Annotated in this window: 194 protein-coding genes and 2 pseudogenes (1 of these 196 cut by a window edge); 72 read left to right on the top strand and 124 right to left on the bottom strand. The window is 68.9% G+C overall.

Annotated features, from left to right (window positions below; all coding sequences use genetic code 11):
• Positions 1–710, top strand: partial view of an energy-dependent translational throttle protein EttA gene (ettA, locus tag PGB34_RS00980; protein WP_271426197.1) — the 3' portion only. It extends 952 nt beyond the left edge of the window; the window shows 710 of its 1,662 coding nt (coding positions 953–1,662); the start codon falls outside the window, past its left edge; the stop codon is at positions 708–710.
• Positions 711–835: 125 nt separating this feature from the next.
• Positions 836–1,342 (top strand): GNAT family N-acetyltransferase, encoded by a 507-nt coding sequence (locus PGB34_RS00975; RefSeq protein ID WP_271426196.1) that lies wholly within the window; start codon positions 836–838, stop codon positions 1,340–1,342.
• Between the two features lie 4 nt (positions 1,343–1,346).
• Here the strand turns inward: PGB34_RS00975 and PGB34_RS00970 are convergent, their stop codons facing one another.
• Entirely contained in the window at positions 1,347–2,255 is a 909-nt protein-coding gene (locus PGB34_RS00970) for a LysR substrate-binding domain-containing protein (protein WP_271426195.1), read from the bottom strand.
• 191 nt (positions 2,256–2,446) lie between these two features.
• Between PGB34_RS00970 and mdlC the strand changes: the two genes are divergently transcribed.
• Both mdlC and PGB34_RS00960 read left to right on the top strand, forming a co-directional pair.
• A complete protein-coding gene (gene mdlC / locus PGB34_RS00965) occupies positions 2,447–4,078 on the top strand; it encodes a benzoylformate decarboxylase (RefSeq protein WP_271426879.1) in 1,632 nt (543 codons plus the stop codon).
• A gap of 94 nt (positions 4,079–4,172) precedes the next feature.
• Positions 4,173–5,186, top strand: coding sequence for a Bug family tripartite tricarboxylate transporter substrate binding protein (locus tag PGB34_RS00960; protein ID WP_408647804.1), 1,014 nt, complete (start codon positions 4,173–4,175; stop codon positions 5,184–5,186).
• On the opposite strand, the pseudogene pabB reads toward PGB34_RS00960, so the two are convergent.
• From pabB to PGB34_RS00935, 5 genes and pseudogenes are all read right to left on the bottom strand, one after another.
• Positions 5,155–6,980 (bottom strand): annotated as a pseudogene (gene pabB, locus PGB34_RS23090) (aminodeoxychorismate synthase component I). The gene PGB34_RS00960 and the pseudogene pabB sit on opposite strands and share 32 nt — an antisense overlap.
• A 5-nt stretch (positions 6,981–6,985) precedes the next feature.
• A complete protein-coding gene (locus PGB34_RS00950) occupies positions 6,986–8,368 on the bottom strand; it encodes a TAXI family TRAP transporter solute-binding subunit (RefSeq protein ID WP_271426194.1) in 1,383 nt (460 codons plus the stop codon).
• Between the two features lie 136 nt (positions 8,369–8,504).
• Positions 8,505–9,536 (bottom strand): P1 family peptidase, encoded by a 1,032-nt coding sequence (locus tag PGB34_RS00945; protein WP_271426193.1) that lies wholly within the window; start codon positions 9,534–9,536, stop codon positions 8,505–8,507.
• Between the two features lie 40 nt (positions 9,537–9,576).
• On the bottom strand, positions 9,577–10,569 hold the full coding sequence (locus tag PGB34_RS00940) for a Bug family tripartite tricarboxylate transporter substrate binding protein (protein WP_271426192.1): 993 nt from the start codon (positions 10,567–10,569) through the stop codon (positions 9,577–9,579).
• Between the two features lie 85 nt (positions 10,570–10,654).
• Positions 10,655–11,977: a sulfatase family protein gene (locus tag PGB34_RS00935; RefSeq protein WP_271426191.1), complete on the bottom strand. Its 1,323-nt coding sequence runs from the start codon at positions 11,975–11,977 to the stop codon at positions 10,655–10,657.
• Positions 11,978–12,048: 71 nt separating this feature from the next.
• On the opposite strand from PGB34_RS00935, the gene PGB34_RS00930 reads away from it, so the two are divergent.
• Positions 12,049–12,969: a LysR family transcriptional regulator gene (locus PGB34_RS00930; protein ID WP_271426190.1), complete on the top strand. Its 921-nt coding sequence runs from the start codon at positions 12,049–12,051 to the stop codon at positions 12,967–12,969.
• A 3-nt stretch (positions 12,970–12,972) separates the two neighbouring features.
• Here the strand turns inward: PGB34_RS00930 and PGB34_RS00925 are convergent, their stop codons facing one another.
• The 10 genes from PGB34_RS00925 to PGB34_RS00880 form a co-directional block, all read right to left on the bottom strand.
• Entirely contained in the window at positions 12,973–13,848 is an 876-nt protein-coding gene (locus PGB34_RS00925; RefSeq protein WP_271426189.1) for a universal stress protein, read from the bottom strand.
• Positions 13,845–15,869, bottom strand: coding sequence for an esterase/lipase family protein (locus PGB34_RS00920; protein ID WP_271426188.1), 2,025 nt, complete (start codon positions 15,867–15,869; stop codon positions 13,845–13,847). Before PGB34_RS00920 ends, PGB34_RS00925 begins: the two co-directional genes overlap by 4 nt.
• 68 nt (positions 15,870–15,937) lie before the next feature.
• Complete coding sequence (locus tag PGB34_RS00915; RefSeq protein ID WP_271426187.1) at positions 15,938–16,957, bottom strand: Lnb N-terminal periplasmic domain-containing protein; 1,020 nt, start codon at positions 16,955–16,957, stop codon at positions 15,938–15,940.
• A gap of 230 nt (positions 16,958–17,187) precedes the next feature.
• A complete protein-coding gene (locus PGB34_RS00910; RefSeq protein ID WP_271426186.1) occupies positions 17,188–18,177 on the bottom strand; it encodes a branched-chain amino acid ABC transporter permease in 990 nt (329 codons plus the stop codon).
• A gap of 25 nt (positions 18,178–18,202) precedes the next feature.
• Positions 18,203–19,078, bottom strand: coding sequence for a branched-chain amino acid ABC transporter permease (locus PGB34_RS00905; protein WP_271426185.1), 876 nt, complete (start codon positions 19,076–19,078; stop codon positions 18,203–18,205).
• Between the two features lie 34 nt (positions 19,079–19,112).
• Positions 19,113–20,303 carry an ABC transporter substrate-binding protein gene (locus tag PGB34_RS00900; RefSeq protein ID WP_271426184.1) on the bottom strand — a complete coding sequence of 397 codons (1,191 nt, stop codon included), beginning with the start codon at positions 20,301–20,303 and terminating at the stop codon, positions 19,113–19,115.
• Positions 20,304–20,378: 75 nt separating this feature from the next.
• Positions 20,379–21,089, bottom strand: a complete 711-nt coding sequence (locus tag PGB34_RS00895; protein WP_271426183.1) for an ABC transporter ATP-binding protein — start codon at positions 21,087–21,089, stop codon at positions 20,379–20,381.
• Positions 21,090–21,860: an ABC transporter ATP-binding protein gene (locus PGB34_RS00890; RefSeq protein WP_271426182.1), complete on the bottom strand. Its 771-nt coding sequence runs from the start codon at positions 21,858–21,860 to the stop codon at positions 21,090–21,092.
• The gene (locus PGB34_RS00885; protein WP_271426181.1) at positions 21,857–23,086 is read right to left on the bottom strand and encodes an ABC transporter substrate-binding protein; all 1,230 of its coding nucleotides are present in this window, start codon (positions 23,084–23,086) and stop codon (positions 21,857–21,859) included. Before PGB34_RS00885 ends, PGB34_RS00890 begins: the two co-directional genes overlap by 4 nt.
• Positions 23,087–23,385: 299 nt before the next feature.
• The gene (locus PGB34_RS00880; RefSeq protein WP_271426180.1) at positions 23,386–24,312 is read right to left on the bottom strand and encodes a LysR family transcriptional regulator; all 927 of its coding nucleotides are present in this window, start codon (positions 24,310–24,312) and stop codon (positions 23,386–23,388) included.
• A gap of 1,038 nt (positions 24,313–25,350) precedes the next feature.
• On the opposite strand from PGB34_RS00880, the gene PGB34_RS00875 reads away from it, so the two are divergent.
• A complete protein-coding gene (locus PGB34_RS00875; protein ID WP_271426179.1) occupies positions 25,351–25,809 on the top strand; it encodes a hypothetical protein in 459 nt (152 codons plus the stop codon).
• Positions 25,810–25,839: 30 nt separating this feature from the next.
• On the opposite strand, the gene PGB34_RS00870 is transcribed toward PGB34_RS00875, so the two are convergent.
• The 8 genes from PGB34_RS00870 to PGB34_RS00835 all read right to left on the bottom strand — a co-directional run bounded on the left by PGB34_RS00870 (position 25,840) and on the right by PGB34_RS00835 (position 34,981).
• Entirely contained in the window at positions 25,840–26,229 is a 390-nt protein-coding gene (locus PGB34_RS00870; RefSeq protein WP_271426178.1) for a hypothetical protein, read from the bottom strand.
• A 55-nt stretch (positions 26,230–26,284) separates the two neighbouring features.
• Complete coding sequence (locus PGB34_RS00865) at positions 26,285–29,407, bottom strand: efflux RND transporter permease subunit (RefSeq protein WP_271426177.1); 3,123 nt, start codon at positions 29,405–29,407, stop codon at positions 26,285–26,287.
• Between the two features lie 7 nt (positions 29,408–29,414).
• Positions 29,415–30,479, bottom strand: coding sequence for an efflux RND transporter periplasmic adaptor subunit (locus PGB34_RS00860; protein ID WP_271426176.1), 1,065 nt, complete (start codon positions 30,477–30,479; stop codon positions 29,415–29,417).
• Positions 30,480–30,556: 77 nt separating this feature from the next.
• The gene (locus PGB34_RS00855) at positions 30,557–31,099 is read right to left on the bottom strand and encodes a hypothetical protein (RefSeq protein WP_271426175.1); all 543 of its coding nucleotides are present in this window, start codon (positions 31,097–31,099) and stop codon (positions 30,557–30,559) included.
• 56 nt (positions 31,100–31,155) lie between these two features.
• The gene (locus tag PGB34_RS00850) at positions 31,156–32,445 is read right to left on the bottom strand and encodes a TolC family protein (RefSeq protein WP_271426174.1); all 1,290 of its coding nucleotides are present in this window, start codon (positions 32,443–32,445) and stop codon (positions 31,156–31,158) included.
• Positions 32,446–32,549: 104 nt separating this feature from the next.
• Positions 32,550–33,953, bottom strand: a complete 1,404-nt coding sequence (locus tag PGB34_RS00845; protein WP_271426173.1) for a heavy metal sensor histidine kinase — start codon at positions 33,951–33,953, stop codon at positions 32,550–32,552.
• Positions 33,950–34,636 (bottom strand): heavy metal response regulator transcription factor, encoded by a 687-nt coding sequence (locus PGB34_RS00840; protein ID WP_271426172.1) that lies wholly within the window; start codon positions 34,634–34,636, stop codon positions 33,950–33,952. The genes PGB34_RS00845 and PGB34_RS00840 overlap by 4 nt, the downstream gene beginning before the upstream one ends.
• A gap of 27 nt (positions 34,637–34,663) precedes the next feature.
• Positions 34,664–34,981 carry a DUF4148 domain-containing protein gene (locus tag PGB34_RS00835; RefSeq protein ID WP_271426171.1) on the bottom strand — a complete coding sequence of 106 codons (318 nt, stop codon included), beginning with the start codon at positions 34,979–34,981 and terminating at the stop codon, positions 34,664–34,666.
• 239 nt (positions 34,982–35,220) lie between these two features.
• Here PGB34_RS00835 and PGB34_RS00830 point away from each other — a divergent pair, with 239 nt between their 5' ends.
• Entirely contained in the window at positions 35,221–36,381 is a 1,161-nt protein-coding gene (locus tag PGB34_RS00830; protein WP_271426170.1) for a lipid A deacylase LpxR family protein, read from the top strand.
• Between the two features lie 11 nt (positions 36,382–36,392).
• On the opposite strand, the gene PGB34_RS00825 is transcribed toward PGB34_RS00830, so the two are convergent.
• Positions 36,393–36,854, bottom strand: a complete 462-nt coding sequence (locus PGB34_RS00825; protein ID WP_271426169.1) for a DUF411 domain-containing protein — start codon at positions 36,852–36,854, stop codon at positions 36,393–36,395.
• A gap of 59 nt (positions 36,855–36,913) precedes the next feature.
• The gene (locus tag PGB34_RS00820; protein WP_271426168.1) at positions 36,914–37,978 is read right to left on the bottom strand and encodes an alpha/beta fold hydrolase; all 1,065 of its coding nucleotides are present in this window, start codon (positions 37,976–37,978) and stop codon (positions 36,914–36,916) included.
• 227 nt (positions 37,979–38,205) lie between these two features.
• On the opposite strand from PGB34_RS00820, the gene PGB34_RS00815 reads away from it, so the two are divergent.
• Positions 38,206–39,129: a ParB N-terminal domain-containing protein gene (locus tag PGB34_RS00815; RefSeq protein WP_271426167.1), complete on the top strand. Its 924-nt coding sequence runs from the start codon at positions 38,206–38,208 to the stop codon at positions 39,127–39,129.
• Between the two features lie 22 nt (positions 39,130–39,151).
• On the opposite strand, the gene PGB34_RS00810 is transcribed toward PGB34_RS00815, so the two are convergent.
• The 3 genes from PGB34_RS00810 to PGB34_RS00800 all read right to left on the bottom strand — a co-directional run bounded on the left by PGB34_RS00810 (position 39,152) and on the right by PGB34_RS00800 (position 42,695).
• The gene (locus tag PGB34_RS00810; RefSeq protein WP_271426166.1) at positions 39,152–40,384 is read right to left on the bottom strand and encodes an SAM-dependent methyltransferase; all 1,233 of its coding nucleotides are present in this window, start codon (positions 40,382–40,384) and stop codon (positions 39,152–39,154) included.
• An 86-nt stretch (positions 40,385–40,470) separates the two neighbouring features.
• Positions 40,471–41,292, bottom strand: coding sequence for a DUF1365 domain-containing protein (locus PGB34_RS00805; RefSeq protein WP_271426165.1), 822 nt, complete (start codon positions 41,290–41,292; stop codon positions 40,471–40,473).
• Entirely contained in the window at positions 41,289–42,695 is a 1,407-nt protein-coding gene (locus PGB34_RS00800) for an NAD(P)/FAD-dependent oxidoreductase (RefSeq protein WP_271426164.1), read from the bottom strand. Before PGB34_RS00800 ends, PGB34_RS00805 begins: the two co-directional genes overlap by 4 nt.
• Positions 42,696–42,932: 237 nt before the next feature.
• Here PGB34_RS00800 and PGB34_RS00795 point away from each other — a divergent pair, with 237 nt between their 5' ends.
• Positions 42,933–43,532, top strand: coding sequence for a sigma-70 family RNA polymerase sigma factor (locus PGB34_RS00795; RefSeq protein WP_271426163.1), 600 nt, complete (start codon positions 42,933–42,935; stop codon positions 43,530–43,532).
• A complete protein-coding gene (locus PGB34_RS00790; protein WP_271426162.1) occupies positions 43,529–44,200 on the top strand; it encodes a ChrR family anti-sigma-E factor in 672 nt (223 codons plus the stop codon). The genes PGB34_RS00795 and PGB34_RS00790 overlap by 4 nt, the downstream gene beginning before the upstream one ends.
• A gap of 201 nt (positions 44,201–44,401) precedes the next feature.
• On the opposite strand, the gene PGB34_RS00785 is transcribed toward PGB34_RS00790, so the two are convergent.
• Positions 44,402–45,403 carry a DUF4365 domain-containing protein gene (locus tag PGB34_RS00785; protein WP_271426161.1) on the bottom strand — a complete coding sequence of 334 codons (1,002 nt, stop codon included), beginning with the start codon at positions 45,401–45,403 and terminating at the stop codon, positions 44,402–44,404.
• Between the two features lie 527 nt (positions 45,404–45,930).
• On the opposite strand from PGB34_RS00785, the gene PGB34_RS00780 reads away from it, so the two are divergent.
• From PGB34_RS00780 to PGB34_RS00765, 4 genes are all read left to right on the top strand, one after another.
• Entirely contained in the window at positions 45,931–46,716 is a 786-nt protein-coding gene (locus PGB34_RS00780; protein WP_271426160.1) for a hypothetical protein, read from the top strand.
• Between the two features lie 49 nt (positions 46,717–46,765).
• Positions 46,766–47,809 (top strand): hypothetical protein, encoded by a 1,044-nt coding sequence (locus PGB34_RS00775; protein ID WP_271426159.1) that lies wholly within the window; start codon positions 46,766–46,768, stop codon positions 47,807–47,809.
• Positions 47,810–48,213: 404 nt separating this feature from the next.
• Entirely contained in the window at positions 48,214–50,181 is a 1,968-nt protein-coding gene (locus PGB34_RS00770) for an AAA family ATPase (protein WP_271426158.1), read from the top strand.
• 536 nt (positions 50,182–50,717) lie between these two features.
• Positions 50,718–50,978, top strand: coding sequence for a hypothetical protein (locus PGB34_RS00765; protein WP_271426157.1), 261 nt, complete (start codon positions 50,718–50,720; stop codon positions 50,976–50,978).
• Positions 50,979–51,066: 88 nt separating this feature from the next.
• Here the strand turns inward: PGB34_RS00765 and PGB34_RS00760 are convergent, their stop codons facing one another.
• The 4 genes from PGB34_RS00760 to PGB34_RS00745 form a co-directional block, all read right to left on the bottom strand.
• Entirely contained in the window at positions 51,067–51,492 is a 426-nt protein-coding gene (locus PGB34_RS00760) for a DUF2177 family protein (RefSeq protein WP_271426156.1), read from the bottom strand.
• A 61-nt stretch (positions 51,493–51,553) separates the two neighbouring features.
• Entirely contained in the window at positions 51,554–52,381 is an 828-nt protein-coding gene (locus PGB34_RS00755) for a DUF1295 domain-containing protein (RefSeq protein ID WP_271426155.1), read from the bottom strand.
• A 21-nt stretch (positions 52,382–52,402) separates the two neighbouring features.
• Positions 52,403–53,470, bottom strand: a complete 1,068-nt coding sequence (locus PGB34_RS00750) for an SAM-dependent methyltransferase (RefSeq protein ID WP_271426154.1) — start codon at positions 53,468–53,470, stop codon at positions 52,403–52,405.
• Between the two features lie 61 nt (positions 53,471–53,531).
• Positions 53,532–55,589: a heavy metal translocating P-type ATPase gene (locus PGB34_RS00745; protein ID WP_271426153.1), complete on the bottom strand. Its 2,058-nt coding sequence runs from the start codon at positions 55,587–55,589 to the stop codon at positions 53,532–53,534.
• Between the two features lie 61 nt (positions 55,590–55,650).
• Here PGB34_RS00745 and PGB34_RS00740 point away from each other — a divergent pair, with 61 nt between their 5' ends.
• Both PGB34_RS00740 and PGB34_RS00735 read left to right on the top strand, forming a co-directional pair.
• Positions 55,651–56,124 (top strand): Cd(II)/Pb(II)-responsive transcriptional regulator, encoded by a 474-nt coding sequence (locus tag PGB34_RS00740; RefSeq protein WP_271426152.1) that lies wholly within the window; start codon positions 55,651–55,653, stop codon positions 56,122–56,124.
• Between the two features lie 120 nt (positions 56,125–56,244).
• Positions 56,245–57,879 (top strand): fatty acid--CoA ligase, encoded by a 1,635-nt coding sequence (locus PGB34_RS00735; RefSeq protein ID WP_271426151.1) that lies wholly within the window; start codon positions 56,245–56,247, stop codon positions 57,877–57,879.
• 51 nt (positions 57,880–57,930) lie between these two features.
• On the opposite strand, the gene PGB34_RS00730 is transcribed toward PGB34_RS00735, so the two are convergent.
• From PGB34_RS00730 to PGB34_RS00700, 7 genes are all read right to left on the bottom strand, one after another.
• On the bottom strand, positions 57,931–58,509 hold the full coding sequence (locus PGB34_RS00730; protein WP_271426150.1) for a hypothetical protein: 579 nt from the start codon (positions 58,507–58,509) through the stop codon (positions 57,931–57,933).
• Positions 58,510–58,653: 144 nt separating this feature from the next.
• Complete coding sequence (locus tag PGB34_RS00725) at positions 58,654–59,931, bottom strand: TRAP transporter large permease (RefSeq protein WP_271426149.1); 1,278 nt, start codon at positions 59,929–59,931, stop codon at positions 58,654–58,656.
• Positions 59,928–60,422 (bottom strand): TRAP transporter small permease, encoded by a 495-nt coding sequence (locus PGB34_RS00720; protein WP_271426148.1) that lies wholly within the window; start codon positions 60,420–60,422, stop codon positions 59,928–59,930. Before PGB34_RS00720 ends, PGB34_RS00725 begins: the two co-directional genes overlap by 4 nt.
• A gap of 119 nt (positions 60,423–60,541) precedes the next feature.
• Positions 60,542–61,513: a TRAP transporter substrate-binding protein gene (locus PGB34_RS00715; protein ID WP_271426147.1), complete on the bottom strand. Its 972-nt coding sequence runs from the start codon at positions 61,511–61,513 to the stop codon at positions 60,542–60,544.
• A gap of 73 nt (positions 61,514–61,586) precedes the next feature.
• A complete protein-coding gene (gene denD / locus PGB34_RS00710; protein ID WP_271426146.1) occupies positions 61,587–62,603 on the bottom strand; it encodes a D-erythronate dehydrogenase in 1,017 nt (338 codons plus the stop codon).
• A gap of 54 nt (positions 62,604–62,657) precedes the next feature.
• A complete protein-coding gene (locus tag PGB34_RS00705) occupies positions 62,658–64,349 on the bottom strand; it encodes an ankyrin repeat domain-containing protein (RefSeq protein ID WP_408647824.1) in 1,692 nt (563 codons plus the stop codon).
• Positions 64,350–64,510: 161 nt separating this feature from the next.
• Entirely contained in the window at positions 64,511–66,211 is a 1,701-nt protein-coding gene (locus PGB34_RS00700) for an electron transfer flavoprotein-ubiquinone oxidoreductase (protein WP_271426145.1), read from the bottom strand.
• Positions 66,212–66,391: 180 nt separating this feature from the next.
• Here PGB34_RS00700 and PGB34_RS00695 point away from each other — a divergent pair, with 180 nt between their 5' ends.
• Positions 66,392–66,814 (top strand): acyl-CoA thioesterase, encoded by a 423-nt coding sequence (locus PGB34_RS00695; RefSeq protein ID WP_271426144.1) that lies wholly within the window; start codon positions 66,392–66,394, stop codon positions 66,812–66,814.
• A 23-nt stretch (positions 66,815–66,837) separates the two neighbouring features.
• On the opposite strand, the gene PGB34_RS00690 is transcribed toward PGB34_RS00695, so the two are convergent.
• On the bottom strand, positions 66,838–68,172 hold the full coding sequence (locus PGB34_RS00690) for a sensor histidine kinase (protein ID WP_271426143.1): 1,335 nt from the start codon (positions 68,170–68,172) through the stop codon (positions 66,838–66,840).
• Positions 68,172–68,849: a response regulator gene (locus PGB34_RS00685; protein WP_271426142.1), complete on the bottom strand. Its 678-nt coding sequence runs from the start codon at positions 68,847–68,849 to the stop codon at positions 68,172–68,174. The genes PGB34_RS00690 and PGB34_RS00685 overlap by 1 nt, the downstream gene beginning before the upstream one ends.
• Before the next feature lie 123 nt (positions 68,850–68,972).
• Here PGB34_RS00685 and PGB34_RS00680 point away from each other — a divergent pair, with 123 nt between their 5' ends.
• Positions 68,973–69,695, top strand: coding sequence for a phosphatase PAP2 family protein (locus PGB34_RS00680; protein WP_271426141.1), 723 nt, complete (start codon positions 68,973–68,975; stop codon positions 69,693–69,695).
• A 57-nt stretch (positions 69,696–69,752) separates the two neighbouring features.
• The gene (locus PGB34_RS00675; RefSeq protein WP_271426140.1) at positions 69,753–71,513 is read left to right on the top strand and encodes a phosphoethanolamine transferase; all 1,761 of its coding nucleotides are present in this window, start codon (positions 69,753–69,755) and stop codon (positions 71,511–71,513) included.
• A gap of 3 nt (positions 71,514–71,516) precedes the next feature.
• Here PGB34_RS00675 and PGB34_RS00670 read toward each other — a convergent pair whose 3' ends face one another.
• On the bottom strand, positions 71,517–72,110 hold the full coding sequence (locus tag PGB34_RS00670; protein WP_271426139.1) for a peroxidase-related enzyme: 594 nt from the start codon (positions 72,108–72,110) through the stop codon (positions 71,517–71,519).
• 176 nt (positions 72,111–72,286) lie between these two features.
• Here PGB34_RS00670 and PGB34_RS00665 point away from each other — a divergent pair, with 176 nt between their 5' ends.
• The 5 genes from PGB34_RS00665 to PGB34_RS00645 all read left to right on the top strand — a co-directional run bounded on the left by PGB34_RS00665 (position 72,287) and on the right by PGB34_RS00645 (position 76,192).
• Positions 72,287–72,634: a hypothetical protein gene (locus PGB34_RS00665; RefSeq protein ID WP_271426138.1), complete on the top strand. Its 348-nt coding sequence runs from the start codon at positions 72,287–72,289 to the stop codon at positions 72,632–72,634.
• 133 nt (positions 72,635–72,767) lie between these two features.
• Positions 72,768–73,829 (top strand): glycosyltransferase, encoded by a 1,062-nt coding sequence (locus PGB34_RS00660; protein ID WP_271426137.1) that lies wholly within the window; start codon positions 72,768–72,770, stop codon positions 73,827–73,829.
• A gap of 65 nt (positions 73,830–73,894) precedes the next feature.
• Positions 73,895–74,296 (top strand): FKBP-type peptidyl-prolyl cis-trans isomerase, encoded by a 402-nt coding sequence (locus PGB34_RS00655; protein ID WP_271426876.1) that lies wholly within the window; start codon positions 73,895–73,897, stop codon positions 74,294–74,296.
• Between the two features lie 88 nt (positions 74,297–74,384).
• The gene (locus PGB34_RS00650; protein WP_271426136.1) at positions 74,385–75,116 is read left to right on the top strand and encodes a phospholipase D-like domain-containing protein; all 732 of its coding nucleotides are present in this window, start codon (positions 74,385–74,387) and stop codon (positions 75,114–75,116) included.
• Positions 75,117–75,232: 116 nt separating this feature from the next.
• On the top strand, positions 75,233–76,192 hold the full coding sequence (locus tag PGB34_RS00645; RefSeq protein WP_271426135.1) for a M14 family metallopeptidase: 960 nt from the start codon (positions 75,233–75,235) through the stop codon (positions 76,190–76,192).
• A gap of 52 nt (positions 76,193–76,244) precedes the next feature.
• Here PGB34_RS00645 and PGB34_RS00640 read toward each other — a convergent pair whose 3' ends face one another.
• Entirely contained in the window at positions 76,245–77,603 is a 1,359-nt protein-coding gene (locus PGB34_RS00640; RefSeq protein WP_271426134.1) for an aspartate aminotransferase family protein, read from the bottom strand.
• Positions 77,604–77,811: 208 nt separating this feature from the next.
• Between PGB34_RS00640 and PGB34_RS00635 the strand changes: the two genes are divergently transcribed.
• Complete coding sequence (locus PGB34_RS00635; protein WP_271426875.1) at positions 77,812–78,702, top strand: LysR family transcriptional regulator; 891 nt, start codon at positions 77,812–77,814, stop codon at positions 78,700–78,702.
• Between the two features lie 12 nt (positions 78,703–78,714).
• Here the strand turns inward: PGB34_RS00635 and PGB34_RS00630 are convergent, their stop codons facing one another.
• Together PGB34_RS00630 and PGB34_RS00625 are read right to left on the bottom strand one after the other, a co-directional pair.
• Positions 78,715–78,936: a hypothetical protein gene (locus tag PGB34_RS00630; protein ID WP_271426133.1), complete on the bottom strand. Its 222-nt coding sequence runs from the start codon at positions 78,934–78,936 to the stop codon at positions 78,715–78,717.
• Between the two features lie 108 nt (positions 78,937–79,044).
• Positions 79,045–80,031 (bottom strand): LysR family transcriptional regulator, encoded by a 987-nt coding sequence (locus PGB34_RS00625; RefSeq protein ID WP_271426132.1) that lies wholly within the window; start codon positions 80,029–80,031, stop codon positions 79,045–79,047.
• 97 nt (positions 80,032–80,128) lie between these two features.
• Here PGB34_RS00625 and PGB34_RS00620 point away from each other — a divergent pair, with 97 nt between their 5' ends.
• A complete protein-coding gene (locus tag PGB34_RS00620) occupies positions 80,129–81,376 on the top strand; it encodes an MFS transporter (protein WP_408647803.1) in 1,248 nt (415 codons plus the stop codon).
• A gap of 81 nt (positions 81,377–81,457) precedes the next feature.
• Here PGB34_RS00620 and PGB34_RS00615 read toward each other — a convergent pair whose 3' ends face one another.
• From PGB34_RS00615 to PGB34_RS00575, 9 genes are all read right to left on the bottom strand, one after another.
• Positions 81,458–81,964, bottom strand: coding sequence for an SRPBCC family protein (locus tag PGB34_RS00615; protein WP_271426131.1), 507 nt, complete (start codon positions 81,962–81,964; stop codon positions 81,458–81,460).
• Positions 81,965–82,055: 91 nt separating this feature from the next.
• Complete coding sequence (locus tag PGB34_RS00610) at positions 82,056–82,421, bottom strand: DUF1428 domain-containing protein (protein ID WP_271426130.1); 366 nt, start codon at positions 82,419–82,421, stop codon at positions 82,056–82,058.
• A complete protein-coding gene (locus PGB34_RS00605) occupies positions 82,418–83,098 on the bottom strand; it encodes a TetR/AcrR family transcriptional regulator (RefSeq protein WP_271426129.1) in 681 nt (226 codons plus the stop codon). Before PGB34_RS00605 ends, PGB34_RS00610 begins: the two co-directional genes overlap by 4 nt.
• A gap of 119 nt (positions 83,099–83,217) precedes the next feature.
• Positions 83,218–84,789, bottom strand: a complete 1,572-nt coding sequence (locus PGB34_RS00600; RefSeq protein ID WP_271426128.1) for a sensor domain-containing diguanylate cyclase — start codon at positions 84,787–84,789, stop codon at positions 83,218–83,220.
• 25 nt (positions 84,790–84,814) lie between these two features.
• On the bottom strand, positions 84,815–85,735 hold the full coding sequence (locus tag PGB34_RS00595; protein ID WP_408647802.1) for a peptidoglycan DD-metalloendopeptidase family protein: 921 nt from the start codon (positions 85,733–85,735) through the stop codon (positions 84,815–84,817).
• An 83-nt stretch (positions 85,736–85,818) separates the two neighbouring features.
• On the bottom strand, positions 85,819–86,421 hold the full coding sequence (locus tag PGB34_RS00590) for a pseudouridine synthase (protein ID WP_408647801.1): 603 nt from the start codon (positions 86,419–86,421) through the stop codon (positions 85,819–85,821).
• Complete coding sequence (locus PGB34_RS00585) at positions 86,421–87,164, bottom strand: META and DUF4377 domain-containing protein (RefSeq protein WP_271426126.1); 744 nt, start codon at positions 87,162–87,164, stop codon at positions 86,421–86,423. The genes PGB34_RS00590 and PGB34_RS00585 overlap by 1 nt, the downstream gene beginning before the upstream one ends.
• A 112-nt stretch (positions 87,165–87,276) precedes the next feature.
• Positions 87,277–88,245, bottom strand: a complete 969-nt coding sequence (locus PGB34_RS00580) for a GSU2403 family nucleotidyltransferase fold protein (RefSeq protein WP_271426125.1) — start codon at positions 88,243–88,245, stop codon at positions 87,277–87,279.
• A 117-nt stretch (positions 88,246–88,362) separates the two neighbouring features.
• Positions 88,363–90,246, bottom strand: coding sequence for a glutamine--tRNA ligase/YqeY domain fusion protein (locus tag PGB34_RS00575; RefSeq protein ID WP_271426124.1), 1,884 nt, complete (start codon positions 90,244–90,246; stop codon positions 88,363–88,365).
• A gap of 218 nt (positions 90,247–90,464) precedes the next feature.
• Between PGB34_RS00575 and PGB34_RS00570 the strand changes: the two genes are divergently transcribed.
• A complete protein-coding gene (locus PGB34_RS00570) occupies positions 90,465–90,803 on the top strand; it encodes a hypothetical protein (RefSeq protein ID WP_271426123.1) in 339 nt (112 codons plus the stop codon).
• A gap of 85 nt (positions 90,804–90,888) precedes the next feature.
• On the opposite strand, the gene PGB34_RS00565 is transcribed toward PGB34_RS00570, so the two are convergent.
• The 6 genes from PGB34_RS00565 to PGB34_RS00540 are packed head-to-tail and all read right to left on the bottom strand — an operon-like array spanning position 90,889 to position 95,621.
• Positions 90,889–91,710 (bottom strand): LytR/AlgR family response regulator transcription factor, encoded by an 822-nt coding sequence (locus PGB34_RS00565; protein WP_271426122.1) that lies wholly within the window; start codon positions 91,708–91,710, stop codon positions 90,889–90,891.
• Between the two features lie 19 nt (positions 91,711–91,729).
• Positions 91,730–92,797, bottom strand: a complete 1,068-nt coding sequence (locus PGB34_RS00560) for a sensor histidine kinase (protein ID WP_271426121.1) — start codon at positions 92,795–92,797, stop codon at positions 91,730–91,732.
• A complete protein-coding gene (locus PGB34_RS00555) occupies positions 92,794–93,882 on the bottom strand; it encodes an alpha/beta hydrolase family protein (protein WP_271426120.1) in 1,089 nt (362 codons plus the stop codon). Before PGB34_RS00555 ends, PGB34_RS00560 begins: the two co-directional genes overlap by 4 nt.
• A gap of 11 nt (positions 93,883–93,893) precedes the next feature.
• Positions 93,894–94,565, bottom strand: a complete 672-nt coding sequence (locus PGB34_RS00550) for a glutathione S-transferase (RefSeq protein ID WP_271426119.1) — start codon at positions 94,563–94,565, stop codon at positions 93,894–93,896.
• 22 nt (positions 94,566–94,587) lie between these two features.
• The gene (locus PGB34_RS00545) at positions 94,588–94,902 is read right to left on the bottom strand and encodes a 2TM domain-containing protein (RefSeq protein WP_271426118.1); all 315 of its coding nucleotides are present in this window, start codon (positions 94,900–94,902) and stop codon (positions 94,588–94,590) included.
• Positions 94,903–94,940: 38 nt separating this feature from the next.
• Positions 94,941–95,621, bottom strand: a complete 681-nt coding sequence (locus PGB34_RS00540) for a DUF6622 family protein (RefSeq protein ID WP_333909009.1) — start codon at positions 95,619–95,621, stop codon at positions 94,941–94,943.
• 241 nt (positions 95,622–95,862) lie between these two features.
• Here PGB34_RS00540 and PGB34_RS00535 point away from each other — a divergent pair, with 241 nt between their 5' ends.
• From PGB34_RS00535 to PGB34_RS00520, 4 genes are read left to right on the top strand one after another with little or no spacing between them, the layout of a single operon-like run.
• Positions 95,863–97,080: an efflux RND transporter periplasmic adaptor subunit gene (locus PGB34_RS00535; protein WP_271426116.1), complete on the top strand. Its 1,218-nt coding sequence runs from the start codon at positions 95,863–95,865 to the stop codon at positions 97,078–97,080.
• 16 nt (positions 97,081–97,096) lie between these two features.
• Positions 97,097–100,213, top strand: a complete 3,117-nt coding sequence (locus tag PGB34_RS00530) for an efflux RND transporter permease subunit (protein WP_271426115.1) — start codon at positions 97,097–97,099, stop codon at positions 100,211–100,213.
• The gene (locus PGB34_RS00525; protein WP_271426114.1) at positions 100,210–103,458 is read left to right on the top strand and encodes an efflux RND transporter permease subunit; all 3,249 of its coding nucleotides are present in this window, start codon (positions 100,210–100,212) and stop codon (positions 103,456–103,458) included. The genes PGB34_RS00530 and PGB34_RS00525 overlap by 4 nt, the downstream gene beginning before the upstream one ends.
• Before the next feature lie 5 nt (positions 103,459–103,463).
• Positions 103,464–104,939 (top strand): efflux transporter outer membrane subunit, encoded by a 1,476-nt coding sequence (locus PGB34_RS00520; protein WP_271426113.1) that lies wholly within the window; start codon positions 103,464–103,466, stop codon positions 104,937–104,939.
• Positions 104,940–104,951: 12 nt separating this feature from the next.
• Here PGB34_RS00520 and PGB34_RS00515 read toward each other — a convergent pair whose 3' ends face one another.
• From PGB34_RS00515 to PGB34_RS00495, 5 genes are all read right to left on the bottom strand, one after another.
• Positions 104,952–105,860: an alpha/beta hydrolase family protein gene (locus PGB34_RS00515; protein ID WP_271426112.1), complete on the bottom strand. Its 909-nt coding sequence runs from the start codon at positions 105,858–105,860 to the stop codon at positions 104,952–104,954.
• Between the two features lie 7 nt (positions 105,861–105,867).
• The gene (locus PGB34_RS00510; protein WP_271426111.1) at positions 105,868–110,709 is read right to left on the bottom strand and encodes a CapA family protein; all 4,842 of its coding nucleotides are present in this window, start codon (positions 110,707–110,709) and stop codon (positions 105,868–105,870) included.
• Positions 110,710–110,826: 117 nt separating this feature from the next.
• Complete coding sequence (locus PGB34_RS00505; protein WP_271426110.1) at positions 110,827–111,561, bottom strand: amino acid ABC transporter ATP-binding protein; 735 nt, start codon at positions 111,559–111,561, stop codon at positions 110,827–110,829.
• Positions 111,558–112,829 (bottom strand): M20/M25/M40 family metallo-hydrolase, encoded by a 1,272-nt coding sequence (locus PGB34_RS00500; protein ID WP_271426109.1) that lies wholly within the window; start codon positions 112,827–112,829, stop codon positions 111,558–111,560. The genes PGB34_RS00505 and PGB34_RS00500 overlap by 4 nt, the downstream gene beginning before the upstream one ends.
• A gap of 3 nt (positions 112,830–112,832) precedes the next feature.
• A complete protein-coding gene (locus tag PGB34_RS00495; protein WP_271426108.1) occupies positions 112,833–115,778 on the bottom strand; it encodes an FAD-dependent oxidoreductase in 2,946 nt (981 codons plus the stop codon).
• 116 nt (positions 115,779–115,894) lie between these two features.
• Between PGB34_RS00495 and PGB34_RS00490 the strand changes: the two genes are divergently transcribed.
• From PGB34_RS00490 to PGB34_RS00470, 5 genes are all read left to right on the top strand, one after another.
• Positions 115,895–116,788, top strand: a complete 894-nt coding sequence (locus PGB34_RS00490; RefSeq protein WP_271426107.1) for a dihydrodipicolinate synthase family protein — start codon at positions 115,895–115,897, stop codon at positions 116,786–116,788.
• Between the two features lie 77 nt (positions 116,789–116,865).
• Positions 116,866–117,693, top strand: a complete 828-nt coding sequence (locus PGB34_RS00485; protein WP_271426106.1) for an ABC transporter substrate-binding protein — start codon at positions 116,866–116,868, stop codon at positions 117,691–117,693.
• Positions 117,694–117,776: 83 nt separating this feature from the next.
• Entirely contained in the window at positions 117,777–118,502 is a 726-nt protein-coding gene (locus PGB34_RS00480; protein WP_271426105.1) for an amino acid ABC transporter permease, read from the top strand.
• A gap of 9 nt (positions 118,503–118,511) precedes the next feature.
• The gene (hydA, locus tag PGB34_RS00475; protein WP_271426104.1) at positions 118,512–119,966 is read left to right on the top strand and encodes a dihydropyrimidinase; all 1,455 of its coding nucleotides are present in this window, start codon (positions 118,512–118,514) and stop codon (positions 119,964–119,966) included.
• 54 nt (positions 119,967–120,020) lie between these two features.
• Entirely contained in the window at positions 120,021–120,707 is a 687-nt protein-coding gene (locus PGB34_RS00470; protein WP_271426103.1) for a GntR family transcriptional regulator, read from the top strand.
• A 42-nt stretch (positions 120,708–120,749) separates the two neighbouring features.
• Here PGB34_RS00470 and PGB34_RS00465 read toward each other — a convergent pair whose 3' ends face one another.
• The 12 genes from PGB34_RS00465 to PGB34_RS00410 all read right to left on the bottom strand — a co-directional run bounded on the left by PGB34_RS00465 (position 120,750) and on the right by PGB34_RS00410 (position 136,255).
• On the bottom strand, positions 120,750–121,580 hold the full coding sequence (locus PGB34_RS00465) for a proteasome-type protease (RefSeq protein WP_271426102.1): 831 nt from the start codon (positions 121,578–121,580) through the stop codon (positions 120,750–120,752).
• Positions 121,581–121,707: 127 nt separating this feature from the next.
• On the bottom strand, positions 121,708–124,425 hold the full coding sequence (gene mutS, locus PGB34_RS00460) for a DNA mismatch repair protein MutS (RefSeq protein WP_271426101.1): 2,718 nt from the start codon (positions 124,423–124,425) through the stop codon (positions 121,708–121,710).
• Between the two features lie 621 nt (positions 124,426–125,046).
• The gene (locus tag PGB34_RS00455) at positions 125,047–125,931 is read right to left on the bottom strand and encodes a DNA adenine methylase (protein WP_271426100.1); all 885 of its coding nucleotides are present in this window, start codon (positions 125,929–125,931) and stop codon (positions 125,047–125,049) included.
• A gap of 39 nt (positions 125,932–125,970) precedes the next feature.
• Positions 125,971–127,413 carry a hypothetical protein gene (locus PGB34_RS00450; protein WP_271426099.1) on the bottom strand — a complete coding sequence of 481 codons (1,443 nt, stop codon included), beginning with the start codon at positions 127,411–127,413 and terminating at the stop codon, positions 125,971–125,973.
• Positions 127,414–127,867: 454 nt separating this feature from the next.
• Positions 127,868–128,089, bottom strand: coding sequence for a hypothetical protein (locus PGB34_RS00445; RefSeq protein WP_271426098.1), 222 nt, complete (start codon positions 128,087–128,089; stop codon positions 127,868–127,870).
• Between the two features lie 146 nt (positions 128,090–128,235).
• Positions 128,236–128,907: a histidine phosphatase family protein gene (locus PGB34_RS00440; RefSeq protein WP_271426097.1), complete on the bottom strand. Its 672-nt coding sequence runs from the start codon at positions 128,905–128,907 to the stop codon at positions 128,236–128,238.
• A 24-nt stretch (positions 128,908–128,931) separates the two neighbouring features.
• Positions 128,932–130,122 (bottom strand): HPP family protein, encoded by a 1,191-nt coding sequence (locus PGB34_RS00435; protein WP_271426096.1) that lies wholly within the window; start codon positions 130,120–130,122, stop codon positions 128,932–128,934.
• Between the two features lie 132 nt (positions 130,123–130,254).
• Complete coding sequence (locus PGB34_RS00430; protein ID WP_271426095.1) at positions 130,255–130,902, bottom strand: CDP-alcohol phosphatidyltransferase family protein; 648 nt, start codon at positions 130,900–130,902, stop codon at positions 130,255–130,257.
• A gap of 75 nt (positions 130,903–130,977) precedes the next feature.
• Positions 130,978–131,667, bottom strand: coding sequence for a glutamine amidotransferase (locus tag PGB34_RS00425; RefSeq protein WP_271426094.1), 690 nt, complete (start codon positions 131,665–131,667; stop codon positions 130,978–130,980).
• Positions 131,668–132,022: 355 nt separating this feature from the next.
• Positions 132,023–133,486, bottom strand: coding sequence for a GTPase/DUF3482 domain-containing protein (locus PGB34_RS00420; protein ID WP_271426093.1), 1,464 nt, complete (start codon positions 133,484–133,486; stop codon positions 132,023–132,025).
• Entirely contained in the window at positions 133,483–134,952 is a 1,470-nt protein-coding gene (locus PGB34_RS00415; protein WP_271426092.1) for a DUF2868 domain-containing protein, read from the bottom strand. The genes PGB34_RS00420 and PGB34_RS00415 overlap by 4 nt, the downstream gene beginning before the upstream one ends.
• Positions 134,953–135,022: 70 nt before the next feature.
• The gene (locus PGB34_RS00410; RefSeq protein ID WP_271426091.1) at positions 135,023–136,255 is read right to left on the bottom strand and encodes a multidrug effflux MFS transporter; all 1,233 of its coding nucleotides are present in this window, start codon (positions 136,253–136,255) and stop codon (positions 135,023–135,025) included.
• A 106-nt stretch (positions 136,256–136,361) separates the two neighbouring features.
• Between PGB34_RS00410 and PGB34_RS00405 the strand changes: the two genes are divergently transcribed.
• Positions 136,362–137,540, top strand: coding sequence for a hypothetical protein (locus PGB34_RS00405; RefSeq protein WP_271426090.1), 1,179 nt, complete (start codon positions 136,362–136,364; stop codon positions 137,538–137,540).
• Between the two features lie 90 nt (positions 137,541–137,630).
• Here the strand turns inward: PGB34_RS00405 and rpoD are convergent, their stop codons facing one another.
• A complete protein-coding gene (gene rpoD / locus PGB34_RS00400) occupies positions 137,631–140,003 on the bottom strand; it encodes an RNA polymerase sigma factor RpoD (RefSeq protein WP_271426089.1) in 2,373 nt (790 codons plus the stop codon).
• Positions 140,004–140,348: 345 nt separating this feature from the next.
• Positions 140,349–142,325 carry a DNA primase gene (gene dnaG, locus PGB34_RS00395; RefSeq protein WP_271426088.1) on the bottom strand — a complete coding sequence of 659 codons (1,977 nt, stop codon included), beginning with the start codon at positions 142,323–142,325 and terminating at the stop codon, positions 140,349–140,351.
• 257 nt (positions 142,326–142,582) lie between these two features.
• On the opposite strand from dnaG, the gene PGB34_RS00390 reads away from it, so the two are divergent.
• The gene (locus PGB34_RS00390) at positions 142,583–143,440 is read left to right on the top strand and encodes a YihY/virulence factor BrkB family protein (RefSeq protein WP_408647823.1); all 858 of its coding nucleotides are present in this window, start codon (positions 142,583–142,585) and stop codon (positions 143,438–143,440) included.
• Between the two features lie 15 nt (positions 143,441–143,455).
• Here PGB34_RS00390 and PGB34_RS00385 read toward each other — a convergent pair whose 3' ends face one another.
• Both PGB34_RS00385 and PGB34_RS00380 read right to left on the bottom strand, forming a co-directional pair.
• On the bottom strand, positions 143,456–144,214 hold the full coding sequence (locus PGB34_RS00385; RefSeq protein WP_271426086.1) for a 3-hydroxyacyl-CoA dehydrogenase: 759 nt from the start codon (positions 144,212–144,214) through the stop codon (positions 143,456–143,458).
• Positions 144,215–144,393: 179 nt separating this feature from the next.
• The gene (locus PGB34_RS00380) at positions 144,394–144,945 is read right to left on the bottom strand and encodes a phasin family protein (protein WP_271426085.1); all 552 of its coding nucleotides are present in this window, start codon (positions 144,943–144,945) and stop codon (positions 144,394–144,396) included.
• A gap of 247 nt (positions 144,946–145,192) precedes the next feature.
• Here PGB34_RS00380 and PGB34_RS00375 point away from each other — a divergent pair, with 247 nt between their 5' ends.
• Positions 145,193–145,630 carry an acyl-CoA thioesterase gene (locus tag PGB34_RS00375; protein ID WP_271426084.1) on the top strand — a complete coding sequence of 146 codons (438 nt, stop codon included), beginning with the start codon at positions 145,193–145,195 and terminating at the stop codon, positions 145,628–145,630.
• Positions 145,631–145,703: 73 nt separating this feature from the next.
• Here PGB34_RS00375 and PGB34_RS00370 read toward each other — a convergent pair whose 3' ends face one another.
• Together PGB34_RS00370 and PGB34_RS00365 are read right to left on the bottom strand one after the other, a co-directional pair.
• A complete protein-coding gene (locus tag PGB34_RS00370) occupies positions 145,704–146,102 on the bottom strand; it encodes a hypothetical protein (RefSeq protein ID WP_271426083.1) in 399 nt (132 codons plus the stop codon).
• Positions 146,103–146,155: 53 nt separating this feature from the next.
• A complete protein-coding gene (locus PGB34_RS00365) occupies positions 146,156–146,389 on the bottom strand; it encodes a CsbD family protein (protein WP_271426082.1) in 234 nt (77 codons plus the stop codon).
• Positions 146,390–146,572: 183 nt separating this feature from the next.
• Here PGB34_RS00365 and pncB point away from each other — a divergent pair, with 183 nt between their 5' ends.
• The 6 genes from pncB (at position 146,573) to PGB34_RS00335 (ending at position 154,414) form a co-directional block, all read left to right on the top strand.
• Complete coding sequence (pncB, locus tag PGB34_RS00360) at positions 146,573–147,796, top strand: nicotinate phosphoribosyltransferase (RefSeq protein ID WP_271426081.1); 1,224 nt, start codon at positions 146,573–146,575, stop codon at positions 147,794–147,796.
• Complete coding sequence (locus PGB34_RS00355; protein WP_408647800.1) at positions 147,793–149,238, top strand: sodium:proton antiporter; 1,446 nt, start codon at positions 147,793–147,795, stop codon at positions 149,236–149,238. Before pncB ends, PGB34_RS00355 begins: the two co-directional genes overlap by 4 nt.
• A gap of 16 nt (positions 149,239–149,254) precedes the next feature.
• Complete coding sequence (locus tag PGB34_RS00350) at positions 149,255–150,241, top strand: 2-hydroxyacid dehydrogenase (RefSeq protein ID WP_271426080.1); 987 nt, start codon at positions 149,255–149,257, stop codon at positions 150,239–150,241.
• Positions 150,238–151,617: a DNA recombination protein RmuC gene (locus PGB34_RS00345; RefSeq protein ID WP_271426079.1), complete on the top strand. Its 1,380-nt coding sequence runs from the start codon at positions 150,238–150,240 to the stop codon at positions 151,615–151,617. Before PGB34_RS00350 ends, PGB34_RS00345 begins: the two co-directional genes overlap by 4 nt.
• 113 nt (positions 151,618–151,730) lie before the next feature.
• The gene (locus PGB34_RS00340; RefSeq protein WP_271426078.1) at positions 151,731–153,233 is read left to right on the top strand and encodes a Fic family protein; all 1,503 of its coding nucleotides are present in this window, start codon (positions 151,731–151,733) and stop codon (positions 153,231–153,233) included.
• Positions 153,230–154,414, top strand: coding sequence for an MFS transporter (locus tag PGB34_RS00335; RefSeq protein ID WP_271426077.1), 1,185 nt, complete (start codon positions 153,230–153,232; stop codon positions 154,412–154,414). Before PGB34_RS00340 ends, PGB34_RS00335 begins: the two co-directional genes overlap by 4 nt.
• Positions 154,415–154,425: 11 nt before the next feature.
• On the opposite strand, the gene PGB34_RS00330 is transcribed toward PGB34_RS00335, so the two are convergent.
• Positions 154,426–155,340, bottom strand: a complete 915-nt coding sequence (locus tag PGB34_RS00330; RefSeq protein WP_271426076.1) for a LysR family transcriptional regulator — start codon at positions 155,338–155,340, stop codon at positions 154,426–154,428.
• Between the two features lie 105 nt (positions 155,341–155,445).
• On the opposite strand from PGB34_RS00330, the gene PGB34_RS00325 reads away from it, so the two are divergent.
• Genes PGB34_RS00325 through PGB34_RS00315 form a run of 3 tightly spaced genes read left to right on the top strand, consistent with a single transcriptional unit; the run spans position 155,446 to position 158,625 of the window.
• Positions 155,446–156,390: a hydroxymethylglutaryl-CoA lyase gene (locus PGB34_RS00325; protein ID WP_271426075.1), complete on the top strand. Its 945-nt coding sequence runs from the start codon at positions 155,446–155,448 to the stop codon at positions 156,388–156,390.
• Between the two features lie 34 nt (positions 156,391–156,424).
• On the top strand, positions 156,425–157,591 hold the full coding sequence (locus PGB34_RS00320; protein ID WP_271426074.1) for a CaiB/BaiF CoA transferase family protein: 1,167 nt from the start codon (positions 156,425–156,427) through the stop codon (positions 157,589–157,591).
• Between the two features lie 38 nt (positions 157,592–157,629).
• Positions 157,630–158,625 (top strand): tripartite tricarboxylate transporter substrate binding protein, encoded by a 996-nt coding sequence (locus tag PGB34_RS00315; protein WP_271426073.1) that lies wholly within the window; start codon positions 157,630–157,632, stop codon positions 158,623–158,625.
• A gap of 37 nt (positions 158,626–158,662) precedes the next feature.
• Here PGB34_RS00315 and PGB34_RS00310 read toward each other — a convergent pair whose 3' ends face one another.
• From PGB34_RS00310 to cyoA, 7 genes are all read right to left on the bottom strand, one after another.
• Positions 158,663–159,220: a response regulator transcription factor gene (locus tag PGB34_RS00310; protein ID WP_271426072.1), complete on the bottom strand. Its 558-nt coding sequence runs from the start codon at positions 159,218–159,220 to the stop codon at positions 158,663–158,665.
• Positions 159,210–160,556, bottom strand: coding sequence for an ATP-binding protein (locus PGB34_RS00305; protein WP_271426071.1), 1,347 nt, complete (start codon positions 160,554–160,556; stop codon positions 159,210–159,212). Before PGB34_RS00305 ends, PGB34_RS00310 begins: the two co-directional genes overlap by 11 nt.
• 38 nt (positions 160,557–160,594) lie before the next feature.
• A complete protein-coding gene (locus PGB34_RS00300) occupies positions 160,595–161,392 on the bottom strand; it encodes an SURF1 family protein (RefSeq protein ID WP_271426070.1) in 798 nt (265 codons plus the stop codon).
• Positions 161,393–161,397: 5 nt separating this feature from the next.
• Complete coding sequence (cyoD, locus tag PGB34_RS00295) at positions 161,398–161,787, bottom strand: cytochrome o ubiquinol oxidase subunit IV (RefSeq protein WP_271426069.1); 390 nt, start codon at positions 161,785–161,787, stop codon at positions 161,398–161,400.
• Positions 161,787–162,455 (bottom strand): cytochrome o ubiquinol oxidase subunit III, encoded by a 669-nt coding sequence (cyoC, locus tag PGB34_RS00290; protein WP_271426068.1) that lies wholly within the window; start codon positions 162,453–162,455, stop codon positions 161,787–161,789. The genes cyoD and cyoC overlap by 1 nt, the downstream gene beginning before the upstream one ends.
• Positions 162,448–164,385 (bottom strand): cytochrome o ubiquinol oxidase subunit I, encoded by a 1,938-nt coding sequence (gene cyoB, locus PGB34_RS00285; RefSeq protein ID WP_408647822.1) that lies wholly within the window; start codon positions 164,383–164,385, stop codon positions 162,448–162,450. Before cyoB ends, cyoC begins: the two co-directional genes overlap by 8 nt.
• Positions 164,386–164,462: 77 nt before the next feature.
• A complete protein-coding gene (gene cyoA / locus PGB34_RS00280) occupies positions 164,463–165,458 on the bottom strand; it encodes a ubiquinol oxidase subunit II (protein ID WP_271426066.1) in 996 nt (331 codons plus the stop codon).
• Between the two features lie 204 nt (positions 165,459–165,662).
• On the opposite strand from cyoA, the gene PGB34_RS00275 reads away from it, so the two are divergent.
• Complete coding sequence (locus tag PGB34_RS00275) at positions 165,663–166,997, top strand: MFS transporter (RefSeq protein ID WP_271426065.1); 1,335 nt, start codon at positions 165,663–165,665, stop codon at positions 166,995–166,997.
• 6 nt (positions 166,998–167,003) lie between these two features.
• Here the strand turns inward: PGB34_RS00275 and PGB34_RS00270 are convergent, their stop codons facing one another.
• Entirely contained in the window at positions 167,004–168,095 is a 1,092-nt protein-coding gene (locus PGB34_RS00270) for a DUF72 domain-containing protein (RefSeq protein WP_271426064.1), read from the bottom strand.
• Between the two features lie 123 nt (positions 168,096–168,218).
• Between PGB34_RS00270 and tadA the strand changes: the two genes are divergently transcribed.
• Positions 168,219–169,322 carry a tRNA adenosine(34) deaminase TadA gene (gene tadA / locus PGB34_RS00265; RefSeq protein ID WP_333908999.1) on the top strand — a complete coding sequence of 368 codons (1,104 nt, stop codon included), beginning with the start codon at positions 168,219–168,221 and terminating at the stop codon, positions 169,320–169,322.
• 23 nt (positions 169,323–169,345) lie between these two features.
• The gene (locus PGB34_RS00260) at positions 169,346–170,326 is read left to right on the top strand and encodes an LD-carboxypeptidase (RefSeq protein WP_271426063.1); all 981 of its coding nucleotides are present in this window, start codon (positions 169,346–169,348) and stop codon (positions 170,324–170,326) included.
• A gap of 36 nt (positions 170,327–170,362) precedes the next feature.
• On the opposite strand, the gene PGB34_RS00255 is transcribed toward PGB34_RS00260, so the two are convergent.
• Entirely contained in the window at positions 170,363–170,644 is a 282-nt protein-coding gene (locus tag PGB34_RS00255) for a hypothetical protein (RefSeq protein WP_271426062.1), read from the bottom strand.
• Between the two features lie 338 nt (positions 170,645–170,982).
• Between PGB34_RS00255 and PGB34_RS00250 the strand changes: the two genes are divergently transcribed.
• The gene (locus tag PGB34_RS00250; RefSeq protein ID WP_271426061.1) at positions 170,983–171,945 is read left to right on the top strand and encodes an adenylate/guanylate cyclase domain-containing protein; all 963 of its coding nucleotides are present in this window, start codon (positions 170,983–170,985) and stop codon (positions 171,943–171,945) included.
• Between the two features lie 104 nt (positions 171,946–172,049).
• On the top strand, positions 172,050–173,444 hold the full coding sequence (gene fumC / locus PGB34_RS00245; protein ID WP_271426060.1) for a class II fumarate hydratase: 1,395 nt from the start codon (positions 172,050–172,052) through the stop codon (positions 173,442–173,444).
• Between the two features lie 45 nt (positions 173,445–173,489).
• Here the strand turns inward: fumC and PGB34_RS00240 are convergent, their stop codons facing one another.
• The 7 genes from PGB34_RS00240 to gcl all read right to left on the bottom strand — a co-directional run bounded on the left by PGB34_RS00240 (position 173,490) and on the right by gcl (position 181,200).
• Positions 173,490–173,915 (bottom strand): PaaI family thioesterase, encoded by a 426-nt coding sequence (locus PGB34_RS00240; protein WP_271426059.1) that lies wholly within the window; start codon positions 173,913–173,915, stop codon positions 173,490–173,492.
• Between the two features lie 81 nt (positions 173,916–173,996).
• Complete coding sequence (locus PGB34_RS00235; protein WP_271426058.1) at positions 173,997–174,578, bottom strand: hypothetical protein; 582 nt, start codon at positions 174,576–174,578, stop codon at positions 173,997–173,999.
• A 23-nt stretch (positions 174,579–174,601) separates the two neighbouring features.
• Positions 174,602–175,150, bottom strand: a complete 549-nt coding sequence (locus PGB34_RS00230; RefSeq protein WP_271426057.1) for a VOC family protein — start codon at positions 175,148–175,150, stop codon at positions 174,602–174,604.
• 114 nt (positions 175,151–175,264) lie between these two features.
• A complete protein-coding gene (locus tag PGB34_RS00225; RefSeq protein WP_271426056.1) occupies positions 175,265–177,565 on the bottom strand; it encodes an NADP-dependent malic enzyme in 2,301 nt (766 codons plus the stop codon).
• Between the two features lie 80 nt (positions 177,566–177,645).
• Positions 177,646–178,566: a 2-hydroxy-3-oxopropionate reductase gene (locus PGB34_RS00220; protein WP_271426055.1), complete on the bottom strand. Its 921-nt coding sequence runs from the start codon at positions 178,564–178,566 to the stop codon at positions 177,646–177,648.
• A gap of 43 nt (positions 178,567–178,609) precedes the next feature.
• Complete coding sequence (hyi, locus tag PGB34_RS00215; RefSeq protein ID WP_271426054.1) at positions 178,610–179,392, bottom strand: hydroxypyruvate isomerase; 783 nt, start codon at positions 179,390–179,392, stop codon at positions 178,610–178,612.
• Positions 179,393–179,403: 11 nt separating this feature from the next.
• Complete coding sequence (gene gcl / locus PGB34_RS00210) at positions 179,404–181,200, bottom strand: glyoxylate carboligase (RefSeq protein ID WP_271426053.1); 1,797 nt, start codon at positions 181,198–181,200, stop codon at positions 179,404–179,406.
• Between the two features lie 159 nt (positions 181,201–181,359).
• Between gcl and PGB34_RS00205 the strand changes: the two genes are divergently transcribed.
• On the top strand, positions 181,360–182,262 hold the full coding sequence (locus tag PGB34_RS00205) for a LysR family transcriptional regulator (RefSeq protein WP_271426052.1): 903 nt from the start codon (positions 181,360–181,362) through the stop codon (positions 182,260–182,262).
• 22 nt (positions 182,263–182,284) lie between these two features.
• Here PGB34_RS00205 and PGB34_RS00200 read toward each other — a convergent pair whose 3' ends face one another.
• The 4 genes from PGB34_RS00200 to PGB34_RS00185 all read right to left on the bottom strand — a co-directional run bounded on the left by PGB34_RS00200 (position 182,285) and on the right by PGB34_RS00185 (position 187,279).
• Positions 182,285–183,379, bottom strand: coding sequence for an AI-2E family transporter (locus PGB34_RS00200; protein ID WP_271426051.1), 1,095 nt, complete (start codon positions 183,377–183,379; stop codon positions 182,285–182,287).
• A 98-nt stretch (positions 183,380–183,477) separates the two neighbouring features.
• Complete coding sequence (locus tag PGB34_RS00195) at positions 183,478–184,212, bottom strand: GntR family transcriptional regulator (RefSeq protein ID WP_271426050.1); 735 nt, start codon at positions 184,210–184,212, stop codon at positions 183,478–183,480.
• A 62-nt stretch (positions 184,213–184,274) separates the two neighbouring features.
• Entirely contained in the window at positions 184,275–185,600 is a 1,326-nt protein-coding gene (locus tag PGB34_RS00190; RefSeq protein ID WP_271426049.1) for a C4-dicarboxylate transporter DctA, read from the bottom strand.
• Positions 185,601–185,782: 182 nt separating this feature from the next.
• Positions 185,783–187,279, bottom strand: coding sequence for a nucleobase:cation symporter-2 family protein (locus PGB34_RS00185; protein WP_271426048.1), 1,497 nt, complete (start codon positions 187,277–187,279; stop codon positions 185,783–185,785).
• 111 nt (positions 187,280–187,390) lie between these two features.
• Between PGB34_RS00185 and PGB34_RS00180 the strand changes: the two genes are divergently transcribed.
• Together PGB34_RS00180 and PGB34_RS00175 are read left to right on the top strand one after the other, a co-directional pair.
• Positions 187,391–188,293 carry a LysR family transcriptional regulator gene (locus tag PGB34_RS00180; protein ID WP_271426047.1) on the top strand — a complete coding sequence of 301 codons (903 nt, stop codon included), beginning with the start codon at positions 187,391–187,393 and terminating at the stop codon, positions 188,291–188,293.
• Between the two features lie 147 nt (positions 188,294–188,440).
• Positions 188,441–190,696: an acyl-CoA dehydrogenase gene (locus tag PGB34_RS00175; RefSeq protein WP_271426046.1), complete on the top strand. Its 2,256-nt coding sequence runs from the start codon at positions 188,441–188,443 to the stop codon at positions 190,694–190,696.
• Here the strand turns inward: PGB34_RS00175 and PGB34_RS00170 are convergent.
• The gene (locus PGB34_RS00170; protein WP_271426045.1) at positions 190,602–191,450 is read right to left on the bottom strand and encodes a helix-turn-helix domain-containing protein; all 849 of its coding nucleotides are present in this window, start codon (positions 191,448–191,450) and stop codon (positions 190,602–190,604) included. The genes PGB34_RS00175 and PGB34_RS00170 overlap by 95 nt on opposite strands.
• A gap of 135 nt (positions 191,451–191,585) precedes the next feature.
• Between PGB34_RS00170 and PGB34_RS00165 the strand changes: the two genes are divergently transcribed.
• The 3 genes from PGB34_RS00165 to PGB34_RS00155 all read left to right on the top strand — a co-directional run bounded on the left by PGB34_RS00165 (position 191,586) and on the right by PGB34_RS00155 (position 196,264).
• Complete coding sequence (locus tag PGB34_RS00165; RefSeq protein ID WP_271426044.1) at positions 191,586–192,008, top strand: hypothetical protein; 423 nt, start codon at positions 191,586–191,588, stop codon at positions 192,006–192,008.
• 167 nt (positions 192,009–192,175) lie between these two features.
• Positions 192,176–194,977 (top strand): aconitate hydratase AcnA, encoded by a 2,802-nt coding sequence (gene acnA / locus PGB34_RS00160; protein WP_271426043.1) that lies wholly within the window; start codon positions 192,176–192,178, stop codon positions 194,975–194,977.
• Positions 194,978–195,070: 93 nt separating this feature from the next.
• Complete coding sequence (locus tag PGB34_RS00155) at positions 195,071–196,264, top strand: FAD-dependent monooxygenase (RefSeq protein ID WP_271426042.1); 1,194 nt, start codon at positions 195,071–195,073, stop codon at positions 196,262–196,264.
• A gap of 143 nt (positions 196,265–196,407) precedes the next feature.
• Here PGB34_RS00155 and PGB34_RS00150 read toward each other — a convergent pair whose 3' ends face one another.
• Together PGB34_RS00150 and PGB34_RS00145 are read right to left on the bottom strand one after the other, a co-directional pair.
• Entirely contained in the window at positions 196,408–197,172 is a 765-nt protein-coding gene (locus PGB34_RS00150; protein ID WP_271426041.1) for a hypothetical protein, read from the bottom strand.
• Positions 197,173–197,378: 206 nt separating this feature from the next.
• A complete protein-coding gene (locus tag PGB34_RS00145) occupies positions 197,379–198,092 on the bottom strand; it encodes an autoinducer binding domain-containing protein (RefSeq protein ID WP_271426040.1) in 714 nt (237 codons plus the stop codon).
• Positions 198,093–198,262: 170 nt separating this feature from the next.
• Here PGB34_RS00145 and PGB34_RS00140 point away from each other — a divergent pair, with 170 nt between their 5' ends.
• The 3 genes from PGB34_RS00140 to PGB34_RS00130 all read left to right on the top strand — a co-directional run bounded on the left by PGB34_RS00140 (position 198,263) and on the right by PGB34_RS00130 (position 200,628).
• On the top strand, positions 198,263–198,652 hold the full coding sequence (locus PGB34_RS00140; RefSeq protein WP_271426039.1) for a DUF4902 domain-containing protein: 390 nt from the start codon (positions 198,263–198,265) through the stop codon (positions 198,650–198,652).
• A gap of 169 nt (positions 198,653–198,821) precedes the next feature.
• Positions 198,822–199,430, top strand: a complete 609-nt coding sequence (locus PGB34_RS00135; protein WP_271426038.1) for an acyl-homoserine-lactone synthase — start codon at positions 198,822–198,824, stop codon at positions 199,428–199,430.
• Between the two features lie 340 nt (positions 199,431–199,770).
• Positions 199,771–200,628, top strand: coding sequence for an alpha/beta hydrolase (locus PGB34_RS00130; RefSeq protein WP_408647821.1), 858 nt, complete (start codon positions 199,771–199,773; stop codon positions 200,626–200,628).
• Between the two features lie 15 nt (positions 200,629–200,643).
• Here the strand turns inward: PGB34_RS00130 and kynA are convergent, their stop codons facing one another.
• The gene (kynA, locus tag PGB34_RS00125) at positions 200,644–201,516 is read right to left on the bottom strand and encodes a tryptophan 2,3-dioxygenase (RefSeq protein ID WP_271426036.1); all 873 of its coding nucleotides are present in this window, start codon (positions 201,514–201,516) and stop codon (positions 200,644–200,646) included.
• A gap of 89 nt (positions 201,517–201,605) precedes the next feature.
• Positions 201,606–202,802 carry an amino acid aminotransferase gene (locus PGB34_RS00120; protein ID WP_271426035.1) on the bottom strand — a complete coding sequence of 399 codons (1,197 nt, stop codon included), beginning with the start codon at positions 202,800–202,802 and terminating at the stop codon, positions 201,606–201,608.
• 173 nt (positions 202,803–202,975) lie between these two features.
• Here PGB34_RS00120 and PGB34_RS00115 point away from each other — a divergent pair, with 173 nt between their 5' ends.
• A complete protein-coding gene (locus PGB34_RS00115; RefSeq protein WP_271426034.1) occupies positions 202,976–203,359 on the top strand; it encodes a RidA family protein in 384 nt (127 codons plus the stop codon).
• A 28-nt stretch (positions 203,360–203,387) separates the two neighbouring features.
• On the opposite strand, the gene kynB is transcribed toward PGB34_RS00115, so the two are convergent.
• The 3 genes from kynB to PGB34_RS00100 form a co-directional block, all read right to left on the bottom strand.
• The gene (kynB, locus tag PGB34_RS00110; RefSeq protein WP_271426033.1) at positions 203,388–204,044 is read right to left on the bottom strand and encodes an arylformamidase; all 657 of its coding nucleotides are present in this window, start codon (positions 204,042–204,044) and stop codon (positions 203,388–203,390) included.
• Positions 204,045–204,178: 134 nt separating this feature from the next.
• Positions 204,179–207,178, bottom strand: coding sequence for a DEAD/DEAH box helicase family protein (locus PGB34_RS00105; RefSeq protein ID WP_271426032.1), 3,000 nt, complete (start codon positions 207,176–207,178; stop codon positions 204,179–204,181).
• Positions 207,175–209,223 carry a site-specific DNA-methyltransferase gene (locus PGB34_RS00100; RefSeq protein ID WP_271426031.1) on the bottom strand — a complete coding sequence of 683 codons (2,049 nt, stop codon included), beginning with the start codon at positions 209,221–209,223 and terminating at the stop codon, positions 207,175–207,177. Before PGB34_RS00100 ends, PGB34_RS00105 begins: the two co-directional genes overlap by 4 nt.
• Positions 209,224–209,318: 95 nt before the next feature.
• Here PGB34_RS00100 and PGB34_RS00095 point away from each other — a divergent pair, with 95 nt between their 5' ends.
• Positions 209,319–209,759: a transcriptional regulator gene (locus tag PGB34_RS00095; RefSeq protein WP_271426030.1), complete on the top strand. Its 441-nt coding sequence runs from the start codon at positions 209,319–209,321 to the stop codon at positions 209,757–209,759.
• Between the two features lie 15 nt (positions 209,760–209,774).
• Here the strand turns inward: PGB34_RS00095 and PGB34_RS00090 are convergent, their stop codons facing one another.
• From PGB34_RS00090 to PGB34_RS00080, 3 genes are all read right to left on the bottom strand, one after another.
• Entirely contained in the window at positions 209,775–210,086 is a 312-nt protein-coding gene (locus tag PGB34_RS00090) for a YkgJ family cysteine cluster protein (RefSeq protein WP_271426029.1), read from the bottom strand.
• 52 nt (positions 210,087–210,138) lie between these two features.
• Entirely contained in the window at positions 210,139–211,071 is a 933-nt protein-coding gene (gene argF / locus PGB34_RS00085; RefSeq protein ID WP_271426028.1) for an ornithine carbamoyltransferase, read from the bottom strand.
• 137 nt (positions 211,072–211,208) lie between these two features.
• On the bottom strand, positions 211,209–212,405 hold the full coding sequence (locus tag PGB34_RS00080; RefSeq protein ID WP_271426027.1) for an aspartate aminotransferase family protein: 1,197 nt from the start codon (positions 212,403–212,405) through the stop codon (positions 211,209–211,211).
• A gap of 194 nt (positions 212,406–212,599) precedes the next feature.
• Between PGB34_RS00080 and PGB34_RS00075 the strand changes: the two genes are divergently transcribed.
• Entirely contained in the window at positions 212,600–212,926 is a 327-nt protein-coding gene (locus PGB34_RS00075; RefSeq protein ID WP_271426026.1) for a DUF3579 domain-containing protein, read from the top strand.
• A gap of 184 nt (positions 212,927–213,110) precedes the next feature.
• Here the strand turns inward: PGB34_RS00075 and rpsT are convergent, their stop codons facing one another.
• On the bottom strand, positions 213,111–213,425 hold the full coding sequence (gene rpsT / locus PGB34_RS00070) for a 30S ribosomal protein S20 (RefSeq protein ID WP_271426025.1): 315 nt from the start codon (positions 213,423–213,425) through the stop codon (positions 213,111–213,113).
• 110 nt (positions 213,426–213,535) lie between these two features.
• On the opposite strand from rpsT, the gene murJ reads away from it, so the two are divergent.
• The 4 genes from murJ to yccS all read left to right on the top strand — a co-directional run bounded on the left by murJ (position 213,536) and on the right by yccS (position 218,808).
• The gene (gene murJ, locus PGB34_RS00065) at positions 213,536–215,101 is read left to right on the top strand and encodes a murein biosynthesis integral membrane protein MurJ (RefSeq protein ID WP_271426024.1); all 1,566 of its coding nucleotides are present in this window, start codon (positions 213,536–213,538) and stop codon (positions 215,099–215,101) included.
• A 57-nt stretch (positions 215,102–215,158) separates the two neighbouring features.
• Positions 215,159–216,010, top strand: a complete 852-nt coding sequence (locus PGB34_RS00060; RefSeq protein WP_271426023.1) for a SirB1 family protein — start codon at positions 215,159–215,161, stop codon at positions 216,008–216,010.
• Between the two features lie 12 nt (positions 216,011–216,022).
• Complete coding sequence (locus tag PGB34_RS00055) at positions 216,023–216,457, top strand: bleomycin resistance protein (RefSeq protein ID WP_271426022.1); 435 nt, start codon at positions 216,023–216,025, stop codon at positions 216,455–216,457.
• Positions 216,458–216,540: 83 nt separating this feature from the next.
• Positions 216,541–218,808 (top strand): YccS family putative transporter, encoded by a 2,268-nt coding sequence (yccS, locus tag PGB34_RS00050; protein WP_271426021.1) that lies wholly within the window; start codon positions 216,541–216,543, stop codon positions 218,806–218,808.
• 27 nt (positions 218,809–218,835) lie between these two features.
• On the opposite strand, the gene PGB34_RS00045 is transcribed toward yccS, so the two are convergent.
• Genes PGB34_RS00045 through purM form a run of 5 tightly spaced genes read right to left on the bottom strand, consistent with a single transcriptional unit; the run spans position 218,836 to position 223,907 of the window.
• The gene (locus tag PGB34_RS00045) at positions 218,836–219,456 is read right to left on the bottom strand and encodes a DJ-1/PfpI family protein (RefSeq protein ID WP_271426020.1); all 621 of its coding nucleotides are present in this window, start codon (positions 219,454–219,456) and stop codon (positions 218,836–218,838) included.
• 48 nt (positions 219,457–219,504) lie between these two features.
• The gene (locus tag PGB34_RS00040) at positions 219,505–220,551 is read right to left on the bottom strand and encodes a DNA methyltransferase (protein WP_271426019.1); all 1,047 of its coding nucleotides are present in this window, start codon (positions 220,549–220,551) and stop codon (positions 219,505–219,507) included.
• Positions 220,544–221,683, bottom strand: coding sequence for a hypothetical protein (locus PGB34_RS00035; protein ID WP_271426018.1), 1,140 nt, complete (start codon positions 221,681–221,683; stop codon positions 220,544–220,546). The genes PGB34_RS00040 and PGB34_RS00035 overlap by 8 nt, the downstream gene beginning before the upstream one ends.
• A gap of 11 nt (positions 221,684–221,694) precedes the next feature.
• Complete coding sequence (locus tag PGB34_RS00030) at positions 221,695–222,825, bottom strand: AI-2E family transporter (RefSeq protein ID WP_408647799.1); 1,131 nt, start codon at positions 222,823–222,825, stop codon at positions 221,695–221,697.
• Between the two features lie 41 nt (positions 222,826–222,866).
• Positions 222,867–223,907, bottom strand: a complete 1,041-nt coding sequence (gene purM, locus PGB34_RS00025; protein WP_271426017.1) for a phosphoribosylformylglycinamidine cyclo-ligase — start codon at positions 223,905–223,907, stop codon at positions 222,867–222,869.
• 341 nt (positions 223,908–224,248) lie between these two features.
• Between purM and hda the strand changes: the two genes are divergently transcribed.
• The 3 genes from hda to folK are packed head-to-tail and all read left to right on the top strand — an operon-like array spanning position 224,249 to position 227,139.
• Positions 224,249–224,938 carry a DnaA regulatory inactivator Hda gene (gene hda, locus PGB34_RS00020; protein WP_271426016.1) on the top strand — a complete coding sequence of 230 codons (690 nt, stop codon included), beginning with the start codon at positions 224,249–224,251 and terminating at the stop codon, positions 224,936–224,938.
• Positions 224,939–224,974: 36 nt separating this feature from the next.
• On the top strand, positions 224,975–226,609 hold the full coding sequence (pcnB, locus tag PGB34_RS00015) for a polynucleotide adenylyltransferase PcnB (RefSeq protein ID WP_271426015.1): 1,635 nt from the start codon (positions 224,975–224,977) through the stop codon (positions 226,607–226,609).
• Between the two features lie 44 nt (positions 226,610–226,653).
• Positions 226,654–227,139: a 2-amino-4-hydroxy-6-hydroxymethyldihydropteridine diphosphokinase gene (gene folK / locus PGB34_RS00010; RefSeq protein WP_408647820.1), complete on the top strand. Its 486-nt coding sequence runs from the start codon at positions 226,654–226,656 to the stop codon at positions 227,137–227,139.
• A 16-nt stretch (positions 227,140–227,155) separates the two neighbouring features.
• Here the strand turns inward: folK and PGB34_RS00005 are convergent.
• Positions 227,156–227,254 (bottom strand): annotated as a pseudogene (locus PGB34_RS00005) (IS110 family transposase); the annotation flags it as partial.

Genomic DNA, 227,254 nt, shown 5'->3' with positions numbered 1-227,254 from the left:
TGGGCAGCCAGGTCATCGAATTCAAGGGCGTCTCCAAGAGCTTCGGCGACCGCGTGTTGATCGACAACCTGTCGATGAACATCCCGGCCGGTGCCATCGTCGGCATCATCGGCCCCAACGGCGCCGGCAAGTCCACGCTGTTCAAGCTGATCGCGGGCCGCGAGCAGCCCGACAGTGGTGAAGTCATCATCGGCCAGACCGTGAAGATGGCCTACGTGGACCAGTCGCGCGACGCGCTGGCCGACGACAAGACCGTGTGGGAAGACATCTCGGGCGGCCTGGACATCATCAACGTCGGCAAGTTCCAGATGGCCAGCCGCGCCTATGCGGGCCGCTTCAACTTCAACGGCCAGGACCAGCAGAAGAAGGTCGGCAGCCTCTCGGGCGGTGAGCGCGGGCGCCTGCACCTGGCCAAGACGCTGATCCAGGGCGGCAACGTGCTGCTGCTGGACGAACCCTCGAACGACCTGGACGTGGAAACCCTGCGCGCGCTCGAAGACGCGCTGCTGGAGTACGCCGGCACGGTGCTGGTCATCTCCCATGACCGCTGGTTCCTGGACCGCATCGCCACCCACATCCTGGCGGCCGAAGGCGACTCGCAGTGGGTCTTCTTCGACGGCAACTACCAGGAGTACGAGGCCGACAAGAAGAAGCGCCTGGGCGAGGAGGGCGCCAAGCCCAAGCGCGTGCGCTTCAAGGCGCTGAAGTAAGCGCCGCTGCCGGTCATCCTCACGACGGTGACCGGCCGCCCCTGCCGAAGAGCCCGCCGGTCCCGCCGTCGGGCTCTTGTTTTTTGGGCCCGTCGGAGCCCTGAATCCGGATCGAGGAGACGCCCATGCGCCGATTGGCCCAACCCGAAGACCAGGCGAAGGTCCACGCCATCCACAGCCACCCGCAGGTCTCGCCCTTCCTGACCTACGAGCCGATGTCGCTGCACGACTTCGGGCCGGTCTATGCGGAGATGCTGTCCAGCGGCGCTTTCTACGTCTGGACGGTGCGGGGCCAGGTGGCGGGCTTCTACCGCATCACGCGCTACCCGGGCCGCGCCAGCCATGTGGCGCTGCTGCGCACGCTGGCCGTGGACCCCGATGCGCAGGGCCAGGGCATCGCGCGTGCCATGGTTGAAGACGCGCTGCTGCATCTGCGGGCCGACGGCGTGCGGCGCGTGGAGCTCTATGCCGAAGCCGACAACCCGCGCGCACTGCGCTTCTACGAGCGCCTGGGCTTCGTGCGCGAGGGGCTGCTGCGCGGCTTCTACCGCCGTGCGGGCGAGGCGCAGGACGTGGATGAAGTCGTGATGGGCCTGCTGCTGCCGCAGCAGCAGCAACAGCAGGCGCGCTGAACCCTCAGCCCTCGGCGCGGAACAGCCCCAGGATCAGTTCGCGCGCCCAGCGCAGCATGGGGTCGTTCTCGTAGCGCGGGCTCCAGTGCAGCGACACGGTGAAGCGCTGCGCCGGCAGGGCCGCATCCATCAGCGCGTAGCCGCCGTTGTGCGCAAAGTCGCTGGCGATGTCCAGCGGCATCAGCACCGCCAAGTCGGTTTCGCGCACGATGGCCGACACGGCCAGGAAGTGCGCCGCCGTCAGGCGCACGCGTGACTCCAGCCGCAGCATGCGCAGGATGCGCAGCGTCTGCGCATGCGAGCGCACGGCCACGTACTCGAGCTTTGCCAGCTCGTCCACGCCCAGTGCGCGGGTGCGCCGACGCCGGGCCATCAGCGGGTGGCCTTCGCGCAGCAGCACGCCGTAGCGGTCGTCGAGCACGCGCGCCTGCTGCGTGCCCTGCACCGAGGGCAGAAAGCCCAGCGCGAAATCGAGCGCGCCGCTGTCCAGCGCCAGCGCGATCTGCTCGTGCGGCCAGGGCATGGTCTCGGCCCGCACGCCCGGCGCCTGCGCATGCAGCGCCGCCATCAACTGCGGCAGGAAGCGGGCCTCGCCGATGTCGCTCAGGTGCAGGCGCAAGGTGGCCTGCGCACTGGCGGCCTCGAAGGGCTGGTCGGCATGCAGCACGGCCTGCAGCGTGGCCAGCGCGGTCTGCACGCCATGGGCCATGCGCTGGGCGCGCGGCGTGGGCGCCACGCCGCCGCCCGCGCGCACGAACAGCGGGTCTTTCAGCAGCAGGCGCAGCCGCGTCAGCGCCTGGCTGGTGGCCGGCTGCGCCATGCCCAGCAGGGCCGCGGCGCGGCTCACGCTGCCGGCGCGGTAGATCGCATCGAACACGCGCAGCAGGTTCAGGTCGAGGTCGTTGACGTGCATGGCAAGGGGTACAAGATGTGCGCCAGTATGCCTGTTGGGCATGAAAGATAGTGCCGGGAACGGCTTGTCCGGCAGGCCTTGCACGCCGAGACTGCGGGCAGCGCGTCACTCATGCGGCCAGGGTTCATTCATGCCCACAGCCACTGGGCCGACGCATGCCTTCTTTTTCGCCGCCCCTTCGCTCCATGCTGATGTCTTCGTCTTCTTCCGCGCCGGCCGCCCCCACTGTCGATGCTGCGGCTCCCAGCACCGTGCGCACCGCCGTGCTCGCGCTGCTGCGCCAGATGGGCATGACCACCATCTTCGGCAACCCGGGCTCCACCGAGCTGCCGATGTTCCGCGACTTCCCCGAGGACTTCCGCTACGTGCTGGGCCTGCAGGAGGCCGTGGTGGTGGGCATGGCCGACGGCTATGCCCAGGCCACGCGCCGCCCGGCCATCGTCAACCTGCACTCGGCTGCGGGCGTGGGCAACGCGATGGGCAACATCTTCACGGCCTTCCTCAACCGCACGCCGCTGGTCATCACGGCCGGTCAGCAGGCGCGTTCGATCCTGCCCTTCGACCCCTTCCTGTTCTCGGCCCAGGCCACCGAGCTGGCCAAGCCCTACGTCAAGTGGAGCATCGAGCCCGCGCGCGCGCAGGACGTGCCGCAGGCCCTGGCCCGTGCCTGCTACGTGGCCATGCAGCCGCCCTGCGGGCCGGTGCTGGTGTCCATTCCGGCCGACGACTGGGAGCAGCCGGCTGCGCCAGTGCCTGTGCGGCAGGTGGGCACCGGCCTGCGGCCCGATCCGGCGCTGCTGGCGCAGATCGGCGATGCGCTCGATGCCAGCGCGCGTCCGGCCATCGTGGTGGGGGCGGGCGTGGACCGCGACGGCGCCTGGGACGAGGTGCGCGCGCTGGCCGAGCGGCACCAGGCGCGCGTGTGGGTGGCGCCGATGTCGGCGCGCGGCGGCTTCGCCGAGGACCATCCGCTGTTTGCCGGCTTCCTGCCCGCGATCCGCGAGCGCATCGTCGAACGCCTGGCCGGCCATGACCTGGTGCTGGTGCTGGGCGCGCCGGCCTTCTCCTACCACGTCGAAGGCGAGGGCCCGCACCTGCCCGAGGGCGCGCGGCTGTGCCAGCTGATCGACGATGCGCACACGGCGGCCTGGACGCCCGTGGGCCTGGCGGCCCAGTGCAGCATCGGCCTGGGCGTGCGCGACCTCCTGGCCCGACCCGCGCCCGCAACGCCGCGCACGCCGCCCGCGCCGCGAACGCCGCTGCCGCGCGCCGAGCCGCCCGCGCCGGGCGAGCGCATGTCGGTGGCCTTTGCGCTGCAGACGCTCAACGAGGTGCGCGATGCGGGCTGCATCGTGGTCGAGGAAGCGCCGGGCTCGCGGCCCGTGATGCAGGAGCGCCTGCACTTCACGCGCAGCCACACCTTCTTCACCATGGCCAGCGGCGGCCTGGGCTGGGGCATGCCGGCCACCGTGGGCGTGGCGCTGGGCAGCCCGGGGCAGCGCGTGATCGGGCTGATCGGCGACGGCTCCAGCATGTACTCGATCCAGGCGCTGTGGAGTGCGGCGCAGCTCAAGCTGCCCATCACCTTTGTGATCCTCAACAACCGGCGTTATGCCGCATTGCAGGACTTCGCGCCCGTGTTCGGCTACGCCCCGGGCGAGACGCCGCAGGGCACGGCGCTGCCCGACCTCGACTTCGTGGCCCTCGCGCGCGGCCAGGGCCTGGACGCCCTGCGCGTGAGCGATGCCGGCGAGCTGGCCGGCGTGCTGCGCCAGTCGCTGCAGGGCGATGCGCCGGTGCTGGTCGAGATCGAAGTGGATTGATCGCGCGCTGCTCCCAGCGGGCGGCAGCGACATGGAACAAGAGATACCGGCGCCCCGCGGGCGCCTTCACGGCAGAGAACGGAGACAGACACACATGCCCAAGCCTTCCTCAACCCTTCGCCCCACGCTGCCGCGCCGCCGCGCCGGCCTGCTGCTGGGCGCAGCCATGGCCCTGGCGCTGCCGGGCATGAAAGCCTGGGCCCAGCCCGATGCCTGGCCCGGCAAGCCCATCAAGCTGGTCGTGAACTTCCCGGCCGGCGGCGCGGCCGACCAGATCGCGCGGGCCATCAACACACCGCTGCAGGAGGCGCTGGGCCAGCCCGTGGTGATCGAGAACCGTGGCGGCGCCGGCGGCAACATCGGCGGAGACGTGGTGGCCAAGTCCGCGCCCGACGGCTACACCTTGCTGCTCAGCTCGGGCGGCATGGTCTCGGTCAACCCCTTCATCTACGCCAAGATGCCTTTCGATCCGGCCAAGGACCTGGTGCCCGTGGCCGCTGCGGCACGCGTGCTGGTCTTTCTGGTCGTGCGGCCCGACTTCCCGGCGCAGGACGCCAAGAGCTTCCTGGCCTACGTGAAGGCCAATCCGGGCAAGCTGAGCTTCGGTTCGCCGGGCAACGGCAGCTCGCCGCACCTGGCCACCGAGATGCTGAAGTCGCAGGCCGGCCTGGTGGCCACGCACGCGCCTTATCGCGGCGCGGCCCCGGCGCTGACGGACCTGCTGGGCGGGCAGCTGGACTTCCTGTTCGACCCGGGCGTGGCCGTGCCGCACATCCAGGCCGGCAAGCTCAAGCTGCTGGCCGTGGGCAGCCCCACGCGCTCGCCGCTGTTCCCCAAGGTTCCCACGCTGGCCGAAGCGGGGCTGCCGGGCTTCGATGCCGACACGGTGTTCGGCCTGTACGCGCCGGCTGGCACGCCGCCCGAGATCGTGGCGCGCCTGAACCGTGAAGTGAACAAGATCCTGGCGCAGCCCGGCCCGCGCGAGCGCATCCTGGCGCTGGGCGGCGAGGCTTCTCCCATGACGCCCGAGCAGTTCCACCAGCGCGCGATGAGCGACGCCCAGCGCTTCGGCAAGATCATCCGCGAGGCGAACATCCGCGGGGATTGAATTTCTGGCAGTCGGCCGCGACCAGGTCCGCGGCCAGCCAGCCGCGCAGGCTGTTGACGAAGGCCAGGGCCTTCACGCGCGGCAGCTCATCCACGCGCACCACAGCCTCCTGCAACTGGCCGCTTTGCACACGCAGCGCGCGGCCCACACCGCCCAGCAGGCCGCAGCGCAGCGGCGGCGTGACCCACGCGCCGCCGTCCATCTGCAGCGCAATGTTGCCGCGCGTGCATTCCGTCAGCTCGCCTTGCTCGTTCCACAGCAGGGTGTCGAACACGCCTTCGGCGCGTGGCGCGAAGGCCTCGTAGTGCGCGCGATGCGTGGTCTTGAAGCGCGTGAAATCGCTGTGCGCCTGCGCGAATGCACGGTCGGCCAGCTGCAGGCGCACGCGCGCAGGCGGCGCCTCCATCGCAAAGGCTTCGGCCCGCGGCATGCCCTGGGGATCGAGCAGCAGGCGCACGCGCCACAGGCCCTGGGGGTGTTGTGCGGCCAGCGACTGCAGCGCGGCCTGCACGCGCGCGCGCTGCCAGGGGCGGCCGAAATGCGCGGCTGCGGCGGCCAGCCGGGCCAGGTGGGCGTCGGCATGGCGCAGGCTGCCGCCTTCCAGCGCCAGGGTTTCCAGCAGATCGAAGGCTGTGTCGTGGTTCATGAGCGAAGGCGCGATGCGAGGGTGTCAAGAAAGGCCAGCTTGTGCTGCCACTCGTCCCATTCGGCGTCGGCCTGGGCGTCGGCCGTGATGCCGCTGCCCACGCCGCATTGGGCCATGCCGCCGCGCAGCACCACGGTGCGGATCGGGACGTTGAAGCGGGCGTTGCCGCCCGGCTGGACCACGCCCACGGCGCCGCAATACACGCCGCGCGGCGTGGACTCCAGGGCATGGATCAGCCGCATGGCGGCGACCTTGGGCGCGCCCGTGATCGAGCCGCAGGGAAAGAGCGCCGCGAACAGCTCGGCCAGCGTGGTGCCCGCGCGCGTGCGCGCCTGCACGTCCGAAGTCATCTGCCACACGGTGGGCAGCGCCTCGGTGCGCAGCAGCTGCGGCACGCGCACCGAAAAAGGCTGGGCCACGCGCGAGAGGTCGTTGCGGATCAGGTCCACGATCATCACGTTCTCGGCCTGCTCCTTGGGCGTGGTGCGCAGGCGGTGCGCATGGGCTGCGTCTTCCTCGGGCGTGGCGCCGCGCGGTGCGGTGCCCTTCATGGGCCGGGCCAGCAACTGCCCGCCCTGCCAGTCGAAGAACAGCTCGGGCGAGACCGACAGCACCTGCTCGTGGCCGGCGTCGATGAAGGCCGCATAGCCATCGGGCTGGCCCTGGCGCAGCGCGCCGAAGAGCTGCCGCGCATCGCCGCGCCAGGGCGCCTGCAGCCGCGTCGTGTAGTTGATCTGGTAGAGCCCGCCCTCGGCGATGGTGTGGTGGATCCGGGCCATCGATGCATCGAAAGCCGCGCGCGTCAGGCCGGCCTGCCAGCCCAGCGCGGGTCGCTCTTGCTGAGGCATGTCGATTTGCTGCGGCCAGGGCAGCGCGGCTTCATGCACGCCGAACCAGGCCAGCGGGCCGTCGGCCGGGTGCAGCGCAAAGGCCGCATCGAAAGCCGCGGCGGCCTCGTAGCGCAGGTAGCCCACGCACCAGTGGCCCTGGCGGGCCAGGGCTTCCACCGTCTGCAGCAGCGGCCGCAGTTCCTGCGGCCGGTGCGCGGCCAGCACGCGTGCGGGCGCGCCGAAGGCCGCGCGCAACCGGCCCGCGCGTGGGTCGGGGCTGTGCGGGTCGGCGAAGTCGATCAGGGCCTGCCAGGGCATCTCGCTCATCGGGGCGGCGCCTGCGTGCTGTGTTCCCGGGGCTGGCGGGCCTGCACGCGCTGGCGCACGGCCGCGATGTTGTGGCGCAGCGCGTAAAGCTCATCGGCATACGAAAGCGGCACCGCGATGCGGTCCACCACGCGGTCGAGCTGGTCCAGCTCCTCGAGCAGCGCCTGGCGGCCCTCCGGTTCATGGGCTTCGCCGGCATCGGCCCGCGCCTCCACCTCGCGCAGCCGCGCATACCAGCGGAACACGCGCCGGCGCACGCGGAAGGTGTAGAGCGGCGGCACGATGCGCGAAAGCGGCAGCAGCAGCACGATCAAACCGCCCAGCACCAGCCACATGCGCTCGATGAGGTTGCTGGCCCAGAAGGGCAGGTAGCGTTGCCAGAAGGGCGGCGTGCCGTTGATGGCGCGGTCGCCCTCGGCGCTGACGGGCAGTTCGCTGGTGCGCGTGTTGGGGAACTCGCGCGCGCCGTTGAACCAGTGCGCGCCGCCGTGGATGCCCTGCGCCGCCTGCGCGAAGAGCTGGCGCAGCGCGGGGTGCGTGTCTTCGCGCGTGAGCAGCGAGACCGTGGCCGCCAGCATCGACACATCCTGCGACGGCTGGTCGGCCGCCAGGTCCACGATGCCGCGCGGCAGATCGACGGCCGAGAAGAAGGGGAAGATGCGCGTGTAGGCCTCGGCCTGGCGCAGATCGAGCAGGCCGATGCCCGGACTGCGCAGCAGGCGCTGCACCAGTGGCGACTGCGGGGCCGACGCGAGCACCAGCGCATCGATGCGCCCGACCAGCAGGGCCTCGGTGGCGGCGCCGGGCTCCTGGTGCGACAGCCGCATCTGCGCCATGGCGATGCGGTTGGCGCTGAACATGCGCTCCATGATGTCGGGCACGCCGCTGCCGTGCTGGCCCACGTCCACGTGCAGCGGCTTCAGGTCGGCCAGCGAATCGAAGGGGCCCTGCCGCGCTTCGAGTCGTTTGGCGGCCTCCAGCCGGTAGAAGATCCACAGCGGCTCGTAGTACAGCGCGCCCAGCGACGTCAGGCCGGCCTGCTCGTCGGCCACCGGGTCGGCGCTGCCGCCGCGCACGAAGGCCACGTCCACCTCGCCGCTGCGCAGCAGCTGGAGGTTGTCGACCGAGCCCGTGGTGGGCCGCAGCCGCACCGTGATGCCGCTGGCCTGCAGCGCCTGCGCGTAGCGCTGGCCGAATTCGGCATCGGCGCTGCCGGCCGGGCCGGTGGCCAGGGTGACGGTCTGCGGAGGCTGCGGCTTGAGGTAGACATAGGCCGCGATCAGCACGCCGGCCACCAGAAAGAGCAGTGGCCCGGCCGAGGCGATCAGGTCCCTGAAGCCCAGCCACAGCAGCTTGAGGTAACGCGGGACGGCTTTCATCCGATGCACTCCCTCCCCCTCTGGGGGAGGGTCGGGGTGGGGGCTTGTGCGGGCGCTTCGCCGCTCATGGGGCGGGCCACCATCCCTGCCTTCCCCCAGAGGGGGAAGGAGAAAGACAAGGGGCGCGGGTGGCGGTTCACGGGGCCGGAGACCAGTCGGCGCGCCCAGGGAATTTGAGGCCCGCCGCGCCTTCGATGCTGCGCGCGGCGCGCACCGCGCGCACGGTGGCGCGGGCCACCACTTCGGCGGCCATGGTGCTCAGCACGGTCATGCCCGGGGCCGCGTCGCCCAGCGGCACGCGGCCGGTGGCCAGGGCGAACAGCGTGTCGCCGTCGCTCATGGTGTGCACGGGGTTGATGGCGCGGGCCAGCCCGTCGTGCGCCACGGTGGCCAGGCGGTTGGCCTGCACCTTGGTCAGCACGGCGTCGGTGGCCACCACGCCGATGGTGGTGTTGGTGCCGGCCAGCAGCGGGCGCGGCAGGCCACCGGCCAGCAGCGCGCGGCGCGTGTCGCGCAGCCGCCGGCCGTCTTCGGTGCGCGCGCCGGCAATCACTTCGCCGCTGTCGGGGTCGATCACGTCGCCCAGCGCGTTGCAGGCGATCAGCGCGCCCACCGTCACGCCGCCCACGGTGACCGAGGCGGTGCCGATGCCGCCCTTCATCGCATGCTGGGCGCCAAAGAGCTTGCCCAGCAGCGCGCCCGCGCCCGCGCCCACGTTGCCTTCGGCTGGCGGGGCGGTGGAAGCGGCGTCGCAGGCGGCACGACCCGCGGCGGCATTGGGTCGGATGCGCCCGCCGCTGGCCGGCAGGTCGAAGAGCACGGCGCCGGGCACGATGGGCAGCCTGCCGTAGCGCACGTCCAGGCCGACGTCGCGTTCTTCCAGCCAGGCCATCACGCCTTCGGCCGCGGCCAGGCCCCAGGCGCTGCCGCCTGCCAGCAGCACGGCATGCACCTGCTGCACGAAGTTGCCCGGCGCCAGCAGGTCGGTTTCGCGCGTGCCGGGCGCAGCCCCGCGCACGTCCACGCCCGCCACGGCGCCATCGGGCGTCAGCACCACGGTGCAGCCCGTGGGCGCGTCGGGGTGCGTGAAATGGCCGACCTTCAGGCCGGCAACGTCGGTGATGGCACCGGCGAACTCAGAAGCTTCGAAAGAGGTGGGGCTGGACATCGGGCGGGATCATACGAGCCGCCGGGGCCACTGAGCGCCTTCAATCCGCCTGGAAGCCCGTGGCCTTCACCACGCCAGCCCAACGCTTCGAATCCTGCTCCATGACGGTCTTGAAGGCCGCGCCGCAGCGGTCGCCCGAGGGCGTCAGGCCCGAGGCCACCATGCGGGTGCGGAACTCGGGCGAGGCCAGGGCCTTGCGGTGCGCGGCGATCAGCCGCTCGGCCACGGCCGGCGGCAGTCCCTTGGGGCCGATCAGGCCGAACCACACGGTGGTCTGCAGCTGGGGCAGGCCCAGTTCGGCCACGGTGGGCACGTTGGGCAGTTCCACCGTGCGCTCGGGCGCGGTGGTGGCATAGGCGCTGAGCTTGCCGGCCTTGATGTGCGGTGCGGCGGTGGCGATCTGCACGAAGCCCATCGGCGCCACGCCGGCCAGCATGTCGGTCACCTGCGGCGGGCTGCTGCGGTAGGGCACATGGGTCATGGGCACCTTGAGCGCTTCCGAGAACTGGTGGCCCAGGAAGTGCGCGGGCGAGCCCGGCGAGAACGAGGAGTAGGTGGGCGGCGGGTTCTGCGCCGCGATCCATTGCTTGAGCTGGCCGAAGTCGCCCTTGCCCACGCTGGGGTGGCTGGCCAGCACCAGGCCGGCGCCCACGCCTTCGCACAGCGGCGTGAAGTCGTTCAGCGTGTAGCGGGCCTTGCTGTTGGCATGCGGCGTGATCGTCAGCATGCCGGTGGTGCCCACCAGCAGCGAGTAGCCGTCGGGCTCGGCGCGCGTGAGCGCCTGCGCAGCCACCATGCCGCCCACGGCCTGCGAGTTCTCCACCACGATGGCCTGGCCCAGTTCCTTGCCCATCAGGTCGGCGATGGCACGGGCATAGGCGTCCGGCGGGCCGCCGGGCGCAGAGGGCGCGACCAGCTTGATGGACTTGCTGGGCCAATCCTGGGCCTGGGCCTGCTGGCCCAGGAGGGCGCAGGCGGCCAGCGCCCCGAAGGCGATGGCGAGGCGACGGGGAAGGCGGGGGCTGGCGTGCATGGGGGTGTGTCTCCGGTGTCCGAAAAAAGAAATGAAAAAGTGGCGCTGTCGTGCGAATCTGCTGGCGGATTGGCGAGCAGGCCGTTCAGCGCTGGGGCATGTCGCGCACCGAATAGCCCAGGCTCACGGCCGCGTCTTCGGGAATGGCGGGCACGGTGTCGTTCCAGGCCAGCCATTCATCGCGCATGGCGGCAAAACGCTCGGGTTCATGCGCGGCCAGGTTGGCGCGCTCGCGTTCGTCGCGGCTGAGGTCGAAGAGGTATTCGTTCGCATCCACGCGCAGGTACTTCCAGGGCCCCTTGCGCAGCGCGCGCTGCTGGCGGTGGTTCATGCGCCAGTACAGCGGGCGCTCGAAGGTCTGCGCAGGCTCGCGCAGCACGGCCGCCAGCGAGACGCCGTCCAGCGCATGCCCGGCAGGCGCCTGGCCGCCGCCCAGTTCCAGCAACGTGGCCGACCAATCCATGGTCATGCAGTGCTGCGCGCTCACGCTGCCGGCAGGAATGGCGGCAGGCCAGTGCGCGATCCAGGGCACGCGGATGCCGCCTTCGGTCAGGTCCATCTTGCCGCCCACCAGCGGCCAGTTGTCCGAGAAGCGCTCGCCGCCGTTGTCGCTGGTGAAGACGATCAGCGTGTTGTCCAGCAGCCCTTCGTCGCGCAGCGTGGCCACCAACTGGCCGATGCCCTCGTCCATGTGATGGATCATGCGGCGGTAGGTGTGGATGTCGCCGCCGCTCAGATGGAACAGGTTGGCCGCCACGCTGGGCGCGACCTCGGCGTCGTCGCGCGTTTCCCAGGGCCAGTGTGGCGCGGTGTAGTGCAGGCTCAGGAAGAAGGGTTTGCCCTCGCGTGCATCGGCCGCGCGCGCCTGCACGTGCTGCACTGCGCGGCGCGAGAGCAGGTCGGTCAGGTAGCCCGTTTCATGGTGCGGCTCCTCGCCCAGGAACAGATCGTGGTCGCCCTTGCCCGAGCAGTGGGTGAAGTAGTCCACCCCGCCGGCCATGATGCCGTAGAACTCGTCGTAACCCGAGCGCAGCGGGCCGAAGGCCGGCGGATAGCCCAGATGCCATTTGCCGATCAGCGCCGTGGCGTAGCCCGCGTCGCGCAGCAGCGAGGGCAGCGTGGGCAGCTCGGGCGGCAGGCCCAGCCGCGGATCGCCCTTGCTCTTGCTGTTGATGGGCTCTTCCATGCCGCCGCGCAGGCGGTACTGGTAGCGCATGGTCATCAGCGCGAAGCGCGTGGGCGAGCACACGGGCGAATTGGCATAGCCCTGGGTGAAGCGCAGGCCGCCTGCGGCCAGGGCGTCGATGTGGGGCGAGACGGGGCCGAAGTCGGCGGGCCGTCCGCCATAGCAGCCCAGGTCGGCAAAGCCCAGGTCGTCGGCCACGATGAAGATCAGGTTGGGTCGCATGGTGGCCACAGCTTAGGCGGCCATTGGCCATCCGTAAAATTGAAAATCGCGCACCAAAAATAAAAATATCTATGGATCCGAGACACCTGGTCCAGCTCGCCACCATTCTGGAAAAGGGCTCCATCACCCAGGCCAGCCGCCATCTGCACCTGACGCAGCCCACGCTGACGCACAACATGCAGACGCTGGAAATGCAGGCCGGCGGCCAGCTCTTCGAGCGCAGCCGCTATGGCGTGCGCAGCACCCCGCTGGGCGAGATGCTGGCGCGCGAGGGCCGGGCCATTGCACGCCAGCTGCGCGATGCGGCCGAGGTGACGGCGCGGCACCGTGGCGGCATACGCAACCAGGTGCGCATCGGCGTGGGGCCGGTGGTGGGGGCGGCCGTGATGGGGCCGCTGGCCCATACGCTGCTGGCGCAGTTGCCCGATCTGGCGCTGACCATCCACAGCGACCGGCCGCACCTGCTGATGGAGCAGTTGATCGACGGCCGGCACGACTACGTGATCGCGCCTTCGTGGCTGGAGCGCCCGCCGCCGGGCATTGCGCGCGAGCTGCTGGTGGCCGACGAGCTGGGCGTGTTCTGCGGCCAGGCGCACCCGCTGGCGCAGGGGCCGCTGGCAGCCGGCGCCGTGGACGGCCAGGCCTGGATCAGCCTGGGCACGGCCTCGCCCTTCGACCAGGACGTGCGCGACATGCTGCGCCAGGCCGGCGTGGCGCGCATGCGTGCCGAGGTCACGGTGCTGGGCGAAGCCTTCACGCTGCTGGAACTGTTGGCACGCGGGCGCCACCTGTCGGTGCTGCCGCGCTTTCCGCTGCGCCGGCTGATGCCGCGATTCGGCGTGGTGGAGCTGCCCTGGCCCGGCCCCGCCACGGCCCGCCCGATGTACCTGTGGAGCAGCGTGAGGGCGCAGGAGGATGCGGCGATGGCCCGCGTGGGCGCCCTGCTGCGCGAGCAGATGGCGGCCATGGCTGCCGGCGGCGCGGCCCTGTAGCGCTCAGCCAGCCGCGTGCGGCACCACCACCACGTCGGCTTCGACGATGTCCAGCGCCTGCCGGGCCACGCTGCCCAGCAGCAGTTGGGCCAGCGCGCCGCGCGGGGCGCGGCCGAGCACGATCAGCTCGTCGGGGTGCTGCTGGCTGTGTTCATACAGGCGCGCGGCCGGATCGCCCGTTTCCAGCGCCATGCGCGGGCGCGTGCGCTGCGCCTCGGGCAGCGGCAGCGCGGCCAGCCAGGCCTGCATCTGCTGCAGGGCGGCTTCGTGCGCGTTGCGCAGCGCCATGCCCTGGCCCAGCGCGTGGCGCAGGTGCGGCGGGGTGTCGAAGGCATGGAACAGCGTCACCTGGGCCTCGGGAAAGGCCGCCAGTGCCCAGCACAGCGCATGGCCTGCGCTGTCCGACAGGTCGGTGGCCACGCGCACGCGCGGGTAGGGCGCGCGCACGCGGTTGCGCACCACCAGCAGCGGCACGCTCGCGCGGCGCGCCAGTGTGTCGACGCTGGAGCCCAGCAAGATGCGGCTCAGCGCCTCGTTGCGGGCCACGCCGGTCACGATCAGCCCGGCCCGTTCGGCTTCGGCCACCGCCAGCACCGCGTCGGCCACGGGGCCCGATTCGACGCGCACGGCAAAGGGCAGCTCCTGCACGGCCAGGTCGGCGCGCAGGCGCTGCTCGGCCACGCCCAGTGGCGCGCGCGCCGGCCCGCCCACGCGGCGCAGGTCCTGCGGCGCCGTGGCCGGGTCGATCACGCTCAGCGCCACGGCGCTGGCGCGCCATTGCTGGCCCAGTTGCACGGTGCGGTCCAGCGCGCGGTCGCAGCGGCTGCTCAGGTCGGTGGCGAACAGGATGCGGCTGGGGGCTTGGGGCTGGCGGCTCATGGGCGGGATTCTCGGGCCGTGCCGGCAGACCCCGGGCGGCCGGCCTGCGGCAAGGGCAGCTGCAGGATGCGCCGCAGCTCCAGGATGGCCGCGGGATGCTCCTGCACGCTGTGGCCCGAGGTGATCACGCGCTCGGACTGCGCGCTGTCCAGGTGCGCGCTGGCATAGGGCACGATGCCATCGCTGCTCTGGGCCAGCGCGATGCCGGGGTCGATGCGGCCGATGATGGAATGGTGCGGCAACCCGGGCGCCATGGGCAGCGCCGCCGCCGCGCGCACGAAGGGGTCGCGGTCGCTCAGGTTGTCGATGCTGTTGGGGATGCGCTGCAGGGTGCTGCCCTCGGCCGATGCGCTGCCGCCGCGCTGCGGCGCCTGCGGGCCTGCCGCGTCGGCGCCGGGCCGCATCTGCGCCAGCAGGCGCGCCAGGTCGCCCGCTTCCTGAAGCATGGCCAGCGGCAAGGTCACCAGGTTGGCCACGCGGCGTGCGATGCGCTCTTCGGCAAAGGGCGTGCCGCGGTGCGGCGCGGCGATGAAGACGGCGCGCTGCACGCCGGGCAGCGGCTCGAAGCTCAGGAAGGCGCCCATGCCTTCGCGCGCCTGCGCGCCGCGTGCCTGCGGCGGCAGCAGCTGCCACAGCTGCTCGTCGGCCTGAGAGACCAGCAGCCGCGCCAGCACGCCACCCATGCTGTGGCCCACGAGCGTGATGTTGCGTGCCGCGACCGAGTGGCCGTCCGGGTCGTGGGCGCGGAGCGTGTGCTGCAGCGCCTGGCGGATGCTGTGCAGGTTCAGCGCCAGTGGCGCATTGGTGGGGTAGTAGACCTGCCAGACCTGGTAGTTCTGGCGCAGCTGCTCGTCGCCCATCACTTCGTTGGCCACGTTGACCCAGGCTTCGGGGCTGCTGGCCAGGCCGTGCAGCATCACGATGATGCGGCGCTCGGGGTTCCAGGGCTGCATGATCTGCACGCGCGGCGCCACGATGCCGTCGGACAGGCCGAACAGCGTGCGCAGCGACTGCCTGGCAAAGCCCGAGCGCGCGAGCCACAGCCCGTAGCCGGCCGTGAAGTTGGCTGCCAGCGGCACCTGCTCGCCGCCCAGCGTGGCGTGGCTGCTGCGATAGGGGTCGTACAGCAGCACGCGCACCTGGCTCGTGGCCATCACCTCGGCCAGCGTCCGGCCTTCGAAGCGCAGCAGCGCGGTGACGGAAGGGAACTGGGTTTCTCCCGCGCCGGGGTGTGCGGGCGGTGGCGTGCCGTTCCCCTCGGGGGTGGGCGGTGGCGCGGGCGGTTCCAGCACGGCCACGAACTCGGCGCCGAAGCCATCGCGCCGGTAGGTGTTGCGCAGCCCCGTGAAGCGCAGCGACGCGGCGGGCACCAGTTCCTGCGGCAGGCCGGCACCCGGCAGCGCGGGCATCTCCACCGTTTCGCCGCGGATCTGCCAGCGGCCGATGCGCGTGAGCGCCTGCGGGTCCTGCGGGGCCGGCGCAGCCTGCGCCTGCACGTCGCCGCGGTAGAGCAGGAACAGGCGCGAGACGGCCTGCTGCGCGGCGTAGTTGTAGTAGTCGCGCACCTGCGTCTGCCGGTCTTCGAAGGCCCGCTCGCCGGGCCGGCGTGCGGTGTGGAAGAGGTAGGCATAGGCGTGGCGCGCGGTCTCGATCCAGGCGTCCAGCACGGGGTCGCCGGCCGGCGCGCTGGAGGACACAGGCAGCGGCAGCTTCGGCGTGCCAACCGCGCGGGCCGTGGCCAGCGCGTGTTCCAGCCACAGCTCCGACAGCGCCGACAGCCGCTGCTCCTCGGTGATGCCCGCGGCCGTCTGCAGCGTCTGGCGGCAGGGCGCGGGGCGCTCGCGGCAGTCCTCGATGCCGATCACGCGCAGCACCTCCTGCGCGGTCTGGCTGAGCCGGCCCGTGGTCAGCATGTCGCCGCGCCGCTCGGCCAGGTAGTCGGCCGGCGAGATGGTGGACACGCTCACGGCCGCGCAGCCTGAAAGAAGACAGGCCAGCAGCAGCAGGAGCAGCGCAGGCATCGCGCGCATCTCCGGAAAGTGCCGGATGCAGGAGGCCGCAGACCGGCCCGGCATGGCGTTCGTCGATCTCATGGCATGCCCGGCATGCCGGCGCGGATCGCGCGCGAGAAAGACTGCGGATCGCCAGCGGCCGCCTTCGCGCGTTCGGTGATGCGGCCGGCGCTGCGCAGCGCCTGCAGATCCTGCCCCGGCGCCAGCGCGCCCACCTCGTGCACGTACTCGGGCAGGTAGCCCGAGGCCAGCAGGCGCCAGTCCAGCGGCAGGCCGCCCACGATGCGCTGCGCCATCTGGTAGACGATGGTGGTGCAGTTGGCCGTGAGCGTGTCGTAGAAGCGCGGCTGGCGCTGCAGCGATTCGGCTTCGGCCACATAGGCCAGGAACAGCGAGCGTATGGCCGCGGGCGCCATCTGCACGCGGTACAGGTACACGTCTTCGCCGCGCACGTTGGTGCGCACGCGCAGCAGGTCGCGTTCGTCGCCGGCCACCAGGCTCAGTTCGAACTGCTTGAAAAAGCCCGCCACGGCCGAGAAGTGCTCATGCCGCTCCTTGCGGATCTCGATCGAGAAGACCACCTGCTCGGTGCCACCGCGCCCGTCGTCGAAACCGAAGGACACCAGCGTGTGGGCGATGGCTGGCCCCATCCAGTACGACAGCCCCATGTCCACCGAGCGCAGCCGGTCCAGGTCGTAGCGGCGGGCTTCCCAGCGCGCGGTGTAGTCAGTTTCGCTGCGCCAGTCGAAGTTGCGCACGTTCTGCAGCAGCACCTGGCTGCCCTGCACGCGCGGCTGCAGGTGCCGTGCCACGTCGTCGGCCCAGTCGCGCTCGTTCGAGGGCGCAAGCCGCACCCACCAGCCCAGCAGCAGCGCAAAGGCCAGCCCGTAGCTCAGCACGGCGCGCGCGGTCTGGCCGCGCCAGATCAGCAGCAAGGCGGCCAGGGCGAACAGCCCCCAGGCCGCGACCGCGGCCAGGCGCCACGGCATGGAAATCGGAAGCTGGTAATGAAGCGCCAATGCAGCCCAGAGGGCCGTAAGCAGCAGGAGAAGGCTGTGCGCGCCGCAGGCCAGCCAGCCGGGGCGTCGTTCAGCCATGGCGGGGATGCTTGGCGGCTGGCTGGACCGCCGGGGAAGCTGTGAGGGGGCAGGGCATGGGGCGCGACTTTAGCAACGGACCGTGGCATTGCCTTCGGTCAGGGGCTCAGCCCGGATGCCCGATGCCCGGAACGCGATTCGAAGCCGCGTGGCGGTTTGCCTCGCCTCGTCTCGGCCGGCCCGACCCTGCGCCCGCTGGATCGAGCCCTGCGCCGGTCAGGCGCGGCGCTTCATGGCCGCTGTTTCGATGCCGCGCGGTCCATCAGGTGCGCAAGCTCGCCCATGATCCCGCGGCGGAAGGCCAGCACGCAGATCACGAAGATCAGGCCGGTGACCATGGTGACGGATTCGCCCAGGGTGCTGAACCAGGTCACGTGGGTCAGCTCCGCGAGCAGGCTGCCGAACTCGCCGATCTTGTTCTCCAGCAGCACCACCACGGCCGAGCCGACGATGGGGCCGGACAGCGTGCCCAGGCCGCCCACCAGCGTCATCAGGATGACCTGGCCCGAGGCGCTCCAATGCACGTCCGACAGCGTGGCAAAGCCCAGCACCAGCGTCTTGAGCGAACCGGCCAGGCCCGACAGCGCGGCCGAGATCACGAAGGCCAGCAGCTTGAAGCGCCCCACGTCGTAGCCCAGCGAGAGCGCGCGCGGTTCGTTCTCCTTGATGCCCTTGAGCACCTGGCCGAAGGGCGAATGGATGGTGCGCACGATCAGCAGGCAGCCCATCACCACCAGCACCAGCGTCACGTAGTACATGGTCAGGTCGTTCTGCAGGTCGAGCCAGCCGAAGAGCTTGCCGCGCGGCACGCCCTGCAGCCCGTCCTCGCCGCCGGTGAAGCGCGCCTGCAGACACAGGAAATACACCATCTGCGCGAGCGCCAGCGTGATCATCGAGAAATAGATGCCCTGGCGCCGGATGGCCAGCAACCCGAACACCCAGCCCAGCACGCCGCCGGTGAGCGTGCCCAGTACGAGGCCCAGCTCGGGCGTCAGGCCCCAGGCTTTCAGCGAATGCCCCGTGATGTAGGCCGAGAAGCCCAGGAAGGCGGCATGCCCGAAGGACAGCAGGCCGGTGTAGCCCAGCAGCAGGTTGAAGGCGCAGGCGAACAGTGCAAAGCACATCAGCTTCATCACGAACACCGGGTAGGCGCCCATGAAGGGTGCAAGCACCAGGCCGAGCAGCAGCAAGGCGTAGAGGGCGAGGGTCAGCTTCTTCATGGTCAATCAGCGCAGGCGTGTTCTCTTACTTTTCTTTGCCGAACAGGCCGGCGGGGCGGATCAGCAGCACGATGGCCATGATGACGAAAACAACGGTGGAAGAGGCCTCGGGGTAGAAGACCTTGGTCAGGCCCTCGATGACGCCCAGCCCCAGCCCGGTGAGGATGGCGCCCATGATCGAGCCCATGCCGCCGATCACCACCACCGCGAAGACCACGATGATCAGGTTCTGGCCCATCAGCGGCGAGACCTGGATCACCGGCGCGGCCAGCACGCCGGCAAAGGCCGCCAGCGCCACGCCGAAGCCGTAGGTCAGCGTGATCATCAGCGGCACGTTGACGCCGAAGGCCTCGACCAGGCGCGGGTTCTCGGTGCCCGCGCGCAGGTAGGCGCCGATGCGTGTCTTCTCGATCACGAACCAGGTGGCGAAGCACACGACCAGCGAGGCCAGCACCACCCAGGCGCGGTAGTTGGGCAGCACCATGAAGCCCAGGTCGGTTGCGCTGGCCAACTGGTCGGGCGCGTCGTAGGCCAGGCCCGAGACGCCATAGGCCGAGCGCAGGATGCCCTCGATCAGCAGGGTCAGGCCCAGCGTGAGCAGCAGGCCATAGAGGTGGTCGAGCTTGTAGATCCAGCGCAGCAGCAGGCGCTCGATCACCACGCCGAGCAGGCCGATGATCAGCGGCGCCGCCAGCAGCATCACCCAGTAGTTGATCTCGAAATAGTTCATCGCCATCCACGCCAGCACGGCGCCCAGCATGAACAGGGCACCGTGCGCGAAGTTGATGACGTTGAGCAGTCCGAAGATCACCGCCAGCCCGAGGCTCAGGATGGCATAGAAGGAGCCGTTGACCAGCCCCAGAAGGAGCTGGCTCAGCAAGGCGGGCATCGAGATCTGCATGGGGCTGCTGCTGCGGGTTCGGTTCAGGTAGGGCTCATTTCCAGAGCGCGCACTTGCTCTCGGCCTTGGTCGTATAGACCTGCTCGCCAGGCAGCGCCTTGATGACCTTCAGGTAGTCCCAGGGCTGCTTGGATTCGGCGGGACTCTTGGCCTGCACCAGGTACATGTCATGCACGAAGCGGCCGTCGGCGCGGATCATGCCCTTGCCGTAGAAGTCGTTGATCGGCGTCTTCTTGAGCTGTTCCATCACCTTGTCGGCATCGGTGGTCTTGGCGGCTTCCACGGCCTTGAGGTAGTTGGTGGCGGCCGAGTAGTCGGCAGCCTGCACATCGGTGGGCATGCGTTTGGTTTTCTCGAAGAAGCGCTTGGCCCACTTGCGGGTGTCGTCGTTCAGGTCCCAGTACCAGCTCGTGGTGTGCAGCAGGCCCGCGGTGTTCTTCAGGCCCAGGCTGTGGATGTCCGACAGGAACGCCAGCAGGCCGGCGACCTTCATCGACTTGTCGATGCCGAACTCCTTGGCTGCCTTGATCGAGTTGACGGTGTCGCCGCCCGCGTTGGCCAGGCCCAGGATCTGCGCCTTGGAGTTCTGCGCCTGCAGCAGGAAGGACGAGAAGTCGCTGGCGTTGATCGGCGTGCGCACCGAGCCGACCACCGTGCCGCCCTTTTCCTTGATGATCTTTGTCGTATCGGCTTCCAGCGCATGGCCGAAGGCATAGTCGGCCGTCAGGAAGAACCAGCTCTTGCCGCCCTGGTCGACCACCGCCGCGCCCGTGCCCTTGGCCAGGGCCACCGTGTCAAAGGCGTAGTGCACGGTGTAGGGGCTGCACTGTTCGTTGGTCAATGCAGCGGAGCCGGCGCCGTTGTTGAAGTACACACGCTTCTTTTCCAGTGCCACCTTGGCCATGGCCAGCGCAGCGCCGGAGTTGGTGCCACCGAACACCATGGTCAGGCCCGCGGTGTCGATCCATTCGCGCGCCTTGGACGCGGCGATGTCGGCCTTGTTCTGGTGGTCGGCCACCAGCAGCTCGATGGGCTGGCCCAGCACCTTGCCGCCGAAGTCGTCGATGGCCATCTGGATCGCCACAGCGCCGTTCTTGCCCTCCACGTCGGAGTACAGGCTCGACATGTCGGTGATCAGACCGATCTTGACCTGGGCCTGCGCGGCCGAAGCCAGCGCGAGCGCGCCGACCGCCAGCGCAATCGCGCCGAGTTGCTTCTTCTTCATGCCTGTCTCCTTCTGGAAGTGATGATGAGGATGGTTGCGAGGGGATTGCGTGTGTGAACGGAGGGCGAGGCCGGCTCAGACGCCGAGCAGCTCGTTGAGCACTTCGGCCTTGGTCTGCAGCTCGTGGGCGCCGAAGCGCTCCACGATGCGTCCGTGCTCCATCACATAGAAGCGGTCGGCCAGCGGCGCGGCAAAGCGGAAGTTCTGCTCCACCATCACCACCGTGTAGCCCTTGGCCCGCAGCATGGTGATCATGCGCGCCAGCGCCTGCACGATCACCGGCGCCAGCCCCTCCGAAATCTCATCGAGCAGCAGCAGCCGCGCGCCCGTGCGCAGGATGCGCGCCACCGCCAGCATCTGCTGCTCACCCCCGGATAGCCGCGTGCCCTGGCTGTGGCGCCGCTCGGCCAGGTTGGGGAACATGGCGTAGATCTCATCGACGCTCATGCCGCCATCGCTGCCCTTGAGGGCCGGCGGCAGCATCAGGTTCTCCTCGGCAGAAAGGCTGGCGAAGATGCCCCGCTCTTCCGGGCAGTAGCCGATGCCAAAGTGCGCGATGCGGTGCGTGGGCAGCCCGACGGTCTCGTGCCCATGCACCTTGATGCTGCCCTTGCGCGAACCCGTCAGCCCCATGATGGCGCGCAGCGTGCTCGTGCGCCCGGCGCCGTTGCGCCCCAGCAGCGTCACCACCTCGCCGGGCTGCACCACCATGTCCACGCCATGCAGCACATGCGATTCACCGTACCAGGCGTGAAGGTCCTTGATTTCGAGGGCGGGTGCCGACATTCAATGTGCCCCTTGCAACTGGCCTTCGGTGGTGCCCATGTAGGCCTCCATCACCTGCGGGTTCTTCGAGACTTCGCCGTACGGCCCTTCGGCCAGCACGGCGCCGCGCTGCAGCACGGTGATGGTGTCGGCGATGGTGGAGACCACGCTCATGTTGTGCTCCACCATCAGGATGGTGCGCCCGGCCGACACGCGCTTGATCAGCTGCGCCACGCGGTGCACGTCCTCGTGGCCCATGCCCTGGGTGGGCTCATCGAGCAGCATCAGCTCGGGCTCCATCGCCAGGGTGGTGGCGATCTCCAGCGCGCGCTTGCGGCCGTAGGGCAGGTTCACGGTCTGCTCGTGGGCCAGCTCGGCCAGGCCCACTTCGGCCAGCAGCTCCATGGCGCGGCCATGCAGCGGCGCCAGCGATTTCTCGCTCTTCCAGAAGTGGTAGCAGGTGCCCAGTGCGCGCTGCAGGCCCAGGCGTACGTTCTCCAGCACGCTCAGGTGCGGGAACACGGCCGAGATCTGGAAGGAGCGGATGATGCCGCGCCGCGCGATCTGGGCCGGGCGCTCGCCGGTGATGTCCACGCCGTTGAAGACGATGCTGCCCGAGGTGGGCTCCAGGAACTTGGTCAGCAGGTTGAAGCAGGTGGTCTTGCCGGCGCCGTTGGGGCCGATGAGCGCGTGGATGGAGCCGCGCTGCACCTTCAGATCCACCTTGCTCACGGCTGTGAAGCCCTTGAATTCCTTGGTGAGCTGGCGGGTTTCGAGGATGACGTCGCTCATCGAGCGCCCTCCGCCACGTTCTTGCGCTGCGGGATCAGCGACCGGATCTCTTCAGACGCATTGGCGAACCTGACCTTCCCGTCCTTGACCACGCCCAGCACCAGCATGTTCTGGCTGACCGCTTCGTGGTCTTCGCGGCTGAACGGCTTCTGGTGCACGGTCACCATGCCGCGCACGGGCTCGTTGAGGTTCTCCAGCGCATCCCGCATGGTCAGCGGCGTCAGCGGGGTGCGTTGAGTCCGCAACTGCCCGATCGCGCGGATGACCAGTTGCATGGCGTCATAGGCCTGCGCCGCGCACATGGCGCACGGAACGCGGTCGGTGCCGAGTTCGCGCGTCACATTGCGCAGGAAGGCCTGACGGTCGAAGTTGTGCTGCCCGTCCTGGATGAAGGTCTGCGCGGTCAGGGCGCCGTCTGCGGCCGCGCCCGCGGCCGACAGGTGGTTGCCGAAGCCTACGGTCCAGGGCCCGATGTGAGGGATCTTCCATTTCATGTCGGCGCGCGCCTGCGAGATGAGGGCGTTTTCCGGCCCGGTGGTATAGGTGAACAGCACATCCACGCCGGCAGCCCGTGCGCGCTCCATGTGCGGCCGCAGGTCCTTGATGCCGGTGGGGAAGCGCTCCATGTGCGCCACTTGCAGCTTGTGCTTCGCAAGTTCCGCTTCGAGATCCTTGCGTCCGAATTCGCCATAGCCGCTGGTGTCTGCCATCAGGCCCACGCGCTGCCAGCCGTTCTTGAGGATCACTTTGACCATGAATGCGACCTGCTGAACATCGGGCACGGCGGTTCTAAAAATAAAGTTCTGGTCCGAGGCCGGTGGCGCAAATTTGTTTGCAATCAGGGAGCCAGTGGCCACGGGCACGATCAAAGGCACCTTGGCATCCTGGTAAATACCGATGGAAGCCGTTGCGACGCCCGTATTGCAGTAGCCGATGGTCACGAGGACCTTCTCCTTAATGATCTCCGCGGCGACCTTTTTTCCAGTCTCAGGGTCCGCACGGTCATCTCTCTCGACGAGTTCGACAGGTTGCCCAAGCAATCCCCCCACGCTGTTTAATTCCCGAACGATCATTCGCATGGCCGCGCGTACGCTCAATCCCATATCGGCCGATCCTCCTTCGAATGGGCAATTCATGCCGATCCGGATCGGTTCAGTGGTCGTTGCGCCGAATGCTGTGCCTGCGAATGCCACGCAAATTGTGGCGATGAGAGACCTGATCATCATGTTCTCCCCGCTGAGTAAGAATGTAAGAAGAAAAACTCAGAATTGCTCCGGCATCAGGGCAAAACTGCTTTGCACAAATGCAATCCACAAATGTGTGATCACGATTGGGCTTGCCCTGAAATACGCGGTGACGGGCTGCTGTTTGCAGCGCCGGGTGGATGCGCGGGAATACCCGCGGTCGGACGGTCGGTTCAGTTCAGACCGGGGTGCACCGAGGCGGGGGGGAGCGCGAGTGCTTCCAAACGGTGCGGCAGGATTGCCGTGGACTGGGCTGGCACATGATGGTCGGACCCAATGGCTCAGTCATCGAGGAAGCGCAGTTCCTGGCTGTCACCCATCAGGAAGTCGCGGTTGATTTCCACGGTCTGGCGCAGGTAATCCCACAGCACGCGGATGCGGGCGATTTCGCGCTGCTCCTTGTGGGCAATGAGCCAGAAAGTTCGCACCAGCGAGGCTTCGTCGGGCAAAACCGGCAGAAGGTCGGCGCATGGGGTGGCCAGAAAGCACGGAAGAATGGCCAGTGCCTTGCCCCGCCGTGCGGCATTCAATTGCGCAATGATGCTGGTGCTGCGCAGACGCACGAGCGCGCCCGGTGCGAGTTTTTCGACGTACCGGAGTTCGTCGCTGTAAGACAATTCGTCCACATAGGCGATCAGCCGATGATGAGAAATATCCGCGACCGATTTGATGGGCGGATGGCTGGCCAGGTAATTGGGCGTTGCGTAAAGCCGAAGCCGGTAATCCGACAATTTGGAGGCCACGTAAAAGCCGGCCGTCGGGCGGTCCACGCTGATTGCCAGGTCGGCCTCCCGCTTGGAAAGGTTGATGCACCGCGGCATCGAAAGAACATCCACGCGGATTTGCGGATGCCTTTCGCAGAAATCGCAAAGATGGGGCGTGAGGAAAAAGCTGCCGAATCCTTCGGTGGCGCCCAGCCTGATCTTGCCGATCAGCGTCTTGTTGTCGTGGCCAACCTGTGATTCGACCATCGACAAGCTGTTCTCGATCGCCTCGACCGAGCGCAGAAGCTGGCGCCCGGCATGGGTCAGCACATGGCCCTGGGAGTTCCTGCCGAACAATTGGGTGCCGAGCTCGCGCTCGAGGATTTTCAGGCGCCTGGTGACCGTGGAATGGTCCAGGGACAGCGAAGCCGACGCCTCCACGGCCGAGTTGTGGCGCGCAACGGCAAGAAAAACCCGCAAATTGTCCCAATTGGAATTCAGCATGCCTCGGCTCGACTGGTTTCGGAATTTCCGCACCTCGCGCCTTCGCAGGAGTTCCCATTGCGCACTGGCGCCTCATTCCGCCCCGGTCACCGGGCTTGGGTCGCTTTCGTCGCAAAACTGCCGGACCTCCAACGTCAGCAGAGACCGCTTCGCCCGCAAATATTCTTTGTTCTGGGTGGCGTCGCCGGTGGGTCAGACTCTAGACGCAACCCAGGCCCTGGCCGGGCCTCGCGGCCGGGCTGAGTGCCCAGCAATTTGCCTTTCAGCGGCAATCTTTGGCACTTCGTTAAATCAATTTGTGTCATTTCTTCGAAGCGCCCATCCGGATGTAACGGAACGGCGGGGCCGTTTCCGTGTGCGGAATGCAGCGCTTGCTGCAGCAGAAGTGCCATCCGCTTAAAAGCAGAACTGACGCTTTCGCACGGCGTCACGCGATCAATATGACGAATTTCGTGCGAAATGTCACACAAAGTAAGCTTGATACTGTTAATCTTTTGTCAATCGCTGCCGGAACGCCCGGTTGCGGCATCCACCCCGCCGGCCGAACAGCAGTGGGCTTGTCTTTGTTTCCCCGCTGTTCGGCTCAAAGAGGTCCTTGTGGCGCTGTACGGAAAATGTTGCGATCACTGCTACCCGGAACGGGTCCGGCGCAGCCTGTGGATGCGGTTCGTCCTGGGCCGCAGGGCCTATCGCTGCGCCTATTGCAAGGCCTCGCTGCTGCTGTCACCGGAGCATGCCGTGGCGCTGCGCATGGAATCGTCCGAGCCCCGCGCGGCCCTCACGGCGCGGGCCGATGAGGCGGCACCGGGCGGGTCTGCACGCTCCTGAGTCGTCCAAGGAAGAGATTGCTGCCAACGCCGCAGCGCCGCGTCCCTCGGGCCCGCTGCAAAAGCGCCCCTTTGAGCGCCCTCGCGCAGGGCCGCGCCGGGCCCGCCTACCCGGAAGTGTGATCTTGTAACAGTGCTCTTCTTCAGTCTCTGCGTGCTTTCGGATTAACGGTCTGAAACAAAATGCAGCAGAACGATTGAGGAGTGCATCTTGTTTGGCCACAACAAGCTGGTGGTGTACGTGGGGCGCAGCAAGTCAGGCCGGTGGCCGGCCGAGGTGTTCATCAAGTTCGCCCGGCAGGCGGCGGCGCAGGCCCAGGTGACCAGTGCGCTGCTGGACGATGGCATGGGTGTCTTCCACATGGTGCAGGGCCCGGCGACGGCGGTGGACCACTTCATGGCCGCGGTCACGCTGTCTCGCCGCCTGCGCCATGTCCGAATCGTGTGCGAAGAGCGCCAGCTGGTGCGGGACTTTCCCAGCGAACCGCTCGTGCATGTCAGCGACCCCTCCTGGCGGCAGCGCATCACCAGCCTGCTTAACGGCGAGCACGTGGAGCGTGAAGATCTGTGGCACTACTGCAAGGGAGTGCTGCACCGCATCGACAACCGCAGCGAAAGCCCGAGCGATCTGGATGCGGACGACGGCGAGTGGCTGGCGTCCTCCTACTGAAGCCGTCAGGCGCAGCTCTCACCCCTGGGCTCAGAGCGCGAAGCGTGCGGTGCCCAGGTTCTTGCCGTTGCGTGACACCACGGCCACCACCTTGGTGCCCGCCGCCACGTTGAAGCTGCCCGTGGCTTCAAGCCGGTCGCCCACGGCCTGCAGCGTCGCTTCCTGCTTCTGCGTGCCGGTCAGCAGCGTCAGCCTGGCGCTCACGCCGGCCACGGGCATGGGCTTGCCGTGGTCGCGCAGGTGCAGCTGCAGGCGGTCGGCCTTGGCCACCAGTTCATAGACCACATGCCTGGCCTCGACCACCACGCCGCCATGCGCGGGCGCCAGGTCGTGGCTGGGGTCGGCCAGGGCGGGCAGGGGGCCGAGGATCGTGGCGGCGAATGCGGCGGCCAGGGCCATGGGGCGGATGCGGGGTGTCATGCGCAGAACTCCTTTGGGGGTTGGGATGGGGTCAGTCGGGAAGGCCGGGCCGCGTTCACAGCGCCTGCGTGTCGTCGGAGGCCTCGACCAGGCGCTGTGCGCTCCTGCGGCCAAAGAGCCAGAACAGGGCGGGCGTGAGGAAGGTGTCGAGCAGGGTGGAGCTGATCAGGCCCGAGAAGATGACGACGGCCACGGGATGCAGCACTTCGGTGCCCGGGCGCTCGGCTTCGAACAGCAGCGGCGCCAGCGCAAAGGCGGTGACCAGCGCGGTCATCAGCACCGGGGAGAGCCGCTCCAGCGAGCCGCGCACGATCATCTTCACGTCGAACTGCTCGCCCTCGAAGCGCATCAGGTTGATGTAGTGGCTGACCTTCAGGATGCCGTTGCGCACCGAGATGCCCGCCAGCGTGATGAAGCCCACCAGCGCGGCCACCGACAGCGGCTGGCCCGACAGCCACAGCCCGATCACCGCACCCACCAGCGCGAGCGGGATATTGGCCATGATGAGCACCGACAGCACCACGGATTGGTAGCGGCTGTAGAGCACCACGAACATCAGGGTCAGCGAGATCAGCGACAGCAGGCCCACCAGGCGCGAGGCTTCCTCCTGGGCCTGGAACTGGCCGCCCAGCGTGATGAAGTAGCCCTCGGGCAGCTTCATGCCGGCCACCGCCGCGCGCATGTCTGCCACCACTTCCGACAGCGCGCGGCCCGACGCATTGGCTTGCAGCACGATGCGCCTGCGCCCGTCGTCGCGGCTCACCTGATTGGGTCCGTCGCCGTCCTCGATGGTGGCGATGCGCGACAGCGGCACATGGCCGTTCGGCGTTTCGATCAGCAACTGGCCCAGGCCTTCGGCGCTGCGGGCGCTTTCGGGCAGGCGCACCACCAGCGCGAAGCGGCGCGCACCCTCGGTCACCTGCGACACGCGCTGGCCTTCCACCAGCCGCTGCAAGGAAGCCAGCACCTGAGGCGCTGACACGCCGTATTGCGCGGCGCGGTCGTAGTCCACATGCACCTTGATCTGCGGCGACAGCACCTGCTTTTCCACCTCCAGGTCGGCCAGGCCGGGGATGCCGGCCAGCCGCCCGCGCAGCAGCTCGGCCTGGCCGCGCAGCACGTCCAGGTCTTCGCCGAAGAGCTTGATCGCGATCTGCGCGCGCACGCCCGAAAGCATGTGGTCGATGCGATGCGAGATGGGCTGCCCGATGCTGATGGCCGCGGGCAGATGCGCGATGCGCCGGCGGATGTCAGCCGTGATCTCGGCCATCGGGCGCTGCAATGCAGCGGCGGGCAGCAGGCCGACGTCCAGCTCGCTCACGTGCACGCCCTCGGCGTGCTCGTCCAGCTCGGCCCGCCCGCTGCGCCGGCCCACGTGCGTGACCTCGGGCACCGCGCGCACCAGGCGCTCGGCCTGGCTGGCCAGGGCCGCGCTCTGTTCCAGCGTCACGCCCGGGTTCAGCCGCATGCCGATCAGCAGGGTGCCTTCATTGAAGGGCGGCAGGAAGGTGGTGGGGAAGAAGGGCACCGCCGCGCCCGCCGCCAGCACGGCCACGGCGGCCGACGCGATGGCGATGCGCGGGCGCCGCAGCACGGCCTGTAGGCCATGGCCGTAGCGCGCCTTCAGCCAGGCCAGCAGCTTCGTGTCGCCGTGATCCAGCCGCCTCATGCGCGGCAGCAGGTAGTAGCTGAGCACGGGCGTCACGGTCACCGACACCAGCAGCGAGGCGAGCGTGGACACGATGAAGGCCACGCCCAGCGGCACGAACAATCGCCCTTCCAGCCCCGGCAGCGCGAACAGCGGAAGGAACACCAGCACGATGATGACCGTGGCGTAGAGGATGGCCGAGCGCACCTCCATCGACGCACGCTTGACCACTTCCAGCGGGTTCAGGCGCCGCATCGGCTGGCGCGCGCGGTCCTCGCGCAGTCGCCGCATGATGTTTTCCACGTCCACCACCGCGTCGTCCACCAGGCCGCCGATGGCGATCGCCAGGCCGCCCAGCGTCATGGTGTTGATGGACATGCCGAACCAGCGGAACACCAGCGCCGTGATGAAGATGGACACCGGGATGGCGGTGAGCGCGATCAGCGTGGGCCGCACGGTGCCCAGGAAGAAGAACAGGATCACGGCCACGAAGACCGAGGCGCCGATCAGCTTGCCCTGCAGGGTGGTGATGGAGACTTCGATGAAGCTGGCCTGCCGGAAGGTGACGCGCGGCGCATCCATGCCCGCGGGCAGCGAGCTTTTCATGCCGGCCAGCGCGTCCTCGATCTGGCCGGTGAGCGCCATGGTGTCGGCCGTGGGCTGTTTCTGAATGCCCAGGATCACGGCGGGCCGACCTTCGAAGCCCGCGTCGCCGCGCTTGATGGCCGCCGCAAAGGCCACCTGCGCCACCTGGTGCAGCAGGATGGGCTGGCCGTTGCGGCTGCCCACGGCCAGCCGGCGCAGGTCGTCCAGGCGCGAGGTGCGGCCCAGGTGGCGGATCAGGTATTCGCGGCCGTTGACTTCGAGAAAGCCGCCCGAGGTGTTGGCCGAAAAGCCCTGCAGCGCGGCTTCGAGCTGCTCGAAGGACACGCCCAGCTGCGCCATCTGCGCGGCCATCGGCTGCACCTGGAACTGCCGCACCTCGCCACCGATGGGGATGACCTGCGCCACGCCGGGCACCGACATCAGGCGCGGGCGCAGCACCCAGTCGGCGTACTCGCGCACGGCCATGGCCGAGATCTTTTCGCCGTCCACCGGAATGGCGATCTGCATGATCTCGCCCATGATGGAGCTGACCGGCCCCATGCGCGGCACCACGCCGTTCGGCAGCCCTTCCTCCATCGCCGACAGGCGCTCCGACACCAGCTGGCGCGCGCGGAAGATCTCGGTGCCCCAGTCGAAGGTGACGTAGAGGAAGGACAGGCCGGCCGAGGACACCGAGCGCACCGTCTCCACGCCGGGCAGGCCGTTCATGCTCGTCTCCAGCGGGAAGGTGATGAGCTGCTCCACCTCTTCGGCGGCCATGCCGCCGGCTTCGGTCATCACCGTCACCGTGGGCTTGTTGAGGTCGGGGAACACGTCCACCGGCGTGCGCGAAAGCGTGAACAGGCCATAGGCCATGGCCGCCAGCGCCACGATGATCACCAGCAGCCTGTTGGCCAGGCTGTGGTCCAGAAGCCACTTGAACATGATGGTGTCAGCGAACCTGGTTGATCAGCGCGGCGCCCTGCGTGGCCACGCGCTCGCCGGGCTGAAGGCCCGAAGTGACGGCCACGCGCACGCCGTCCAGCGGCGCCACGGTGACCGGGCGTGGCGCGAAGTGCTCGGGCTGCGTCTTGACCCAGACGATGGCCTGGTTGGCGGCGTTCTTCATCACCGCCGATTGCGGCACGGCGATGGCCTCCACCGTGCTGCGGCTGTGCACCTGCACGCGCAGCGGCTGGCCCACGGCCAGAGAAGCCAGCGCGTCGGCCTGCGCGCCGAAGGACAGCGGCAGCGCCTGCTCGCGCAGGCTGCGCGCGGCGCCGATGAAGCGCAGCGGCACGCGCGTGCCGCCCACGGCGACGCTCGCGCCCGCGATGTCGGCCGGCAGCGCGGGGTCATAGGCCAGCGCCTCGATGCGCAGGCGCTGCGGATCCACGATCTCGAAAAGGGTCTCTCGCGCATCCACCACCTGGCCGGCCACCACGGCCGACGAGGCGAGCACGCCCGACACCGGCGCCACCAGCGGGTCGCGGCCCGACAGGCCCGCGCCGATGGCCTGGGCGCGTTCGCGCGCGCTCGCGGCCTCGCTTTCGGCGGCCTCGATGTCCTTGCGCGGGATGGTGTCGCTGAGCGCGCGCAGGCGCGCCACGCGCTTTTCGGCCAGCTGCTGCGCCGCGCGCAGCTCGGCCAGCTGCGCGGCCTGCGAGGCCCGCTCCAGCGGCGGGGCCGCCGGCTGCACCCAGGCCAGCACCTCCCCCTTGCGCACGGCCTGGCCGGGCTCGGGCAGGCCGCGCGGGCCTGCCTGCACGCGCCCGGCCACCAGCGCCTGCACGCGGCCGCCGCTTTGCGGGTCCATCACCACGCGGCCATCAAGCTCGATGCTGCGCGGATGCTGGCCGCGTTCGGCCAGCACGGTGCGCACGCCCAACTGGCGCTGGGCCGGCTTGGGCAGGAACACGCTGCCATCGGGCAGGCGCTGCGGGCCGTTGCTGCTGGCGGCAGCAGGGGCATCGCCATGGTCGTGCCCCGGGCCGGCGAAGGCGGGTGCGGCGAGCATCACCAGGGCAATGCCAAGCGCCGCGGTGGTTCTCCCGCTCCCCGGCGGGCAGAGGAGCCAATCCAGATTCAGGCCTTTCATGCGCGCGCTCCTTCGACGGAGGCACTGCCCTTGCGCCGGCTCAGCGCCAGACCCAGCACCGCGACCAGCGCCAGCGCCCCCGCAGCCCAAGGCCCGTAGCGGCGCCAGGCCGGCATGGCGGCAGGGTCCGCATGCGCGGCCTGCTCGATGTGCAGATCGCCGGCCAGCAGGTCGGCCTCCTGGCCCAGGGCCAGCGTGGCCGTCACCGCCACGTCGCCCGCGGGCAGCGGTTGGGGCAGCATCACTTCGTACTCGCCGTTGCCGTGCGGCTGTGCGCTGTAGCGGGCCTCATCCAGTTGCAGTTCGATGCGTGCGTCGTTCACGGGCTCGTTGCTGGCGTGGCGGTCCAGGTAGATCGCCAGGCGCTGGCCCTGCAGCACGCCCACCAGCTCGAAGGCTTCGGATTCCAGCGCGAAGCGCGGCGGGGCCTGGCCGGTGGGCGCGGCCGGCGCGTCGTCGTGGCCTTCATGGGCCAGGGCCGGCGGCGTGAGCAGCGCGCCGCACAGGGCCAGCGCGGCGACGGGTCGAAGGACATTCATGGATACGGGGCGGAGGGAAAGGAAGGAGGAGACAGCGTGGGCCATGGACTACCTTCTCAGGGCAGCAGGCCCAGCGACTGGCGCCATTGCGAGATCGCGCTGGCCAGCTCCAGCCGCGCGGCGGCTTGCTGGCGCGCGGCCTCGACGGCTTCGTGGTGGGTGCGCAGGCGGGTGGGCAGGTCCGACTCGCCGAGGCGGAAGGACCTGTCGATCAGCTCGCGCGTCTGCTCGGCCAGGTGCGCGCGCTGCCGGGCCGCGGCCAGCCGCACGCGCATGGCCGCCACGCGGGCCTTCAGGCTGTGCTGCTCGGTGGCCAGGCCCAGCCGGGCCTGTTCCAACTGCGCCTCGAGTTCGAGCGCCTCGGCCTGGGCGCTGGCCCACTGGGCTTCCTGGCGCGCCGACTGGCCGAAGGGCAGGCGCAGGCCGATGTTGAGCGCGTAGCGGCCGCGCTCGCCAAAGCTGCCGCGCTCGCGCGTGGTGCCCAGCGTGATCTCGGGGTTGCCCGCGCCCTGGCGCTGCGTCAGCGCGGCGCTGGCCTGGGCGACGGCCAGGCGCTGCGCCAGCTCGGCGCCCCTGGGGTGGCTGTCGAAGGCGGCCGCGGCTTCGGCGGCGGGCTCGGCCTCGGGCTGCAGGGCGGCATCGGCCGCTGCCGGCTGGCCCGCCACGGCCTGCCAGCGCTGGGCGGCCTCGACCTGGGCCTGCGCGGCTTCGGCCTGCGTCGCGCGCGCGGCGGCAACGCTGCCTTGCGCCTGCAGCAGGTCGCTGCGGGCCAGCTCGCCGGCCTGCATGCGCCGCTCCACGTCGGCGGCCAGTTGCTCGGCAAGCTGCAACTGCTGGTCGGCCAACTGGTGGTTCAGCCGCGCCTGGGCCAGCGGCCACCAGGCTTCGCGCAGCCGGCCGGCCAGTTGCAGGCGGGCCAGATCGGCGCGGCGCTCGAGGGCTTGGGCTTGCGCTTCGGCCAGCGCGCGGCTGCTGCTGCGCTCGCCCGGCCGCCACAGCGCGATGGCGATGCCGGCTTCCCATTCGCGCTGGCCTTCGTTGCTGTTGAGCCGGTCGCTGGTGTGGGCCAGCTCCAGCGCCATGGGCGCGGGCGTCCAGGTGTCGGCGGCGCGCTGCGTGGCCTGGGCGGCCACCCGGCGTTGGGCGAGGGCGCGGGCCTCGGGCTGCTGCTGCCAGGCGGCGTCGAAGGCGTCCTTCAGCGAGGTGCTGGCGGTCGGCGGGGCTGCTGCTGCAACGGCCGGTGCCGCGGCGGCGGGGGCCTGTGCCTGTGCGCCTGCGGGCGGCGCGAGCAGGAGGCCCAGCACGGCCGGCGCGCAGGCCAGAAGGGCGAAGCGTGAAAGCTGCATGGGTGCGACGGGCGGCGGCGGCCAGGCCACCGGCGCCCTGAATGGGATGCACACATGCTAGGAAGGCAGATCGCCGGCTGGATCACGCCAGGATTACATCCTTGTCATTTTTGGCGCGAGGGCGGATGCGCCAGGTGCAGCCCGATGCGCGTGAGGCCGAGCGCGCTGCTGGCGAAGGTGCGCCCGTCGTGCATGCGCGCGATGGCCGCCACGATGGCCAGCCCCAGGCCGTGGTGCTGCGAGGAGCCCGTGCGCGCCGCGTCGGCGCGGAAGAAGCGCTCGAAGATGCGCTCCAGCGTGCCCGGCGCGATGACGGGGCCGCGGTTCTGCACGCTGATGCTCACGCCGCTGGCGGCAGGCTCGATGCTGACCACCAGCGTGCTGCCCGGCTCGGCGTGGCGCACCGCATTGCTCATCAGGTTGGAGATCGCGCGCCGCAGCAGCCCGGTGTCCACCGCCAACTGGGCGTCGCCGCGCACGTCCAGGCTCAGCGCCTTGGCCTCCAGCTCGGGCTCGTGGAACTCGGCCACCGCCTGCACCTGCTCGGCCAGGCTGCAGGGGGCCGAGCGCCGCGCCTTCGCGCCGCGGTCGGCCTGCGACAGAAAGAGCATGTCGGCCATGATGGCGGACATGCGCCGCACTTCCTCCAGGCACGAGCCCAGCGCCTCGCGCAGCGCCTGTTCGCTGCGGCTGCGGCCCAGCTCCACCTCCACCTGCGCGATCATGTTCGACAGCGGCGTGCGCAGCTCGTGCGCCAGGTCGGCGTTGAAGGCCTCGAGCTGGGCGTAGGCGCCCTCGGCGCGTTGCAGCAGCGCATTGAACTGCTCGATCCACGGCTGCAGCTCGGCGGCATAGGCCCCGGCGGCGATGCGCCGGCCCGGCCGGTCGGGGCCGACCTCCGCGGTCTCCGCCGCCAGCAGCTTGAGCGGCGCCAAGCTGCGCCGCACCAGCCAGAAGCCCGTGAGCGAGACCAGCAGCGAGCCCAGCGCCGCCGTGACTATGAGCGTGTAGCCCAGACGTTCGCGCATCAGGTCGTCGCGGCCCACATCGAGGGCCATGCGCGCCTTCAGCGGCTGGCCCTGCACCGTCAGCTCGCCCTCGGGCGCGTCGCGCCAGACCCAGCGCGTGGGGCCGGTGGTGGCCGGCTGGTGGGCGAAGAAGGGCTGGTCGCTGAGCGTCAGCTCGATGGCCAGGTCGGGGTGGCTGGCGAAGATGTCGCGCAGCTTGTGCTGCACGTCGTCTTCGTCATCGGTGACCGTGCCGTGGCTGCCGTCGCCAATGGCGTGGCGCACCATCTCGTAGTGCTGGCGGTATTCGTCCTCGTGCTTGGCCGCCAGGCCCCAGCTGATGGCCGCATAGATGCCCGCGCAGACCACGCTCAGGCCCACCAGCGTCTGGACGGCCAGCCAGCGCGACAGCGAAGCCTGGATGGAGCCCGCGCTGACTGGGGCACCTTCGCGCTGACGCGCTGCGGTGCGAGCGCCTTCGGGCGGCCGGGTGGCGCTCATCGCCCTGCCGGGTCGCGGCACTCCAGCACGTAGCCCATGCCGCGCACCGTGTGCAGCAGCTTCACCTCGAAGGGGTCGTCCAGCTTGGCGCGCAGGCGCCGCACCGTCACCTCGACCACATTGGTTTCGGAGTCGAAGCTCATGCCCCACACCTGATCGGCCAGCACCGCGCGCGACAGGATCTGGCCCTGGCGCCGCAGCAGCAGCGACAGCAGCGCGAATTCCTTGGCCGTCAGGTCCAGGCGCCGGCCGCCGCGCTGCACGCGCCGCATGGTCTGGTCCAGCTGCAGGTCGGCCAGGGCATAGCGCGTGGCGTCCTGCAGCGGACTGCGGCGCAGCAGGGCGCGCACGCGGGCCAGCAGTTCGGAGAAGGAAAAGGGCTTGGCCAGGTAGTCGTCGGCCCCGCTTTCCAGGCCCTGCACGCGGTCTTCCACCGCGTCCCGGGCCGTGAGCATGAGCACGGGAACGCGCACGCCGGCGCGGCGCAGGCCCCTGACGAAATCGAAGCCGCCCATGCCGGGCAGCATCACGTCGAGCACGATGGCGTCGTAGTTGCCGCTGCGGGCCATCTCGAAACCCACGGCGCCGTCGCGCTCCAGATTCACGTTGAAGCCGCTTTCGCTCAGGCCCTTGCGCAGGTAGTCGCCCAGCTTCTGTTCATCTTCTACAACCAGCAGGTACATGCGGCGATGGTAGTGGTGTGCGCAGGCTCAAGGCGCACGCGGCGCGGCGGCCGCTGGCGGCGCGGCCATGGCCTGGCGGCCTTCGTTCAGCGCGCGAAAGGCCTGCAGCGCGCGCTCGTAGCTGGGGCCGCGGCTGTCTGCGCCGATCTCGCCGTAGGCCATCTGGCCCAGGCCCGACTGCGTCCAGGCCACGGCCTCGGCATGCACCTGGGCGCGGGTGAGCGGGGTTGCGGTGCCGCCGCTGCCGGCCGGCGCGCCGCCGGCGGCCATGGCGGGCGCCACGGCTGCGGCCAGGGCCAGCGAAGCAAGAAGGCGGGACAGACGGGGGGATGCAGAAGGGTGCATGGTCGTTCCTTGGCGGAGGGTGGTGAAACAGAGCTGTGCTGCTCTGCGTCCCACTGTAGAAAGCCAGACCCACAGACAGGCTTCAGGCCGATGACATGTCTGTCATGCCGCGCAGGCGATCCGTTGGGGCGCCAGGCATGGTGCTGGATGCCCCCCTACACACGCGGATGATGCTTTGCCATTAGGCTCGCCGCTTCCAGATCATCATCATGCGCAAGGCGCATCGGGAAGAGGAAGGCATGCACAGGAACCCTTTGGGCAAGCAAGGGCAGACATTCATTGCGCGCGGCCGTCGGCTGGCCGCCTTGCTGACACTGGGGGCCGCCGCCACGGCGGCGCAGGCCCAGGGCGGCGCGGTGCAGGCCGATGCGGCCGCCGCCACCCAGGCGCCGGTGCCGGCGCGATCCACCCTGTGCGCCGGCGGATCGGCCCTGAGCCAGGGCCAGTGGACGGCCAACCTGCGCGTGGACAACGACCTGTTCGGCGGCAGCCAGCAGGACCAGGGCTACACCAACGGCGTGCTGCTCACGGTCGTCTCGCCCAACCTGGTCGACTACCTGAGCGACCCCTGCCTGCCGGCCATGGCGCGCGGGCTGAACCGCTACCTGAGCGGGCTGAGCCACGACGGTTTCGAGCAGCAGAACATGGTGTTCAGCTTCGGCCAGGGGCTGTTCACGCCGCAGGACATCTCGCGCAGCGACCTGATCCGCGACGACCGGCCCTACGCCGGCGCGCTGCTGCTGAGCGTGGGCTACAACGCGCGCAGCGGCGACGTGCTGCGCACCTCGCACCTGCGCCTGGGCATCGTCGGCCCCTCGGCCCTGGGCCGGCAGACGCAGAACGCCGTGCACAAGCTGATCGGCGACCAGCGCGCCAACGGCTGGGGCAACCAGCTGCGCGACGAGTTCGTGGTGCAGTTCGTGCACGAGCGCATGCAGCGCTGGGCGCCCGAGCATGACCGCAGCGGCTGGAGCTGGGACGCCATCGGCCACTGGGGGGGTGCGGTGGGCAACCTGCAGTCGTACCTGAACGCGGGCGTGGAACTGCGCTACGGCTGGCGCCTGCCCGACGACTTCGGCAGCACGCCGCTGCGCCCGGCGGGCGAGAACACGGCACCCACGCGCGGCCTGGGCAGCGTGGCCGGCAGCGGCTGGGCCGGCCATGCCTTCGTGACCACCGACCTGCGCCTGGTGTTCAACGACATCACGCTCAACGGCAACACCTTCAAGAACAGCCACAGCGTGGACATGCGCCATGCGGTGGCCGACCTGGGCTACGGCCTGGCACTGACCCACGGCCCGTGGAAGTTCGCCTTCGCGCGCTACCACCGCACGCGCGAGTTCCAGGGCCAGAAGCAGCTGCCGGTGTTCGGCAGCTTCACCATCAGCCGGCGCTTTTAAGCCGCAGCGCCTCAGCGGTGGCTCTGCCAGACCCGCGTCTGGCCGTTGGCCAACACCAGCAGCGTGTCGAAGGCGTCGCGCCGGCCGCCGTAGGCCGGGCCGTCCATGCCCGGTGAGCCGATGGGCATGCCCGGCACCGCCAGGCCGATGGCGCCGGCGGGCCGCTCCTTGAGCAGCCGCTGCACGTCGGCAGCCGGCACATGGCCTTCCAGCGCATAGCCGCCCACGAAGCCGGTGTGGCACGAGCCCAGCCGGGTGGGGATGCCGGCCCGCGCGCGGGCCGCGTTGTTGCCTTCGTCGTGCACGCGGGTGGCAAAGCCATGCCGGTTCAGGTGGCTGACCCAGTCGCCGCAGCAGCCGCAGCTTGGGTCCTTGAACACTTCCACGGTGGGCGCCGCGGCCAGCGCGAGGGTGGGAGCCAGTGCCCACAGCGGGGCGGCCAGGAGCAGGGTGCGTCGGGCGGATGAGGTCATGGTGCGCGCATTGTGGGCCGCCGCGCGCGACCGCGCCCCCGCAAATCCCCTCGTGGCGCTCAGCGTTCCAGGAAGTCCAGCAGCGCCGCGTTGAACGCCGGCGCGTGCGTGGCATTGAGCCCGTGCGGCGCCCCGGCGATCGTGACCAGTTCGCTGTGCGCGACGGCGCGGTGCGTGCGCAGGCCCGAGCCTTCGAGCGGCACGATCGCGTCGGCATCGCCATGGATGACCAGCGTGGGCACGGTGATCTGCTGCAGGTCTTCGCGGAAATCGGTGCGGCCGAAGGCGTCCATGCAGCCCAGCGTGGCGGCCTGGGCCGACTGGTGGCACTGGGCCAGTGCCTGGGCCCGCACCGGCTCGCTGACCAGCAACTGGCCATCGACCGAGAAGAAATCACGCGTGAACTGCTCGAAGAAGGCTTCGCGGTCGTCTTCCACGCCCTTCTTCATGGCTTTGGCCGCCTCGGGCGTCAGCGGGCCGTCGGGGTTGTCGGCGGTCTTGAGCATGGCTGGCGGCACGGCCGCGGCAAAGACCACGCTGCACAGCCGCGCCTCTCCATGGCGCGCCACGTAGCGCGCGACCTCGCCGCCGCCCATCGAGAAACCCACGAGCGTGACGTCTTCCAGGCCCAGGTCGTCCAGCACGCGCTCCAGGTCGTCGGCCAGGGTGTCGTAGTCGTAGCCGGCCGCGGGCTTGTCGGAGCGGCCGAAGCCGCGCCGGTCATACGCCACTACGCGAAAACCTGCTTCCTTGAGCGCCTGGGTCTGCGGCTCCCAGGCCAGCGCCGACAGCGGCCAGCCATGGATCAGCACCACGGGCCGGCCGGTGCCGCCGCTGTCGTCGATGTGCAGGTGCACCGGGTCGGGCGCGGCCGGCTCGGGCAGCACGCCGGTGCCGGTGGCCGCGGCGCCGATCGCGCCGGCCACGCCCCCCAAGGTGCCGCCCAGCACCACGCCGATGGGGCCGGCCACCACCATGCCCAGGCCGGCGCCTGCGGCCGCGCCCACCAGCGCGCTGCCGGTGCGCGGGCCGGGGCCGGGCTCGGCCGGCGGCGTGTGGGGCTCGCGCGCGTCGGCACCGGGCGAGGCCGGCACCGGGGGTTTGGAAGCGGGTGTGTCGTTCATGATGCGGCTCCTTGAGTGTTGTGGCGAGGATTGGCGCAGCCGCGCACGCAAGGGCGCACGAAAGCCGCCAGGGCTCTGGACCTTCGTTGTACCGGCACCGATTCGGACGCAGGCGCCATCCCGCCGAGCAAGCGCTTGTCGGACGCGGGCTACGGCCCGCGCCGCGGGCGGGCGGGAGTGCCGGCTGCCGCGTCCTAGAATCCGCGCCTTTTTCCCGGCAGCGCGCAATGGACATCGTCGTCAACGAAGAACTCAAGGCCTACATCGATCCGCTGACGCCCGATGAATACCAGGCACTGGAGCGCAGCCTGCTGGCTGAAGGCTGCCGCGATGCGCTGGTGCTGTGGGGCAACGTGCTGGTGGACGGCCACAACCGCTACGGCATCTGCCGCAAGCACGGCCTGCCCTTCCAGACGGTGCAGAACACGCGCTTCCAGTCCATGGAAGACGTGCACCTGTGGATGATCGACCAGCACCTGGGCCGGCGCAGCCTGAGCGACTTCCAGCGCGGCGTGCTGGCGCTGCGCAAGCGCGAGATCGTGGCCGAGCGCCATGCGCGCCAGGCCCCGCCGCCCGCACCGGCCGCCGACGCCGCCGCGCCTGCCGCGGCCGACGCGCCCGTGGCCGCACCCGCGCCCTCGGCCGAGGAGGCCCTGAGCACGCGCGAAGCCCTGGCCCGCGCGGCGCGGCTGCGCAGCAACCAGGTGCAGCTGATCGAGAAGATCCAGCAAAGCGCCGCCCCCGAGGTGGTGGAGGCCGTGAAGGCCGGCACGCTGTCGCTGAGCGCCGCCGCGGCCGTGGCCACGCTGCCCGCCGAAGAGCAGGTGGCCGCCGCCACCGCGGGCAAGGACGAACTCAAGCAGGCCGCCAAGCGCGTGCGCGAGGCCAAGCGCAAGCCGCCGCGCGACAAGGCCGAAGCCGCCGAGGGCGAGGAGGGCGCGCCCGCCGCCGCGGCCCCTTCCGAGAACGAGGAACTGCTGGCGCTGCGCAAGCGCACGGCCGAGCTGGAGACCGAGAACGCCCAGCTCAAGCGCGAGGTGGCCACCTTGCGCAAGCAGGTGCTGAACCTGCTCGGGCCGTCGTCTGCACCGGCCCAGGCGGACGAGCCCGCCGTGCCCGCGCAGGCCGACCCTAGCGATCCGCCGTTCTGAGCCTGAGCCGCGCGCGGGCGCCTCAGGCCGCTGCCGCTGCGGGCGGGGCGCCTTCGTCGCCGAAGTCCGCGTGCTCCAGCACGTACAGCCCCACATCCACACGGCCGGCGTTGAAGCCGGCCTCGCAGTAGCACAGGTAGTACTCCCACAGGCGGCGGAAGTCGCGGTCGAAGCCCAGCGCGCTGATCTGCGGCGCGGCGGCCAGAAAGCGGCGGCGCCATTCGGCCAGGGTCAGCGCATAGCTGGCGCCGAAGCGCTGCGATTCGCGCAGCACCAGGCCGGCACGCTCGGCCTGCTGGCGCAGGATGGTGGGCGTGGGCAGCATGCCTCCGGGGAAGATGCAGCGCTGGATGAAATCGGCGCCCTGGCGATAGCGCTCGAAATGCGCTTCGTCGATGGTGATGGCCTGCAGCACCACCTTGCCGCCGGGGCGCAGGCAGCGCTTGAGCGTGTCGAAGTAGGCCGGCCAGAAAGCCTCGCCCACGGCTTCGACCATCTCGATGGACACGATGCGGTCGTACTGGCCTTCGGTGTCGCGGTAGTCCTGCAGGCGCAGTTCCACCAGCGGCGAAACGCCGGCCATCACGGCGCGCTGGCGTGCATGCGCGAGCTGCTCGCGCGACAGCGTCAGGGCCGTCACGCGCGCCTGCCGCTGGCGGGCCAGCCGCACGGCCAGCGCGCCCCAGCCGCAGCCGATCTCCAACACCTGGCCGCCGTGCGGCGTGTCCATCAGCTGCAGGATGCGCTGCAGCCGCTCTTCCTGCGCCTGCTCCAGGCTCTGCCGGCTGTTGCGGTACAGCGCGCTCGAATAGAGCATCTGCCGGTCCAGCCACTGGGCGTAGAAATGGTTGCCCAGGTCGTAGTGGGCGGCGATGTTGTCGCGGCTGCCGCGCCGGGTGTTGGCGCGCAGCAGATGGCCCACGCGCGCCAGCACGCGGGCCCAGCGCTGCCCCTGCAGGCCGCTGCCGAAGGCGCTTTCGTTGGCCAGCGCGAAGTCCAGCAGCGTCACCAGCTCGGGCGTGTGCCAGTCGCCCAGGCCGTAGGCGCGCGCAAAGCCCAGATCGCCTTCACGCAGCAGCCGCCACAGGGCGCGCCAGCGCACGATGTGCAACTGCGCCTGCGGGCCAGGCAGCGGGCCTCTGGCCTCCAGTTGCCGGCCGTCGGGCAGCTGCACGGTCACGCAGCCATGCTGCACCCGGGACAGCAGCCGCTCCAGCAGGCGTTGCGCGGGACGATTCAGAAGAAAACCGGGCATCAGCGAAAAAATCCGGGGCTTCCCGGCGCCCCGGGCATCGGCCCTGCCGGGCATGGTGGCGGGGAGGGAGGACAGGGAACTTGTGTTCATGGCGGCGGTGGGTGGCGGACGATGGACACGGCCTGCGCCGGGGCCGGCGGCAGGCGGTGGATGCGCAGGCCCTTGAGCCACAGCTGCAGCGCTTCCCAGTGGATGGCGCCCACCACCTTGAGCGTGAGCAGCGGATGGCTGAAGAAGGCGCGCAGCAGCGCACGGTCTGACAGCGGGCGGCGCCGCGCATCGAGCGTGGCCACCAGCACGGCGCCCTGCGCGTCCCGCACCTGGATGCCCACGTGCAGCGCGTCGGCCGGCGGGCGCACCTCGAAGCGGTACTGCAGCGCCAGATCGAGGAAGGGCGAGACGTGGAAGCCCTTGTCGCACTGCTGCACCACGGCCTGGCCCGGCGGCTGCCCGGGCGGCACGGCAATCAGGTAGCTGTGCCGCTGGCCGAAGGTGTTGTTGACCTCGTAGAGGATGGCCTGCAGCGCGGCGCTGCCAGGCGCATGGCAGAAGTAGACCGACAGCGGGTTGAAGGCATAGCCCAGGATGCGCGGCATGGTCAGCAGCCGGATCGCGCCGCCCGCGTGCAGCCCGGCCGCCTGCAGTTGCCGCTCCACATGGGCGCGCGGCCCCTCGGGCTCGCCCGCGCCGTGGTCGCGCTGGTGGATGCTGAACAGATTGAAGCCGTCCACCGACAGCCAGCGCAGCCGCTGGTGCAGCGCGGGCAGCTCCTCCAGGTCGACCAGCAGCGAGAACACGCGGTAGCTCAGCCGGTGGCGCCGGGGCCGCAGGCGCTGGTGCATCACCCGGCCCGCATAGAGCGCGCTGGCGCCGGCCGGGGCGGGGCTGTGCGGCGCATCCAGGCTCATGCGCGGGCCTCCGGCGCGGGCAGGGCCGGGGCGGCGCTGCCGCCCAGGTGGATGCGCCCCGACTCCCGCGCCACCTGCCACGGGCGCCGCACCTGGCCCAGGGCCTCGGCCACGGCCAGGCCGCTCTGCAGGCCGTCTTCATGGAAGCCGGCGCCGAAGTAGGCGCCGCAGAACCAGGTGCGCTGGCGGCCCTGCAGGGACCACAGCTCGCGCTGCGCGCGCAGCGCCGCGGCGTCGAACAGCGGGTGCTCCCAGGTCTGCGTGCGGATCACGTGCGCCGCGCGCGGCGCCAGCCGGGGGTTGAGCGTGAGGAACAGCGCCCGCTCGGGCGGCAGCGGCTGCAGCCGGTTCATCCAGTAGCTCACACAGGGTGGGCCGGCCTGCGCGCCGGCCTGGGCCAGGTAGTTCCAGCTCGCCCAGACGGCGCGGCGGCGGGGCATCAGGGCCGGGTCGCTGTGCAGCACGGCTTCGTTGCGGCTGTAGCCAAAGGCGCCCAGCAGGCGGCGCTCCTGCGCGCTGGCATCGGGCAGCAGGCGCAGCGCCTGGTCGGCATGGCAGGCCAGCACCACGGCGTCGAAAGTGTCGGGGTGCCAGCCCGCGGCGGTGCGCACGCGCGTGCCCCGGGCGTCGCGCTGCACCTCCTGAACGGCGCTGTTCAGGTGCAGGCGATGCGCAAAACCGGCGCTGAGCTTGCGCACGTATTCGCGGCTGCCACCCACCACAGTGCGCCACTGGGGCCGGCCGCTGAGCTGCAGCAGGTGGTGGTTCTCGCAGAAGCGCACGAAGGCTTCGGTGGGGTAGCGTCCGATGTCGCCCACGCCGGTGGACCAGATGGCCGCCGCCATCGGGTAGAGGTGGTCTTCGCGGAAGGCGCGGCCGTAGCCGCGGCGGTCCAGGTAGGCGTCCAGCGCTTCCATGCCGGCTTCGGCGGCGTCGCGCGGCGCTTCGCGATAGAAGCGCAGCAGCTCGGCCAGCATGCGCCAGAAGCGCGGCCGCAGCAGGTTGCTGCGCTGTGCGAACAGGCCGTTGAGGTTGGTGCCCGCGTACTCGAGCCGGCCCTGGTCCAGGCTCACGGCGAAAGACATGTCGCTGCCACGCGTGGCCACGCCCAGGTGCGCGAACAGCGCCGTGAGGTTGGGGTAGGCCGGTTCGTTGTAGACGATGAAGCCGGTGTCCACGGGCAGCGCGCCGGTGGCTGCCGCGGCGTGGGGCACGTCCACCGTGTGGCTGTGGCCGCCCGGGCGGCCCTCGGCCTCGAACACGGTCACGCTGTGGCGCTGCGACAGCAGCCAGGCGGTCGACAGCCCCGAGATGCCGCCGCCCACCACCGCCACGTGCAGCGGGCCCTGGCCGGGCTGGGGCGGCTGCGGGGCATTCCCGGTGGGCGAGGAGTCGAAACGCATGGAGGTCCTTGAAGCCGGCGCTGTGTGGCCCGCCCTTGTACGCACGGCCGCGCGATTTGGATCTGCCGGCAGCGCCGGTTCAAGATGCCGCGCGCCGCGCGTGCAGGCCCTGGGCGCGCAGGCTCGGGTGATCCGGCGGCAGGGTGGCTGCGTAAGATGGGCATGGCTCTGCCATCCAATTCACTTTCATCGTCTGCAGCCTCACCGGCGCATGTGCCCGCCCGCCACTTGTCCATCGTGCCGCTTGCCCCTGTCCGCGCCGACGCGCCAAGCCCCGAGCAACTGGCGGCCTGGCTGCTGGCCGTGGCGCAGGCGCAGGACCGCGTGGCCTTCGGCCAGCTCTTCACGCATTTCGCGCCGCGCATCAAGTCTTACCTGATGCGCGGCGGCACGCCCGAGGACGTGGCCGAAGACCTGGCGCAGGAAGCGCTGGTCGCTCTCTGGCGCAAGGCCGCGTTGTTCGACCCGAGCCAGGCCGCCGTTTCGACCTGGATGTTCACCATCGCGCGCAACCTGCGCGTGGACCGCCACCGCCGCGCCAGCACCCAGGCCGAGCAGGATTCCGTGGAAATCGACCCCGACACGCTGGTGGACGACGCCCCGGCGCCCGGCGATCACCTGGACGCCATGCGCGAGCAGGCCCGCCTGCATGCGGCGCTGCGCGGCCTGCCGCCCGAGCAGGCCGAAGTGCTGCGCCTGTCGTACTACGAAGACCAGCCCCATGCCCGCATTGCGCAGCTGCTGGACATTCCGCTGGGCACGGTGAAGTCGCGCGTGCGCCTGGCCGTGGCCAACCTGCGGCGGCGGCTGCAGGCGCTGGAGGAGGCCAGCCAATGAGCCCGATGATGACCCCCGACGTGCAGCACCATCCTGCCGACGATCTGCTGCTGGCCCAGGCCGGCGGCCAGTTGCCCATGGGGGCCGCCCTGCTGGTGGCCAGCCATGCGGAAGTCTGCGCGCAGTGCGCCGAGCGCCTGCGCCAGCTGCAGGCCCTGGGCGGCGTGCTGCTTGAAGAGCTGCCGGCTGCTTCGATGCAGCCCGACGCCCTGGCCCGCGCCCTGGCCGCCATCGACGCGCCCGCACCCGTGGCCGCAAAGCCCCCCGCACGCGGCCTGCCGCCGCTGCCCGCCGGCGCCAGCTGGCCGCGCGCGATGGCCGGCTGCACCGCCACGCGCTGGCGCTGGATCGGCCCCGGCATGTACTTCAGCCGGGTGCAGGTGCCGGCCGACCCGGCGGCCAACGTGTTCCTGCTGCGCATCGGCGCGGGCAAGTACCTGCCCCGCCACTCGCACAGCGACTGGGAGATGACGCAGATCCTGCATGGCAGCTTCCACGACGGCCGGGCCCACTTCGGCCCGGGCGACTTCGACGTGGCTGATGGCGAAGTGCATCACCAGCCCGTGGTGCAGGCCGGCAGCGAATGCATCTGCCTGGCGGCCGTGCAGGGGCGCGTGCTCTTTGAAGGTTTTATTGCGCGCAGGTTGGGGGCGTTGGTGGGGATGTAGGGGGGGCGGGTGAAGACTGTGAGCAGCCGGTCGCGCATGCCCGTGTAAAGGACTGCTTTGGTCGAGAGCGGAAGCACCGATAGCTTGCTGGCATCAACGAAGACCTGCTTAAGGGCTCGGTCCTAAATTTTTGACCGATGAGTAAACTCGATGCAATTGGCCATGAGCTGAGCGGCAAACGGGAAGGTTCCAGATTTGCGACTATGCCAGATTGTGAGGCTCGTCCTTGATCGCCTGCTGGAAAGCGCGGATGAGGGGTAGCCGGGGATAGTAGGACTCGACAGCCATCCCGAAAAAACCTTCCTGGGCGACGTGCCGCCCGTCACCTGCGGGAAGCATCCCTTGTTCGACCAGCCTCGCCTCCTTCTTGAAGATGAGGTCAACGAGCTTCCTACCGCGCTGCGTAAGGGGGGCCACGAAATTAGGTTGCATTTCTCGGTCGACCCAATCAATTAGGCAGTCCGCATAGTCAATCTGTGCGAGGTTCTGGGCCTGAAGGAATTTGACGAAACCAAAGACGAATTGGTGTTCGGTGTCGCCCATCCCCATGCCGAACTCAAATTCGCTGGCGGCGAGGTTGAACTCTACCGCGTTCGTGACGAGATCCATCCCGTAGTAAAGGCTGCGGCAGATATTCGTGAGCCCTTGAACGAACATGTCGAAGTAGCTCAGGGGGAAAGATGCTTCTTGCGACTGGGTTTGCAGCAGCACGATGAGGACTTCATTCAGATCCGAGATGAATGGTTGCTCCTGCAAGCCGGCATTACGGAAGAGCGCGAACACGTCAGTCTCGTCTAGGTCGTTGCGCCGCGGGATCTCGATGTATGCACTCTCCGTGCCTGGCGTTCGTAGCACCTGGCGGGCATCCGTCCAATAGCTCTTATTGCTATCCGGATCATGAATCACCAGCAGCACAGGTAGTGGATACGACTCCCAATACCTCTTGTGCTTATCTTCAGGATAGAACTTCCACCCCTCAGCCGTGGCGTGCTTGAAATAGGATGGCCCGGCCTTCACCTGCACTCCCACGATCCTGCCTGTCGCAAAACCCTCCGGAGTGACGAATTCTAGGTTGCCGTCGATGCCGACATCTCCGGTGCCCGTCTCGCGCCAGATTTGGCCTCGCTTCGCCGCATGCATTTGCAACGCAGCGATGCCAAGGCGTTCCTGCGCATAGGCTCTTCCAGCTTTCGGTAAGTCCATCGTTTCCCCAGCGCCTGATTCTCTGAGATCTAACCTTCTTCTGGCTCTCGGCAGTTCACACATTGTTGGGCAGCATTCGTGCATGCCCAATATAGCGCAGGTTCTCTTGGAAGAGATCGCCCTCTTGGCCCGCAAGGAGCTGCGAGCGAATACCGACTCGCTCGGGCGCGCCGTCGCCAACTACCGTTCCGAAATCGTGGCATCGGGGCGACGGGTGGATCAATTGAAGCGCCAGGCCAAACGAGCCGCCAAGGCTTCAAAGGTGGCGCGGCTGGAAGCGCGCCCGCTGCTGGAGAACCCCGATGGCGCCCCGCGGGTTTTGCCTAGCAACGCAAGCGTCTCTGCTTGTTTTCAGCGGACTTCGGCAAACTTCTGGGCGTGTCTGCGTAGACGGTCTACAAGTGTGAAGGTGGTAGCTGCCGCCAGGATGACGACCTGTCTGCCATTCCGCTTTACGAAAGATAGGAAGGCGGGAAGCCATGGAGCGGCTCGAAGCGCTGCGATAGCTGCAGGATAATTTCGTAACCATGGCGAACGACACGCAGCTCGAAGAAACCTGCTACATGTGCTCCGCTCTGGCGGTCTCGCGCGAGCATGTCCCGCCCAAATGCCTGTTTCCCGAATCGAAGGACATTGGGGGGCTGAACTTGCGCAAGGAGCTGATCACCGTTCCGTCCTGTGCCGCCCACAACGCCGCCAAGTCCTGCGACGACGAGTTTCTAATGATGAGCTTGGCCGGCATCGTTGGCAACAATTCCATCGGCTACCGGCACTGGACTGGCAAGGTGGATCGGGCCCTTCGACGCAGTTCATACAGAGTGCTCAATAGCACGGTGCTCAAGCCTAGGCGAATCGAGCGCCTCGTACTCGACGGCAACCTTTTCATGGATGTGATCTGGGGCACGCCGGACGTTGCGAGGCTGTACAAATGCTTCGAACACATGCTGCGCGGGCTTTATTTTCATGACTTTGGCCGCCGCTTCGAGGGGGAAGTGCGGCTGATTCCAGGATTCATTAAGCACGAGCCGGGGCACGCCCACACTTGGCAGAAGCTCGTCGAGGCACGTTACCGGTATGAGGCGGATTCAATGCCTCGAACAGGCGGCAATCCCGAAGTGTTCTACTACCAGCGATTTCCCACCGACGAACGTGGGCTCATCGCCTACCGGCTGTGTCTTTATGGCGGTGTCGACGTCTACGCCTGCCTGATTCCAGCCGCGGTGCGGATGCCGGGAAGCTTGGTAGCTGAGCTGATCTCCGGCGGAATGAAGACGGTCATCACCGTAGGCGAGAAGGCCTTTACCTTCAACTGAACACTACTGCCTTTGCCGGGCGGTATTTGCAAGGAACTGAGGGGTGTGTATGGCAGAGAGCGACCACCAAGAGATGTTCGCCCAGCACCAAGCGCGTATGCGGGAGATTGAGCAGGACGAGCTGCGTGCGGCATCGACGCGAATTCAGGAATTCAAGGCCTACGCTCGTACGCGCGGTGTTCAGCTCTCAGACGCAGCCTTCAACTATTCGCCGCCACTTGGCGTGACAGCGTCTGCGCCTGGGGTATTGCGCTCGCTGCTGGACGTTCAACCCAATGGTCGGGATGGGCTCTACGGCTGGAATGAGCTCGCTAAAGTTCTCCGTCCAGGGCCTTCCGAAGGCTGTCTCAAAGGCCCGGACTTCATTGCCATGGCGCATCCTAGCTTCCGCCGGCAGATGCATCCGCATGGAAACTGGGCACCGCGGTTCATTGATCTCTTCTGGTCGTTCAACTCGCTAGGTCTTGATAAATCGGTCGCGCTCGACGAAGACAGGGTGCGTGTTGACCTGGATGGGATGGGGTACGGTGAATTCGACACTTGGTACGGACCACCGTTCAATGACGACATTGCGTCGATTGGGCTTGGGAACGTAAAACTCAGGCCACCGAGTGACTTGAGCCGAGTTCGCGTGGAGATGTTTTTTGCGAGCGCCTATTGCATCGACATCAAATGGTCGCAATCCGGCAATATCAAGACTTTCCAAGCTTTGGAGCTAAAGGATGAATCCGTCTTGACCTCACTCCGAGGCGTACCGCATCATCCGGCCCGCTACCTGCACGCTGAATTTGATCTGGCAAAAGGTGTGTTCAGGCATTTTGACGGCGCCATTCAGTATCTGACCTCGGCGGAGTATTTCGCGCGTCGCGACAGCGATTTCAACATGACCTACAAGCACACGTGGCACGTGAAGCCGACGTACCAGAAGGTCTTCAAACTGAACGGCACGATCACTACGAAGGAATGGGTCGAGTTGTCATCGCACTTCTTTGCTGCGAATCCGCTGATGTTCGAGTACTTCAATGGCGACTACCCGGGGCACATCTCCGACATCGTGGAGAAATTGCGCGCGCTTCCCGAGGAGCAATGGTAGAGCGAGTCGCCCCTTTTCGAGTCAAGAGCAGAATTCGAAAACGCTTGAGGCGAATTACGAGAAGCGCAGCCTTGCTGCATGCGCGGCCTTCAACACGCAGTCGAACCCCCTCTCCCCGTCCTAAAGTTGGAGCACCTCGTGGTTGGCCTTACAACGATGCAAATGCTATGAAGCAGGGCCAGCCAACACTACTGCAACCCTGGCAGAGCAGAGAAGTCAGCGGCCGCTGCGAGTGCCTACGTTTAGATTTCGAGTCTTCGTGAGATCGCCGCGCATTGAGCGTCGCTCGTGCACGACCTGCACGGCTTTCATCCGATCGAATCGGCGGCAGCCTCCTCGGGGGTTGTCTCAGGCTTCTACTACGCTTAGAAAGCAGTGCCCAACAGCCCAACCACGGGAGAAAAATGGCAGTAGCAAACCGTTCGAAACTCGTGCGTATCACTGTGCGTAACATCGGATGCATCGGCAACGACGGAGTTGAGATCGAACTCGACAACGTGGTCTGCTTAGTTGGCAAGAACAACGCCGGGAAGTCGACTATCCTGCGGGCCTACGAGCTTGCGAAGGGTTCGGTGCAGTTCAGCGAGTCGAAGGACCGGTGCCTGTTTGCCCCCGTTGAACACCCGTGCGAAGTGCAACTCGAGGTGCACATTCCGGAGGGCATCGGAAACGTCGACGCGAAATGGAAGACCGCGAAGGATGGCCTGCTGATCGTCAAGAGCCGCTGGCTGTGGGCTGCGCCGAGCTTCGAGAAAGTACGCACGACGTGGGATCCGACGGGTGGCCCCGATGGTCAAGGAAACTGGGCAGAGGACGGCAAGGCCGGCGGTGCTGATCCCGTGTTCGGCTCGAGATTGCCCCGACCCCTTCGCATCGGTTCGTTGGATGACGCAGCCAAAACTGAAGAAATGCTGCTCACGCTTGCTCTCGGTCCGCTGGTCGCAGGTCTTGAAAGAGAGCGCGTCAATCCAGAGTCCGAACTGTCCAAGGCGATCGACGGCGTTTCCCAACGGCTGAATGCGCTGAGCGGAGCGCATCAAGAGCACTTCAATGCAATCTCCGGTCGCGTCGCAGTTGGGTTTAAGGGCGTTTTTCCGCGGTTGGACGTCAAGCTGGCAGTCGGTGCCGGCCCGCTGGTCCCCAAGCTCAGTGAGCTAGTCAGGGCCGGCTCAAGCCTAAGGGTGCAGGACGGTGCGGCGGAAACTGCGCTTAGCCAACAAGGTACCGGAGCACGACGCGCACTTTTCTGGTCGATGCTGCAGGTCCACAACGAACTATCACGAGACAACGAGGTCAGGCTGGAGTTTCGAAAGCGGCTCGACAAGGATTTGACCGAGGCCGAGAGGAAAAAGGTGAAGGAAACCGCGAAGGCGAAGCCGAAGGACGAGGAGAATCAAGCGCTCGATGAAATCATTGCGACTCTGAAGGCCCAGCTCCAGGCGCATAACGAAGGTGCGCCTATCCCGGACAGCCCGGACGACCCAGCCTTCCCCGGGTACCTGCTGCTTATCGACGAGCCAGAGAACGCTCTACATCCAATGGCAGCGCGCGCAGCTCAGCGTCACCTGTACAAATTGGCGGAAAGCCCAGACTGGCAGGTCATCATGACTACGCACTCTCCTCATTTCGTCAATCCTTTTGAAGACCACACGACCATCGTTCGACTTGAGCGAGCCGGTGAGGGCGAGGCAGCGCCGATGGCGCCAAAGACTTATCGCTCTGATCAGATCGAGTTCGAGGGCGAGGACAAACAGCGTCTCCAAGCGCTGCAACATATCGATCCAAGCTTCTCCGAAGTGTTCTTCGGTTCCTATCCGATCCTTGTCGAGGGCGACACCGAGCACGCCGCGTTCATGTCATCGATCATCGAGCGGCAGCACGGGCTGATGGATCGCATCACCGTCATTCGCGCTCGCGGCAAGGCGATCTTGGTTCCGCTCGTCAAAGTCATGACTCACTTCAAGATCGACTTCGGAGTCATTCACGATGCGGACTCCCCGTTCAACAAGAACGGGCATAAGAACGGAATGTGGAACGAGAACGGGAAGATTCGCGAGGCCGTGCTGAAAGCGCGAGCAGCGGGGTTGGCTGCCCGACACAGGATCAGCGTTCCCGACTTCGAGCGTTTCCTGGGCGGCGAGGAGGAGTCCAAGGACAAGCCGCTGAACACCTACCTCGCCGTGGCAAAAAACGACGCCCTAGCGGGGCGGGTTCAGACGCTGATGACCGCCCTGCTGGAGTCAGCGCAGCACGAGCCCTTCCCCGACAACGCCCTTGTCGACGGCGACTATCTGGCCTGGCTGGGCGGACACGTCCAAGTGTGGGCGAAGGCAAACAACCTGGCCGACGACACTCGGTTCAAGGGAGCATAGACGGCAAGCCAAGACTCAGCAGGACAGCCCGGCCCTGGTGCATTGGCTCCAGCTCAGCCGGAGTGCTTGCGTCCGGCTATGCACGACTAGTACTGGTGAAATCATGGCTGCCACCGCGGCATCAATTGATCTCGCTGGCTGTCAGAACTGATGCTTGGTGTCCCCGCGAGACAGTGCATCGCGGACCGACCGCTGAATGGTTCGTCGGTATCCAAGAGCGGCCGCCGGCAGAGAGCCCGATCCGATCTTCGATGACTGCATTGCGCCGCAAAGCGTGAGTTCACGTGCGGGCGCCGACGGACGGAGATCGCTGCGAAGCAGCCGTTAGAACCCGTCAAGCAACCCGAACTTCACAGCACCCAGTAGCCAGCAGAGCGCCCCTGCAGCTACCTCCCCCGCTGGCCTCAAGCAACACCAGACGCAACGCCCCCTGGACAAAAAGCCCCAGGTCAATCCGTCCACTTCCCCCGCGCAGGCAAAGGGCGTCCAATCCCGGTTCAGGGCTGGGGCGTGTTCACCACGAACTGAGCCCCGCCATGGGAATCAAGCCGCACACCGCAGCGCTTCCCGCCAGCAAAAGCACTCAAAGAAAAGAGATGGATTGGGTCCCTATCGTCTTGATGACGTTCAAGGTTGCCGTGTTCGGCACATGCATGTTCTTCGCCATCAAGTGGCATCACGACCAAGGCAAGAAGGACAAGGAAGAAAAGAACCGGCACGGCAGCGCCAGCGCGAGCACCGGCACCCACACCCACACCCACACCCACAACAACACCAGCCAGGACGCGGCGCCCTGAGCGCCTGCTGATCCCGCTGCTGCCGCGCCGCCTCTGTGAGGGAAAAGAAGCACAAGAAGCTGCGCATCGCAGGCCACAGGCCGGGGCTCTATCTGCGCAGCAGCCCCTGCACCCAGGGCAGCAGCAGGCAGGTGGCCGCGGCCGTCAGCCCCGTGAGCACGGGGCCCCACAGCAGGTCGGCCAGGGTCACGCGCCAGGGCCAGTCGCGCAGGGTGGCGTGGTTGGTCAGCGAGAAGGTCGCATAGGCCACCAGGCCGAGCAGCGCGCCCAGCCCCAGGCCCGTGAGCACGGGGCGGCGGGCGTCCAGCGCCGGCGCAACGGCAAAGAAAAGAATGCCGGCCAGGTAGATCACATAGAACAGCGCCGCGGCGCCCCAGTGGGGCGACGCCGCCATCAGGTGGCCGATGCCGCCGCGGTACAGGCGCTCGGCCATGGTGCTGAGCCAGACGGCGTCCAGGGCCAGCAGCACCAGTGCGGCAAGGGGGTAGGCAATGGCGATCTGGAGCGGGGACATGGTGCGTCTGCCTTGCAGGTGTGTGGGATGAGAACGAGGCGGTGAGGATGAAGTGGACGGCTCAGTGCGCGCTGCGGCTGTCAGGCTTTGCCGCGCCCGGCTGGCGACGCGGGCCGGGCACGAAGGCCGGCGTGCGCGCCGCGTAGTCGCGGTAGGCGGGGCGGCGCTCTTCGATGTCCCGCTCGAGCAGGCGCACGCCCGACACGCGCAGCAGCAGCACGGTCATGAGCAGTGGGGAAACCAGGCCCCAGGCGGCGCCGGCACCCGCGCCCAGTGCGGCCAGGCCCAGGCCCCACCACACGCAGCATTCGCCAAAGTAATTGGGGTGGCGCGAGTTGCGCCACAGCCCCTGGTCCATCACCCGGCCCCGGTTGCCGGCCTGGGCCTTGAAGCGGGCCAGCTGCGCGTCGGCCACGGCTTCATAGAGCAGGCCGAACAGGGCCAGTGCCAGGCCCAGTGCGTCGAGCCAGCCCGCAGGCGCGCTGCTCTGGCCCGCGGCCAGGAAGGGGGCCGACACCACCCAGGCCAGCAGCGCCTGCAGGCCGAACACGCTCCACAGGCTGCGCAGGCCGAAGCGCGCGCCGTGCGCCTCGCGCATGGCCCGGTAGCGCCGGTCTTCGCCATGGCCCCGGTTGCGCCAGGTGATGAACAGGGCCAGGCGCAGGGCCCAGGCGCTGGCCAGCATCAGCATCAGCAGTTGCCGCAGCGGCGCGGCGGGCTGCATCAGCAGCGCATAGCTCCAGCCTGGCACCACGATCAGCAGCGGCCACAGCCGGTCGGCCAGGCTTGCATCGCGCTGCCACAGGCTCAGCAGCCAGGTCGGCAGCGCCATGGCCAGGGCCACCAGCAGGCCGGTGGCGGCCAGGGGCAGGAGCGAGTCGTGCGGCATCGTGGCGTGGGCCGGTGGTGCTCAGCGCGGCTCGAACAGGTAGTGGCTCACCCACCACTGCTGGCCGCCTGCGTGGCCGAACAGTTCCTCCACCGCCAGGAAGAACAGGCGCCAGCGCACCCACCAGAGCGCGGCCTGGTCGGCGCCGTAGGTGGCGACGAACAGCGGCTCGATCTGCGCGCGCTGCGCGTCCATGCGGGCCAGCCAGGCGGCGGCGGTGCGCTGGTAGTGGGTGCCGTCCCAGCGCCATTGCCGCAGCAGGCGCAGGTCGTCCTGGCAGCGCAGCGCCAGATCGTCGCTGGGCATCATGCCGCCGGTGAAGAAGTACTGGCTCATCCAGTCGCTGGCGTCGCGCGCCTCGAAGGGGTAGGCGGCCTCGCGGTGCGCGAACACGTGCATGAAGAACTGGCCTTGCGGCGCCAGCCAGCGCGCCACTTTGGCAAAGGCCTGCGGCCAGTTGCGCAGGTGCTCGAACATCTCGATCGAGACCACGCGGTCGAAACGCGCGGGGGTGTCGAAGTCATTGAAGTCGCAGGTCTGCACGCGCAGGTTGTGCAGCGCGCGCTGTGCTGCCTGCGCCTCGATGTAGGCGCGCTGCGAGTGCGAGTTGGAGAGCGCCAGGATCTCGCTGCGGGGGTAGTGCTGCGCCATCCACAGCGAGAGCGAGCCCCAGCCGCAGCCCAGTTCCAGCACGCGCTGGCCGTCGCGCAGGCTGGCGCGCTCGCAGCTCAGGGCCAGGGCCTCGGCTTCGGCCTCTTCGAGGGTTTGCACCTGCGCGCCCCAGTGGCAGGCGCTGTACTTGCGGTGCGGGCCCAGCACCTGGGCGAAGAACTCGGCCGGCAGTTCATAGTGCTGGGCATTGGCGGCCTCGGGGTGCAGGGCCAGCGGGGCTTCGCGCATCGTGGCCAGAAACTGTTCCGTCAGCGCTGCGCTGGCCTCGGCGTTGCCGCTGTGCAAGGAATGCAGGCGCTCGCGCAGCAACTGCCGGATGCCCGCGCGCAGCATCGGATCGGGCAGCCGGCCCTGCTCGGCCCAGCGCAAGGCGATGTTCAGCGCAAGGCGGGTGGGGGCGGGCGGGTTGTGCGACATGGCGGCTCCTGGGGGCGCCGTCGCCCCTTCGCGTTTTCTACGCCGCCGCCCGCCTGCTGGATCATCCGCGCATGCGCAGCAGTCGCAGGCCGTTGGCCACCACCAGCAGGCTGGCGCCCATGTCGGCAAACACGGCCATCCACATCGTGGCCTGGCCCAGCACGGCCAGCACGAAGAACACGGCCTTGATGCCCAGCGCGAGCGTGATGTTCTGCCACAGCAGCGCATGGGTGCGGCGCGACAGGCGCACCGTTTCGGCAATGCGGCCCAGGTCGTCGTTCATGATCACCACGTCGGCCGCTTCCATGGCGATGTCGGTGCCCGCGGCGCCCATCGCGAAGCCGATGTCGGCCTGCGCCAGCGCGGGGGCGTCGTTGATGCCGTCGCCGGTCATGCCCGTGGCGCCGTGGTGCTGCTGCAGCGCGCGGATGGCCTGCAGCTTGTCTTGCGGCAGCAGGCCGCCGCGCGCGTCGGCAATGCCGGCCTGGCGGGCCACGGCCTGTGCGGTGGCGGGGTTGTCGCCGCTGAGCATGACGGGCGTGACGCCCGCCGCGATCAGCTCGGCCACCGCGCGCCGGGCGTGGGGCTTGACGGTGTCGGCCACTGCGAAGAGTGCGCGCACGCCGTGTTCGTCCATCAGCAGCGTGACGGTGCGGCCCTGCTGTTCATGCTCGGCCAGCGCGGCCTCCAGCGCCGGGCTGCACAGGCCGCGCTCTTCAGCCAGGCGGTGGTTGCCCAGGGCCCAGGCCTGGCCGTTCATGCGGCCTTCGCTGCCGCGGCCCACCAGGGCGCGGAAGTCCGTCACCGTGTCACCGGCCTCATCAGCCAGCCCCTGCGCAATGGCAAGCGAGACCGGGTGGTCCGAACGTCCGGCCAGGCTGGCGGCCACGCGTGCCACGGCATTGCGCTGCGCGCCTTGCCAGGGTTGCCAGTGCACCAGGCGCGGCTTGCCTTCGGTGAGCGTGCCGGTCTTGTCCAGGGCCACGGCGCGCAGCTTGCGCGCGTTCTCCAGGTGGGTGCCGCCCTTGATCAGCACGCCGCGCCGCGCCGCGGCCGTGAGCCCGCTGACCACCGTGACGGGCGTGGAGATCACCAGCGCGCAGGGGCAGGCGATGACCAGCAGCACCAAAGCCTTGTAGATGGCCTCGAGCCAGGCCCAGTCCAGCAGCAGCGGCGGCAGCAGGGCCACCAGCAGGGCCAGCACGAAGACGGTGGGCGTGTAGATGGCCGCGAAGCGTTCGACAAAGCGCTGCGTGGGCGCGCGCGTGGCCTGGGCCTGCTCCACGGCTTCGATGATGCGGTCCAGCGTGGTCTGGCCGGCAGCGGCCGTCACGCGCAGCTGCAGCTCGCCGCCCTGGTTGACGGTGGCGGCAAAGACCGCGTCACCCGGGCCCTTGTCCACCGGAATGCTTTCGCCGGTCACGCTGGCCTGGTCGATGGCGCTGCGGCCTTCGGTCACGGTGCCGTCCAGCGGCACGCGCTCGCCCGGGCGCACGCGCACCACGGCGCCCACGGGCACGGTGCGCGCGCGCTGGCGCTGCCAGCTGCCGTCGGGCGCCTGCACCTCGGCTTCATCGGGCGCCAGGGCCATCAGGCCCGCGATGGCATTGCGCGCGCGGTCGGCGGCCTTGTGCTCGATCAGTTCGGCCAGCGCATAGAGCGACATGACCATCGCGGCTTCAGGCCACTGGCCAATGAGGAAGGCGCCCGTGACGGCCACGGCCATCAATGTGTCGATGCCCAGCTTGCCGCGCATGAGGGCCCGCAGGCCGCTGGCATAGATGCCCAGGCCCGACAGGCCGATGGCCACGGCCGCCAGCGCCATGCCGGCGATGTGCCAGGCGCGCGTGTCGGGCAGCAGCAGATGGCTCAGCTCGGCCGCCAGCGCCACCAGCAGCGCCGCGACGATGCGCGGCAGGCTGGGCAGCGGGCCGTGGTCGTGCCCGTCGCCTGCGGCGCCGTCGTGGGCATGGCCGTCGTCGGCTTGGGGCGCAGCCTGGGGCGCGGCTGTCGCACGCAGGCGGATGGCCGGGCTGCAGCCGCCGCAGCAGCCCGGCGCCTCGGCGCTTTTTGCCGCAGGGGTTCTCTCGGTCTTGGAAGGGTTGTTCGCAGAAGTCATGGCACCCAGGTGATTCGCTGTGCCACGATTGGAAAGGTTGAAGTCACTTCAAGGTCAAGCCATGGCAGTCCGCTCCCCACGTTCCGCGCAGGGTTACCGCATCGGCGAGGCCGCGGCCGCCAGCGGCGTGAGCCCGGCCAACATCCGCTACTACGAGAAGCAGGGCCTGATCGCGCCGGCCGACCGGGCCGACAACGACTACCGCCTCTACAGCCAGGCCGAGGTGCATGCGCTGCGCTTCATCCGCCTGTGCCGGGCCATGGACATGTCGCTCGACGAGGTGCGAACGCTGATGGCGCTGAACCTGCGCAGCCAGGCCGATTGCGACACGGCGCGCACGGCGCTGGACGCGCACCTGGGCCATGTGCGCGAACGCCTGCGCGAGCTGCGCGCGCTGGAAAAAGACCTTGCGGCCCTGCGCGACAGCTGCGACGGCCGGGGCAGCGAATGCCACATCATCGAAGCCCTGCACGCGCGCGCGGACGCGCTGCCGCTGCACGGCGAGCGCGGCTCGCCGGCCAGCCGGCATGTGTAGGGCCCGAGGCCGCGAACCGGTGCCGGGGGCGCCCTGGCGCCCCGTGGGGTCTCGCGTGCAGCAGGGCGCGCGGCCGTGCCTGCCTTCCTATACTTTTGCCCTTTTTTCCGAGGGAGCAGCATGGGGATCACGGAGCAGGCGCAGCAGGCAGACCAGGCGCGCGGCGAAGCGGCGGGCCGACCGACGGGCCCGACACTGGGCGACACGCTGGCCTGGCCGGCGCGCTACCTGCCGGCCAAGGAGGCGCTGGTCTTCCATGAGGGCGGCAGCCGCCAGGCCTGGACCTATGCGCAGCTGGACGCCGAGGTCAACCGCCATGCCCATGGCCTGATGCAGCTGGGCATCGGCCGCGGCGACGTGGTCGCGGCCTTTCTCTACAACACGCCGGCCTTCGTTTTCGTGCTGCTGGCCTGCGCGCGCATCGGCGCCGTGTTCAACCCCGTGAACTACCGGCTGGCGGCGCAGGAACTGGCCTTCATCCTCGACGATGGGCAGGCGCGCGCGCTGGTGTTCGAAGACGAAGGTGCGGCCGTGGTGGAGAAGGCGCGCGCGCTGGCGCCGCAGGTGCCGCACTGGCTCTATGCCGATGTGGGCGCCACGCCGGGTTTTGCCACGCAGCGGCTGGACGCGATGGCGGCCGGCCAGCCCGCGCAGCCGCCCGCGGTGGCGGTGGCAGAGACCGAGCCCTGCATCCTCATGTACACCAGCGGCACCACGGGCCGGCCCAAGGGCGTGCTGCACACCCATCGCAGCAAGCTGGCGCACAACGCGCTGATGCAGCAGGTGATGCAGTTCCGGCGCGAGGACGTGGGCCTGGCCATGGCGCCGCTCAACCACACGGCCGAGCTGCACACCAGCTTTCTGCCGCGGCTGCAGGTGGGCGCCACGCAGGTGCTGCTGCGCCGCTTCGACGCGGCCGAGGCGCTGCGCCTGATCGAGGCCGAGAAGGTGAGCTTCTTCTTCGCCGCGCCCACCATGGTGACCATGCTGCTCAACGAGCCTTCGCTGGCCACGCGCGACACCCGCTCGCTACGGCTGGTGGAGTACGGCGGCGCCTCGATGGCGCCGCACCTGATCCGCGAATGGAGCGCGCGCGTGGGCACGGGGCTGGTGCAGGTCTACGGCACCACCGAAATGGGGCCCTGCATGTCGGTGCTGTTCCCGCATGAGCAGCTCAGCCATGCGGGCTCGGCCGGCCTGCCGGCCATGGGCCACGACCTGTGCGTGGCCCGCCTGCGCGAGGACGGCCAGCCCACCGACCCGAACGAGCCCTGCGCGAGTGGCGAGGTGGGCGAGATCCTAGTGCGCGGCCCCTGCATGATGGCCGGCTACCTGCGCCGGCCCGACGCCAACCTGCGCGCACTGGCCCATGGCTGGTACCACACGGGCGACCTGGGCCACCTCGATGCCGACGGCTACCTCTGGATCCGCGACCGCATCGACTACATGATCAATTCCGGTGCCGAGAACGTCTATCCGCGCGAGGTCGAGGACGCGCTGGTCGAGCACCCGGGCGTGCTGGAAGCGGCGGTGGTGGGCGAGCCCGACGAGCGCTGGGGCCAGGTGGTGGTGGCCCATGTGGTGCCCAAGAGCGGCCAGTTCCTCAGCGCCGAGCTGCTGGACCAGTTTCTGGTGCAGGGCGACCGGCTGGCGGCCTACAAGCGGCCGCGTCGCTACCGCTTTGCGCACACCCTGCCCAAGACCACCAGCGGCAAGATTCAGAAGCACCTGCTGCGCGCCGGCGCGGCGGACTGAAGCTCTTTCTTCGGCGCTGCGCCGCAACTCAAAAAAGGGGCGCGCGCCGGCTCAGTGCAGCGCTTCGCGCGGCATCAGCTTGTCGATGCGTTCGCGGATCGCGGCGGCGCGCTCGGCGCCGGCCTCGCGTTCGATGTCGGCCAGCATGGTCTCGGCCACCATCAGCATGGTCAGGCCGTCACGCGCCTCGCGCAGGGCTTCGCGCAGGCGCTCGGCCTGCAGCGGGTCGCGGCGCGCGAACATGCGTTCGCACAGGTCGAACAGGAACATGCGCGTGGTGGCCAGGGAGCGCCTGCCCTCGAAGTTGTCGGCCGCATTGCCGGGGGCCTGGTAGGGCGCTTCTTCGGGCGCAGGCACAGACACAGGCACGGGCACCTGTACCGGTGCGGGCTGCACCGGCGCGCGGGTCTGGATGGGTGCGGGCGCGGGCTGGGCCAGCTGCAGGTAGCCCTGCGCGTGCAGTTCGCTGGCCACGCGGCGGGCTTCTTCCACGCCACCGAAGATGGGGCCGAAGTCGGTCACCGTGTGGCGCCCGTCGGCCATCAGCAGCAGCGCGCGCTCGCGCTGGCTCAGGGTGCGCTGGCCGGGGCGCAGCTCCTCGCGGGCTTTGTCGGTCTTGAGCAGGAACATTCGCGGCTGGGGGCAGGAGACGGGAGCCGGCAGCTTCCCGTGTTGCCATGACACCCGCATGAAGACCCGGCCCCGCCCCGGGCATGCGCGTGGGCGCGGGGCGGGGCGCGCACGGCTGTGGCTGGCCGTGCGCGCGGCGCGCCCTCAGCGCGCGTAGACCAGGTCGCGCAGGCCCAGCGAGATGCCCGGCACGTAGGTGATCACCATCAGGCAGGCCAGGATCACACCGACAAAGGGCAGCAGATGGCCCACGATGCGATCCAGCGAGATGCGCGCCACCGTGCAGGCGGCGAACAGGTTCACGCCGAAGGGCGGCGTGATCATGCCCAGCGCCAGGTTCACCACCATGATCAGGCCGAAGTGCACCGGGTCGATGCCGAAGTGCAGCGCCACGGGCGCGAGGATGGGCGCAAGCACGATGATGGCCGCGCTGGTCTCGATGAACATGCCGATGATGAACAGCGCCGCGTTCACGCCCAGCAGGAACATGACGGGCGATTGCAGCACCGACTCGAGCCAGTGGCCGATGGCTTCGGGCACGCCCGCGCGCGTGATCAGGAAGGCGAACAGGCCCGCGTTGGCGATGATGAACATGATCACCGCCGACGAGATCACCGACTTGCGCAGGATCCGGTAGAGGTCGGGCAAACGGATTTCGCGGTAGATCACCCCGCCCACGATCAGCGCGTAGAACACGGCCACGGCCGAGGCTTCGGTGGGCGTGAAGATGCCGCCGTAGATGCCGCCCAGGATGATCACCGGCATCAGCAGCGCCCAGCCGGCCTGCCACAGCGCCTTGAAGAAGGGCATGCGGCCGTCGCCGTCGTTCTTGCCCCAGCCCTTCCACTTGCAGTAGATCCAGACGAAGAGCATCAGCGCGGCGCTGATCAGGATGCCCGGGCCGAAGCCGGCGATGAACAGCTCGCCGATGGAGACTTCGGCGCTCACGCCGTACAGGATCATCGGGATCGAGGGCGGGATGATCACGCCCAGCTCCGCGCTGGTGGCCTGCAGCGCCGCGGCATAGGGCGTGGGGTAGCCGTGCTTGATCAGCGCCGGGATCAGGATGGCGCCGATGGCGAAGGTGGTGGCCACCGAGGAGCCCGACACGGCCGCGAAGATCATGCAGGTGAGCACGCAGGTCATGGGCAGGCCGCCCTGCACGCCGCCCACGATGCTCTTGGCGAACTCCACCAGCCGGCGCGAGATGCCGCCCGTTTCCATCAGGTTGCCGGCCAGGATGAAGAAGGGGATGGCCGCGAGCGGAAACTTGTTGATCGAGTTGAACATCTCCTTGGCGGAGATGAGCATGGGTGCGCCGGAGACCTGCATGCCCAGCACCGAGGCCAGGCCGATGGACACGGCCACGGAGATCGACAGTGCAAAGCACAGCACCATCGTGAGAACCATCACCGGCGTCATTGCGCTGTCTCCAGTTCGAGCCGGATCGGGTCGAGGTAGTTGCCCATGATGCCGATGAGCGAGAACACTGCGCCCACGGGCAGCGCCAGGTAGGCCCAGACCATGGAGATGCTCTCCAGCCCGGCCATCGACTGCACGCGCCCGCGCATCGCGTAGTCGAAACCCCACCACAGGATCACCAGCATCAGCGCCAGCGCCGCCACGCTCACCACGGCGTCGAGCACGCGCTTGATGTGTGGCGGGCTCCAGCGGTAGAGCACGTCCACGCTGACCATTGCGCCCTGGCGGAAGGCCATCGGGATGCCCAGGAACACCATCCAGATCAGGCTCACGCGGATCAGGATCTCGCTCCACTCCGCGGGCTGCTCCAGCACGAAGCGCGTGATGATCTGGAACATGCCCAGCGATGCCGCGATCACGAGCATCAGGCAGGCCAGCGCCATCGACAGCGCGGTGGTCCGCGCCTCGAGCACCAGGAACTTGTCTTTCATAGCCAGGCCACTCTTTCTCTCAGTCTCTATCAACAAAAAAGCCCGTCGGAGGCAGTGATGCACTCCGATCAGGCTGGGGCGCAATGCGGCGCGCGGCGCGCGCCACCGCACTCACTTGATCACTTGAAGTCGCGGATCTTGTCGAGGTTGGCCTTGCCGAAGTCCTTCTCGAACTGGGCGTTCACGGGCGCCAGTGCGGCCACGAACTTGGCCTTGTCGACGGTGTCGATCACGGTCATGCCCTTGGCGCGCAGGTCGGTCACGCCCTTGGCATCGTCCTCGTCCACGCGCGCGCGGTTGGCCTTGGCGGCTTCCTTGGCGGCTTCGAGGAAGGCCTGCTGGTCGGCCGGCTTGAGCTTGTCGAAGGTGGCCTTGTTCATCACGAAGATGCAGGGCGAGTAGACGTGGCCCGTGAGCGTCAGGTGCTTTTGCACCTGGTCGAACTTGGCCGAGATGATCACGGGCAGCGGGTTCTCCTGGCCGTCCACGGTGCCCTGCTGCAGGGCCGTGAACACCTCGGGGAAGGCCATGGGCGTGGTGATGATGCCGAAGCTCTTGTAGGCCGCGATGTGCACCGGGTTCTCCATGGTGCGCATCTTCAGGCCCTTGAGGTCGGCCGGCTCCTTCACGTCGCGCTTGCTGTTGGTCATGTGGCGGAAGCCGTTCTCGGCCCACGCCAGAGCCTTGAAGCCCTTGCTGTCGAACTTCTTGAGCAGGTCCTGGCCGATGGGGCCGTCGAGCACCGCGCGGGCATGGGCCTTGTCGCGGAACAGGAAGGGCACGTCGAGGATCTTGGTCTCGGGCACGAAGTTGGGCACCGGGCCGGTGGAGCTGAAGGCCAGCTCCTGCGTGCCCAGCTGCACGGCTTCGATGGATTCGCGCTCGCCGCCCAGCGAGCCGTTGTAGAAGGTCTGGATCTTGTAGCGGCCGCCGGTGCGCTTCTCGACTTCCTTGGCGAAGGTGTCGATGGCCACGCCCTGGTGCGAGTTCTGGGCCACCGAAATGCTGATCTTCATCGTGGTCTGCGCCAGCGCGGCGCAGGCCATGCCGAAGCCGAGAACCAGGCCCGCGGCCAGTCGGTTCAACTTCATGGATATGTCTCCTCGGGGGTGATGGAGCGCAGCGCCAGAACGGGCTGCGCCTGGGAAAAAAGCAGAGCGCCGACTATGCCTGCAGCTTTTGCTGCACCGCGTCGGGATTTTCACGGACGTAGTCGCGTATGACGCTGTCGAAGTCCGCGTCGGCCATCAGGCCCAGCGCCTTCGCGCGTGCGGCGTTGAAGCGGCCGGGCCAGGACTGGACGATGCGCAGGATGGCCGGATCGGGCGTGCGGTCCAGCAGGGCCAGCGCCTGCGGGCCGGCCACGCGGCCCAGGGCCGCAGCCATCTCGCCCACCGTGGTGGCCAGCGAGGGCAGGTTCATGGCGGTGCGCGGCCCCCACTGCGACTCGCTCGCCTCGGCCGCGCGCACGATGCCTTCGATGGTGCGCGCGGGCGAGGCCAGCGCCACGGGCGTGTCGTCGGGCACGGGGCAGGGCGCGCGCAGGCCGGCCAGCGGCTCGCGGATCATGCCGCTGAAAAAGCCCGAGGCCGCGCCGTTGGGCCTGCCGGGGCGCACGCTCACGGTCATCAGGCGCACGCTGCGTCCGCGCACGAAGCCCTTGCGCGTGTAGTCGGCCACCAGTTGCTCGCCGATGAACTTCTGGATGCCGTAGCTGGTCTGCGGCGTGGGCAGGGTGTGGTCCTCGATCACGCCGGGCAGCGGCTGCGCCGGCGAATCGCCGAACACGGCCAGCGAACTGGCGAACACCAGCACCGGCCGCGTGCCCAGCGCGCGCAGCTTCTCCAGCAGCGCGTGCGTGGCCGCGAAGTTGCTGCGCATGCCCAGGTCGAAGTCGGCCTCGCACTCGCCGCTGACGGCGGCGGCCAGGTGGAACACCGCATCGGCCTGCGCCCAGAAACCGGCCTCGCCGTCGGCCAGCTGGGCGTTCAGGTCGCCCACAGCGCTGTGCACGCGAGCGTCGGCCGCCAGGTCGGCCGGCGCCGCGGCGCGGTCCACCAGCGTGATGCGGGAGATGGCTTGGGCCGGCCCGCCGTCGAGGGCGAGCGAGCCCTGCGCGAGCAGCGTGCGCGCCAGGCGCGCGCCCAGAAAACCGGCACCGCCGGTGATGACGATCTGCATGAGGTCTTGTCTCCTTTGCACAGGAGCATAAGACAGGTTTTGCTCAGATGCGGTTCAGCCGATGCCCAGCAGGTAGTCACTCACCTCGTCGGAGAACCACTTCCTGCGCCCGTCGATGAGCACGCTGGTGCTGTCCTGCGGGTCGGGTTGCGCCAGTGGCATGCCATGGCCGGCCAGGGCTTCGGCACAGCCCAGCCAGTCCCCGCCCTCGACAGGCTCGTTGAGCGAGGCCCAGGACAGGCTGCCGATCACGTTGTCGCCATAGCCGTGCGCTTCCCTCCAGCTCGCGCCGTGTTCGAGCAGGAAGCGGGCGAGCGATGCATCGCCGCGGAACACTGCCTGGTTCAGCGCCGAACCGTTCAGGTCGCCGCCGCGGGTGGCAACGGGCCAGCCCAGGCGCACCATGAGGCGCACCGCCTCGCCGCATCCTTCTGCAGCCAGCTCGGGCAGCAGCTTGAGCTGGGATTCGGAGAGCGTGCCGATCAGCCCGGGATGCGCCGAATGCAGCGCCTGCGCCGCCGCCTCGTCGCCGCGCGCGCAGGCAGCGATGAACTCTTCCGCCAGCGAGGAGGCCGGACTGCCGCCTGCGCGGCGCAGCAGGCTGGCGATTTCCGGCAGGCCGAAGCGCTGGGCCAGCAGCGCGGCGTTCACGCCGCCGGGCGTGGCGACCGACGGGTCGGCTCCCGCGGCCAGCAGGGCTTCGATGTGCGCGGTCGAGCGCCGGCGCCGGATGGCCCATAGCAGCGGCGTGTGCCAGTCGGTGGCCGCCGGATTGTCAATCGGCTCGTTGGGGTCGGCGCCATGCGAGAGCAGCAGCTGCAGCGATTCCAGCCTGTCGAGGTCCAGCACGCGATGCAGCGCATTCGTGCCGACCACGCGCGCACCGGCTTCCAGCAGCGCTCGCGTGCAGGCGATGTTCTCCAGCGAGTGATAGAGCGATTCGCCGTCGTTCGGATCCGCGCCGGCGTCGAGCAGAAGCTTCGTGAGTTCGGCGTCGTGGTTCTGCCCGGCCGCGCCGTAGAGCGCCGACAGCCTTTCGGCTTCGTCGGGCGCGGCAACAGAGGCCGGCGGCCAGCGGTTGCCGACGGACTGGTTCGGGTCCGCGCCCGCTGCGAGCAACTGGCGGGCGCAGGCGCGCAGGCCATCGCGAAAGGCAGGAAGCCGCAGCAGGCTCGAATGCGTGACAGCGACGAGCGGTGGAAGCTGCAACGGTCCGCCTGGCCGGTGAGCCCAGGCACGGTCTCGCTCGATGGTCCGGCGCAGCAAGGTTTCGTCGCCGACGGCGCAGGCCAGCCATGGGTCGGCGCCGCGCAGCACGGGGTTGTCTTCAAGCAGTTGTGCCGCCACGGACGGCTTGGCGCGATTCGTGCCGCCTGCTATGTCGCCCGCGTAGACGAAGCGCAGCCATTGCAGCGCCGCGGCGGCAGGATCGGCCGATTGCGCCTGGCGCGCCAGGACGAAGTCCTTGAGTTCGGTCCAGGATGCGAGGCCGTACTCGCGCGCGATGCACGACTGCGCATCGTGCAGGCGCAGGTCGAGACGGGCGATGGCGGCAACAGGCCTGCCGCGGGCGGCGGGGAGGGTGTCGCACAGCCGTGCGCAGGCGGCCGGATCGCCAGCGCGGTACGCGCTCAGCAGCGCCTTGGCTTGTTTCTTCAGGTGGCCGAGATCAGGCCGGGGGGGAATACGCTTCTTCAAGTGAACCTCCGTGCATGGAGCGCCGACGACCCGCAAACTCGGCTGCACAAAGAGGCTGATGAAACAGCGAACATAGAAGGCAAGTGGGTTCAACCCTTCCCGCGGGTCCGGGGGCGGCTTGCACCGCCGCGCGGATGATAGGGGAGGCCATCAGGCACGGTCAAAAAAAAGCCCTCCGCTGGAGGGCTTGGCGATGGCCTGCGACGGGCTCACATGCCCACGTAGTTGGGCCCACCGCCCCCCTCGGGCGTGACCCACACGATGTTCTGCGTCGGGTCCTTGATGTCGCAGGTCTTGCAGTGCACGCAGTTCTGCGCGTTGATCTGCAGGCGCTCCTTGCCGGCGTTGGCCTCGTCGGGCACGAACTCGTACACGCCGGCCGGGCAGTAGCGCGCCTCGGGGCCCGCGTACTCGGGCAGGTTGATGCGCGTGGGAACGCTCGCATCCTTGAGCGTCAGGTGCGCCGGCTGGTTCTCTTCGTGGTTGGTGTTGCTGATGAACACCGAACTCAGGCGGTCGAAGGTCAGCTTGCCGTCGGGCTTCGGATACGCGATCTTCTTGCACTGGCTCGCCGGCTTCAGGCGCTTGTGGTCGGCCTCGGTGCGCCGGATGGTCCAGGGGATGCGCCCGCGCAGCACGAACTGCTCGATGCCCGTCATCAGCGTGCCCACCATCAGGCCCTTCTTGAACCACTGCTTGAAGTTGCGCGCACGGTGAAGCTCCTCGTGCAGCCAGCTCTTCTCGAAGGCCGCCGGGTAGTCGCTGAGCTCGTCATGCTGGCGCCCGGCCTTGATCGCCTCGAAGGCCGCCTCGGCCGCCAGCATGCCCGTCTTGATGGCCGCGTGGCTGCCCTTGATGCGGCTGGCGTTGAGGTAGCCGGCCTCGCAGCCCACCAGCGCACCGCCCGGGAACACCGTCTTGGGCAGCGACAGCAGGCCCCCGGCCGTGATGGCGCGCGCGCCATAGCTCAGGCGCTTGGCAGGCTTGAGGCCCTGGTCCTGGCCCTCGAAGTACCAGCGGATGTTCGGGTGCGTCTTGAAGCGCTGGAACTCCTCGAAGGGGCTCATGTGCGGGTTCTGGTAGTCCAGCCCCACCACATAGCCCACGATCACCTGGTTGTTCTCGGCGTGGTACAGGAAGGAGCCGCCGTAGGTGTCGTTGGGCAGCGGCCAGCCGGCCGTGTGGATGGCCAGGCCCGGCTCGTGGCGCGCGGGGTCGATCTCCCACAGCTCCTTGATGCCGATGCCGTAGCTTTGCGGGTCGCTGTTGGCGTCGAGCTTGAAGTGCTTGATGAGCCCGCGCCCCAGGTGGCCGCGCGCGCCTTCGGCAAACACCGTGTACTTGGCATGCAGCTCCATGCCAAGCTGGAAGTTCTCGGTCGGCTCGCCGTCCTTGCCTAGCCCCAAGTTGCCCGTGGCCACGCCCTTGACCGAGCCATCCTCGTTGTAGAGCACCTCGGCGGCGGCAAAGCCCGGGAAGATCTCCACGCCCAGCTCCTCGGCCTGGGTGGCCAGCCAGCGCACCACGTTGCCCAGGCTGACGATGTAGTTGCCTTCGTTGTGGAAGTTCGGCGGCAGGAAGGCGTTGGGCACGCGCGTGGCGCCGGTCTCGGAGAGCAGCAGGAAGGTGTCGCCCGTCACGGGCTGGTTCAGCGGCGCGCCCTTTTCCTGCCAGTCGGGGATCAGCTCGTTGAGCGCGCGCGGGTCCATGATCGCGCCCGAGAGGATGTGGGCGCCGGGCTCGGAGCCCTTCTCCAGCACCACGACCGAGATCTCCTGGTCGTTCAGGGCGGCCAGTTGCTTCAGGCGGATGGCGGTGGAAAGGCCGGCAGGCCCGCCGCCCACGACGACCACGTCATATTCCATGGCTTCGCGGGGACCGAACTGGGCGAGGATTTCGTCTGGGCTCATCGGGGTGTTCTTGGAAGACAAAAAGAGGGGGCGGCCGGCACTCGGCGCAACGAGCAATTCTATGCATGGGCCATTCGCGCCATTGGGGTCGCCCAGGTGACTGTGCGAAGGGCTCGCCAGGGCCGAAGCTGCTGCCCCGCAGACCCTTTGCATCCCTCTGAACAAGGACGCCGCCACGCGATGAAGATCGTCATTCCCGAACACAAGAAACTGGTCTACGAGATGACCATCCCGATCCGCTGGGGCGACATGGACGCGATGGGTCACCTGAATAACGGCAGCTACTTCCGCTATATGGAAACGGCGCGCATCGACTGGATGCACGCCATCGGCTTCGAGCCGGAGCCGGGCGGCGAAGGCATCGTCATCGTCAATGCCTTCTGCAACTTCTACCGGCAGATCGAATACCCGGGCCAGGTGCTGGCGCGCATGTATGTGAGCGACCCGGGCCGCACCACCTTCGAGACCTGGTGCACCCTGGCCCGCACCGATGCGCCCGAGGTGATCTGCGCCGAAGGCGGCGCCACCACCATCTGGGTCGACTTCCCGAAGCAGAAGGCCAAGGAGCTGCCGGGCTGGCTGCGGGAGCTGGTGAGCGGTTGAACTGTTGATCGGTGGAGCGCACCCTAGCGCTGCAGCTCGATGCGCGCCTCGAAGCCCTGCGTCGCGCCTGCGGGCGGCGAGGTCAGCGACAGCCGCCCGCCATGCTGCTGCACGATGGTGCCGACGATGGACAGGCCCAGGCCGTAGCCGGCCTGGTCGGCGCTGTGGCGCACGTGGCGCTGGCGCAGGGTGGCCAGGTTCGCGGCCGAAACGCCGGGGCCGAAGTCGCGCACCACCAGCGTGGCCGGCGCCTGCACGGCCAGTTCGATGCGCGCATCGCCCGCGTAGCGCAGCGCGTTTTCCACCAGGTTGCGCAGCGCGATGGCGAGCGCGTCCACGTCGCCCTGGGCCTGCGGCGGCTGCAGCGCTTCGTCAAGCTGCAGGTCCAGCCGCGCGGCCACGCCGGCATCGCGCCAGAACTCCTCGGCCACGGTGGCGGCCAGCCGCGCCAGATCGACCGGCGCGCGGGCCAGCGCCGCGCCCGATTCGGCGCGCGAGAGCTGCAATAACTTTTCGGTGCGGTGGCTCAGCGTTTGCAGGGCCTCCAGCGCCGCCTGCACCTCGGCCCGGTCCAGCCCGTGTTCCAGCGCGGTCTGCAGCCGCAGCCGCGCCGCGGCCAGCGGCGTGCGCAGCTCGTGCGCGGCATTGGCGGCCAGCGCACGTTCCACCTGCAGGGCGTGCGCCAGCCGCTCCAGCAGGCTGTTGACGCCTTCGCCCAGCGTGTGCAGTTCATCGGGCAGGCCTTGCAGTTGCAGCGGCCGCAGATCGCTGCCGCTGCGCTGGCCGACCTGCGTGGTCAGATCCGCCAGCGCCAGCAGCTCGCGCCGGGCGATGTGGCGCAGCCCCAGCGCCAGCAGCGGCAGCACGGCCACGAGGGCCGCGATGAGCACGGTGAGCGTGCGCATCACGGCCTCGCGCCGCTCGGCCAGCGGGTCGGCCACCTGCATGTACAGCGCGCGCGAGGGGTGGCGCACGGTGTAGATGCGCCAGTCCTGGCTGGTGTCGAAGCCCGGCGCCAGCGGCACGTCGAAGCTGGCCGTGGCCGCGTGGGTCGTGCGCAGCAGCACGCGCCCGCCGTCGTCCAGCAGCTGGTAGAGCACCTCGTCCTGCGCGAACAGCGGCGGTGGCGCCACGATGGGTGTGGCGGCGGCCTTCGCTTCGGCAGGCGCGGCTTCGTACTCGCGCAGCGCGATGTCGAACATGCGGTGCGAGACCTCGACCAGCTCGTTGTCGAAGTTGACGTCGATCTCGCGGTCCACATACCAGGCCACGGCCAGCACGCACACCAGCCAGGTGCCGCCCACCCAGAGGATCAGCGTGCGCGCCAGCCGGGCGGCGAGGTTGCGTGGGCGCTGCATCAGCCGGCTTCGCGTTCGTCGGCCGGCACCAGCCGGTAGCCCAGGCCGCGCAGGGTCTGGATGCGTTCGCGGCCCAGCTTGCGGCGCAGGCGGCTGATGAAGACCTCCAGCGTGTTGCTGTCGGTTTCCTCGTCGAAGCCGTAGAGCGCGTCCTGCAGCGATTCGCGCGTATGGATGCGCTCGGGCCGGCTGGCCATCACGCGCAGCAGCGCCCATTCCTTGGCCGTGAGCAGCACCGGCAGCCCGCGCAGGCGCACGCTGTCGTTGCTCAGGTCCACCTCCAGCGCACCCAGGCGCAGCACGGCCGACTGGCTGCTGCTGCGCCGGCGCTCGACCGCGCGCAGCCGCGCCAGCAGCTCGGCCGGGTCGTAGGGTTTGACCAGGTAGTCGTCGGCGCCCGCGTCCAGGCCGCGGATGCGGTCGCTGACCTGGTCGCGCGCCGTGAGCACGATGACGATGGGCCGCTCGGCCAGCCGCCGCAGCGCGGGCAGCAGGCTCAGGCCGTCGCCATCGCCCAGGTGCAGATCCAGCAGCACGGCCGCGTACTGCGCGCCGGCCAGCGCGGCGCGCGCCTCGGCCAGGCTGGCGGCGGTGTCGACCACGAAGGCCTTGGCGCGCAGGTAGCTGCACACGGCCGCGGCCAGCGCGTTGTCGTCTTCGACCAGGAGGATGCGCATTCGCTGCGTGGAAGTCGTGGGGAACAACGGGAAAGGTTTGCAGCAGTCTAGGCCTAGTGGGGTTCAGGAAGGGTTCAGGCGCGCATGGCAGCCTCGACGCCCTTTGTCTTCATGCGCGAGCCCATGTCTGTTCCATCCGTGTCCCCACCTGCATCGCTGGCGCGCGCCGGCTGGGTCAGTGCGCTGGCCTTGATGCTGCTGTTGCTGTGGGATGCCAGTGGCGCCGACATGGCCGTGGCGCGGTGGATGGGCACGCCTCTGGGTTTTGCCGCGCGCAGCGATTTCTTCTGGGCCGTGCTGATGCACGAGGGCGGCAAGGCCCTGGCCTGGGCGCTGCTGCTGGGCCTGCTGCTGGCGGCGCGCTGGCCCGTGGGGCTGCTGCGGCGGCTCACGCGCGCGCAGCGCTGGCAGCTGGCGCTGGTGCCGCTGGCGGCGGTGGCGCTGGTCACCCTGCTCAAGCAGCACAGCCAGACCAGTTGCCCGTGGGACCTGCAGGCCTTCGGCGGCGGCGCCCCTTGGGTCTCGCACTGGGCCTGGGGCCAGGGCGATGGCGGGCCGGGCCACTGCTTTCCGGCGGGCCATGCCACGTCGGCGCTGTGCTTTGCGGGCGGCTGGTTCGTGCTGAGACCGCTCAGTGCGCGCGCGGCCGCGCTGTGGCTGGCCGCCTCGCTGGCGGCGGGCCTGGTACTGGGCCTGGGCCAGCAGTGGCGCGGCGCGCATTTCATGAGCCACACGCTGTGGTCGGCGTGGTTGTGCTGGATGGTGGGCTTTGCGGCCGAGCTGCTGCTGCTGCGGGCGCGGCAGGCGCTGCGCCATCGCAGCCGGATGGCGCCCGCACGAAGCTGAACGAAAGCTGAGCGGGCGGTTCAGGCAGGCTTCACGGCCGGCGCCGAAGCTGGGTGCATGTCTTCATGGAACCCTTCTCATCGCCCGGCCGTGCCGCTTCCTGCTCCTGCAACGGCGGCCACTTCGCGCTGGCCCGCGCTGCCACCGCTGACCGCGGGCGCCGTGGCGGTGCTGCTGGCCCTGTACCTCACGCTGGCCGCCAACCTGCCGCTGTGGCGCACGCTGGTGCAGGTGGGGCGGGCGCCCAGCGCCTATCTGCCGCTGATGCTGGGCATGGGCCTGTGGCTCGTGCTGGGGCTGACGGCACTGCTGGCCTGGCTGGCCTGGCCGCGCGTGATCAAGCCGCTGGGCCTGCTGCTGGCCTTGGTGGCGGCCGTGGTGCAGCACTACATGCTGGGCTACCACATGGTCATGGACCCGTCGATGGCCGCCAATGTGTTGCAGACCGATGTGCACGAGGCGGCCGACCTGCTGGGCTGGCGCCTGCTGCTGGATGTGGGCGTGGTCGTGCTGCCGGTGGCGCTGTGGCTGTGGCGCCAGCCGATCCGGCCGCAGCCGGCGCTGCGGCGCCTGGGCAGCAATGCGCTGCTGGGCCTGGGCGCGCTGCTTCTCGTGGTGCTGGTCACCTTGCTGTTCTCGCGCCAGCTGGCGCCGCTGATGCGCAGCGAGCCGCAGCTGCGCTACATGATGAATCCGCTGGCCAGCCTCTATTCCACCGGCGTGGCGGCGCTGCGCCCGGGCCTGTCGCGCAGCAGCAGCAGCCCGCGCGTGGTGATCAGCGCCGACGCGCATCTGAAGGCGCCGGTGTCGGCCACGGGCCGGCCGCCGCTGATGGTGCTGGTGGTGGGCGAGACGGCGCGTGCCGACCATTTCGCGCTCAATGGCTATGCCCGCGACACCACGCCCGAACTGGCTCGCCTTGGCGTGCTGAGCTGGCGCAACGCCTGGTCCTGCGGCACCAGCACGCTGGTGTCGGTGCCCTGCATGTTCTCGCCGCTGGGGCGCACGGGCCATGAAGCGCGGCGCAGCGAGTACGAGAACCTGCTCGATGTGCTGCAGGCTTCGGGGCTTGCGGTGCTGTGGCTGGACAACCAGTCGGGCTGCAAGGGCGTGTGCGAGCGCGTGCCCAATGCGCAGGCCAACGATGCCGCGCAGGTGGCCAAATACCCCGCGCTGTGCCCCGAAGGTGAATGCCTGGACGCGGTGATGCTCGAAGGGCTGGACGCACGGCTGGCGGCCCTGCCGCCCGATCGCGTGGCGCGCGGCGTGGTGCTGGTGATGCACCAGATCGGCAGCCACGGGCCGGCGTATGCCAAGCGCGCCAGCCAGGCCTTCAGGCGCTTCATGCCGCAATGCCTGCGCAGCACGCTGTCGGACTGCAGCCATGCGGAGCTGGTCAATGCCTATGACAACAGCATCGCCTACACCGATCACTTCCTGGCTCAGACCATCGGCTGGCTGCAGCAGCAGTCCGCGCGCTTCGACACCGGGCTGGTGTACCTCAGCGACCATGGCGAGTCGCTGGGCGAGTACGGCCTGTACCTGCACGGCATGCCCTACGCCCTGGCGCCCGAGGTGCAAAAGCATGTGCCGCTGGTGGCCTGGTTCGGCGGCGGGCTGGGGCGCCACAGCGGCATCGACGAAGGCTGTGCCCGCGCGGGGCTGGACGCGCAGGTCTCGCACGACAACCTGTTCTCCACCACGCTGGGGCTGATGGGCGTGGGCTCTTCGGCCTACCAGGTGCAGCGCGATCTGTTCGCGGCCTGCCGGCGCAGCCAGGTGGCCCAGGCGGCGCCTGAGGGGTCGCAAGCGCCCTGAGCCTCAGCCCTTCTTCTCGCGCGGCACGCGGCCCATCATGAAGAACTCGGGGTTGGGCAGCATGCCGCTGAAGCTGGCCATGCGGTTGGACAGGCCGAAGAAGGCCGTGATGGCGGCGATGTCCCAGATGTCCTCGTCGTCGAAGCCATGGGCATGCAGCGCGTCGAAGTCGGCTTCTTCAATGGCGTGCGAGTTGTCGCAGACCTTCATCGCAAAGGCCAGCATGGCGCGCTGGCGGGGCGTGATGTCGGCCTTGCGCCAATTCACGGCCACCTGGTCGGCCACCAGCGGCTTCTTCTCGTAGATGCGCAGCAGCGCGCCATGGGCCACCACGCAATAGAGGCATTGGTTGGCCGCGCTGGTGGTGGTCACGATCATCTCGCGGTCACCCTTGCTCAGGTTGCTGCTGCGGCCCACGCTTTCGGGCTCCATCAGCGCATCGTGATAGGCGAAGAAGGCGCGCCATTCCGCGGGCCGGCGCGCGAAGGCGATGAACACGGTAGGGATGAAGCCGGCTTTTTCCTGCACCTCGAGCACCTTGGCGCGGATGTCCTCGGGCAGGTCCTTCAGTTCGGGGGCGGGGTAGCGTGTGCTCAAGGCTTGTCTCCGATGTGTTGCTCTGTGTGTACGCAGCCGCGGGGCGGCAATCCATCATAGGCAAGGCGGGGCTGACAGCGCTGTCGCGCCCTTGGCTGACAGCCGCAGCGCCCGTGCGCGGCGATGCTCGGCGCATGCTTTGCAATCCCTCAAGGCAGCTTGGTGCTGCCCGTTCGATGCGTGCCGGCGTGGCAGCGGCCAGCCTGGTGGCCCTCGTGCTGGCCGGCCCGGCGCAGGCCGAAGACCCCAAGCTGCCACTGGCGCACGACGAGCACAGCGAGCGCACCGTCTACATCCAGCCCAGGCTGTCGCCCACCGAGGACTCCATGCACACCCAGGGTGCCACCGTGGGTGTGCAGGCCAAGGACGGACGCAGCGCCTACATGGGTACCGACCGCTCAACCGCGCAGCCGCGCTATTCGGTGGGGGCCGAAAGCGGGGGCGACCTGTCCTTTTCCGCGGGCGTGGAATCGGACGGCAAGGAGCACCACGGCGTGAAGGCCGGGATCCGCATCCGCTACTGACATCGGCCGGGCCGACGCCGGCCCCACAATGCGGCGGCCAGCGCCCGCAAAGGGCAACCTGACCCCGTACGCTGGCCGGCTTGGAAAAAAAGCGCGGCTGGCGACGGGCCCGATCGACGCCCACCCTTGCCCCATGCCGCTGAAGATCGCCATCGCCCACCACGCGACCGCCGGGCTCGCGCATGACGCCTGCGTGCTCGCCGACGCGCTGCTGGCCGCCCAGCCACAGGCGCGCGTGCTGGAATGGACGCTGCCGGACTGGGTCATGAGCGACGGCGGCCGCCCCATCGCGCCGCCACCGCAGCTGCAGGCCCATGCGCCTTTCGACCTGCTGTTCCTGCTGGAGCACGCGCACCCCAACGCGCCCCTTCTGGAGCGCAGCTTTGCGCGCCGCGTGATCCATGTGCCCAACCCCGAATGGCTGGGCGCGCAGGACGAAGCCGTGCTGCGCAGCGGCGCCATCGACGCCGTGCTGGCCAAGACCCGCCACGGCCATGCCCTGCTGCAGGGGCTGCTGGCGCAGGCGGGCACGGCCACAGGCCCGCGCCCGGCCTGCGTCTACACGGGCTGGACCTCGGCGGACCCCGGGCCTTCCGAACGCGTGGACCATGCCGCGCCGCCCACCGCCCTGCACGTGGCCGGCACCTCCTCGCAAAAGGGCAGCCAGGTGCTGCTGCAGGCCTGGCGCAGCCGGCCTGACCTTGCGCCGCTGACGCTGGCCGCGCAGGCAGGCGGCCCGCTGCGGCTGGACTTCGCATTGCAGGCCGCACCCAACCTCACGCTGCACCTGTCGGCGCTGGCGCCGCAGGCCCTGCGCGCGCTGCAGCGCCAGTCGGCGTTGCACCTGTGCCCCAGCGCGGCCGAGGGCTTCGGCCACACGCTCAACGAGGCACGCGCCGTGGGCGCCGTGCTGCTGACCACCGGCGCGCCGCCGATGGACGAGTTCGTGGTCGATGGCGTTAGCGGCCTGTGCATCCCGGTGCGCGCCGGCCAGAGCCAGCCGCATCACCGCTCGACCGCGTATTTCGTTCATGCCGACGACGTCTGCGCCACCGTGGAGCGCGCCCTGGCACTGAGCCCCGCGCAGCGCCAGCGCATGGGCCAGGCCGCCCGCGCGGCCTATGAACAGGAACGCGCGGCCTTCCACCAGCGCATGGCGCAGCTCATCGAGGCGCTTCATGGCGCACACCCATAATCTGCGCCATGTCCACTCATCGCACCGCACCCATCGTGAGCCTTCATCTTCTTTCCCGCACCCTGATGGCCGGCCTGGCGCTGGCCGGCGCCGCCGCCGCTGTGGCGCAGCAGCCCGCCGCGCCCGTCACCACGCCCAGCGGCCTGGTCTACCAGAGCCTCAAGGACGGCACCGGCGCCAGCCCCGCGGCCACCGACACGGTGCGCGTGCATTACCGCGGCACCTTCCCTGACAGCGGCAAGGAGTTCGACAGCTCCTACTCGCGCAACAAGCCCACGGAATTCCCGCTCAACGGCGTGATCCCCTGCTGGACCGAAGGCGTGCAGAAGATGAAGGTGGGCGGCAAGGCCAAGCTGGTGTGCCCGCCCGGCATCGCCTACGGCGCGCGCGGCGCCGGCGGCGGCGTGATCCCGCCCAACGCCACGCTGAACTTCGAGATCGAACTGCTGGACGTCAAGGGCCGCTGATCCCGGGGCCGCTGTTGCGGCCTTTCTTTTTTGGGGCGGAGTCGGCAGCGCGTGCCGCCCGGCCAGTCTGAGAAACACGGGGGAGGGGATGCCCGATTTTTCTTCCACTTCAAACGGCGCTGCGGCACTGCCCGCGCTGCTGGCCCAGCTTGAAGCCTCGCTGGCCGATGCGCATCTGAGCGACGACGAGCGGCGCGAGCTGGCGCAGGCCCTGCGCGAGGCCCAGCCGCCCGAAGACGGCCTGCGCCGCCTGCGCAACCGGGCCTTCGAGCTGGTGCGCGCCCACACGCAGGACGCCGCGCAACTGGCGCTGCTCAAGTGGCTCGAGGGTGTGGTGCGCGCCATCGACGTGGGGCGCGGCGCCGAGGGCGCGGCCCAGCCTTCGCAGGCCTTCTTCAGCCCTGGCCTCGATTGCCTGCGCGCCATCGTGCAGCAGCTGCGCGCGGCCAGGCACCGGGTGGAGCTGTGCGTGTTCACGCTGTCCGACGACCGCATCAGCGAAGAGGTGCTGGCCGCGCACCAGCGCGGCGTGGCCGTGCGGCTGATCACCGACAACGACAAGGAATTCGACGCGGGCAGCGACGTGGCGCGCCTGCGCCAGGCCGGCGTGCCCGTGCGCGTGGACCGCACCGACGCGCACATGCATCACAAGTTCGCCGTCTTCGACGCACAGCGCCTGCTCAACGGCAGCTACAACTGGACGCGCAGCGCCGCCAGCGTCAACGAAGAGAACCTCGTGCTCAGCGCCGAGCCCGTGCTGGTGCGCCGCTTCATGGACGAGTTCGACACGCTGTGGCAGCAGTTGAGGGACGCCCCGTGAGCCACCGACCCGCGCGACCGCGCCGCAGGCCTGGCGCGCGCGCTGGAGCCGCCGCGGGCCGACACGCGCATGCCCCCAAGTTCTGACGCGCGGGGCGCAGGCGCCAAAATGGTCCGATGAGCACCACGCCACAGCCCACTCCCCACGCCCCCGCCCTCGAAGTCCTGCCCCGCGACCTGTCGGCCTACCGGCAGGGCAATGTGGGCGTGGACTACGTGCATCGCTTCGAATCGGGCCGGCCCGGCCCGCATGTGCTGATCAACGCGCTCACGCACGGCAACGAGATCTGCGGCATGGCCGCGGCCACGCATCTGCTCGACACGGGCGTGCGGCCGCTGGTCGGCACGCTCACGGTGAGCTTTGCCAACGTGGCGGCCTATGAGAGCTTCGACATCGAGAAGCCTTATGAAAGCCGCCAGCTGGTCCACAACATGAATCGCATCTGGTCGGCCGAGTGGCTGGACGGCGCCGAGCACAGCCCCGAGCTGCAGCGCGCGCGCGAGATGCGCGCCGTGGTCGATGCGGCCGACCACATCCTCGACATCCATTCGACCAGCCAGGACGTGGTGCCCTTCTGGGTCTACCCCGGCCATGCGCGCAACGGCAAGGTGGCGCAGGCGCTGGGCCTGCCGCCCGTGCATTTGCTGATGCCGCAGGGCCTGGGCTCGGGCACCCCGCTGATCCAGTACGGCCGCCATGGCGACGACGGCCCGGGCCCCGGCGTGGCGCTGGTGGTCGAATGCGGCCAGCACTTCAGCCACGCGGCCTCCACCCTGGCCACGGCCGTGACGCTGGATTTCCTGGCGCACTTCGGCCTCGTCGAGCCGCGCCCGGGCCGTGCCCCGGCCGGCCCGCAGCGTCGCTTCGAGCTGCTGCAGACCCACATGGTCCACACCCCTGAGTTCCGCTTCGCGCGCCCGCTCGTGGGCTTCGAGACCTTTGCCAAGGACGAACTCATCGCCACCGACGGCGACGAGCGCCGCATCGTCTCTCCGTGCGACGACTGCACCGTCTTCATGCCCACGCGCGAGCCCATCGTGGGGCGCGAGGCGGTGTATCTGACGCGGCCGATCTGAGCGAATCCGCCGTCAGGACGCGTCCATTTTTCCGCCTCGACGAAGCGCGGCCTCAGCCCACCTCACCCAGCGCATCCCCCAGCGCATTGACCAGCCGGTCGATCTCGGCCTTTTCGCTGATGAAGGGCGGGGCGAGCTGGATGGTGTCGGCGCCGTAGCGCACGTAGAAGCCCTTCTTCCAGCAGGCCATGGCGATCTCGTACGGGCGCTTGGCGGGCTCGCCGGGCACGGGGTCGATGGTGATGCCCGCAGCCAGGCCGTGGTTGCGGATGTCCAGCACATGCCTGCGGCCCTTGAGGCTGTGCACGGCAGCCTCGAAGTGCGGCGCGAGCGCGCGCACGCGGCCCGGTCCGTCTTCGGCCACCAGCAGGTCCAGCGCAGCCACGCCGGCGGCGCAGGCCACGGGGTGGGCCGAGTAGGTGTAGCCGTGTGGGAACTCCACCAGGTACTCGGGGCCGCCCGCGTTCATGAAGGTGTCGTAGATCTCCTTGGTCGCCACCACGCCGCCCAGCGGCTGCGCGCCGTTGGTCACCTGCTTGGCGAAGTTCAGGATGTCGGGCACCACGCCAAAGGCCTCGGCGCCGGTCATGGCACCGCAGCGGCCAAAGCCCGTGATGACCTCGTCGAAGATCAGCAGGATGTTGTTCTGCGTGCAGATCTCGCGCAGGCGCTTGAGATAACCCACGGGCGGGATCACCACGCCGGCCGAGCCCGAGAAGGGCTCGACGATCACGGCCGCGATGTTCGACGCGTCGTGCAGCGCGATCATGTCCAGCAGGCGGTTGGCCAGCGCCTCGCCGCCTTCCTGCGGCATGCCCTTGATGAAGGAGCCCATGGCCGGCTGCGTGTGGGGCAGATGGTCGGCTTCCACGCCCTGGCCGAAGGTCTTGCGGTTGCCGCCGATGCCGCCCACCGAGATGCCGCCGAAGTTGACGCCGTGGTAGCCCTTCTCGCGGCCGATCAGGCGGGTCTTGCTGGCCTGGCCCTTCGCGCGCCAGTAGGCGCGGGCCAGCTTCAGCGAGGTGTCGGCCGATTCGGAGCCCGAGTCGGTGAAGAACACGTAGTCCAGGCCCTGGGGCATCAGGTCCTTGACCTTGTTGGCCAGTTCAAAGGACAGCGGATGCGCGAACTGGAAGGCCGGCGAATAGTCCAGCTTGCTGATCTGGCGCGCGACGGCCTCGCTGATCTCGGTGCGGCCATGGCCCAGGCCCGTGCACCACAGGCCCGAGAGGCCGTCGAAGATCCGGCGGCCGTCGGCGTCGGTGAAGTAGGCGCCCTTGCCCTCCACGATGATGCGCGGGTCGGCCTTGAACTGGCGGTTGCCGGTGAAGGGCATCCAGTGGGCTTCAAGCCAGGCAGCGTCCTTGCGCACGGCAGAGGGGGAGGAGTCGGTGGCAGTGAGAGTGCTCATGGTCGGCAGTCTTGAGGAGATTGAATGGGGCAGGGGGCGGCGCAGGGCGCCGAGGCCCTCGAAGTGTGCATTGTTGGGCCACTGATTTAGTGGCGAGAATGATGTTCCATCACATTTCACTTGCCAATCCGTGAAAGTAAACGAGGCCCCGGCCCAGGGTGGCGCAGACGCTGCGCCGCTGCGGCGTCTGCTGGGCCAGCTCAGCGACATGGACCTGCGCCTTCTGCGCGTGTTCAAGGCCGTGGCCGACTGCGGCGGCATGGCGGCGGCCGAGCTGGAACTGAACATCGGCATCTCCACCATCAGCCGGCATGTGAAGGACCTGGAAACGCGCCTGCGCCTGACCTTGTGCCGGCGCGGGCGCGCGGGCTTTGCGCTCACGCCCGACGGCCAGCGCGTCTACGAGCAGACGCTGAGCCTGCTCAGCGCGGTGGACGCCTTTCGCAGCGGCATCGCCGCCATTCACGGCCGGCTGGGCGGCGAGCTGGAACTGGCCCTGTTCGACAAGACCGCCAGCAACCCGCAGGCGCGCATCGCGCAGGCCATGGCCCGCTTTGCCGGGCAGGCGCCCGAAGTGCGGCTGAACGTGCATGTGGCCTCGCTCAACGCCATCGAGCGCGGGGTGATCGACGGGCGCTTCCACGTGGGGGTGATTCCGACCCACCGCGCCTCGGGCAGTCTGGCCTACGAAGACCTCTTTGGCGAAACCATGCAGCTCTATGCGGGTGCCGGGCATGCGCTGTTCAAGGGCGAGCCGCGGACCATGAACTGGACCCAGTTGCGCGGCCACGCCTTTGCCGGGCTGGGTTATCACTCGCCCAACATGCAGCTGGCCCATGCGCGGCAACTGGTGCGCACGGCCACGGGCTTCGACCAGGAATCCATCGCGCTGCTGATCCTGTCCGGCCGCTACCTGGGCTTTCTGCCCGACCACTATGCGGCCAGCTTCGTGGCGGAAGGCCGCATGCGGGCCGTGGCGCCGCAGCGCTTTCGCTATGACTGCCGCTTTGCCGCCATCTGGCGGCCTTCGCCCGAGCCCGGCCGGGCCACGGCGCTGTTCACGCAGTGCCTGGCGCAGGCGCACCGGCAGGCCGCGTAGGGCAGGGCGGGGTCAGCCGCCCTTCACGCGAATCTTTCCTTCCTTGACGTACTGCTCGTACTGCTGACGGGGCAGGGCCGCGGAGCCCACCACGTCTTCGTCGGCTTCCCAGCCCAGCGTGACGCTGTCGGGCGCTTCGTCCAGCGAAACGGGGCCTTCGGGAATGGTGATGGTGGCACCGTCTCCGGCCCTGAAGGTGACTTCGCCATGGATGGTGGCTTGGCGTGTGTGCATGCGTGTTCCTCTCTTTGCGGCCATGAAGGGCCAGTCGCTCCATTGCAGACCCGCGCCGCTGCCGCGGCTGTCGGACGGCGGCGCCAGCGCCTGCTGGCGCAGGGCGGTTCAGGGCGTGGGCACGGCAGGAGGCGCCGGCATGGCGGCAGGCCCGGCCCAGCCCTGGACGGCGCCGGCCAGCGCGTGCTGGCGCATCAGCTCCACAAAGCGCCGCAGCCGCGCCGGGTACTGGCGGGCATAGGGGTAGACCAGGTGCACGGGCAGCGACGCCGCCTGCCACTGCGGCACCAGATGCAGCAGCCGGCCGCTGGCCAGGTCTTCCTGCACCAGCCAGGCCGAGAACACGCCAACCCCCAGGCCCTGCAGCGCGGCCATGCGCAGCGGGTACAGGCTGTCGCTGGACAGGCGCGGGCGCAGGGCCAGCTCGCACAGCTCGCCGGTGCCGGCGTGCTGCAGCGTGATCTGGTGCCGGTAGTAGGTCTGGAAGGCCAGCCAGGGCAGGCCGGCCAGCTCGCGCGGATGCGCGGGCGGCGCAGCGCCGTCCAGCAGCGAAGGCGCGCCCAGCACGATGCGCGGCACCTCGGCCAGGCGGATGGCCACCACGGCCGGGTCCTGCACCTCGCCCACCTGGATCGCGCAGTCGATCCCCTGACCCACGAAATCGACCGGCTGGTCTTCCAGCAGCCATTCCACGTCCACCTCCGGCTGCGCCTGCAAAAAGGCCACCAGGGGCGCCACCAGCTGTGACTGGCCGAAGGCGTGGGGCACCACCACGCGCAGCAGGCCACTGGCCGAGCGCGCGGTGTCGTGCAGCTCGGCGGCCAGGGCGTCCCAGTCGGCGATGAGGGCCTTGGCCCGCGCGTAGCAGCGCGCGCCGTCCTCCGTCAGGTGCATGGCATGGGTGGAGCGCTGCAGCAGGCGCACGCCCAGCAGCCGCTCCAGCGCCTGCAGGCGCCGGCTCACCGTGGGCTGGGTGGACATCATCTGCGCCGCCGCAGCCGACAGGCTGCCCGCCTCGACGATGCGGACGAAGGTCTGCATCAGCGCCAGCCGGTCGGCCGCGGTGGAGGGGGTTTCGATGGCGGCTTTATTCATACGCCGAGCGTATATCAAATGTTCAAGAGGCTGCACTACCGCGCGTCAGCTGCCCTGGGCACACTACGAACCGTTCTTTGAGATAAGGGTAAATACCATGTCCAACATTCATGTGGCGCATGCCAAGCCGGGGGCGATGCCGGCTGCGATGGCCGCCGTCGCTGCGCCTGCCCCGGGCCTGACGCGCGGCCTGGTGCTGCTGCTGGCCGGTGGGGCGGGCCTGTCGGTGGCCTCGCTGTACTACGCCCAGCCCATGCTGGGGGTGCTGGGCCCGGAGGTGGGTGCCTCCGCCGGCACCGTGGGCCTGGTGCCCACGCTCACGCAACTGGGTTATGCGCTGGGCATCGCACTGCTGGCGCCGCTGGGCGATCGCCATGACCGGCGCAGCATCATCCTCGTCAAGGCCGCGGCACTGGGCGTGGCGCTGCTGCTGGCGGCGGCTGCGCCTTCGCTGGGCCTGCTGCTGGTCGCCAGCCTGGCCGTGGGGCTGGCCGCCACCATGGCGCAGGACATCGTGCCCGCGGCGGCCACGCTGGCACCCGAGGCGCAGCGCGGCAAGGTGGTGGGCATGGTGATGACCGGGCTGCTGCTGGGCATCCTGCTGTCCCGCGTTCTCAGCGGCTTCGTGGCCGCGCATTGGGGCTGGCGCGCCATGTTCGTGCTGGCGGCGGGCAGCATCGCCCTGGTGGGGGTGGCGGCCTGGCGCGGCCTGCCGCGCTTTGCGCCCAGCACGCGGCTGAGCTACGGCGCGCTGCTGGCTTCGCTGCTGCAGCTGTGGCGCAATCACGGCGCGCTGCGCCGCGCGGCCTGGGCGCAGGGCCTGCTGGCCGTGGGCTTCAGCGCCTTCTGGTCCACCCTGGCCGTGATGCTGCACGAGGCGCCTTTCCACCTGGGCAGCGCGGTGGCCGGGGCCTTTGGCCTGGCCGGCGCAGCCGGTGCGCTGGCTGCGCCGCTGGCCGGCCGGCTGGCCGACCGCCGCGGCACGGCCTGGGTGGCGCGCGGGGGGATCGTGCTGGCCCTGCTGTGCTTTGCCGCGATGGCCGCGATGCCGCTGCTGTCGCCCACGGGCCAACTGGTGCTGCTGGCCCTGAGCGCCCTGGGCTTCGACCTGGGCGTGCAGGCCACGCTGATCGCGCACCAGACGCTGGTGTTCGGCATCGATGCGGGGGCGCGCAGCCGGCTCAACGCGCTGCTCTTCGTGGGCATGTTCCTGGGCATGGCGGCCGGTGCCGGGCTGGGCGGGCTGCTGTTCGCCCACGGCGGCTGGCTGGCCGTGACGCTGCTGGCCGTGCTGTCTTCGCTGCTGGCGCTGGGCGTGCGGCTGTGGCCGGGGGCGTTGCGCTGAGCCGCCGTGCACATCACAAGCGAAAAAAGGCCCACCGGCGGCGGTGGGCCTTCGTCCGTGTGCGGGCGCGCCGGCTGTTGGTCAGAGGCGGGCGACCAGTTCGCCGAGCTGGTCGGCGCAGATGCCCCAGCCTTCGTGAAAGCCCATCTTCTCGTGGGTCTCGCGGTCGGCCGCGCTCCAGTGCCGCGCGCGGGCGGTGTAGCGCGTCTTGCCTTCGCCCTCGGGCTCGAAGCTGACGATGGCGACCATCTTGATCGGCTGCGGATCGGCCGGCTGCCAGCCCGGCGTGAAGGCGTTGGTGCTCACCAGCAGCCGGTTGGGCACGATCTCCAGGAACACGCCGTCGTTGGGGTACTCGTTGCCATCCGGGTCCTGCATGACCACCAGTGCACGGCCGCCGGGGCGCAGGTCGTGTTCCACGCGGGCGATGCTCCAGGGCTTGGGAACGAACCACTGCTTGAGCAGCTCGGGGTCGGTCCAGGCGCGGAACAGCTTCTCGGGCGGTGCGTCGTACAGGCGCGTCAGGCTCAGTTCAAAAGCGTCGTCCGTGGCGACGTTGCGGCAGGGATCGGCAGCGGTATCGGTCATCGGGAACTCCTTGGGTAACAGTTGGGCAAGGGACGAGGAAACAGGGGAAAAAGCTTCACGGGGCGCGGCGAAGCCGCCTGGGGGCGAACGCCTATCCTGCGTTCAGGATCATCTGGAAGCCGCCATAGATCAGGCGCTTGCCGTCGAAAGGCATGGGGTTGGCTTCACTGGACAGCCGCGCATCGTTCATGAGCCTGGGCCAGGCCTCGTCGCGCACGGCCTTGCTGGGCCAGGTGACCCAGGAGAAGACCACCGCCTCCTCGGGCTCGCGCTTGACGGCCAGGGTGAAGGAGGTCAGCTTGCCCTCGGGCACGTCGTCGCCCCAGCATTCCACGGCGCCAAGCGCGCCATATTCCTTGAACACCTCGGCGGCCGCGCGCGCATGGGCAAGGTAGCTTTCCTTGTTCGCGGTCGGCACGGCGGCCACGAATCCATCGACATAGGGAAGGGTCTTCATTGGGCTCTCCGGTTGCGCGGGGATGAGGAAGTGCTGCTGCGTACCGCCCGCAACGGCAGCAGCGATTCGACGTGTTGGCGCAGGAAGTCGACGCTGCGCCTTGCGAATTCGGCATGGCCCTGGGCCTTGGCCAGCACGAAGGCGCCCTGCAGCACGGCCTGGGTGTAGAGGGCCAGGTCCTGGGGCTGCCAGTCGGCCTGCGGCGCATGCACGGCCTTGGCTTCGGCAATGTCCAGGGCGACGGTGCGCGCGTGCCCTTCGATGCCGTTGCGGCAGGCATCGCGGATCTGCGGATGCGTGGCGTAGGCCTCCTGCACCATGGTGCCCAGCAGGCAGGTGAAGTCAGCCAGTTCGCCCTCGAGCATCTGCCCGCGCAGTTCGATGTAGGCCAGCACGCGTTCGCGCGCGGAGGGCAGGCGGTGGTAGTCGGCCCCGGCGAAGAAGGCGCCGGTGCCGTCGTTCCAGTGATGCGTGGCCATCACGGCCAGCTCTTCCTTGCCCTTGAAGTGATGGAAGAAGCTGCCCTTGGTCACGCCCGCGGCGGCGCAGATCTCGTCCACCGTGGTGGCGTGATAGCCCTTGGTGCGGATGACCTGCAGCGCGGCGTCCAGCAGTCGGGTGCGGGCCGGCGGCGTGGAGGGCTCGGAAGAAGAAATGGAGGCGGGGGAAGTGGACATGGCCATACTGCTTGGTATGGCTGTCGACTATACATACCTTTCGGTATGCATCAACTTTTTATTTGTAACTTCGGCGGGCCGGGCGGCTGCGTTCAGATGCTCGGTGCGCGCGCCGGGGCTCAGTCCGGCAGCGGCTGATCGTGCAGCGGCCCTGCTTCATCTGCCACCACGCGGTTGCGGCCTGCCGCCTTGGCCGCATAGAGCGCCCGGTCGGCCGCGCCCAGCCAGGCGGTTACGGTGGGCCGCGATGCATGCAGCGTTGCCAGACCGATCGACACCGTGACCGGCGCCGCCGGCCCCACGCCGGGCAGCACCAGGGCCGCGACCTCGGCCCGCACGGCTTCGGCCACGCGCGCCGGCTGCGGATGGGCGGGCAGCAGCACGGCCATCTCCTCGCCACCGAAACGCGCGGCAAGGCCGCCTTCGGCCTCGGCCACGGCGCGCACTGCGGCGGCCACACGGATCAGGCACTCGTCGCCGGCCTGGTGGCCGTGCAGGTCGTTGAAGCGCTTGAAGTGGTCCACGTCGATCATCATCAGCGCCGGCGCCGGCTCGTCGGGCGGGGGCTCGGTGGCCACGGCCTGCTGCAGACGCGCGTCGAGCGCGCGCCGGTTGGCCAGGCCGGTGAGCGCATCGTGGCTGGCCAGTTGCGAGAGCTGGAGGTTGGCCAGCTCCAGCGCGTCGCGCGTCTGCAGCAGCGCATGCTCGGCCACGCTGCGCCGGCGTACGGCGCGCACCACGTAGCTGCCCGTGGCGCCCACGATCAGGCACAGCACCAGCGTCCAGGCCGTCTGCAGGAAGGCGCTGGTGCGCCAGTCGCGCATGATTTCCTCGTGCGACAGGGCCACCGTCACGTACAGCGGCAGGTTGCGCGCATGCTGGAAGCTGACCAGCCGGTGCTCGCCGTCCAGCGGCGACGCTGCTTCGTAGGTGCCGCGCTGCGCTGCCGAGAGCCTCTGAAAGACGGACGAACTGGCCAGGCTCGCGCCCAGATCCTGCTCGCGCAGCGGCCAGCGCGTGAGCACCTGCCCATCGCGCCGGCCCAGCAGGATCGCGCCGCGGTCGCCCACCTCGTAGGCGGCCAGCATCTGGGCCAGCCGGTCCACGCTCACGGTGGCCATCACCACGCCGGCAAAGCGGCCGTAGGGGTCGTTGAGCCGGCGCGAGACCGGCACCAGCCAGCGCTGGCCGATGCGGCCGCGCACGGGCGCGCCGATGCGGATGCGTTCGCTGTCCGAGTCGCGGTGCTCGCGGAAATACTCGCGGTCACTGCTGCTGGCGTCAGACGGCAGCTGGGCCTGCGAATGGGCGCGCCAGCGGCCCTGTGCGTCGATCACGAACAGGCCGTCCAGGTGGTCGAGCTGCGCCACCTCGTGGACCAGTTGGGGCTGCAGGTCCTGCAGCGTGTCGCGCTCCAGGTCGCGCCGGTCCAGCTCGAACACCAGGCTGGCCAGCACGTGGCCGGTTTCGCCGAAGAGCGCGTCCATCTGCTGGGCCACGGCGCGCGCCAGGTTCTCGTTGCCCATGCGGGCCTGCTCCAGCTCCTGGTCGCGCGTGATCAGCAGGACCCAGCCGTTGGCCGCCAGCATCACCACGCACACGAAGATCACGAAGAAGCGCACCAGCCGCACCACACCGCGCTCGCGAGACAGGCGGGTGACGTTGCGCAGGGTGGGCAGGATCGGCGGCACGGGCAGAGACAGGCGGGAAGGGCGATCAGCTGTCGATGAACAGCGCCGGATCGACCATGGTGCGGTTGAGCATCACGCCCCAGTGCAGGTGCGGGCCCGTCACGCGGCCCGTGGCGCCGACGGCGCAGAAGGGCTGGCCGGCGGCCAGCGTGTCGCCGACCTGCACGTCGACGCGGCTGAGGTGGCAGTACATGCTCAGCAGCCCGCCGCCATGGTCCAGCCACACGGTGCCGCCGTTGAAGAAGTAGTCGCCGGTGTCGATCACGCGCGCCGGCAGGGGCGCACGCACTTCGGTGCCCGTGGGGGCCGCGATGTCCATGCCGCTGTGCGGGTTGCGCGCCTGGCCATTGAACACGCGCCGCAGGCCGAAGGAGCTGGAGCGCCGGCCCGGCACGGGCACGCGCATCTGCAGCTCGCCCGCGCGCACCGCGGCGCTGGGCGCCGTCCAGGTGCGCATCACCTGGGCCTGGTGGTCGCGCTCGCGCTCGTAGCGTGCCTGGTCGGCGGCCGAGAGGTCCACCGTGCGCGGCGCCACCTTCAGGTGCTGCTCGCTGTAGCGCTTGGGCGCGATGCGGAAGGCCAGGCGCCGCTCGCCCACCTGCACGCTGGCTTCACCCGCCGTCGCGGCCAGCGGGATGCCCACCAGCGCGGTCCATTCGATGGCGTCGCCGATGACCAGCACGGGCACCCGCGCATCGCCCTGCGAGCGCATGGACACCGCAGGCGGCTCGTCGGAGGGCCCCAGCGACAGCCGCGCCACGCCACCCGGCACGGCCGACTCCTGGGGCCACAGCACGGGCGCGGCCGGTGCCTGGCGCGGCCCCCGGGACGGTGCCGCCACCAGCGGCGGGGCCATCAGGGCGGCGGCGGCGCCGAGCAGCCAGTCGCGTCGGCGGGTGGGAGGCACAGGAGATGGGGAAGGGAAGTCGGGCGCAATCTTTGTCATCTGACTGTGCATTCTGCCCCGCGGGGCTTGCCGCGGTGTTGACGCGGCCTGTCGCCCTCGCTGCGGCAGGGCGCGCGTGGGTTTCAGGCCTGCAGCACCGCCTGCACTTCCCACTGCCCGGGCGCCAGTCCCTGCAGCGTGTACGGCCCGATGGCGGCGCGGATCAGCCGCAGCGTCGGGTGGCCCACGGCGGCCGTCATGCGCCGCACCTGTCGGTTGCGCCCTTCACGGATCGCCAGTTCCAGCCAGCAGTCGGGAATGTTCGCGCGCACGCGGATCGGCGGATCGCGCGGCCACAGGCCCGCGGGCGCGGCCATGCGCCGCACGCGCGCCGGCCGCGTCGGCCCGTCGTTGAGCTGCACGCCCGTGCGCAGGGCCTCCAGCGCGGCCTCGCTGGGCTCGCCTTCCACCTGCACCCAGTACACCTTCTCCATCTTGAAGCGCGGATCGGCAATGCGCGCCTGCAGCGCGCCGTCGCTGGTCAGCAGCAGCAGCCCTTCGCTGTCCGCATCCAGCCGCCCGGCCACATACACGCCCGGCAGGTCGATCCAGTCGCCGAGCCCGCGCCAGCGCCCCTCGGGCGTGAACTGGCTCAGCACGCCATAGGGTTTGAGGAAACGGATCAGGCGGGGAGGGCGGGGCGACATGGGGCGGGCAGCATAGCCTGCGCTGCCGCCGGCGGGCATCAGCGCACGCGCTCCGACTCCACCACCATGTCCAGCACCAGCGCGTGGCTCGGCGCATCGGCCGGCAACTGGCCGTTGCGCGCCGTCGAATAGCGCTTCACGCGCAACACGTTGCGGATGCCGGCTTCATGTCGATAACCCTCGATGCCGCCCTGCAGGATGCGCCAGTCGCCCACCACCTGCTGGCGCCCGCCCGCGTCGTAGCGCAGCTCGCGCACGCGCAGGCACATCGCGTCGCGCATCAGCGGGTGGTTGCAGGAAACCTGCTGCGGCGCCACCTCGAAGAAGACCTGCTCGCCCGCAGAACCGTGGCGCGTGGCCGGCGTGGGCTGGCCCAGCAGCTGCCATCGGCTGCCATCGGCGAAAGCAAGCGCGAGCGTGGGCTTGCCGGTGGGCTGTGCGGTGCCCAGCGTGTATCCCCGTGCGCGCGGCAGTTGGGCCGCCACGCGCTGCTCCAGCGCCATCAGCCCGGGCTCGGCGCAGGCCTTCTTGGTCGATACGGGAGCCTCCACCTTCATCGCCGCCCCCTCCACCCGGTAAGCCGCACCCAGCACGTTGCACAGATTGCGCACCGCCAGCCGCTGCTCCTGAAAGTCCAGCTGCAGCGCCGGCCGGTTGGGCTGGCGCCATTGGCGGGCGGGCTGTCCGTCGGCATCGAAGGCGGCGATCAGTTGCCAGTGATGAGCTTCGAGTACGCCAACGGCGTCGTCAGCGCCGGGTGGTGTGGCGCTGCATGCCGTCATGAGCGCGGTGAGGAGAAGGGCGGGGAGGGCGTGGCTGGCACGGCGAAGGTGAAGTGGCATACGACGAGTTTTTTTCAAGAATGTGTGGACCGGGCGGGGCAGCAGGCAAGTGTCATGCGGTCGGCTGCAGCAATTGCGGCAGGTATTCCTCCACCAAGCGCGCCACTGTGTCGGCTTGCAGGTGGTCGCGCTCCACCTTGAGGGGGTCCCGGTCCGGCTGCTGGCCGAGCCAGCGCTTGAACTTCACGAAGGCCAGCGGATGCACCGTGTGCATGCGCGCCATCTGGCCGCTGGCGGCCACCACGATGGCCGAAAAACGCTGCGCACTCACCAACTGCTCGGCGTTGCGGGCCTGCACGACCCAGAAGTCCTCTTCGGTTTCGCTCAGGTGCGCCGGATGGGGATCCTGCTCCTGCTGCTCGCGCCGCAGGATGTCGACCTCGAAGCCCTGGCTGTTCACGGCGGTGTACAGCTGGCCCTGCACCAGCGCGAAGCTCTTGTCGACCTTGCGAAGCAGCGCAAGCATGGAGGAGTCCAGGCGCTTGAGCTGCGTGGCGAGCTTGAATCGCTTGCGCGTGTCCCACAGCAGGTCCACGTCGCGCGTGGCCACGGCCGCGCTTTCCACGCGCACCCCTGCAGCCGCTTCATAGGCGTAGACGGCATGCGTGCCGACCACGGTGAAGTGCTGCGCCACGCCCTGGTCGTGCAGCATGTTCAGGATGTCGACCACCACCGCAGGCACCCGGCCCACATAGAGCGCGCGGTTCAGGCGCTGGTGCCGCTGCACCGTGGTCTTCAAGGCTTTGAGTCGGGCTTCGGCCTCGGCCTTGCGCGCCGCAAAGCTGCGCTGCATGGCCTCGGTTTCGGCGCTGCGCGGCCCCAGGCTTTTCTGCGCATTGCCGGCCGAGGTGCGGATCAGGTACTCGCTGCCATTGACGGTCTTCCAGTACATGCCGCCCCGTACGGTGGCCGCTTGCGCCTGGGCCGCCTCCAGGGCTTCAAAGGCGGCACGCGCGTCGATGTACTGGCGCCGTGCATCGTCGCCGATGTCCTGGAAAGGCTGCGTTTTCCGTTGATTCATTGAAAAATGAATTTATACGGAAAATCCATTTAAATCAATTGTTTGCGATAGACGCCTGTGCGCCGCTGAAGCGCATTGGCGGCCCCGACTTGCGTCAGCGGGGGCGACCTTGGCGCCTCACTTGCCCCAGCTGTCCTTCAACCCGCTGGTGCGGTTGAACACCACACGCCCGTCGGCGCCGGGCTTGCGGTCCGCCGCGAAGTAGCCCAGGCGCTCGAACTGGTAGCTGGCGCCGGGGACTGCGCCCTGCAGCCCGGGTTCGATGAAGCCCGAAGCGATCTGCAGGCTGCCGGGGTTCAGTTCTTCGGTCACGTTCTCGGCCGCGCCGGGCTGCTCGGTGGCGAACAGGCGCTCGTACAGGCGGAACTCGGCCGGCACGGCGTCGTGCGCGCCCACCCAGCCGATCACGCCCTTGACCTTCACGCTGTCGGCGCCGGGGGTGCCGCTCTTGGTGTCGGGCAGCACTTCGGCCAGCACCTTGGTGACCTGGCCGTTCGCGTCCTGCTCGAAGCCGGTGCACTGCACCACATAACCGTACTTGAGCCGCACCTTGTTGCCCGCGATGTCCTGCTTGCTGGCGTTGACGTGCGGCGGGAACAGGCGGCGGTAGCCCTTCTCGGGCACGGCCTGGAAGTCCTCGCGCTCGATCCACAAGGTCTTGCCGAAGGTGAAGTGGCGCTGGCCGGCGGCCTCGTCGTGCGGATTGACGGGGGCGTGGCAGGGCTCCAGGTGGCCGGCGCCCATGGCGCTGTCCCAGTTGGTGATCTCCAGCGCGAGCGGATCCAGCACGGCCAAGGCACGCGGCGCCACGGGGTCCAGCGTGTCGCGCAGCGCGGCTTCCAGCGCGGCGTACTCGGTCCAGCCGCCGCCGGTCTTGGTGGTGCCGCTGCGTTCGCAGAAAAGCTTCAGCGCCTCGGGCGTGTAGCCGCGCCGGCGCAGGCCCGCCAGCGTGGGCATGCGCGGGTCGTCCCAGCCGTCCACATGGCCTTCTTCCACCAGCTGGCGCAGCTTGCGCTTGCTGGTGATCACGTGCGTGACGTTCAGGCGCGCGAACTCATGCTGGCGCGGCGGCGGCGCCACCAGCAGGCCGCCTTCGCACAGCCGCGCCATCAGCCAGTCGTAGAAGGGCCGCTGGTCCTCGAACTCCAGCGTGCAGATCGAGTGCGTGATCTGCTCCAGCGCGTCCTCGATGGGGTGCGCGAAGGTGTACATCGGGTAGATGCACCAGGCGTCGCCCGTGTTGTGGTGGGTGGCGCGGCGGATGCGGTAGAGGGTCGGGTCCCGCATGTTGATGTTCGGACTGGCCATGTCGATCTTCGCGCGCAGCACGGCGGCGCCGTCGGCCAGTTCGCCGTTCTTCATCTGGCGCAGGCGAAGGAGGTTCTCTTCGGGCGTGCGGCCGCGGAAGGGGCTGTCGGTGCCGGGCCTGCCGAAATCGCCCCGCATGGCGCGCATCTGTTCGGGCGTCTGCTCGTCCACGTAGGCGTGGCCGGCCGTCACCAGGTACTCGGCCGCGCGGTACATGAAGTCGAAGTAGTTGCTCGCGAAATACTCGTGCGCCTGCATGCGCGGCGTGGCGCAGGCCGAGCTTTCGGGCGCACGGGCGTCGGGCAGTTCGGTGTCGTAGCCCAGCCAGGCGACCATCTCACGGATGGAATCGACGTATTCCTGCTCTTCCTTTTCGGGGTTGGTGTCGTCAAAGCGCAGATGGCAGACGCCGCCGTATTCCCGGGCCAGCTCGAAGTTCAGCCAGATGCTCTTGGCATGGCCGATGTGCAGGTAGCCGTTGGGTTCGGGCGGGAAGCGGGTGCGGATGCGCGCGGGGTCGGCCATGCCGGCCTGGTGATGGGCGCCGTCGCCGGGCGAGCCGCCCCAGCGGCGGCTGGCGTAGGTGCCCTGGGCCAGGTCGTTTTCGATGATGTGGCGCAGGAAGTTGCTGGGTGCAGCAGGCGCGGCCTTGTCGCTCGAAGGGCCGCTGTTGTCGGAGGAGGGGGAGCTCATGCGGGAATTCTAGGCGGCGCTCCCCAGCGCATGCAGGGGCCGCGCCTGCGCAGGCCCGGCCCCGTGGATCGTGGAATAAACCACGGACCCTTTACGTTTGGCTACCAACTTAACCGATCGGGAGGCAACCGATTTACCTCTGAGGCGTTCAATACACACACAGGCCTGCTGCGACCGCCCGGTGCGCAGGCCGAACCCGATCTTTCTGGAGACCCATCATGAGCCTCTCGACTTCTTCCTTCTTCAAGTGGGCAGCCGCCGCAGCCCTGGGCGCCTCGGCGCTGGTTGCGGCCAACACGGCCCAGGCTCAGGTGAGCTGGTCCGTGGGTGTGCATGCCCCGGGTGTCTCGGTGGGCGTGGCCAACCCGGCACCCGTTTATTACGCCCCGGCACCGGTCTACTACGCGCCCCCGCCCGTGTACTACCGCCCGCCGCCGCCGGTCTACCGCCCGGCCCCGGTGTATTACGGCCCGCCGCCGGTCTACTACGGCCCGCCGCGCTACTACGGGCCGCGCCATCACCATCATCGCCACCACGGCCGGGGCCACTGGCGCTGAGCCACGCGCCAGGCCCAGCCGGCGCCGCCCCCACCCCGTCAAGAAGCCGCCCGACCGGGCGGCTTCTTTTTGTTGTTGCTGCGCCCTACATCGCGCGAAACAGGTGCGCGTAGAGCCGGCTCACGGGCAGGCGCTCGGCGGCGGGGCGGCCGCGCAGCTGCAGGTGCAGGCGGCCGGCCTCGTCGCGCAGCACGGCTTCGATGGCATCGGCGCGCACCACGGTGCCGCGGTGCACCTGCCAGAAGCGCTGGGCGTCCAGCTGCGGCAGCAGTTGCTTGAGCGGCGTGCGGATCAGGTGTTCCTGCGTGGCCGTGAGCACGCGCACGTACTTGTCGGCCGCCTCGAAGTACAGCACCTCGTCGACGGGCACCATGCGCAGCGTCTGGCCGCCGGCATCGCTGGCGGTGATGAAGCGAAGCGGCGCCGCGGCGCTGCCTGGCGCGGCGCCGCCGGCCGCGGCCAGCAGGGCGCGCCACTGGGCCAGCATGGGCTCCGGCGCAGGCTCATTCGCGGCCTCTCGCGCCGCCAGCGCCTGCTTCAGCCGGGCCACCGTGCGCCGTAGGCGTTCGGGCTGCACGGGTTTGAGCACATAGTCCAGGGCCTGGGCGTCGAAGGCGCGCACCGCGTATTCGTCGTAGGCGGTCACGAAGACCAGCAGCGGCAAGGGGCCGTGGCTGTCGGGCCAGGCGTCGGCCAGTTCGGCTGCGGCGGCCAGGCCGTCCTGGCCCGGCATGCGGATGTCCAGGAACAGCAGCGCAGGCGCAAGGCGCAGGGCCTCGCGCACGGCGCTGCGGCCGTCGCCGGCCACGGCCAGCACCTGCAGCTCGGGCCAGGCCTGGGCCAGTTCCTGCTGCAGGGCCTGCGCCAGCAGGGCTTCGTCTTCGGCGATGAGGGCGGTGGGCGTCATGGGTACGGCTGCCACAGTGTCAGAGGGGAAGGCAGATCAGCGCGCAGGTGCCGCCGCCCGGCTCGGGCGTGAGGCGCAGCGAGGCGCGCTCGCCATGCAGCGTCTGCAAACGCTCGCGCACCTGGCTCAGGCCGAAGCCGCCGCCCTCGCGCGCGGGCCCTGGGCCATCGGCTGGCAGGCCGGCGCCGCTGTCTGTCACGCGCAGCAGCAGCCAGTCGCCATCGGCGCGCGACTCGCGCCGCGCCGACACGCGCAGCGTGCCGCCTTCCACCTGCGGCTCCAGCCCGTGGCGGATGGCGTTCTCGACCAGCGGCTGCAGCAGCAGCGGGGGCACGGCCACGCCGCGCAGGGCCTCGGGCAGGTCCAGTTCGCTGCGCAGGCGCGGGCCCATGCGCACGGCCATCAGCGCCAGGTAGTCGGCCAGCCGCGCGAACTCGTCTTCCAGCGGATGCTGCGTGGCGCGCGCACCGCCCAATGTGGCGCGCAGGTAGCCGTTGAGGCGGTCGAGCATGGCCACGGCGCGCGGCGGGTCCAGCGTGATCAGCGCGCGCAGGTTGGCCAGGGTGTTGAAGAGCATGTGCGGCTCGAGTTGCGCTTCGAGCAGCTTGAGCCTGGCTTCGCTGGCATCGCGCTCTGCCGCGGCGATCTCGGCGGCCATGGCGGCGGCCTTGCCGCGCGCATGGAAGTAGAAGCTGGCCGCGGCGCCGGCCGCGATGGTGATCAGCAGCGTGAGCCACGGATCGCGCCCGTGCGTGGCAGGCGGCGTGCCGCGCAGCCAGTTGGCCAGCGGATCACCCAGCAGGAAGCCGGCGCTGATGCCCACGGCCGTGAGCAGCAGCCCGCGCCAGCCCTTGGGCCAGCCATGGCCGCCGTCGAGGGCGCGGTGGCAATGCCTGGCCGGCACGAGGTAGCGCCCGGCTTCGATCACGGCCCAGGTGAGCAGCCCGATGCACAGCGAGCCGGCCAGGTGGTGCAGGTAGTCGCGCTCGGGCCAGATCTGCCGGGTGAAGGCGGCCACCAGCGCGCAGAAGGCCGCCACCTGCGCCGCATGCCGCAGGGCCGAGCGCCAGGCGGGGGCGAGCGTCATGGCCGTGCGTCGGTGCCGCCGCGGGCCATGCGCACCGCCCCGAGCTGCTCGGTGAAGTAGTCGCTGATGCGCTCGAACACGGCCGGCAGCGTGCTGCGGTCGAAGCCGGGCGGGTCGGCCAGCAGGCGCGCCAGCTGGCCGCTCAGGCCCGGTGCGGCGGGCGACAGCGTGGAGCCGTGGCCGCCGTCGCGCATGTCCACCAGGATCGGGCAGCGCGCGGCGCAGGCGGCGTGCACGGCATCGCTGTGCCAGCGGGGGCGCAGCCAGGCGTCGTGCTCGGCGCGCACCAGCGCAAAGGGCACGCGCGGGCGGGCCAGCGATGCCATGTCGAAGGGGGCCGCCATGGGCACGGCGGCCACCACGGCGGCGATGCGCGGCTCCTGCCACTCGCGCCAGGCCGTGTCGTCCCCCAGGCGGGCGTGGATCACGCGCCGCGCCAGCGCGATCCTGGCGCCGTCCAGCGGGCCGCCGCTCAGTTCCATGCTCAGGCCCACGCAGGCGGCGAAGTCCTGCTCGATGTGGGCTTCGCAATGGCGGGCCAGCTGCGCGGGCGACCAGCGTCCGCCGGCCAGCACCAGCGCCGTCAGGCCGCCGGCCGACATGCCGTACATGCCCACGCGCCGCAGGTCCAGCTGCAGCGGTGCAAAGCGCAGGTCGGCGGCCACGCGGTCGATGGCCTGCGAGACCTCCTGGGGCCGCCGCGCCCAGCTCACGGGCCCGACGTCGCCCGTGTTCTCGAAGTTGTCGCCGGCATGCAGGGGCATGGCGACCGTGAAGCCGGCCGCCACCAGCGTCTGTGCCAGGTCGAAGTGCGGCCACACCGAGCCGCCCGAGCCATGCGAAAGCACCACCAGCCGGTGGTTGCCGCCCGCCGGCGGCGCGTCGGGCGTGGCCCGCAGCGTGAAAGGGCCGCGCTGCAGCGTCTGCGCCGGCGCCTGGGTGGGATAGACCACGGTGAGCGGGCCGCGGCCTTCGGTGGCCGGCAGCACGATCAGCCCGGTGGTGGCCTGGGCGCCCAGGCCGCCGAGCAGGGCGGCCAGCCCGAGCAGGCGGCGGGCGATGCGGGGCAGGCGCAGCAAGGGCATCGCGCAGCCCCTCAGCCGATCAACTGGTAGGGGCCGCCGCGCTCCAGCGCGCGGTGGTAGGCCGGCCGCGCATGGATGCGCTCCAGCCAGGCCATCAGGTGCGGGCGGCGCTCGTTCAGTCCGCTGCGGGCCTTGGCGGCTTCGACCGGGAAGCTCATCTGGATGTCGGCGGCCGTGAATTCGTCGCCCGCGAACCACTCGCGCTGCGACAGCTCGCTTTCCATGAAATTCAGGTGCTGCGAGATCTGCGGCTGGATGAAGGCCGCCTTGGCCTTGGCCGAGATGCCGCGCGCGATGGGCCTGGCGAAGAAAGGCATCTTCGCCTTCTCGATCTGGTCGAAGACCAGCTTGAGCAGCAGCGGCGGCATGGCCGAGCCCTCGGCGTAGTGCAGCCAGTAGCGGTACTGCACGGCTGCGTCGCTGCCGGCCGGCGGGGCCAGGCGGCCGTTGCCGAAGCGCTCGGTCAGCGTCTCCAGAATGGCGCCCGACTCGGCCAGCGTCAGCCCGTCCACCGTGACCACGGGCGACTTGCCCAGCGGATGCACCTGGCGCAGTTCCCTGGGCGCCAGCAGCGTCCTGGGGTCGCGCTGGTAATGAACGATCTCGTAAGGCAGCGACAGCTCTTCGAGCAGCCACAGCACGCGCTGCGAGCGGGAGTTGTTCAGGTGGTGGACGGTGATCATGGGAAGCGATTGTGAGCCTGTCTCATTGCGTGCCTTCGCGTTCCAGGCGCTCGCGTTCGCGCGCCACCAGCTGGCGCATCAGGCTGCTGCCAGGCATCAGCGCCCACACGGCCGCGCCATGGGCCAGCAGGCCCAGGCCCCAGCCCAGCGCGGGGTACAGCGCCCAGTGACGGCCCTGCGACCAGGACAGCAGCAGCAGGCCGGCGTTCACGCACAGGTAGACGGCCGCATGAAGGTACCAGCCGATCTTGGCGCCGGCGCGGCGGCGCGCGAGGGCGTCCAGCCGGTCGGGGGAGAGCTTGTGCGAGGACGGTTGCGAAAGCGAGGTGGCGTTCATGACAGATCTCCTGTTGGGGTTGGATTCAGGGGGATTCCTCAGGCAGACAGGCTGCCCGCAGGGACGGTGGTGGTGCGGCTGCGGCGCACCAGCCGCCACAGCCGCAGCGCGCGTCCGGCGAACAGGCCGCTGAACAGGCCGTAGAGCGTGCTGATGCCCAGCGCGAAGGTGGCGTGCCGTGCGTAGCCGGGGTGCAGGGCCAGCAGCACGCCCACGCCGTACTTGGTCAGAAAGATGCCCATGATGAGCAGCAGCGGCACCCAGGAGCCGGGCAGCTGCACACGGCGCGTGGCGGCGTCGTAGCGCACCTGCTCATGCAGCGGGCGGCGCTGCACGGCCTGCGCCACTGCAGCAGCGGCCAGGGCCCAGCACAGCAGGCCGCCTAGGCCGGCGGGCGAATGGCCAAAGGCCGTGACCACGCCATAGACGGCCAGCATCACCATCGCGACCGGCATGGCCGTCACGCGCCACAGCGGCATGGCGCTGGCGCTCAACTGGCGCGTGCCAAGCCAGAGCAGGGCGGCGAACAGCACGAACACCCATGCGGGCGTGTGCAGGAGGATCTGGATCAGCATGGCGGGCCTTTTTGACGTTGGAGCTGGTACGCGGTGCGATGAGCGGACTGTGCCGGCCGACCCTGCCCCCCGCCAGCGCGCTGCGACGAAATGCGTGCAGCCGGCGTGAACGGCATCTGGTCTGGCGCGAAAGGGCGGCTTGATCCTTTACCGGCCCTTTACTTCCATCCACACAGGTTCGCTACGATTTGTTGCTCCACTGACAGGAATCCGGGCTTTGAACCCGGTGCAGACCTAGTTATTCGCCCTCATGGACCAGCCCTCCAATCCGCCGTCCGCCCAGGACCCGTCCCAGTCCCCCGCGCCCGCGCCCGCGGCCATGCTTCCGGCGCTGCCACCCGCACGCCCGCCTTCACGGCGGCGCCTCTGGGTAGGTGCCCTGGTTGTGATCGTGCTGTTGGCCGCGCTGGGCGGCCTGGGCTGGTGGCTGGCCAAGCGGCCTTCGGGCGGCCAGAGCGGCATGTTCCCGCCCGGCGGGCCCGGTGCCTTCACCGTCACGGTCGGTCATGCCACCGTGCAGCCGGCCGATCTGCCCGTCACGCTGGACGCGCTGGGCACCGTCACCCCGCTGGTCACCGTGACGCTCACGCCGCAGGTGGGCGGGGTGCTGACCGAGGTGCTGTTCCAGGAGGGGCAGGACGTCAAAAAGGGCCAGCTGCTGGCCCGCATCGACCCGCGCGCCTATGAGCAGGCGCTGATGCAGGCGCAGGGCACGCGGGCGCGCGACGAGGCGCAGCTCGATGCGGCCCGCGTCACGCTGGCGCGCTACCGCACGCTGCTGGGGCAGGACTCCATCGCGCGCCAGGAGGTGGACACCCAGGCCGCGCTGGTCAAGCAGCTCGAAGCAGCCGTGCTGGGCGACAAGGCGGCCGAGGCCGCAGCGCGGCTGAACCTGGAGCACACGCGCCTGGTCTCGCCGGTCACGGGCCGCATCGGCCTGCGCACCGTGGACCCGGGCAACATGGTCACGGCCAACTCCAGCACCGGCATTGCCACCATCACGCAGATGAACCCCATCGACGTGGAGTTCTCGGTGCCGCAGGACCGCGTGCCGGATATTCAGGGCCAGGTGCAGGCTCAGGCCGCGCTGAAGGTGGACGCCATGGACCGCACGCGCACCCAGGTGCTGGACAGCGGCCGGTTCCTCACGCTCAACAACGTCATCGACACCACCACCGGCACCGTCAAGGCCAAGGCGCGTTTCGGCAACGACAAGGGCTCGCTGTTCCCGAACCAGTTCGTCAACGTGCGGCTGACGCTGCGCACCGACCGCGCGCTGGTGGTGCCCGTGACGGCCGTGCGCACCGGCCCGCAGGGGCCTTTCGTCTACGTGATTGGCGAAGACAGCCGGGTGGCGATGCGGCCGGTCAAGCGCGGGGAATCGACGGTGCAGGTGGTGGCCATTACCGAGGGCCTGAAGGAGGGCGAACGCGTGGTGACCGAAGGCGGCGACCGGCTCAGCGACGGCTCCCTGGTGCAGCTGCAGGGCGCTGCGCCGCCGGCGCCGCGCGCCAACCGCCCGCGCGGCCAGGGCGAGCGCCGCGGCCCGCCGGGCGAGGGCGGCCAGCGTGGCCCGCGCCAGGGTGGCGGAGGCCGGCCCTGAGAAAGGCTGCTGGCGCATGAGTCCCTCCCGCCCCTTCATCGAGCGGCCGGTCGCCACCGCGCTGCTCATGCTCGCCATCGTGCTCACCGGCCTGGTGGGCCTGCGCTTCCTGCCGCTGGCGGCGCTGCCGCAGGTGGACTACCCCACCATCCAGGTGCAGACGCTGTACCCCGGTGCCAGCCCCGATGTGATGAGCCGCACCGTGAGCGCGCCGCTGGAGCGCCAGTTCGGCCAGATGGCCGGCCTGAACCGCATGAGTTCCACCAGCGCGGCCGGCGTCTCGCTGGTCACCCTGCAGTTCGACCTGGACCAGACGCTGGACGTGGCCGAACAGCAGGTGCAGGCCGCCATCAACGCGGGCGGCTCCTTCCTGCCGGCCGACCTGCCGGCGCCGCCCGTGTACGCCAAGGTCAACCCGGCCGATGCGCCCATCCTCTCGCTGGCCATCAGCTCCGACGCGCTGCCGCTGACCGAGGTGCAGAACATCGTCAACACGCGGCTGGCGCAGAAGATCAGCCAGGTCAGCGGCGTGGGCCTGGTCACGCTCTGGGGCGGCCAGCGGCCGGCCGTGCGCATCCAGGCCAATGTCAATGCGCTGGCCTCGGCCGGCATCGGGCTGGACACCTTGCGCAGCACCATCAGCGCGGCCAACGCCAGCGGCGCCAAGGGCAGCTTCGACGGGCCGGCGCGCGCCTACACCATCAATTCCAACGACCAGCTGCAGACCGCCGCCGACTACATGGGCCTGATCGTGGCCTGGAAGAACGGCGCGCCGGTGCGCATGAGCGACGTGGCCAAGGTCACGCAGAGCGCCGAGAACAAGCAGTTGGGCGCCTGGGCTGCGCTCAAGGACGAGGCTGCAACGCAGGCCAACGGCGCAGGTGATGGAAGCTTGCGTCCAGCGGTCATCCTCAACGTGCAGCGCCAGCCCGGCGCCAACGTGATCTCCACGGTCGACGCCATCATGAAGCAGCTGCCCGAGCTGCAGGCCCAGCTGCCGGGCAATGTGCGCGTGGAGCAGCTGTCGGACCGCACGCAGGGCATCCGCGGCTCGGTGCACCACGTGCAGATGGAGCTGGTGCTGGCCGTGGTGCTGGTGGTGCTGGTGATCTTCGCCTTCCTGCACAACCTGCGCGCCACGGTCATCGCCAGCATCGCGGTGCCCATTTCGCTGATCGGCTCCTGCGGCCTGATGTACCTGCTGGGCTATTCGCTCAACAACCTGAGCCTGATGGCGCTGACCATTGCCACGGGCTTCGTGGTCGATGACGCGATCGTGATGATCGAGAACATCGCGCGCTACCTCGAAGAGGGCGAAACGCCCTTTGCCGCGGCCGTCAAGGGCGCCACGCAGATCGGCTTCACCATCATCTCGCTGACGGTCTCGCTGATCGCGGTGCTGATCCCGCTGCTGTTCATGCAGGACGTGGTGGGCCGCCTGTTCCGCGAGTTCGCGGTCACGCTGGCCATCACCATCCTGATCTCGGCCGTGGTCTCGCTGACCCTGGTGCCGATGATGTCGGCGCGCTGGCTCAGGCCCGAGAGCGAAACGCGCAGCCGCTTTGGTGATGCGGTGCAGCGCTTTTTTGATCGAGTGATCCACGGCTACGACCGCCAGTTGCAATGGGTGCTCAAGCACCAGCCGCTGACGCTGGTGGTGGCGCTGGCCACGCTGGCGCTCACGGCGCTGCTGTACCTGGTCATTCCCAAGGGCCTGTTCCCCACGCAGGACACCGGCCAGCTGCGCGCGCGCGTCGAGGCCGCCCAGGATGTTTCCTACACCCGCATGGCCGAGCTGCAGCAGCGCGCGGCCAACGCGGTGCTGGCCGATCCGGACGTGCGCAGCATCAGCTCGGTGGTGGGCGTGGACGCGGCCAACAACAGCATGCTCAACACGGGCACCCTGCTGATCAACCTGCGCGCCGGCCGCGACGACCAGGACGAAGTGATGCAGCGGCTGCGCGATCGCGTGGCGGCCGAGGTGGCCGGTGTGCAGATCTACCTGCAACCCACGCAGGACCTGACCATCGACGCCGAAAACGGCCCGACCGAGTTCCGCCTCTCGCTCGAAGGCGGCGACACGGCCACCGTGAACGGCTGGGCCGCCAAGCTGGTGGCCCGCCTGCAGCAGGACGAGAAGGTGCGCAACGCCACCACCGATGCGGGCGCGCAGGGCCTGGCGGCCTTCGTGGACATCGACCGCAACACGGCCTCGCGCCTGTCGGTCACGGCCAGCACGGTGGACGACGCGCTGTACTCCGCCTTCGGCCAGCGCATCGTCTCGACCATCTTCACCGAGACCAACCAGTACCGCGTGATCCTCGAGGCCGACCGCGAGGGCCTGGAATCGCCCAAGGGCCTGGGCACCCTGCCGCTGCGCACGGGCGGCGGCGCCACCACGCCGCTGTCGGCCTTTGCCACGGTGCGCGAGCAGCAGGCGCCGCTGCAGGTCACGCGCGTGGCGCAGTACCCGGCGGCCACGGTGGGTTTCGACACGCCGCCCGGCCTGGCCCTGGGCAAGACGGTGGCGGCCATCCGCGCCGCGGCGCAGGAGATCGGCATGCCCGCGAGCGTGCGCATGACCTTCCTGGGCGCGGCGGGCGCTTATGAGAAGTCCTTGAGCAACCAGCTGTGGCTGATCCTCGCGGCGCTGGTGTGCGTGTACATCGTGCTGGGCGTGCTGTACGAAAGCTATGTGCACCCGATGACCATCCTGTCCACCTTGCCCTCGGCGGGCGTGGGCGCGCTGCTGGCGCTGATGATCGCGGGCCACGACCTGGGCGTGATCGGGATCATCGGCATCATCCTGCTGATCGGCATCGTCAAGAAGAACGCGATCATGATGATCGACTTCGCCATCGACGCCGAGCGGCGCGAGGGCAAGACGCCGCTGCAGGCCATCCACCAGGCCGCGCTGCTGCGCTTTCGGCCCATCCTGATGACCACGCTGGCGGCCCTGTTTGCCGCGCTGCCGCTGATGTTCGGCTGGGGCGATGGCGCCGAGCTGCGCCGCCCGCTGGGCCTGGCCATCTTCGGCGGGCTGGTGCTGTCGCAGGTGCTGACCCTGTTCACCACGCCGGTGATCTACCTGGCGTTTGACCGGCTGGGCCGGCGCTTTGCGGCGCGCGCATGAACCTCTCGCGCCCCTTCGTCCAAAGACCCATCGCCACCGTGCTGCTGACGGTGGGGCTGGCGCTGGCCGGGATCATGGCCTTCTTCGTGCTGCCGGTGTCGCCGCTGCCGCAGGTGGACTACCCGGTGATCTCGGTGTCGGCCAGCCTGTCGGGCGCCAGCCCCAGCACCATGGCCAGCAGCGTGGCCACGCCGCTGGAGCGGCGCCTGGGCGTGATCCCGGGCGTCAACGAGATGACCTCGACCAGCTCCACGGGCTCCGCGCGCGTGACGCTGCAGTTCGACCTGAACCGCGACATCGACGCGGCCGCGCGCGAAGTGCAGGCCGCCATCAACGCCGCGCGCGCCGACCTGCCGGCCACCTTGCGCAGCAACCCGACCTACCGCAAGGCCAACCCGTCCGCGTCGCCGGTCATCATCCTCGCGCTCACTTCCAAGACGCGCACGCCGGGCCAGATCTACGACGCCGTCTCCAACGTCGTGAGCCAGCGCCTGTCGCAGGTCGAAGGCGTGGGCGACGTGGAGATCGGCGGCGCCTCGCTGCCGGCGGTGCGCGTGGAGCTGGAGCCGTACTCGCTCAACCGCTTGGGCATCAGCACCGAGGACGTGCGCGCCGCCATCCAGGCCAACAACGCCAACCGGCCCAAGGGCGTGATCGAGAGCGAGGACCGGCGGCTGCAGATCTACACGCCACAGCCGGGCCTGCGCGCGGCCGACTACCGGCACCTGGTGATTGCCTGGCGCAATGGCGCGGCCGTGCGCCTGTCGGACGTGGCCGAGGTCATCGACAGCGTGGAGAACACGCGCACCATCGGCCTGTTCAACGGCCAGCCCGCCATCATCGTGCTGGTCACGCAGGAGGCCGGCGCCAACATCATCGAAACCGTGGACGGCGTGCGCAAGCTGCTGCCCGAGCTGTCGGCCCAGCTGCCGCAGGATATTCAAGTGCAGGTGGCGTCGGACCGCACCAACTCCATCCGCGGCTCGCTGCGCGAGGTGGAGTTCACGCTCATGCTTTCGGTGGTGCTGGTGGTCTTCGTGGTGGGCGTGTTCCTGCGCCGCGCGCGGGCCACCGTCATCCCGGCCATCGCCACGGTGGTCTCGCTGCTGGCCACCTTCGGCGTCATGCACCTGCTGGGCTTCTCGCTCAACAACCTGAGCCTGATGGCGCTGACGGTGGCGGCGGGCTTCGTGGTGGACGACGCCATCGTGGTGCTCGAGAACACGCAGCGCCACATCGAGGCCGGCATGGACCGCATGGCCGCGGCGCTGCAGGGCGCGCGCGAGGTGGGCTTCACCGTGCTGTCCATCAGCCTGTCGCTGGTGGCCGTGTTCATTCCCCTGCTGTTCATGGGCGGGCAGGCCGGCCGCCTGTTCAAGGAGTTCGCCGTCACGCTGTCGGCCGCGGTGATGATCTCGCTGGTCATCTCGCTGACCACCACGCCCATGCTGTGCGCCACCTTGCTGCGGGCCGAATCGCACTATCGCCATCGCCCGCCGGGGCGGCTGTCGCGCGGCTTCGAGCGCGTGTGGCAATGGGGCCTGCGCGGCTATGCGCACGTGCTGGACTGGGCCCTTTCAGCCAAGCTTCTGGTGATGCTGTCGCTGGTGGCCGTGGTGGCGCTAAACGCCTGGCTGTTCATGCATGTGCCCAAGGGCTACTTCCCGCAGCAGGACAACGGCCAGCTCAATGCCGGCCTGCGCGCCGACCAGAGCATCTCCTCGGTCGCGTTCACGGCCAAGCTCAAGCAGGCGGTGGACATCATCCATGCCGACCCGGCCGTGGACACGGTGGTGGGCTTTGCAGGCGGCTCGCGCGCGGGCGGCGGCTTCATGTTCGTGAACCTCAAGCCCGTGGGCCAGCGCGACAGCACCCAGGCCGTGGTCGACCGCCTGCGGCCCAAGCTCAACCAGCTCACGGGGCTGCGCGTGTTCCTGGGCCGCGTGCAGGAGCTGCGCATGGGCGGGCGCCAGAGCAACTCCAGCTACCAGTACACGCTGCGCAGCGACAAGGCCGAGGACCTGCGCACCTGGGCCGCACGGCTGACGGCGCGGCTGCAGGAGATCCCGCAGCTGACCGACGTGGACGGCGAGACCGGCAACGACAACGGCGTCGAGACCTTCGTGCAGGTGGACCGCGCGGCCGCCGCGCGCCTGGGCGTGGACACCACGGCGCTCAACAGCGCGCTGTACAACGCCTACGGCCAGCGCTCGGTCGCCACCATCTACAACGACCTGAACCAGTACGCCGTGATCATGGAGTGGGCGCCGCGCTTCCAGACCTCGCCGCTGGCGCTCAAGGACCTGTACGTCCCGTCCAAGCTCAACACCTCGACAGACGCGAGCGGGCGCAGCGTCACCAGCTCCATCGAGAACAACACCGACGCGAGCACCGGCACCTCCACCGTCAGCTCGGCCAACCCCGGCCAGCGCAGCGCCTCCACGGGCCAGGCGCTGGCCACGGACACCACGGCCATGGTACCGCTGTCGGCCTTCGCGCGGCTGGCCGAGCGGCCGGTGCCCAGTTCGGTGAGCCACGAAGGCGGCGAGCTGGCGAGCACGGTTTCGTTCTCGCTGGCCGAAGGCGTGCCGCTGGCCGAGGGGCAGCGGCTGGTCAAGCAGGCCGAGCAGGAAATCGGCATGCCGATCAACGTGCGCGGCGGCTTCTCGGGCACGGCGGCGGCGGCGCAGCAGGCCAATTCGCAGCAGCTGCTGCTGATCTTCGCGGCCATCGTGGTCATCTACATCGTGCTGGGCATCCTCTACGAAAGCCTGGTGCATCCGATCACCGTGCTCAGCACCTTGCCTTCGGCCGGCGTGGGCGCCGTGCTGGCGCTGATGCTGTTCAACATGGAGCTGAGCATCATGGCGCTGATCGGCCTGTTCCTTCTGATCGGCATCGTCAAGAAGAACGCCATCATGATCATCGACTTCGCGCTCGAAGCCGAGCGCTCGCGCGGCCTCACGGCCGTGCAGGCCGTGCGCGAGGCCAGCCTGCTGCGCCTGCGCCCCATCCTCATGACCACGCTGGCGGCGGCCCTGGGCGCGCTGCCGCTGGCCATCGGCTTCGGCCAGGGCGGCGAGCTGCGCCAGCCCCTGGGCGTGACCATCATCGGCGGGCTGCTGGTGAGCCAGTTGCTCACGCTGGTCACGGTGCCCGTGGTCTACGTGCTGATGGACAAGCTGCGCCACCGCCCCGCCAACGAACGCGAGCTTGCGCGCAACGCGGGCAGCCCCACTTTCTGATCGCCATGATTGCTTCGCCGTCCCACCTCTTCCCCTTTGCTGCTGCACCGCAGCCGCGCCGCCGCGCGCTGCTGGCCCTGGCCGCTGCCACCGTGCTCAGCGGCTGCGCGCTGAGCCCGCCGCACGCGGCCCCCGAATCCGCGCAGCCCTCTGCCTGGAAGGAGGCCCCGGCCGTCGATGGCTGGATGCCTGCCGTGCCCGGCGACACGCTGGCCGCCGGCGAATGGTGGAAGCGCTTTGGCGATCCGGTGCTCGACGAGCTGGCCGGCCGCGTGCAGGTCTCCAACCAGAACATCGCCGCGGCCGTGGCCAGCTACAACCAGGCCCAGGCCCTGGTGCGCGAACAGCGCGCGCAGCTTTTTCCCACCGTCTCGCTCGACGGCAGCGGGCGCCGCAGCGGCAATGTGCGCGGGGCCAGCAATGCCGCCAGCAGCTATTCGGCCACCCTGGGCGCCGACTGGTCGGTGGACCTCTGGGGCCGGCTGCGCGAGGCCGGCACCAGCGCCCAGGCTGGCGCGCAGGCCAGCGAAGCCGACCTGGCCGCCGCGCGCCTGTCGGCCATCGGCGACCTGGCCACCAACTACCTTACGCTGCGCGAGACCGACGCCGAGATCGCGTTGCTGGCGCAGAGCATCGAGGGCTACGAGCGCGCCCTGACCATCACGCGCAACCGCTACGAGGCCGGCATCGCGGGCCAGACCGACGTGCTGCAGGCCCGGACGCAGCTGCTGAGCGCGCAGGCCGAGCTGGTGGGCCTGCAGCGCAATCGCGCCGTGCTCGAACATGCGGTAGCCGTGCTGGTGGGCGCCGCGCCGGCCGACTTCAAGCTGGCGGTCGCGCCCTGGCGCCCCGTGGTGCCCACGGTGCCGCTGTCGGTGCCCTCGCAACTGCTGCAGCGCCGCCCCGACATCGCCGCGGCTGAGCGCGACGTGGCTTCGGCCAATGCGCAGATCGGCATCGCGCGTGCGGCCTACTTCCCCACCCTGAACCTGTCGGCCTCGGTGGGCAGCAGCACCAGCCGCGTGGGTGATCTGTTCAACGCCTCGAACATGCTGTGGGCGCTGGGCCTGTCGGCCGCGCAGACGCTGTTCGATGCCGGCGCCACGGGTGCGCGCGTGGACAGCGCGCGCGCCGCCCACGAAGCCGCGGTGGCCCGCTATCGCCAGGGCGTGCTCACGGCCTTCCAGAACGTCGAGGACCAGCTCAGCGCCGCCGCCGCGCTGGCCGAACAGGCCGGCCTGCGGCGCGAGGCCTCGGAAGCCGCCGACCGCACCGAACAGCAGCAGCTCAACCGCTACCGCGCCGCGCAGGTCAGCTACACCGAAGTCGTGAGCGCCCAGGCCTCGGCGCTGAGCGCACGCCGCGCGCTGGCGCAGGTGCAGCTGTCGCGCCAGACCGTGGCCGTGGGCCTGATCCAGGCCATGGGGGGCGGGTGGGAAGCGCCGTGGCTGGGCAGCGGCGGCGGCACCAGCCGGCCCTGAGGCGGCTCGGCGTCAGCCGCCGCGCGCGCAGGCCACCGCCTGCCTGAAGCCGGCCTGCGCGCGCAGGTCATGGAAGTTCGGCGGATTGCCCTCGGTCTCGTGCACTTCGGCGCGGTGGCCGGCGCGCTGCAGGGCATCGGCAAAAGCCTTCTGCAGCACGAAGGGCGTGACCTTGTCGCGCGCATCGCCCATCACGTGCACGATGCGGCGCGGGTCCTGCACCACACCCTCCACATGGGCCAGCGGGTCGTACATCCCGCGCGCCAGCACCTCGCCGCGCGCCACCGAAGGCGCCGGGCCGCCTGCGATGCGGTTCAGGCGCCAGCGCTCGAGGTAGTCGTAGGCGGCCGAAGTCAGCACCGCGCAGCCCACGTCGCGGCGGCCCAGCGTGAGCATGGCCGCGGCGGCCGTGGCGCCGCCACTGTGGCCCCACAGCACCAGGCGGCCGATGCCGTGGCGCTGGCGCAGCAGGTTCAGCCCGGCATCCAGCGGCACGAACTCCTCGGCCAGCCGCCGTCGCAGCCGGTGGTCGCCCGATGAGCCATAGGTGCCCGGCCGCGCCAGCATGAGCACGGGCACGCCGGCCTGGCGCGACAGGCGTTCCATGCGCGCGGTCTGGGCCTGCTCGGTGTTGTCCTGGATCTGATCGGGCGGCAGGTGCAGGAGCCGGTCGCGATCGCCCGTGAGGTACACGATGACCGTGGGCGCGCCCTCCAGCGCGGCGGCGGGCGCGAAGTAGCGCAGGCAGGCCGCGCCGCCGGGCAACTGCGGCAGCCACAGGTAGCCGCGCGCATCGGGGCATTCGGCGCGCTGCGCGGGCTGGCTCCAGGCCAGCGGCGCGCCGGGGGGCTGCAGGGCCTGCGCAACGCTTGAAGCCAGGCCCGCAAGCAGCAGTGCGGCGATGCGGGCCTGCCTGTGCATCCGTCCCTCAGGCCGTGGGCTGTGGGTGCTCATGCATGGACTGGGCGCCATTGCACAGGCGTTGCAACAACGCAAAGACCTCGCCAAAGTCCGAGTCGCGGCGCGAGCCCTTGATCAGAAGCGCATCGCCGTCCTGCAGATGGGTGTGCAAGTAGTGCGCCATGGCTTCGGCGCTTTCGAAATGAGGGCCGAGGCGTTCGGCCGGCAACTGCTCGCGCAGGTGCAGCATCTCCTGGCCATGCGTGAGCACCTGCTCGATGCCATGGGCCAACAGCGGTGCGGCGAGACTGCGGTGCAGCTCGGGCGCCATCTCGCCCAGATGCACGATTCGCCCGAGCGCGGCCCAGCGGCGTCGGCTGGGCTTGAGCGCGAGGACGCCGAAGGCATGAACCATCGAGGCGATCTCGGCGTTCCAGCTGTCGTCCAGCACATCGGCCTGGCGCTGACCCCAGGCCAGTCTGTGCCATTGCAGCCGGCCCAGCGCTGGTGGCAGCGTGCCCAGCTGTGCCAGGCCCGCCTGCACATCGCGGCCCAGGGCATGCAGCACAGCGGCCACGGCCAGCGCGTTGTGGACCATGCCCTCGCCGGGCAGAGGCACGCGAAAGCGGATGCTTTGTGCGCCGATCTGCACCTGCACCCAGGAGCCATCGGCGTCGGCCTGCAGGTCCGTCAGGCGCACTTCGCAACTTGCGCTGCGGCCATAGACGATGCTGCGCCTGGCATGCTGCCGCGCCTGTGCGCGCACGCTGTCCAGGTGGGGCAGGTGTTCGCCGAACACCGCCACCGCCGCGCCTTCCAGGCCATCGAACACACGGCTCTTCCACCGGGCCACGTCCTCGGTGGAGCGCACCTGCTGCTGGGTCTGCGAGTGGGCGATGGCGGTGATGACGGCGATGGTGGGACGCAGCTGGCGCGTGATGGGACCGCGCTTCATCCACAAAGCGCTTTGCGCAACCTCGATCACCGCGGCCTCATGTTCGGGCGAGAGGCTGGCCAGGGTGGCGGGCGCACCCACGCGCGAGTTGTAGTTGTCGATGCTGCTCAGCACCCGCTGCGGCCCGCCCAGCGCCTGCACCAGCATGCCCAGTGTGGTGGACTTGCCCACTGTGCCGGTGATGGCGATGAGCTCGCCGCGGTAGCGTGCGCGCGCTGCCAGGCCCAGCTCGATCACGGCCTGGATCGGGTCCGGCACCTGCAATACGGGCAGCGTGGGCGATAGCCCTGGCACCCGCCTGGAGACGATGGCGCCCGCAATGTGCGGCTGCAGTCCGGGCAGCAGCTCGTGCCGGTCCTGCAGGCGCGCCCGTGGCCGCGTGTTCTGTTCGTGGTGGTCCCGCTGCTTGTTGTCGTTGCCCACGAAGAGCACCGGCGCGTCGCGCATCGCGACATGGTTGGCGCCCAGGGCCACCGAACGAACGAACCAGCCCGGCGGCGGCGCCACCAGCCATTGGCCGCCTGTGATGCCAGCCAGTTGCGCCGCGTCCCATGTCTGCCCGGGCACGCTGCGCAGCAAATCTGCGTCGAAGTCGGTGCGGTAGCTTGGCACGTCGGGCGGTGCTGGGGCAGGCACCCCAACTTCCTGCATCTGCGGCTGGCCCGGAATCGCGACCTCGATGAATCGCTCCAGATCGTGCGCGAACACGCGCTCCAGGCCCTGCACCAGCGCCACCTGCAGTTGCAGGCGGCCGTTGCGGATCGCGCCCAGCGGCGGCGGGCGCAGGGGGCAGAAGTCCTGGACGATCCGGCCCGGCTGCCAGCGGTGGGTGGGCCAGAGCCAGTCGCAGGGGTCGTGGTCCATGCCCAGGCCCCAGGGCTCGCGCGGCTCGCTGCCAAGTGGCATGGCGCGGATGTCCAGCCGCAGGTCCTGCGGCACGGGCGCGTCGCAGTCCCAGTAGCTGCGCACCCAGGGGCTGCGGCGCTGCGTCAGCGGCGCGGCGGGCTCCACGCGGATGCCCAGCAGGCGCAGCGGCCCCAGTCGCAGCGGCTGGGCCAGGCGGGCATCGGCGGGCACTTCGTCGACCTGCGCATCGGCCGGCATGGGCAATGGCGCGCGGATGGCGTTGAGGTCGAACGGCGGCGGGGCGGGCAGGGCGGCGGCCCTGGCGCGTTGCGGATGCGGCGCGCGCGCGGGCGGCGCGAGTTCGAGCGCGGCCGTGCCGTCGCTGCGCAGCACCAGCGGCGTGCCCATGTCCGCGCACAGCTCGGCATAGCGGCGTGCGGCAGCGCTGCGCGCCGCGCCGGCCAGCTCCACGCTCTGGCCGCGGCCCACCTGCACGGGCACCAGCACCACGCGCTCCACGCCATTCGCGCTGATCTCCAGCTCGAACACGCCGCCGCGGCCGCCGTCGTGCCGGCGGGCGTCGAAGAGCAGGTCGCCCGCGTCGTAGAGGATGGGCCGGCCCTGGTGCGTGTCCAGGCCCTGCAGGCGGTGGGCCGAGGCGCCCAGCACCGCGTCGGCACCGGCCTCGATCAGCACCCGGCCCAGCGCGACCTGCGCGGGGCTGGGCTGCGTGGCCTGGTTGTCGCCCCAGTGCACCGCCACCAGCACCACATCGGCTCGCGCGCGCGCACTGGCGATGCGCGGGGCCAGCGTTTCGGTCCAGGCCGCGAGGTCCTGCAAAGGCAGATGCGCGCAGCCCGGTGTGTCAGGGCCGGCGGCGAAGCGGGGCTGCGTGCTGTCGATGGCGAACAGCGCCACGGTCAGCGGCCCGGCCGCGGCGAAGGCGGGCTCCAGGGCCTGCTGGGTAGTGAGCCCGCTGCCGGCCTGCGCGATGCCCGCGCGCTGCAGCCACTGCAGGTGCTCGCGCACGGCCTCGGGGCCGTAGTCGCCCGAATGGTTGTTGGCCGTGCTGACCATCTGCACGCCCGCGTGCGCCAGCACTTCGAGCATGGCGGGCCGGGCGCGGAAGTAGTAGGGCCCGCCTTCGCCCTTGGCCACGCCGCGTTCGCCGCCGGTGGCGACCACGCATTCGAGGTTCACGATGCTCAGGTTGGCCCGGCCGATGGCGCGCACCGGTGCCAGCACGCGCGCCAGTCCCAGGCGTTCGGCGATGTGGTGCTGGCGCCGGCCCAGGTTCACGTCGCCGCCCCACAGCACCACCGGGCCCTTGCGCGGCGCATCGGGTGCGCGGGCCGGGCCTTCGCGGTACTGCAGGTAGGCGATCAGGCCCGAGAGGTAGTGCTCCACGTCGTCGATGCGCACGCGCCAGCTGTGGTGGCGGATGAAGAAGCTGCCCTCGATGCGCGCCGGGTTCTTGAAGAACATGGCCAGCTCGGGCCAGAAATGGCCGCTGAGCAGGTAGCGCGCGCGGTACTCCAGCGCGCGGTGGAACTTGTCGAGGTCGAAGCCTTCGAGCAGCGGCGCGTGCGTGGAGTCGGCGCGCAGCCGCACGATCATGCGTTCGGCCGCGCACATCAGCTCCAGCAAGGTGGGGAAGGTGGTGATGCGGCCCAGCACGAAGTCCAGGTGGCCGCGCACGTTGTCCAGCCCGAAGCGGTAGTAGCGCGCCTGCGGGCTGTACAGCGTCAGTTCGTTGACGCAGTAGCTCAGCCAGTGGTCATGCGCGCGCCAGTGTTCGGCCACGATGAAATGGTCAAAAGCCTTTTCCACCGCCGCCAGGTGGCGTGCGTCGCGCGTCAGGCCGTACAGCCGCATCAGGCCGAAGGCCGCTTCGCCGTCGTAGTAGATGATGCGCTGCGCCTGCTTGACGCTCAGTTGCGGGTAGTTGAGCACATGCACGAAGGCGCCGGTTTCGGGGTTCTGCATGTGCAGCACGCCGCGCGCCAGCTGCGCCAGCAGCGGCAGGTAGTCGCTGCGGCCCGTGAGCTGGGCATGCTTGGAAAAGGCCAGCAGGCACACGGCGTTGCCGCCCAGCTTGATCTCGTCGCCCACGTCCACCAGGAAGGCCGCGGTGTCGCCGTCGGGCAGCGCCAGCGGGCGGATGGCCTGCGTGGCCAGCCAGTGCAGCGCGCGCTCGATGGCCTCGCCCTGCGCCGCGTCGCGGGTCAGTTCCCAGGCCTCGAGCAGCGAATAGGTGGAGCTGGCATGGCGCAGCGTGTTGTAGGTGGGGATGGGCCGGTCGAAACACGGGAACCAGCCGTAGTGGTATTGGCCCGAGGCCTGCACCTGGCGGCCCAGATAGTCGGCGCTGCGCGAGATGACCTCGCGCACGCCGCGCGGCCCCCAGTGCGGCAGCTGGCGGTAGCCGCTCTGGCGGCCTTCATGCTCGATGACGTGCTCGGCTTCGCCGTCGCTGAAGACGGCGCGGGTGTCGAAGAGCCAAACCGGCGCATCGGCGCTTTGCGGCCACTGCAGCTCGCGGCCGAAGCGCAGCCGGCTGTAGGCGCGCAGGTTGGCGGCGTTGGGGGTGCTGGCCTGATGCGCGTTGTCATACAGGATGGCGTTGGCGCCCAGTTCCTGTTCGAGCAGCGCGTGCTCGAAGCCGGCGTCGAAGGCGATGCCCGAGCGCAGGTAGTTGCGCTTGACCTGGCCGAGCAGCGCCTGCAGCTCGGCCCAGGTCATCGCGCGCACCTGGGCCACACGGTCGATGCGCAGCCAGACGGGGGGCGCCGACAAGGCCGCAGCAGCGCCTTGCAGTCGCGCCTGGGCCGTGGCCCAGGCGGCATCGAAGCCAGGTGCGGTGACACACAAAACTTGCGCGCGCGCGCCGCCGTGGCCCAGGCTCAGGAAGAGCACGCAGGGCGGTGTCGTTTCCAGCCCTGCCGGGGATAGGGCGGCAAGCTGGGCCCGGGCCAGCGGCTCAAGCCGCGCCAGCAGGGCCTGCGCGGCCAGTTCAGGCGTGGGCGCGGAGGGCGAAGACGGCGGGGCGGGGGGCGTGGAGTCCTTCATGCCGGAGGGTCGGGGGCAAGGAATGAATGTCACTACATTGTGAATTCATCCTGCCGCCACCGGCAAAAAGGCGCTCGCAGCCACGCGGCCCCTGGCCTTCGCCGCGCTTGCCGCGCTTCAGTGCGCGAGGATCTTCGACAGGAACTGCTGGGCGCGGTCACTGCGCTGGTCGGGCTTGCCGAAGAACTCTTCCTTCGCGCAGTCCTCGACGATCTGGCCGCGGTCCATGAAGATCACGCGATCGGCCACCTTGCGTGCAAAGCCCATCTCGTGGGTCACGCACATCATGGTCATGCCTTCGCGCGCCAGCTCCACCATCACGTCCAGCACTTCGTTGACCATCTCCGGGTCCAGGGCCGAGGTGGGCTCGTCGAAGAGCATGGCGATCGGGTCCATGGCCAGCGCGCGCGCAATGGCCACGCGCTGCTGCTGGCCGCCCGAAAGCTGGATCGGGTACTTGTGCGAATGGGCCGACAGGCCCACACGCGCCAGCAGCGCGAGCGACTTCTCGCGCGCTTCGGCCGGGCTGCGCCCCAGCACCTTGCACTGCGCGATCGACAGGTTCTGCTCGATGCTCAGGTGCGGGAACAGCTCGAAATGCTGGAACACCATGCCCACGCGCGAACGCAGGCGGTTCATGTTGACCTTCGCGTCGCCCACGGTCATGCCATCGACGCGGATCCGGCCCTTCTGGAAGGGCTCCAGCGCGTTGACGCACTTGATCAGCGTGGACTTGCCCGAGCCCGAAGGGCCGCAGACCACCACCACCTCGCCCTTGCGGACGGTGGTCGTGCAGTCGGTCAGCACCTGGAAGGCGCCGTACCACTTGCTCACCTGTTCGATATCGATCACGAGTTCTCTCCTTGGGCAGTGGGGGTCAGCAGTTCAAGCAGCACGTTGGCCACGGCCACGGTGGCCGCGCGCAACTCGCGCAGCGGCACGCGCTCGTCGGCGCGGTGGCCGTTGGCCTCGATCAGGCTCCTGGGGCCGGCGCCGTACATCACGGTGGGGATACCGGCTTCGGCGTACAGCCGCGCGTCGGTGTACAGCGGCACGCCGATGGGCGTCACCTCCTGGCCCATCGCCGCACTGGCTTCGCGGCACATCAGCGCCGTGAGCGCCTCGCTGCCTGGCGCGGGCGTGAAGGGGCGGGCCAGCAGGATCTGGCGCACTTCGGCGCGAATGCCGGCCAGCGGCGCGCAGGCCTGGTCGATCACGGCCCGCAACTCGGCTTCCACCGCTTCGGGCGATTCCTCGGGCACGATGCGGCGGTCGATGCGCAGACTCAGCCTGTCGGCCACCACGTTGGTGTTGATGCCGCCTTCGATCAGGCCCACGACCATCGTCGGGTGGCCGATGCCCGGCGTCTGCGAGGCGCGTTGCGCCAGGCTGTCGCGGTAGCGATAGAGCGCGGGCAGCAGCGTGGCGGCGGCCTCGATGGCGTCATGGCCGGTCTCGGGGCGCGCCGCATGGGCCGACAGGCCGCGCAGCGTCACTTCCAGGTGCAGGCAGCCGTTGTGCGCCACCACCACGTGGTGCGAAAGCGCAGCCGAGATCACGCAGTCGGGCCGGCTCAGGCCTTGCGCAAGCAGCCAGCCCGGCCCGGTCATGCCGCCGGTTTCCTCGTCGTAGGTCAGGTGCAGTTCCACGCTGCCGGCCAGCGGCGCGCCCTGGGCGTGCGCATGCTTGAGCGCACGCAGCGCCTGGCCGTAGGTGGTGAAGTCGGACTTGGACACGGCGGCGCCGCGGCCATAGAGCCAGCCGTCGCGCACCTCGCCGCCGTAAGGGTCGCTGGACCAGCCATCGCCGGGCGGCACCACATCGCCATGCGCGTTCAGCGCGATGACGGGGCCCTCGCCGAAGCGCTCGCGCACGATCAGGTTGGTGACGCTGCGCATGCCATGCTGCTGCGCCACGGCGTCGGGCACGTCATGGCGCTCGACGGTGAAGCCCTGGGCTTCGAGCAGGCGGGCCGTCAGTTCTGCATGCGGGCGGCAGTCGCCTGGCGGATTGTCGGAGGGGCACTGCACCAGCCGGGCCAGCATGGCCACCTGCTGGTCGAAATGCGTGTCGATGAAGTCGCGCAGCTGGGTGCGCACCAGGGCGTTCGGAAGGCTCATGACTCAGAGGAAGCGGTCGATGCGAAAAGGGGTGAGGTCGATGTCGGTGCGGCCGTGCACGATCAGGTCGGTGACCAGCCGCGCAGAGATGGGCGCCAGCGTGTAGCCGTTGGACGTGACGGCGTTGTAGAAGCCGGGTATGCCGGGCACGTCGCCGAGGATGGGGGCGCCGTCGATGTTCACGTTCATGCCGGCCCAGCAGCGGATCATGTGCAGCCCGCTCACGGCTGGCAGCACCTGGCGCGCGACCCACAGGTTGCCTTCGATGCTGTCGCGCTGGGCGCGATTCAGGCGCATGCCTTCGTGAAAGGCCGCGGTCCAGCCGCCGCCGATGATCAGCCCGCCCGTGGCCGCCTGCTTGAGGCTCAGATGCCGGTCGGCATGCGCGATCAGGTGGTTCACCAGCGGCGGCGCGGGCTCGGTCACGATCATCTGCAGCGGCGCGCCCTTGACGGGAATGCGCACGCCCAGCATGTCGCCCACCGTGCTGGACCAGGCACCACTGGCATTGACCACGCGCCCGGCCCGTATGGGCCCGCGCGAGCTTTGCACCATGAAGCCCGCGCCTTCGCCGGGCAGCCTTTCGATGGCCGTGACATTGCAGCCGCGCACGAAGCGCGCACCGCGTCGCTGGGCCTGCGCGGCCACGGCATAGGTGGCGCGCAGCGGGTTGATCTTGCCCTCCATGGGGCACAGCTCGGCGCCCAGCAGCGATGGCGACAGCGCTGGCGAGAGACGGCGCAGTTCGGCGCCGTCGAGCATGTGCGCCTCGATGCCATGGCTGCGTTCGAGCGCCACCTTGGCTTCCAGAAAGCGCAGGCCGGCTTCGGTGTCGGCCACCATCAGGCCGCCCGTGACCTTGATCTCCAGGTCTTCGCCGCTGTCGCGCTCGATCTCCTGCCACAGCCGCACCGACAGTGGCCCCAGCGGCAGCGTGGCCGCCGCGGGGCCGCCGCCTTCCTGCGCCTTGGCGCCGAAGTCGAAGGACAGCAGTTGCACATGAAGGCTGCCCGCGTTGGCGCCCGAGGCCTGCAGGTTCAGATCGTCGCGGTCGACCACCAGCACGTCCTGCCCGGCCAGCGAGAGGTAATAGGCCATGCAGGCACCCAGCACGCCGCCGCCGATCACGAGCACATCGGCCTGCATCGCAGGCAGTGCGGCCGCGTCCACGGGCCGCGCAAGGTTGGGCGTGATGGCTGGCTTGTGGCCGCCCCATTCGGGCTTCTCGAAACCCAGCGCGCCGGCTGGCACCGGCTTGGCCGGCGGGCGCGGTGCGAAGTACTGTTCGGCCTGCGGCGCGCGGCCCGTCATTTCCTCGACCAAGCGCGCGGCCGTGATGGCGCAGTAGCGGCCCTGGCAGCGGCCCATGCCCAGGCGGGTGTTGCGCTTGATGGCGGCCAGCGTGTCGCGGCCGGCGCGGATCTGCGCGCGCACATCGCCAAAGCGCACTTCCTCGCAGCGGCACAGCAGGGTGTCGTCGGGCAGGTCGGCCAGGCGCAGCGGCGGTGGCGCGTAGATGGACCAGAGTGCCTGCTGGAAGTCGGCTGCGCGCTTGAGCTGGCGTTGTGCGTCGGTGGTGTCGGCCGGCGTCTTGCCCAGCGCACGGGCGGCTGCGGCGCCGGCCAGCGTGCCGCGCGCCAGGGCCACGCGTGAGCCGCCCAGGTCGGCGCCATCGCCCACCACGAACACGTTGTCGATGTTGGTGGCACCGTCTTCGCGCGTGAGGGTGGCGGGGTGGCCCATGTGGCGCTGCGCCACGCGATGCTCGCAACCCAGCATGCGCGCGAGTTCGGTCGACGGCACAAAGCCGTAGCCGACGCACAGCGTGTCGGCATCGAAGCTGCGGGGCTTGCCGCAGGGCTGGCCCGAGGCATCGAGCGCGGCGGTATGCACGCGCTCGAGCCGTGCATCGCCTTCGGCGTGGGTGACGGCCTGGCCCCAGAGCACCGGCACGCCGTGCGCGCGCAGCTGGCGCAGGTAGCGCCAGCCCTGCACAAGCAGATCGGGCGCGTTGCGCGCGGCGCGGGCCAGCACGCGCGCATGGCGGATCGACGGCCGCGGCGCCGATTCGAGCACCGCCAGCACCTTCGCGCCGCCGCTGATGAGCTCCACGGCCAGTTGCAGATTCAGCGGCCCGTTGCCCGCGATCACGATGCGCTGGCCCGGCGCCACGCGGTAGGCGCGCGCAAGCGTCTGGCCCGCGCCCGTGGTCATCACGCCTGGCAGCGTCCAGCCCGGGAAGGGGGTGGGGCGCTCATAGGCGCCCGGCGCGATCACGAGTTGACGGCAGCGCACCGTCGTGGCCCGCTCGTCGATGAGCGCGCCCACCTCATGTGCCGAGAAGGCGGCCCACACCTGTGCCTGCTGGATGAGCTGCACGCCGGCCGCGCGCACCGCACGCTCCAGCGCCTGGCCCTGCGCGAACTGCGCGTCGGGCGCAAGGGCGGCCGCCTGCGAAGGCGCCAGCGGCTTGAAGAACTGGCCGCCGCTTTGCGGGCGTTCGTCGAGCACCGTGACGCGCACGCCGGCCTGAGCCGCAGCCAGCGCAGCCGACAGGCCCGCCGGGCCGGCGCCCACCACCAGCAGTTCGGTGTCCAGCTGCTCGGGGGCCTCATGCGGCGGGGGCACCAGGGGCATCAACGGGTCTTCGGCCGTGCCCGAGGGCATGGCCGAACGCACCTGTGCGCCGTCGATGGCCTTGGTCAGGCAGGCGCGCTGGCTGGCGCGGCCGTCCACGGTGACCAGGCAGTCGAAGCAGGCGCCCATGCCGCAGTACAGGCCGCGGCGTTCGCCGCCGCGCGTGTGGCGCATCTGGGCGATGCCGGCGGCCGACAGTGCGGCAGCGATGGTTTCGCCTTGCAGGCTGTCGACCGGCTGGCCGTCGTACCAGAAGCGGATGGGCTGGCCGCTGGCCCGGATCGAGGGATGGTGGAGGCGGGTGGCACTCATGAAGGGCAACGAATGGGACGAATGAAAAGTCATCAACAGTTTGACTTCGTATTCGGTATACGTATACTACACGTATACATTCATTCCGTCATTCGATTTTTGAACCAAGGACGAGCATGACCGCGTTCCGAGGCACCTATACGGTGCTCATCACCCCCATGACCGCCGACGGCAAGTCGGTCGATGTGCCAGCGCTGAAGAAGCTGGTGAACTGGCAGATTGAAGAGGGGATTCACGGCCTGATTCCGCTGGGCAGCACGGGTGAGTTCCTGTCGCTGACACCGGAAGAAAGGCAGCTGGTCATCGAGACCTGCGTGAGCACGGCAGCAAAACGCGTGCCTGTGCTGATCGGCACCGGTGCCGAGTGGACCGACGAATGTGTGCGCCTCTCGCGCGAGGCGCAGACCCTGGGTGCGGACGGCGTCATGATCATTCCGCCCTTCTACAGCACGCCCACCGATGACGAGCTGTTCGAGCACTACCGCAAGGTGGGCGAAGCCATCGACATTCCGATCATGGTCTACAACAACCCCGCCACGGCCAATGTGGATCTCAAGCCCGAACTCGTGGCGCGGCTGTCGCGCATCGACGCCTGCCAGTACATCAAGGAATCCACCCTGGAAGTGACCCGCGTGCGGGACATCATCGAGCTGTGCGGCGACCGCATGACGGTGTTCGCAGGCATCCTGGGTTATGAGTCCTTCTGGCTCGGCGCGCAGGGCTGGGTGGCCGTGTGCTCCAACCTGATCCCGAAGATGTCGGCCCGCCTGTTCGAGCTGGTGGCCGATGAGCGCAACCAACCCGAAGCGCTCGCGCTGTACAGGAAGATGCTGCCGCTGGTGCGCTGGGTCGGGGGCCACCGCTACGTGGCGGCTTCCAAGGACGGCCTGGGCATGATGGGCCTGCCTGTGGGGCAGCCGCGTGCGCCGCGTCTGCCGCTGCCCTCTGCCGATGCGCAACAGCTGCGCGTCGAACTCGATCGCCTGGGCCTGCTGGGCTCCATCGGCTGATTGCGCAACGCCGGTTGCTTGCGCCCGCTCTCGCCTCGCTGCTTTCTCCTCCTCACCCAACCCTCGAAGGATCCGTCATGAAAAGGCTCTCCGTTCTCGCTACCGCTGCCTTCCTCGTCCTTGGTGCAGGCCAAGCCCAGGCGCAGGCCTGCAAGTCGCCCGTGCCCGATTCCGCGCTGGTCAAGAAGGGCACCCTGGTGATGTCGGTCAATCCGACCTTGCCGCCCATGCAGTTCGTCGATCAGACCGGCGCCCTGAAGGGCATGCGTGTGGAGCTGGGCGAGATGGTCGCCAAGCGCCTGTGCCTGACGCCCGAGTACGTGCGCATCGAGTTCTCGGCCATGATCCCGGGCCTGCAGGGCGGGCGCTGGGACCTGATCAACACCGGCATCTTCTACACCGAGGAGCGCGCCAGGCTGATGCAGATGCTGCCCTATGAAGACCAGGCCATCAGCATCAGCACGGGCAAGGGCAATCCGCTGAAGATCAGCAAGCCCGAAGACCTGGCGGGCCGGAGCATCGGTGTGGAGATCGGCGGCTTCGAGGAGCGCAAGGCGCGCGAACTGGACAAGCAGCTGACCGACAAGGGCATGAAGGGCATGACCATCCGCACGTTCGAGAACTTCGCGATGGCCTACCAGTCGCTGCGCGCAGGGCAGGTGGAAGTGGCCCTTTCCATCGACTCCACAGCGGCCGAGTACCAAAAGCGCGGCGAATTCGACCGCGTGCTGCACGGCCTGTTCCCCACGCCCGTGGCGCTGGCCACCAAAAACCGCGCGCTGGCCGACGCCGTGGCCAAGGTGCTCAACGACATGAAGGCGGACGGCAGCTTCCAGAAGCTGTTCGACCAGTACGGCGTCAAGGCCATCGACGGCGCGGTGGCGGTGAAGGGCCCGGCGGGCTGAAACCAGTGCATTGCGCCGCCGCGAACGCGCTGATGCACGACGCGGCGGCGTGTGTCTCCAACTGAACTGAATCAAGGATCCTCATGGGACAAGGCTGGAGCTGGTCGGGCTTCTTCGACTACCTGTTCAACCCGTACATCCTCGGCGGCGCGGTCACCACGCTGTGGCTCACGCTGGCCGCCATCGCAGGCGGCCTGGTGCTGGGCTGCGCGCTCGCGCTGGCGCGGCTGTCGAAGTACCGCTGGCTCTCGGTCCCGGCCCACTTCTACATCTGGGTCTTCCGGGGCACGCCGCTGCTGGTGCAGCTGATCATCATCTACACCGGATTGCCGCAGCTGGGCCTGCGCCTGTCGGTGATCGAATCGGCGCTGCTGGGCCTGATCCTCAATGAGGCGGCCTATCTGGCCGAGATCGTGCGTGGCGGCATTCAGGGCGTGCCCATGGGCCAGACCCATGCAGCGCGCGCCGTGGGTTTCAGCGGCGCGCAGGCCATGCGCTACATCGTGATGCCGCAGGCGCTGCGCCTGATCGTGCCCACGCTGGGCAACAGCGTCAACGGCCTGCTCAAGACCACCTCCATTGCCTCCGTCATCTCGATGGAGGAACTGCTGCGGCGCACGCAGGTGCTGATCCAGGAAAAGTTCATGGTGCTGGAGTTGTTCATCGTGGCGGCCCTGTACTACCTGGTCATGACCACCGCGTGGGACTTCGTGCAGCGGCGCATCGAGCGCCACTTCGGGCGCGCCTACAGCAACACCGTGACGCCGGCCAAAGATGGCCCGCCGGCTGCCGTCGTCGAACAGCGCTAGGAAGCTGCCATGCCCCAGTACGACCTGATCGTTCGCAACGCCGACATCGCCACCGTCGGTGACCGCTACCGCGCCGACATCGGCGTGCGCGATGGCCGCATCGTCGCCATTGCCCAGGGCCTGGAAGGCCCGGCGGCGCGCGAGCTCGATGCCGCCGGCCGGCTGGTCACGCCAGGCGGCGTGGACGGCCACTGCCACTTCGACCAGCCGACCAACGACGGCTCCAGGTACGCCGACGATTTCTACACCGGCACGCGCTCGGCGGCCTGCGGCGGCACCACCACCGTGCTGCCCTTTGCGCTGCAGCAGCGCGGCTCGTCGATCCAGGCCGCCGTGGACGACTACCACCAGCGCGCCAATGGCAAGGCGGTGATCGACTATGCGTTCCACCTGATCGTGGCCGAGGCCACGAAGGACGTGACCCAGCGCGAGCTGCCGATGCTGATCGAGAAGGGCTACACGTCCTTCAAGATCTACATGACCTACGACGATCTGAAGCTGGCCGACCGACAGATCATCGAAGTGCTGGCGACGGCCCGCAAGCACGGCGCGATGACCATGATCCACGCCGAGAACAGCGACTGCATCGCCTGGCTCACCGAGCAGCTGCTCGATGCCGGCCTGACGGCGCCGCGCTACCACGCGAGCTCGCGCCCCATGGCCGTGGAGCGTGAAGCCACGCACCGCGCCATCGCGCTGGCCGAGCTGATCGACACGCCGATCCTGATCGTGCATGTCTCGGGCCGCGAAGCCATCGAGCAGATCCACTGGGCGCGCGGGCGCGGCCTGCCGATCCACGCCGAAACCTGCCCGCAGTACATGTTCCTGAGCGCCGAGGATCTGGGCATCGACCCCGACGATCCGATGCATGGCGCCCGCTGCATCTGCAGCCCGCCGCCGCGCGACAAGGCCAACCAGCAGTTCATCTGGAACGGCCTGTCCAGCGGCCTGTTCACCATCGTCTCTTCAGACCATGCTCCCTTCAACATGGAGGGCCCGCACGGCAAGCGCGCTGCGGGTGAAGGCGCCGCCTTCGACCGCGTGCCCAACGGCGTGCCCGGCGTGGAAACGCGCCTGCCGCTGCTCATGAGCGAAGGCGTGCTTGGCGGTCGCATCGACATCCACCGCTTCGTGGAGCTGACAGCCACCAACCCCGCGCGGCTGTATGGCTTGTACCCGCGCAAGGGCACCATTGCCGTGGGCAGCGACGCCGACCTCGTCGTCTGGGACCAGTTCCCCGAAGGGCAGGAGCGCGTGCTGGACAACAGCATGCTGCACCATGCCGTGGACTACACGCCCTACGAAGGCATGCGCATGCGCGCCTGGCCCGCGACCACCGTCTCGCGCGGGCGGCTCGTGTGGCATGAGGGCCGGTTCCTGGCCGAGGCCGGTTCGGGCGAGTTCCTGCCCTGCCTGCGGCCGCAGGTGCCGCGGGCCTCGAACCCGCTCGAAAAATGGCTGTAGCGCGCGGCGGCCCTGCCGCAGACTGCTAAGCTGCGGCGCCCAGCGAGTTCCCTTATGCCAAGCCTTCCCAGCCCGGCGCAGCCCGCCACCATCACCATCGCGCCGCTCGAAGTGCGCTCCGCCAGCCTGGCAGAGCAGGCCTATGACCGGCTCCGCACGCTCATCCTCGACCGCATGATCCACGCCGGCGCGCCCCTGCAGGAGGGGCGCCTTGCCGACGAACTGGGCATTTCGCGCACGCCCATGCGCGAAGCGCTGGTGCGGCTGGCCGGCGAGGGGCTGCTGGTGCGGCGCGACGCGCGCTCGTATGCCGTGCGGGCGCTGGGCACCAAGGAGTATTTCGACTGCATGCGCGCGCGGGAAGTGATTGAATGCGAGGCCATCGCGCTGGCCGCCCCGCGCATCGACCTGGCCGAGCTGGACCGCCTGCAGGCCGAGATCGAAGCCCTCAACGCCGGCGAGCACGACGAAACCGAGCACTGGCATTTCGACGACCGCTTCCACGCCTTCATTGCGGCGGCCAGTGGCAACGTGGTGTTTCCCCGGCTGGTCGAAGAGCTGCGCGTCAATGCACGGCTGTTTCGCCTGCACAGTCCCTTGCACCGCCAGCGCGAGAACCATGACGAGCACGGCGACATCCTGGCCGCGCTGCGCACGCGCGATCCCGAGCGCTCCCGCGAGGCCATGCGCGCGCATCTGCGCAGCCTGCAGGACGACGTCAAGCGCGCGCTGATCGACTGAGCCGCTTCCCGCGGCCCGGCAAACTGAGGCCCGGACCAGCCGCTAGATCAGCCGCTCCTGCGGCGTCGTGATCTTGCGCAGCACCGCGTGCCGGGCGGCCGGCATCTTCAGCGGGTGCTCGGTGGCGGCATCGTCCCAGACCGGGTCGTCCAGGCTGTCGAAGACCTCGCGCAGCTTCTGGCCCCAGCCGCTGTGGATCATGCGGTAGTAGGGGTTGTCGGCATCGATGCAGACGATCTTGTCGGTCTGCAGGCGGCCCGCCTCGTAGACCACCAGGTCCAGCGGCAGTCCCACCGAGAGGTTGGACTTCATGGTCGAGTCCATCGAGACCAGCGCGCACTTGGCGGCCTCTTCCAGCGGCGTGTCGGGCGTGAGCACGCGATCCAGCACGGGCTTGCCGTACTTGGATTCGCCGATCTGGAAGTAGGGCGTCTCGTTCGTGGCCTCGATGAAGTTGCCGGCCGAATAGACCAGGAACAGCCGCATCGCCTCGCCCTTGACCTGGCCGCCGAAGACGAAGCTGACGTTGAAGTCCACGCCCGCATGCTTGAGCGATTCGGCGTCGCGGTCGTACACATGACGCACGGCTGCGCCCAGCACGCGCGCGGCGTCGAACATGCTCGTGGCGTTCCAGATGGTGATGGGGGCGCCGTCGGCGTTGCGCTCCTTCAGTTCCTCGACCTGCAGGATCTCGCGCACCGACTGCGAGATGCTCAGGTTGCCGGCCGAGAGCAGCACCATGGTGCGGTCGCCCGGCTGCTCGTACACGATCATCTTGCGGAAGGTGGAGATGTGGTCCACCCCGGCGTTGGTGCGGGAGTCGGACAGGAACACCAGGCCGGCGTTGAGTTTGATGCCTACGCAGTAAGTCATGTGGAGGGCGCTCACGGCCGCGCAAGCGCGAGAAGGGACACGGGGCGGATGGACTGCCCGGCCACCCCGGGAAGGCGGGCGCGGACAGTGGGCGGATTCTAGGGGGCGGCCCTGTCTGCAGAACGCATCAGGCGCCTTCGCGCCGCTGCAGCTTCTTGAGTGCGTAGAGCGCGTCCAGCGCCTCGCGCGGGCTCAGCGCATCGGGGTCGATGGCTGCGAGGGCCGAATCGACGGCGCTGGCCTCGGGCTGCTCGGCGGCCGGTGGCGGGGCGAACAGGTCCACCTGCGCGCGGGTGTCGTTCTGCTGCGCCTCCAGGGCCTGCAGCGCCTGGCGCGCATGCTGCACCACCTGGGCGGGCATGCCCGCCAGCCGCGCCACCTGGATGCCGTAGCTGCGGCTGGCCGGGCCGGGTTGCACTTCGTGCAGGAACACGATGTCGCGGCCCGACTCGGTGGCGCTCACATGCATGTTCACGGCCGCATGGTGCTGGGCCGGGAACTCCGTCAGCTCGAAGTAGTGGGTGGCGAACAGCGAGAAGGCGCGGCTGCGGTCGTGCAGCTGCGCCGCGATGCCCGCGGCCAGCGCCAGTCCGTCGAAGGTGCTGGTGCCGCGGCCGATCTCGTCCATCAGCACCAGCGAATAGGCGCTGGACGCCGCGCCGGAGGGCGCTGCTGCCGCTGCTGTCGCACCGGGTTCCGCCAGGCCGTCTTCGGCGCGCATGCCCTGGGCTGCGGCCCGGGGCCGGCCCGGCGTCTTCTCGCGGGCCGCCACCGCATGCAGGATCTGCGCGGCCTCGGTCATCTCCAGCATGAAGGTGGACTGGGCATTGGCCAGGTCGTCGGCCGCGCCGATGCGCGTGTGGATCGCGTCGATGGGCCCGAGCCGGCATTGCGCGGCCGGCACGAAAGAGCCGATGGAGGCCAGCAGCACGATGATGGCCACCTGCCGCATGTAGGTGGATTTGCCGCCCATGTTGGGGCCGGTGATCATCTGCATGCGCTGCGTGGGGCCCAGCAGCGTGTCGTTGGCGATGAAGGCGCCGGCGGATTTTTCTGCCAGGCGCGCTTCGACCACCGGGTGGCGGCCCTGGATGATCTCGATGCAGGGGTGGTTGATGAAGGTGGGCGCGCGCCAGTTCAGCGTGAGCGCGCGCTCGGTCAGGGCCGCCAGCGCATCCAGCGTGGCCAGCGCATCGGCCACGCGCGTGAGGGCCGGCACGAAGGCCTGCAGCGCATCCAGCAGCTGTTCGTACAACCACTTCTCGCGGGCCAGCGCGCGCTCCTGCGCCGACAGGGCCTTGTCCTCGAAGGCCTTGAGTTCGGGCGTGATGAAGCGCTCGGCGTTCTTCAGCGTCTGGCGGCGGCGGTAGTGCTCGGGCACCTTGGCCAGCGCGCTCTGCGTGACCTCGATGTAGAAGCCATGCACGCGGTTGAACTGCACGCGCAGGTTGGCGATGCCCGTGAGGTTGCGCTCCTGCACTTCCAGCTTGAGCAGGAAGTCGTCGCAGTTCTCGCTGATGGCGCGCAGCTCGTCGAGTTCTGCGTCGTGGCCGCGCGCGATCACGCCGCCGTCGCGCACCAGGGCCGCAGGCTCGGCCGCGATGGCCGCACGCAGCAGCTCGGCGCAGCCGCGGGGCGGCTCAAGCTCTGCGGCCAGGTGTGCCAGGAGCGGGTCTTGCGTGGGCAGCAGCGGCGCCACGCGGCGGGCCTTTTCCAGCGCCAGGCCCAGGGCCACCAGCTCGCGCGGGCGCACCTGGCGCAGCGCGATGCGCGCGGCGATGCGTTCCACGTCGCTGGTGTTCTTGAGCTGCTCGCGCAAAAGCTTCCAGGGCGCGGCCGTCTGGCCCGCGGGCAGGCCCTGCAGCGCCGCGATGGCCGCATGGCGCGCTCGCGCCTCGCTGCGGTCGCGCCGGGGAGCCAGCAGCCAGCGCCGAAGCGCGCGGCTGCCCATGCCGCTCATGCAGCTGTCCAGCAGCGAAAAGAGCGTGGGCGCATCCTCGCCGCGCAGGGTCTGCACCAGCTCGAGGTTGCGGCGCGTGGTGGCGGGCAGGTCGATCAGGTCGTCCTCGCGCTCCACGCTGATGCGCTGCAGGTGAGACAGCGCGCGGCCCTGCGTGTGTTCGGCATAGCCCAGCAGCGCGCCGGCCGCGGCCTGTGCCTCGGGCAGCGCGTCGGCGCCCCAGGCCTGCAGGCTGGCGGCCTGCATCTGCTCGAGCAGCTTGCGCTCGCCCAACTGCGCGTCGAACTGCCAGGCCGGGCGCAGCGCCAGCGTGAAGCTGCCGCCGGCCTGCTCGCGCGCGAGCTTCAGGCGCTGTTCAAAGGCGGGCGTGACCTCGGCGCCGTAGATCAGTTCGCTGGGGCCGATGCGTGCCAGCCAGCCTTCGAGCGCCTCGGCCTCGCATTCGGCCAGGTGCAGCACCGCGCCCGTGACGCTGAGCCAGGCCAGGCCCAGCCGGTGCCGTGCGCCCGCATGCACGGCCAGCAGCAGCGCTTCGCGCTTGTCCTGCAGCAGTTCGGCGTCGGTCAGGGTCCCGGGCGTGACCACGCGCACCACCTTGCGCTCCACCGGCCCCTTGGCCGCCCCCACTTCGCCCACCTGTTCGCAGATGGCCACCGATTCGCCGAGCTTGATCAGCCGCGCGAGGTAGCTCTCCATCGAATGGAAGGGCACGCCGCACATCACCACCGGCGCCCCGGCCGACTGGCCGCGCTGCGTGAGCGTGATGTCGAGCAGGCGCGAGGCCTTCTCGGCGTCGCCGTAGAACAGCTCGTAGAAGTCGCCCATCCGGTAGAACAGCAGGGTCTGGGGATGGTCCGCCTTCAGGCGCAGGTACTGCGCCATCATGGGCGTGTGCTGCGAAAAGTCGTCTTTCGCGGGTGCAGGGGAGGGGGAGGATTTCTCGCGCAATTGCTGCCTGTCTTGTCTGCTCGATGCCAGGGGCCGGGTCGCCCTGGTTTCCGATGGGGCCCCCGCATGCGGGGTGGCGGGCGATTATCGCGACCCACGGTCGCGGCAGGCGCAGCAGCGGCAAAAAGGTTCAGCGCCTGCGGCTGCTTCGCTTCGCAGGGCATGCAGGTCCTTTGCGCTATGGGCATCCAGCGTCGCACGGGTGCTCCAACAGGACATGTGCCCGTTTAGGGGCGCGGACGGTGAAGGCGATAGCCAGCTCAGTCGCTCAATAGTGAGTTTCTGAACTCCTGATCGGCAAGCTGTAGGCCCTGGGTAGCCTGGCATGGGTACTCCGTGCATGAGGAATGGCGGCTCGGTTTGCGCCAGCCCCAAAGCCTCCGCTGACTCCCATTTATTCCGTGCACATAGCCCCTGTAGGATTCCTATGCTGGCGAAATCGTCATATAGCGCACTTTCCAAAGACTAAGCCGTAGCCTGCGGTCCTAGAGTGGCTCCGGCTCGGCGACCGAGAAAGAAACCGGCACAGCTTGGTTATGCTTGTCAAAGTTCGAGGATCTATACCGCACTGTCAAATAAATCAGCGGTCACTGGAGCGGGAGCGATAATGTCACCATATACCGGCGGGGGAATTTCGAGATTTGAAATTACCAACTCTTGTGCCCGCCGATTAGATTTCACTTTGTAATCAAGATAAATCGGCTGCACTGATGCTGACGCATATAGATATCTAATTCTGGGATGATCATCATAACTTAACAGCCAGGGATATCCTTGCGCTTTAATAAAATCGGCGAGTTCCACATGCTGGGCGTCTTCATAGGAGTGACGGTACAACCGTGCTCCCTGATCGTAATAAGGTGGATCGACATAAACAAAAGAGAATCCGCTGGATATGATTTCAGCGTTTTTCTTTAAAAAATTGATTGCGTCACCAAAATTGACCGTAATTTGCTTTCGATATTTTTTCAGTTGTTTAATTTGTTCAATAATGCGGTCCTTATTGAATCTACAGTCAATTTTATACTTCGATTTTTGTTGAAGGCCACCGATTGGGCCGGCGCCAATAATTCCAGAAAAATTGGTGCGATTGAAAAATATCCCAGCTAGTCCCAGGTCTATAAGAGAAATTCCACTATGATGAGGGTTCGCGACCATGCGTGCGGGTTGGAGGGAATGCCACCGCTCCAATGTGATATCGCATTTCGATATGGCGTCGCAAAGTGCATCATTAGCTGAAATGCAGCACTTCCAAAAGGCGTAGACGAGAGGATCTTTTTCTACCCAAACAGCCTTTCCAATAAACCCCAGACGTAATAGTTCAAGTGAAGCCGAAGCCCCGCCCGCATAGGGTTCGTAAAAGGTGCATCCGGTGAGAAAATTCTCTTCGATGACCCCACTAATGTAGGGTGCGAGAAGCGCTTTCCCGCCGGGGTAGCGCAAGGGGCTCGGTGTTCTCGATGTAACAGGCTGCCGCATGATCTAGTGGCCTTGCAAAATATAGACGATGACCTGTCTCAAATTGTTTGCGACTGATTCAAGAGTGGGAACGTCTATATCCTGATACTTATAGTGAGTTATGCCATCCAAATATGATTTGGCTGTTTGGGTGGTGTGGGCATTCAGCATTTTGCATATATTCTGCTCCGCAAAAACCCCATTATTGAAATTTTTTGCAAATTTAATTATATCGGCAAGGCTGGGATCTCTTCCTGCCGTCGTTTGCTGCTTTACCAATGCGCCCCATGTTTTTGTCTGTTGCAACTTATAGACAAGAGTACATTCAAAGATCGCTCGTAGAAGCAGTGCGGCGGCAATCGGCCTTTTTCTATGATTTATCTGCTTTATCTCTGTCGTCATCTTGATTAAGCGATCATCAAGCACGTGACACTGCAGGTTTTCCATGAAAGCAGACGCACGGGGAGTTGCTGCTGGTCCTGGATTAGTGCTGCCATCTGTCTGTTGAGGATGTGCACCGCGGGGAGAGGATGAGGATTTACCTTCATCTTTGGATGTGGGACTTGTATTTTTCCCCACTGACGCAGCCTCTTTTTTTGATACATCGCTTGAGGCAGCTCCTAGCAGATCGGCAAAATAGACTGACGTGTCCGTTCTGGTGCTTGCTACGGGCTGACCCGTGGCAGGATCTGGAAGCAAGAAATCGCGAGCAATGCGGGTCATCTCCTTTTTAAACTTCGAAGGGGAAAGATCGCTATGAATATTTTGATCTTTGTCAAATCGAATTTTTAAGGCAGCCTTTGTGTCCGACAGCGTAAACAAGCGTGTATACGGGTTCGTCTTTAGCTTGTCGCCTTCCAATGCCAATCTTTCCTGCGGTGACCAAGTAGGCAAATCTAGCGCATATTTCAACAACCGATACGGCCGGATCAGCTTGTTAACTTGGGCCACGGTAGTGCCGAGAGTGGCGGCTACTTCCTCTACGGGGAGGTGCTCTAGGAGCCGCGCAGCGCGGCGCATCTTGGCTACAGGAGACCAAGGTTTTGCCCCTTGTTCGGTGTGGCGCTTGGTGAGAATTGGCTCAGCTGCTTTGCGAGATGGAGCGACATCCGCCGATATTTTGGCAATTGCGGCGAGAGTTTCGGCGCTCGCGACAGGAAACCTAGCTCTGTATGAAACCGGGATCAACGCCCGATTCAGCAGCATTTGGCAGGCAGCCACTCGACGATTTCCCTCGAGTACTACTTCCACGCCATCTTCCAGAGTAGTCACAATTCTCTCCCCGAAGAAAAGTCCCTTCTGGCGCTCGATGCCGCGAGCCAGCTCCAGAACATCCTCATGCTCAAGAAGTTTTAGTCGCACAGCTGAAGGAGAAGCGTCCGCCGCAACCTCTATCCGCGGATTACGCGTGTCGAGATGCAAATCTTCCGGTTTCACGGCCCGTGTCTTCCATTGCGCAGTTGCCATGCTGGCCCTTCCTCGTCTCGTTAGTGCGCCGCCATTGTGCCGCAGACACTTTGTTGCAAGGGCGTACGTGGGCATAGCTGGGGCAAACGAGTGTGGCAACTTCGGCTGGTTGGTGGTGGCCTGCATCCCCTGGGCAACAGCTGCCCCTCCAGAGGGCCAAAGGTTCGGGGAGAGCGACGGGGAAGGGAACTGTTTGACCGACGAGCAGATCATCGGATTTCAGGTAGCTCGAGGGCGGCATGGCGGTAAAAGACCAAAGCCGCCCCGGGGGAGCTTGAGGGGGCAATCATCCAAGATTGGCACCCCAAATTCGGTGGTGTGCAAACCAACGTGTTCCGGGTTTTCCTACTCGATATCAGGAGCCGGGGCCCCGGTTGCCGATGGGGCTCCGCATGCGGGGTGGCGGGCGATTATCGCGACCCACACCCGCGAAGGCCCGACAGCGGCAACAGCTTCAGTGCCTGCGGCCGCTGAGTGCGCTGCGCAGGGCGTGCAGGGCCTGATGCCAGTAGCGCAGGGCCTGGGCATCCTGGGCGTGCAGTGTCTCGGGCGCGAGGTTGCCGGGCGGCGGCGCGATGAACTCCTCCTGCGCCGCGATGGGCGGCGGCAGGTGGTACTCATCGGGCAAGGTCGACGCCTGATGCGCTTCGGGGCCGAGGGGCGGGCGGCGGTTCATCCAGGTCGCAGGGCTGTGTCTCCAGCGGCCGTTGTAGCGCCGGCCCCTGTGAGAGACGAGGCATTTGTTCACAGTCCTTTTGCCCGATTGGCGATAACGCCGGACCTTGTGACTTGGCGCATGCCGCAGGGCGCGGCCCCTGCGGCTCAGGCCAGCGCGCCGCCCGCCGCCAGCGCCGGATCGGCCGCGCTCAACGCGCGTGCCTGCCAGCGGCCATCGGGCCCGCGCGTGAAGTGCAGCGGGTGGGCATTGGCCAGCAGGCCGGGGTTCAGCGGCACGCCCAGCAGCGCGGCCAGCACGTAGAGCGAGCCGCCGTGCGCCACGATCAGCACCGGGCCTTCTTCGGTGGCCAGTGCGTCTTCCAGCGCCTGCCGCTTGCGCTGCACGAATTCGGCCAGCGTCTCGCCGCCTTCGGGCGCGCAGTCCCAGTCGATGTCGGCCGAGGAGGTGCCCACCAGCGCGCCGAAATGCCGCTCGCGCAGCAGGGCCTGGGCCAGCGGCTGCAGGCTCAGTGGCGCTGCCACGGTCTGCGCCGTATGCAGGGCGCGGCGCGCATCGCTGCAGACGATGCGGCGGATCGGCTCGCGCGCCAGCACCACGGCCGCGGCCGCGGCCTGGCGCTCGCCCAGCTCCGACAGCGGCTCGTCGTAGCTCTGGAAGATGCGCAGCGCGTTGCGCGGCGTCTGGCCGTGGCGCAGGAAGTAGAAGCCCTCGCAGACGGGCTGCAGCGGGCTGGCCGCGGCCAGCTCGGCCAGGCGCGCCAGCCCGCGCGAGGCGGGGTGCAGGGGGGAAGGCAGGGGCGATGCGGCTGTGTTCATGGCAGGGGGGGGTGAAGGCGGGCTTCAATCGGGCCGGGCCGCGCGGTAGAGCACCCGCACCAGGTCCGACTGCGTGATGATGCCCACCGCACGTTGCTGTTCGTCGACAACCGGCAGGTGGTGATGGCCGCCCTGGCCGAACAGCGGGATCAGCTCCACCACCCGCTGGTCGGGCCGGGCGCTGCTGACGGCCGTGTTCATGAGCTGGCCCACCACTTCGGGCTTGCGGCTGTGCGAGCGCGAGCTGGGCCGTAGCAGCACGCGCAGGCGCTGGCGCAGGCCCTGCACGCTGCGCGGCTGGCTGCTCAGCGCGTGGCGCACGAAGTCGGCCAGCGTGAAGATGCCGATCAACTGCCCGCCGCGCCCGAGCACCGGCAGGGCCTTGATGCGATGGCGCTGCAGCAGGCCCCAGGCTTCGGCCAGCGAGGTGCCGAACTCGGCCGTCACCAGTTGGCGCGACATGATGTCCTCGCAGCGCAGCTCGCCCAGCGTGCGGTGCCAGGCGGCCAGCTCGGCCTGGTGCAGCAGTTCTTCGAGGTCGTCCCGGCTGATGTCCAGCACCTGGTTGTAGTGCGCCAGGGCGGCATCGAAATCGGCGCTGGTGAAGCGGCTGGCTGCCGCGGCTGCCTTGCCGGGCGCGGCCGGTGCGGCGCGCTGGCGGTGCGGATAGGGCCGCCCCGTCAGGCTGTTGTAGACCGTGCCGGCCAGCACCAGCAGCAGCGAATTGGCCAGCACCGGAAAGAGCGCGAAGCCCGGGTCCTGCACCTGCGTCAGCACCACCAGCAGGGCCGAGGCGCCGCCGGGCGGGTGCAGGCAGCGCAGCGCGAACATCAGACCGATGGCCAGGCCCACGGCGGCCGCGGCGGCCAGCGAGGCATCGGGGATCAGGGCCAGGCAGGCCATGCCCACCAGCGCCGACAGCGTGTTGCCGCCCAGCACGGCCCAGGGCTGGGCCAGCGGGCTGGCCGGCACGGCAAAGATCAGCACCGCGCTGGCGCCCATGGGCGCGATGAGCCAGGCCGCCGCCTGGGCATGGGCCTCGGGTGCCAGGCTGTGGCTCAGCAGCGCCGTGAAGAACAGGCCCAGGCCGGCGCCCAGCGCGGCGCGCAGGCGCTCGTTGGCGTCCACCCGCAGCACGGCGGGCAGCAGCGCCGCCAGGGCCTGGCGCAGGCGCTGCAGACGGGAGGGGGAAGCGGAAGGTCCGGGTGGGCTCAAAGGGCAGGGCGCGCGCGCAAAAGGGGCCAGAGGCGCGGCGGCCGAAGTCTAGGCGGTGCACCGCCCTTGTGCATCCGCGCGCGCGACAGACCCCGCGCGGCGCTCAGCCGCTGCGAGACCGGGAACACGTGCTCAGAACTTGGGAATGCGCAGCGTCTTGCTGATCATCAGGGTGCCCGAGAGCGCGTACAGCAGCGCCAGCGGGTGCAGCGTCCAGGGGCCCAGCACCCAGGCGCCGCCCCACAGCTGCGCGCCCAGGCTGCCCTGCGATGCCGCCCAGGCCAGCACGCCCACCAGCGCCACGCTGGTGGGAATGGGCGTGCCCTCGAAGTACTTGACCTTGTCGCCACCGGCCGAGAGCGATTCGGCCGTGACGTTGAAGCGCGCCAGCCGGCTCACGCCGCAGCACACGAAGTAGATCAGGAGCAGGCTGTCCCAGCCGCCGTTCAGGCCCGCGGCAAAGCCCAGCGCGGCGGGTGCCACGCCGAAGGAGATCACGTCGGCCAGCGAGTCCAGCTCGCGGCCCAGGGGGGAGGAATGCTGGCGCCAGCGTGCGATGCGGCCGTCGAGCACGTCGAAGATGAAGGCCGCGGGCGCCAGCGCGGCCGCGGCGTAGAAATGCGCCATCTGCCCGCTGGCCATGAAGGCCATGGCCAAGAACACCGCGCCCACGCCGCAGGCGGCGTTGCCCAGGGTGAAGAAGTCCGCGAGGTGGAACTCGCGGATCATCGAGAAGTGGCGCTTGGCGCTGGGCGCGGAGGAGGAAGTGGTCGGCGGCATGGCCGCATTGTGGCCGCGGGCGGGCGGCCATTTCTGTCATCGCAGGCCGCAAGCTGATGCGGCCTGTGGCCGGCTTCAGGCCGTGGCGCGCAGGTGCGCCAGCTGGGCAAAGCGGGGCAGCAGGCTGGCGGCCTCGGGCGTGGGCGCCACGCTGGCCGGCATGGCGGCTTCGGCACCCAGCCGGTCCACATAGGCCTGCATGGCCGGCGCGCTGAATTCCGGGTGGAACTGCACGCCCCAGGCCCAGTCGCCGATGCGGAAAGCCTGGTGCGCTTCCCACGCGTTGGCCGCCAGCGGCACCGCGCCTTCGGGCAGGCGCAGCGCGCGCTGGCGATGCACCACCTGAGCCTTGAAACGCGGGGGCAGATGGGCAAAGAGCGGGTCGCTGCGCGCGGCCGGCAAGCTTTGGACTTCCACCGTGCCCAGCTCCAGCCCGCCCGGGTGGTCGTCGGCCTGGCCGCCCAGCGCATCGGCCAGCAGTTGGTGGCCATAGCAGATGCCCAGCGTGGGCAGGCCCTGCGGCACTGCTTTGCGCAGCCACGCGGCCACGGCTTCGCTCCAGGGGGCGCGTTCGGTCACCATCGCGTGCGAACCGGTGATCACCACGCCCGCCAGTTGCTGCGGCTCGGGCAGGGCGTCGCCCCGGCGCGGGTCCAGCACCTGCACGGGCAGGCCCTGGCCCTGCAGGCCGGCGGCGATCCAGTCGCTGAAGTCGCCCAAAGTGCGGGCGGTTTCGGCATCGGTGTTGCCGACGGCAAGGATCAAAAGAGGAAGTGGGGCTGGGGCGGCTTCAGGGCCAGCTGGCGCCGAGGTGGCCAGAGACGGTGCGGATGACATGCGGCCATGATGCCTGCCGCGCGCGCCTCGCACCGTGCGTGAGGTCAATCCTCACGGAAAAAGGCGCGGGCATTCAGTGTGGAAGCCCGCGCCCGAGCGCTCAGCGCAGGCCGAAGAAAGACAGGATGGCGGCGATGACGACGACGAGGCCAACGATGTAGATCACGGTGTTCATGTTCAAAAGCTCCTGGCTGTGCAAGTGCCTTGAAGTGTGGCGCCGGCCAGGGGCCGGACCCCGTCGGAAGCCGGCCCCGGCGGCTGTAGGACGTGTCGCGAGTCCGGCTCAGCGCGCGGCGCCTGCTGGCGCCTGCCGCGCAGCCTCATCGGCGGCGATGGCCACCTGGCTGGCCACGGCGTCGATGCAGCGATCGCGCCGGGCCGAAGGTCGCGAGTCCGGCCCCCAGTCGGCCTGGCTGCGTGCCGGGCGCGTGGCATGCAGCGCCTTGACCAGCGCCTGCGCCGCGGCCGGCGGCAGGGCCGTGGGCAGGCCGTCCGTGCGCGTGGTCGCGCCGTGGCCGCGCTGCTCCAGCGCCAGCATCAGGCGCAGTTGCCAGTCGGCCATCAGATACAGCACGGGCTCTTCCACGCGCAGTTCGCGCAGGCCCTGCATGCGCTTGCGCAGGCGCTGGCCCAGCGGGCCCCAGCCCTGCGCCAGCGTGCCACCGATCAGGCTGCCCAGCGCCATGCCCGTGCCCAGCGAGAGGCCGGCCAGGCCCAGGTCGGCCGCCGCGCCCACGGCGGCGCCGACGGCCGCGCCCTGGCCCAGGCGCACGCCGGTCTGGCGCAGCGCGTCGGGGTCGAACAGATCCAGCCCTTCCAGGCCCTGCAGCGCGGGCAGGGGGGCTTCGGCCGCGTCGCCGCTTCTGAATCCGTGCAGCGCCAGCAGCGCGTCGATGGTGCGCTGCGCATGCGCGTGCATCTGCGCGCGCAAGGTGGCCAGTTGCTGCGCGCGCTGCACCGGCGTCTGCATCTGGGCTTCGGGCACGCTCAGGTGCAGCGCGGCGCCTTCGACCAGGCCGGTGGCCAGCACGCGGCAGGCGGCCAGTCGGCGCGCAGCGGCTTCGCGCTGCAGGTGTTCGGCCACGCCGCGCAGGGCCTCGCGGTGCGCGGGCAGCAAGGTGCCCAGGTCCTGGAACAGGGCCTGTTCCGAGCCCGTGAAAGGCGCGGCGGCATCGAAGCGCAGTTGCGCGTGCAGGCCGGCGTCCGAGAGCATGGCGCGCCAGTCGGCTTCGCGGCTGGCGCCATCGCGCACGAAGTTCAGCACGGGCATCAGCGGCCGGGCGCAGGAGGCCAGCAGCTCCACCTCGTCGCGGTACTTGGGCAGCACGGCTTCGCGCGCGTCGATGACCAGGAAGGCCGCGTCGGCCTTGAGCATCTGGCGCAGCACCTTGGCCTCCTGCTCGAAGGCACCGGCCGCCTCGGGGCCTTCGAGGAAGGCGCGGATGCGCGCGGGGCGGCTGTCACCGGGCAACTGCGCCACGTGGGCCAGCAGGGTCACTGCGTCCTCAAGCCCGGGCGTGTCGTAGAAGCGCACGGCCACCTGCGCATGGCCCTGCGCGTCTTCGGTGCGCAGGTCCACCGCCTCCACATGGCGCGTGGTGCCGGGGCGGTCGGAAACTTCGCCGAAGTTCACGCGCCGCGTGAGCGTGCGCAGCAGCGAGGTCTTGCCCACGTTGGTGTGGCCGACCACGGCGATGTGCAGCGGGGTGTTCATCGGGATGCCCTCGGGCGGCCGGGCGGCGTTCATGCCTGGACTGCCGGCGTGGCCGGATGCATGGGATCGTGGCTGGCCTGGCGCCAGCTCGCATGGGCGTGGACTTCGTTCAAGTCATGCTCGGCCAGCCAGCGCCGCCAGCGCGCGGCGCCGGGGCTGTCTTGCGCGGGCTCGCCCTCATCCCACGGCGCAGCGGCCAGCCACAGCCGGCATTGCCCGCACACGGGCAGCAGCTCGCGCAGGAAGCGCTCGGTGCCGCGGTCGGGGCTGGACTGGGCATGCACGGCCAGCACCAGCATGCGCGGGCGCAGCTCGGCCAGTTGCATCAGCACCTGCTGGCGCTCGCCGGCCGAGCCGTCGATGCGCAGCACCAGGAGCAGCGGTGCGGGCAGCGGCGCGGGCGGCCAGGGTTGCTCGGGCGGCAGCTCGAAGCCCAGCACCGCCCAGCCGTCGCGCGTTTGCGCGGCGAGGCTGCGGCGCGTGAGTTCCCAGTCGTGGCGCACGGTGTCTGCGTCGATCACGGTGGGCGGCGCCAGCGCGTCCAGGCGCGCGATCAGCTGCCGGTAGTAGGGCTCACCGAGGTCGGGCGCCAGGCGCGGGCGCCGCAGGCGCCAGACCCATTGGCAGGCGGCCAGCGCAATCAGCCGCGGCGCGAGCCCATAGACTGTGACGCAGCCGATCAGCCACCAGGCCAGTTGGCGGTCGCGTTCTGCGGATGGCGCTGCCTGCTGCGTTTGAAGCAGGGCCGCATCGGGCACCGAAAAGCCCAGCCAGCCGGGCAGCAGGCCCAATGTGCGCACGGCCTGCGCCAGGGTGTCAGGCGTGAGCAGGGTGCTTTCCCAGCCCAGCGTGAAGCGCTTGAAGCTCAGCGCGAAGAGCAGGGCCGCAATGGCTGCGAGCAGTGTCAGCGTCCACAGCGTGTGGCTGGCCAGGCCGCCCACCCAGGGCAGCAAGCGCGCGCGGGCCAGCAGCCGCAGTCCGCCCTGCAGCAGGGCCTGGGGCTCGGCACCGCGGCCCAGGGCCAGCTTGGCCGTGAGCTGGGCCCAGAGCCGCGCCACGCCGCCACCGTCTGCGCCGGGCCACAGCAAGGCCAGCAGCCAGAGCAGGAAGGTGATGGCATGCGCGCCCAGCAGCGCCACCAGCGCGCCCAGCACGTTGATGCGCCGGTCCTGCACATCGACCACCGCGCCGGCCAGCAGCACGCCGGCCAGGCCCATGAGCAGGGCCATCAGCAGCAGGGCCCAGGGGGCCACGTGGCGCAGGCGCGCCAGCGCGGCCTGCAGGCCCAGCCTGTGGCCCAGCACGGCCGAGCGCGTGGCGATCTGCTGGCGATGGCTGGCGCCGTGCGCGGCCTGGGCTGCGGCCTGGCGCATGGCATCGCTGTCTTCCAGGGGGCCGCGGGCCTCGAGCAGGCGCACGGCTTCGTCCAGCCAGGCCTGCACGGCTGCGTCGGGGGCTGCGGCCTGCATCAGGGAGTCGTCGCGCCAGGAACTGCTCAAAACAGGAATGCCTTTGGCTGGGATGGTGGGCCGAGGTGGGCGGAAATTATGCGGGCCGAAGCCGGCGCCCTCAGCCTGCCGCGATGTGGCGCCCGATCTCGGGCCAGCGCCGATGCACCCAGAGCCAGGCCAGCAGGCCCACGCCCAGCATGCCCAGGCAGGTCAGCGCCATGCCCAGCGTCGAATGCATGACCAGCGGCGCGACCAGGCCTGCCACCAGGCCGTTGGCGGTGGCGCCGATCACGGCCTGCAGCGACGAGGCCATGCCGCGCCGCGCGGGGTGCAGATCCAGCACCAGCAGCGTCACCACCGGCACCATCAGCGCCCAGCCGAAGGCAAAGAAGGCCAGCGGCCACAGCGCCCAGGCCACATGGGCCGTGAACAGGGCATTGGCCACCACGTTGAGCAGCGCGCTCAGCAGCATGATGAAGAAGCCGTCGCGGATCTGGCGCTTGGGCGCCACCTTGCCCGCGAGCCGGCCGCTGCTCCACGAGCCCAGCATGATCCCGCCGATGTTCAGCACGAAGAACCAGAAGAACTGCGTGGGCGCCAGCCGCAGGTGTTCGCCCAGGAAGGCGGGCGCGGCCAGCACGTACAGGAACATGCCGTTGAAGGGCACGCCGCTGGCCAATGCCAGCAGCAGAAAGCGCGGGTCCGAGCACAGCTGCCAGTAGCCGCGCAGCAGGTGCGCCACCTGGAAGGGCTGGCGCTGGCTGGCGTGCAGGGTCTCGGGCAGCATCTTCCAGTTGAAGGCGAACAGCAGCACGCCCACGCCCACCAGGAACCAGAAGATGCTGTGCCAGCCCGCATGCACGAACAGCAGGCCGCCGATGATGGGTGCGATGGCCGGCGCGATGCCGAAATAGATGGTGACCTGGCTCATCACCTTCTGGGCCTGCGAGGGCGGGAACATGTCGCGGATCACGGCCCGCGAGACCACGATGCCCGCACCGGTGGACAGGCCCTGCAGCGCGCGCCAGAAGATCAACTGCGTAGGCGTGTTGGCCAGCGCGCAGCCGATGGAGGCCAGCGTGAACACGGCCAGGCCGATCAGGATGACGGGCCGGCGGCCGAAGCTGTCCGACAGCGCACCGTGGAACAGGTTCATGAAGGCGAAGCCGAACAGGTAGGCCGACAGCGTCTGCTGCATCTGCACCGGCGTGGCACCCGTGGACTGGGCGATGCCGGCGAAGGCCGGGATGTAGGTGTCGATGGAGAAGGGCCCCAGCATGCCCAGCAGCGCCAGCAGGACGGCCAGCGCCCAGCGCGGGGCTTGCCAGAGTTTGTCGGCGTCGGGATTCATGGATGCAGGGGCGCGTGGGTGGGAAGCGGGCGAGCCTAGCAGAGCGCCGCGTCGCTCGCTGTCATCACCCGCCCCGTAAACTGGCAGCTCGCAGCAAGGAGCCCTCATGCAGTATCTGGCGATCACTCACGGCGAACTGTGGCTGCATGGAGGCCCCGAGGGCTCCGTGCAGATCGAATCGCCGTTTGCGCGCGAACTGCTGCAGCGCGAAGCCGACAGCCGCCGCACCACTTCATGGAAGCATGGCGAGCGCGAGGACGGCCCGGGCATGCTTTCGGGCCCGGCCCTGTGGGGCCGCGGCGGTGGCAGCGGGCCCATGGCGCCAGCGCGCTTTCTGCACGTGTGCCAGGGCGACGATGCGCGCACCCTGTTCTATGTGTTGAGCGTGGGCCGCAGCGTGGGCCTGTTCCGCTACCACCTCGACGAGCAGCGCGAGGTGCGGCTGTTCCACCGGTCGGCCGTGCCCGTGCTGGGCCTGGCCTGGGTGCCGCAGCGCCGCCACGTGGTGCTGGCGCTGGGGCAGCCCGATGGCACGGCGCACCTCGAGGTCTTTGACGAGGACGGCGGCGCCAAGGGCGCGATCACCAGCGGCGACAGCCTCGATTCGGCGCCTGTGCTGATGCCCGGCAGCGCCTCGACGCTGGTCTACCAGTCCTGCGGCGTGGCCCGCCATGCGCAAAGCGGCGCCATGGTGGCGCTGGGCCATTCGGCCATCCACTGGCTGGACTACCAGGCCGGGCAGATGGACAGCCTGATGGACGATCCGGACTGGGACTACATCACGCCGCGCATCAGCGCCTCGGGCACCGTCTACGCGATCCGGCGCCCGGCCGAAAAGCCGCTGCAGGAGCAGGCCGGCTCCGCGCTCAAGGACACCCTGCTCATGCCCGTTCGCCTGGGCAAGGCGGTGTTCGGCTATCTCAATTTCTTCTCGATGATCTACGGCAAGGAGCCCCTGCGCTCGGCCGGCGGGCCGCGTGCGCCGCAGCTGGACCAGGACCTGGGCCAGCTGTGGCTGCATGGCCGCATGATCGAGCTGTCGAAGGTCAAGACCGACCCGCAGCATGCGGGCAACCTGGTGCCTGCCTCCTGGGAGCTGATCGCGCAGGAAGGCCGCCGCGCCGCGCCGCGCGTGATCGCCAGGCATGTGGCCCACTTCGACCTGAGCGCCGACGGGCTGCTGGTCTACAGCAACGGCTTCGACATCCAGGCACAGCCGGCCGAAGGCGGGCCGGTGCGCCGCATCGGGCGGCAGGCGCTGGTCGAAGGGCTGCTGACCGTGTAGCGCACAACAACAAAGGCCGTCACCCGGCAAAGGGTGACGGCCTTCTTGTTGGTGCCGACTGCCTGCAGCTTCAGGCAGCGGCGCGTGCCATCACAGGCTGTCGATGAAGGAGCGCAGCTTGTCCGAGCGGCTGGGGTGCTTGAGCTTGCGCAGCGCCTTGGCTTCGATCTGGCGGATGCGCTCGCGGGTGACGTCGAACTGCTTGCCGACTTCTTCCAGCGTGTGATCGGTGGACATCTCGATGCCGAAGCGCATGCGCAGCACCTTGGCCTCGCGCGGGGTCAGCGAGTCGAGGATGTCCTTGACCACGTCGCGCAGGCCGGCCTGCATGGCCGCCTCGATGGGGGCGGTGTTGTTGGTGTCCTCGATGAAGTCGCCCAGGTGCGAGTCGTCGTCGTCGCCGATCGGCGTTTCCATGGAGATCGGCTCCTTGGCGATCTTCATGATCTTGCGGATCTTGTCTTCGGGGATCTCCATGCGCTCGGCCAGGATGGACGCATCGGGCTCGAAGCCGAACTCCTGCAGGTGCTGGCGGCTGATGCGGTTCATCTTGTTGATGGTCTCGATCATGTGCACCGGGATGCGGATGGTGCGCGCCTGGTCGGCGATCGAGCGCGTGATGGCCTGGCGGATCCACCACGTGGCGTAGGTCGAGAACTTGTAGCCGCGGCGGTATTCGAACTTGTCCACCGCCTTCATCAGGCCGATGTTGCCTTCCTGGATCAGGTCGAGGAACTGCAGGCCGCGGTTGGTGTACTTCTTGGCGATGGAGATCACCAGGCGCAGGTTGGCCTCGATCATCTCCTTCTTGGCGTCGCGCGAGCTGGCCTCGCCCTGGTTCATGCGCTTGTTGATGGCCTTGAGCTCGGTCAGCGGCACCACCACCTGGGCCTGGATGTCCGTCAGCTTCTGCTGCAGCTCCTGGATCGGCGGGATGTTGCGTTCCATCACGGCGCTCCAGGGCTTGCCGGCAGCGGCCTGCTTCTCCACCCACTTGAGGTTCAGCAGGTTGGAGGCGACCTTGTTGCCGTTCTTGTCCAGGCCCGAGAACTCGGCGATGAACTGCTCCTGCGGATAGCCGCACTTGTCCACGATGATGCGGCGCAGCTCGCGTTCCTTCTTGCGCACGTCGTCCACCGTCACGCGCAGCATGTCGCACAGTTTCTCGATGGTCTTGGCCGTGAAGCGGATGGTCATCAGCTCGTCGGACAGCGCTTCCTGCGTCTTGAGGTACGCGGGCGAGCCATAGCCTTCCTTGTCGTAGATCTTGTGGATCTTCTCGAACAGGTCGGCCATGCGGTCGAAGCGGGCGAGGGCTTCGTTCTTGAGTTCCTCGAGCTTCTTGGTCAGCGCCTTGGAGCCGCCGTTGCCGTCGTCGTCGTCTTCCTCGTCGAACTCGTCGAAGTCTTCCTCGGCCACATAGTCATCGGCCTCGTTGGGGTTGGAGAAGCCGTCGACGATGGTGGAGATCACCACCTTGCCTTCGCGGATCTCCTGCGCCATCTTGAGGATCTCGGCGATGGTCGCGGGCGAGGCGGAGATGGCATGCATCATGTCCATCAGGCCGCCTTCGATGCGCTTGGCGATCTCGATTTCGCCTTCGCGCGTGAGCAGCTCCACCGTGCCCATTTCGCGCATGTACATGCGCACGGGGTCGGTGGTGCGGCCGAATTCGCTGTCCACGGTGGACAGGGCGGCTTCGGCTTCTTCCTCGGCTTCTTCCACCGTGGCGGCCGTGGGCGTCACGTTGTTCTGGAACAGCGTCTCGGCATCGGGCGTCTGCTCGTACACGGCCACGCCCAGGTCGTTGAGCATGGTGACCACGACTTCCATGGTCTCGGCGTCGACCAGCTTGTCGGGCAGGTGGTCGGAGATTTCGCCCTGCGTCAGGTAGCCGCGGGTCTTGCCCAGCGTGATCAGCACCTTCAGGCGCTGGCGGCGCTTGGCCATGTCTTCTTCGGACAGGACGGTCTCGTCCAGGCCGAATTCCTTCATCAAGGCGCGTTCCTTCGCCTTGCTGATCTTCATGCGCAGGGGCTTGGCCTTCTCCGCGGTGGCCGTGGTCTCGGCGGCGGCAGCGGGCTCTTCCTCGGCGAACTCGGCTTCGACGTCCGAGAAATCCTCTTCGAGGTCCTTTTCCTTGGCCTTGGCGGTCTTGGCAGCGGCCTTGGGCTTGCGGCCCGGCTTGGCGGCGGCTTCCTTTTCGGCGCTGCCTGCGGCTGCGGCCTTGGGCGGGCGGCCCGGCTTCTTCTTGGCCGGGGCGGCGGCCTTGGCGGCAGCGGCTGCGGCCTTCAGGAATTCATCGGCGGCGTCTAGTTTCTTGGTCACGGTCTTGGCAGTCTTGGCGGTCTTGGCAGAAGAGGCCGCGGCCACGGGGGCAGCAGCTTTCTTGACGGTTTGATCTGCGGGCTTGACGCTGGCTTTGGGGGCGGACTTGGCTGCTGGCTTCTTGGGACTGGGCATAAGACCTCATGGAACAAGAATGACGACACGAGCGGAATCGCGGGCGCCACACCCACCGGGGCGGCGCAAGACAGGCAGAAAAAAACGGGCACGGACGAAGGCGGAGCCTGCTGCCTTGGGGAAAAGGCGGCGGGTCAGCCCTCGCAGCAAGATGGTGGGGCGATCATTTGGTGTGCGGTCCTTGCGGAGATCCCTCGGTGTCGAGGGTGCCCTGATCCTGTGCTGGATGCTGCGTCCCGTGCTTGGGACGCCGGGCGGGGCCGGAGGTGCCGCTGTCGCTCTTGCTGTTGGCGTAACAGGCAATTATAGCCATGCGAGCCCGTTTCAAGGGGCCGGGCGGCGAGCTCAGTCCGTCCCGCTGCGCCGCAAACGCAGCCGCAGCGCCACGCGGCGCTGTTCCAGCGCCTTGTAGCGCTCCAGCGCCTGCGGGTCGCTGCCCACCTGCGCGAGCGTGGCGGTCTGCTGGGCCTTGAGCGCCTCGTCGAGCATGAAGTCCAGCACGTTGTGCAGTTCTGCGCGCTGCTCGGCCTGCGTGTCGCGTGCGGCGGCTTCGTCGTCGGGCCGGTCCACCGCGGCGTCGGCCATCAGCCGCTGGGCCAGGGCTTCGCACTCATGGCCGCGCAGGCCCTCGCGCAGGGCCGCCCAGGGCTGCAGGCCGTGCTCATGGACCTGGCTTTCGAGCCAGCCGAAGAGCTGGCCGTGCGGTGCGGGCAGGGCGCACAGCAATTCATGCTGCTCGTGCGAGAGCGCTTCCCATTCGGCCGGGTTGGACAGCAGCAGGCGCACGGCCACGTCGGCGCGCGACAGCGGCTGCACACGCCCGCGCGGGCCCGGCGGTGCGCCCGACTGCCCCTTGCGGCCGAAGCGCTTGCCGCCAGGCTCGAAGCGGCGCTGGCCGCCGCTGGGTGCCGGGCTCCAGCCCTCATGCTCGCGAGCGTCCCAGGGCATCTCCTCGTAGGGACCGGGGTCATCGCCGCGCGGCGGCGCGGGTGGCGCGTTGCGGCCGGGGTAGCGTGGGGCGGCGGCGCTTTCCCACAGCCCGCTCAGCTCCCGGCTGTCGAGCTGGATCAGTTCGGCGAACTCGGCCAGCATCTGGTGTTTGAGGGCGCCTGCGGGCAGGGCTGACCACAGCGGCCGGGCATGGCTGGCCAAAAGCGCCCGGCCCTCGGCCGTGTCGAGGTCGCAGCCCTCGCGCGCCACTTCGACCATGAAGCGCGACAGCGGCGTGGCCTCGGACACGAAGCGGGCGAATGCGGCCTCGCCATGCTCGCGGATGAAGCTGTCGGGGTCGTGCTCGGCCGGCAGGAAGAGGAACTTGGCGCTGCGCGTGTCGGTGGCGAAGGGCAGGGTCGCTTCCAGCGCCTTGCGCGCCGCGCGGCGCCCGGCCGCATCACCGTCGAAGCTGAAGACCACCGCGTCGGTGAAGCGGAACATCTTGCGCACGTGGTCGGCGGTGCAGGCGGTGCCCAGCGTGGCCACGGCGTTGGGAAAGCCCAGCTGCGCCAGCGCCACCACGTCCATGTAGCCCTCGGTGACCAGCACGTAGCCCTTGTCGCGCAACGCGCTGCGCGCCTCGAACAGGCCGTACAGCTCCTGGCCCTTGCTGAAGACCGGGGTTTCGGGCGAGTTGAGGTACTTGGGCTTCTCGTCGCCCAGCACCCGGCCGCCGAAGCCGATGCATTCGCCCTTGACGTTGCGGATGGGGAACATCACGCGGTCGCGGAAGCGGTCGTAGCGCTTGTCTTCCCCGTCTTCACCCGTGATGACCAGGCCGCTTTCGGCCAGCAGCGGGTCTGCATAGTCGGGGAAGATGCCGGCCAGCGTGCGCCAGCCCTCGGGCGCGTAGCCCAGGCCGAAGGCCTTGGCGGTCTCGCCCGAGACGCCGCGGCCCTTGAAATATTCGATGGCCCGCGGCGACTGGCGCAGCAGCTTGCGATAAGCCTCGCCGGCCTTCTCGAGCACGTCGGTGAGCGTGGCCTGCTTCTCCCGCTGGGAGGCCGCGCGCGCCCGCTCGGCGGGGGAGGCATCGTCCTCGGGCACCTGCAGGCCGTACTGCCCGGCCAGGTCGTGCACGGCCTCCACGAAGCCCATGCCGCCATGCTCCATCAGAAAGCCGATGGCGTTGCCGTGCGCCCCGCAACCGAAGCAGTGATAGAACTGCTTGGTGGGGCTGACCGAGAAGGAGGGCGATTTCTCGCCATGGAAGGGGCACAGCCCCATGAAGTTGGCGCCGCCCTTCTTGAGTTGCACGTAGCGGCCGACGATCTCGACGATGTCGGCGCGGGCAATCAGTTCCTGGATGAAGCTCTGGGGAATCGCCATGGCGGCGCGGGGCAGGGAAGGCGGGCAGGCGCGCATGATACGCAGGCGGCGACCTCCGACCCCGCGACGCGGCCGTCATCCGGGCCCCGGGGCGGGCCGCGGCCGATACTCGGTGGCCTCGCCACAGCGCGCCGCCGGTCCTTCACCCGTTCCTGCCGATGTCCGAACCGAGTTCCTCCCTGCGAAGCTCGCTGCATGCCTTCGCGCGCGGCCAACTGGCGCTGTGGCGCCATCCGCTGCGCTTCGTGTGGCAGGCGATGCGCGAGTTCCGCGCCAAGCAGGGCCTGCTGCTGGCCGGCGCTGTGGCCTACTACGCGCTGCTGTCCATCGTGCCGCTGCTGATCCTGGCCGTGATCGCGCTGTCGCACGTGCTGCCGCAGCAACTGCTGCTGACCACCGTGGGCCGCTACCTGGGCTGGCTGCTGCCGGGCCAGTCGGGTGCGGTGGTCGCTGAGCTGGGCAACTTCCTGCAGCACCGTGACCTGCTGGGGCCGGTGCTGCTGGTGACCATGATCTTCTTCAGCTCGCTGGCCTTCACGGTGCTGGAGAGCGCGATGTCCGTCATCTTCCACCACCGCGCCCGGACCCACGGCCGGCATTTCCTGGTGTCGGCGGTGATGCCGTACCTCTACATCCTTTTCCTGTGCGTGGGGCTGCTGCTGGTCACGCTGGTGTCGGGCGCGCTGCAGGTGATCGGGCGCGAGAGCGTGGAGCTGTTCGGCCGCAGTTGGTCGTTGAGCGGCGTTTCGGGCGCGCTGCTCTATTTGCTGGGCCTGGGCGGCGAGGTCTTCCTGCTGACCTCGCTCTATCTGGTGATGCCCGTGGGGCGCCTGTCGCTGCGCCATGCGCTGATGGGCGGCATCACGGCCACGCTGCTGTGGGAGGTGACGCGGCGGGTGCTGGTCTGGTATTTCTCCACCCTCTCGCAGGTCAACGTGGTCTATGGCTCGCTGACCACGGCCATCGTCGTGCTGCTGAGCCTGGAGATCGCAGCCATGTTCCTGCTCTTCGGCGCGCAGGTGATCGCCCAGTACGAGCGGCTGGAGCGCGCGGCGGCCGAGGAGGCCCATGCGCTGGCGGATGAAAAAAGGCGCCACGCGGGCGCCTCGGACTGAGCCTTCTGCAGCCGCTTACTTCGGCGCCAGCCGGATCGCGCCATCCAGCCGGATCACCTCGCCATTGAGCATGTCGTTCTCGATGATGTGCAGCGCCAGCTTGGCGTAGTCCTCGGGCGTGCCCAGGCGCGAGGGGAAGGGCACGCTGGCGGCCAGGGCGTCCTGCACTTCCTGGGGCATGCCGAAGAGCATGGGCGTGCCGAAGATGCCCGGTGCGATGGTCATGTTGCGGATGCCGTTGCGGGCCAGGTCGCGTGCGATGGGCAGCGTCATGCCGACCACGCCGCCCTTGCTGGCGCTGTAGGCGGCCTGGCCAATCTGGCCGTCATAGGCGGCCACGCTGGCGGTGGAGATCAGCACGCCGCGCTCGCCCGTGGGCTCGGGCTCGTTGGCCGACATGGCGGCGGCGGCCAGGCGGATCATGTTGAAGCTGCCCAGCAGGTTCACCCGCAGCGTCTTCTCGAAGGTGGCCAGCGTGTGCGGGCCGCTCTTGCCCACGGTCTTCTCGGCCGGCGCGATGCCGGCGCAGTTGATCAGGCCGACCAGCTTGCCCAGCTTCTGGGCCGCCGCGACCACGGCCTGGCCGTCGGCTTCCTGGCTCACATCGCACTTGACGAAGACGCCGCCGATGGACTGGGCCACGGCCTCGCCCTTGTCGGCCTGCATGTCGGCGACCACCACCTTGGCGCCTTGCTCGGCCAGCTTGCGCGCTGCGCCTTCGCCCAGCCCGGAAGCGCCGCCCGTGACGATGAATACCTTGCCTTGGATCTGCATCTGCTGTCTCTCTCAGTGTTGCGTGATGAAAAACACGATCATAGAGAGCCCTGGCGCAGGCGCATGACGAAAAAAAGGCCCCGTCCGAAGAAGGGGCCTGAATGGGGTCCGTGAAGACCCGCGGAGACAACCGGTTGACGGCCCGCCTGGGCGGCCCGTCGTACAGGAAGAGACGCTGCTTAGCGCTTGGCGGTCTTGGCGGCCGTCTTGGCGGCGGCCACGGCCTGCGATTGCACGGCGTTGAAGTTGGCTTCGGCCACGTCGGAAGCCTGCTTCACGGCCTTTTGCACCGATTCGTAGGCGTTGTTGGCGGCCGAGACGGCAGTCTTGAACATGGCGACGGCGGTTTCGGAGCCGGCGGGCGCGTTCTTGGCGGCAGAGTCCACCAGGGCAGCGAAGCTCTGCTGGGCTTCGGCGGCCTTGCCTTCGAAAGCCTTGGTGAATTCGTTGCTGGTGCCTTGGGCGATTTCGAACAGGTGACGGCTGTAGGCAGCGGTCTTTTCGGCCAGGGGCTGAACCAGGCTGGCTTGCAGGGCCAGCAGTTCCTGCGCGTCCTTGGCGCTCAGCACGGCCTGGGCGGTCTCGGAAGCCTCGCTCAGAGCGGCCTTGGAAGCCGTGACGTTCAGTTCGATGATCTTTTCGACGCCTTCGAAAGCCTTGGTGGTCAGGCCGAACAGGGCTTCGACGTTGGCCTTGTGGGCAGCAAGCAGTTGGTCAGCGGTCAGTGCCATGGAGAACTCCAGTTTTAAAGTTGATGGATCGCTCGGGAGCTGCGCCAACAGGCTTGTTGCAGTGCAGCATGGAGCGAAGTATAGGAAGGGGTGATGGCCGCCACAAGTCATTTTTGTTGCATTGCAGCATATTAGGGTTCAACCCCTAAGTAGTTCTTTTGTCGTGATTTTTCTGCTTTCGGGATCGTGTCGCCTAGGTGCCCGGGCCGCGGGCGGCCAGACCTGGCCGGGGGGCAGAATCAACTGGATGAGCAGCCGCCCCGTTCCCCAGGCCCGAAGCAGCTACCGGGTCTTTCGCGACATTCCCACCCGCTGGATGGACAACGACGCCTACGGGCATGTCAACAACGTCATCTACTACAGCTGGTTCGACACGGCCGTGAACGCGCTGCTGATCGAAAGGGGCGCCCTGGACATCCACGCCGGCAGCACGATCGGCTTCGTGGTTGAGACGCAGTGCAACTACTTTGCGCCGCTGGCCTTTCCGCAGGTGGTGCAGGCGGGCATCCGCGTGGCCCATGCAGGCGCTTCCAGCGTGCGCTATGAGATCGGCCTGTTCGCTCAGGGCAGCGACCATGCTGCGGCGCAGGGGCACTTCGTGCATGTCTATGTGGACCGCCAGAGCCAGCGGCCCGTGGCGCTGCCGCCTGAGTTGGCGGCCGTGATCGAGACATTGAAGACCTGACCCTCGTCGACCCATGAAAAAGCGGCGCCAGGCGCCGCTTTGCCTGGAAGGTCGAAGCAGGGCCTGGTCGCTTCTACTTCATCGCCTTGACTTCGGCCATGCCGCGGCTTTCGACAGCCTTGGCCTGCTTCTCGCAGCTGTTCTTGGCCTCACCCTGCATGTCGTCGCACTTTTCCCGAGCGATCTCGTACTCGGCCTTGACCTTTTCCTCGGCCACCTTGCGGGCCGATGCAGGGCCCGGCTTGAAGTTGTGCTCAAGCTCGGCCCTGGCCACGCTTTCCTGGCCCTTGGCCTGCTTCTCGCAGACATCCCTGGCATTGTTCTGCAGGGCCTCGCAGCGCGCCGTGGCCGCCTTGTACTCGGCCGCGATGCGATCCTCGCCGACCTTGTACTCCTCGCGGCTCATGGCGCCGGCCTGCGCGGCCATGAGAAGGCCGGCGCCCATCGCCATCATCAGCAGATGCTTTTTCATGCCTGTTCTCCTGCAATGGGAATGCGCGCCGGCTGCTGCCAGGTCAGCTCAGATCAGTACTTCTCGAACCACAGCGCGGCAGGCGTGCGGCCCTCTGCGTTTTCCCAGGTCTTGACCTGCTTTTCGGCCTCGTCGCGGCTGATGCCGTGGCGTTCCTGGATGCGGCCCAGCAACTGGTCGCGCTTGCCGGCGATCACATCAAAGTCGTCATCGGTGAGCTTGCCCCACTGTTCCTTGACCTTGCCCTTGAGCTGCTTCCAGTTGCCTTCGATGGTGTCCTTGTTCATGTGAATCTCCTTCGGTCGGTGATCCGGTGGCAGCCGGCTGCTGCACCGTGAACACCACTGTCGCGGCGAGCGTGCGCGCAGGCGGTAGGACGCCCCGGGGAGGGGCCGTAGGTGCCTGCCGACTGGGCCGTGATAATGGCCACGCACGTCGTGCCCACCTCGAGAGACAAGCGCCTGCGCACCATGATCATTCAGAGCCTTCTTGATACCGACCTCTACAAGTTCACGATGATGCAGGTGGTGCTGCACCACTTCCCCGGTGCCAAGGTGGAGTACCGCTTCAAGTGCCGCAATGCCGGGATCGACCTTGCGCGCTTTGCCAACGAGATCCGCGACGAGGTGCGGGCCCTGTGCAGCCTGCAGTTCAAGGAAGCCGAGCTGGCCTACCTGCGCTCCATGCGCTTCATCAAGAGCGATTTCGTCGACTTCCTGGGCATCTTCCGGCTCAACGAGAAATACATCGACGTGGTGCCGCTGCCCTCGGGCGAGATCGAGATCAACATCCGCGGCCCCTGGCTGCACACCATCCTGTTCGAGATCCCGGTCCTGGCCATCGTCAACGAGGTCTACTTCCGCAACACGCAGCCGCAGCCCGATCTGGCCGAGGGCCGCCGCCGGCTCGAAACCAAGATCGGCCAGTTGCAGGCGGCCGGGCTCGGCGAACTGAAGATCGCCGACTACGGCACGCGCCGGCGCTTCTCGAAGCAGTGGCACGAGGAAGTGCTGCGCACGCTCAGTGACCGGCTGGGCGCAGTGGGCGCGCCGCACGCGGCCGACGCGCAGCCCCAGCTGGCCGGCACCAGCAACGTGCTCTACGCGATGAAGCTGGGCCTCATTCCGCTGGGCACCATGGCTCATGAATACCTGCAGGCCTGCCAGGCGCTGGGCCCGCGGCTGCGCGACAGCCAGATCTACGGCTTCGAGATGTGGGCACGCGAATACCGCGGCGACCTGGGCATCGCGCTGTCGGACGTGTACGGCATGAGCGCCTTCCTGCGCGACTTCGACCTGTATTTCTGCAAGCTCTTCGACGGCGCGCGCCATGACAGCGGCGACCCGTTCCAGTGGGGGGAACGCATGATTGCGCACTACGTGGCCAACCGCGTGGACCCGCTGACCAAGACGCTGATCTTCAGCGACGGCCTGACCATGCCGCGCACGATCGAGCTGTACCGCCAGTTCCGGGGGCGCTGCCAACTGGCGTTCGGCATCGGCACCAACCTGACCAACGACCTGGGCTACGAGCCGCTGCAGATCGTCATCAAGATGATCCGGTGCAACGGGCAGCCCGTGGCCAAGCTGTCAGACACCCCCTCCAAGAACATGTGCGAAGACGAGAAGTACCTGGCCTATCTGCGGCAGGTGTTCGAGATTCCGGCGCCGGCCGTGCAAGGAGCGGCGCAGTGAGCGCCGCTGCCGTGCCGCGCGCTGGCCGCGGGCGCCTGCTGCGCTGGCAGACCCTGCTCGCTGGTTCGGCCCTGCTGGCCTGCCCCGCGCTGGCGCAGGCCGCCGAGCTGGACGGCGCCAGCCTCTCGCTGATGTGGGCCGTGCCCTTTGCGGGGCTGCTGCTGTCCATCGCGCTGATGCCGCTGCTGCTGCCCGCCTTCTGGCACCACCACTACGGCAAGGTGGCCGCGGGCTGGGCGCTGGCCTTCCTGCTGCCCTTTGCGGTGCTCCATGGCCTGCCGCTGGCCGGCACGCAGTTCGTGCATGCGCTGGTGGCCGAGTACGTGCCCTTCATCATCCTGCTGACGGCGCTGTTCACGGTGGCCGGCGGCATCTACATCCGCGGCAACCTGCATGGCTCGCCGGGGCTCAACACGGGCATCCTGGCCGCCGGTGCGGTGCTGGCCAGCTTCATGGGGACCACGGGCGCGTCCATGCTGCTGATCCGGCCGCTGATCCGCGCCAACGACAACCGGCGCCACAAGGCGCATGTGGTGATCTTCTTCATCTTCATCGTCTCCAACATCGGCGGCTCGCTCACGCCGCTGGGCGACCCGCCGCTGTTCCTGGGCTTCCTCAAGGGCGTGGACTTCTTCTGGACCGCGCAGCACCTGTGGATGGACACCGGCTTCATGCTGGCCGCGCTGCTGGCCCTGTTCTATGGCCTGGACCGCTTCTACTTCAAGGAAGAAGGCGTGCTGCCCGTGGACCCGACGCCCGACACGCGCGGCATTGCCTTCGAGGGCCAGCACAACTTCCTGCTGCTGGGCGCCATCGTGGCGCTGGTGCTGATGAGCGGGCTGTGGAAGTCCACCGTGGTGTTCGATGTCTTCGGCACCCCCGTGGGGCTGCCGGGGCTGGTGCGTGACGCGGGCCTGATCGCCGTGACGCTGGCTTCGCTGTGGCTCACGGCGCGCCAGGTGCACGAGGCCAACCAGTTCAGCTGGGGCCCGATGGCGGAGGTGGCCAAGCTCTTTGCCGGCATCTTCCTGACCATCGCGCCGGTCATCGCCATGCTCAAGGCCGGCGCCAACGGTCCCTTTGGCGCCGTGGTGGCGGCCGTCACGCAGCCCGACGGCCAGCCCAACCCCGCGATGTACTTCTGGGCCACGGGGCTGCTGAGTTCCTTCCTGGACAACGCGCCCACCTACCTGGTCTTCTTCAACACCGCAGGGGGCGATCCGGCGCAACTGATGACGGCGCTGGCGCCCACGCTGGCGGCCATTTCTGCGGGCGCCGTGTTCATGGGCGCCAACAGCTACATCGGCAATGCGCCCAACCTGATGGTCAAGGCCATTGCCGAAGACCGGGGCGTGCGCATGCCCAGCTTCTTCGGCTACATGGCCTGGTCCTGTGCCATCCTTGTGCCGCTGTTCGCAGTGCTGACCTTCCTCTTCTTCTAAAGAGCCACGACATCCAATGACCCAGCCCGCCATCCTTGTTGCCCGCGCCGTCTTTCCTGAAACGCTGGAGCGCCTGTCGCAGCATTTCCAGGTCGAGTCGAACCAGTCCGATGAAAGCTGGAGCAAGGAGGAGTTCACCGCCCGGCTGCAGGGCAAGGCCGGCGTGTTCACCACCGGCAGCGAGCGCATCGACGCCGAACTGCTGGCCGCCTGCCCGGATCTGCGCATCTGCGCCAACATGGCGGTGGGCTACAACAACTTCGACGTCGAGGCGATGAGCGCGCGCGGCGTGCTGGCCACCAACGCGCCCGACGTGCTGACCGAGACCACGGCCGACTTCGGCTTTGCGCTGCTGATGGCCACGGCCCGCCGCATCAGCGAGAGCGAGCATTTCCTGCGCGCCGGCAAGTGGCGCAAGTGGAGCTACGACATGTTCGCCGGCGGCGAGGTGCATGGCAGCACGCTGGGCATCATCGGCATGGGCCGCATCGGCCAGGGCGTGGCCAGGCGCGGCGCGCACGGCTTCGGCATGAACGTGATCTACCACAACCGCTCGCGCCTGACGCCGGAGCTGGAAGCCGAATGCAAGGCCCGCTACGTGAGCAAGGAAGAGCTGCTCAAGACCGCCGACCATGTGGTGCTGGTGGTGCCCTACACGCCCGCCTCGCACCACACCATCGGCGCCGCCGAACTCGCGCTGATGAAGCCCAGCGCCACGCTGATCAACATCGCGCGCGGCGGCATCGTCGATGACGCGGCCCTGGCAGTGGCCCTGCGCGAAAAGCGCATCGCCGCCGCGGGCCTGGACGTGTTCGAGGGCGAGCCGCAGGTGCATCCCGACCTCCTGACGGTGCCCAACGTCGTGCTCACGCCGCACATCGCCAGCGCCACCGTGCCCACGCGCCGCGCCATGGCCGATCTGGCCGCCGACAACCTGATCGGCTACCTGGTCCACGGCAAGCCGAAGACGCCGCTCAATCCGGAAGTCATCGGCGCCAAGTGACACTGGCACAGATCACGCCCGGGGGCTGGCTGCTGCTGGCCCTGTCGGTGTTGAACCTGGTGCTGCTGGCCGTGCTGCTGTGGCGGCGGCCCGACGACCGTGCCGCGGAGGAACTTGGCGACAGGCTCAGCGCGGCGCTGGCGCGCAGCGAGCGCAACCTGCGCACCGAGCTGGCCGATGCCGCCCGCGCCGGCCGGCTCGAAAGCGGCCAGCAACTGGCCGGCTTCCAGCAGGCGTTGCTGGCCCAGGCGGCAGAAGCCACGCGCACGCAGAACGCGCAGATCGATGCGTTTGCGCAGCAACTGGCCGTGCTCCAGCGCACGCTGGGCGACACGCTGAACCAGCAGCTGCACAGCCTCAGCGAGTCCAACGCGCGCCGCATCACCGAAGTGCGCGGCACGCTCGAGACGCAACTGGCGCAGCTGCAGGCCAGCAACGCCACCAAGCTCGACGAGATGCGCCGCGTGGTCGACGAGAAGCTGCAAAGCACCCTGGAGGCGCGCCTGGGCGAGAGCTTCCGCCAGGTGGCCGAGCGGCTGGAGCAGGTCTACAAGGGCCTGGGCGAGATGCAGACCCTGGCGCAGGGTGTGGGCGACCTCAAGCACCTGCTGACCAACGTCAAGACCCGCGGCATGTTCGGTGAGGCCCAACTGGGCGCCTTGCTCGAGCAGGTGCTTTCCCCCGAGCAGTACGCGGCCCAGGTGGTCACGCGGCCCGACACGCGCAACCCCGTGGATTTCGCCATCCGCCTGCCCGGCCAGGCCAGCGACGGCCGGCCGGTGTGGCTGCCCATCGACGCCAAGTTCCCCAACGAGGACTACGAGCGCCTGCTCGACGCGCAGCAGCGCGCCGATGCGCTGGCCGTGGAGGCCGCGGCCAAGGCGCTGGAATCGCGCATCCGGCTGGAGGCGCGCGGCATCCGCGACAAGTACGTCGAGCCGCCGCACACCACCGACTTCGCCATCCTCTTCCTGCCCACTGAGGGCCTTTATGCCGAAGTGCTGCGCCGGCCGGGCCTGATGGAAGCGCTGCAGCGCGAGCACCGCGTGACCCTGGCCGGCCCCACCACGCTGCTGGCCATGCTCAACAGCCTGCAGATGGGATTTCGCACGCTGGCGCTTGAAAAGCGCAGCAGCGAGGTCTGGCAGGTGCTGGGCGCCGTCAAGACCGAGTTCGAGAAATTCGGCGGCGTGCTGGCCAAGGTGCGCGACCAGACCCAGACCGTGCTCAACACGCTGGAAAAGGCGCAGACCCGGACCAACGTGCTCAACCGCCGGCTGCGCGAGGTGGAGGCGCTGCCCGAAGGTCAGGCGAAGGGGCTGCTGCCCGGCCTGGATGCCGAGGCGGGCAACGCCGAAGATGACAGCGCAGCTTGAGTTCGGCAAAAAAATTGCTTGAAACTGTCGATTCAGCAAAAATTCCCGGCTCACCAGAGGAAAAAATGACTGGCCGGCTGCTTGGGTACGAATTCTTGCGGGAGTCCTTGAGCTTGCCGGCCTTTCCCGTGCGCATGCCTGCGCGGGTGGCGCCGGTCACGCGAGTCACGCCAACGGGTGAGTTCCTGAGCGTGCCGGAGGCCACGGCGCCTTCGAGCGACGACGCCCTGGATCATCTTCTGTTCGCCTTCAAGCATGAGGGCATGAATCTTCAGGTGGCGCTGCTGGCGCTGAAGACGATTCCAGAGACCCTGGTCGCCCAGGCTTTCTGCCTTGCACCGGGCAGCCGCTTCGCCAGAACGGCCGCCTACCTGTGGGAGCTGGCGCATGGCCGGCCGATGGCGTCCTCCATTCAGATGGGGCCGACCGAGATCAAGCTCCCCTTGGCCAATGGGGCCTATCACAAGCTCTTCGACGAAACCCGCTACATCACCGGCCGCGTGGTGCGCGACACGCGCTGGCGCATTGATTTCAATGGCCTGGGCACGCCCGACTACTGCCTGAGCGTGGAGCGCACACCGGCGCTGGAAGCCCTGCTGGCCGAGGACATCCTGGCGCAGGTCGCTGCTTTTGTGGACAGCGCCGACCCGGCGGTGCTGGACCGTACCGTTCGCTGGGCCTACCTGAGCGAAACCGAGGGCTCCTTCGAGATCGAGCGCGAACGGCCCAGCGCGAACAAGGCCGAGGCCTTTGCCGCCTTGCTGGCCAGGGCGCGCCAGAACGAGCCCGTCACGCCGGACTATCTGGTGGCCCTGCAGCAAGTGGCCGTGACCAATCCGCTGGATCGCGCCGAGGCATTTCGCACGCACCAGAACTGGCTGCGCAACGGCATGCCCGGCGTGCTGGGCGTCACCTACGTTCCGCCTCCGCCCGAGATGCTGCCGGCGCTGATGGCGCCCATCCTCGCGCTGGCCAACGACCATGCGAGCCCGGTGGACGTGCTGGTGCGCGCGAGCCTGGTGAGCTTCGCTTTCGTGATGGCGCACCCCTTCATGGACGGCAACGGTCGTCTGTCGCGCTTTCTCTTCCACAAGGTGGCGTGTTCTGACGCGCGGCTGGCCAGCGGCCTCGTGCTGCCCGTGTCGGTGGCCATGAAGCGGCACGAGCATGAGTACCTGCAGGCGCTGCAGTCCTTCTCGCGGCCGGCGCGCGCCTTGTGGGAAGTCACGCAGATCAGCGATGCCCGTTTCGATGTCCGCCTTCGCGGCGATCCGCTGGTCTACCGCTATTGGGACGCGACGGCCGGTGTCGAATTCGGCCTGCGCATGGCCGGCGAGGCGCTGCGCAAGGATCTGACCGACGAGATGGCGTTTCTGCTGCGCTACGACGCGGTCTATCGCGCGGTGAATGACGCGGTCGACATGAACAACACCGACCTGGTTCTGTTCGTGCGCGCCTTTATCCAGAACGGCGGGTTGTCGAAGCACCGGCGCAGGCAACTGCTGGCCAAGGGGCACCCGGAGGCGCTGGTCGATGCTGCGGTGGTTGCTGCCACCGAGGCATGGGCCTTGTTGAGCGATGGCGACGAGCCCGGCGCGCAGGAAGCTTCCGCGTGAACGGCGCCGAACTGCTGCGGCTGATCGGCGCCCAGGTCTGCGTGCATGCCACCATGGCCGGCCTGCGGCTGGCGGCGCCGCTGCTGGCGCTGCAGCAGGGCTACAGCGCCATGGCCGTGGGGGTGCTGATCGCGCTGTTCGCGCTGACCCAGGTGTTCCTGGCCCTGCCGGCCGGCCGTTTTGCAGACCGGCACGGCCTGCGCAGGCCGCTGGCTCTGTCGGCCACGGCCGCCACGCTGGGCGCGGCCCTGGCAGGGGTCTTTCCCGTCTTTCCGGTGCTGTGCCTGGCGGCCTTGCTGACCGGCGGCGCGACCGGCGCGACGGTGATCGCGCTGCAGCGCCATGTGGGCCGCGCGGCCACCGATTCCAGCCAGCTCAAGCGCGTGTTCAGCTGGCTGGCCATTGCGCCGGCCGTGGCCAACTTCCTGGGGCCCTTCGGTGCCGGGCTGCTGATCGACCACGCCAGCACGCTCGTCGGCGGCGCGCCGGCCGACCTGCTCTCGTACCGGCTGTGCTTTGCCGTGCTGGCCTTGCTGCCGCTGCTGTGCTGGGCACTGGTGCGCGGCGCGCCCGAGGAAGCCCCCAGCGCGCCGCCTGCGGGCGCCGCGCCCACGCGCGCCTGGGATCTGCTGCGCGATCCCATGTTCAGGCGCCTGCTCTTCGTCAACTGGCTGCAGTCCTCGAGCTGGGACGTGCACGCCTTCGTGCTGCCCGTGCTGGGGCATGACCGGGGGCTGAGCGCCGCCGTGATCGGCACCATCCTGGGCGCCTTCGCCATCGCGGCCGCGGCCATCCGCATCGTGCTGCCGGTGCTGGCCTCACGCACCTCGGAGCGCGTGGTGATCCTGAGTTCCACCCTGGCCACGGTCGCGGTGTTTGTCGCCTACCCGCTGCTGTACTCGCCCTGGCTGATGGGCCTGTGCTCGGTGGTGCTCGGCTTCGCGCTGGGCAGCGTGCAGCCCATGATCATGAGCCTGCTGCACCAGATCACGCCGCACCACCGCCACGGCGAGGCCCTGGGCCTGCGCCTGATGACCATCAACGCCTCCAGCGTGGCCATGCCGCTGCTCTTCGGCTCGCTGGGTGCGCTGATCGGCATCGGCGGCGTGTTCTGGGTGATCGGCGCCACCGTGCTGGCCGGCTCGCGCATGGTGTGGGGGCTGCGGTTGCCGGAGCGCTGAAAAAAAGCGCTTCAGCGCGCAGGCGGCGCTGCCGCCGCCTGCGCCAGATGCTCCACCAGCAGCCGCGCTGCGGGAGAGAGCTGGTCCTGGTGCCGGTAGCAGATGGCGAAGCGGCGCTGCGCCCAGGGTTCCTTGAGCGCCACGATGCGCAGGCCCTCGCTGCCGCCCGAGGCCGCCGCGATCTGCCGCGGCACGATGGCCAGGCCCAGGCCCGCGCGCACGCAGCGCAGGGCCGCGTCGAAGGTCGAGACCACGGCCCGGTAGTACAGGGGCCGGCCGATCACGGCCGCGGCGCGCGCCAGCATCACATGCACGGCCGTGCTGGCCGGCAGCCCCACGTGGTCATGCGCCAGGGTCTGCGCAAAGCTGCAGCTGCGCAGCCGCGCCAGCGCGTGGCCGGCGGGCACCACCACGCAGAGTTCGTCGCCGCGGTAGGGCCGCGTCTGCAGCCCGGCCAGGTCGGCCGCGTCCCAGCAGATGCCCACGGGCGCCAGGCCCTCGCGCAGGGCACTGACCAGCTCGGCGCTGTTGCGTTCCTCGAGGTCCACGCGGATCTGCGCATGCTCGGCCAGGCTCAGGAAGTTGGCGATGTCGTCGGGCAGCGACTCGGTGATGGAAGAGACCGAGGCCAGCACGCGCACCTGGCCCTTCACGCCATGGCGATAGGCCGTCATGTCGCGCGCGATGCGGTCGGCCGTGGCCAGCATGGCGCGCGCGTGCTCCAGCAGGATCTCGCCGGCCGCCGTGGGCACCACGCCGCGGCGGTGGCGCTCCAGCAGCGGCGCATGCACCTGCGCCTCCAGCTGCGCCAGGCGCTTGCTGATGGCCGAGCCGCCGATGTGCTGCAGCTCGCCGGCGCGCGCGATGTTGCGCTGGTCGCAGGCGGCGACGAACAGGCGCAGGGAGGTGAGGTCGAGGTCGTGCATGGGTGTGCTCTTCCAAATTGGAATCTCTAGGCCGAAAAATTATCGCTTCATGATCCTGTTAGGAATCTCTAAAGTTCAGGCCGTTCCCACGGAGACAGACCAGCCATGAGCCAAGACGCCATCCCCCGCCGGGTCACGATTCGAGAAGTCGGCCTGCGCGACGGCCTGCAGAGCATTGCCACCATCGTGCCGACCGAGCACAAGCTGCAATGGCTGCGCGACGCCGTGGCCGCGGGCCAGCGCGAGAGCGAGGTGGGCTCCTTCGTGCCGCCCAGGCTCATGCCGCAGTTGGCCGACACCGAGGAGGTGCTGGCCTTTGCCAAGACCTTGCCGGGCTTGCGCGCCTCGGTGCTGGTGCCCAATCTGCGCGGCGCCGAACGCGCGCTGGACGGCGATGCCGATTTGATGATCCTGCCGCTGTCGGCCAGCCAAGCCCACAGCCTGGCCAACCTGCGCAAGACGCCCGACGACGTGGTGGCCGAGCTGGCGCGCATCCGCGCCGCGCGCGATGCCTCGGGCCGCAAGACGCTGATCGAGGGCGGCGTGGGCACGGCTTTCGGCTGCACCATCCAGGGCAGGGTCGAAGAAAGCGAGGTGCTGCGGCTGATGCAGGCGCTGCTCGACGCCGGCGCCGACCGCGTGAGCCTGGCCGACACGGTGGGCTATGCCGACCCGGGCTCGGTCAGCCGCCTGTTCGAGAAGGCGCTGAAGATCGCGGGCGATCGTTTCTGCTGCGGCCACTTCCACGACACGCGCGGGCTGGCGCTGGTGAACGTGCATGCCGCGCTGCAACTGGGTGTGGATCGCTTCGACGCTTCGCTGGCCGGCATCGGCGGTTGCCCGCATGCGCCCGGTGCCAGCGGCAATGCCTCGACCGAAGACCTGGCCTTCATGCTCGCTGCCATGGGCATCGAGACGGGCCTGGACATCCAGGCGCTGCTGGCGCTGCGCGCCCGGGTGGCCGGCTGGATCGAAGGCGAGCCCACGCACGGCGCGCTCTGGCGCGCGGGGCTGCCCAAGACCTTCGTGGCCCCTGCGGCGCTTGCCTGAGCAGCCCTTCTCCATTTTTCCTCACGCGCATCTCATGACCACCTCTGAACCCTCGCTGCCGCTGGCCGGCATCCGCGTCCTCGAATTCACCCACATGGTGATGGGCCCCACCTGCGGGATGATCCTGGCCGACCTGGGCGCCGAGGTCATCAAGGTCGAGCCGCCCGGTGGCGACAAGACGCGCAATCTGCCGGGCCTGGGCATCGGCTTCTTCCGCAGCTTCAACCGCAACAAGAAGAGCATCGTGCTGGACATCACGAGCCAGGAGGGCCGCGCCACGGCCACCGAGCTGGCCGCCAGTTGCGATGTGGTGCTGGAGAACTTTCGCCCCGGGCTGATGAAGGAGCTGGGCCTGGACTTCGACACGCTCTCGCGCCAGGCGCCGCACCTGATCTACGTGAGCCACAAGGGCTTTCTGCCCGGCCCCTACGAAAAGCGGCTGGCGCTGGACGAGGTGGTGCAGATGATGGGCGGCCTGTCGTACATGACCGGGCCGCAGGGCCGGCCGCTGCGCGCGGGCACCAGCGTGAACGACATCATGGGTGGCATGTTCGGCGCCATCGGCGTGCTGGCCGCGCTGCGCGAGCGCGAGCGCACGGGCCGCGGCCAGGAAGTGCAGAGCGCGCTGTTCGAGAACTGCGTGTTCCTGTCTTCGCAGCACATGCAGCAGTTTTTGATGACAGGCGAGCCGCCACCGCCCATGCCTTCGCGTGTCTCGGCCTGGAGCGTGTATGACGTGTTCACCCTGGCCGAAGGCGAGCAGTTGTTCATCGGCGCGGTGAGCGACAAGCAGTTCAACACCCTGTGCCGCGTGCTGGAGCGCACCGACCTGCCGGCGCGCCCCGAATACGCCGACAACGCCGCGCGCGTGGCCGTGCGTCCGCAACTGCTGGCCGAGCTGGGCGACATTCTGGCCAGCCACCGCATCGCCACGCTGGCGCCGCAGCTGGAGGCTGCAGGCATCCCCTACGCGCCGATCTCGCGCCCCGAGCAGCTCGTGAGCGACCCGCACCTGAAGCAAAGCGGCGGCCTGGTGCCCATGCAGACCGAGGACGGCGGCAGCACCGACGTGGTGCTGCTGCCCCTGACCCTGGGTGGACGCCGCCCCGGCGTGCGCATGGCGCTGCCGCGCATCGGCGAGCACACCGAGCAGGTGCTGGCCACACTGGCCGCGGCGCGCACGGCCCGCAAGGCCGCCTGAACCGCCCCGACCCATTCACGACGAAGGAGACAAAAGACATGAGCCTCAACTTCCACGCATTCGGCCGCCGCACGCTGCTGGCCTTCGCGGCAACGGCCGCATTGGCCGGCTTCGCGGGCGGCAGCGCGCAGGCGCAGAGCCAAGCGCCGCTGCGCGTGATCCTGCCCGTGGGTGCGGGCTCGGGGGTGGATGTGATCGTGCGCTCGGCGCAGAACGCGCTGTCCCGCGCGCTGGGCGGGCAGGCCGTGGTGATCGAGAACCTGCCCGGCGCGGGCGGCATCACGGGCACGCAGGCACTGGTCAAGGCCGCGCCCGATGGCAACACCATCGCCGTGCTGTCCAACAACCATGCCGTGAACCCGAGCGTGTTCAAGAAGCTGCCCTACGACAGCCTGAGCGACATCACGCCCATCACCATCGTGGGCGGCTCGCCCTTCGTGCTGGTGGTCAACCCCCACAAGGTCGCCGCCAAGAACGCCAGAGAGCTGCAGGCCGCCATGAAGGCCCGGCCCGGCGAGTTCAACTACGCCTCTTCGGGCAACGGCACCATCATCCACCTGGCCGGCGAGCTTTTCGTGTCCGAAGCCGGCGTGAGCGCGCGCCACATTCCCTACAAGGGCATGGGCCCCATGATCACCGACATCATGGCCGGCCAGGTCGAGATGGGCGCCGCGGCCGTCGCGGCCGTGCAGGGCCAGATCAAGGCCGGCACGCTGCGCCCCATCGGCGTGATGGGCAAGGAGCGCGTGAATTCGCTGCCCGAGGTGTCCACCATCGCCGAGCAGGGCCTGCCCAACGTCGACATCGCGGGCTGGTTCGCCGCCGTGGCGCCCAAGGGCCTGCCCGCCGCGCAGGTCAAGCGCCTGCACGATGCCTTCGTCACCGCCTTCAACGACCCCGAGGTCAAGGCCGGCTTTGCCAAGCGCGACGACTTCACCATCCTGGGCACGCCCGAGGAGGCTGCGCGCTTCCTCAAGAGCGAGCAGGAGCGCTATGCCGCGCTGGTGAAGAAGGCCAACGTCACGCTTGAATGAGGGAGGCGGCCCAGTGCCGTGGCACTGGCGCCTCGCCTCACTTGACCTGCTGCTTGCCCAGCTTGCGCGCCAGCGTGCGCCGGTGCATGCCCAGCCGGCGCGCGGTCTCGGAGATGTTGAAGCCGGTCTCGGCCAGGGTCTCGTGGATGCGCTCCCACTCCAGCGTCTTGATGGAGCTGGTGCGGTTTGTCAGCTCCACGTCGGTGCTGCCCTCGGCCATGCCGAAGGCGGCCTCGATGTCGTCGGTGTTCGAGGGCTTGGCGAGGTAGTGGCAGGCACCCAGCTTGATGGCTTCCACCGCCGTGGCGATGCTGGCAAAGCCCGTGAGCACCACGATCAGCATGGCCTCGTCATGGGCGTGCAGCGTCTGCACGCAGGCCAGGCCCGAGGCTTCGCCGGCCAGCTTCAGGTCCACCACCGCGTGGGTGGGCGCGAAGCCCCGCAGCTGCGCCTGCAGCTCGTCCAGCCCGTTGGCCACGCGCACGGTGTAGCCGCGGCGCTCGAAGGAGCGGGCCAGGGTGCGCGCGAAGGCGGCATCGTCTTCGACGATCAGCAGTTGCGGCCCGGGGGCGGGGCTGGTGGGTTCAGTCGACATGCTCGGGATCTTCGTCGGGCAGCACGATGGCCGTCAGCGGCAGGGTGATTCTCAGCTCGGCGCCGCCTTCGTCGCGGTTGCGGGCCGTGACGCCGCCGCCCAGGGTGCGCGCCACGTTCACCACCAGGAACAGCCCCAGGCCGCCGCCGGGGCGGCCCTTGCTGGACTGGTAGGGCTTGCCCAGCTGCTGCAGCATGGCCGGCAGGAAGCCCGGGCCTTCGTCGCACACCGTCAGCAGCAGGGCGTCGCCCTCGCGCGCGGCTTCCAGCCATTGGGCCTGCGGCGAGGCTTCGAAGGCATTGTCCAGCACGTTGCCGATCATCTGCTTGAGGGCCGAGTCCGAGACCATGGGCAGGTCCTGGCCAAAGCGGTTGCTGTAGCGCAGCCGGTTGTCGGGCCGGCGCCGGCGCCAGTCGCCCACCACTTCGTCGAGGAAGGTGCAGACCGTGGTCTCGGCCGAGTTCTCGCCGCGCGCTTCGCCGGCCGACAGCAGGATGCCGCTGACAATGGACTTGCAGCGTGCCACCTGCGCCTGCATCTCGGCCACGTCCTCGGCCAGCTCGGGCTCGGAGCTGAAAGTGGGCAGGTGCTGCCAGTCGCCCAGGATCACGGCCAGGGTGGACAGCGGCGTGCCCAGTTCATGCGCGGCGCCCGAGGCCAGCAGGCCCATGCGCACGATGTGCTCCTCTTCGGCCGCGCGCTGGCGCAGCGCGGCCAGGCGGGTGTCGCGCTCGCGCAGGTTGGCCACGATGCGGGTGATGAAGAACACCAGCAGCGCCGCATTGAGCGCAAAGCACACCAGCAGCCCCAGCATGTAGGGGCTGGCCAAGCCGCGCGGCGTGTGGCTTTGCAGCGGCAGCGGCTGGGCGAAGATGGCCAGGCCCGCGAAGCACAGGGTGGTGATGCTCACCAGCGTCCAGGTGGCCCAGGCCGGCAGCAGCACGGCCGCCAGGATCACCTGCAGCAGGTACAGAAAGACGAAGGGGTTGGCCGCGCCGCCGCTCAGGTAGAGCTGGGCCGTGAGCATGCCCACGTCCACCAGCAGGCCCACCAGCAGCTCGGCGCTGGTGACGGGCCGGCGCGTGCGCCAGCGCAGCAGGCTCAGCACGTTGAAGCCGATCAGCGCCGCCAGCACGGCCAGCATCTGTTGCAGCGGGATGGCGATGCCGAAGCCGTAGTGCACGACTTCGATGGTGACGATCTGGCCGAAGACCGCGATCCAGCGCAACTGGATCAACTGCTGCAGGTTCTTCAGGCCCGTGGCCGCGTCCAGGCCCGAGGCGGCCTGGGTGGCGGTGGGCGCCAGCTCTGGCGTGGCAGGGGTGGGGCTGGTCATGCCGGTGCGGCGAAGAGGAACACTGGGCCGATGATCGCTCAAGGAAGATCGTCGTCCTCGGGCCGCCGCGGGCCGCGCGGTTCATGGCGCCAGACGTAGACCGCGCCGGCCAGCACCATCAGCGCCAGCGCGTACCAGGTGATGGCGTAGACCAGGTGGTTGTCGGGGAAGCGGATCACCGTCATGCCACCGGCCGGCCAGGCGTTGCTGGCGCGTGCGGGCGTGTCATCGGCATCGACGAAGTAGGGCGCCACCTGCGCTGCGGGGAGGCCGCGCGCGGCGGCAATGGCCGGCACGTCGCGTGAGAACCAGCGCTCGCCGGCCGCGTCGTTGCTGCGCAGGAAGCCGCCCTTGGGTTCGCTGATGCGCAGCAGGCCCTCGACGCGCTGCTCGCCTTCGGGCGCGGGCATGCCGCGCTGGCCGTTCTCGCGCGCGGCCGGCGGCACGAAGCCGCGGTTGACGAGCACGATGGCCCCATCGTGCTGCGCAAAAGGCGTGATCACCCAGAAGCCGCCGCCCAGTGCCGTGGTGGCCTGCACCAGCGCTTCCTTGTCGTGCAGGTAGCGGCCCTGCAGCCGCACGCGCAGGTATTCGTGCGTGGCGGCGTTCACCTGCGGCCATTGCGCCGCGGGCGGCGGCGGCACGGCGGGTGCATGCACGCGCGCATCCACGCGCGCGATCAGCTCGCGCTTCCAGAACAGGCGCTGGACCTGCCAGCTTCCCAGGCCGAGCAAAAGCACCATGAGCAAGGCCGCGCTCACCGCCAGCACGCTCAGGAAGAGCGTTCGGCGTGGAGGGCGGCCTGCTGCTGCGGTGCCGGAGCGTTCTTCCGGCATGCGCGTCAGTGCGAGGAGTGCAGATGCATGGGCATCATGTTGGTGTTCATGTGGAACATCACCCACAGCGTGCCCGCGATGGCGATGGCCACGAAGACGATGGTGAAGATGGTGGACAGCAGCGTCCAGCCGCCCTCGACCTTGCCGTTCATGTGCAGGAAGAACACCATGTGGACCACGATCTGCACCACGGCCAGGCCGCCCAGCACCAGCACGGCGGTGTTGCGGTCGGTGATGACGTTGGCCATGACCAGCCAGAAGGGGATGGCCGTGAGGATCACCGACAGCACGAAGCCGATGACGTATTCCTTCAGGCTGCTGTGCGGGCCCACGTCATGGTCGTCGTGGTGGTCGTCGTGACCGTGCGCGTGTGTGTCGTGTGCGTGCGTGCTCATCACAGCACTCCCATCAGGTAGACAAAGGTGAAGACGCCGATCCAGACCACGTCCAGGAAGTGCCAGAACATGGACAGGCACATCAGGCGGCGCTTGTTCTCGCGGATCAGGCCATGCTTGCCGATCTGGATCATCAGCACCACCAGCCAGATCAGGCCGAAGGTGACGTGCAGGCCGTGGGTGCCCACCAGCGTGAAGAAGGCCGACATGGCGGCGCTGCTCTGCGGCGTGGCGCCCACGTGGATCAGGTGGTGGAACTCATAGAGTTCCACGCCCAGGAAGGCCAGGCCGAACAGGCCCGTGACGGCCAGCCAGACCAGCGTGCCGGCCTTGTCGTTCAGCTGCTTGCGCAGCATGGCGAAGCCGAAGGTGATGGACGACAGCAGCAGGAAGGCCGTGTTGATGGCCACCAGCTTGAGGTCGAACAGCTCGGCGCCGCCGGCACCGCCCGCGTAGCTGCGGCCCAGCACGCCGTAGGTGGCGAAGAGCGCCGCAAAGATGAGGCAGTCGCTCATCAGGTAGAGCCAGAAGCCCAGCGCGGTGCCGTTCTCGGGGTGCGGTTCATGCGCGAGGTGGTACTCGCGCGGTGCGTCGGAGGCGGCGCCGGTGGCGTGGCGCGGACCGGAGGCCGGCACGTGCAGGCCGGCGGGGTGGGCGATATCAGACATGGCGGGCCAGCAGTTGGGTGCGCGCGTTCTCGGTGGCGATCACTTCGGATGCCGGGATGTGGTAGTCGCGCTTGTAGTTGAAGGTGTGGATGATCGAGCCGATCACGATGGCGGCGAAGGACGCGATGGCCAGCGGCCACATGTGCCAGATCAGCGCGAAGCCCCAGATCAGCGACAGCACGGACAGCACCACGCCGGCGCCGGTGTTCAGCGGCATGTGGATGGCCTGGAAGCCTTCCAGCGGGCGCTTGTAGCCGTGGCGCTTCATGTCCCACCAGGCGTCCAGGTCATGGACCACGGGCGTGAAGGCGAAGTTGTAGGCCGGCGGGGGCGAGGAGGTCGCCCATTCCAGCGTGCGGCCGCCCCACGGGTCGCCCGTGTGGTCGCGCAGCTGGTCGCGCTTGAGGTAGCTCACGAAGATGCAGATCAGGAAGCTGGCGATGCCGATGGCCACCAGCACGGCGCCGAACAGCGCGATCTGGAACCAGATCTGCAGCGACGGGTCTTCGAAGTGGCTGACGCGGCGCGTCACGCCCATCAGGCCCAGCACGTACAGCGGCGTGAAGGCGAACCAGTAGCCGGCCAGCCAGAACCAGAAGGACATCTTGCCCCAGAAGTCATCGAGCCTGTAGCCGAAGGCCTTCGGGTACCAGTAGGTCATGGCGGCGAACAGGCCGAACACCACGCCGCCGATGATCACGTTGTGGAAGTGGGCGATCAGGAACAGCGAGTTGTGCAGCACGAAGTCGGCCGGGGGCACGGCCAGCAGCACGCCGGTCATGCCGCCCACCACGAAGGTGACCATGAAGCCCACGGTCCACAGCATCGGCACTTCGAACTTGATGCGGCCGCGGTACATGGTGAAGAGCCAGTTGAAGATCTTCGCGCCCGTGGGGATCGAGATGATCATGGTCGTGATGCCGAAGAAGGCGTTCACGCTGGCGCCCGAGCCCATGGTGAAGAAGTGGTGCAGCCACACCACATACGACAGGATGGTGATGCACACCGTGGCGTAGACCATCGAGGTGTAGCCGAACAGGCGCTTGCGGCTGAAGGTGGCCACGACTTCCGAGAAGATCCCGAAGGCCGGCAGCACCAGGATGTAGACCTCGGGGTGGCCCCAGATCCAGATCAGGTTCACGTACAGCATGGGGTTGCCGCCCAGCGTGTTGGTGAAGAAGTTCGTGCCGACGTAGCGGTCCAGCGACATCAGCACCAGGGCTGCCGTCAGCACCGGGAACGAGGCGACGATCAGCGCGTTGGTGCACAGCGAGGTCCAGACGAAGACGGGCATCTTCATCAGGTCCATGCCGGGCGCGCGCATCTTGACGATGGTCACCAGCAGGTTGATGCCCGAGAGCGTGGTGCCCACCCCGGCGATCTGCAGCGCCCAGATGTAGTAGTCCAGCCCCACGCCGGGGTTCTGGTGGCCCAGGTTCGACAGCGCCAGCCAGCCCGAGGTGGAGAACTCGCCGAGGAACAGCGAGACCATCACGAGGATGGCGCCGGCCGTGGTCATCCAGAAGCTGAAGTTGTTCAGGAAGGGGAAGGCCACGTCGCGCGCGCCGATCTGCAGCGGCACGAGGTAGTTCATCAGGCCCGTGACCAGCGGCATCGCCACGAAGAAGATCATGATCACGCCGTGGGCGGTGAAGATCTGGTCGTAGTGGTGCGGCGGCAAATAGCCCATGTTGTCGCCAAAGGCCATGGCCTGGTGCAGGCGCATCATGATGGCGTCGGCAAAGCCGCGCAGCAGCATCACGATGCCCAGCACCATGTACATGATGCCGATCTTCTTGTGGTCGATGCTGCAGAACCAGTCGTGCCACAGCGGGCCCCAGAGGCGGAACTTGGTGATCACGCCCAGCATGGCCAGGCCGCCGAGCACCACGGCGATGAAGGTCACGAGCACGATGGGCTCGTGCGCCATGGGGATCGAGTCCCAGGTGATGCGGCCCAGCAGCCAATGGGCGGGCGCGGAAGTGTGTTCAGCTACGGACATGAGGGTCACTCGATGAGGGTCTCGGGCGTGCAGATCGACTGCGCGGCTGCAGTCGTGAGCGCGCGCTCGGCGGCATGGGCGCGGTTGCGCGTGGCGTCCTTGTGCATGATTTCGTGCATGCAGGGCTGGCCGTCTTCCACGCACAGGTTCAGCACGCGGTTGTAGAGGCCGTCTTCCACGGTGGAGAAGCGCGCCACGGGGTTGCGCTCGCTGGGCTTGGCCAGCTCGCGGTAGGCCTCGCGCGTGAGCGGCTGGCCTTCGGTCTTGGCCTTGGCCACCCACTTGGCGAAGTCTTCGTTGCTCAGGCCATGGAACTTGAAGTGCATGCCCGAGAAGCCCGCGCCGCTGTAGTGCGAGGACATGCCCTTGTACTCACCGGGCTTGTTGATCACGGCGTTCAGCTCGGTCTGCATGCCGGGCATGGTGTAGATCATGCCGGCCAGGTCGGGCACGTAGAACGCGTTCATCGTGTGGCTGGAGGTCAGCTTGAACAGGATGGGGCGGTCCACGGGGGCGGCCACTTCATTGACCGTCGCGATGCCCTGCTCGGGGTAGAAGAACAGCCACTTCCAGTCCAGCGACACCACCTGCACTTCCAGCGGCTTGACGCCTTCGGCCAGGGGCTTGCCCACGGCGATGCGGTCCAGCGGGCGATAGGGGTCCAGCTTGTGGGTGCTGATCCAGGTCAGCGCGCCCAGCGCGATGATGATGACCAGCGGCGCCGACCAGATCACCAGCTCCAGCTTGGTGGAGTGATGCCAGTCGGGCGCGTACTCCTCGTCCGAATGCTTGCTGTTCTGGCGGTAGCGCCAGGCGAACAGCAGGGTCAGGATGATCACCGGCACGATGATCAGCAGCATCAGAACGGTGGCGATGACGACCAGCTTGCCTTGCTGGGCGGCAATGTCACCGGCGGGATTGAGCACGACGAGCTTGCTGCAGCCGGCCAGCAGGGCGGCGGCGGCAAGCGCGAGCGGTGCGCGGAGGTGGTTCAGTGGCATGGAACGAGGAGGGAGGAGTCGACGGCTGGACCCAGTGTTAACCCGGGTTGCACAAAACGCTGGAAATGTAACCTGCACCCGAGGGCGCATCGATTGGACGTTTTGTCCCACGCCAGCCGCAAACCCGGTCCGGCAAGCTATATAGTGCTTCGCAGGGACCCTCAGGGAACTTTGAGAGAACGCATTGACGAGGAGACTGCGACGATGACAGGTATCAGTTACGCCACCGCCCATGGCGCTTCCCTGGACTCCCATGGCGGTCAGGCACCGGAGCGCGAACACCAGGTGGCGCCGGGCGACATTGCCGTGGGAGTGGTGATCGGCCGGACGTCCGAGTATTTCGATTTCTTCGTCTTCGGCATCGCGGCCGTGCTGGTCTTTCCGGCCGTGTTCTTCCCGCTGGAGCAGCGCCTCACGGGCACCTTGCTGTCCTTCGCGCTCTTCGCCCTGGCCTTCGTGGCCCGGCCCTTCGGCACGGTGCTGTCCATGGCGGTGCAGCGTCGCTGGGGCCGCGCCACCAAGCTGACGCTGGCGCTGTTCCTGCTGGGCAGCTGCACGGCGGGCATGGCCTTCCTGCCCGGCTACGACAGCATCGGCATGAACGCCGTGTACCTGCTGGCGCTGCTGCGCATCGGCCAGGGCATGGCCACGGGCGGCTCCTGGGACGGCCTGCCTTCGCTGCTGGCCATGAATGCGCCCGAAGGCAAGCGCGGCTGGTACGCGATGGTGGGGCAACTGGGCGCGCCCGTGGGCTTCATTCTGGCGAGCGCGCTGTTTGCCTACCTGTACGGCAGCCTGTCGGCCGAGGACTTCCTGGATTGGGGCTGGCGCTATCCCTTCTTCGTGGCCTTCGCGATCAACGTGGTGGCCCTCTTTGCCCGGCTGCGGCTGGTGGCTTCGCAGGAATATGAAGACCTGCTCGAGCAGCGCGAACTGGAGCCTGTGAGCGCGCGTGAGCTGATCAGCCACCAGGGCCACAACGTGTTCCTCGGTGCCTTTGCGGCACTGGCCAGCTACGCGCTGTTCCACCTGGTGACGGTGTTCCCGCTGTCGTGGATCCAGCTGTTCTCCCAGCAGTCGATCACGGGCTTCCTGCTGATCCAGGTGGTGGGTGGTTTCCTGTGTGCGGGCGCCATCGTGGCCTCGGGCTGGATCGCCGACCGCTTCGGCCGGCGCAACACGCTGGGCGCGCTGGCGGCCATGATCGCGGTCTTCAGCGGCTTCGCGCCCACGCTGCTGGACGGCGGCAACCTCGGCCAGGACGTCTTCATCCTGCTGGGCTTCGTGCTGCTGGGCCTGTCCTACGGCCAGGCCTCGGGCACCGTCACGGCCAACTTCGCGCCGCGCTACCGCTACACCGGCGCCGCGCTGACCTCGGACATCGCCTGGCTGGTGGGTGCGGCCTTCGCCCCGCTGGTGGCGCTGGGTCTGTCGGCGCACTTCGGGCTGGGCTATGTCAGCGTCTACCTGCTCTCGGGCGCGGCCTGCACGCTGGCGGCGCTGGTGCTCAACCGCGCGCTCGAAACCCGCGACGACTGAGGGTGCTCAAGGCGCCTGCTGCAGGCGCAGCACTTCCTCGGCCAGCGCCTGCACGCTCAGCGGCGCGCTGCCCTCGGCCTTGTTGTTGATGCACACATAGGCGTTGTGGCCGGCACGGGTGGTGCCCGCCACCACGCGCGCCAGCACGGCGCGCGTGGCCGGGTCCGGATCGACCAGGCGGTCGAAGGGCTCGTAAAGACCCCTGGCCTCCTCGTAGCCGTAGGCGCCGTGCAGGCGGTTCAGGTTCCAGCGGCACACCAGCGGGCCGGGCCACAGGGCCCGCAGCACGGGCAACTGCTGCTCGATGGGCGGCAGCTTCGGGTGCAGGCCCAGGCAATAGGTGGCTCCCGCGCGCCTCAGCACCTCGGCAAAGGCCGGCGTGAGCCAGGCCGCATCGCGCACTTCCACGGCCACCACCGCGTCGGGCGCGACCGGGCGCAGCGCGGGCAGCGCATGGAGCAGGGCGGCCAGCCGCTGCAGCAGCGCCTCGGGTTCGGCCAGCAGCGCCAGGGGCAGGGGGCTGATCTGGAACACCAGCGCGCCCACATGCGAGCCCAGGCCCTCCAGCGCGGGCCGCACGAAGCTCTCGATGGCCAGGGCCGGGTCCAGGAAGGCGGGATTGGGCTGCAGGGCGCGGCCATCCTCGCCGCGCACCAGTGCATCGCAGACCAGGCTGGGGGCCTTGACCACGAAGCGGAAATGCGGCGGCACCTGCGCGGCGTACTGCGCGTACTGGCTGGCCGTCAGCGGACGGTAGAAGCCGCGGTCCAGGCTCACGCTGCGCAGCAGCGGGTGCTGCGCATAGGCCTTGAGGCCGTGCCGCGACAGCGTGGGCTGCGCATGCGCGCCTTCCCAGACCAGGCCTTGCCAGCCCGGAAAGTGCCACGACGAAGTGCCCAGGTGCAGGCGCGAAGGCAGGGTGCCGGCCAGCGCCTGCAGCTGCGCGCCCGGCGCAGCGGGCTGCACCTGCGCGCCCGCGCCGGCCCGCGCCTTGCGCTTGGGCGGCGAAGGCGCTTCCTGCGGCGGGGCCACGGGCGGTGCCACGGCGGGCGGCGCGGGGTCGTCGCCGAACAAGGAGGCCTGCTGCACATCGTTCATCGGGGCCGGATTCTGCGCGCACCGCGCCGGCGCTGCCCCGGGCGGGTCGAGCCCTGACAATCGCGGCATGCCGCCGCCGCTTTTCCTGCCCGTCTTCCTGACCACCGCCAAGCCGGGGTGCCTGTGAGCGGACCCGGCGACGAACACTGGATGCGGCTGGCCCTGGCGCAGGCCCAGGCGGCGGCTGAGGCCGGCGAGGTGCCCGTGGGCGCGGTGGTGGTGCGCCAGGGGCAACTGCTGGCCACGGGCCGCAACACCCCCATTGCGGCGCACGACCCCACGGGCCATGCCGAAGTCAACGCGCTGCGCGCGGCCGCGCAGGCCATCGGCAACTACCGGCTGGAAGACTGCGAGCTGTTCGTGACGCTGGAACCCTGCCCCATGTGCGCGGGGGCCATGCTGCACGCGCGGCTGGCGCGCGTGGTGTTCGGCGCGGCCGATCCGCGCACCGGCGCGGCCGGCTCGGTGCTGGACCTGTTCGCGCAGCCGGCGCTGAACCCGCACACCGAGGTGCAGGGCGGGCTGCTGGCGCAGGAATGCGCGCAGCCGCTGCAGGCCTTCTTCCAGACCCGCCGCGCCGAGGCCCGCGCCCGCGCCCAGCCTCTGCGCGACGACGCCTTGCGCACGCCCGAGGCGCGTTTCGACGCCTTTGCGCCGCCCGCACAATTGCGCGCGACGGCCGGGCTGCCCAGCCTGGGCGGGCTGCGCATGGTCTGGCTGGACAACGAAGCGCAGCTGGCGCACGACGACACGCAAGCCGCCGTGCTGTGCCTGCATGGCCCGGGCCAATGGGGCGCGCTGTACCAGGGCCTGTGGGCGCGCCTGCCCCGGCGGCGCCTGCTGGTCCCCGACCTGATCGGCCATGGCCGCAGCGACAAGCCCAAGAAGAGCGTCGGCCATGACATCGCATGGCACGCGCGGGTGCTGGACGAATGGCTCGATGCGCAGGGCTTGGGGCCGGTGCAACTGGTCTTTCATCCGGCGCAGGCCGGGCTGGCGCAACTGCTGGCCGGGCAGGCCGGGCGCGTGGCCTCGCTTCATCCTCTGCCCGCCACGGCGCTGCACGCGCGCGGCACGCCCGACTGGCTGGCCGCACCCTATCCGGATCGCGGCCACATGGCCGCGCTGTCCACCTGGGGGCTGACGCGGCCGCTGGCGCAGCAGCTCACGCAGGCGGGGCTGGACGCGCTGGTGCGCGAGCTGCAGGCCGGGGACGCGGCACGCTGAGTCGCGATGGGATACTGCGCGCCGTGAACAGCAAGAGCATCTACATCTATTCCCCTTCCGGCGCCGTGCGCGACAAGGCGGCCTTCCGCCGCGGTGTGGCGCGCCTGAAGGCCATGGGCCACGACGTCCACATCGACGAAGCCGCGCTGCAGAGCCACCAGCGATTTGCCGGCGATGACGACACGCGCCTGGCCGCCATTGCGCGTGCCGCCGCCAGCGGCGCGGACGTGGCGCTGATCTCGCGCGGCGGCTACGGCCTCACGCGGGTGCTGGACCGACTGCCCTACAAGGCGATTGCCAAGGCGGTGGACAAGGGCACGGCCTTCGTCGGTGTGAGCGACTTCACGGCCTTCCAGTCGGCCGTGCTGGCCAAGACCGGCGCCGTCACCTGGGCCGGCCCGGCGCTGGGCGAAGATCTCGGCGCCGAGGAAGGCCCGGACGAGATCATGGCCGCCTGCTTCGACGACCTGCTCTGCGGCCAGGGGGAGGGCACGGGCTGGCGCCTGCCCGCGCGCGATGCCGATGTGGGCTTCAAGGCCCTGCGCGGCGCCACCCTGTGGGGCGGCAACCTGTGCGTGCTGAGCAGCCTGCTGGGCACGCCTTACTTCCCGCAGATCGACAAGGGTGTGCTCTTCCTCGAGGACGTGGCCGAGCATCCCTACCGCATCGAACGCATGCTCGACCAGCTGCGCCACGCAGGCGTGCTGGCGCGCCAGCGCGCCATCGTGCTGGGCCAGTTCAGCAACTACCGCGCGGTGCCGCACGACCGCGGCTTCAAGCTGCAGACCGTGGTGGACCGTCTGCGCGGCCTGTTGAAGGTGCCGGTGCTCACGGGCCTGCCCTATGGCCATGTGCCGACCAAGGTGCTGCTGCCGGTTGGGGCGCAGGTGGAGATGGCCCGGCAGGAGCGCGAGGTCTTCATGGTCTGGGGCCATGCGGCCGGCGCCGGGCATGCCCATGACCACGGCCATCATGGGCACGAGCACGCGCACCACGGCCACTGAGCCGGCGCGGGCCTGCGCCTGCTGAGCCCGGGGCCGTCAGCGCTGCTGGCGGTGAGGGCGAGCGGGGCGCGAAGGCCGTGTGGCGCCGGCCGTCATCGACGCGGGCAGCAGGCCCTTGAACAATTCATTGAGCGGTTCCACTTCGTGGCGCGCCGTGGCTTCGCCATGCACGGCGCTGAGCGCGGCCATCAGGTCCTGTCGCAGGTACCACAGGTCTTCCATCTCGGTGGCGTAGCGGATGCGCTCGGCCACCCGGTAGAACGCGGCGCCTTCGTGGCCGGCCAGCAGCCCCAGCATGTGGCTGCGCACGCGCTCCATCCCTTGCGAAGAATTCGGTTGTGTGTCGGCGCCTGCGGACCGGTGGAAGGTCCACAGACGTAGCAAGCTGTTGCGCGCGCCCATTGGTGCAGTAACGTTCAGATACGTGAAGAGGGAGGTCGAGAAGATAAGGTCCGAATGAGACAGGTGCAAGTCACACTTTGCACTGACATCAGTCGTTCGGTGGACGCGTTGGCGCGCCTGGACGGCGCCGATCAGACATGGGGAGGTGTCATGTGGCGGACCCACTTGTCGCGAAGGCTTTGGCAGTATTGCTACATTGATCCGCAAGGCGCACGCCTTCGCACTCCCAACCCTGAACTTCGCGGCCGCACGGCATGACCACCACAGTCGTCTTTGCAGACCTCACGGGCAGCACGCGGGTCTTCGAAGCCATGGGCAACGTGCGTGCGACGCAGACCGTCACCGAGATCACCCAATGGATGGCGCACGTGTGCGAGAGCCACGGCGGCCGCGTGATCAAGAAGCTGGGCGACGGCGTGCTGGTGGTGTTTGAGAACGGCCTGGGCGCCGTGAACGCCGTGCTCGAGATCCAGCGCGGCCACGACAAGCGCCTGCAGGCCTGGCCGCTCGCGCTGCGCATGGGCATCCAGATCGGCGTGGCCAGCGGCCAGGTGATGGAAGTCGAAGGCGATTGCTATGGCGACGCCGTCAACGTCGCATCGCGCCTGAGCGACCTGGCGGGGCCCGGGCAGATCTGGGCCACCGACGCGGTCATCGCGCAATTGGCGCGCACGCAGGTGCTGCACTGCTACCTGGGCGCGATCCAGGTCCGCGGCCGGCAGGACGCGCCGGTGGTCTACCGCGTGGACTGGCAGGAAGAGAGCAGCGACCTGCTGACCCAGCCCGGCGAGCTGGCCACGCTGCTGCCCGGCCATGCCGATTCAGGCTTCGGGCAGATCGAGCTGGCCTGGCTGGACGTGCGCTCCCTGTTCAAGGTGCAGCAACTGCCCATCGTGCTCGGGCGCGTGGGCGACGTGGACTTCCTGGTCAACGACCCGCGGGTTTCGCGCGTGCACCTGCGGCTGGAATCGCGCAACGGGCACTGTGTGCTGGTGGACCTGAGCACCTACGGCACCTGGGTGCGCTTTCGCGGCAATGCCGGGGCGGCAGACACCGAGATCGCGCTGCGCCGCGAAGAATGCGTGCTGCATGGCAGCGGCGAGATCGCGCTGGGTGCGCCGCTGAGCGACTTCACGGCGCCGACCATCGGCTTCAGGCTGGGCGGCGGGCGGCTGGAGCTGGCGCCCGCGGCGCGTTTTCTGGGCCGCAGGCGCTGAGAGGCCGCGCGCCGGCCGCAGGCGCCGGCAGTGTCCACGTCAATGAGAATATTTCTCGTTTGTTGGATACTCGCGCTTTTAGCCTCGCACCCAGGTTCTGCCTCATGACCGCTTCCAGCACCCGCACCGAACGCGACACCTTCGGCCCCATCGAAGTCCCCGCCGACAAGCTCTGGGGCGCGCAGACCCAGCGCTCGCTGCAGAACTTCGACATCTCGGGCGAGCGCCAGCCGCGCGAGATCATCAAGGCGCTGGCGCAGGTCAAGCGCGCGTCGGCCACCGTGAACCACGCGCTGGGCCTGCTGGACGCGAAGAAGAAGGACGCCATCTGCGCCGCCGCGCAGGAAGTCATCGAGGGCAGGCACGAGGGCGAATTCCCGCTCGTGGTCTGGCAGACCGGTTCGGGCACGCAGACCAACATGAACCTCAACGAGGTGATCGCCAACCGCGCCAGCGAACTGCTGGGCGGCGAGCGCGGCGAAGGCCGGCTGGTGCACCCCAACGACGACGTGAACAAGAGCCAGTCGTCCAACGACGTGTTTCCCACGGCCTCGCACGTCGCGGCCGTGGATGCGCTCACGCACAGGCTGCTGCCGGCCATCGACGTGCTCAGGGACACGCTGGCCGCCAAGGCCAAGGCCTTCGACCACATCGTCAAGATCGGCCGCACCCACCTGCAGGACGCCACGCCGCTGACCCTGGGCCAGGAGATATCGGGCTGGGTCGCGCAGCTCGAACACGGCAAGAAGCATGTGCAGGCCGCGCTGCCGCACCTGTACGAACTGGCGCTGGGAGGCACGGCCGTGGGCACGGGCCTGAACGCGCCCAAGGGCTATGCCGAAGGCGTGGCCAGGGAGCTGGCCAGCATCACGGGCCTGCCTTTCGTCACGGCGCCCAACAAGTTCGAGTCGCTGGCCTCGCAGGACGCGCTGGTGCATGCCCACGGCGCGCTCAAGACCCTGGCCGCCAGCATGAACAAGATCGCCAACGACGTGCGCTGGCTGGCCAGCGGCCCGCGCAGCGGCATCGGCGAACTCAGCATCCCCGAGAACGAGCCCGGCTCGTCCATCATGCCCGGCAAGGTCAATCCCACGCAGAGCGAGGCCGTGACCATGCTCGCGGCCCAGGTCTTCGGCAACGACGTGGCCATCAACATCGGTGGCGCCTCGGGCAACTTCGAGCTCAACGTGTTCCGCCCCGTGGTGGCCCACAACTTCCTGCAGAGCGCGCGCCTTCTGGCCGACGGCATGATCAGCTTCAACAACAACTGCGCGGTGGGCATCGAGCCCAACCTGGAGCGCATCGACCACCTGGTCAAGCAATCGCTGATGCTGGTGACGGCGCTGAACCCGCACATCGGCTACGACAAGGCGGCCGCCATTGCGAAGAAGGGGCACAAGGAAGGCACCAGCCTGCGCGAGGCGGCCATCGCCTCGGGCCATGTCACGGCCGAGCAGTTCGACCAGTGGGTGGTCGCGGAGAACATGGTGGGCCGCTGAAGTGCAGCGCCGCGACGGCTCGCGGCATCAGCCCGCGAACGAGGTCTAACGCGCGGGCGGGATCGCGTAGGTGCCCGTGGCGTGGGCGACCGGCTCGTCGAGCCCTTCGGAGTAGAGGAAGACCTCGCCGATGGCGAGCGTGCGGCCCACCTTGAGCAGCCGGCACACGCCCAGCAGGTCGCGGTCGGCCGCGGGCTTGCGCAGGAAGTTGGTGTTCAGGCTGGTCGTCACGGCCAGCGGCACGATGCCGATCTCGCCCAGCAGCGCCGCGTAGAGCGCCACGTCGGCCACCGCCATCATGGTGGGGCCCGACACCGTGCCGCCGGGCCGCAGGTCGGCCACGCTGATGGGCTTTCGCACCGTCGCCCCGCACTCGCCCACCTTCTCCACCCGGCAGTCGTTCTGGGGAAACTCCCGGCGCAGGAAAGCGTTGAGTTCGTCGCGGTCGGGGCGGGGCAGGGGTGAGGTCATGGCGGTCGATTGTGGTCCAGGCTGCCGGCGATGCGCTTCAGGACTTTTCCTGCCGCCTCGCGCATCCGCCAGCCCGGTCCATCAGCGTTGCTGGAGCGTGGGCATCCATCGCTCGTCGCAGTCGGCCTCGACATCCATGTTCAGGGGCAATGCGTAGCGCACCTGCTCCACCTGGGTGCGTGCATGGATCACGCGCACATGAAGGGTTTCGCTGCTGAGGCAGTGGACCAGGCGCCGATCTGCCTCGCCTGAACGGCCGGGCAGCAGCAGGGTGTGGGCGTCTTCGCGGATGGGTTCAGGCGTGCCATTGCTGAACGCCACGCCGATGAACGGTGCCTCGCGTCGATCTGTGAGAGAGGCAGCGCTGTAAACCGCAACTGCAGGCTTTCCCGCCACGTCGGCCAGAACATCGCGGGACGGGCGCTGCCGCCCTGCAATGCGCACACAGCAACTGGTGCCGCCCTCCACGAGCGGAGGGGAGAGCCGGGCAAAGCGCAGGGCGACTCCGGGCTCCAGCCTGGCCGCATCGACGCCATAGGCCAGAACCGGCCGCCTGGCGCGGCTGGCATCGACCAGGAGGATGTCCGGCGCAGCCGCCTGCGCGGCGCCCACCCCGCACACCAGCACGACGAGGGCCGCGCGCAGGGCGGATGCGGAGGGCACCGAAAAAAATCTTGGTAGGCGCCTCATGTCAATGCCCGTTGCTCGACCAGTGGGGGGGGATCGCTCAGCAGCTTGTGAACGCCGTAGCTGGCGCCGAGCTGGTGCAGATCGCTGGCTGTCTGAATCGTCTTCATGGTCCCGCTGGCGTCCGGCAACTGCTTGCGCGCGTAGCCGCGGATGGTCATGTCGATGGCCAGTCCCCGTGTGTGGTTCGACGCCAGCGCGGGCCGGAACACGATGTCGTAGCCAGTCACCATGGCCGCCGCTGCAGAACGGGATTTCGCCAGATCGGCCTCGCCGTTGACGCGCCGGTGGACCCAGTCGATGTTCACGCCCGCCATGGCAGGGACGCTCGCAGGGTCCATGCGCTCGTTGGCGATCCGGAACGCATAGTGCATCAGATACGCCCGCTGCGCAGGCCGCAAGGTTGCGCTGATGGCCACGGTGACGCCGGCGGCTCGCAGGACACGGATGAAGTTGCGGGCGCTGGATCGAAATGGGTCCACCAGATCATCCAGACTGGTGGAGGTCGGAAATCGACTGACCCACGACAAGCCGCTTGGTGTTGGCATGTTTTCTCCCTGAAGATCGTTTCTTGGCCCTCGGCGCACCGAGAGCCAAAAAAGCGTATCACCAGCGAAGTGGGGAGGACTCCCCAAACATGCCTGTGCGCAGCGAAACGCGCCTTACTTGGCGATGTTGGCGTCAGCCACGGCCAGGGCCGTCATGTTCAGCACGCGGCGCACGGTGGCGTTGGCCGTGAGCACGTGTGCGGGCTTGGGCGAGCCCAGCAGGATGGGGCCCACGGTCACGCCGTTGGAGCCGGTCATCTTGAGCACGTTGAACAGGATGTTGGCCGCGTCCAGGTTGGGGCAGATCAGGAGGTTGGCCTCGCCCGTGAGCGAGCTGCCGGGCAGGGCCTGGCGACGCACGTCTTCGCTCAACGCCGCATCGCCATGCATTTCGCCGTCACACTCCACATCGGGCGCCATCTGCGCGAACAGGTCGCGCGCCAGGCGCATCTTGCGGGCCGAAGCGCGCTCCGAGGTGCCGAAGTTCGAATGCGAAAGGAAGGCCACCTTGGGCGGCAGGCCGAAGCGCCGCACCTCCTCGGCCGCCATCAGCGCGATCTGCGCCAGTTGCTCGGCCGTGGGGTCCTCGTGCACGTTGGTGTCGGCGATGAAGAGGGTGTACTTGTCCAGCATCAGCGCGTTGAGCGTGGCGAATTCCGGCACGCCGCGCTGCGTGCCCAGCACCTGGCCCAGCACCTTCAGGTGGCTGTCGAAGCGGCCCACCAGGCCGCAGATCATGGCGTCGGCATCGCCCAGATGCACCATCAGCGCCGCGATGGTGGTGTTGGAGCGGCGCACCATGGCCTTGGAGCCTTCGGGATTGATGCCGCGCCGGCCCATCAGGTGGTGGTAGGCCTCCCAGTACTGGCGGAAGCGCGCGTCGTTCTCTGGGTCCACCACTTCGGCGTCCTCGCCCACGCGCAGGTGCAGGCCGGCCTTCTTGATGCGCATCGCGATGATCTCGGGCCGGCCGATCAGGATCGGCTTGGCCAGGCCGTCGTCCACCGCCGCCTGGGCGGCGCGCAGCACGCGTTCGTCCTCGCCCTCGGCATAGGCCACGCGCTTCTTCTCGGCCTTCTTGGCGGCCGCGAACACGGGGCGCATGAACATGCCGGTCTGGTAGACGAAGCGCGACAGGTGCTGGCGGTAGGCCTCCAGGTCTTCGATGGGGCGCATGGCCACGCCCGATTCGGCCGCAGCCTTGGCCACGGCCGGCGCGATGCGCAGGATCAGGCGCGAATCAAAGGGCTTGGGGATCAGGTAGTCGGGGCCGAAGGCCAGTTCCTGGCCCGCGTAGGCGGTGGCCACTTCCTCGCTGATGTCAGCCTTGGTCAGTTCGGCGATCTCTCGCACGCAGGCCAGCTTCATCTCTTCGGTGATCTTGGTCGCGCCGCAATCGAGCGCGCCACGGAAGATGTAGGGGAAGCACAGGACGTTGTTGACCTGGTTCGGGTAGTCCGAACGGCCCGTGGCGATGATGCAGTCGGGCCGCACGGCCTTGGCCAGCTCGGGCCTGATCTCGGGCTCGGGGTTGGCCAGCGCCAGGATGATGGGGCTGGGCGCCATGGTCTTGACCATCTCGGCCGTGAGCACGCCGGGCGCCGAGCAGCCCAGGAACACGTCGGCGTCCTTGACCACGTCGGCCAGGGTGCGCGCCCCGGTGTCGGGCTGCGCGTAGCGGGCCTTCGACTCATCGAAACCGCCGGGGCGGCCGCTGTAGATCAGGCCCTTGGAATCGCAGGCGAAGATGTTGGCCGTGCGCGCGCCCAGGCCCACCATCACGTCCAGGCAGGCGATGGCGGCGGCGCCCGCGCCCGAGACGGCGATCTTCACTTCTTCGATCTTCTTGCCCACCAGCTCCAGGCCGTTGATGAGCGCCGAGGCCGAGATGATGGCCGTGCCGTGCTGGTCGTCGTGGAAGACCGGGATGTTCATGCGCTCGCGCAGCTTCTTCTCGATGTAGAAGCACTCGGGCGCCTTGATGTCCTCGAGGTTGATGCCGCCCAGCGTGGGCTCCAGCGCGGCGATGATGTCCACCAGCTTGTCGGGATCGCGCTCGGCCAGTTCGATGTCGAACACGTCGATGCCGGCGAACTTCTTGAACAGGCAGCCCTTGCCCTCCATGACGGGCTTGCCGGCCAGCGGGCCGATGTCGCCCAGGCCCAGCACCGCGGTGCCGTTGGTGATCACGCCCACGAGGTTGCCGCGCGCCGTGAACTCGGCGGCCAGCGAGGGATCGGCCTGGATGTCCAGGCAGGGATAGGCCACGCCGGGGGAGTAGGCCAGCGACAGATCGCGCTGGTTCACCAGCGGTTTGGTGGGCGTGACGGAAATCTTGCCGCGCACGCCGGCACGGTGGTACTCGCGCGCAGCGTCGCGCAGGGCCTGTTCGGTGGGGGAGAGCGAGGTGCTCATGCGGGCCTTCCTTGGAGAATCGTTCGGGTCAACGGGAAAGGCGAGGCTACCGCAAAGAGAGGTCCGAATCCGTAGTGGAACTACGAAACGGCCGGGGCTTCGCCCGCGTCGGGTGATACGGTGTGCTGCGCCAGGGCTTCCAGTGCGCGCACCAGGGCGCTGTGGTCCTGCTGGCCATGGCCCAGGGCGCTGCACGCGTTCATGAGCTGCGCCGCGCCGGCCGTCTGCGGCAGCGCCACGCCCAGGGTGCGCGCGCTCTGCAGCGCAAGGTTCAGGTCCTTCTGGTGCAGCGCGATGCGAAAGCCCGGTGCGAAGCTGCGATCGACCATGCGCTGGCCATGCACTTCGAGCACGCGCGATGCCGCGAAGCCGCCCATCAGGGCCTGCCGCACGCGGGCCGGGTCGGCGCCGGCCTTGCTGGCAAAGAGCAGGGCCTCGCCCACCGCCGCGATGTTGAGCGCGACGATGATCTGGTTGGCGACCTTGGTGGTCTGGCCATCGCCGTTGCCGCCCACCAGGGTCACGTTCTTGCCCATGAGCTGGAACAGCGGCTTCACGCGCTCGAAGACCTCGGGCTCGCCGCCCACCATGATCGTGAGGCTGGCCGCCTTCGCGCCCACTTCGCCGCCGGAGACCGGTGCATCGAGGTAGCCGCAGCCCAGCGCCTGGATGCGCTGCGCGAAGCCGCGCGTGGCGATGGGGTCGATGGAGCTGCAGTCCACCACCGTCTTGCCGGCCTGCAGGCCCTGCGCCACGCCGTTGTCGCCGAAGAGCACGGCTTCCACGTCGGGCGTATCGGGCACCATGATGAACACGATGTCGGCGCGCTCGGCCACGCCCCTGGCGTGCGTGCAGACGGTGGCGCCGGATTCGGCCAGTTCGGCGGGCACCTTGCCGCGCGTGTGGACGAACAGGGTGTGGCCCGCCTTGAGCAGATGGCCGGCCATGGGCGTGCCCATGATGCCCAGGCCGATGAAGCCGAGCTTGAGTGTGTGTGACATGAGATGAGGGTGGGGTGATGAACAGAGAGAACGAGGGCAGCGTCTAGGCACAGCGGTAGGGTGCCAGCCAAGCCAGCCCGTCTTCGGTGCGCGCGCGCGGCTTGTATTCGCAGCCGATCCAGCCTTCGTAGCCCAGCGCGTCGATGTGCCTGAACAGCCACGGGTAGTTCAGTTCGCCCGTGCCGGGCTCGCCGCGGCCCGGGTTGTCGGCCAGCTGGATGTGGCCGATGCGCGGCAGATGCCTGGCAAGCGTCTGGCCGATCTCGCCTTCGGTGCGCTGCGCGTGGTAGATGTCGTACTGGATGCGCAGGTTGGGCGAGCCCACTTCTTCCAGCAGCGCCAGCGCCTGGTCGGTGCGCGTGAGGAAGAAGCCCGGGATGTCGTAGCTGTTGATGGGCTCCACCAGCAGCGTGATGCCTTCGGCCTGCAGGGCCCGCGCGGCAAAGCGCAGGTTCTGCACCAGCGTGGCCTGGGCCTGCTCGGCGCTGACATGGGCGGGCCGCTTGCCGGCCAGGCAGTTCAGGCGCGGGCAGTCCAGCGCGGCGGCGTAGGCAATCGCCTGGGTCACGCCTTCGCGGAATTCGTCGATGCGATCGGGGTGGCAGGCGATGCCGCGCTCGCCGGCTTCCCAGTTGCCGGCCGGCAGGTTGTGCAGCACCTGGCGCAGGCCGTTGGCGCGCAGCGCGGCCAGCAGCTCATGGCGTTCGAAGCCATAGGGGAAGAGGTATTCCACGGCCTCGAAGCCCGCGCGCGCGGCGGCCTCGAAGCGTTGCATGAAAGGCTGCTCGGTGAAGAGCATGCTCAGGTTGGCGGCAAAACGGGGCATGGTTTTTCTCCTCAGTCCAGCAGCGCCGCGGCGGCGATGGATGTGGGCGCATCGGCCACGCTTTCGGCCAGGGCCTCGAATTCCTGGATCGCGTTGATTTCGGTGCCCATGGCGATGTTGGTCACGCGCTCGAGCATCACCTCGATGACCACCGGCACGCGGTGCTCGGCCATCAGCGCATCGGCCTGGCGCAGCGCGGGGCCCAGCTCTTCCTGGCGGCTCACGCGCAGGGCCTTGCAGCCCAGGCCCTCGACCACCTTGCGATGGTCCACGCCATAGCTGCGCTCCAGGCCGGCGTCTGCATCGGCGTTGATGTTTTCAAAGGCCAGCTGCACGCAGTAGTCCATGCTGAAGCCGCGCTGCGCCTGGCGGATCAGGCCCAGGTAGCTGTTGTTCACCACCACGTGGATGTAGGGCAGCTTGAACTGCGCGCCCACAGCCAGTTCCTCGATCATGAACTGGAAGTCGTAGTCACCCGAGAGCGCGACGATCCGGCGCGCGGGGTCGGCTGCGCGCACGCCCAGGGCGGCCGGGATGGTCCAGCCCAGCGGGCCGGCCTGGCCGCAGTTGATCCAGTGCCGCGGCCGGTACACATGCAGGAACTGCGCGGCCGCGATCTGCGACAGGCCGATGGTGCTCACATAGCAGGTCTCGCGGTCGAAGTGCCGGTTCATGCACTGGTACACGCGCTGCGGCTTCATGGGCACGTCGTCGAAGTCGGTCTTGCGCAGCATGGTCTTCTTGCGGGCCTGGCATTCGCCGGCCCAGCCGTCGCGCTGCGGCAGGCGGCCTTCGGCCTTCATGGCCTGCGCCACTTCCACGAAGAGCGCGAGCGCGGCCTTGGCGTCGGAGACGATGCCCAGATCGGGCGTGAAGACCCGGCCGATCTGCGTGGGCTCGATGTCCACGTGCACGAAGGTGCGCCCCTGCGTGTAGACATCGACCGAGCCCGTGTGCCGGTTGGCCCAGCGGTTGCCGATGCCCAGCACGAAGTCCGACGCCAGCAGGTTCGCGTTGCCATAGCGGTGGCTGGTCTGCAGGCCGCACATGCCGGCCATCAGCGGATGGTCGTCGGCGATGCTGCCCCAGCCCATCAGCGTGGGGATCACGGGCACGCCGGTCAGCTCGGCAAAGCGAACCAGCAGGTCGCTGGCGTCTGCGTTGATGATGCCGCCGCCAGCCACGATCAGCGGGCGCTGCGCCGCATTGAGCATGGCCAGGGCCTTCTCCACCTGGGCCCGCGTGGCGGCGGGCCTGTAGACCGGCAGCGGCTCGTAGGTGGCGATGTCGAACTCGATGCTCGCCATCTGCACGTCGAAGGGCAGGTCGATCAGCACCGGCCCCGGGCGGCCCGAGCGCATCAGGTGGAAGGCCTGCTGGAAGACCTGCGGCACCTGGCCCGGCTCGCGCACGGTGACGGACCACTTGGTCACAGGCTTGGAGATGGATTCGATGTCCACCGCCTGGAAGTCTTCCTTGTACAGGCGGGCGCGCGGCGCCTGGCCCGTGATGCAGAGGATGGGAATGGAATCGGCCGAGGCCGAGTACAGCCCCGTGATCATGTCCGTGCCCGCCGGGCCCGAGGTGCCGATGCACACGCCGATGTTGCCCGGGCAGGCCCGCGTGTAGCCTTCGGCCATGTGCGAGGCGCCTTCCACATGGCGCGCGAGGATGTGCTGGATCTCGCCGCTTTCGCGCAGCGCGGCATACAGCGGGTTGATGGCGGCGCCGGGCACGCCGAAGGCCTGCGTCACGCCTTCTTTCTGCATCACGAGCACGGCCGCCTGGGCGGCTGTCATCTTGGGCATCGGTGTCTCTCCTGTGTGTTGGAGCTGACTTTAGGAAGCCGCCCCTTTGCCAGGAAGAGCCGTGCGGGCCATAAGATTCATTCCGCCGTGGAATGACTGCGCCATCTACGATGGGCGCGCGCCGCCCCGGGCACGAAGCACGAACGATCAGGAGACAGGATGGACCGCTTGCAGGCGATGGAGGTCTTTGCCCGGGTGGTGGAAACCGGCAGCTTCTCGCGCGCCGCGCGCGACCTGGGCACCACCCAGCCCACGGTGACCAAGCAGGTGGCGGCCACCGAGGCGCGGCTGCAGGTGCGACTGCTCAACCGCAACACGCGCGGCGTGAGCCTGACCGAGGCCGGCGCGCTGTACTACGACAAGTGCAAGGCCATCCTGCGCGACGTGGCCGAGGCCGACAGCGTGGCGCGCGGGCGCCAGACGCAGTTGCATGGGCTGCTGCGCGTGGGCACTTCGGTGGCCTTCGGGCGCCGCGTCATCGTGCCCCAGATGCTCGAGTACATGCGCCGCCACCCGCAGCTGCAGATCGACCTGAGCTTCGAGGACCGCTATGTGGACCTGGTGGCGCAGGGCATCGACGTGGCCATCCGCATGGGCCAGCTGGCCGATTCGTCGCTGGGCGCGCGCTTTCTGGGAATGAACCCGTGGGTGCTGGCGGCCTCGCCCGGCTACCTGAAAAAGCATGGCACGCCGCGCGAGGCGACCGAGCTGTCGGCCCATGCGGCGCTGATCTACAGCAGCGTGGTGGGCGACGACCTCTGGCGCCTGCGCGGGCCCCACGGTGCGCCGGTGAGCGTGCCGGTCTCGGGGCGGCTGCGTTCCAACAACCTCTCGGCGCTGCTGGCGGCGGCGCGTGCGGGCCTGGGTGTGGCGCTCATGCCGCGCTACGTGGCGCAGCAATCACTGGCCAAGGGCCAGTTGGTGGAACTGCTGCCCGGGCAGGTGCGGGTGGAGCAGGAGATCCACGCCGTGTTCCCCTCGCCGCAGCTCGTGCCGGCCAAGGTCACGGCCTTCATCGCCTTCCTGCAGGAGCACTTTGCGGGCGAGTGGTGGGAGGCTTGAAGCGCGCCTTCCTTGCTCCCGATCAGTGCGGCGGCGGCGTCGTCCGTTCGTCCCGCGCGTCCTCATCGGCCGGCGTCGATTGGGTGAACAGCGACCACACGGCCATGAACAGGGCCGCGATCACGGGGCCGATGACGAAGCCGTTGATGCCGAACAGCGCCATGCCGCCGATGGTGGAGATCAGCACCACGTAGTCGGGCATCTGCGTGTCCTTGCCCACCAGCAGCGGGCGCAGGATGTTGTCGACCAGGCCGATGACGAAGACGCCCACGAAGATCAGCACCACGCCCTTGGTGATGGCGCCCGTGGCCAGGAAGTAGGCGGCCACCGGGCCCCAGATCAGCGCCGCGCCCACGGCCGGCAGCAGCGAAAGGAAGGCCATCACCACGCCCCACAGCAAGGCGCCCTGCACCCCCAGCAGCGCGAAGGCCACGCCGCCCAGCGTGCCCTGCACCGCGGCCACCACCACGTTGCCCTTGACGGTGGCGCGGATCACGGTGGTGAACTTGTTGAGCAGGTAGTGGGTGTGCGGCGGCGCCAGCGGCACCGACTGGCGCACCTTGCGCGACAGCGAGGCCCCGTCGCGCAGCAGGAAGAACAGCAGGTACAGCATCACGAAGAAGCTGATGATGAAGTCGAAGGTGTTCTGCCCGATGTTCAGCGCCTGCTGCGCGATGACCTGGCTGGCCTGCGAGGCGCCCTCGGCCAGCTTGGCCATCAGCGCCTCGAAATTGCCCAGGCCGAAGCGGTCGAGGATGCGCATCAGCCAGTCGGGCAGGGCGCCCACGATCTGCTGGAAATAGCCGTAGTAGTTGAGTTCGCCCGAGCGCATGCGCTGCGTGAGCGAGGCCACGTCGCTGATCAGGGTGGAGACGATCATGGCCAGCGGCAGGATCACGATCACCAGCACGATGCCCAGCGTGCCCAGCGCCGCCAGGGTCAGGCGCTGCTTGCCCCAGGCCTGCAGCAGCCGCTTGTACAGCGGCGTGAACAGGATCGCCAGCGCCAGTCCCCACAGCACGGCGCCAAAGAAGGGCTGCAGGATCCAGAAGAAGGCCGCCGTCACGGCCACGAGCAGCAGCAGGAAGAAACCGCGCTGGACTTGGGGTGTATTCATGATGCTCGGCACTGTAGCCGACGCCCGGGGCTTGCGCCGCATGCCGCGGCGCGCCGGACGTAGGTGCGGATCGGCGCCCGACGCCGGACGGCCGCCGTTCAGGCGCCGGTGGCAGGCAGCGCCAGGGGCGCCAGCGTGGTGCGCAGCCGGTCGGCGGCGGGGGCGGCCGGCATGTCGGTCTGCAGCGCCTGCTGCACATGGCCGATGTGCTCCACCATCAGCAGGCGCGCGCGTTCGGTGTCTCCGGCCTCCATGGCGGCCACGATGGCTTCGTGCTCCTCGCAGGACTGGCGCGCGTCGTGCCGTGACTGGTAGAGCGTGGCCGCGAGCGTGGTGCGTGCCGTCAGGTCGCGCAGCACGTCGCTCAGCAGCCGGTGGCCCAGCTGCTGGGCCAGGCAGACATGGAAGTCCGCGAGCAGGAAGGCGCGGGTGGCCGCATCGGCACCCTCGATGGCGCGCTGCTCTTCCTGGATGTGCGAGCGCAGTTGCCGGATCGCCGAGGCCAGGGGCCGACCCTGCGCGGCAATGATGCCGGCCTCGACCACGCGGCGTGCGGCGAAGGCATCCTGCGCCTCGTCCAGGCTGGGCTGCACCACATACCAGCCGCGTTTGGACTGCACCTCGACGAAGCCGCGCGCCTGAAGTTTCATCAGGGCCTCGCGCACCATGGTGCGGCTGACACCGAACAGGTCCGCCAGCGCCTGCTCGCCCAGCCGCTCGCCGGGTGCCAGCTTCTGCGCCAGGATGGCCTCCACCACGCGCTCGGCGATGGTGGTCGGGCTGATGTCCGATGCGGCGTCCGCCCGCGCGGACGGCGCGGACGGGTCAGGCACGGAAGGCGGACGGACGGCGGGCTCGGGCATCGTGGCGCGGTTCTTCGTGGGCGGGCGGTTCGTCAGTGTGCCCCAGTCGCGCGGCCCACGGCCGACGCCACCGTGGGCGAGGACACCTCGTCGGCGGGAAGCTCCTTGCCATCGAGTACCGCGTGGGCACGCTCGCGGTCGATGTCGCCTTCCCAGGCGGCCACGGCCACCGTCGCCACGCAGTTGCCGATCAGGTTGCCCAGCGCGCGCGCAATGCCCATGAACCAGTCCACCGACAGCACCAGCACCAGGCCGATGGCGGGGATGGCCGGAATGGCTTGCAGCGTGGCGGCCAGCACGACGATGGCCGAACCCGGCACGCCGTGCGCGCCCTTGGACGTGACCAGCGCGATCGCCAGGATGGTCAGCAGGTCCGTCATCGACACCGGCGTGTTGGTGGCCTGGGCGATGAACACCGCCGCCAGCGTGATGTAGATGGAAAAGGCGTCGAGGTTGAAGGAGTAGCCGGTCGGAATCACCAGGCCCACCGTGGAGTCGCGGATGCCCATGCGGCGCAGCTTGCCCATGATCTGCGGCAGCACGCTGTCGGAGGAGGTGGTGGCGAAGACGATCGCCAGTTCCTCGCGCAGGTATCGCAGCAGCTTGATCAGGCTGAAGCCCGAGATGCGCATCACCAGGCCCAGCACCACGAACACGAAGAAGATCACCGAGACATAGAACAGCACCACCAGCAGCCCCAGCTGCTTGAGCGAGCCGATGCCGTACTTGCCGACGGTGAAGGCGATCGCACCGAGCACGCCCAGCGGCGCGAACTTGATGATGATGCCCATGATCTTGAACAGCACCAGCGAGAGCGTTTCGATTAGGCCGGCCACCGGCGCGCCGCGCTCGCCCAGCAGGGCCAGGGCGCAGCCGAAGAGCACCGCGAACAACAGCACCTGCAGCACGTCGCCGGTCGCGAAGGCGTTCACCACGGTGGTGGGAATGAGCTTGAGCAGGAACTCCACCGTACCGCCGCTGGTGAGCTTCTCGGCATTGGAGGCATAGGCGCTCATGGCCGAAGCGTCCAGGGCTTTGGGGTCCACGTTCATGCCCACGCCTGGCTCGAAGATGTAGGCCAGCGCCAGGCCCAGCACCAGCGCGATGGTCGTGAGCACCTCGAAGTAGATCAGCGCCTTCACGCCCACCCGGCCCACGCGGCGCAGGTCTCCGGCACCGGCGATGCCGTGCACCACGACGCAGAACACCAGCACCGGGATGATCATCTTGATCAGCTTGATGAAGGCATCGCCCAGGGGCTTGAGCTTGAAGGCGAACTCGGGCGCCAGCAAGCCGACGACGGTGCCCACGATCAGGGCCAGAACCACCTGGCCAAAAAGGGAACGGAGGAAACGCATGTTGAACTCCAGTGCTGCATGCAAGTTGGGATTTAACTTGCATGCAAGAACTGTACGCATGGACTGCGAGCCCTTGTCAGCGGGTAATCCCGCGCCGCAACGGGCTGCCATGAAAAAAAGCCCCGCGATGCGGGGCTGGGTGAACGTGGTGCAGTGCACCACGGCGGGGCAAAGGCCCCGCTTCAGTGCGCCTCGGCCTGCCGCGCCGCCGCGATCGTGGCGGCGTCGTCCTGGCGCGCGCCGTTCAAGAAGATGTTCAGCAGCACGGCGGAAATCGAGGTCAGCAGGATGCCGGACTCGATCAGCGGGTGCAGGCCATGCGGCATCCACTGCTTGAAGTTGGGCGCCAGCAGCGGAATCATGCCGATGCCGATGGACACGGCGACGATCATGGCGTTGCAGCGGTTGGTCTTGAAGTCCACGTTGCCCAGGATGCGGATGCCCGTGGCCAGCACCATGCCGAACATCACCAGGCCGGCGCCGCCCAGCACCACGGTGGGCAGCGATTCCACCAGCGCCGCCATCTTGGGCAGCAGGCCCAGCACGATCAGGATCACGCCGCCGGCCACGCAGACGAAACGGCTCTTGACGCCCGTGACGGCCACCAGCCCCACGTTCTGCGAGAAGCTGGTGTACGGGAAGGTGTTGAAGATGCCGCCGATCAGCGTGCCCAGGCCGTCGGTGCGCAGGCCGCGCGCCAGGTCCTGCTGGCCCACGGGCCGCTCGGTCATCTCGCCCAGCGCCAGGAACATGCCGGTCGATTCGATCATCACCACGATCATCACCAGCGCCATGGTCAGGATCAGCAGCGGATCGAACTGCGGCATGCCGAAGTGGAAGGGCAGCACCACGTCCACCCAGGCGGCCTTGCCCACCTTCTCGAAGGTCATCAGGCCCATGGCCGTGGCCGCGATGCCGCCGACCACGATGCCCAGCAGCACCGAGATGTTGGCGACGAAGCCCTTGGCGAACTTGACGATCAGCAGGATGGACACCAGCACCAGCGCCGAGATGCCCACGCCCGTGAGGTCGGCGTACTTGGGGTTGGGCACCGTGGGCATCAGCGCCAGGCCCTTGGGTGCCGGCGGCAGCGCCGAGCCGGGCGCGCTGGCATCGGCCAGCCACTTGGCGTAGGCCGGGTCCACGATGCTGGGGGCCGTGGGCCCGACCGGGTTGCCGAAGATCCAGTTGATGCCCACGCGCATCAGCGTGATGCCGATCACCGCGATGATGGTGCCCGTGACCACCGGCGGGAAGAAGCGCAGCATTCGGCTGATCAGCGGCGCGATCAGGATCGCGATGAGGCCCGCCCCGATGATGGAGCCGAACAGCAACTGGGCCCCGGCCTGGCCGGGGTTGGCATTGGCGATGGCCACCATCGGTGCCACGGAGGCGAAGGTCACGCCCATCATCACGGGCAGCCGGATGCCGAACCATTGCGTGGCGCCCAGCGCCTGGATCAGCGTCACGATGCCGCAGCAGAACAGGTCGGCGCTGATGAGCAGGGCCACCTCGTCGGGGCTGAGCTTGAGCGCACGGCCCACGATCAGCGGCACGGCGACGGCGCCCGCATACATCACCAGCACGTGCTGCAGGCCCAGGGCGCTGAGCTTGCCCAGGGGAAGGTGCTGGTCGACGGGGTGCGTGTCGGATTGAGCGGCGGTTCTTTGGGTTGTCATGGGGCCATCTCCTTGCAGGATGCGGGGCAAGAATAGGAGTGCGGCCGGAATCGATAAAGGCGCACAATCCAATAAATCAATCGGCTTTCGCGATCAAAGGCGCTCTTTCCCTTGAGCATCAAGTCCTCTTTGCCCGAACTCAGGGTTTTCCTGGCCCTGGCCGAAAGCGGTCATTTCACGCGTGCCGCGGAGCGCCTGGGCATGTCGCAGTCTTCGCTGAGCGCGGCGCTGGGCAAGCTGGAACGGCTGCTCGGTGCGCGCCTGTTCGACCGGCATACGCGGGCCTGCCGCCTGACCGACGCGGGCACCGCACTGCTGCCCGCGGCGCAGCGCCTGGTGGCCGACTGGGAGCATCTGGTGGCCGACGCGCAGGACTTCGGCCGCAATGCACGCGGCCGCGTCTCGGTGGCTGCGCCCAACGCGCAGTGCGCGCTGCTGCTGCCGCCGGTGGTGCGCGCCTTCAGCGAGCGCTACCCCGGCGTGCGCGTGCAGCTGCACGACGTGCCCGAACACGAAGTGCATGCGCTGGTGCGCCACGGCACGGCGGACCTGGGCATCGCCACCCAGACCGATGCGCGCAGCGACCTGGTGGCCACGCCGCTGTCGTCAGACCGCTTCATTGCCGTGATGGCACCCGGTTCGCCGCTGACCGCGCGCCGCACGCTGGAGTGGCAGCAGGTGGCGCGCGAGCCGCTGATCGGCTATCTGCCCGGCAACCCCGTGCGTCGGCTGCTGGAGGAGAAGCTGGCCGAGCGCGGCATCCGCCTGACATACGCCTTCGAGATCGCCTTGCCCTGGACCATGATGGGGCTGGCGCGCGAAGGCCTGGGCGTGGCCATCGTCACCAAGGCGCTGCAGCCCATGGCCCGGTGGCATGGGCTGGAGGTGCGCAGCGTGGGCCGTCCGCAGGTGGCGCGCACCATGACCCTGCTGCGCGCGCCGGGCAATCTCCTGTCGCCCGCCGTGGCGGCCTTCCGGGACCTGCTGATCGCGCACGAGGCCGAACGAAGCTGAGCCGCGCCGCGCGCATGTCTGACAGGCGCGCTCGCGGCTGTCCCGCGCGGTGCGGGTTGCCGGCGGGCGCATCCTGTGGTCGAAGGTATGCAGGTGCGCGCGCCTCAGGCCGGCGCAGGCACCCGCCTTGCCGCCAAAGGAGACCCGATGACATTCGCCGCCTGGTTGGGGCGCCGCGCGCGCCCGGCGCTTGCCCAAGCCCTGCCTCCCCTGAGCCAGACCGAACGCCTGGCGCTGGAGGCGGGCAGCGTGGGATTCGAAGGCCAGCTCTTTGCCGGCCGCCCGGATTTCAGCGCGCTGTGCCGCACGCCCGCACTGGCACTGAGCGAGCGCGAGCAGAACTTCCTGGACGGCCCCGTGCGGCGCCTGTGCCGCATGCTGGACGACCATGCCATCGACGAGGCCGGCGATCTGCCCGAGGAGGTGTGGCGCTGGCTGCGCGACGAGCGCTTCTTCGGCATGATCATTCCGGAACGCCATGGCGGCCTGGGTTTCAGCCACCAGGCGCATGCCACGGTGGTGGCGCGCATCGCCACCGTCAATGTGGCCGCGGCCGTCACGGTGATGGTGCCCAATTCCCTCGGCCCGGCTGAGCTGCTGCTGCACTACGGCACACCCGAGCAGCAGGCCCACTGGCTGCCGCGCCTGGCCGATGGCCGGGAGCTGCCCTGCTTCGGCCTGACGTCGCCCTATGCGGGTTCGGACGCCGCGAGCATCCCGGACGTCGGCGTGCTGGTGGAGCGGGAGTTCGAGGGGCGCATGACGCGCGGCTTCCTGGTCGATTTCGACAAGCGCTACATCACGCTGGCACCCGTGGCCACCGTGGTGGGCCTGGCCTTCCAGGCGCATGACCCGAGCCGCCCGGAAGGCGAGCGCGAGCTGGGCATCACCTGTGCGCTCATTCCCGTGCCGCAGCCCGGCCTGCAGATCGGGCGGCGCCATCGGCCCATGGCTTCTGCCTTCATGAACGGGCCGATGCGAGGGCGCCAGGTCTTCGTGCCGATGGAGTGGGTGATCGGCGGCGAGGCCCAGGTGGGCCAGGGCTGGCGCATGCTCATGGAATGCCTGGCGGCCGGGCGCGCCATTTCGCTGCCCGCGCTGGGCTCGGCCATGCAGCAGAGCGCCTTGTTCGTGGCCGAAGGCTACGGCCGCATCCGCGAGCAGTTCGGCCTGCCCATCGGGCGCTTCCATGCCGTGGCGAGCCTCACGGCGCGCATGGCGGCCGAGCTCTATGCCACCGATGCCGCGCGGCGCTACACCGCCGTGGTGTTGGATGCCGGCGAGCGGCCCAGCGTGGCCGGCGCCATGGTCAAGGTGCAGCTCACCGAGGCCGGACGCCGCGCCGTGACCCACGGCATGGACATCCTGGGCGGCAAGGGCATCATCGCGGGCCCCGCGAACCTGCTGGGCAACGCCTATAGGCAGGCGCCCATCGCGATCACGGTGGAAGGCGCCAACCTGCTGACGCGCGCACTCATCGTCTTCGGCCAGGGGGCCGTGCGCTGCCACCCCTACGTGCTCGATGAAATGGCCGCCGTGCAGGCGGCCGACGACGAGGCGCTGGGCCAGGCGCTTCTGGGCCATGCCCGACACGTGGTGCGCAACCTCGGCCGCAGCCTCTTGGGCGGCGGCCTGCAGGGCACGGTGCCCGACGGCCTGCTGCGGCAGGCGCGTGCCATCCAGCGGCTGAGCGCGCGGCTGGCCTTCGCGGCCGATCTGGCGATGGGCCTTCTCGGCGGCCGGCTCAAACGCATGGAGCTGCTGTCGGCCCGCCTGGGCGACGCGCTGGCGCACCTGTACCTGGCCAGTGCCAGCGTCTGGCGCTTCCATGTGGAGGACGGCGAAGACCCGGTCCTGCTGCCGCTGGCACGCGCGGCCATCAACGCGCAGCTGCATGCGGGCGAGCAGGCGCTGCGGGGCTTCTACGCCAATATGCCGCAGCTCGGCGTGCGGCTGCTGGGCCGCGTGATGACGGCCCGGGCGCGGCCCGAGGCGCAGGCCGACGAGTGCTGGCTCGAGATCGCACAGATGCTGGAGCACGAGCCCACGCTGCTGTCCCGCCTGCTGCCGGACCTGCAGCGCCCCGCCACGGGCGGCATGCTCGACCTGATGGAAGCGCTGGAGCTGGCGCAGCGCCTGGGCCCGGAGGCGCAGGCGCTGCAGAAGGCCTGGCGCAGCACGCGCTCCATGGCCGCCGCGAGCCAGGGCGCGGCCGACCCCGCGCTGGCGCGGGCCTACCTGCAGGCGGTGGACCGCGTCATCCAGGTCGACGACGGGCCCGGCCCGCGCAGCGCCCCTGCAGCCGGGCTCAGGCGCCCGCCGGAGGCAGCAGCGCCTGCAGGGCCTGGGCCGTCATCGAATCCGCTGGAAAGAAGGACTCCACAGCCAGTTCCTGCAAAGTGACGTCCATGGGCGTGCCGAAGAGGGTGGTGGTGCTGATCAGATTCAGCAGGCCCGCTTCGGTGCGCAACTGCAGCGGCACCAGCACGCCGGCCAGATCACCGCCGGCTTCGGGCCCCAGGGCCTCGCCATCGCTCTCGGGCAGCGGGTAGGCCGCCAGTTCGTCGTGCAGCAATTGCGCGTCGCCGGTCGCGGTGGTCTGCTGCTGCAGGCGCTCCAGCACATGCGCACGCCATTGGCGCAGGTTGACGATGCGCGGCGCCAGCCCCTGCGGATGCAATGACAGGCGCAGCACGTTGATCGGTGGCTGCAGCAGCTCGGGCGCCGCGCCCGTCATCAGCAAGGGCACCAGCGCATTGCAGGCCAGCAGGTTCCAGTGCCGGTCCACGGCCAGCGCAGGGTAGGGCTCATGGCCCTTGAGCACGCGCTGCACCGCTTCGCGAGCGACGGCCAGGGCGGGGTCGTCCAGGCCGCGCTGGCGGTACATCGGCGCGAAGCCCGCGGCCACCAGCAACGTGTTGCGCTCGCGCAGCGGCACCTGCAGCCTTTCGGCCAGGCGCAGCACCATTTCGCGGCTGGGGGCGGCGCGGCCTGTTTCCACATAGCTCAGGTGGCGGGTGGAAATCTCGGCGTCCTGCGCCAGATCGAGCTGGCTCAGCCGCCGGTGCTGGCGCCAGTGGCGCAGGTGCATGCCGAAGGGGTCTCGCGTGCCGGGGCGCGAGATGTGGGGGCTGGCGGCGGCGTGCAGTGGGCTCATGCCCGGCATTCTGGCGCGCGGCAGGCGTGCCGCCATGACCTCCGAGGTCATGGACCCTGTGCAGCCACGGCGAGACGATGCGGCCCAGCACGGCACACCGTCGCTGCCGCGCACAGACCCTTGAAGGAGCCTGCCATGTCTTCCATTGCTTCCCTTGTCGCCTCTCCCCGCTTCCTGCCCCGCGTGATGGCGCTGGACGCCGCCTCCTGCGCGCTGACCGGCGCCGCCCAGCTCGGCTTCACCGACGCGCTGGCCCGGCTCACCGGCCTGCCGGCGGGCCTGCTGACGGGCACCGGACTGTTCCTGCTGGGCTATGCCGTGGTGGCGGCCTGGCTGGCCCTGCGCCAGCCGGTGCCCCGCATCCTGATCGGCCTAGTGGCCATGGGCAACCTGGGCTGGGCCGTGGGCTGCGTGCTGCTGATGGCAGCCGGGCCCTTTGCGCTCAGCGCCCTCGGCATGGCCTGGCTGCTGGCGCAGGCCGTCACGGTGCTGCTGCTGGCCGATGCGCAGTGGATGGGCCTGCGCGCCACGCGCACGCCGCGCGCGGTGCTCGCCTGAGGCGCCGCATGGCGGGCCCTGGGCCACGGCGCACCCTCGCTGCGCCAATACCGGCGCTCGCCATGAGGGCGCGCCGCAGGCCTACCTCGCGCGCCATGGAAGCCTGCTATCTTTTGTGCGTGCCGCTACCCGGGCGGCGACCACGATCGAAGAAGGAGCGCAATTCCATGGCTGCCGCCACCTCTCAGGCCCCGTCCTCCGCCGGGGCCTTCGCCCCCACCCTCAAGACCTTCAAGACCGCATCCGGTGAATCCGGCAAGTTCTGGTCGCTGAAGGAGCTGGCCAAGCAATACCCCAACGTCACCAAGCTGCCGGTGTCGATCCGCATCGTGCTGGAGTCGGTGCTGCGCAACTGCGACGGCCAGAAGGTGACCCCGGCGCACGTGGAGCAACTGGCCAACTGGCAGCCCAATGCCGACCGCACGGAGGAAATTCCCTTCGTCGTCACGCGCGTGGTGCTGCAGGACTTCACGGGCGTGCCGCTGCTGGCCGATCTTGCTGCCATGCGCAGCGTGGCCGCGCAGTTGGGCAAGTCGCCCAAGACGATTGAGCCGCTGGTGCCGGTGGACCTGGTGGTGGACCACTCGGTGATGGTGGACCATTACGGCACGCCGCAGGCGCTGGACCTGAACATGAAGCTGGAGTTCTCGCGCAACAACGAGCGCTACCAGTTCATGAAGTGGGGCATGCAGGCTTTTGACACCTTCGGCGTCACGCCGCCGGGCTTTGGCATCGTGCACCAGGTGAATCTGGAATACCTTGCGCGCGGCGTTTACAAGTCTGCCGACGACAAGGCCGATGTGCCGGTGTGGTACCCCGACTCGCTGGTGGGCACCGACAGCCACACCACCATGATCAACGGCGTGGGCGTGGTGGGCTGGGGCGTGGGCGGCATCGAGGCCGAGGCCGCGATGCTGGGCCAGCCCGTGTACTTCCTGACGCCCGACGTGGTGGGTTTCGAACTCACGGGCCAGCTGCGCCAGGGCGTGACGGCCACCGACCTGGTGCTCTACGTCACGCAGATCCTGCGCGGCGAGAAGGTGGTGGGCAAGTTCGTCGAATTCTTCGGCCCCGGCGCGGCCTCCATCCCCGTGCCCGACCGGGCCACCATCGGCAACATGGCGCCCGAGTACGGCGCCACCATGGGCTTCTTCCCGGTCGACGACAAGACCATCGACTACTTCCGCGGCACCGGCCGCACCGAGGCCGAGATCGAGCGCTTCGAGGCCTACTACAAGGCGCAGGGCCTGTTCGGCATGCCCGGTGCCGAGGGTGCCTCCCAGTCCGCGGGCGAGGTGCAGTACACCAAGATCGTCAAGCTGGACCTGTCCACCGTCACGCCCAGCCTGGCCGGCCCCAAGCGGCCGCAGGACCGCATCGACCTGGGCCATCTGTCGGCGCGCTTCAAGGAGCTGTACAGCAAGCCCGTGGAGGCCAACGGCTTCAACCAGCCGGCCGATCGCCTGCTGCCTCGCGTGACGCTGGCCAACCAGCCCGAGGAAGCGCCGGTGAAGATCGGCAACGGGGATGTGCTGATCGCGGCCATCACTTCGTGCACCAACACTTCCAATCCCAGCGTGCTGCTGGCCGCGGGGTTGCTGGCCAAGAAGGCGGTGGAGGCGGGCCTGACCGTCAAGCCCCATGTGAAGACCTCGCTGGCCCCGGGCTCGCGCATCGTCACCGAATACCTGCAGAAGACGGGCCTGCTGCCTTACCTCGAAAAGCTGGGCTTCTATCTCGCCGGCTATGGCTGCACCACCTGCATCGGCAATGCAGGCGACCTGGCGCCCGAGATCAATGACGCGATCACGCGCAGCGACCTGGTCTGCGCGGCCGTGCTCTCGGGCAACCGCAACTTCGAGGCGCGCATCCACCCCAACCTCAAGGCCAACTTCCTGGCCTCGCCGCCGCTGGTGGTGGCCTTTGCCATCGCGGGCAACGTGATGGTGGACCTGATGACCGAGCCGGTGGGCAAGGGCACCGGCGGCAAGGACGTGTACCTGGGCGACATCTGGCCCAGCGCGCAGGAGGTCTCGGACCTGCTGGGCTTTGCGATGGACGCCAAGGCCTTCCGCCAGAACTACAGCCAGATCGCCGCCAACCCCGGCAAGCTGTGGAGCAGCATCAAGGGCGTGACCGGCGACGTGTACGACTGGCCTGACTCCACCTACATCGCCGAGCCGCCTTTCTTCGCGGGCTTTCGCATGCAGCCCCATGCCACGCAGGTCGGGGTGCAGGGCGCGCGCGTGATGGCGCTGTTCGGCGACTCCATCACCACCGACCACATCTCGCCGGCCGGCGCCATCAAGGAAAGCTCGCCGGCCGGCCAGTACCTCAAGGCCAACGGCGTGCAGAAGGCGGACTTCAACAGCTACGGCTCGCGCCGCGGCAACCATGAAGTCATGATGCGCGGCACCTTTGCCAACGTGCGCATCAAGAACCTGATGATCCCGCCGGCCGCCGACGGCTCGCGCGAGGAGGGCGGCGTGACGCTGTTCCAGCAGAGCGGGCCGCGCCAGGGCGAGAAGATGTTCATCTACGACGCCGCCATGGCCTACATGGAGGCGGGCACGCCCACGGTGATCTTCGCGGGCGAGGAATACGGCACCGGCTCCAGCCGCGACTGGGCGGCCAAGGGCACGCAGCTGCTGGGCATCAAGGCCGTGGTGGCGCGCAGCTTCGAGCGCATCCATCGCGCCAACCTCGTCGGCATGGGCGTGCTGCCGCTGCAGTTCCTGGGCACCGATTCGTGGGAAGGCCTCAAGCTCGTGGGCAACGAGAAGATCGACATCGTGATCGACGGCGAACTGAGCCCGCAGCGCGATGACGTCAAGCTCGTGGTGCATCGCGCCGACGGCCAGGTGCAGGAGCTGGCGGTGCGCCTGCGCATCGACACCCCCATCGAAGTCGAGTACTACCGCCACGGCGGCATCCTGCCTTTCGTGCTGCGCCAGCTGCTGGCCGATTGAGCGGGCGGCGCGGCGTTGAGCCGGGGGCTCCGGCGCCCGCGAACCCCGCACGTCCCACGCTCAAGTTCCCATGCGCTCAGGCATGATCGGCGCATGAGTGGATTGCAAGTTCTGGTCGTCGGCGCAGGCATCGGCGGCCTGGCGGCCGCGCTGGCGCTGGGGCGCGACGGCCATCGGGTGGAGGTGCTGGAGCAGGCGCCGGCCTTCGAGGCATTCGGCGCCGGCATCCAGCTCGGCTCCAACGCGGTTCGACGGCTGCATGCACTGGGCCTGCAATCAGGCTTGCAGGGCATCGCGGCCAGCCCCAGGCGGCTGGTGATCCGCAGCGCGCAAAGCGATGCCGAGCTGGCGCAGATGCCCTTCGATGCCTCGCGCACGCAGCGCTATGGCGCGCCGTATTTCTGCGTCCATCGCGCCGATCTGCATGCGCTGCTGTTGGGCGCCATCCAGGCGCAGGGCCTGCAGCAGGTGGGCCTGCACACGGGCGTGCGCATCTCGCGCATCGCCACGCGCGGCGGCGAGCTGGTGTGCGCGGCAGCCGACGATGCGCGCGCCTGGGAGGCCGATGCGCTGGTGGGGGCAGACGGTCTTTGGAGCAGCACCCGTCAGCACGTGATGGAAGCCGACACGCCGCCCCACCGCACCGGCCACACCGCGTGGCGTGCCTTGCTGCCCCAGGCCCAACTGCCAGAGGCGCTGCGCAGCGACTGCATCCAGGTCTGGCTGGGCGCGCGGCTGCATGGGGTGGCCTATCCCGTGCGGGCCGGCGACTTTCTCAATGTGGTGGTGCTGGCCGAGGCAGATGAGATGGCCGATGCCAGGGACTGGAATCAGGCATCCACCCAGGCCGTGCTGCGCAAGGCCACCGGCCAGGTGCGTGCCGCAAGCCTGCAGGCTTTGCTGGAGGCGGTGCCAGCCTGGCGCGCCTGGACGCTGCATGACCGTGCGCCGCTGAGCGGACCGGCCCAGATGGCGCATGAACGCATCGCCTTGCTCGGCGATGCCGCGCATCCCATGCTGCCCTATCTGGCGCAGGGCGCCGGCATGGCCATCGAGGACGCCGTGAGCCTGGCGGCCGAACTCAAGGACTGCAGCCGCGCCGGGCTGCCCGCGGCCCTGTCACGCTATGCGCAGCAGCGCTGGGCCCGCAACGCCCGCGTACAGGCAAGAGCCCGCCGCAACGCGCGCATCTTCCATGCCACCGGCCCCTTGCGCCTGGGCCGCGACCTGGCCATGCGGGTGGGCGGACAGCGCGTGTTGGATGTACCTTGGCTTTACGCTGGGTAGAGAAGGCCGGCGCGTAGTCCGTCACGCTATGCAGGAGGGCGCCAACTCAGGGCACCCGAGAATCTGGCTCCGCCAGTCCTCCGGGTGCGCCCCCCTCCCGCAGGAGAGGGGGGAGCCGCGAAGCGGCCTGGGGGGTGTTGCGTCTAGTACGCGCCGCACAGCGCAAAGGCGTAGCGCGAATCCTGCGCCTCTTCGCTGCCGCGCCAGCGGGGCAGCTGCAGATCGGTGGCCGCGCGTGGCAGGTCGAGGTTGGAGAAGCGGCGCAGGACGCCTGCGCCGGCTTCGCGCAGGGAAAGGCCAGGCCGCAGCCGCGCCACTTCGACATGGTGGATGCGGCGCTTGTTGTGATGCACGATGGCCTGCTGGTCGCCGTCCAGCAGGTACAAAGTGCCTTGCTCCGATTCAAGCACGTCGCGAAAGCGCTGCCACACGGCGACCAATGAGGGCTTGATGCTGTGCAGGGTGCAGCCGGCCGCCCTGGCATGGGCATGCAGCTCGGCATTCAGCGCCAGCGGAATGCAGGACACCACCTGCTCGCCACTGGCGGCCGGCGTCGCGAAGGAGAAAGCCGCGGTGCGGGCGTCGCGCTCGTAGAGCTGCTCATAGCGTGCACGGGCGTAGCTGTCGCGCAGGCTGAGGTCCACGGCCTCGGGGGACCAGGGCAGCACGAAGTACTGGGCTTCGCTGGGGCCGATGACCCAGCCCAGCGTGCGACGCGCAGGCGCATCGCCGATCCAGGCCCCCAGGCGCTGCATGGCCTGTGAACGCTCGCCGCGATGGAAGGAGAAGCTGGCGGTGCGCGTCAGGCGCCGCAGGCCCCACCGGCGCTGCACTTCGCAGGCGATCAGCGAGTCCGAAGCCAGGTGCACGCTGATGTGGGCGCTGGAGAAAACGTCGGCCATGGTCATGCGCGCTATTGAAAGCCAATCCGCCTGCGCTGTGACCTACCAGCTTTGACAGGTGCCCGAGGGGTGCGCGGCCCGCTTTGCGACCGCACAATGACATTCATGTCCACCACATGCGACCGGAAGATGGGGGCTGGACGGCTTCCCGGCGGGGAGGCCGGAGTCCCCGTGCCGCCTGGCCGGGGGACTGTGTCTTGATCGGCGAAGCGTCAGTGCAGCAGGCCGCGCATCAGCGCCTGGACCACGGCCGCCGTCTTGTTGGCGACCTTCAGCTTCTGCACTGCGTTCTTGATATGGAAATTGACCGTGGGGATCGAGATGGCCAGGATGTCGCCGATGTCTGCGGCCGTCTTGCCGTCAGCCGTCCACTTGAGCACTTCGACCTCGCGCGCGGTCAGGGCCTCTTCCTGTGGCGGCACGTAGCGGCTCTGCATCAGCCGCGACAGCGAAAGGTGCGCCGATTGCACCAGCCAGCGCATCTTGGTCTCGTTCTCGCGCAGCTCCTGCGCAGAGAAGGGGTCGCCCCCTCGCGACAAGGTGAGCATGCCCCCCACGCCAAAGCCATCCAGGCTCGATTGCGCCCAGCCCACGCACAGGCCGGCGCTGCGCGCTTCCTCCCAGAACTGCGGCGTGCCAGCAAACATCTCGTCGGTCCAGATCAGCGGCTGCTGGCTCAGATGGCCCAGCCGCACGCTCGGGTCCACCTGCAGGTAGCCGGCTTCCATGTAGCGCCGCTGCCATTGCTCGGAGTAGTTGTTGAGCGTCAGCACCTTGGGGTTGGAAACCGGAATGGCCAGCCGCAGGCCATAGGCGCAATGGTCGAAGCCCAGCTCGCGCGCGGCGCGCAGCAGGGCCTGGAAGACCACGGCCTCATCGGTGGCGCGGTCCAGGGCGACCAGAAGATTCTCGGCAAAGGATTGCACGAAGGGCCTGCTGGGTGGATGCGTGACAAGGCGCGTGGAGGAGCCCCGAGCGGTGCCCCGGGGCGCCGCATGCGCGGCAAGAAAAATCGACGGCATTCAATTTACACCAAATGTTTCTATCTGCCGAGCGTCCCGGCGAATGAACTTTTCGGTCCTCGAGGAGGCGCGACATGACTTCCCCCATCCAGGACGGCCTGCTGCACCTGCGCCAGGCCGAGCTCGAAGCCCTGCCCCTGGAGCACCTGTGGTCGGGCACCGATGACGACGATCTCAGTGCAGCCCAGGACTGTGGCCGGCTGGCCACCTTGTCGGGCTACACCGAGTGGGTGAGTCCGCAGGCCAGGACGCTGACGCTGGGCTGGGACTGGCAACTGCTTGCAGGCGCGGAGCGGCCCAGGGTCATGCGCCGCGGCTTGCCGCGCACCAATATCCAGGTGCTGGACGAGAGCCTGCGTCCGCTGCCCTGGGAGCACAACCTTCAATGGCTGGCGGCCTTCATCGATCGCATCGACTGGGCTTCGCCGGCTTTCGAGGCGGTTTGTCAAAAACATGTGAACTGAGCGCAACCGCCTTTTGATGACGCGCTGATCGCGCGTGCGGCCTGAGCCGCCAGACGCTGTTGACCCCTGCGGGGCCCGCGGCGGGGCGGAGCGCAACTATCAGACTTGGTAGTTTCTTCTGCGGGCCGGTGGAGCTGCAATGAATGGATACAACCACTCGGCTCCAATCATGCAAATGCTCACAGGTCGCTGCGGCGACATCGCTCCCCAGCTCTTTGAAGAAATCGGCCGCTACCGCCACAAGGTTTTCGTCGAGATGCTCAAGTGGGAGCTGCTGCTCGACGAGCCCGGCATCGAGCGCGACCAGTTCGACCGCGAAGACACGCTCTACGTGGTGGCGCGCGACGAGGCGGGCGCCGTGATCGGCACCGCGCGGCTGCTGCCGACCACCCGGCCCTACCTGCTGGGCGAAGTCTTCCCCGAGCTGCTGGCCGGCGCCGAGCCGCCCCGGGACGAGCGCGTCTGGGAACTGTCGCGCTTTGCGGCGGTGGACTTCGGCAAGCCGGTGGGCAATGCCATGGGCCAGTTCTCGGCCTACGTGGCGGCTTCGCTGCTGGCGGCCTCGCTGGAGGCGGCAAGGGCCCAGGGCGCCGAGCGCGTGATCACCGTCTCGCCGCTGGGCATCGAGCGCCTGCTGCGGCGCGGCGGCTACCGCTCACACCGTGCCGGCCCGCCGCAATTGATGGGCGGCCATCCCATCTTCGCGTGCTGGATCGACACGACCGACCCGGCTTGCCTGGCTCAGCTGGAGCGCGATCGCGTCGAACTCGCGCACTGAGAAGGTGTGAACGAACCCCACATGTCCGCTCATCCCGCCCAGAGGCGCGCCCTCATCGTTGCAAATGCTCGCCATAGCCCGAGCTATGGCTGCGCTTTGCGCCTCGATGGCGCACCTCTGGACGGTCTGCTCGGCCACGCGGGATTCATTCACACCTTCTGAGCCTGCGGGCGCGGCACGCAAGTGATCCGGCGCCTCCTTCCTGACGTACAGCGCACGAGCCGCAGGCATGTCGCCTTGCGGGCTGCCCCCGAGGGCGGCAGCACGACGACAGGAGCCTGGCGTGGCAGTGCATCGCAGGATCGTGAACGCGTTGAATCGCGGGTGGCTGGGCGCGTGGATGGCGGGCCTCGCCCTGGCCTTGCTGGGCGGCTGTTCGGGTACCGGCGCCCTCAACACCTTGTCGGCGCATGGCAGCGCCTACACCCTGCAGACTGACGTGCCCTATGGGCCGCTGCCGCGGCAGAAGCTGGACATCTACACGCCCACGGCGGCCGCGCCCGCGCGGGGCTGGCCGATGGTGGTGTTTCTGTACGGCGGCACCTGGCGCAGCGGCGAACGGGGTGACTACCGTTTCGTGGGCGCGGCTCTGGCGACGAAGGGCATGCAGGTGCTGGTGGCCGACTACCGGCTCTATCCCGAAGTGCGTTATCCGGATTTCGTGGCCGACAGCGCCAAGGCCGTGGCCTATGGGCTGAGCCAGGCCCGGCGACTGGGGGCCGACCCCGGGCGCGTGTTCCTCATGGGGCATAGCGCTGGCGCCTACAACGCGGCGATGGTTGCGCTGGACGCGCGCTGGCTGCGGGCCGAAGGGCAGCGGCCCCAGGCACTGGCCGGCTGGATCGGCCTGGCGGGTCCTTATGACTTCTACCCGACTGAGAACCCCGACGTGCAGCCGGTGTTCTTCCATCCCGACTATCCGCCGCGCTCACAGCCCATCGGCTTTGCGCCCGCGGATGCGCCACCCACTTTTCTGGGCGCGGCCAGCGATGACCCGCTGGTGAGCCCGGAGCGCAATGCGCAGGCGATGGCGCAACGCCTGCGTGCGGCAGGCGTGCCGGTCACGCTGCGCCTGTACCCACGAGCCAGCCACGTGACCTTGATCGGTGCGCTGGCATGGCCCCTGCGCTGGGCCGGACCGGTGCTGGACGACGTGCGGGCCTTCGTCGATGCGCCCCGAGCCGCCGATGGCCCTTGAGGCCTCCTCGCCAGATCACAGGGCCGTGCGCAGCGTCCAGATCTCCGGAAACAGCACCACGTCCAGCATCTTGCGCAGATAGCTCACGCCGCCCGTGCCGCCCGTGCCGCGCTTGAAGCCGATCACGCGTTCCACGGTGGTGACATGGCGGAAGCGCCAGAGGCGGAAGGCATCCTCGATGTCGGTGAGCTTTTCGCCCAGTTGGTACAGGTCCCAGTGCGCGTGCGGGTCGCGGTACACCGTCAGCCAGGCCTGTTCCACACCGGCGCTGGCCTCGTAGGGCTGGGTCCAGTCGCGCTCCAGCCGGTCGGCGGGCACGGGAATGCCCTGGCGCGCCATCAGGCGCAGGGCCTCGTCGTACAGAGAAGGCGCGCGCCAGGCGGCTTCCACCTGCGCCAGCAGCTCGGGGCGGTGTGCGTGCGGCTTGAGCATGGCCGCGTTCTTGTTGCCCAGCGCGAACTCGATGCAGCGGTACTGCGCGCTCTGGAAGCCGCTGGAGTTGGCGAGGTAGGGGCGCATGGCCGTGTACTCGGGCGGCGTCATGGTCGACAGCACGGTCCAGGCATTGACCAGTTGCTCCATGATGCGCGAGACGCGCGCCAGCATCTTGAAGGCCTCGGGCTTGGTGTTCTCCGACGGATTGGCAATGGCCAGGATGGCCGCGCGCAGTTCGTGCAGCATCAGCTTCATCCACAGTTCGCTGGTCTGGTGCTGCACGATGAAGAGCATCTCGTCGTGCGCGGGCGAGAGCGGATGCTGCGCGTTCAGCACCTCGTCCAGGTGCAGGTAGTCGCCATAGCTCATCGATTTGCTGAAGTCGAGCTGCGCCTTTTCTTCGTGGACGATGTCTTCGGGCCGGCGGGCGCCGGGGTCGTGGGGGCAGGTCATGGGGTCACCTCTTGGCGTTGGCGTGGCGCAGTGCTCCGCGGGCCCCGCGGCCAAGACCGGGGGCTGCGTGGAGCAGTTCGTTGCAAGGCTTAGGCCAGAACGGCGGCGACGGCCTGGGCCACGGTGTCGACGTTCTTGGTCGACAGGCCGGCGATGCACATGCGGCCCGAGCGCACCAGGTACACGCCATGCTCGGTACGCAGGCGGTCCACCTGCTTGGGCGTCAGGCCCGTGTAGCTGAACATGCCGCGCTGGGTCAGGAAGTAGTTGAAATCGCGCTTGCCTTCGAAGCGCGCGTTCAGTGCGGCATACAGGCGCTCGCGCATGTCCTTGATGCGGGCGCGCATGTCGCCCAGCTCGGCTTCCCATTCGGCGCGCAGCTCGGGGTTGTCCAGCACCTGCGTCACCAGGCGCGCGCCATGCGTGGGCGGGCTGGAGTAATTGGCCCGCACGGCCGACTTGAGCTGGCCCAGCACGCGATCGGCTTCTTCCTTGTCCTTGCACACGACCGACAGGCCGCCGCAGCGCTCTCCGTACAGCGAGAAGCTCTTGGAGAAGGAGTTGGAGACGAAGAAGCGCACGCCCGCATCGGCCAGCGAACGCACGGCAAAGGCATCGGCGTCCACGCCGTCGCCGAAGCCCTGGTAGGCGATGTCCACGTAGGGGATCAGCTCACGTTCGGCGATCACGGGGATCAGCGTGCGCCACTGGTCCTGTGACAGGTCCACGCCCGTCGGGTTGTGGCAGCTGGCATGCAGCAGCACGATGCTCTGCTTGGGCAACTGCTTGAAGGTGGCCAGCATGTCCTCGAAGCGCAGGCCGCCCGTGGCATCGTCGTAGTAGGGGTAGGTGTTGACCTTGAAGCCCGCGCCTTCGAACAAAGCCTTGTGGTTTTCCCAGGTCGGGTCGCTGACCCAGACCTGCGAATCGCCGAAATAGCGGCGCAGGAAGTCGCCGCCGACCTTCAGGCCGCCGGAGCCGCCCAGCGTCTGCAAGGTGGCGATGCGGCCGCTGGTCACGGCTTCGTGCTGCGCGCCGAAGACCAGCTTCTGCACGGCCAGGCGATACGCGGCCATGCCTTCCATGGGCAGGTACGAGCGCGGTCCGATGTTCTGCAAGAGCGTGGTTTCGGCCTTGCGCACGGCCGACATCACGGGCAGCCTGCCTTCGTCGTCGAAGTAGATGCCGATGCTCAGGCTGACCTTGTTGGGGCGCGGGTCGGCCTGGAAGTCCTCCATCAAGGAGAGAATCGGGTCACCGGGGTAGGCTGGAACGTGCTGGAACATGGAAGCTCGCGGTAGTGGAAGAGGGATGGATGTGTTTGTCAGATCGCTTGTCGAGGGCGAGTGGCGGGGAAGTTAACACTGCAAAAAATGGCATGGTGTCGGTTATTTGCAACGCCCAATCCAAATTTTGTCCCCCGTTTTATCAAAGGAACACATTCAAGGATTCTCAGCCCATGAAGCAAGTGATAGATGCCGGCTTGCCGCCCCTGAAGCAACCGTTCTCCTGGGCCGTCAAGGCCACGGGCGCCATGCTGTTCACGGCCCACGGCCCGGTGCGCCAGGACGGCAGCATCGACACCGGAAGCATCGAGGCCCAGACGCGCCTGACTTTTGGCAACCTGCGCCGCACGCTGGAAAACGCGGGCGGCACATTGGCCGATGTGACGCAGGTGCTGATCTACATGACCGATGTGAAGGACATGCCGGCCATCGATGCGGTCTACCGCGAGTTCTTCGAGGCGCCATACCCCAACCGCTCCAGTGCCGCCGTGGCCGCGCTGGTGGTGCCGGGCATGAAGATCGAGATCGTGGCGTACGCCATGCTGGCGCAAGGCTGAGCCACGGCGGGCCGCTGGCGGCAGCGGCTCAGCGCAGCGCGCGCAGCACTGCCCGCACGGGCGAAGCGTCGGCCGTCACCAGCTTCAGCGGCAGCGCGATCAGCTCGTAGTCGCCTTCGTCCACCGCATCGAGCACGAGGTTCTCCAGCACGCGCATGTCGTGGCGCCGGATGGTCATGTGGCTGGGCAGCTGCTTGCTGTCGGCCGGGTCGATGCTGGCCGTGTCGATGCCGATCAGCCGCACGCCGCGCTCGGCCAGTGCCTGCACGGTGGCCGGCGCGTAGGCGGCCAGCTGCGGGTCCCAGCGGTCCACGGGCATGCGTGCATAGGTGCGCACCAGCACGCGCGCAGGCAGGGTGTCGTCGATGGCGTGCGCGATGTGCGCCCATTCGATCAGCGGGCCGCAGCCTATCGCATGGATCACCCGGCAGGGGCCGAGAAAGGGCGCGAGATCGGTGTCGCCGATGCTGGCGCCGCCTTCGCTGTAGTGCAGCGGCGCGTCGGCATGCGCACCCACATGCGGCGAGAGCGTGATCTCGCTGACGTTGACGGGGCAGCCCGGGCCTATGCTGGCGGCCCACTTCTGCTGATAGGGCGTGTCGCCGGGGAACACGGGCGTGGCGGCGTGTACAGGCGGGGAAATGTCCCAGAGGAGGGGCTTGGGACCGGAGAAGGGCAAAGACATGGGCTGGAACTTAGCGCACCGCGCGCCCGCGTGGTGTCGGTTTGTTCCAACGCCACCTCGGCAATCGCGCAAGGGTCCCGCGTCACCGAGGTCGTTGGCCCATGAGGGGCGCCAACGAAGCGCAGTCGACAAACTTAGATCAAGCTGACTTGGGCCGACGCGCTCGCCAGCGGCCGCAGTCGCGCGAACTCCAGCAACTCCGCAAGGTGAGCCCCCTTCTGCTGCCATTCATGCACCGCGTCTTCGCCCAGCAGCACATAGTGCCAGGGCAAGCCTTGGCGGTGCTCAGCCGGCAGGCCATTGATGCGTTCGCACCAGCCCATGGCCGCTTTCAGCTTGCGCTGCACATTCGGATGCATCACCTGCTGCTGCGCCTTGGTCTCGACCAGATAAATCGCGTCTGCCGTGCGTACCAGAAAATCGGGTGAATAGAACGCCGGCAAGCCGTCGTCCTTCACGTAGCGCAGCCGCGCAAAAGTGTGGCGGTTCTCGCTGATCTTGCAGAAGGCCAGCACCTGGGCATCGGCCTGCGCCCAATGGATGAAGGTGCGCTCCAGTCCGCCATTGCGCGCTGGCCAGCCCAGGCGGGTGTAGATGCACTTGGACACGGGCACCGAATGTGCCTCGCGCACCATGAGGCGCGGCACATCCGACAAATGCCGGGCCTGCACGTCCACCGCCCCGGTGGTCAGCGTTTCCTCCGCCGCCAGCAGCGCCATCGCAAACACCTTGGTGATGTGGTCCACCACCGGCTGAAGCAATAGCACGCGCCAGTTCTCGCCGCCGTGGTCCTGACCCAGCGGGTTGAACGCAGCGTCAAAGAGGCGCGTCCAGACATAGTCGTCCAGCCAACCGGTGAGGTCGGCCGTATTGACTTGCAGGTATGGCTTGGCCAGGTGAGTCGCGATCTTGTTGCCTTTGGGCAGCGGCTCATGCAACGCCTGACTGATGCGACGCGTGAGGCGCGAGAGGTAGTCGTTGTAGCCGCCGACGTTCATCACCGCGCCGTCCACGCGGTAGTCGCCGAACAGGGTGGCGCTTTGCAAATCCTGCGAGATGAAAGTGTCGCCCTTGCCTAGTAGGCCCGTCAAGGACTGCAGGCTCATGGTGCTGAAGGGCGGCAGGGTGTCGATGTCCAGCGGTTGGTGGTCGCGCAGTTCGTCCGTCTCCTGCAGGATGAACGGAATGCCGAAGTCGAAAGTCTGGAAGCCTTCGCGCAAGTCGGCCGCGATCACATCGCCTGCGGCACTGCTGTCGTCGGAGTCGTCGCCCGTCGTGCCGGCCAGACCCTCTGTCAAGAGCTCGTCGTAGAAGCTCTGAAACGCCGGATGCTCCACGATCGACAGCACATCGATCAGGCTGCCCGGCTCCTGCCCGGCATTGATGCGCTCGCGGTTCTCGCGCTTGATGTCGCTGTACTCCGGGTCGCGCCACATCAGGCGCAGGCCGCGGCCAATGGTTTGCTCCAGCAGGATCTGCGCCTGAGACGAGCGAAGCGGCACGATCACGCAGATGTTGCTGACGTCGAAGCCCTCGCGCAGCATCAGCACGCTGACGATCACGCGGGGCGTGGCATGGCGGTCGACGCTGAACAGGCGCTCGCGCACCGGTGCCCAGTCTTTCTCGCCCAGCTCGGCCTTCTTGCCTGAATCGATGGTCATCACTTCGTCGGCATCCAGCCCTTCCTGCTCCTGCAGGAACTGCGCGACCAACGGTGACACCGTGGTGTCTTCACACACCACCAGCATCTTCGGGTAGCGCTGAGGGTCGAGCGCTGAGAAGTCTGCTTCCAGCTTGCGCAGCTTTTTCAGACCGGCGCGCAGCATCACGCGCTGTCCTTCGCTCAGGCTGGGGTTGCCGTTCTCGTCGCGCTCGGCCTTGAACTCCAGCGGCAGTGCGCCGATTTCTTTGCGGCGGTCGAGCACGAGCGACTTCACCAAGCCGGCACGCATGGCGGCCTTGAGGTCGAAGTCCGTCACGATGTGCGGGAAGTACAGCTTGCGCTTGTTCTTGCCGCTGCCCACGTCGTTGTACGGCGTGGCCGAAAAGTCCACCTGCACGAAACGCCGGCCTTTGCTTTCTGCAATGCGGCTCAGGCTCTTCTGCCATTCCACCTCGGTGGTCTCGCCTTCGCGCTTGAACTCGTGGATGTGGTGCGCCTCGTCGTTGAACACCATCAACTCTGGCAACTCTGCCAGGAACGAGAGCACATTGCCGCGCGCCCAGCGCCGGTCCAGCACGTCCAGGCTGTTGCCGGTGGCGCGGCCCGGCGTCAGCGGCAGCACGGTGCCGACCACCTGTTCTGGCGCCAGCGGTGCGCCGGGCGCGAGCACCTCTTCTTCGGACTCGTCCACCACCTCGCCCTCTGCCAGCAAGTGCCAGTTGGTGATCGCGATCATGCCGTTGCCGGTGGTCTTCAAACCGATCTCGTTCTTGCTGCAGACATTGCCGCGCACAAAAGCGAACACGCGCTCGCGATAGGCTTCTGGGATGAACAGTTCGGAAAACTGCGCGATGTCCGACGAGGCGAAGTTGCGAGAACCGCTCACCGTGCCGTCGGACGCCGCCACCAGCTTGCCGCAGAAGGCATCGAGCAGGCGCTCGTACACGATCAGCCCGGGCGCCACCACCATGAAGTGGCGGGTGAAGCGCGCGTCGTCCACGCCGGCCTCCTGCGCGGCCGTCTTGTTTAGCAACTGCCAGATCATCAGGGCCTGCAGCACCCAGGTCTTGCCGGTGCCTGTGGCCATCTTGAAGCAGTACTTGGGGTGCGCGTGTTTGGGGGCCGACACCTCCGTCATGCGGTTGCCGACCAGAAGCGCGTCGGGCGCGGCGGCCTGATACAGATCGAGCAGACCCCATGTCGCATGCTCCGCACCCAGCACCTCGTGCGCCACGATGGCGTTCAGGATCGCCTGCTTCTGGCCCGCATGGAAGTTCAAACCCCCGCGCGCCACCACCATGTCCTCGCCAAACCACCAGCTCAGCAGTTCTGCGGTGGTGGGCGTCACCAGCTCCAGCACCTCGGCCGCGCCGCTTTCCAGCCCCAGGCACAGCGCATTGGTTCGCGCCGTCAGGCCGATGGAGAGCGCCAACGGGTGTTCGGCATCCTTGGGGTTCATGGCGCTGCTCATGCCGCCGATTCCACCGTGCTCACCACTTCGGCTTCGAAGCCGAAGACGTCCACCACCCGCACGCAGACCTTGCGCGGCCCGGCTTTGAGGGGCAGCGTCAGGTGCGCATGCGTCACCACGCGCAGCGTGTCGGCGTCGTTCGCGGTGTTGCCACGGTAGTCCTGCCAGACCGAGCGGAACACCTGGCCGTCGTAGTCCGGGTCCACCGCCCAGTACTCGATCAGCGCCAGCGGCTCCGCGTTGGCGACCGCCTGCAACTTGGCGCGGTTGGCGTCGTCGAGGTTGATGGCCTCGGGCGACAACAGCACGTAGTTCTTCAGTCGCACGTTCAGCGCTTCTTCGTCTGCATTCAAGGTGCTGCGAATGCGCTGCACCGGGTGCAAGGTCAGGTACTGCAGTGACGAGAAGCGCACCTGGCCGCGCAGCTTGTCGATGCCGCCCTTTTTCTTGAGCTTGTCCATCAGGTCTGGGGGGATCACCAGCACCTCCAGCCGCGCGTCGTTGAGCGCGGTGATGGTCTCGCCGATGCTGGGCTCGAAGTTCCAGCCCAGCACCACCACACGGTCCCAGCCGCCCATCAGGTTGTCGCGCTGGGCGATGGCCTTTTTCAGGGTGGCGGTGCCGGTAAGCTTGTTGGGCGAATCGGCCAGCACCAGTGTCTTGCTGCCGCGCTTGCCGCCCAGTTCCATGCCGGCGATGTGGCCCAGGTTGCGCTGCGGATTCACGTCGGGCGGTAGGGGCAGCGCGCCGTAGAGAGAGAGCACGATCTGCGACAGGTCGCCGATGCGGAAGTCGCGACCCAGGGCGACCTTGGCGGCTTCGACTTGGTAGTCGCCAATGGCTTGGTAGAGGAAGGGCTTGGATTCCTGGTCGATCAGGCGCTTGCGCATGATCATCGCTGCTGGCTTGCCGATGTCCGACGTAATCCAGCGCCGATTCAAATCCTCTGCCGTTGCTGCCGTTGTTCCAGAGCCGCCGAAGAAGTCTGCGATCAACCCGTTCTCAGGGCATGAGGCCAGCACGATGCGGCCAAGGAGCTCCTTCGTTTTCTGAGTTGAGTAACCAACAGACTCTTTTGCGGAGTTGTTCAATTTGTCGATGTGCCAAACGTCGTCGACAACGACGCCTTCTTTCATCACCTCATCCAAGTAGCGCTTGATCCGCTCACCATTGCCAGCGTCAGACAACACGTAGTCGCGTCCGTCTGAATCAAAGAGCACTTTTTGTTTGCGCTTTTTTACGTACTCATCCTTCGACTCCCACTGCTCAAAGTACGAGGCGAAGTATTGAACGTCTGTCTTCCCGTAAAGGAAAAGCGTGTCGTGTCGTTTTTCGAAGCTCGATTGAAGCTGCTTGTTCCAGCCGGAATAGTGCCAAACAATCTCGTTGCGAAAGTTTCGCTTCCCGAAGACTTCGTCCATCACCAGCTTCACGTAGTGCCCCACATGCCAATCCAGGTGCACGTAAATCGATCCCGTGTCCGCCAGCAGCTCCCGCATCAGCACCAGGCGCGGCGTGATCATGGCCAGGTACGACGCCGTGCCATCTGACCAGGTGTCGCTGTACGCGAACTGTTCGATCACCGTGGGTTTCTGCTCCAGCTCCACGCCTGGCAGCGACACCTTGGTGCGGTAGTCCGCCTTGGAGTCGAAGGGCGGATCGATATAGATCAGGTCCACCTTGCCGCGCAGGCTGGGCGTGTGTTCATCGCCCGCCAGCAGCGCGGCCATGGCCAGCAGGTTGTCGCCGTAGATCAGGCGGTTGGTCCAGGGCGCTTCAGCCGCTGACGTTTGGGCCCCGTCGCCCAACATCGCCTGCGGGTTGTGGAGCAAGCTGGTTTGCCCCGGTGCAAACACCTCGCGCTGTGCCGCGCGCTTCTGCGCCGTGACCCAGTCCTGTGCGGCGGCATCACGGGCAGGCAACACCAGTTCACGGGTTTGCAGCCGCACCCGTTGCCGGCTTTCCAGCCCCTCCAGAATTTTTTCGGCTTGCTTGCGCCCGTTGGCGACGATTTCGGGGAGTTGTTCGAGCAGGGATTTGGGCATGAAGACGCAACAGTCGATCAATGTCACCTGAAAAGGGACAGATAACGTCAACTGTAAGGGATGGTTGCTGCGATGCCATCGCTACCTTGCAGGCCATGACGGAAAAGCAGGAGTTCAGCGAGCGGCTGCGGGCGGCGATGCAGGCGCAACGCATGGCTCCGAGTGCGGTGGTGCTGGAGCGTGAGTTCAACAAGAGCTGGTCAGGCGCGCCGGTTCGCAGGCAGACCGCCTGGAAGTGGCTCAATGGCGAAGCGATTCCCACGCAAGACAAGTTGCAGGAGCTGGCTCGCCGCCTGAAGGTTGAGCCGCACGCCTTGCGCTTTGGAGAGCGGACGCTGCGCCATCTGCGTGCCGAGCAAAAGCGCTGGGACGATGGGGCTGGCTATCTGGAGCGCGAAACCTTCGACGCGTTTCTGCAGTTGCCTGCGCCGCAACGCAAGCTGATCCGGGAGGTCATCCTGACTTTTGCCAAGGTGCACGGCGGCGAGACTGAGGTCGACGCTGCAGGCAGCACCAGTCGCGGCCGACTCCTCTGAATACCGACGACCGGCTTAGCCGGCGCTCAATGGCAACAGGCCATGCCGCGCCCGCGCTCGGTGGCAGGCGTCGCTGCCTTCTTCCAGCTCATGGCAGGGCCCGGGCCGCCATTCGTAGATGCCGCAGTCCACGCGCTCACCGATGCGGCCCGAAAGCGCTGCACAGCGCGGCGGTGAATGATCGGTGCCGCGCATGCGCGCGAGGCTGCTGGTCAGCGGCAGCGCCAGCCCGTCGGGCACGCAGCCGCCTTCGCTCATCAGCTCGTGCTGGCTGAAGTCCACACGGTAGGCGGCGCAGCAGGCGCCGCATTGCTGGCACTGGCTCATCGGGGCAGGGCGCGCGCATGGGGCAGGCCAGGGCAGCGGCCCCGGCCGGGCTTCACAGCCGACCCAGCAGCAGAAACTCCATCAGCGCCTTCTGCGCATGCATGCGGTTCTCGGCCTCGTCCCAGACCACGGACTGCGGGCCGTCGATGACTTCGGCCTGCACCTCTTCGCCGCGGTGTGCGGGCAGGCAGTGCATAAACAGGGCGTCGGGCTGGGCGACGGCCATCATGGCTTCGTCCACGCACCAGTCGGCAAAGGCCTCGCGGCGCTTTTCGTTCTCGGCTTCGTAGCCCATGCTGGTCCACACGTCGGTGGTCACCAGGTCGGCGCCACGGCAGGCGTCCATCGGGTCCTTGAAGACCTTGTAGCTGCCGGCGCGCGGCGCGTGGCCGTTGAAGGCCAGCTTCTCATCGATCTCATAGCCGCTGGGCGTGCTCACGTGCACGGTGAAGTCCAGCAGGTCGGCCGCCTGCAGCCAGGTGTTGGCCATGTTGTTGCCATCGCCCACCCAGGCCACGGTCTTGCCTTTGATGGAGCCGCGGTGCTCGATGAAGGTGAAGATGTCGGCCACGATCTGGCAGGGGTGGAACTCGTTGGTCAACCCGTTGATGACCGGCACGCGCGAGTTGGCCGCAAAGCGAACGATCTTTTCCTGCTCGAAGGTGCGGATCATCACCAGATCGGTCATGCGGCTGATGACCTTGGCGCTGTCTTCGATGGGCTCGGCGCGGCCCAGCTGGCTGTCGCCCGTGGTCAGGTGCACCACGCTGCCGCCGAGCTGGTACATGCCGGCCTCGAAGCTCACGCGCGTGCGGGTGCTGGCCTTCTCGAAGATCATGGCCAGCGTGCGGTCTGAGAGCGTGTGGTGCTTCTCGTAGGCCTTGAACTTGCGCTTGATGAAGGCGGCACGCTCGAAGATGTAGGCGTATTCGTCGGCCGTCAGGTCGCAGAACTGCAGGTAATGGCGGATCGCGGGAGAGGTCATGGCGAAAAGGGGCGGGCGCCTGGCGGCCCCGGGGTGCTCAAAGGTGCATTGTGGCAGCGGGTGCCCGCCGGCGCTTGCCTCCCTTCGAGGATGAAGCCTGCGCGCGCCGCATGGCAGGCGCAGGCGCGGCTTCTTTCTTACTCCTGCAGGAAGGCCTTCACGATGGGCGCCAGGATGGCGACGATCTCGTCGGCTTCTGCGGTGGTCAGGATCAGCGGCGGCACCAGGCGGATCACGCTGTCGGCCGTCACCGACAGCAGCAGGCCGGCTTCGCAGGCGCGCGTGAGGATGGCGCCGGCGGGGCGGTCCAGCTCGATGCCCAGCATCAGGCCCTGGCCACGCACTTCCTTGACGCCGGCCACGCCCTCGAAGGCGGCCTGCAGCGCGGACTTGAGATGGGCGCCCACATCGGCGGCGTTCTTCAGCAGCGCGTCTTTTTCCATGATGCGCAGCGTTTCGGTGCCGGCGCGCATGGCCAGCGGGTTGCCGCCGAAGGTGGTGCCATGGTTGCCGGGCTTGAACAGCTCGGCCGCGCGCGGGCCGGCCAGCACGGCGCCCACGGGCATGCCCGAACCCAGGCCCTTGGCCAGCGACATCACGTCGGGCACGATGCCGGCCCACTGATGCGCAAACCACTTGCCGGTGCGGCCGATGCCGGTCTGGATCTCGTCGATCATCATCAGCCAGTCATTGGCATCGCACAGTGCGCGCACGGCCTGCAGGTAGTCGGCGCGCATGGGGTGGATGCCGCCTTCGCCCTGGATGGTCTCGAACAGCACGGCCACCACATTGGGGTTGCCTTCGGTGGCGGACTGAAGTGCGGCCATGTCGTTGAGCGGCACGCGGATGAAGCCCTCGACCAGCGGGCCGAAGCCGGCCTGGATCTTGGGGTTGCCGGTGGCGCTGAGCGTGGCGATGCTGCGGCCGTGGAAGGCGTGCTCATAGACCACGATCTGCGGCTTCTCGATGCCCTTGTCGTGGCCGAACTTGCGCGCCAGCTTCAGGGCCGCCTCATTGGCTTCCAGCCCCGTGCAGCAGAAGAAGGCATTGGTCATGCCCGACAGCTCGACCAGCTTGGCCGCCAGCGCTTCCTGGCCCGGCACGTGGTAGTAGTTGGAGCTGTGGATCAGCTTGGCCAGCTGGTCCTGCAGGGCCGGCACCAGTTCGGGATGGTTGTGGCCCAGCGTGTTCACGGCGATGCCGCCCAGGCCGTCCAGATAGGCCTTGCCCTGGGTGTCCCAGACTCGGCAGCCCTGGCCATGCGACAGCGCGATCGGCAGTCGACCGTAGGTGTTCATGACATGGGGCGAGGTGGGTTCGGTGGTGGCGCTCATGGGCTCTCCAGGGGGTCGCGTCGTGAAAGTGAGGGGGAATTCTAGAAGCCGGGCATGACGCCTTCGTTGAGGATTGCGCATCACAGCCATGCCCTTCGGATGCGGCGGCGCATGCGGTCGGCGGCATGAAGCCTGCATGTGGCGGACGGTAGAATCATGATGCGCTGCAGCACCCCAGTCGGCGCCTTTCCCACATGCCTCCTTCCCCCTCCAAAGAGATCTTCATCCAGGGCGTCACCAGCTCGGGGCGAGCCTTCAGACCCAGCGACTGGGCCGAGCGCCTCGCCGGGGTCATGTGCCAGTTCAGGCCAGGCGGGGCGCGTCCCGGCAGCCACCTGAGCTATTCCCCCTGGTGCGTTCCCACGGTCATCAATGGCGTCAAGTGCGTGGTCGTGCACCGCGACCTGCGCGATGCCGAGCCCATGGCCTGGGACTTCGTCATGAACTTCGCGCGCGACAACGACCTGCAGGTGGCCGAAGCCTGTCTGGTGCCTGAGGCCAAGCCGCCCGCCAAGGGCTGAGCCGGCGCGCGGGGGGGCGATCCCGCAGCCTTCCTTTTTCATCCGACCCTGCCCGATGCCTGTGCGCCAGGCAAGAAAAAACCGCCCGAAGGCGGTTTTTCTTTTCGCTGCAGCGCACCCGATCAAACGGCGGATCGCAGGTGCCCGAAGAGGGCGGGGCGATCCGGGCTGACCTGAATGTCCGTCAGGCGGCGGCCGGTGCGGCGGCCAGGGCCAGAGCCTTGACCTTGGCGGCCAGGCGGCTCTTGTCGCGAGCAGCCTTGTTCTTGTGGAAGATGCCCTTGTCGGCGATGGTGTCCACCACCTTCTGGGCCTTGGCGAACAGCTCGGTGGCCTTGGTCTTGTCGCCAGCGGCGACGGCCTTCTCGACGTTCTTCACCGCGGTGCGGTACTTGGAACGCAGCGAGCTGTTGGCGGCGTTGATCTTGACGTCCTGGCGGACGCGCTTGCGGCCCGACGCCAGGCGCGGGTTCTTCTTCTTGGGCTTGGCAGATGCCATTTTTCGTGTTCCTAGAGTGTCTGGGGATGTTGCAGCGAACCGCGGATTCTATCCCACCCGCGAGCCACCTGCAAAAAGCCCCGTGCCGGAGCACCTACACTGCGCCCGCTGTGTCCCTGTTCAAAGCCGCCTCCACCGTTTCCCTGCTCACGCTGGCTTCGCGCGTCACCGGCCTGGTGCGCGATGTGCTGATGACCTCGGTCTTCGGCGTCAGTGCGCTGACAGACGCCTTCCACGTCGCCTTCCGCATCCCCAACCTGTTTCGCCGCGTGTTCGGCGAAGGTGCCTTCAGCCAGGCCTTCGTGCCGGTGCTGGCCGCACACCGCACGGAGCAGGGTGATGCGGCTGCCAGGTCGCTGGTGGACCATGTGGCGACCTTGCTGAGCTGGGCGCTGGTGCTGCTGTGCATGGCCGGCGTGCTGGGCGCGCCGCTGCTGGTCTGGGCGATGGCCAGCGGCCTGCAGGACAAGGGTGGCGCTTTCGACGCGGCCGTGGTCATGACGCGCTGGATGTTCCCCTACATCGGCTTCATGTCGCTGGTGGCGCTGGCCGGCGGGGTGCTCAACACCTGGAAGAAGTTCGCCGTGCCGGCCGCCTCGCCGGTGCTGCTGAACCTCGCGATGATCGCTTCGCTCGTGCTGGGCGCGCCGCTGTTCGCGCGCTGGGGCATCGAGCCCATCTACGCCCTGTGCGCCGGCGTGATGCTCGGCGGCGTGCTGCAGCTGGCCATCCAGCTGCCGGCGCTGCGCCGCGTGGGCATGCTGCCGCGCATCGGCCTGGGCTGGCGGGCGCTGCGCAGCGCCTGGCACCATGCCCCCACGCGCAAGGTCATGCGCCTGATGCTGCCGGCGCTGCTGGGCGTGAGCGTGGCGCAGATCTCGCTGCTCATCAACACCCAGATCGCCTCGCACCTGGCGGCTGGCAGCGTGACCTGGATCACCAGCGCCGACCGGCTGATGGAGTTCCCGACCGCGCTTTTGGGCGTGGCGCTGGGCGTGGTGCTGATGCCGCAATTGGCCTCGGCCCGCGCGGCCAAGGACGAGCAGCGCTACTCGGCCATGCTGGACTGGGGCCTGCGCCTGGTGCTGCTGCTGGCGCTGCCCTGCGCGGTGGCGCTGCTGCTGTTCTCTGCGCCGCTGGTGGCGGTGCTCTTCCACAACGGCGCCTTCACGGGCACCGACGTGCAGCGCACCACGCTGGCCCTGGCCAACTACGGCGTGGGCCTGGTCGGCATCGTGGCCATCAAGGTGCTGGCGCCGGGCTACTACGCCAAGCACGACATGAAGACGCCGATGCTCATCGCGGTGGGCGTGCTGATCCTCACCCAGTTGCTGAACCTGCTGCTGGTGCCGCAGTTGCAGCATGCCGCGCTCACGCTGACCATCGGCATCGGCGCCATGGTCAATGCGCTGTGGCTGCTGGTGGGCCTGATCCGCCGCGGCAGCTACAAGCCGCTGCCGGGCTGGGGCCGCTTCGTGCTGCAGGTGCTGGCGGCTTCGGCGCTGATGGGGGCGCTGCTGTGGTGGGGCAACCAGGCCGTGGACTGGGTGGCCCTGCGCGAGGCGCGCCTGCTGCGCGTGGGCTTTCTGGCGGGCTTCATCGGGGCGGCGGCGCTGCTGTACTTCGGCGCGCTCATGGCCTTGGGCCTGCGCCTGCGCACACTGTTCAAGCGCTGAGCCCTGCGCCCCGGCCGGCGCCTTGACGCTGTGCGACCGCTTCCACTACAAAGCCCCATGTCCCTGAGCTTCGACACCCCCACGCCGCTGGCCTACTTCAGCGCCCTGGTCCAGAGCGACGACCACTTCCCGCTGCTGGAAGCGGCGGCCAGCCTGGCGCAGGACGAATACCCCGACGTGGACGTGCAGCAGGTGCTGGGCGATGTGGACCAACTGCTGGCGCGCCTGAAGCGCCGCCTGCCGGCCGATGCCGCGCCGCTGGCCCGGCTGCGCGCGCTGAACCAGTTCTTCTTCAGGGACCTGAGTTTCGGCGGCAATGTCAACGACTACTACGACCCCGACAACAGCTACCTGAATGCGGTGCTGCGCACGCGCCGCGGCATCCCCATCTCCCTGGCCGTGCTGTGGCTGGAATTGGCGCAGGGCCTGAACCTCTCGGCACGCGGCGTCAGCTTTCCGGGCCACTTCATGCTCAAGGTCTCGCTGCCCAAGGGCCAGGTGGTGCTGGACCCGTTCACGGGCCAGTCGCTCTCGCGCGAGGAACTCAGCGAGCGGCTGGAGCCCTACAAGCGCAACAACGGGCTGGTGGGCGAGTTCGACGTGCCGCTGGGCCTGTACCTGCAGCCCGCGCAGCCGCGCGAGATCATCGCGCGCATGCTGCGCAACCTGAAGGAAATCCATCAGGCGCAGGAAGACTGGGCGCGGCTGATTCCGGTGCAGGACCGGCTGATCGTGCTGCTGCCGCAAGCCTGGGGCGAGTACCGCGACCGCGGCCTGGCCCATGCCGGGCAAGGCCACACACAACTGGCCGTGGCCGACCTCGAAACCTACCTGGCCCATGCCGAGGACGCGCTGGACGTGGACCTCATTGCCGAGCGCGTGGCCGCCTTGCGCCGCGCCGAAAGCTGAGCCCCAAAAAAAATGAAAAGCCCGGACAGGAACAAGCCTGAAGAAGTGCGCCTGGGCACGCTGCACCAGTTTCATGGCGTGCAGCCCGTGCTGCCGGTGACGGACGTGGTGCGCGCGGCGCGCTGGTTCTCGCAGGTGCTGGGCTTCGAGCTGGACTTCATGGCCGGCGAGCCGCCCAGCTATGCGCGCGTCAAGCACGTGCCGCCTTCGCGCGAACTGGGCGAGGCCGTGTACCTGCGGCTGTGGCAGTGCGCCGGCCGCGAGGCGCCGCCCTGGCGCGGCGAGATCGTGATCCACGTGGGCCAGGACGTGGACGGGTTGCACGCCGCCTACTGCCGGCGCGGCGTCACGGTGCTGGAGCCGCTCACCTCGCAGCCCTGGGGCCTGCGCGAGTTTGCGATCCGCGAGCCCGACGGGCATGTGCTGCGCTTTTGCGGCTATCTCTGAGGCCGAGGCAAGAGGCTGATCGGCGCCCGTGAGGGCCGGCCCGCAGCATCGGGCTGGCACGCATCCTGCGCGCCGCAAAGGCAATGACGATCCCTGGACTGCGTGTTTTTCTGAAGAAGCATGGCCTTGCGCTGGGCGCACAGGCGCAGGCCCTGCGCGTGCTGCTGGTGCTGGGGGGCCTGACGGCGGTGTGCCGCTGGTACGGCTGGAGCGGCGCAGCCCTGCCACTGGCGCTGGGCGTGATCGCCAGCGCGCTGGCTGAAACCGACGACAGCTGGCGGGGGCGCTTGCGCGCGCAACTGGCCACGCTGGCCTGCTTTGCGCTCATGGCCTGCGGCGTGGAGTGGCTCTTTCCCCATCCCTGGGCCTATGTGTGCGGTTTCGCGCTGGCCGCCTTCGGGCTGACCATGCTCGGCGCGGTGGGCGCGCGCTACAAGGCCATCGTTTATGCCACGCTGATCCTGGGCATGTACGCCACGCTCGGCGCCGAGCATGCGCAGGCCGTGGGCCTGGCGGGCTGGCGCTGGCAGGAGCCTGCGCTGCTGCTGGCCGGCGCGGCGGCCTTCGGGCTGGTGTCGGTGCTGTGGTGCGCGCTGTTTCCGGCCCTGCCGGTCCAGGCCCGGCTGGTGCGGCTGTTCCAGGTGCTGGGCGCGTACGTGCAGTACAAGGCCTCGCTCTTCGAGCCGCTGCGCGATGTAGCCGTGCAGGGCCGCCGCCTGGTGCTGGCGCAGCGCAACGCCGCGGTGGTCGATGCGCTCAACGCCACCAAGGAGGCCTTGTTCAGCCGCCTGGGCCGGCGCCCGCACTCGGGCCGCCTCGCGCGCTACCGGGGCCTGTACCTGATCGCGCAGGACGTGCATGAACGCGCCAGTTCCTCGCACGAGCAGTACGAGGCCCTGGCTCACGTCTTCTTCCACAGCGACCTGCTGTACCGCTGCCAGCGCGTGCTCCACCTGCAGGGCATCGCCTGCCAGCGGCTGGCCGACTCCATCGCGCGGCGCGAACCCTTCGTGATGGGCGACGACGGCGTGCAGGCCCTGGCCGAGCTGCGCAGCGCCATCGCCCATGCGCGGGCGCAGCAGCCCACGCCTGAAGCGGTTGCGCTGCTGGCTTCGGTGCAGGCGCTGGCGCGCAACCTGGCCCAGCTGCAGGCGCAGTTGGCCGGGGCCAGCCACACGGCCCATCCGGCCGCGCGGCTGGGGCGTGCCGACATGAGCCTGTTCGACCGCTCGCCACGCACCTGGCACGACGCCTGGGCCCGCGTGCGCAGCCAGTGCAACACGCGCTCGCCGCTGTTCCGTCACGGCGTGCGGCTGGGCGTGGCGCTGGCAGCGGGCTTTGGCGTGATGACGCTCTTCCACCTGCCGCAGGGCTACTGGATCATGCTCACCACGCTCTTCGTGTGCCAGCCCAGCTATGGCGACACCATCGCCCGCATGGGCCAGCGCATCGCGGGCACGGCGCTGGGCGTGGTGCTGGGCTGGGCGCTGATCGAGCTGTTCCCGCAGCCGCTGCTGCAGACGCTTTTCGCGGTGCTGGCCGGCGTGCTGTTCTTTGCAATGCGCAGCACGCGCTACCTGCTGGCCACGGCCTGCATGACATTGCTGGTGCTGATGAGCTTCCACCAGGTGATGGACAGTGCGGCGCTGATCGTGCCGCGGCTGATCGACACGGCCATCGGCAGCGTGATCGCGGGCCTGGCCGTGCTGCTGGTGCTGCCGCACTGGCAGGCCCGGCGCATCCACGAGGTCGCCGGGCGGGCGTTGCGCGAGCACGCCGCCTATCTGCAGCAGATCGCGGCCCAGTACCGCAGCGGCGCCAGCGACACGCTGGCCTACCGGCTGGCGCGGCGCAACGCGCACAACGCCGACGCCGCGCTGGCCACGGCCGTCAACGAGATGCTGCGCGAACCCGGTTTTGCGCGCCCGCAGGCCGGTGCGGCGCTGCGCTTCCTGATCCAAGCGCACACCTTGCTGAACTACCTCTCGGCACTGGGCTCGCACCGCACGGCCCTGGGCGACGCGGCGCGCGGCCCGCTGCTGCAGCAGGCCGCGGACGAGGCCGGCGCCGCCCTGCTGGCGCTGGGCGAGGCCCTGGCGCGCGGCCAGCCGCCCCCGGCCGACACCGCTGCCGCCCGCGCTGCGCGCGCGGCGCTGTCGGCGCTTTCCGCCACAGGCGCGGGCGACGACGCATGGCTGGAAGGCGAGGCCGCCGTGTGGCGCCTGGTGCGCACGCAGCTGGAGCTGGTCTGGCTGCAGGTGGATGCGCTGCGCCAGCATGCGCGCGAGTGGCTCGGCCCGGCCAAGGGGCCTTCGGCGCAAACCGAACCTGAGGCGCAAACGCAGCCCTGAGGCCCAACCCGCGCCCGGCACGGATCTTCAGTCGGCCTGCCAGTGGTAGTCCATCTGGCGCGCCGTGGCCTGCGCCAGCTCCAAGCTGATCAGTTGGCCGACCAGGTGCAGGCTCAGGTCCAGGCCCGCGCTGATGCCGGCCGAGGTGTACAGGCGCCGCGCGGGCTGGGCCACCCAGCGCGGGTCCTGCTGCACCTGCAAGGGCGGGAACTGCGCCTGCAGGTCGGCCACGTCTTCCCAGTGCGTGGTGCAGGGGCCGGCGGGCAGCACGCCCGCATCGGCCAGCAGGAAGGCGCCGGTGCAGACCGAGGCCGTCAGCCGCGTGCCGGCGTGCAGCCGCGCGATCCAGTCCAGCAGCGGGCGCGACTGGCGCGCCGCATCGACCACGCCACCGGGGATCAGCAGCAGATCGGTGGGCGGCGTGTCGTCCAGCACATGGTCGGGCAGCACACGCAGGCCGGCGCGTGCGCGCACGGGCGCCAGGCTTTGGGCCACCAGCGACACGGCAAAGGCCGGTGGCTGGCCCGGCGCGCGTCGGGCCTGCACGCGACTGGCCGTGGTGAAGACTTCATAGGGGCCGGCAAAGTCCAGGGCTTCGACATCGTCGAACACAAGGATGCTGACCTGCAAACTTCTTTCATGCGTCATGCGGCCAGTTTCGATCAATTCAGGGCGCTGTCGGCCCTGATGTCTCACTCACTCGTAGCAAAGATCCAGCTGCACGCGCCGGCCCTGCCGGTCCACGCGAGTGGCGCGGAAGTAGTGGCGCCCGCGCCAGGGCGCCATCACCAGCGGCAGCGGCACGCGCTCGCCCCAGCTGTGCAGCGCAAAGCCGCGCGCGGCCAGCGCGGCCAGCAGGGGCCCCAGCGTGGCTTCGTCGGCGGCCACGCGCAGGTCGGCGTCCGCGGGCGTGGCCGAGGCCGGGTCGGCCAGCCAGCGCGCGAAGCTGCCGAAGAGCGTGAAGGCATGGCCTTCGGCGCGCAGGGCCCGCAGCAGCGCGGCCGTGGCGTGCAGGTCCACGGCCTCGCGCTGCTTGCGCGCGATGAGGGCGTATTCGTGGCTGCGGTCGGTGCGCGTGTCGAAGGCCGGCAGCGCTGCGCCGGCGGCGCCGGGCCGCTCATAGACGATCACGCGCTCTTCCTGCAGCACGAAGAGGCTGCCAAGGATCTGGGCCAGGTCGAAGGCCAGCGGCAGCATGCGTCCGCCCAGGCGCAGGTTCTGCACCATCGCAATGCAGAAGCCGCCCTCGGGCAGGCGCTGGCCCACGCGATGGAACACGGCGCGCAGGCCGGCCAGGTGGGCCGCGTAGCTGTCGCTGCCATAGAGCTGCCCGGCCTGCGCCTCGCCGGGCCAGTCGCAGCCGAAGTAGGGCACGTTGCTCAGGCACAGGTCGAAGCGGGGCAGCGCCTCGTCGCCCAGCTGGTCGCAGGAACTTGCGATCACCGGCGGCGCCGGCAGTCCCAGTTGGGCGAAGCGCTGGCCGATCAGTGCCACGCGACCCGCGTCCACCTCGCAGCCCAGGGCCTGGCGGCCTTCCAGCTGCGCAGCCAGCAAGGTGGTGCCGGCACCCGCGAAGGGGTCGAAGACGGTGTCGCCGGGCCGGCTGAAGTGGCGGACGAAGGGCTGCATCTGCGTGACCCAGCCGATGTCGCGCCCGCCCAGCGGGTCGTGCGCGGCCAGCGCGCGCGGCAGCGCATGCGCCGAAGGCTCGGCGTCCAGCCGCATCCAGCTGCGTTCATCCATGGCGCGTGTCCAGCAGCACCTCGTGCGCCGGGTCCCAGCCCGCGCAGAGCTGGCCGTTGGCGAAGTACACGAGCTTGTAGACATCGCCACTGGCATGCCGCTGGTGCATGGCCGCGTAGTCGGACCATTCGAAGACCACCTCCAACCCGTCGGGCATGCGCACGCGCAGGTTCTGGAAGTAGTAGCCCTGCGTGAGCGACAGCGGCTCCCAGAGCCCGCCCAGCCGTGCGTCGGCCAGGCAGGCGCGCAGCAGCGGCGCCATGGGCACGCGCGCCGCCTGCAGGTGGCGCGCCGTGGCGTTGTCGCGGTAGCCGGCGTCCAGGCGCGAGAACTCGCGCAGGATCACCGTCTTGGCGCCGCAGCGCGCAGCCCAGCGCAGGTAGTCGGCCACGGCCTCGGGGCTGTCCACGCCGTCTTGCTGCACCAGGCAGATCAGGCGCAGCGCAAAGCGCGCGGCCAGCGTTTGCGCCACCGATTCGAAGCAGGGCTGCGCGGCAATGGGCTCGCCGGGCCTGAAGCGCATGATGGCCTGGTTGCGCGCGCCGTCCTGGTGGTGGCGCGAGAGTTCGATCCAGCTCAGGCCAAAGCGCTGCAGCGCGTCCATCAGGGCTGCGCCCTGGGCCTGCGCGAAGCCCGCGCCGTTGGTGTAGAGCACGCGCTCCTGCACCGGGATGCCGTCTTCTTCCGCGGCTTGCAGGTGGGCCAGCAGGCGCAGCAGCCAGGCGGCGTCGTCCGTGCTTTCCAGGCCCGACAGCGACCAGGACAGCGGCACGCCGCGCAGCGCGTGCAGCGCGCGCTGCAGGCCATCGAAATAGTCCGGCGCCGGCCGCAGCAGCGCCGCGGGCGTCACGCTGCGCAGCGGGCGCAGGTTTTCGGAGCAGAAGGTGCAGCGCGCCGAGCAGGGCCGGGCCGAGGCATAGGGCGTGAAGGTGATCGGCAGCGCCAGCCGCAGCCTGCGGCCCTGCGGGCCACCAAGTTGCAGCGCGTGCCAGCGCGCCGCTTCATCGGCAGGCGGCAGCCGCTGGAGGGTGGGCAGCCCCTGGCGCCGCAGCAGCGCCAGCAGCGCGGCTTCTTCCTCATCGTCATCGTGCGCAGCCGCCAGGGGCTGCGAGGGCGCAAGGGGCAGGGCCATGGCTGGCGGGCTCAGACGAGCCCTGCCGCCTGCAGCTCCTTCTTGAGGTAGGCGTAGAACAGCGGCGCCGCCACCAGGCCCGCGGGGCCGAACACGGCCTCGGCCGCGAACATCACGGCCAGCAGCTCCCACACCGCGATGTGAGTGCGGCTGCCCACCACCTTGGCGTTGATGGCGTATTCGGCCTTGTGGATCAGGATCAGGAAGGCCAGGCAGGCGGCGGCCGTGAGCGGCGAGACCGACAGCCCCACCAGCGTGATCACCACGTTGCACAGCAGGTTGCCCACGATGGGGATCAGCCCGGCGATGAAGGTCAGCGTGATCAGCGCCGGCGTATAGGGCAGCTGCAGGTTCCAGTGCGGCAGCACGAACAGCAGGAACACGGCCGTCAGCGTGGTGTTGAAGCTGGCGATCCAGAACTGCGCCGCCACGATCTGGCGGAAGGCCTGCCCGAAGGTGGTGATGCGCTGGTGCATCTGCGCCGCCAGCGGCTGGCGGATGGCGGGTGCGCGCGCCACCGCGGCCAGGCCGCCCACGATCAGGCCCACGTAGGCGAACAGCAGGCCCGCCAGCCAGGCGCGGCCGGCCAGCGCCAGCGAGCCGGCCTGCGTGCGCAGGTAGTTGGCCACCATGTGCTGCACTTCGCCGGCCGCGGCCGGCAGCGAGCTGGCCAGGTCGGGCGGCAGCTTCTGGCGCAGCTCGAGGATGGTGCGCGCCACGTAGTCGAGCAGCTCGCGGTACTGCTGCGGCGCATCGACGATGTATTCGCGCGCCTGCGAAATGCCCACGCCCAGCAGCACCAGCGGCGCCACGATGACCAGGATGATCGTGAGCGCCTGGATGATGGCCTCGATGCGGCGGGGCAGCTGCCCGTTGGCGTCATGCGGGTACAGGCGCCCGAGCAGCCGGTGCGCCAGCCGCACCATCATTCGAACGAAGGTGCGCGTGGCCAGGAAGCCCACGCAAACGGCCAGCAGGCCCACCAGCAGATGGCTCAGCATCACGCCCATCAGGGCGGCGCCCATCAGGACGTAGCTGGCGATCATCACGCCCAGCGAGGCCGGCGGCCCGAGCACGGGCATGGGCGGGGCGGCGAGAGGGGCGGGTGCGCTGGGCAGGTGGTGCGCGGGGCGGTCGTGCATGCGTGGCGGCCGGGCGGGCGGTGCGTTCGGTCGCCGGGGGCTCAGCCCACCTGCACGGCGGCGCCGTCGCCGCGCGGCGCGATGGCGCCGATCTCGTACACCGTCTCGCCCAGCTCGCGCAGCGTGGCGGCGCAGGCGGCGGCCTGGTCGGCGGCGATGACCACCACCATGCCGATGCCGTTGTTGAAGGTGCGGTTCATCTCCACGTCGTCAATCGCGGCCACCTTCTGCAGCCAGGCGAACAATTCGGTCTGCGGCCAGCTGCCGGCCTTCAGGTGTGCGGCCATGCCTTCGGGCAGCACGCGCGGGATGTTCTCGAGCAGGCCGCCGCCGGTGATGTGGGCCAGCGCCTTGATCGGGTGCTTTGCAAGGGCCGCCAGCACGGGCTTGACGTACAGGCGCGTGGGCGCCATCACGGCTTCGCGGAAGGGCTTGCCGTCCAGCGTGGCGGGCAGGTCGGCGCCAGCGCGTTCGATCACCTTGCGCACCAGCGAGAAGCCGTTGGAATGCACGCCGTGCGAGGCCAGGCCCAGCACCACGTCGCCGGTCTTGACGTTCTGGCCCGTGAGGATCTTGGACTTTTCAACGGCGCCGACGGCAAAGCCCGCCAGGTCGTATTCGCCCGCGGGGTACATGCCGGGCATCTCGGCCGTTTCGCCGCCGATCAGTGCGCAGCCCGACAGCTCGCAGCCGCGGGCGATGCCGCCGACCACGGCCGCGGCCGTGTCCACGTCGAGCTTGCCGCAGGCGAAGTAGTCCAGGAAGAACAGCGGCTCGGCGCCCTGCACCAGCACGTCGTTGACGCTCATGGCCACCAGGTCGATGCCCACGGTGTCGTGCATGTTCCATTCGAAGGCCAGCTTGAGCTTGGTGCCCACGCCATCGGTGCCCGACACGAGCACGGGTTCCTGGTAGCGCTTGGGCACTTCGAACAGCGCGCCGAAGCCGCCGATGCCGGCCAGCACGCCCTCGCGCATGGTTTTCTTGGCCAGGGGCTTGATGCGATCGACCAGCGCGTCGCCCGCGTCGATGTCGACGCCGGCGTCCTTGTAGCTCAGGGGGGTGGAGGAGGGCGAGGTCATGGGCAGGGCAGGCAGGAAGCGAGAGGCAAGGTGATGAAGAAGGGCGCCGCGTGAGGCCGCCGGGGCGGTCGGGAGCGGGCCGATAGAATTCCGCGGCGATTTTAGGATGCTCTTCACGAATCCTCGCGCCGTGTGCATCTGCGGGCTCGGGTGATCTGCTTCGTTGCAAATGCTCGCAATAGCGATGGCTATTCCTGCGCTTTGCGCCTCGCAGCCCATCCCGATCCGCAGCGCCCACTGGACGCTCGATTCATGAAGAGCATCCTGAAGGGTCGCCCAACCGCCGCCCGCGGCCAATCCATTTCGGGCCTTGCCCAATTCCCGTCCTCTTGCTCGTGTCCATGAAGCAGCTCGCGCTCGACATCGGTCTTCAGACCGGGCCGAGCCTTGCGAGCTTCATTGCCGGGCCGAAGAACGCGGCGGCGCTGGAGCACCTGAAGCTGTGGGTGGGCCATGGCGCCGAACCCGCGCTGCATTCACCCGTGCCCACCTACCTTTGGGGCGAGGAAGGCACCGGCAAGAGCCACCTGCTCGAATCGGTGCGCGCCGCGCTGCGCGAGCAGGGGGCGCTGGTGGGCTGGCTGCACCCGGGCATGGGCGAGCCGCCGCCCTTTGACGAGCGCTGGGGCGCGGTCATGATGGACGACGTGCAGCACTACTCGCCGGTGCAGCAGCATGCGGCCTTCAACTGGTTCATCCATGCGCAGACGCTGGGGCGCGGCGTGGTGGCGGCGGGCACGCTGCCGCCGGCCGACCTGCCGCTGCGCGAGGACCTGCGCACGCGCCTGGGCTGGGGCCATGTGTTCCAGCTGCACCTGCTGGACGAGACGGCCCGCCGCGCGGTGCTGCGCAAGTCGGCCGACGCCCGCGGGCTGGTGCTGCCCGAGGAGGTCATCGACTATGTGCTGCACCGCTTCAGCCGCGACCTGGGCAGCCTGATGCAACTGCTGGACCACCTGGACGGCTACGCCATGCGCACCCAGCGCGCGCTGACCATTCCGCTGGTGCGCGCCATGCTCGAAAACGAATGACGAGGAGGCGCCCGGCGCTTCCGCAACCAACAAGCAATGATCAAGACACTCATCGACAAGCTGCTGGGCAAGGCCGAAGGCGGCGCCCGCAAGAACCGCTTTGGCAAGCGCCAGGAAGTGGACGTCAGCGTGCACGGCATCAACCCCGCGCTGGTGGACGAGCGGGCCAAGAACGTGGTGGCCACCCTGCAGCAGGCGGGCTACGAGGCCTACATCGTGGGCGGCGCGGTGCGCGACCTGCTGCTGGGCCTCAAGCCCAAGGACTTCGACGTGGCCACCAATGCCACGCCCGAGCAGGTCAAGGGGCTGTTCCGCCGCGCCTTCATCATCGGCCGGCGCTTCCGCATCGTGCACGTGGTCTTCGGCCGCGGGCGCGAGCACGAGGTGATCGAGGTCTCGACCTTCCGCGCCTACATGGACAACGCCGCGCCGGCCGGCCAGGTCAAGGGCAACGAGCGCACCAGCAAGAGCGAACTGGCCGCCATGACCCATGCGGTGGACGCCAGCGGCCGCGTGCTGCGAGACAACGTGTGGGGCCCACAGGACGAGGATGCGGCGCGGCGCGACTTCAGCGTCAACGCCATGTACTACGACCCCGAGCGTGAGCTGGTGGTGGACTACCACCACGGCATCCGCGACGCGAAGAAGCTCACGCTGCGCATGATCGGCGACCCGGTCACGCGCTACCGCGAAGACCCGGTGCGCGTGATCCGCGCGATCCGCTTTTCGGCCAAGCTGGCGGCGCTGGGCTTCAAGCTCGAGGCCAAGACCGCGGCGCCGCTGGTCGAGTCCGCCAGGCTGCTGGCCGACGTGCCGCAAAGCCGCCTGTTCGACGAGATGCTCAAGCTGCTGCAGACCGGCCATGCGGTGGCCACCATCGCGCAGCTGCGGGCGCTGGGCCTGTCCACGGGCATCTACCCGCTGCTGGACGTGGTGGTCGAGCGCGCCGACCTGCCCTTCGTGAAGGCGGCTTTGCAGGACACCGACCGCCGCGTGGCCGAGGGCAAGCCCGTGGCCGCGAGCTTCCTGCTGGCCTGCGTGCTCTGGAACGACGTGCGCCAGGGCTGGCAGCAGCGCATGCAGGATGGCCCCGGCGGCCAGCGCGCCATGCCGCCCTTCCCCGCGCTGCAGGACGCCATCGACGAGGTCTTCGAGTCACGCATCGGCGATGTCTCGGGCCGCGGCAAGCTGGGCGCCGACATGCGCGAGATCTGGATGATGCAGCCGCGCTTTGAAAAGCGCAGCGGCAGCACGCCCTATGGCCTGGTGGAGCAGGCGCGCTTCAGGGCGGGCTTCGACTTCATGCGCCTGCGCGCCGACGTGGGCGAGCTGGGCGAGGCGATCGCCGAATGGTGGCAGGAGTTCAGCACGGCCGACGACCTGCGCCGCCAGGACCTGATGGACCAGGTGCGCGCCGAGCAGCGCCAGGGCCAGAAGGGCGGAGGCGGCCCGCGCGTGCACCAGCGCGCACCCAGGCGCGCGCCGCGGGCCGTCGAGGCGCCGGCCGATGACGTGGCCGCAGAGCGGGGCGCGCCCGAGCTGCCGCCCGATGCATCGGCCGGCGACCAGGCGGCGGCACCGCGCAAACGCCGCCGTCGGCGCAAGCCGCGCACCGGCGGCGGCGGGGACGGTGGTGGCAGCGCGGGCGGCCAGGCCGCCGCAGGCGACTGAGCAGGGTCTTGGCCACCGATTCCGATGCCACGCAGATGACTGCCATGGCGGAGGCCGCCGTGCCCGCCGCGGCGGGCGTGCATGCTTTCGTCGGCCTGGGTGCCAACCTGGGCGACGCGGCCGCCACCGTGCGGCGCAGCCTGCAGGCCCTGGGCCGCCTGCCGCAGACGCGGCTGCTGCGCCAGTCCAGCCTGTACCGCAGCGCGCCGGTGGACGCCGGCGGACCCGATTTCATCAATGCCGTGGCCGAGGTGCGGACCGCGCTGGCGCCGCTGGCGCTGCTGGCCGAGCTGCAGCGGCTGGAGCTGGAGGAGGGCCGCGAGCGCCCCTTTCGCAATGCGCCGCGCACGCTGGACCTGGACCTGCTGCTCTATGGCGACAGCCGGCTGGAAACACCCGCGCTCACCGTGCCGCATCCGCGCATGGACGAGCGCGCCTTCGTGCTGCTGCCGCTGGCCGAAATCGCGCCGCAGCGCGTGAGCGCGGCCCAGCTGCACGCCGTCTCCGGCCAGCGCATCGACAGGCTCTGAGTAACCGTCTTCCGAGTCAAGCGCCGTGAAGCGATTTGTCCCAAGGTTTTCCGGACCGGACCATGGCATTGAGCGTGGTCAGCAGCTTGCGCATGCAAGCCACCAGGGCGACCTT

Origin of the sequence: Xenophilus arseniciresistens (assembly GCF_028023875.1) — a bacterium.
GTDB classification, from domain to species: domain Bacteria; phylum Pseudomonadota; class Gammaproteobacteria; order Burkholderiales; family Burkholderiaceae_C; genus Xenophilus; species Xenophilus arseniciresistens.
This window is presented reverse-complemented; position numbering and strand designations above follow the sequence as displayed.

Bases quoted from the DNA above. Each gene is read 5' to 3' on its own strand.
- PGB34_RS00095 (WP_271426030.1), top strand. From the start codon at position 209,319: ATGACGGAAAAGCAGGAGTTCAGCGAGCGGCTGCGGGCGGCGATGCAG.
- PGB34_RS00595 (WP_408647802.1), bottom strand. From the start codon at position 85,735: ATGACAAAGATTGCGCCCGACTTCCCTTCCCCATCTCCTGTGCCTCCC.
- PGB34_RS00900 (WP_271426184.1), bottom strand. From the start codon at position 20,303: ATGAAGAAGAAGCAACTCGGCGCGATTGCGCTGGCGGTCGGCGCGCTC.
- PGB34_RS00890 (WP_271426182.1), bottom strand. From the start codon at position 21,860: ATGAGCGACGTCATCCTCGAAACCCGCCAGCTCACCAAGGAATTCAAG.
- PGB34_RS00695 (WP_271426144.1), top strand. From the start codon at position 66,392: ATGAAGATCGTCATTCCCGAACACAAGAAACTGGTCTACGAGATGACC.
- PGB34_RS00845 (WP_271426173.1), bottom strand. From the start codon at position 33,953: ATGAGCGCCACCCGGCCGCCCGAAGGCGCTCGCACCGCAGCGCGTCAG.
- mdlC (WP_271426879.1), top strand. From the start codon at position 2,447: ATGTCTTCGTCTTCTTCCGCGCCGGCCGCCCCCACTGTCGATGCTGCG.
- PGB34_RS00650 (WP_271426136.1), top strand. From the start codon at position 74,385: ATGCCCGATTTTTCTTCCACTTCAAACGGCGCTGCGGCACTGCCCGCG.
- cyoB (WP_408647822.1), bottom strand. From the start codon at position 164,385: ATGGCGCACGAGCCCATCGTGCTCGTGACCTTCATCGCCGTGGTGCTC.
- PGB34_RS00270 (WP_271426064.1), bottom strand. From the start codon at position 168,095: ATGAACGATGTGCAGCAGGCCTCCTTGTTCGGCGACGACCCCGCGCCG.
- PGB34_RS00775 (WP_271426159.1), top strand. From the start codon at position 46,766: ATGGCAGAGAGCGACCACCAAGAGATGTTCGCCCAGCACCAAGCGCGT.
- kynA (WP_271426036.1), bottom strand. From the start codon at position 201,516: ATGACCTGCCCCCACGACCCCGGCGCCCGCCGGCCCGAAGACATCGTC.
- PGB34_RS00635 (WP_271426875.1), top strand. From the start codon at position 77,812: ATGGACCTGCGCCTTCTGCGCGTGTTCAAGGCCGTGGCCGACTGCGGC.
- PGB34_RS00385 (WP_271426086.1), bottom strand. From the start codon at position 144,214: ATGCAGATCCAAGGCAAGGTATTCATCGTCACGGGCGGCGCTTCCGGG.
- PGB34_RS00300 (WP_271426070.1), bottom strand. From the start codon at position 161,392: ATGCCGGAAGAACGCTCCGGCACCGCAGCAGCAGGCCGCCCTCCACGC.
- PGB34_RS00585 (WP_271426126.1), bottom strand. From the start codon at position 87,164: ATGACGGCATGCAGCGCCACACCACCCGGCGCTGACGACGCCGTTGGC.
- PGB34_RS00755 (WP_271426155.1), bottom strand. From the start codon at position 52,381: ATGCCGCACGACTCGCTCCTGCCCCTGGCCGCCACCGGCCTGCTGGTG.
- PGB34_RS00190 (WP_271426049.1), bottom strand. From the start codon at position 185,600: ATGCGTTTCCTCCGTTCCCTTTTTGGCCAGGTGGTTCTGGCCCTGATC.
- PGB34_RS00675 (WP_271426140.1), top strand. From the start codon at position 69,753: ATGTCTTCATGGAACCCTTCTCATCGCCCGGCCGTGCCGCTTCCTGCT.
- PGB34_RS00740 (WP_271426152.1), top strand. From the start codon at position 55,651: ATGGCAGTCCGCTCCCCACGTTCCGCGCAGGGTTACCGCATCGGCGAG.
- PGB34_RS00610 (WP_271426130.1), bottom strand. From the start codon at position 82,421: ATGAAGACCCTTCCCTATGTCGATGGATTCGTGGCCGCCGTGCCGACC.
- PGB34_RS00825 (WP_271426169.1), bottom strand. From the start codon at position 36,854: ATGACCTCATCCGCCCGACGCACCCTGCTCCTGGCCGCCCCGCTGTGG.
- PGB34_RS00490 (WP_271426107.1), top strand. From the start codon at position 115,895: ATGACCGCGTTCCGAGGCACCTATACGGTGCTCATCACCCCCATGACC.
- PGB34_RS00330 (WP_271426076.1), bottom strand. From the start codon at position 155,340: ATGCACGACCTCGACCTCACCTCCCTGCGCCTGTTCGTCGCCGCCTGC.
- PGB34_RS00835 (WP_271426171.1), bottom strand. From the start codon at position 34,981: ATGCACCCTTCTGCATCCCCCCGTCTGTCCCGCCTTCTTGCTTCGCTG.
- PGB34_RS00320 (WP_271426074.1), top strand. From the start codon at position 156,425: ATGACCACCTCTGAACCCTCGCTGCCGCTGGCCGGCATCCGCGTCCTC.
- PGB34_RS00105 (WP_271426032.1), bottom strand. From the start codon at position 207,178: ATGAGCAGCGCCATGAACCCCAAGGATGCCGAACACCCGTTGGCGCTC.
- gcl (WP_271426053.1), bottom strand. From the start codon at position 181,200: ATGCCCAAGATGACAGCCGCCCAGGCGGCCGTGCTCGTGATGCAGAAA.
- PGB34_RS00100 (WP_271426031.1), bottom strand. From the start codon at position 209,223: ATGCCCAAATCCCTGCTCGAACAACTCCCCGAAATCGTCGCCAACGGG.
- hyi (WP_271426054.1), bottom strand. From the start codon at position 179,392: ATGCCCCGTTTTGCCGCCAACCTGAGCATGCTCTTCACCGAGCAGCCT.
- PGB34_RS00730 (WP_271426150.1), bottom strand. From the start codon at position 58,509: ATGTTCCTGCTCAAGACCGACAAAGCCCGCGAGGAGCTGCGCCCCGGC.
- PGB34_RS00805 (WP_271426165.1), bottom strand. From the start codon at position 41,292: ATGAGCCTGGATGCGCCGCACAGCCCCGCCCCGGCCGGCGCCAGCGCG.
- PGB34_RS00230 (WP_271426057.1), bottom strand. From the start codon at position 175,150: ATGCCAACACCAAGCGGCTTGTCGTGGGTCAGTCGATTTCCGACCTCC.
- PGB34_RS00940 (WP_271426192.1), bottom strand. From the start codon at position 10,569: ATGCACGCCAGCCCCCGCCTTCCCCGTCGCCTCGCCATCGCCTTCGGG.
- PGB34_RS00590 (WP_408647801.1), bottom strand. From the start codon at position 86,421: ATGCCCGCCGGCGGCAGCGCAGGCTATGCTGCCCGCCCCATGTCGCCC.
- acnA (WP_271426043.1), top strand. From the start codon at position 192,176: ATGGCTGCCGCCACCTCTCAGGCCCCGTCCTCCGCCGGGGCCTTCGCC.
- PGB34_RS00700 (WP_271426145.1), bottom strand. From the start codon at position 66,211: ATGAGCCCAGACGAAATCCTCGCCCAGTTCGGTCCCCGCGAAGCCATG.
- PGB34_RS00275 (WP_271426065.1), top strand. From the start codon at position 165,663: ATGACAGGTATCAGTTACGCCACCGCCCATGGCGCTTCCCTGGACTCC.
- PGB34_RS00170 (WP_271426045.1), bottom strand. From the start codon at position 191,450: ATGAGCCCACTGCACGCCGCCGCCAGCCCCCACATCTCGCGCCCCGGC.
- PGB34_RS00780 (WP_271426160.1), top strand. From the start codon at position 45,931: ATGGCGAACGACACGCAGCTCGAAGAAACCTGCTACATGTGCTCCGCT.
- PGB34_RS00030 (WP_408647799.1), bottom strand. From the start codon at position 222,825: ATGCACGACCGCCCCGCGCACCACCTGCCCAGCGCACCCGCCCCTCTC.
- PGB34_RS00830 (WP_271426170.1), top strand. From the start codon at position 35,221: ATGCACAGGAACCCTTTGGGCAAGCAAGGGCAGACATTCATTGCGCGC.
- PGB34_RS00790 (WP_271426162.1), top strand. From the start codon at position 43,529: ATGAGCCCGATGATGACCCCCGACGTGCAGCACCATCCTGCCGACGAT.
- PGB34_RS00685 (WP_271426142.1), bottom strand. From the start codon at position 68,849: ATGCGCATCCTCCTGGTCGAAGACGACAACGCGCTGGCCGCGGCCGTG.
- PGB34_RS00640 (WP_271426134.1), bottom strand. From the start codon at position 77,603: ATGAGCACTCTCACTGCCACCGACTCCTCCCCCTCTGCCGTGCGCAAG.
- PGB34_RS00815 (WP_271426167.1), top strand. From the start codon at position 38,206: ATGGACATCGTCGTCAACGAAGAACTCAAGGCCTACATCGATCCGCTG.
- PGB34_RS00665 (WP_271426138.1), top strand. From the start codon at position 72,287: ATGCGTGCCGGCGTGGCAGCGGCCAGCCTGGTGGCCCTCGTGCTGGCC.
- PGB34_RS00570 (WP_271426123.1), top strand. From the start codon at position 90,465: ATGAGCCTCTCGACTTCTTCCTTCTTCAAGTGGGCAGCCGCCGCAGCC.
- PGB34_RS00315 (WP_271426073.1), top strand. From the start codon at position 157,630: ATGAGCCTCAACTTCCACGCATTCGGCCGCCGCACGCTGCTGGCCTTC.
- PGB34_RS00905 (WP_271426185.1), bottom strand. From the start codon at position 19,078: ATGCAGATCTCGATGCCCGCCTTGCTGAGCCAGCTCCTTCTGGGGCTG.
- PGB34_RS00555 (WP_271426120.1), bottom strand. From the start codon at position 93,882: ATGCCCTTGCTGCGCCTGCCCCGCATCGCCCGCCGCCTGCTCGGGCTG.
- pcnB (WP_271426015.1), top strand. From the start codon at position 224,975: ATGATCAAGACACTCATCGACAAGCTGCTGGGCAAGGCCGAAGGCGGC.
- PGB34_RS00715 (WP_271426147.1), bottom strand. From the start codon at position 61,513: ATGAAGTTGAACCGACTGGCCGCGGGCCTGGTTCTCGGCTTCGGCATG.
- PGB34_RS00725 (WP_271426149.1), bottom strand. From the start codon at position 59,931: ATGACGCCGGTGATGGTTCTCACGATGGTGCTGTGCTTTGCACTGTCG.
- PGB34_RS00480 (WP_271426105.1), top strand. From the start codon at position 117,777: ATGGGACAAGGCTGGAGCTGGTCGGGCTTCTTCGACTACCTGTTCAAC.
- argF (WP_271426028.1), bottom strand. From the start codon at position 211,071: ATGACCTCTCCCGCGATCCGCCATTACCTGCAGTTCTGCGACCTGACG.
- PGB34_RS00935 (WP_271426191.1), bottom strand. From the start codon at position 11,977: ATGCGACCCAACCTGATCTTCATCGTGGCCGACGACCTGGGCTTTGCC.
- PGB34_RS00855 (WP_271426175.1), bottom strand. From the start codon at position 31,099: ATGAATGTCCTTCGACCCGTCGCCGCGCTGGCCCTGTGCGGCGCGCTG.
- PGB34_RS00120 (WP_271426035.1), bottom strand. From the start codon at position 202,802: ATGTTCCAGCACGTTCCAGCCTACCCCGGTGACCCGATTCTCTCCTTG.
- PGB34_RS00035 (WP_271426018.1), bottom strand. From the start codon at position 221,683: ATGGCCCTGCCCCTTGCGCCCTCGCAGCCCCTGGCGGCTGCGCACGAT.
- fumC (WP_271426060.1), top strand. From the start codon at position 172,050: ATGACCGCTTCCAGCACCCGCACCGAACGCGACACCTTCGGCCCCATC.
- PGB34_RS00240 (WP_271426059.1), bottom strand. From the start codon at position 173,915: ATGACCTCACCCCTGCCCCGCCCCGACCGCGACGAACTCAACGCTTTC.
- PGB34_RS00655 (WP_271426876.1), top strand. From the start codon at position 73,895: ATGGCCGGCCTGGCGCTGGCCGGCGCCGCCGCCGCTGTGGCGCAGCAG.
- PGB34_RS00810 (WP_271426166.1), bottom strand. From the start codon at position 40,384: ATGCCCGGTTTTCTTCTGAATCGTCCCGCGCAACGCCTGCTGGAGCGG.
- PGB34_RS00080 (WP_271426027.1), bottom strand. From the start codon at position 212,405: ATGAGCGCCACCACCGAACCCACCTCGCCCCATGTCATGAACACCTAC.
- PGB34_RS00690 (WP_271426143.1), bottom strand. From the start codon at position 68,172: ATGCAGCGCCCACGCAACCTCGCCGCCCGGCTGGCGCGCACGCTGATC.
- PGB34_RS00225 (WP_271426056.1), bottom strand. From the start codon at position 177,565: ATGAGCACCTCGCTCTCCCCCACCGAACAGGCCCTGCGCGACGCTGCG.
- PGB34_RS00495 (WP_271426108.1), bottom strand. From the start codon at position 115,778: ATGAGTGCCACCCGCCTCCACCATCCCTCGATCCGGGCCAGCGGCCAG.
- dnaG (WP_271426088.1), bottom strand. From the start codon at position 142,325: ATGGCGATTCCCCAGAGCTTCATCCAGGAACTGATTGCCCGCGCCGAC.
- PGB34_RS00870 (WP_271426178.1), bottom strand. From the start codon at position 26,229: ATGACACCCCGCATCCGCCCCATGGCCCTGGCCGCCGCATTCGCCGCC.
- PGB34_RS00620 (WP_408647803.1), top strand. From the start codon at position 80,129: ATGTCCAACATTCATGTGGCGCATGCCAAGCCGGGGGCGATGCCGGCT.
- PGB34_RS00760 (WP_271426156.1), bottom strand. From the start codon at position 51,492: ATGTCCCCGCTCCAGATCGCCATTGCCTACCCCCTTGCCGCACTGGTG.
- PGB34_RS00645 (WP_271426135.1), top strand. From the start codon at position 75,233: ATGAGCACCACGCCACAGCCCACTCCCCACGCCCCCGCCCTCGAAGTC.
- PGB34_RS00390 (WP_408647823.1), top strand. From the start codon at position 142,583: ATGCGCGAGTTCCGCGCCAAGCAGGGCCTGCTGCTGGCCGGCGCTGTG.
- PGB34_RS00720 (WP_271426148.1), bottom strand. From the start codon at position 60,422: ATGAAAGACAAGTTCCTGGTGCTCGAGGCGCGGACCACCGCGCTGTCG.
- PGB34_RS00860 (WP_271426176.1), bottom strand. From the start codon at position 30,479: ATGCTCGCCGCACCCGCCTTCGCCGGCCCGGGGCACGACCATGGCGAT.
- PGB34_RS00910 (WP_271426186.1), bottom strand. From the start codon at position 18,177: ATGAAGAAGCTGACCCTCGCCCTCTACGCCTTGCTGCTGCTCGGCCTG.
- PGB34_RS00445 (WP_271426098.1), bottom strand. From the start codon at position 128,089: ATGAACCGCCGCCCGCCCCTCGGCCCCGAAGCGCATCAGGCGTCGACC.
- PGB34_RS00930 (WP_271426190.1), top strand. From the start codon at position 12,049: ATGGATCCGAGACACCTGGTCCAGCTCGCCACCATTCTGGAAAAGGGC.
- PGB34_RS00310 (WP_271426072.1), bottom strand. From the start codon at position 159,220: ATGTCGACTGAACCCACCAGCCCCGCCCCCGGGCCGCAACTGCTGATC.
- kynB (WP_271426033.1), bottom strand. From the start codon at position 204,044: ATGTCTTTGCCCTTCTCCGGTCCCAAGCCCCTCCTCTGGGACATTTCC.
- PGB34_RS00625 (WP_271426132.1), bottom strand. From the start codon at position 80,031: ATGAATAAAGCCGCCATCGAAACCCCCTCCACCGCGGCCGACCGGCTG.
- PGB34_RS00520 (WP_271426113.1), top strand. From the start codon at position 103,464: ATGATTGCTTCGCCGTCCCACCTCTTCCCCTTTGCTGCTGCACCGCAG.
- PGB34_RS00960 (WP_408647804.1), top strand. From the start codon at position 4,173: ATGCCCAAGCCTTCCTCAACCCTTCGCCCCACGCTGCCGCGCCGCCGC.
- PGB34_RS00075 (WP_271426026.1), top strand. From the start codon at position 212,600: ATGCCTCCTTCCCCCTCCAAAGAGATCTTCATCCAGGGCGTCACCAGC.
- PGB34_RS00350 (WP_271426080.1), top strand. From the start codon at position 149,255: ATGACCCAGCCCGCCATCCTTGTTGCCCGCGCCGTCTTTCCTGAAACG.
- PGB34_RS00605 (WP_271426129.1), bottom strand. From the start codon at position 83,098: ATGTCCACTTCCCCCGCCTCCATTTCTTCTTCCGAGCCCTCCACGCCG.
- PGB34_RS00485 (WP_271426106.1), top strand. From the start codon at position 116,866: ATGAAAAGGCTCTCCGTTCTCGCTACCGCTGCCTTCCTCGTCCTTGGT.
- PGB34_RS00750 (WP_271426154.1), bottom strand. From the start codon at position 53,470: ATGTCGCACAACCCGCCCGCCCCCACCCGCCTTGCGCTGAACATCGCC.
- PGB34_RS00800 (WP_271426164.1), bottom strand. From the start codon at position 42,695: ATGCGTTTCGACTCCTCGCCCACCGGGAATGCCCCGCAGCCGCCCCAG.
- PGB34_RS00135 (WP_271426038.1), top strand. From the start codon at position 198,822: ATGCAAATGCTCACAGGTCGCTGCGGCGACATCGCTCCCCAGCTCTTT.
- PGB34_RS00450 (WP_271426099.1), bottom strand. From the start codon at position 127,413: ATGGCAACTGCGCAATGGAAGACACGGGCCGTGAAACCGGAAGATTTG.
- pncB (WP_271426081.1), top strand. From the start codon at position 146,573: ATGATCATTCAGAGCCTTCTTGATACCGACCTCTACAAGTTCACGATG.
- PGB34_RS00220 (WP_271426055.1), bottom strand. From the start codon at position 178,566: ATGTCACACACACTCAAGCTCGGCTTCATCGGCCTGGGCATCATGGGC.
- hydA (WP_271426104.1), top strand. From the start codon at position 118,512: ATGCCCCAGTACGACCTGATCGTTCGCAACGCCGACATCGCCACCGTC.
- folK (WP_408647820.1), top strand. From the start codon at position 226,654: ATGGCGGAGGCCGCCGTGCCCGCCGCGGCGGGCGTGCATGCTTTCGTC.
- PGB34_RS00250 (WP_271426061.1), top strand. From the start codon at position 170,983: ATGACCACCACAGTCGTCTTTGCAGACCTCACGGGCAGCACGCGGGTC.
- PGB34_RS00150 (WP_271426041.1), bottom strand. From the start codon at position 197,172: ATGACCATGGCCGACGTTTTCTCCAGCGCCCACATCAGCGTGCACCTG.
- yccS (WP_271426021.1), top strand. From the start codon at position 216,541: ATGACGATCCCTGGACTGCGTGTTTTTCTGAAGAAGCATGGCCTTGCG.
- PGB34_RS00530 (WP_271426115.1), top strand. From the start codon at position 97,097: ATGAGTCCCTCCCGCCCCTTCATCGAGCGGCCGGTCGCCACCGCGCTG.
- PGB34_RS00060 (WP_271426023.1), top strand. From the start codon at position 215,159: ATGTCCCTGAGCTTCGACACCCCCACGCCGCTGGCCTACTTCAGCGCC.
- PGB34_RS00865 (WP_271426177.1), bottom strand. From the start codon at position 29,407: ATGTTCAAGTGGCTTCTGGACCACAGCCTGGCCAACAGGCTGCTGGTG.
- PGB34_RS00440 (WP_271426097.1), bottom strand. From the start codon at position 128,907: ATGAACACAGCCGCATCGCCCCTGCCTTCCCCCCTGCACCCCGCCTCG.
- PGB34_RS00745 (WP_271426153.1), bottom strand. From the start codon at position 55,589: ATGACTTCTGCGAACAACCCTTCCAAGACCGAGAGAACCCCTGCGGCA.
- cyoC (WP_271426068.1), bottom strand. From the start codon at position 162,455: ATGTCTGATATCGCCCACCCCGCCGGCCTGCACGTGCCGGCCTCCGGT.
- PGB34_RS00420 (WP_271426093.1), bottom strand. From the start codon at position 133,486: ATGAACGCCGCCCGGCCGCCCGAGGGCATCCCGATGAACACCCCGCTG.
- PGB34_RS00165 (WP_271426044.1), top strand. From the start codon at position 191,586: ATGTCTTCCATTGCTTCCCTTGTCGCCTCTCCCCGCTTCCTGCCCCGC.
- PGB34_RS00205 (WP_271426052.1), top strand. From the start codon at position 181,360: ATGGACCGCTTGCAGGCGATGGAGGTCTTTGCCCGGGTGGTGGAAACC.
- PGB34_RS00565 (WP_271426122.1), bottom strand. From the start codon at position 91,710: ATGACGCCCACCGCCCTCATCGCCGAAGACGAAGCCCTGCTGGCGCAG.
- rpoD (WP_271426089.1), bottom strand. From the start codon at position 140,003: ATGCCCAGTCCCAAGAAGCCAGCAGCCAAGTCCGCCCCCAAAGCCAGC.
- PGB34_RS00255 (WP_271426062.1), bottom strand. From the start codon at position 170,644: ATGGAGCGCGTGCGCAGCCACATGCTGGGGCTGCTGGCCGGCCACGAA.
- PGB34_RS00895 (WP_271426183.1), bottom strand. From the start codon at position 21,089: ATGTCGGCACCCGCCCTCGAAATCAAGGACCTTCACGCCTGGTACGGT.
- purM (WP_271426017.1), bottom strand. From the start codon at position 223,907: ATGACCTCGCCCTCCTCCACCCCCCTGAGCTACAAGGACGCCGGCGTC.
- PGB34_RS00515 (WP_271426112.1), bottom strand. From the start codon at position 105,860: ATGCACAGGCAGGCCCGCATCGCCGCACTGCTGCTTGCGGGCCTGGCT.
- PGB34_RS00820 (WP_271426168.1), bottom strand. From the start codon at position 37,978: ATGAACGACACACCCGCTTCCAAACCCCCGGTGCCGGCCTCGCCCGGT.
- PGB34_RS00850 (WP_271426174.1), bottom strand. From the start codon at position 32,445: ATGCAGCTTTCACGCTTCGCCCTTCTGGCCTGCGCGCCGGCCGTGCTG.
- PGB34_RS00175 (WP_271426046.1), top strand. From the start codon at position 188,441: ATGACATTCGCCGCCTGGTTGGGGCGCCGCGCGCGCCCGGCGCTTGCC.
- PGB34_RS00430 (WP_271426095.1), bottom strand. From the start codon at position 130,902: ATGCCGCCGACCACTTCCTCCTCCGCGCCCAGCGCCAAGCGCCACTTC.
- PGB34_RS00680 (WP_271426141.1), top strand. From the start codon at position 68,973: ATGTCTGTTCCATCCGTGTCCCCACCTGCATCGCTGGCGCGCGCCGGC.
- PGB34_RS00785 (WP_271426161.1), bottom strand. From the start codon at position 45,403: ATGGACTTACCGAAAGCTGGAAGAGCCTATGCGCAGGAACGCCTTGGC.
- PGB34_RS00155 (WP_271426042.1), top strand. From the start codon at position 195,071: ATGAGTGGATTGCAAGTTCTGGTCGTCGGCGCAGGCATCGGCGGCCTG.
- cyoD (WP_271426069.1), bottom strand. From the start codon at position 161,787: ATGAGCACGCACGCACACGACACACACGCGCACGGTCACGACGACCAC.
- PGB34_RS00580 (WP_271426125.1), bottom strand. From the start codon at position 88,245: ATGAATCAACGGAAAACGCAGCCTTTCCAGGACATCGGCGACGATGCA.
- denD (WP_271426146.1), bottom strand. From the start codon at position 62,603: ATGCAGATCGTCATCACCGGCGGTGCCGGTTTTCTGGGCGCGCGCCTG.
- PGB34_RS00055 (WP_271426022.1), top strand. From the start codon at position 216,023: ATGAAAAGCCCGGACAGGAACAAGCCTGAAGAAGTGCGCCTGGGCACG.
- PGB34_RS00500 (WP_271426109.1), bottom strand. From the start codon at position 112,829: ATGAGCCTTCCGAACGCCCTGGTGCGCACCCAGCTGCGCGACTTCATC.
- PGB34_RS00380 (WP_271426085.1), bottom strand. From the start codon at position 144,945: ATGGCACTGACCGCTGACCAACTGCTTGCTGCCCACAAGGCCAACGTC.
- PGB34_RS00920 (WP_271426188.1), bottom strand. From the start codon at position 15,869: ATGCCTGCGCTGCTCCTGCTGCTGCTGGCCTGTCTTCTTTCAGGCTGC.
- PGB34_RS00140 (WP_271426039.1), top strand. From the start codon at position 198,263: ATGACTTCCCCCATCCAGGACGGCCTGCTGCACCTGCGCCAGGCCGAG.
- PGB34_RS00880 (WP_271426180.1), bottom strand. From the start codon at position 24,312: ATGCTGAATTCCAATTGGGACAATTTGCGGGTTTTTCTTGCCGTTGCG.
- PGB34_RS00405 (WP_271426090.1), top strand. From the start codon at position 136,362: ATGCAGTATCTGGCGATCACTCACGGCGAACTGTGGCTGCATGGAGGC.
- PGB34_RS00040 (WP_271426019.1), bottom strand. From the start codon at position 220,551: ATGGATGAACGCAGCTGGATGCGGCTGGACGCCGAGCCTTCGGCGCAT.
- PGB34_RS00765 (WP_271426157.1), top strand. From the start codon at position 50,718: ATGGGAATCAAGCCGCACACCGCAGCGCTTCCCGCCAGCAAAAGCACT.
- PGB34_RS00090 (WP_271426029.1), bottom strand. From the start codon at position 210,086: ATGAGCCAGTGCCAGCAATGCGGCGCCTGCTGCGCCGCCTACCGTGTG.
- PGB34_RS00465 (WP_271426102.1), bottom strand. From the start codon at position 121,580: ATGACTTACTGCGTAGGCATCAAACTCAACGCCGGCCTGGTGTTCCTG.
- PGB34_RS00185 (WP_271426048.1), bottom strand. From the start codon at position 187,279: ATGACAACCCAAAGAACCGCCGCTCAATCCGACACGCACCCCGTCGAC.
- PGB34_RS00510 (WP_271426111.1), bottom strand. From the start codon at position 110,709: ATGAAGGACTCCACGCCCCCCGCCCCGCCGTCTTCGCCCTCCGCGCCC.
- PGB34_RS00545 (WP_271426118.1), bottom strand. From the start codon at position 94,902: ATGAACGCCACCTCGCTTTCGCAACCGTCCTCGCACAAGCTCTCCCCC.
- PGB34_RS00325 (WP_271426075.1), top strand. From the start codon at position 155,446: ATGAGCCAAGACGCCATCCCCCGCCGGGTCACGATTCGAGAAGTCGGC.
- PGB34_RS00200 (WP_271426051.1), bottom strand. From the start codon at position 183,379: ATGAATACACCCCAAGTCCAGCGCGGTTTCTTCCTGCTGCTGCTCGTG.
- PGB34_RS00525 (WP_271426114.1), top strand. From the start codon at position 100,210: ATGAACCTCTCGCGCCCCTTCGTCCAAAGACCCATCGCCACCGTGCTG.
- PGB34_RS00950 (WP_271426194.1), bottom strand. From the start codon at position 8,368: ATGAAAGCCGTCCCGCGTTACCTCAAGCTGCTGTGGCTGGGCTTCAGG.
- PGB34_RS00370 (WP_271426083.1), bottom strand. From the start codon at position 146,102: ATGAAAAAGCATCTGCTGATGATGGCGATGGGCGCCGGCCTTCTCATG.
- PGB34_RS00470 (WP_271426103.1), top strand. From the start codon at position 120,021: ATGCCAAGCCTTCCCAGCCCGGCGCAGCCCGCCACCATCACCATCGCG.
- PGB34_RS00550 (WP_271426119.1), bottom strand. From the start codon at position 94,565: ATGATCACCGTCCACCACCTGAACAACTCCCGCTCGCAGCGCGTGCTG.
- PGB34_RS00735 (WP_271426151.1), top strand. From the start codon at position 56,245: ATGGGGATCACGGAGCAGGCGCAGCAGGCAGACCAGGCGCGCGGCGAA.
- PGB34_RS00840 (WP_271426172.1), bottom strand. From the start codon at position 34,636: ATGTACCTGCTGGTTGTAGAAGATGAACAGAAGCTGGGCGACTACCTG.
- PGB34_RS00945 (WP_271426193.1), bottom strand. From the start codon at position 9,536: ATGTCCAGCCCCACCTCTTTCGAAGCTTCTGAGTTCGCCGGTGCCATC.
- PGB34_RS00925 (WP_271426189.1), bottom strand. From the start codon at position 13,848: ATGAGCCGCCAGCCCCAAGCCCCCAGCCGCATCCTGTTCGCCACCGAC.
- PGB34_RS00045 (WP_271426020.1), bottom strand. From the start codon at position 219,456: ATGACGCATGAAAGAAGTTTGCAGGTCAGCATCCTTGTGTTCGACGAT.
- hda (WP_271426016.1), top strand. From the start codon at position 224,249: ATGAAGCAGCTCGCGCTCGACATCGGTCTTCAGACCGGGCCGAGCCTT.
- PGB34_RS00915 (WP_271426187.1), bottom strand. From the start codon at position 16,957: ATGGCTGAACGACGCCCCGGCTGGCTGGCCTGCGGCGCGCACAGCCTT.
- cyoA (WP_271426066.1), bottom strand. From the start codon at position 165,458: ATGCCACTGAACCACCTCCGCGCACCGCTCGCGCTTGCCGCCGCCGCC.
- PGB34_RS00885 (WP_271426181.1), bottom strand. From the start codon at position 23,086: ATGATGATCAGGTCTCTCATCGCCACAATTTGCGTGGCATTCGCAGGC.
- PGB34_RS00375 (WP_271426084.1), top strand. From the start codon at position 145,193: ATGAGCAGCCGCCCCGTTCCCCAGGCCCGAAGCAGCTACCGGGTCTTT.
- PGB34_RS00130 (WP_408647821.1), top strand. From the start codon at position 199,771: ATGGCGGGCCTCGCCCTGGCCTTGCTGGGCGGCTGTTCGGGTACCGGC.
- PGB34_RS00975 (WP_271426196.1), top strand. From the start codon at position 836: ATGCGCCGATTGGCCCAACCCGAAGACCAGGCGAAGGTCCACGCCATC.
- PGB34_RS00305 (WP_271426071.1), bottom strand. From the start codon at position 160,556: ATGACCAGCCCCACCCCTGCCACGCCAGAGCTGGCGCCCACCGCCACC.
- PGB34_RS00365 (WP_271426082.1), bottom strand. From the start codon at position 146,389: ATGAACAAGGACACCATCGAAGGCAACTGGAAGCAGCTCAAGGGCAAG.
- PGB34_RS00770 (WP_271426158.1), top strand. From the start codon at position 48,214: ATGGCAGTAGCAAACCGTTCGAAACTCGTGCGTATCACTGTGCGTAAC.
- mutS (WP_271426101.1), bottom strand. From the start codon at position 124,425: ATGATGGCGCAGTACCTGCGCCTGAAGGCGGACCATCCCCAGACCCTG.
- PGB34_RS00630 (WP_271426133.1), bottom strand. From the start codon at position 78,936: ATGCACACACGCCAAGCCACCATCCATGGCGAAGTCACCTTCAGGGCC.
- PGB34_RS00660 (WP_271426137.1), top strand. From the start codon at position 72,768: ATGCCGCTGAAGATCGCCATCGCCCACCACGCGACCGCCGGGCTCGCG.
- PGB34_RS00410 (WP_271426091.1), bottom strand. From the start codon at position 136,255: ATGAATCCCGACGCCGACAAACTCTGGCAAGCCCCGCGCTGGGCGCTG.
- PGB34_RS00970 (WP_271426195.1), bottom strand. From the start codon at position 2,255: ATGCACGTCAACGACCTCGACCTGAACCTGCTGCGCGTGTTCGATGCG.
- rpsT (WP_271426025.1), bottom strand. From the start codon at position 213,425: ATGGCATCTGCCAAGCCCAAGAAGAAGAACCCGCGCCTGGCGTCGGGC.
- PGB34_RS00115 (WP_271426034.1), top strand. From the start codon at position 202,976: ATGAAGCAAGTGATAGATGCCGGCTTGCCGCCCCTGAAGCAACCGTTC.
- PGB34_RS00575 (WP_271426124.1), bottom strand. From the start codon at position 90,246: ATGAGCTCCCCCTCCTCCGACAACAGCGGCCCTTCGAGCGACAAGGCC.
- PGB34_RS00615 (WP_271426131.1), bottom strand. From the start codon at position 81,964: ATGACCGATACCGCTGCCGATCCCTGCCGCAACGTCGCCACGGACGAC.
- PGB34_RS00560 (WP_271426121.1), bottom strand. From the start codon at position 92,797: ATGACGCTCGCCCCCGCCTGGCGCTCGGCCCTGCGGCATGCGGCGCAG.